At 59.1% G+C, this 230,686-nt stretch carries 187 protein-coding genes, 1 tRNA gene, 3 rRNA genes, 1 other RNA gene and 7 pseudogenes (2 of these 199 running past the window's edge); 137 read left to right on the top strand and 62 right to left on the bottom strand.

All coding sequences use genetic code 11. The features are described 5' to 3' along the window. The 6 genes in view from QM007_RS08125 to QM007_RS08100 are tightly spaced (at most 54 nt apart) and all read left to right on the top strand, a layout consistent with a single transcriptional unit that may run on beyond the window. Nucleotides 1–587, top strand: partial view of a histidinol-phosphate transaminase gene (locus tag QM007_RS08125; protein WP_283489490.1) — the 3' portion only. 523 nt of this gene lie to the left of the window's left edge; 587 of the gene's 1,110 nt are visible here — the last part of the coding sequence; its start codon lies beyond the left edge, outside the window; the stop codon is at nucleotides 585–587. Between the two features lie 53 nt (nucleotides 588–640). After that, on the top strand, nucleotides 641–1,273 hold the full coding sequence (gene hisB / locus QM007_RS08120; protein WP_283489489.1) for an imidazoleglycerol-phosphate dehydratase HisB: 633 nt from the start codon (nucleotides 641–643) through the stop codon (nucleotides 1,271–1,273). Continuing rightward, nucleotides 1,273–1,953 carry an imidazole glycerol phosphate synthase subunit HisH gene (gene hisH, locus QM007_RS08115; protein WP_283489488.1) on the top strand — a complete coding sequence of 227 codons (681 nt, stop codon included), beginning with the start codon at nucleotides 1,273–1,275 and terminating at the stop codon, nucleotides 1,951–1,953. The genes hisB and hisH overlap by 1 nt, the downstream gene beginning before the upstream one ends. A gap of 3 nt (nucleotides 1,954–1,956) precedes the next feature. After that, nucleotides 1,957–2,127, top strand: coding sequence for a CG2302 family histidine operon protein (locus QM007_RS08110; protein WP_167752239.1), 171 nt, complete (start codon nucleotides 1,957–1,959; stop codon nucleotides 2,125–2,127). Between the two features lie 54 nt (nucleotides 2,128–2,181). Continuing rightward, entirely contained in the window at nucleotides 2,182–2,913 is a 732-nt protein-coding gene (gene priA / locus QM007_RS08105) for a bifunctional 1-(5-phosphoribosyl)-5-((5-phosphoribosylamino)methylideneamino)imidazole-4-carboxamide isomerase/phosphoribosylanthranilate isomerase PriA (RefSeq protein ID WP_283489487.1), read from the top strand. Then, on the top strand, nucleotides 2,913–3,833 hold the full coding sequence (locus QM007_RS08100) for an SseB family protein (protein WP_283489486.1): 921 nt from the start codon (nucleotides 2,913–2,915) through the stop codon (nucleotides 3,831–3,833). The genes priA and QM007_RS08100 overlap by 1 nt, the downstream gene beginning before the upstream one ends. Here QM007_RS08100 and QM007_RS08095 read toward each other — a convergent pair. Beyond that, entirely contained in the window at nucleotides 3,830–4,249 is a 420-nt protein-coding gene (locus QM007_RS08095; RefSeq protein WP_283489485.1) for a DUF1844 domain-containing protein, read from the bottom strand. The two genes, QM007_RS08100 and QM007_RS08095, sit on opposite strands and share 4 nt — an antisense overlap. 368 nt (nucleotides 4,250–4,617) lie before the next feature. On the opposite strand from QM007_RS08095, the gene infC reads away from it, so the two are divergent. The 3 genes from infC to rplT all read left to right on the top strand — a co-directional run bounded on the left by infC (nucleotide 4,618) and on the right by rplT (nucleotide 6,164). Beyond that, a complete protein-coding gene (gene infC, locus QM007_RS08090) occupies nucleotides 4,618–5,268 on the top strand; it encodes a translation initiation factor IF-3 (RefSeq protein ID WP_083093583.1) in 651 nt (216 codons plus the stop codon). Nucleotides 5,269–5,471: 203 nt separating this feature from the next. Further along, nucleotides 5,472–5,666 (top strand): 50S ribosomal protein L35, encoded by a 195-nt coding sequence (rpmI, locus tag QM007_RS08085; protein ID WP_135011425.1) that lies wholly within the window; start codon nucleotides 5,472–5,474, stop codon nucleotides 5,664–5,666. Between the two features lie 114 nt (nucleotides 5,667–5,780). Then, the gene (rplT, locus tag QM007_RS08080; RefSeq protein WP_135011424.1) at nucleotides 5,781–6,164 is read left to right on the top strand and encodes a 50S ribosomal protein L20; all 384 of its coding nucleotides are present in this window, start codon (nucleotides 5,781–5,783) and stop codon (nucleotides 6,162–6,164) included. Between the two features lie 156 nt (nucleotides 6,165–6,320). On the opposite strand, the gene QM007_RS08075 is transcribed toward rplT, so the two are convergent. The 4 genes from QM007_RS08075 to QM007_RS08060 form a co-directional block, all read right to left on the bottom strand. Further along, nucleotides 6,321–6,806: a GNAT family N-acetyltransferase gene (locus QM007_RS08075; protein ID WP_283489484.1), complete on the bottom strand. Its 486-nt coding sequence runs from the start codon at nucleotides 6,804–6,806 to the stop codon at nucleotides 6,321–6,323. 90 nt (nucleotides 6,807–6,896) lie between these two features. Then, on the bottom strand, nucleotides 6,897–7,154 hold the full coding sequence (locus QM007_RS08070; RefSeq protein WP_283489483.1) for a type II toxin-antitoxin system RelE family toxin: 258 nt from the start codon (nucleotides 7,152–7,154) through the stop codon (nucleotides 6,897–6,899). 9 nt (nucleotides 7,155–7,163) lie between these two features. Further along, nucleotides 7,164–7,409, bottom strand: coding sequence for a type II toxin-antitoxin system prevent-host-death family antitoxin (locus QM007_RS08065; protein ID WP_283489482.1), 246 nt, complete (start codon nucleotides 7,407–7,409; stop codon nucleotides 7,164–7,166). Between the two features lie 143 nt (nucleotides 7,410–7,552). Beyond that, entirely contained in the window at nucleotides 7,553–8,218 is a 666-nt protein-coding gene (locus QM007_RS08060) for an NAD(P)H-dependent oxidoreductase (RefSeq protein ID WP_283489481.1), read from the bottom strand. Nucleotides 8,219–8,399: 181 nt separating this feature from the next. On the opposite strand from QM007_RS08060, the gene QM007_RS08055 reads away from it, so the two are divergent. From QM007_RS08055 to QM007_RS08035, 5 genes and pseudogenes are all read left to right on the top strand, one after another. Next, a complete protein-coding gene (locus QM007_RS08055) occupies nucleotides 8,400–9,968 on the top strand; it encodes a type I restriction-modification system subunit M (protein WP_283489480.1) in 1,569 nt (522 codons plus the stop codon). Between the two features lie 2 nt (nucleotides 9,969–9,970). Continuing rightward, nucleotides 9,971–12,031: a DUF262 domain-containing protein gene (locus tag QM007_RS08050; protein ID WP_283489479.1), complete on the top strand. Its 2,061-nt coding sequence runs from the start codon at nucleotides 9,971–9,973 to the stop codon at nucleotides 12,029–12,031. Beyond that, nucleotides 12,031–13,275 carry a restriction endonuclease subunit S gene (locus QM007_RS08045; protein ID WP_283489478.1) on the top strand — a complete coding sequence of 415 codons (1,245 nt, stop codon included), beginning with the start codon at nucleotides 12,031–12,033 and terminating at the stop codon, nucleotides 13,273–13,275. The genes QM007_RS08050 and QM007_RS08045 overlap by 1 nt, the downstream gene beginning before the upstream one ends. A 108-nt stretch (nucleotides 13,276–13,383) precedes the next feature. After that, nucleotides 13,384–13,761: pseudogene (locus QM007_RS08040) on the top strand (type I restriction endonuclease); the annotation flags it as partial. 85 nt (nucleotides 13,762–13,846) lie between these two features. Continuing rightward, the gene (locus QM007_RS08035; protein ID WP_283489477.1) at nucleotides 13,847–16,369 is read left to right on the top strand and encodes a type I restriction endonuclease subunit R; all 2,523 of its coding nucleotides are present in this window, start codon (nucleotides 13,847–13,849) and stop codon (nucleotides 16,367–16,369) included. 157 nt (nucleotides 16,370–16,526) lie between these two features. Here the strand turns inward: QM007_RS08035 and QM007_RS08030 are convergent, their stop codons facing one another. Beyond that, nucleotides 16,527–17,483, bottom strand: coding sequence for an Abi family protein (locus QM007_RS08030; protein ID WP_283489476.1), 957 nt, complete (start codon nucleotides 17,481–17,483; stop codon nucleotides 16,527–16,529). Between the two features lie 261 nt (nucleotides 17,484–17,744). On the opposite strand from QM007_RS08030, the gene QM007_RS08025 reads away from it, so the two are divergent. The 11 genes and pseudogenes from QM007_RS08025 to QM007_RS07975 all read left to right on the top strand — a co-directional run. Then, nucleotides 17,745–18,680, top strand: a complete 936-nt coding sequence (locus tag QM007_RS08025) for a TrmH family RNA methyltransferase (RefSeq protein ID WP_283489475.1) — start codon at nucleotides 17,745–17,747, stop codon at nucleotides 18,678–18,680. Continuing rightward, complete coding sequence (locus tag QM007_RS08020; RefSeq protein ID WP_283489474.1) at nucleotides 18,680–19,123, top strand: (deoxy)nucleoside triphosphate pyrophosphohydrolase; 444 nt, start codon at nucleotides 18,680–18,682, stop codon at nucleotides 19,121–19,123. The genes QM007_RS08025 and QM007_RS08020 overlap by 1 nt, the downstream gene beginning before the upstream one ends. 111 nt (nucleotides 19,124–19,234) lie before the next feature. Beyond that, the gene (locus QM007_RS08015) at nucleotides 19,235–19,762 is read left to right on the top strand and encodes a hypothetical protein (RefSeq protein WP_283489473.1); all 528 of its coding nucleotides are present in this window, start codon (nucleotides 19,235–19,237) and stop codon (nucleotides 19,760–19,762) included. Nucleotides 19,763–19,885: 123 nt separating this feature from the next. Continuing rightward, entirely contained in the window at nucleotides 19,886–20,326 is a 441-nt protein-coding gene (locus QM007_RS08010; RefSeq protein WP_283489472.1) for a hypothetical protein, read from the top strand. 149 nt (nucleotides 20,327–20,475) lie between these two features. Next, nucleotides 20,476–21,603 carry a phenylalanine--tRNA ligase subunit alpha gene (pheS, locus tag QM007_RS08005; RefSeq protein WP_185173242.1) on the top strand — a complete coding sequence of 376 codons (1,128 nt, stop codon included), beginning with the start codon at nucleotides 20,476–20,478 and terminating at the stop codon, nucleotides 21,601–21,603. Nucleotides 21,604–21,606: 3 nt separating this feature from the next. Next, on the top strand, nucleotides 21,607–24,159 hold the full coding sequence (pheT, locus tag QM007_RS08000; protein WP_283489471.1) for a phenylalanine--tRNA ligase subunit beta: 2,553 nt from the start codon (nucleotides 21,607–21,609) through the stop codon (nucleotides 24,157–24,159). A gap of 221 nt (nucleotides 24,160–24,380) precedes the next feature. After that, the gene (locus tag QM007_RS07995; RefSeq protein WP_283489470.1) at nucleotides 24,381–25,049 is read left to right on the top strand and encodes a hypothetical protein; all 669 of its coding nucleotides are present in this window, start codon (nucleotides 24,381–24,383) and stop codon (nucleotides 25,047–25,049) included. Nucleotides 25,050–25,272: 223 nt separating this feature from the next. Beyond that, nucleotides 25,273–26,317, top strand: a pseudogene (argC, locus tag QM007_RS07990) (N-acetyl-gamma-glutamyl-phosphate reductase). 44 nt (nucleotides 26,318–26,361) lie between these two features. After that, a pseudogene (locus QM007_RS07985) lies at nucleotides 26,362–27,218 on the top strand (bifunctional ornithine acetyltransferase/N-acetylglutamate synthase); the annotation flags it as partial. Nucleotides 27,219–27,478: 260 nt separating this feature from the next. Next, nucleotides 27,479–28,435 (top strand): ornithine carbamoyltransferase, encoded by a 957-nt coding sequence (gene argF / locus QM007_RS07980; RefSeq protein WP_283489469.1) that lies wholly within the window; start codon nucleotides 27,479–27,481, stop codon nucleotides 28,433–28,435. Nucleotides 28,436–28,451: 16 nt separating this feature from the next. After that, a pseudogene (locus tag QM007_RS07975) lies at nucleotides 28,452–28,940 on the top strand (arginine repressor); the annotation flags it as partial. Between the two features lie 109 nt (nucleotides 28,941–29,049). Here the strand turns inward: QM007_RS07975 and QM007_RS07970 are convergent. After that, nucleotides 29,050–29,448, bottom strand: a complete 399-nt coding sequence (locus QM007_RS07970; protein ID WP_283489468.1) for an ankyrin repeat domain-containing protein — start codon at nucleotides 29,446–29,448, stop codon at nucleotides 29,050–29,052. A gap of 158 nt (nucleotides 29,449–29,606) precedes the next feature. Between QM007_RS07970 and QM007_RS07965 the strand changes: the two genes are divergently transcribed. Beyond that, the gene (locus QM007_RS07965; RefSeq protein ID WP_283489467.1) at nucleotides 29,607–31,181 is read left to right on the top strand and encodes an AMP-binding protein; all 1,575 of its coding nucleotides are present in this window, start codon (nucleotides 29,607–29,609) and stop codon (nucleotides 31,179–31,181) included. A 29-nt stretch (nucleotides 31,182–31,210) separates the two neighbouring features. Here QM007_RS07965 and QM007_RS07960 read toward each other — a convergent pair whose 3' ends face one another. Genes QM007_RS07960 through QM007_RS07940 form a run of 5 tightly spaced genes read right to left on the bottom strand, consistent with a single transcriptional unit; the run spans nucleotide 31,211 to nucleotide 36,674 of the window. Continuing rightward, nucleotides 31,211–32,452 carry a glycerate kinase family protein gene (locus QM007_RS07960; RefSeq protein ID WP_283489466.1) on the bottom strand — a complete coding sequence of 414 codons (1,242 nt, stop codon included), beginning with the start codon at nucleotides 32,450–32,452 and terminating at the stop codon, nucleotides 31,211–31,213. Between the two features lie 29 nt (nucleotides 32,453–32,481). Beyond that, a complete protein-coding gene (locus tag QM007_RS07955; protein WP_283489465.1) occupies nucleotides 32,482–33,999 on the bottom strand; it encodes an SLC13 family permease in 1,518 nt (505 codons plus the stop codon). Beyond that, on the bottom strand, nucleotides 33,996–34,658 hold the full coding sequence (locus tag QM007_RS07950) for a response regulator transcription factor (protein WP_185173230.1): 663 nt from the start codon (nucleotides 34,656–34,658) through the stop codon (nucleotides 33,996–33,998). The genes QM007_RS07955 and QM007_RS07950 overlap by 4 nt, the downstream gene beginning before the upstream one ends. A gap of 41 nt (nucleotides 34,659–34,699) precedes the next feature. After that, on the bottom strand, nucleotides 34,700–36,283 hold the full coding sequence (locus tag QM007_RS07945; protein WP_283489464.1) for a sensor histidine kinase: 1,584 nt from the start codon (nucleotides 36,281–36,283) through the stop codon (nucleotides 34,700–34,702). Further along, the gene (locus QM007_RS07940; protein ID WP_283489463.1) at nucleotides 36,276–36,674 is read right to left on the bottom strand and encodes a hypothetical protein; all 399 of its coding nucleotides are present in this window, start codon (nucleotides 36,672–36,674) and stop codon (nucleotides 36,276–36,278) included. The genes QM007_RS07945 and QM007_RS07940 overlap by 8 nt, the downstream gene beginning before the upstream one ends. Nucleotides 36,675–36,896: 222 nt before the next feature. On the opposite strand from QM007_RS07940, the gene QM007_RS07935 reads away from it, so the two are divergent. The 20 genes from QM007_RS07935 (at nucleotide 36,897) to QM007_RS07840 (ending at nucleotide 62,235) form a co-directional block, all read left to right on the top strand. Then, nucleotides 36,897–38,099, top strand: coding sequence for an argininosuccinate synthase (locus tag QM007_RS07935; RefSeq protein ID WP_283489462.1), 1,203 nt, complete (start codon nucleotides 36,897–36,899; stop codon nucleotides 38,097–38,099). 120 nt (nucleotides 38,100–38,219) lie between these two features. Beyond that, entirely contained in the window at nucleotides 38,220–39,662 is a 1,443-nt protein-coding gene (argH, locus tag QM007_RS07930; protein ID WP_283489461.1) for an argininosuccinate lyase, read from the top strand. A 9-nt stretch (nucleotides 39,663–39,671) separates the two neighbouring features. After that, nucleotides 39,672–40,223, top strand: coding sequence for an adenine phosphoribosyltransferase (locus tag QM007_RS07925; protein ID WP_283489460.1), 552 nt, complete (start codon nucleotides 39,672–39,674; stop codon nucleotides 40,221–40,223). A 153-nt stretch (nucleotides 40,224–40,376) separates the two neighbouring features. Next, nucleotides 40,377–40,631: a type II toxin-antitoxin system Phd/YefM family antitoxin gene (locus QM007_RS07920; protein ID WP_237197118.1), complete on the top strand. Its 255-nt coding sequence runs from the start codon at nucleotides 40,377–40,379 to the stop codon at nucleotides 40,629–40,631. Between the two features lie 3 nt (nucleotides 40,632–40,634). Continuing rightward, nucleotides 40,635–40,889 (top strand): Txe/YoeB family addiction module toxin, encoded by a 255-nt coding sequence (locus QM007_RS07915; protein ID WP_237186795.1) that lies wholly within the window; start codon nucleotides 40,635–40,637, stop codon nucleotides 40,887–40,889. A 121-nt stretch (nucleotides 40,890–41,010) separates the two neighbouring features. Continuing rightward, nucleotides 41,011–43,311 carry a HelD family protein gene (locus QM007_RS07910; protein ID WP_283489459.1) on the top strand — a complete coding sequence of 767 codons (2,301 nt, stop codon included), beginning with the start codon at nucleotides 41,011–41,013 and terminating at the stop codon, nucleotides 43,309–43,311. Nucleotides 43,312–43,513: 202 nt separating this feature from the next. Further along, entirely contained in the window at nucleotides 43,514–44,821 is a 1,308-nt protein-coding gene (tyrS, locus tag QM007_RS07905) for a tyrosine--tRNA ligase (protein ID WP_283489458.1), read from the top strand. An 848-nt stretch (nucleotides 44,822–45,669) separates the two neighbouring features. Then, nucleotides 45,670–47,198, top strand: a 16S ribosomal RNA gene (locus QM007_RS07900). A 375-nt stretch (nucleotides 47,199–47,573) separates the two neighbouring features. Then, a 23S ribosomal RNA gene (locus QM007_RS07895) occupies nucleotides 47,574–50,669 on the top strand. 117 nt (nucleotides 50,670–50,786) lie between these two features. After that, nucleotides 50,787–50,903, top strand: a 5S ribosomal RNA gene (rrf, locus tag QM007_RS07890). The 16S, 23S and 5S rRNA genes sit together here, the layout of an rRNA operon. A gap of 248 nt (nucleotides 50,904–51,151) precedes the next feature. Then, complete coding sequence (locus QM007_RS07885; protein ID WP_283489457.1) at nucleotides 51,152–52,486, top strand: tetratricopeptide repeat protein; 1,335 nt, start codon at nucleotides 51,152–51,154, stop codon at nucleotides 52,484–52,486. After that, complete coding sequence (locus QM007_RS07880) at nucleotides 52,486–53,475, top strand: HAD-IIA family hydrolase (protein ID WP_283489456.1); 990 nt, start codon at nucleotides 52,486–52,488, stop codon at nucleotides 53,473–53,475. The genes QM007_RS07885 and QM007_RS07880 overlap by 1 nt, the downstream gene beginning before the upstream one ends. Nucleotides 53,476–53,479: 4 nt before the next feature. Then, nucleotides 53,480–53,671: a hypothetical protein gene (locus QM007_RS07875; protein ID WP_283489455.1), complete on the top strand. Its 192-nt coding sequence runs from the start codon at nucleotides 53,480–53,482 to the stop codon at nucleotides 53,669–53,671. 28 nt (nucleotides 53,672–53,699) lie between these two features. Then, on the top strand, nucleotides 53,700–54,452 hold the full coding sequence (locus QM007_RS07870; RefSeq protein ID WP_283489454.1) for a TlyA family RNA methyltransferase: 753 nt from the start codon (nucleotides 53,700–53,702) through the stop codon (nucleotides 54,450–54,452). A 133-nt stretch (nucleotides 54,453–54,585) separates the two neighbouring features. Further along, a complete protein-coding gene (locus QM007_RS07865) occupies nucleotides 54,586–55,539 on the top strand; it encodes an NAD kinase (RefSeq protein WP_283491021.1) in 954 nt (317 codons plus the stop codon). A gap of 24 nt (nucleotides 55,540–55,563) precedes the next feature. Next, nucleotides 55,564–57,270: a DNA repair protein RecN gene (gene recN, locus QM007_RS07860; protein ID WP_283489453.1), complete on the top strand. Its 1,707-nt coding sequence runs from the start codon at nucleotides 55,564–55,566 to the stop codon at nucleotides 57,268–57,270. A 97-nt stretch (nucleotides 57,271–57,367) separates the two neighbouring features. Then, nucleotides 57,368–59,050 carry a CTP synthase gene (pyrG, locus tag QM007_RS07855; protein WP_283489452.1) on the top strand — a complete coding sequence of 561 codons (1,683 nt, stop codon included), beginning with the start codon at nucleotides 57,368–57,370 and terminating at the stop codon, nucleotides 59,048–59,050. Between the two features lie 14 nt (nucleotides 59,051–59,064). Then, complete coding sequence (locus tag QM007_RS07850) at nucleotides 59,065–59,808, top strand: NUDIX domain-containing protein (RefSeq protein ID WP_283489451.1); 744 nt, start codon at nucleotides 59,065–59,067, stop codon at nucleotides 59,806–59,808. Nucleotide 59,809: 1 nt separating this feature from the next. Then, nucleotides 59,810–60,784 carry a site-specific tyrosine recombinase XerD gene (locus QM007_RS07845; protein ID WP_283489450.1) on the top strand — a complete coding sequence of 325 codons (975 nt, stop codon included), beginning with the start codon at nucleotides 59,810–59,812 and terminating at the stop codon, nucleotides 60,782–60,784. Between the two features lie 17 nt (nucleotides 60,785–60,801). Next, nucleotides 60,802–62,235 carry a dihydrolipoyl dehydrogenase family protein gene (locus QM007_RS07840; protein ID WP_283489449.1) on the top strand — a complete coding sequence of 478 codons (1,434 nt, stop codon included), beginning with the start codon at nucleotides 60,802–60,804 and terminating at the stop codon, nucleotides 62,233–62,235. Nucleotides 62,236–62,331: 96 nt separating this feature from the next. Here the strand turns inward: QM007_RS07840 and QM007_RS07835 are convergent, their stop codons facing one another. From QM007_RS07835 to QM007_RS07820, 4 genes are read right to left on the bottom strand one after another with little or no spacing between them, the layout of a single operon-like run. Continuing rightward, the gene (locus QM007_RS07835; RefSeq protein WP_283489448.1) at nucleotides 62,332–63,468 is read right to left on the bottom strand and encodes a bifunctional 2-methylcitrate synthase/citrate synthase; all 1,137 of its coding nucleotides are present in this window, start codon (nucleotides 63,466–63,468) and stop codon (nucleotides 62,332–62,334) included. Nucleotides 63,469–63,488: 20 nt separating this feature from the next. Next, on the bottom strand, nucleotides 63,489–64,400 hold the full coding sequence (prpB, locus tag QM007_RS07830; RefSeq protein ID WP_283489447.1) for a methylisocitrate lyase: 912 nt from the start codon (nucleotides 64,398–64,400) through the stop codon (nucleotides 63,489–63,491). Next, nucleotides 64,400–65,917, bottom strand: a complete 1,518-nt coding sequence (locus QM007_RS07825) for an MmgE/PrpD family protein (protein WP_283489446.1) — start codon at nucleotides 65,915–65,917, stop codon at nucleotides 64,400–64,402. Before QM007_RS07825 ends, prpB begins: the two co-directional genes overlap by 1 nt. 52 nt (nucleotides 65,918–65,969) lie before the next feature. Further along, a complete protein-coding gene (locus QM007_RS07820; protein ID WP_283489445.1) occupies nucleotides 65,970–66,650 on the bottom strand; it encodes a GntR family transcriptional regulator in 681 nt (226 codons plus the stop codon). Nucleotides 66,651–66,900: 250 nt separating this feature from the next. On the opposite strand from QM007_RS07820, the gene QM007_RS07815 reads away from it, so the two are divergent. From QM007_RS07815 to QM007_RS07770, 10 genes are all read left to right on the top strand, one after another. Then, nucleotides 66,901–68,811, top strand: a complete 1,911-nt coding sequence (locus tag QM007_RS07815) for a propionyl-CoA synthetase (protein ID WP_283489444.1) — start codon at nucleotides 66,901–66,903, stop codon at nucleotides 68,809–68,811. A 209-nt stretch (nucleotides 68,812–69,020) separates the two neighbouring features. Then, complete coding sequence (locus QM007_RS07810) at nucleotides 69,021–69,881, top strand: ParA family protein (protein WP_283489443.1); 861 nt, start codon at nucleotides 69,021–69,023, stop codon at nucleotides 69,879–69,881. 153 nt (nucleotides 69,882–70,034) lie between these two features. Then, nucleotides 70,035–70,865 carry a segregation and condensation protein A gene (locus QM007_RS07805; protein WP_283489442.1) on the top strand — a complete coding sequence of 277 codons (831 nt, stop codon included), beginning with the start codon at nucleotides 70,035–70,037 and terminating at the stop codon, nucleotides 70,863–70,865. After that, entirely contained in the window at nucleotides 70,862–71,662 is an 801-nt protein-coding gene (gene scpB, locus QM007_RS07800; RefSeq protein WP_283489441.1) for an SMC-Scp complex subunit ScpB, read from the top strand. Before QM007_RS07805 ends, scpB begins: the two co-directional genes overlap by 4 nt. A gap of 17 nt (nucleotides 71,663–71,679) precedes the next feature. After that, nucleotides 71,680–72,774, top strand: a complete 1,095-nt coding sequence (locus QM007_RS07795; protein WP_283489440.1) for a pseudouridine synthase — start codon at nucleotides 71,680–71,682, stop codon at nucleotides 72,772–72,774. Next, nucleotides 72,774–73,928 (top strand): prephenate dehydrogenase, encoded by a 1,155-nt coding sequence (locus tag QM007_RS07790; protein ID WP_283489439.1) that lies wholly within the window; start codon nucleotides 72,774–72,776, stop codon nucleotides 73,926–73,928. Before QM007_RS07795 ends, QM007_RS07790 begins: the two co-directional genes overlap by 1 nt. A gap of 11 nt (nucleotides 73,929–73,939) precedes the next feature. Then, entirely contained in the window at nucleotides 73,940–74,611 is a 672-nt protein-coding gene (gene cmk, locus QM007_RS07785; protein WP_283489438.1) for a (d)CMP kinase, read from the top strand. Nucleotides 74,612–74,707: 96 nt separating this feature from the next. Further along, nucleotides 74,708–76,285, top strand: coding sequence for a ribosome biogenesis GTPase Der (gene der / locus QM007_RS07780; RefSeq protein ID WP_283489437.1), 1,578 nt, complete (start codon nucleotides 74,708–74,710; stop codon nucleotides 76,283–76,285). A gap of 137 nt (nucleotides 76,286–76,422) precedes the next feature. Beyond that, nucleotides 76,423–76,496: transfer RNA gene (locus QM007_RS07775), tRNA-Pro, on the top strand. Between the two features lie 261 nt (nucleotides 76,497–76,757). Continuing rightward, nucleotides 76,758–77,219, top strand: coding sequence for a hypothetical protein (locus tag QM007_RS07770; RefSeq protein ID WP_283489436.1), 462 nt, complete (start codon nucleotides 76,758–76,760; stop codon nucleotides 77,217–77,219). A gap of 81 nt (nucleotides 77,220–77,300) precedes the next feature. On the opposite strand, the gene QM007_RS07765 is transcribed toward QM007_RS07770, so the two are convergent. Continuing rightward, the gene (locus QM007_RS07765; RefSeq protein ID WP_283489435.1) at nucleotides 77,301–79,757 is read right to left on the bottom strand and encodes an ExeM/NucH family extracellular endonuclease; all 2,457 of its coding nucleotides are present in this window, start codon (nucleotides 79,755–79,757) and stop codon (nucleotides 77,301–77,303) included. A gap of 506 nt (nucleotides 79,758–80,263) precedes the next feature. Here QM007_RS07765 and QM007_RS07760 point away from each other — a divergent pair. Continuing rightward, the gene (locus QM007_RS07760) at nucleotides 80,264–81,919 is read left to right on the top strand and encodes an L-lactate permease (RefSeq protein WP_283491020.1); all 1,656 of its coding nucleotides are present in this window, start codon (nucleotides 80,264–80,266) and stop codon (nucleotides 81,917–81,919) included. 166 nt (nucleotides 81,920–82,085) lie between these two features. Continuing rightward, the gene (locus QM007_RS07755; RefSeq protein WP_283489434.1) at nucleotides 82,086–83,375 is read left to right on the top strand and encodes a cytochrome P450; all 1,290 of its coding nucleotides are present in this window, start codon (nucleotides 82,086–82,088) and stop codon (nucleotides 83,373–83,375) included. Here the strand turns inward: QM007_RS07755 and QM007_RS07750 are convergent. Genes QM007_RS07750 through QM007_RS07740 form a run of 4 tightly spaced genes read right to left on the bottom strand, consistent with a single transcriptional unit; the run spans nucleotide 83,372 to nucleotide 84,347 of the window. Then, a complete protein-coding gene (locus QM007_RS07750; protein ID WP_283489433.1) occupies nucleotides 83,372–83,524 on the bottom strand; it encodes a hypothetical protein in 153 nt (50 codons plus the stop codon). The two genes, QM007_RS07755 and QM007_RS07750, sit on opposite strands and share 4 nt — an antisense overlap. After that, nucleotides 83,469–83,669: a hypothetical protein gene (locus QM007_RS11165; RefSeq protein WP_502949053.1), complete on the bottom strand. Its 201-nt coding sequence runs from the start codon at nucleotides 83,667–83,669 to the stop codon at nucleotides 83,469–83,471. Before QM007_RS11165 ends, QM007_RS07750 begins: the two co-directional genes overlap by 56 nt. A gap of 26 nt (nucleotides 83,670–83,695) precedes the next feature. Further along, a complete protein-coding gene (locus QM007_RS07745; RefSeq protein ID WP_283489432.1) occupies nucleotides 83,696–83,956 on the bottom strand; it encodes an Mbeg1-like protein in 261 nt (86 codons plus the stop codon). 4 nt (nucleotides 83,957–83,960) lie between these two features. Beyond that, a complete protein-coding gene (locus tag QM007_RS07740) occupies nucleotides 83,961–84,347 on the bottom strand; it encodes a VOC family protein (RefSeq protein ID WP_283489431.1) in 387 nt (128 codons plus the stop codon). 220 nt (nucleotides 84,348–84,567) lie between these two features. On the opposite strand from QM007_RS07740, the gene QM007_RS07735 reads away from it, so the two are divergent. After that, nucleotides 84,568–86,043 (top strand): Eco57I restriction-modification methylase domain-containing protein, encoded by a 1,476-nt coding sequence (locus QM007_RS07735; RefSeq protein WP_283489430.1) that lies wholly within the window; start codon nucleotides 84,568–84,570, stop codon nucleotides 86,041–86,043. Beyond that, nucleotides 86,030–86,965: a BsuBI/PstI family type II restriction endonuclease gene (locus QM007_RS07730; protein WP_283489429.1), complete on the top strand. Its 936-nt coding sequence runs from the start codon at nucleotides 86,030–86,032 to the stop codon at nucleotides 86,963–86,965. Before QM007_RS07735 ends, QM007_RS07730 begins: the two co-directional genes overlap by 14 nt. A gap of 50 nt (nucleotides 86,966–87,015) precedes the next feature. Here the strand turns inward: QM007_RS07730 and QM007_RS07725 are convergent, their stop codons facing one another. The 5 genes from QM007_RS07725 to QM007_RS07705 form a co-directional block, all read right to left on the bottom strand. Next, the gene (locus QM007_RS07725) at nucleotides 87,016–87,702 is read right to left on the bottom strand and encodes a DNA-3-methyladenine glycosylase I (protein WP_283489428.1); all 687 of its coding nucleotides are present in this window, start codon (nucleotides 87,700–87,702) and stop codon (nucleotides 87,016–87,018) included. After that, nucleotides 87,702–88,211: a methylated-DNA--[protein]-cysteine S-methyltransferase gene (locus QM007_RS07720; RefSeq protein WP_283489427.1), complete on the bottom strand. Its 510-nt coding sequence runs from the start codon at nucleotides 88,209–88,211 to the stop codon at nucleotides 87,702–87,704. The genes QM007_RS07725 and QM007_RS07720 overlap by 1 nt, the downstream gene beginning before the upstream one ends. 112 nt (nucleotides 88,212–88,323) lie before the next feature. Next, complete coding sequence (glpK, locus tag QM007_RS07715; RefSeq protein ID WP_283489426.1) at nucleotides 88,324–89,877, bottom strand: glycerol kinase GlpK; 1,554 nt, start codon at nucleotides 89,875–89,877, stop codon at nucleotides 88,324–88,326. An 83-nt stretch (nucleotides 89,878–89,960) separates the two neighbouring features. After that, complete coding sequence (locus tag QM007_RS07710; protein WP_283489425.1) at nucleotides 89,961–90,758, bottom strand: MIP/aquaporin family protein; 798 nt, start codon at nucleotides 90,756–90,758, stop codon at nucleotides 89,961–89,963. 76 nt (nucleotides 90,759–90,834) lie between these two features. Next, entirely contained in the window at nucleotides 90,835–92,598 is a 1,764-nt protein-coding gene (locus QM007_RS07705; protein ID WP_283489424.1) for a glycerol-3-phosphate dehydrogenase/oxidase, read from the bottom strand. 109 nt (nucleotides 92,599–92,707) lie between these two features. Here QM007_RS07705 and QM007_RS07700 point away from each other — a divergent pair, with 109 nt between their 5' ends. After that, on the top strand, nucleotides 92,708–93,652 hold the full coding sequence (locus QM007_RS07700; protein ID WP_283489423.1) for a sugar-binding transcriptional regulator: 945 nt from the start codon (nucleotides 92,708–92,710) through the stop codon (nucleotides 93,650–93,652). 159 nt (nucleotides 93,653–93,811) lie between these two features. Here QM007_RS07700 and QM007_RS07695 read toward each other — a convergent pair whose 3' ends face one another. Beyond that, nucleotides 93,812–94,702: a LysR family transcriptional regulator gene (locus QM007_RS07695; RefSeq protein WP_283489422.1), complete on the bottom strand. Its 891-nt coding sequence runs from the start codon at nucleotides 94,700–94,702 to the stop codon at nucleotides 93,812–93,814. Nucleotides 94,703–94,879: 177 nt separating this feature from the next. Between QM007_RS07695 and QM007_RS07690 the strand changes: the two genes are divergently transcribed. The 5 genes from QM007_RS07690 (at nucleotide 94,880) to QM007_RS07670 (ending at nucleotide 101,290) form a co-directional block, all read left to right on the top strand. After that, nucleotides 94,880–98,365: a proline dehydrogenase family protein gene (locus QM007_RS07690; protein ID WP_283489421.1), complete on the top strand. Its 3,486-nt coding sequence runs from the start codon at nucleotides 94,880–94,882 to the stop codon at nucleotides 98,363–98,365. Between the two features lie 242 nt (nucleotides 98,366–98,607). Continuing rightward, nucleotides 98,608–98,994, top strand: coding sequence for a glycine cleavage system protein GcvH (gene gcvH, locus QM007_RS07685; protein WP_135011394.1), 387 nt, complete (start codon nucleotides 98,608–98,610; stop codon nucleotides 98,992–98,994). Between the two features lie 276 nt (nucleotides 98,995–99,270). Then, nucleotides 99,271–99,711: an FHA domain-containing protein gene (locus QM007_RS07680; RefSeq protein ID WP_283489420.1), complete on the top strand. Its 441-nt coding sequence runs from the start codon at nucleotides 99,271–99,273 to the stop codon at nucleotides 99,709–99,711. Nucleotides 99,712–99,713: 2 nt separating this feature from the next. Further along, on the top strand, nucleotides 99,714–100,469 hold the full coding sequence (ftsR, locus tag QM007_RS07675) for a transcriptional regulator FtsR (RefSeq protein ID WP_283489419.1): 756 nt from the start codon (nucleotides 99,714–99,716) through the stop codon (nucleotides 100,467–100,469). 227 nt (nucleotides 100,470–100,696) lie between these two features. Beyond that, on the top strand, nucleotides 100,697–101,290 hold the full coding sequence (locus QM007_RS07670) for a MerR family transcriptional regulator (protein WP_283491019.1): 594 nt from the start codon (nucleotides 100,697–100,699) through the stop codon (nucleotides 101,288–101,290). Nucleotides 101,291–101,390: 100 nt separating this feature from the next. Here the strand turns inward: QM007_RS07670 and QM007_RS07665 are convergent, their stop codons facing one another. Next, nucleotides 101,391–102,209: a ParA family protein gene (locus tag QM007_RS07665; RefSeq protein WP_283491018.1), complete on the bottom strand. Its 819-nt coding sequence runs from the start codon at nucleotides 102,207–102,209 to the stop codon at nucleotides 101,391–101,393. A gap of 291 nt (nucleotides 102,210–102,500) precedes the next feature. On the opposite strand from QM007_RS07665, the gene QM007_RS07660 reads away from it, so the two are divergent. After that, nucleotides 102,501–105,950, top strand: a complete 3,450-nt coding sequence (locus QM007_RS07660; protein WP_283489418.1) for a pyruvate carboxylase — start codon at nucleotides 102,501–102,503, stop codon at nucleotides 105,948–105,950. A gap of 169 nt (nucleotides 105,951–106,119) precedes the next feature. Continuing rightward, the gene (locus QM007_RS07655; RefSeq protein WP_283489417.1) at nucleotides 106,120–106,353 is read left to right on the top strand and encodes a hypothetical protein; all 234 of its coding nucleotides are present in this window, start codon (nucleotides 106,120–106,122) and stop codon (nucleotides 106,351–106,353) included. On the opposite strand, the gene QM007_RS07650 is transcribed toward QM007_RS07655, so the two are convergent. Genes QM007_RS07650 through efeU form a run of 3 tightly spaced genes read right to left on the bottom strand, consistent with a single transcriptional unit; the run spans nucleotide 106,350 to nucleotide 109,908 of the window. Further along, nucleotides 106,350–107,639, bottom strand: a complete 1,290-nt coding sequence (locus QM007_RS07650; RefSeq protein ID WP_283489416.1) for a Dyp-type peroxidase — start codon at nucleotides 107,637–107,639, stop codon at nucleotides 106,350–106,352. The two genes, QM007_RS07655 and QM007_RS07650, sit on opposite strands and share 4 nt — an antisense overlap. Nucleotides 107,640–107,676: 37 nt before the next feature. Next, nucleotides 107,677–108,933 carry an iron uptake system protein EfeO gene (gene efeO, locus QM007_RS07645; RefSeq protein WP_283489415.1) on the bottom strand — a complete coding sequence of 419 codons (1,257 nt, stop codon included), beginning with the start codon at nucleotides 108,931–108,933 and terminating at the stop codon, nucleotides 107,677–107,679. Nucleotides 108,934–108,993: 60 nt separating this feature from the next. Then, nucleotides 108,994–109,908: an iron uptake transporter permease EfeU gene (gene efeU / locus QM007_RS07640; protein ID WP_283489414.1), complete on the bottom strand. Its 915-nt coding sequence runs from the start codon at nucleotides 109,906–109,908 to the stop codon at nucleotides 108,994–108,996. Nucleotides 109,909–110,107: 199 nt separating this feature from the next. On the opposite strand from efeU, the gene QM007_RS07635 reads away from it, so the two are divergent. Next, nucleotides 110,108–111,514, top strand: a complete 1,407-nt coding sequence (locus QM007_RS07635; RefSeq protein WP_283489413.1) for a mycothione reductase — start codon at nucleotides 110,108–110,110, stop codon at nucleotides 111,512–111,514. Nucleotides 111,515–111,574: 60 nt separating this feature from the next. Here the strand turns inward: QM007_RS07635 and QM007_RS07630 are convergent, their stop codons facing one another. Next, nucleotides 111,575–113,689 (bottom strand): AMP-dependent synthetase/ligase, encoded by a 2,115-nt coding sequence (locus QM007_RS07630; protein ID WP_283489412.1) that lies wholly within the window; start codon nucleotides 113,687–113,689, stop codon nucleotides 111,575–111,577. A gap of 502 nt (nucleotides 113,690–114,191) precedes the next feature. Here QM007_RS07630 and QM007_RS07625 point away from each other — a divergent pair. Together QM007_RS07625 and QM007_RS07620 are read left to right on the top strand one after the other, a co-directional pair. Beyond that, the gene (locus QM007_RS07625) at nucleotides 114,192–114,935 is read left to right on the top strand and encodes a lysophospholipid acyltransferase family protein (protein WP_283489411.1); all 744 of its coding nucleotides are present in this window, start codon (nucleotides 114,192–114,194) and stop codon (nucleotides 114,933–114,935) included. A gap of 144 nt (nucleotides 114,936–115,079) precedes the next feature. Beyond that, the gene (locus QM007_RS07620; RefSeq protein WP_283489410.1) at nucleotides 115,080–116,441 is read left to right on the top strand and encodes a class II 3-deoxy-7-phosphoheptulonate synthase; all 1,362 of its coding nucleotides are present in this window, start codon (nucleotides 115,080–115,082) and stop codon (nucleotides 116,439–116,441) included. A 136-nt stretch (nucleotides 116,442–116,577) separates the two neighbouring features. Here the strand turns inward: QM007_RS07620 and QM007_RS07615 are convergent, their stop codons facing one another. Continuing rightward, nucleotides 116,578–118,041, bottom strand: coding sequence for a serine/threonine protein kinase (locus QM007_RS07615; RefSeq protein WP_283489409.1), 1,464 nt, complete (start codon nucleotides 118,039–118,041; stop codon nucleotides 116,578–116,580). Between the two features lie 107 nt (nucleotides 118,042–118,148). On the opposite strand from QM007_RS07615, the gene QM007_RS07610 reads away from it, so the two are divergent. Beyond that, on the top strand, nucleotides 118,149–118,520 hold the full coding sequence (locus QM007_RS07610) for an Rv2175c family DNA-binding protein (RefSeq protein ID WP_283489408.1): 372 nt from the start codon (nucleotides 118,149–118,151) through the stop codon (nucleotides 118,518–118,520). Between the two features lie 83 nt (nucleotides 118,521–118,603). Here the strand turns inward: QM007_RS07610 and QM007_RS07605 are convergent, their stop codons facing one another. Then, complete coding sequence (locus QM007_RS07605; RefSeq protein WP_283489407.1) at nucleotides 118,604–119,716, bottom strand: polyprenyl synthetase family protein; 1,113 nt, start codon at nucleotides 119,714–119,716, stop codon at nucleotides 118,604–118,606. A gap of 125 nt (nucleotides 119,717–119,841) precedes the next feature. On the opposite strand from QM007_RS07605, the gene dinB reads away from it, so the two are divergent. The 24 genes from dinB to QM007_RS07485 all read left to right on the top strand — a co-directional run bounded on the left by dinB (nucleotide 119,842) and on the right by QM007_RS07485 (nucleotide 148,750). Continuing rightward, nucleotides 119,842–121,125, top strand: coding sequence for a DNA polymerase IV (gene dinB / locus QM007_RS07600; RefSeq protein ID WP_283489406.1), 1,284 nt, complete (start codon nucleotides 119,842–119,844; stop codon nucleotides 121,123–121,125). A gap of 142 nt (nucleotides 121,126–121,267) precedes the next feature. After that, a complete protein-coding gene (locus QM007_RS07595) occupies nucleotides 121,268–121,666 on the top strand; it encodes a DUF3040 domain-containing protein (protein WP_283489405.1) in 399 nt (132 codons plus the stop codon). A 299-nt stretch (nucleotides 121,667–121,965) separates the two neighbouring features. Then, nucleotides 121,966–122,400: a division/cell wall cluster transcriptional repressor MraZ gene (gene mraZ / locus QM007_RS07590; protein WP_237195302.1), complete on the top strand. Its 435-nt coding sequence runs from the start codon at nucleotides 121,966–121,968 to the stop codon at nucleotides 122,398–122,400. A 46-nt stretch (nucleotides 122,401–122,446) separates the two neighbouring features. Beyond that, entirely contained in the window at nucleotides 122,447–123,442 is a 996-nt protein-coding gene (rsmH, locus tag QM007_RS07585) for a 16S rRNA (cytosine(1402)-N(4))-methyltransferase RsmH (protein ID WP_283489404.1), read from the top strand. Next, nucleotides 123,439–124,122 carry a cell division protein FtsL gene (ftsL, locus tag QM007_RS07580; protein WP_283489403.1) on the top strand — a complete coding sequence of 228 codons (684 nt, stop codon included), beginning with the start codon at nucleotides 123,439–123,441 and terminating at the stop codon, nucleotides 124,120–124,122. Before rsmH ends, ftsL begins: the two co-directional genes overlap by 4 nt. Nucleotides 124,123–124,247: 125 nt before the next feature. Further along, nucleotides 124,248–126,098 carry a peptidoglycan D,D-transpeptidase FtsI family protein gene (locus tag QM007_RS07575; RefSeq protein WP_283489402.1) on the top strand — a complete coding sequence of 617 codons (1,851 nt, stop codon included), beginning with the start codon at nucleotides 124,248–124,250 and terminating at the stop codon, nucleotides 126,096–126,098. A 69-nt stretch (nucleotides 126,099–126,167) separates the two neighbouring features. Next, nucleotides 126,168–127,862: a Mur ligase family protein gene (locus QM007_RS07570; protein WP_283489401.1), complete on the top strand. Its 1,695-nt coding sequence runs from the start codon at nucleotides 126,168–126,170 to the stop codon at nucleotides 127,860–127,862. A gap of 15 nt (nucleotides 127,863–127,877) precedes the next feature. After that, nucleotides 127,878–129,473 carry a UDP-N-acetylmuramoyl-tripeptide--D-alanyl-D-alanine ligase gene (locus tag QM007_RS07565; protein ID WP_283489400.1) on the top strand — a complete coding sequence of 532 codons (1,596 nt, stop codon included), beginning with the start codon at nucleotides 127,878–127,880 and terminating at the stop codon, nucleotides 129,471–129,473. 21 nt (nucleotides 129,474–129,494) lie between these two features. Continuing rightward, on the top strand, nucleotides 129,495–130,613 hold the full coding sequence (mraY, locus tag QM007_RS07560; protein ID WP_283489399.1) for a phospho-N-acetylmuramoyl-pentapeptide-transferase: 1,119 nt from the start codon (nucleotides 129,495–129,497) through the stop codon (nucleotides 130,611–130,613). Beyond that, nucleotides 130,613–132,148, top strand: a complete 1,536-nt coding sequence (gene murD, locus QM007_RS07555) for a UDP-N-acetylmuramoyl-L-alanine--D-glutamate ligase (RefSeq protein WP_283489398.1) — start codon at nucleotides 130,613–130,615, stop codon at nucleotides 132,146–132,148. Before mraY ends, murD begins: the two co-directional genes overlap by 1 nt. 115 nt (nucleotides 132,149–132,263) lie before the next feature. After that, nucleotides 132,264–134,054 carry an FtsW/RodA/SpoVE family cell cycle protein gene (locus QM007_RS07550; RefSeq protein ID WP_283489397.1) on the top strand — a complete coding sequence of 597 codons (1,791 nt, stop codon included), beginning with the start codon at nucleotides 132,264–132,266 and terminating at the stop codon, nucleotides 134,052–134,054. Nucleotides 134,055–134,145: 91 nt separating this feature from the next. After that, complete coding sequence (gene murG, locus QM007_RS07545; RefSeq protein ID WP_283489396.1) at nucleotides 134,146–135,243, top strand: undecaprenyldiphospho-muramoylpentapeptide beta-N-acetylglucosaminyltransferase; 1,098 nt, start codon at nucleotides 134,146–134,148, stop codon at nucleotides 135,241–135,243. After that, nucleotides 135,240–136,730, top strand: a complete 1,491-nt coding sequence (murC, locus tag QM007_RS07540; protein WP_283489395.1) for a UDP-N-acetylmuramate--L-alanine ligase — start codon at nucleotides 135,240–135,242, stop codon at nucleotides 136,728–136,730. The genes murG and murC overlap by 4 nt, the downstream gene beginning before the upstream one ends. Beyond that, on the top strand, nucleotides 136,730–137,623 hold the full coding sequence (locus QM007_RS07535) for a cell division protein FtsQ/DivIB (RefSeq protein WP_283489394.1): 894 nt from the start codon (nucleotides 136,730–136,732) through the stop codon (nucleotides 137,621–137,623). The genes murC and QM007_RS07535 overlap by 1 nt, the downstream gene beginning before the upstream one ends. A gap of 195 nt (nucleotides 137,624–137,818) precedes the next feature. Next, complete coding sequence (gene ftsZ / locus QM007_RS07530) at nucleotides 137,819–139,027, top strand: cell division protein FtsZ (protein WP_237185432.1); 1,209 nt, start codon at nucleotides 137,819–137,821, stop codon at nucleotides 139,025–139,027. A gap of 124 nt (nucleotides 139,028–139,151) precedes the next feature. Then, nucleotides 139,152–139,988, top strand: coding sequence for a purine nucleoside phosphorylase YfiH/LACC1 family protein (locus QM007_RS07525; RefSeq protein WP_283489393.1), 837 nt, complete (start codon nucleotides 139,152–139,154; stop codon nucleotides 139,986–139,988). A 29-nt stretch (nucleotides 139,989–140,017) separates the two neighbouring features. Continuing rightward, entirely contained in the window at nucleotides 140,018–140,830 is an 813-nt protein-coding gene (locus QM007_RS07520) for a YggS family pyridoxal phosphate-dependent enzyme (protein WP_283489392.1), read from the top strand. 155 nt (nucleotides 140,831–140,985) lie between these two features. Next, nucleotides 140,986–141,702: a cell division protein SepF gene (locus tag QM007_RS07515; protein ID WP_283489391.1), complete on the top strand. Its 717-nt coding sequence runs from the start codon at nucleotides 140,986–140,988 to the stop codon at nucleotides 141,700–141,702. Between the two features lie 6 nt (nucleotides 141,703–141,708). Then, entirely contained in the window at nucleotides 141,709–142,011 is a 303-nt protein-coding gene (locus QM007_RS07510) for a YggT family protein (RefSeq protein WP_283489390.1), read from the top strand. A 305-nt stretch (nucleotides 142,012–142,316) separates the two neighbouring features. Next, nucleotides 142,317–143,018 carry a DivIVA domain-containing protein gene (locus QM007_RS07505; RefSeq protein WP_283489389.1) on the top strand — a complete coding sequence of 234 codons (702 nt, stop codon included), beginning with the start codon at nucleotides 142,317–142,319 and terminating at the stop codon, nucleotides 143,016–143,018. Between the two features lie 160 nt (nucleotides 143,019–143,178). After that, a complete protein-coding gene (gene lspA, locus QM007_RS07500) occupies nucleotides 143,179–143,751 on the top strand; it encodes a signal peptidase II (RefSeq protein ID WP_283489388.1) in 573 nt (190 codons plus the stop codon). Further along, the gene (locus QM007_RS07495) at nucleotides 143,751–144,704 is read left to right on the top strand and encodes an RluA family pseudouridine synthase (protein WP_283489387.1); all 954 of its coding nucleotides are present in this window, start codon (nucleotides 143,751–143,753) and stop codon (nucleotides 144,702–144,704) included. The genes lspA and QM007_RS07495 overlap by 1 nt, the downstream gene beginning before the upstream one ends. 26 nt (nucleotides 144,705–144,730) lie before the next feature. Then, the gene (gene dnaE / locus QM007_RS07490) at nucleotides 144,731–148,267 is read left to right on the top strand and encodes a DNA polymerase III subunit alpha (protein WP_283489386.1); all 3,537 of its coding nucleotides are present in this window, start codon (nucleotides 144,731–144,733) and stop codon (nucleotides 148,265–148,267) included. Between the two features lie 261 nt (nucleotides 148,268–148,528). Further along, nucleotides 148,529–148,750: a hypothetical protein gene (locus tag QM007_RS07485; RefSeq protein ID WP_283489385.1), complete on the top strand. Its 222-nt coding sequence runs from the start codon at nucleotides 148,529–148,531 to the stop codon at nucleotides 148,748–148,750. A gap of 314 nt (nucleotides 148,751–149,064) precedes the next feature. Here the strand turns inward: QM007_RS07485 and QM007_RS11160 are convergent. Continuing rightward, nucleotides 149,065–149,190, bottom strand: a pseudogene (locus tag QM007_RS11160) (hypothetical protein); the annotation flags it as partial. 66 nt (nucleotides 149,191–149,256) lie between these two features. After that, nucleotides 149,257–149,310, bottom strand: a pseudogene (locus QM007_RS11155) (hypothetical protein); the annotation flags it as partial. A 481-nt stretch (nucleotides 149,311–149,791) separates the two neighbouring features. On the opposite strand from QM007_RS11155, the gene hisD reads away from it, so the two are divergent. The 7 genes from hisD to glgX all read left to right on the top strand — a co-directional run bounded on the left by hisD (nucleotide 149,792) and on the right by glgX (nucleotide 161,135). Then, a complete protein-coding gene (gene hisD / locus QM007_RS07475) occupies nucleotides 149,792–151,162 on the top strand; it encodes a histidinol dehydrogenase (protein WP_283489384.1) in 1,371 nt (456 codons plus the stop codon). A gap of 9 nt (nucleotides 151,163–151,171) precedes the next feature. Beyond that, nucleotides 151,172–151,648, top strand: a complete 477-nt coding sequence (gene nrdR, locus QM007_RS07470; RefSeq protein WP_283489383.1) for a transcriptional regulator NrdR — start codon at nucleotides 151,172–151,174, stop codon at nucleotides 151,646–151,648. Between the two features lie 210 nt (nucleotides 151,649–151,858). Continuing rightward, the gene (locus QM007_RS07465; protein WP_283489382.1) at nucleotides 151,859–154,264 is read left to right on the top strand and encodes a glycogen/starch/alpha-glucan phosphorylase; all 2,406 of its coding nucleotides are present in this window, start codon (nucleotides 151,859–151,861) and stop codon (nucleotides 154,262–154,264) included. A gap of 36 nt (nucleotides 154,265–154,300) precedes the next feature. Beyond that, entirely contained in the window at nucleotides 154,301–156,448 is a 2,148-nt protein-coding gene (gene glgB / locus QM007_RS07460; RefSeq protein WP_283489381.1) for a 1,4-alpha-glucan branching protein GlgB, read from the top strand. Beyond that, nucleotides 156,435–157,733: a glucose-1-phosphate adenylyltransferase gene (gene glgC / locus QM007_RS07455; RefSeq protein ID WP_283489380.1), complete on the top strand. Its 1,299-nt coding sequence runs from the start codon at nucleotides 156,435–156,437 to the stop codon at nucleotides 157,731–157,733. The genes glgB and glgC overlap by 14 nt, the downstream gene beginning before the upstream one ends. Nucleotides 157,734–157,740: 7 nt before the next feature. Further along, nucleotides 157,741–159,207, top strand: a complete 1,467-nt coding sequence (gene glgA, locus QM007_RS07450) for a glycogen synthase GlgA (protein ID WP_283489379.1) — start codon at nucleotides 157,741–157,743, stop codon at nucleotides 159,205–159,207. Beyond that, nucleotides 159,204–161,135, top strand: coding sequence for a glycogen debranching protein GlgX (gene glgX, locus QM007_RS07445; RefSeq protein ID WP_283489378.1), 1,932 nt, complete (start codon nucleotides 159,204–159,206; stop codon nucleotides 161,133–161,135). Before glgA ends, glgX begins: the two co-directional genes overlap by 4 nt. A 2-nt stretch (nucleotides 161,136–161,137) precedes the next feature. Here the strand turns inward: glgX and QM007_RS07440 are convergent, their stop codons facing one another. The 9 genes from QM007_RS07440 to map all read right to left on the bottom strand — a co-directional run bounded on the left by QM007_RS07440 (nucleotide 161,138) and on the right by map (nucleotide 172,138). Next, nucleotides 161,138–162,484, bottom strand: a complete 1,347-nt coding sequence (locus tag QM007_RS07440; RefSeq protein WP_283489377.1) for a UDP-glucose dehydrogenase family protein — start codon at nucleotides 162,482–162,484, stop codon at nucleotides 161,138–161,140. Between the two features lie 20 nt (nucleotides 162,485–162,504). After that, nucleotides 162,505–163,599 carry a phosphotransferase gene (locus QM007_RS07435; RefSeq protein ID WP_283489376.1) on the bottom strand — a complete coding sequence of 365 codons (1,095 nt, stop codon included), beginning with the start codon at nucleotides 163,597–163,599 and terminating at the stop codon, nucleotides 162,505–162,507. Further along, nucleotides 163,596–164,816, bottom strand: coding sequence for a phosphotransferase family protein (locus QM007_RS07430; protein ID WP_283489375.1), 1,221 nt, complete (start codon nucleotides 164,814–164,816; stop codon nucleotides 163,596–163,598). The genes QM007_RS07435 and QM007_RS07430 overlap by 4 nt, the downstream gene beginning before the upstream one ends. Further along, entirely contained in the window at nucleotides 164,816–166,618 is a 1,803-nt protein-coding gene (locus QM007_RS07425; RefSeq protein ID WP_283489374.1) for an ABC transporter ATP-binding protein, read from the bottom strand. The genes QM007_RS07430 and QM007_RS07425 overlap by 1 nt, the downstream gene beginning before the upstream one ends. Nucleotide 166,619: 1 nt before the next feature. Next, complete coding sequence (locus tag QM007_RS07420) at nucleotides 166,620–167,723, bottom strand: glycosyltransferase family 4 protein (RefSeq protein WP_283489373.1); 1,104 nt, start codon at nucleotides 167,721–167,723, stop codon at nucleotides 166,620–166,622. 2 nt (nucleotides 167,724–167,725) lie between these two features. Beyond that, complete coding sequence (locus tag QM007_RS07415) at nucleotides 167,726–168,949, bottom strand: glycosyltransferase family 4 protein (RefSeq protein ID WP_283489372.1); 1,224 nt, start codon at nucleotides 168,947–168,949, stop codon at nucleotides 167,726–167,728. Further along, nucleotides 168,937–170,154: a glycosyltransferase family protein gene (locus QM007_RS07410; protein WP_283489371.1), complete on the bottom strand. Its 1,218-nt coding sequence runs from the start codon at nucleotides 170,152–170,154 to the stop codon at nucleotides 168,937–168,939. The genes QM007_RS07415 and QM007_RS07410 overlap by 13 nt, the downstream gene beginning before the upstream one ends. Before the next feature lie 206 nt (nucleotides 170,155–170,360). Next, nucleotides 170,361–171,206, bottom strand: coding sequence for a polyphosphate--glucose phosphotransferase (gene ppgK / locus QM007_RS07405; RefSeq protein ID WP_283489370.1), 846 nt, complete (start codon nucleotides 171,204–171,206; stop codon nucleotides 170,361–170,363). Nucleotides 171,207–171,232: 26 nt separating this feature from the next. Continuing rightward, nucleotides 171,233–172,138 carry a type I methionyl aminopeptidase gene (map, locus tag QM007_RS07400; protein ID WP_283489369.1) on the bottom strand — a complete coding sequence of 302 codons (906 nt, stop codon included), beginning with the start codon at nucleotides 172,136–172,138 and terminating at the stop codon, nucleotides 171,233–171,235. 124 nt (nucleotides 172,139–172,262) lie between these two features. Here map and QM007_RS07395 point away from each other — a divergent pair, with 124 nt between their 5' ends. Continuing rightward, entirely contained in the window at nucleotides 172,263–172,463 is a 201-nt protein-coding gene (locus QM007_RS07395) for an SPOR domain-containing protein (protein ID WP_135011355.1), read from the top strand. A gap of 169 nt (nucleotides 172,464–172,632) precedes the next feature. On the opposite strand, the gene panB is transcribed toward QM007_RS07395, so the two are convergent. Then, entirely contained in the window at nucleotides 172,633–173,517 is an 885-nt protein-coding gene (panB, locus tag QM007_RS07390; RefSeq protein ID WP_283489368.1) for a 3-methyl-2-oxobutanoate hydroxymethyltransferase, read from the bottom strand. A 218-nt stretch (nucleotides 173,518–173,735) separates the two neighbouring features. On the opposite strand from panB, the gene glnA (QM007_RS07385) reads away from it, so the two are divergent. Both glnA (QM007_RS07385) and QM007_RS07380 read left to right on the top strand, forming a co-directional pair. Continuing rightward, nucleotides 173,736–175,079, top strand: a complete 1,344-nt coding sequence (gene glnA, locus QM007_RS07385; protein WP_283489367.1) for a type I glutamate--ammonia ligase — start codon at nucleotides 173,736–173,738, stop codon at nucleotides 175,077–175,079. Between the two features lie 69 nt (nucleotides 175,080–175,148). Next, nucleotides 175,149–178,319, top strand: a complete 3,171-nt coding sequence (locus tag QM007_RS07380; protein ID WP_283489366.1) for a bifunctional [glutamine synthetase] adenylyltransferase/[glutamine synthetase]-adenylyl-L-tyrosine phosphorylase — start codon at nucleotides 175,149–175,151, stop codon at nucleotides 178,317–178,319. A 151-nt stretch (nucleotides 178,320–178,470) separates the two neighbouring features. Here QM007_RS07380 and budA read toward each other — a convergent pair whose 3' ends face one another. Continuing rightward, nucleotides 178,471–179,223 carry an acetolactate decarboxylase gene (gene budA / locus QM007_RS07375; protein WP_283489365.1) on the bottom strand — a complete coding sequence of 251 codons (753 nt, stop codon included), beginning with the start codon at nucleotides 179,221–179,223 and terminating at the stop codon, nucleotides 178,471–178,473. 113 nt (nucleotides 179,224–179,336) lie between these two features. Continuing rightward, a complete protein-coding gene (glnA, locus tag QM007_RS07370) occupies nucleotides 179,337–180,761 on the bottom strand; it encodes a type I glutamate--ammonia ligase (RefSeq protein WP_283489364.1) in 1,425 nt (474 codons plus the stop codon). Nucleotides 180,762–181,044: 283 nt separating this feature from the next. Here glnA (QM007_RS07370) and QM007_RS07365 point away from each other — a divergent pair, with 283 nt between their 5' ends. Further along, complete coding sequence (locus QM007_RS07365) at nucleotides 181,045–181,506, top strand: RDD family protein (RefSeq protein WP_283489363.1); 462 nt, start codon at nucleotides 181,045–181,047, stop codon at nucleotides 181,504–181,506. A gap of 12 nt (nucleotides 181,507–181,518) precedes the next feature. After that, nucleotides 181,519–182,220, top strand: a complete 702-nt coding sequence (locus QM007_RS07360; RefSeq protein ID WP_283489362.1) for a hypothetical protein — start codon at nucleotides 181,519–181,521, stop codon at nucleotides 182,218–182,220. Nucleotides 182,221–182,287: 67 nt separating this feature from the next. On the opposite strand, the gene QM007_RS07355 is transcribed toward QM007_RS07360, so the two are convergent. The 3 genes and pseudogenes from QM007_RS07355 to lipB form a co-directional block, all read right to left on the bottom strand. Continuing rightward, complete coding sequence (locus tag QM007_RS07355; protein WP_283489361.1) at nucleotides 182,288–183,037, bottom strand: DUF4191 domain-containing protein; 750 nt, start codon at nucleotides 183,035–183,037, stop codon at nucleotides 182,288–182,290. Nucleotides 183,038–183,161: 124 nt separating this feature from the next. After that, nucleotides 183,162–184,169, bottom strand: a complete 1,008-nt coding sequence (gene lipA, locus QM007_RS07350; protein WP_283489360.1) for a lipoyl synthase — start codon at nucleotides 184,167–184,169, stop codon at nucleotides 183,162–183,164. Between the two features lie 68 nt (nucleotides 184,170–184,237). Next, a pseudogene (lipB, locus tag QM007_RS07345) lies at nucleotides 184,238–184,921 on the bottom strand (lipoyl(octanoyl) transferase LipB); the annotation flags it as partial. A gap of 189 nt (nucleotides 184,922–185,110) precedes the next feature. Between lipB and QM007_RS07340 the strand changes: the two are divergent. After that, entirely contained in the window at nucleotides 185,111–186,766 is a 1,656-nt protein-coding gene (locus QM007_RS07340) for a protein kinase (RefSeq protein ID WP_283489359.1), read from the top strand. A 91-nt stretch (nucleotides 186,767–186,857) separates the two neighbouring features. Here the strand turns inward: QM007_RS07340 and QM007_RS07335 are convergent, their stop codons facing one another. From QM007_RS07335 to QM007_RS07320, 4 genes are all read right to left on the bottom strand, one after another. Next, the gene (locus tag QM007_RS07335; RefSeq protein ID WP_283489358.1) at nucleotides 186,858–187,241 is read right to left on the bottom strand and encodes a hypothetical protein; all 384 of its coding nucleotides are present in this window, start codon (nucleotides 187,239–187,241) and stop codon (nucleotides 186,858–186,860) included. 159 nt (nucleotides 187,242–187,400) lie between these two features. Then, complete coding sequence (gene sucB, locus QM007_RS07330; protein WP_283489357.1) at nucleotides 187,401–189,095, bottom strand: 2-oxoglutarate dehydrogenase, E2 component, dihydrolipoamide succinyltransferase; 1,695 nt, start codon at nucleotides 189,093–189,095, stop codon at nucleotides 187,401–187,403. 99 nt (nucleotides 189,096–189,194) lie between these two features. Then, a complete protein-coding gene (lpdA, locus tag QM007_RS07325; RefSeq protein ID WP_237185408.1) occupies nucleotides 189,195–190,589 on the bottom strand; it encodes a dihydrolipoyl dehydrogenase in 1,395 nt (464 codons plus the stop codon). Between the two features lie 177 nt (nucleotides 190,590–190,766). Continuing rightward, complete coding sequence (locus QM007_RS07320) at nucleotides 190,767–192,281, bottom strand: leucyl aminopeptidase (protein WP_283489356.1); 1,515 nt, start codon at nucleotides 192,279–192,281, stop codon at nucleotides 190,767–190,769. Nucleotides 192,282–192,575: 294 nt separating this feature from the next. On the opposite strand from QM007_RS07320, the gene QM007_RS07315 reads away from it, so the two are divergent. From QM007_RS07315 to QM007_RS07305, 3 genes are all read left to right on the top strand, one after another. After that, nucleotides 192,576–193,541 carry a proteasome assembly chaperone family protein gene (locus QM007_RS07315; RefSeq protein ID WP_283489355.1) on the top strand — a complete coding sequence of 322 codons (966 nt, stop codon included), beginning with the start codon at nucleotides 192,576–192,578 and terminating at the stop codon, nucleotides 193,539–193,541. 216 nt (nucleotides 193,542–193,757) lie between these two features. Beyond that, on the top strand, nucleotides 193,758–195,164 hold the full coding sequence (locus tag QM007_RS07310) for a DUF4192 family protein (protein ID WP_283489354.1): 1,407 nt from the start codon (nucleotides 193,758–193,760) through the stop codon (nucleotides 195,162–195,164). A gap of 146 nt (nucleotides 195,165–195,310) precedes the next feature. Beyond that, nucleotides 195,311–196,753 (top strand): RNA polymerase sigma factor, encoded by a 1,443-nt coding sequence (locus tag QM007_RS07305; RefSeq protein ID WP_502949101.1) that lies wholly within the window; start codon nucleotides 195,311–195,313, stop codon nucleotides 196,751–196,753. Between the two features lie 118 nt (nucleotides 196,754–196,871). Here the strand turns inward: QM007_RS07305 and QM007_RS07300 are convergent, their stop codons facing one another. Then, the gene (locus tag QM007_RS07300) at nucleotides 196,872–197,375 is read right to left on the bottom strand and encodes an Rv3235 family protein (protein WP_283489352.1); all 504 of its coding nucleotides are present in this window, start codon (nucleotides 197,373–197,375) and stop codon (nucleotides 196,872–196,874) included. Nucleotides 197,376–198,356: 981 nt separating this feature from the next. On the opposite strand from QM007_RS07300, the gene QM007_RS07295 reads away from it, so the two are divergent. Beyond that, complete coding sequence (locus tag QM007_RS07295) at nucleotides 198,357–198,914, top strand: hypothetical protein (RefSeq protein ID WP_283489351.1); 558 nt, start codon at nucleotides 198,357–198,359, stop codon at nucleotides 198,912–198,914. 10 nt (nucleotides 198,915–198,924) lie between these two features. Here QM007_RS07295 and QM007_RS07290 read toward each other — a convergent pair whose 3' ends face one another. Beyond that, nucleotides 198,925–199,155 (bottom strand): helix-turn-helix domain-containing protein, encoded by a 231-nt coding sequence (locus QM007_RS07290; protein WP_283489350.1) that lies wholly within the window; start codon nucleotides 199,153–199,155, stop codon nucleotides 198,925–198,927. A 212-nt stretch (nucleotides 199,156–199,367) separates the two neighbouring features. Here QM007_RS07290 and QM007_RS07285 point away from each other — a divergent pair, with 212 nt between their 5' ends. The 3 genes from QM007_RS07285 to QM007_RS07275 are packed head-to-tail and all read left to right on the top strand — an operon-like array spanning nucleotide 199,368 to nucleotide 202,970. Further along, on the top strand, nucleotides 199,368–200,015 hold the full coding sequence (locus QM007_RS07285; protein ID WP_283489349.1) for an SAF domain-containing protein: 648 nt from the start codon (nucleotides 199,368–199,370) through the stop codon (nucleotides 200,013–200,015). Beyond that, nucleotides 200,015–201,397: a CpaE/TadZ family protein gene (locus QM007_RS07280; protein ID WP_283489348.1), complete on the top strand. Its 1,383-nt coding sequence runs from the start codon at nucleotides 200,015–200,017 to the stop codon at nucleotides 201,395–201,397. Before QM007_RS07285 ends, QM007_RS07280 begins: the two co-directional genes overlap by 1 nt. A 31-nt stretch (nucleotides 201,398–201,428) precedes the next feature. Continuing rightward, on the top strand, nucleotides 201,429–202,970 hold the full coding sequence (locus QM007_RS07275) for a sensor histidine kinase (RefSeq protein ID WP_283489347.1): 1,542 nt from the start codon (nucleotides 201,429–201,431) through the stop codon (nucleotides 202,968–202,970). Nucleotides 202,971–203,052: 82 nt separating this feature from the next. Here the strand turns inward: QM007_RS07275 and QM007_RS07270 are convergent, their stop codons facing one another. Next, complete coding sequence (locus QM007_RS07270) at nucleotides 203,053–203,301, bottom strand: WhiB family transcriptional regulator (RefSeq protein ID WP_135013289.1); 249 nt, start codon at nucleotides 203,299–203,301, stop codon at nucleotides 203,053–203,055. A gap of 636 nt (nucleotides 203,302–203,937) precedes the next feature. Beyond that, entirely contained in the window at nucleotides 203,938–207,699 is a 3,762-nt protein-coding gene (locus QM007_RS07265) for an FtsK/SpoIIIE domain-containing protein (protein WP_283489346.1), read from the bottom strand. 326 nt (nucleotides 207,700–208,025) lie between these two features. Here QM007_RS07265 and glf point away from each other — a divergent pair, with 326 nt between their 5' ends. The 15 genes from glf (at nucleotide 208,026) to ssrA (ending at nucleotide 220,635) form a co-directional block, all read left to right on the top strand. Further along, entirely contained in the window at nucleotides 208,026–209,213 is a 1,188-nt protein-coding gene (gene glf, locus QM007_RS07260) for a UDP-galactopyranose mutase (RefSeq protein WP_283489345.1), read from the top strand. A gap of 29 nt (nucleotides 209,214–209,242) precedes the next feature. After that, complete coding sequence (locus QM007_RS07255; protein WP_283489344.1) at nucleotides 209,243–211,222, top strand: glycosyltransferase; 1,980 nt, start codon at nucleotides 209,243–209,245, stop codon at nucleotides 211,220–211,222. 8 nt (nucleotides 211,223–211,230) lie between these two features. Next, on the top strand, nucleotides 211,231–212,100 hold the full coding sequence (locus QM007_RS07250) for an ABC transporter permease (RefSeq protein WP_502949052.1): 870 nt from the start codon (nucleotides 211,231–211,233) through the stop codon (nucleotides 212,098–212,100). Nucleotides 212,101–212,105: 5 nt separating this feature from the next. Then, nucleotides 212,106–212,882 carry an ABC transporter ATP-binding protein gene (locus QM007_RS07245; protein ID WP_237185394.1) on the top strand — a complete coding sequence of 259 codons (777 nt, stop codon included), beginning with the start codon at nucleotides 212,106–212,108 and terminating at the stop codon, nucleotides 212,880–212,882. Nucleotides 212,883–213,197: 315 nt separating this feature from the next. Further along, a complete protein-coding gene (locus tag QM007_RS07240) occupies nucleotides 213,198–214,442 on the top strand; it encodes a TadA family conjugal transfer-associated ATPase (RefSeq protein WP_283489342.1) in 1,245 nt (414 codons plus the stop codon). Continuing rightward, entirely contained in the window at nucleotides 214,439–215,293 is an 855-nt protein-coding gene (locus QM007_RS07235; RefSeq protein ID WP_283489341.1) for a type II secretion system F family protein, read from the top strand. The genes QM007_RS07240 and QM007_RS07235 overlap by 4 nt, the downstream gene beginning before the upstream one ends. Continuing rightward, on the top strand, nucleotides 215,290–216,225 hold the full coding sequence (locus QM007_RS07230) for a type II secretion system F family protein (protein ID WP_283489340.1): 936 nt from the start codon (nucleotides 215,290–215,292) through the stop codon (nucleotides 216,223–216,225). The genes QM007_RS07235 and QM007_RS07230 overlap by 4 nt, the downstream gene beginning before the upstream one ends. Before the next feature lie 63 nt (nucleotides 216,226–216,288). Next, a complete protein-coding gene (locus tag QM007_RS07225) occupies nucleotides 216,289–216,486 on the top strand; it encodes a hypothetical protein (RefSeq protein ID WP_283491017.1) in 198 nt (65 codons plus the stop codon). 9 nt (nucleotides 216,487–216,495) lie between these two features. After that, nucleotides 216,496–216,882 (top strand): TadE/TadG family type IV pilus assembly protein, encoded by a 387-nt coding sequence (locus tag QM007_RS07220; protein WP_283489339.1) that lies wholly within the window; start codon nucleotides 216,496–216,498, stop codon nucleotides 216,880–216,882. A gap of 22 nt (nucleotides 216,883–216,904) precedes the next feature. Continuing rightward, on the top strand, nucleotides 216,905–217,321 hold the full coding sequence (locus tag QM007_RS07215) for a pilus assembly protein TadE (RefSeq protein WP_283489338.1): 417 nt from the start codon (nucleotides 216,905–216,907) through the stop codon (nucleotides 217,319–217,321). Beyond that, the gene (locus QM007_RS07210; RefSeq protein ID WP_283489337.1) at nucleotides 217,318–217,809 is read left to right on the top strand and encodes a pilus assembly protein TadG-related protein; all 492 of its coding nucleotides are present in this window, start codon (nucleotides 217,318–217,320) and stop codon (nucleotides 217,807–217,809) included. The genes QM007_RS07215 and QM007_RS07210 overlap by 4 nt, the downstream gene beginning before the upstream one ends. An 81-nt stretch (nucleotides 217,810–217,890) precedes the next feature. Then, nucleotides 217,891–219,015, top strand: coding sequence for a peptide chain release factor 2 (gene prfB / locus QM007_RS07205; protein WP_283489336.1), 1,125 nt, complete (start codon nucleotides 217,891–217,893; stop codon nucleotides 219,013–219,015). Further along, on the top strand, nucleotides 219,012–219,506 hold the full coding sequence (gene smpB, locus QM007_RS07200) for an SsrA-binding protein SmpB (protein ID WP_135012007.1): 495 nt from the start codon (nucleotides 219,012–219,014) through the stop codon (nucleotides 219,504–219,506). The genes prfB and smpB overlap by 4 nt, the downstream gene beginning before the upstream one ends. Before the next feature lie 21 nt (nucleotides 219,507–219,527). Continuing rightward, nucleotides 219,528–220,109: a DUF4190 domain-containing protein gene (locus QM007_RS07195; protein ID WP_283489335.1), complete on the top strand. Its 582-nt coding sequence runs from the start codon at nucleotides 219,528–219,530 to the stop codon at nucleotides 220,107–220,109. A 150-nt stretch (nucleotides 220,110–220,259) separates the two neighbouring features. Then, nucleotides 220,260–220,635, top strand: a transfer-messenger RNA (tmRNA) gene (gene ssrA / locus QM007_RS07190). A gap of 187 nt (nucleotides 220,636–220,822) precedes the next feature. Here the strand turns inward: ssrA and QM007_RS07185 are convergent. Further along, nucleotides 220,823–221,548: a methyltransferase domain-containing protein gene (locus tag QM007_RS07185; protein WP_283489334.1), complete on the bottom strand. Its 726-nt coding sequence runs from the start codon at nucleotides 221,546–221,548 to the stop codon at nucleotides 220,823–220,825. A 324-nt stretch (nucleotides 221,549–221,872) separates the two neighbouring features. Here QM007_RS07185 and QM007_RS11150 point away from each other — a divergent pair, with 324 nt between their 5' ends. The 6 genes from QM007_RS11150 (at nucleotide 221,873) to QM007_RS07160 (ending at nucleotide 228,256) form a co-directional block, all read left to right on the top strand. After that, a complete protein-coding gene (locus QM007_RS11150; protein WP_502949100.1) occupies nucleotides 221,873–222,022 on the top strand; it encodes a helix-turn-helix domain-containing protein in 150 nt (49 codons plus the stop codon). Nucleotides 222,023–222,189: 167 nt separating this feature from the next. Beyond that, entirely contained in the window at nucleotides 222,190–222,681 is a 492-nt protein-coding gene (locus QM007_RS07180) for an aromatic ring-opening dioxygenase LigA (RefSeq protein ID WP_283489333.1), read from the top strand. 157 nt (nucleotides 222,682–222,838) lie between these two features. Continuing rightward, nucleotides 222,839–223,360 carry a DUF4190 domain-containing protein gene (locus tag QM007_RS07175; RefSeq protein ID WP_283489332.1) on the top strand — a complete coding sequence of 174 codons (522 nt, stop codon included), beginning with the start codon at nucleotides 222,839–222,841 and terminating at the stop codon, nucleotides 223,358–223,360. Between the two features lie 137 nt (nucleotides 223,361–223,497). Next, complete coding sequence (locus QM007_RS07170; RefSeq protein WP_283489331.1) at nucleotides 223,498–226,326, top strand: bifunctional acetate--CoA ligase family protein/GNAT family N-acetyltransferase; 2,829 nt, start codon at nucleotides 223,498–223,500, stop codon at nucleotides 226,324–226,326. Nucleotides 226,327–226,398: 72 nt separating this feature from the next. Beyond that, nucleotides 226,399–227,022 (top strand): DUF5998 family protein, encoded by a 624-nt coding sequence (locus QM007_RS07165; RefSeq protein ID WP_283489330.1) that lies wholly within the window; start codon nucleotides 226,399–226,401, stop codon nucleotides 227,020–227,022. Nucleotide 227,023: 1 nt separating this feature from the next. Beyond that, the gene (locus QM007_RS07160) at nucleotides 227,024–228,256 is read left to right on the top strand and encodes an alkaline phosphatase family protein (RefSeq protein ID WP_283489329.1); all 1,233 of its coding nucleotides are present in this window, start codon (nucleotides 227,024–227,026) and stop codon (nucleotides 228,254–228,256) included. Nucleotides 228,257–228,289: 33 nt separating this feature from the next. On the opposite strand, the gene QM007_RS07155 is transcribed toward QM007_RS07160, so the two are convergent. Then, nucleotides 228,290–229,297 (bottom strand): hypothetical protein, encoded by a 1,008-nt coding sequence (locus QM007_RS07155; RefSeq protein WP_283489328.1) that lies wholly within the window; start codon nucleotides 229,295–229,297, stop codon nucleotides 228,290–228,292. A 258-nt stretch (nucleotides 229,298–229,555) separates the two neighbouring features. After that, on the bottom strand, nucleotides 229,556–230,686 hold the 3' portion of the coding sequence (gene sepH, locus QM007_RS07150; RefSeq protein ID WP_283489327.1) for a septation protein SepH. 222 nt of this gene lie beyond the right edge of the window; the window shows 1,131 of its 1,353 coding nt (coding positions 223–1,353); the start codon falls outside the window, past its right edge — the gene reads right to left on this strand; it ends in the stop codon at nucleotides 229,556–229,558.

Below are 230,686 nucleotides of genomic sequence, written 5' to 3'. Positions count from 1 at the left end.
GTCTGGGCCTAGATGTCATTGAGGCTGTCTACGATGCCGTTGTCGCCTATAACGGTATCGTCGTGGTCGACGAGGCCTATGCCGAGTTCGCTCAGCACCGCACCCAAAACGCCCTCACCCTGCTGCACGGTCGCCCTAACCTGGTGGTGAGCCGCACCATGAGCAAGGCTTTCGCTCTGGCTGGTGCCCGCCTGGGCTACTTTGCAGCTGCCCCTGCTGTGGCGGATGCCGTCCGCCTGGTCCGCCTGCCCTACCACCTCTCAGCTGTCACCCAGGCAACCGCTATTGCAGCCCTGCGCCACCGCACCCAGCTGCTGGCCAACGTCGACGACATCCGCGCCCAGCGCGACCGTATCGTAGAGCACCTGACCGGTTTAGGGCTAGAGCCCGCTGTCTCAGACTCCAACTTTGTATTCTTCGGCGGTCTCAAAGACGAAAAAGCCGCCTGGGCCTACCTGCTGGAGCACGGCGTTCTGGTGCGCGATAACGGAATCCCCGGCTACCTGCGCGTTACCGCCGGTACTGAAGCAGAGACCAGCGCCTTCTTAGACCACCTCACCGACTACGTGCAGACCTTCGAACGGTAAGCGCCCCGCACCCATCCTCACCCCGGCAAGAACCTTCAGAAAAAGAGACAGACATGGTAGTTCCCACCGAATCATCCACTGGCATCGGCCCCCGCATCGCACAGATGGAGCGCACCACCAGCGAGTCCTCCGTCAGCGTCGAAATTAACCTGGACGGCACCGGCGTCTCAGACATCGACACTGGCGTTCCCTTCTATGACCACATGCTCACCGCCCTGTCTAAGCACTCCCTGATTGATATGACCATCAAATGCTCCGGCGATACCCACATCGATGTGCACCACACCGTTGAAGACACCGGCATTGTGCTCGGTGAGGTTCTCCGTCAGGCCCTGGGCGATAAGGCAGGCATCCGCCGCTTCGGTACTGCCACCGTGCCCCTTGATGAAGCTCTTGCCTCTGCCGTGGTCGATATTTCTGGCCGCCCTTACCTGGTCCACACTGGCGAGCCCGAAGGCTTCGAATACCACCTCATTGGTGGGCACTTCACCGGGTCTATGGTGCGCCACGTCTTTGAGGCTTTTGCCTATCACGCCGGTATCTGCCTGCACATCACCCTGTTGGGCGGGCGCGACCCCCACCATATCGCTGAAGCCCAGTTCAAGGCTCTCGCCCGCGCCCTGCGTCAGGCAGTAGAGCCCGACCCCCGCCACGCCGGCATCCCCTCCACCAAGGGGGCCCTCTAATGAGCGAGACTTTACAGCAGAAGCCCACCGTCACCGTCCTTGACTACGGGGCAGGGAACGTGCGCTCAGCCGTCCGCGCCCTTGAAGAAGCCGGCGCCCACGTGGTGCTGTCCCGCAAGGAGACAGACGTGCTGGGTGCAGACGGCTTGGTCGTACCTGGCGTTGGCGCTTTCAAGGCCGTCATGGACGGCCTGAAAGAAGCAGATGCTATCCGCATGATTGGCAGGCGCGTTGCGGGCGGACGCCCCGTGCTCGGTATCTGCGTAGGCCTGCAGGTCATGTTCGACAAGGGCGTTGAGCACGGAGTTGAAGCCCATGGCCTGGGCGAGTGGCCTGGCACCGTTGAGAAGCTCAAAGCCGAGGTTGTGCCCCATATGGGGTGGAATACCGTCCGTGCACCTGAAGGGTCTAGGCTCTTTGCCGGTATTGAGAACGAACGCTTCTACTTTGTGCACTCCTACGGGGTGCAAGAATGGACCTTCGACCAGAACAACGAAGCCATGCTGCCGCCGCAGGTTACCTGGGCTCACCACGGCGGTGACTTTATCGCGGCGGTCGAAAACGGGCCCCTAGCTGCCACCCAGTTCCACCCCGAAAAGTCGGGTGAGGCTGGCATCCGCCTGCTCAAGAACTGGATCAATTCCCTGCCTGTAACCGGGCGTTTAGACGGGGCGAAGTAGGGTATGTCAGCTACAACGTCCGGGCTACTGCTCATGACCGTAGGCATGATGTTCATCGGCGGAGCCTACTCCTTCTACAAGCAAAAAATTACCTGGGTAGCTCAGCTGGTGCTGCTGCTGGTGGGCCTAGCCTTTGCCGGGTACGGCCTGTACGTCGTGATGAACTACAGCTAGCCCGCCGCCCCCCTAGACCTAGATTTTTACCGACCTACTCCCAAGGAGAGAACAATGACTGATCGTCTCGAACTGTTGCCCGCGGTCGATGTAGCCAACGGCCAGGCCGTGCGCCTGGTGCAGGGCGAAGCCGGATCGGAAACCAACTACGGTTCCCCCGTTGAAGCTGCCCTAGAGTGGCAGAATGCCGGTGCTGAGTGGCTGCACCTGGTCGATCTCGACGCTGCCTTTGGCCGCGGCGACAACATCGAGATTCTGACTGAGGTAGCTCAGGAACTTTCCATCAAGATTGAGATGTCGGGCGGTATCCGCGACGACGAATCCCTGGAACGAGCCCTGTCGCTTAACCCCGCCCGCATTAACCTCGGCACCGCTGCCCTCGAAAACCCCGAGTGGACCCGCAAGGTCATCACCGAGCACGGCGATGTTATCGCTGTTGGGCTGGATGTCCGCGGGGACGTACTGGCTGCCCGCGGCTGGACCAAAGAAGGCGGCAACCTCTGGGAGGTTCTCGACCGCCTGAATGACGACGGCTGTGCCCGCTACGTCGTCACCGACGTCACCAAGGACGGCACCCTGCAGGGCCCCAACCTGGAACTTCTGCGCAAGGTTGCTGAGCGCACCGATAAGCCGGTGGTCGCCTCCGGCGGTATCGCAACTCTGGACGACATCGCAGCCCTGCGCACCATGGTGCCCCACGGAGTTGAGGGCGCTATCACCGGCAAGGCCCTCTACGCCGGCAAATTCACCCTGGCCCAGGCACTCGACGTCGCAGGTCGCCCCTAGTGACAGACTTTTCAGATCGCGTGCACCGCGCCCACACCCACGGGCACGGCAACCCCGGAGACCCCAGCGCACCCCGCCGGGAGTTACCTGCACATATCGCTGCCCAGCTGGCGTCCGCCGGTCAAAAAACCGATACCGGCGGGCAGCCCTGGGAAGGGCGCAACCTGGGGGAGGGAACCAGCCACACCCACCAGTTCCCCGGCGACGACGGAAAAACTGACCCCGCCCTGCTCAAGGTTCTTGAAGCTTTCAAAGCCGGTAAGGTCGATGAGGTTGCCGTGGTTGACGCCCTACGCTCAGTGCGCATTTTCGCACCCGTGGTGGCTCAACTATCACAGGCAGAAATTACCGAGCAGGGGCTAGTCTCAGACAAAGAATCGGATATGGCCCTGGTCAGTATTCAGGCTCCGGACGGACGCCGTGCCCTACCGGTCTTCACTAACGTGGACGCGCTCACCGCCTGGCACGACCTAGCTCGCCCGGTTGCCGCTGACATGCGCAAAACCGCCCTGTCAGCCGTAGAAGATGACAACCAGCTCATCGTGGTAGACCCGGGCGCTGACCTCACCTTCGTGCTCCGCCGCCCCGCCTTCTGGGCCATTGCCAAGGGCGAAGAATGGGTGCCCTCCTACCGTAACCAGCAGGTTGCCCAGGAACTCAGCAACATTGCTGCGCCCCTGTCAGCTGTTGTCGCGGTTGAGGCAGGCCCCGGCACCGGCGTGTACTCGCAGACCGCGAGCGGACGCGTGCTCGCAGGCGGCGGGCACGGGCCAGAACTCAAGATTATGCTCAAGCTCCGGCCCGGCCTTACCCAGGAGCAGGTCAACCAGATCGTGCAGACCTTCCAGCAGGGGCTCGCCCTGAACCGGGTCATCGCCGAGCAGGCTGACTCTGTACAGATTGCCCTGGCGTCGGCTTAGAAGACCGGCCCGGTGAACTTTTCGCCGGGGCCCTTGCCGGGGGCATCTGGGTAGGGAGACGCCTCGCGGAAGGCCAACTGTAGGGAACGCAGGCCGTCACGCAGGGGAGCGGCGTGCTGTGAACCAATCTCGGGCGCCGCAGCGGTAACGAAACCTGCCAGGGCGGTAATCAGCTTGCGAGCCTCATCAAGATCTTTGAGGTCTTCGGCGTTCTCTTCAGCAGCCAGGCCGCACTTGACGGCAGCAGCGCTCATCAGGTGAACAGCAGAGGTGGTGATCACCTCAACAGCGGGCACCTCAGCGATATCGCGCATCTGGGCGTTAACTTCTTCAACCTGCTCGGCAGTCAGGCCTTCAGGCAGTGCCTCGCCCTGCTCAGAGGACTCTTCAAAACGGTAGCTAGTTTCGTTGCTCATGGTTACTAGAATCTCACACCAACCCCGCCGAGCGTGAATCGCCCGTCACACTCAACCCGACCACCGACGTCCGCCCCAAGAAAAACAGCCAAAACCCTTGAAAAACCGCCCCTAACCCAGTAATGTTAAGAGCTGTTTGCAAGTGGAACCCAGGTTCCCACCCGCTGCCGCCAACTCTGGCGACCGGGTCAGCACCCGCAGCCTCCCTCTGGGAAGCAAAAATGGTAGCAGCGCCGCCTGCCGGCGTCCGCTCCCTCAAGTGCGGGTAGGTAACTGGAGCCTCCGCTTGCTAGCCGCAACCGGGGGCTTTTTCGCTCCCACAGAAATTCACGGGGGACACCCCCACCACAAGCAACAGGAGCTTTGTCATTAGCGATCCACGCATCAACGACCGCATTCGCGTTCCGGAAGTTCGACTCGTCGGCCCCGGCGGTGAACAGGTCGGTATTGTCCGCGTAGAAGATGCACTGCGTCTTGCTCAGGAGTCTGACCTTGACCTGGTTGAGGTTGCTCCCAACGCTAAGCCGCCTGTGTGCAAGCTTATGGACTTCGGCAAGTACAAGTACGAAGCCGCAGTCAAGGCACGTGAATCTCGTAAGAAGCAGGTCAATGCTTCTTTGAAGGAAATCCGTTTCCGCCTCAAGATTGATACCCATGACTACGAAACCAAGGTCGGGCACGCACGTCGTTTCCTAGCTGGCGGTGACAAGGTCAAGGCTATGATTCAGTTCCGTGGTCGTGAACAGCAGCGCCCCGAGATGGGTGTGCGACTGCTTGAACGCATGGCGAACGACCTGACCGAGGTTGGCACCGTAGAGTCCAACCCTCGCGTTGACGGTCGCAACATGGTGATGGTTCTTGCCCCGCTTCGCGGCAAGCAGGAAGCCCGCCGTGAGAGCCAGAAGTCAGGTGGCCGCAAGGGTCGCGAACGCGTCAACACCACCGAGGCAACCCCTGTAACTAACTCCCTGGCAGATGCAATGCCTGAGGAGCTCAAGGCACAGGCGTCAGCCGAATAGGAGCTGTTTAGACAACCAGGTGCAAGCTCGTGTAGGGTTTCGTGCTTGGTCGTCGTCCGCTTACCGCCGTTTTTATTGAGAAATAAAGGCACCGGTGGGCGGGCAGAACACCCTTAAAACTTCCCCGCCCGCCGGGGACGTTGAGTTTTTCAGTTCCTCACCCCGTAACCGGGGCGAGGGTAGAACGTAAGGAGAATCGGCTCATGCCGAAGCAGAAGACCCACTCTGGTGCTAAGAAGCGCTTCAAGCTCACCGGTACTGGCAAGGTTAAGCGCCAGCAGGCCAACCGCCGCCACTACCTCGAGCACAAGTCATCCCGTCTGACCCGTCGTCTGGCATCTGACCAGATCGTAACCGGCGGCCAGGCTAAGGTCATCAAGAAGATGCTGGGCAAGTAACCTCCTTCTTTTTGAAGCTTCGCCCCGCAAGGGCGCACCAAAAGTAGATATTTTCTCTCCTGCACCAGCGCTAGATTTTTAGCTGGGTAGGACACAAGACGTTAGGAGACACACGTGGCACGTGTGAAGCGCGCGGTTAACGCGCACAAGAAGCGCCGAGTAATCCTTGATCGTGCATCAGGCTACCGTGGCCAGCGTTCACGCCTTTACCGTAAGGCTAAGGAACAGGTCACTCACTCACTGGTATACAGCTACGACCACCGTCGTAAGAAGAAGGGCGACTTCCGTCGTCTCTGGATCCAGCGTATCAACGCAGCTGCACGCGCTGAGGGCCTGACCTACAACCGCTTCATCCAGGGCCTGAAGGCTGCTGAGGTTGAGGTTGACCGTCGTATGCTGGCTGAGCTGGCTGTTAACGAGCCTGCTGCTTTCTCAGCTCTGGTTGAAATCGCTAAGAACAACCTGCCTGAGGACACTTCAGCTCCCAAGGCTGCCTAAATCTTTTTAGGTTTGTCTTTCCCCACCTAGCAGGTGGGGTGCGGACGCCGCCTCCCGCTTTCCTGCCGCTGGGCAGGGGAGCAAGGGGGCGGCGTCCTTGTATTTTGCGGTAAATGTTGGGGCTGGCGTGTCGGCAGCGGCACAAGGTTGCTGTCTTTATGACAGTATTCGCAGCATCACCCCGTCCTTTTCACGGCCTACTACAGGTGCGAAGCCCTCAGCTAGGTAGAGGTTGCGGGCGAAGTTATCGGCTTCTACAGAGAGGCTCATCTGGTTCAAGTTTCTGGTGGCAGCTTCTGAAATGATGGCATGTAGAAGCACACGGCCAAGACCGCGGCCGCGGTGCTCTTCTGATACCCAGAGGCTGACTTCGGGGGTTGTTTCGTCGATGTAACCGTAACCGGGGTCGTCCGCTGACAAGTAGAGGGCCCAGACTACCCCAGCTGGTTCTTCATCGTGGTATGCGGCGATACCAAAATCGCCGCGTGCTGGTTTACAACGGGTGTAGTGGGAAAATTCAGGACGGGTGCGGACGTCCGTGAGCGTGAAACGCGGCCCACACCAGTTCATGGTTCCCAGAGTCGCTTGTTCGAGCAGAGGAGTATCTTCTGCGCTGAGCGCGCGATAAGTGTAGGTTAGCATGATTTCAAGGGTAGATATTTAGAGCTAGACCTTGTGCATGGGGTCTTAGAGCAATTACTTTTTCTTGGCTGGAAAGGGAATACTGGTATCTTATCTGTAGACTTCTCGTCTATGCCCTAGTTTGAGCACTAATATAACCAGTTCCCCGTGTTCTACTTCGTAGATGATTCTGTAATTTCCTGTGCGGATTCGGAGCTCACCGGCACCACCCTTGAGCTGAATTGCTCCCTGAGGGTAGGGGTTGCTCTGCAGGGCTTCTATTGCTGTGATAATTTGTCGGGCTATCTGCCGATCCAGCTTCTTGAGTGTTCTGGCTGCGGTAGGGGTATAGGTGATGGTGTAGGGCATGGACGTCAGTTACAAGCCGAGTTCCTTAAGCAGATCTTCGTGACTGATTCTTTCATTCTCTGAGCGTGCTTTTGTGGCGTCTGCGATATCTGCCTGGTCTTCAAGGGCTTTGATGGCGCGGTCAAAAAAATCAGGAGATACCACAACTGCCCGGCGTTTTGCCCCGCGTGAAGTGAGCTCTACGGGTGCTTTTTGTGCTGCCGCAATGTAATCGCTTTGATTTGCACGGAACTCTGAGAGGGTTGCTGTAGTCATGACTTAAAAGTACATCTTGTACAAAATGGTTTCAAGAGGTAGTTATTTCTATGTAAAAAAGCCCACCCCGCTTTTGTCCGTGGGCGGACGGCGGCGGGGTAGGCTTCTGCGATACCTGGAGTGTGCGGTGGGGTTGGGTCTTGTTAGTTGACCCAGGTAATGACCTCTTCTGCGGGTTTGCGGGTCTGGGGCCAGGGGAGGTCTTCGGTGCGGTAGCCGAGAGCGAGCATAGAGACAATGCCTTCGGTCGCGGGGTCGATGATGCCGTGTTCAGCCAGGAGGGTGTTGGCCTTGTCTGCGTTGAAGCCTTCGATGGGGCAGGAGTCAACGCCGATGAGAGCGGCTGCGGTCATCATGTTGCCCAGGGCAATGTAGGTTTGCTTGGCTGACCAGTCGAAAAGGGCGCGGTCGGTGGTGAGCCCCATGTCGTTGACCTGGAAGCTCTTGTAGGTTTCGAGGGCCTTAGCGTGGTCTTCGGGGGAGAGGTTGCGGGAGGTGAGCGATGCCTGCATATGGGGGCCGTCGTGCTGCATGTTGCGGTTGGCTAGGAGCAGGATGAAGTGGCTTGCGCCGCCGAGCTGGCGGGCTGCACCCCAGCTGAAGGGCTTGAGGACTTCACGGATCTCGGGGTTCTGAAGGACGACGAAACGCCAACCTTGAGCGCCGACGGAGCTAGGGGAGAGGCGGGCGATTTCGAGGATGTAGTTGATGTCGTCGTCGCTGATTTTCTTCTCGGGATCGAAGAACTTGATGGCGCGGCGGCGGTGGGCGGCGTCGAGGACGAGCTGCTTGATGTCTTGGTTCTGCACGGGGCATTCCTTGCGGTTTGGTTTATAGTGCCTACTGCTCAACACCTGGGGCATTAAGTTTATTCCGGAGCGGGTTGATAGCAATGAAAAATACATAGGGAGTCACCTACTAGAATTTGAGTAGAAACCGGAATAGGTGGATATGGCTAGTTCAGCCATGCACACCGGAAAGAAAGACTAAATGAGTCAGGAACTTGAGCGGGCAGAGTTGCACCGCGCCCTATGGAAAATTGCGAATGACCTGCGCGGTAGCGTTGACGGATGGGACTTCAAACAATACGTTTTGGGGTTCATGTTCTACCGCTTTATCTCGGAAAACCTCACGGTCTACCTTGATAGCGAGTTAGATGAGGGCGACCCCAGCTATGCAACCCTGACCAATGTCGAGATTGCTGAGAACCCGGAGGCTATCGAAGATACAGTTGAGGAAAAGGGCTTCTTTATCTTCCCTGAGGACCTTTTCGAGAATGTTCGTCAGCGCGCTAACCATAACAATGACAACCTGAACGAAGAATTACAGGAAATTTTCAAGCGAATTGAATCCTCGGCTAGCGGGATTCTGAGCGAAGAAGATAACAAGATCCGTGGTCTCTTCGATGACCTGGATGTTAACAGTAATAAGCTGGGGTCTTCTATTCCTAAGCGGAATAACCTGTTGCGGAAGTTGCTCAACGAGGTGGGTAACTTCAAGCTGAGTAGCTTCGCGGATTCCCATAACGATACCTTTGGCGACGCTTATGAGTACCTGATGGGTATGTATGCTTCAAGTGCGGGTAAGTCGGGCGGTGAGTACTATACCCCGCAGGCTGTGTCTGAGCTGCTGGCGCATATTGCTGTGGCTGGTAAGGAGAAGGTCAACAAGGTCTATGACCCGGCCTGTGGCTCAGGTGGTCTACTCCTGAAGTTTGCCAAGGTTTTGGGTAAGGAAAACGTCAAGGAAGGTTTCTTTGGCCAGGAGATTAACCTGACCACCCGTAACCTGGCCGTGATTAATATGTTCCTGCATGACCTCAACTATGCGAACTTTGATATCGCCCATGGGGATACCTTGCTTGATCCGGCTCACCGCGATATTGAGCCTTTTGAGGCGATTGTGTCCAACCCGCCGTATTCTGTGAAGTGGGAGGGCGACGCTAACCCCCTGCTTATTAACGATGAGCGTTTTGCCCCGGCTGGTGTGCTGGCTCCTAAGTCGAAGGCTGACCTGGCTTTTACCATGCATATTCTGCACTGGCTGGCAGAGAACGGGACGGCTGCCATTGTTGAGTTCCCCGGTGTGCTGTACCGCGGGGGAGCAGAGGGCAAGATCCGTAAGTACCTGATTGATGGTAACTATGTGGACGCCGTGATTCAGCTTCCGCCGGACCTCTTCTTTGGTACCACCATTGGTACCTGCATTATTGTGCTCAAGAAATCGAAGAAGGACAACAAGACTCTCTTTGTAGACGCCTCGGCCCTCTTTGAGCGTTCAGGTAATAAGAATACTCTGACTGAGGCCCACCGCCAGCAGATTCTTGACGCACTCGCCGAGCGCCAAGACATTGACTATTTCGCCCGGCTAGTTGATAACAGCGCTATTGCTGAGAACGACTATAACCTTTCAGTGTCCTCCTACGTTGAAGCTGAGGACACCCGTGAGGTCATCGATATAGTTGCTCTGAATGCTGAGATTGAGCAAATCGTTGCCCGCCAGTCTCAGCTGCGTATTGAAATTGACGCCATTGTGGCGGAACTCGAGGAAGGTAAATAGGGATGAAGGCTGTTGATTCTAACCTGCTAGATCTCTTGAAGAAAAGTGAACGATTTGTAGTCCCAATCTACCAGCGGGTTTACTCATGGGGAGTTGATGAGTGCGCCCAGCTCTGGAAGGACCTTATGAGGGCGGGCTCAAGGGCGAGCTTAGCTAGTCACTTTACGGGGTCAATTGTTTATATTGAGAAGGGACAGAGCTCAAATACGGCCAAGGAGCCTGACCTGCTGATTGACGGCCAGCAGCGTGTTACTACGGTTACTCTTATTCTTGCTGCACTGGCAGCCTATTTGGAAACCCTACCGGTGGAGGAAGGGGAACCTATAGCTGGTTTTTCACCCCAGAAGATTCGTGGAAAGTTCCTGACGAATGAGTACGAAGAAGGTGATGACTTCTTCAAACTGACCTTGACGAACAGGGATAAGGAGGCCCTGCAACGGGTTATTAGAGGTCTTGACCTCACTGACGAGAGCTCCCGGGTTACAGCTAATTTCAGGTACTTTGTAGATAATATCGCTGATCTTGACAAAGAGGAGCTACAGCAGCTCTGTCAGGGGCTGAGCAAACTAGTAGTAGTTGATGTTAAGCTGACGCGCGGGCAGGATGACCCTCAACTGGTCTTTGAATCAATGAACGCCACTGGTAAGAAGCTTTCTCAGGCTGACCTGATTCGTAACTTTGTGTTGATGGACCTTCCACAAGGGATACAGGTTCAGCTCTACCAGGACTACTGGTTCCCCATGGAGAAAATTTTTGCTGACCATAATGAACGCCGTTTTGATGAGTTTGTTCGCCACTATCTGACAATGAAGACAAAGAGGATCCCCCGCATTTCGGATGTCTATGAGGCCTATAAGGAGTTTGCCTTCAGCCAGGGGGCAGATAGCGATAGCTGGAAGCAGGATTTAGTTTCTGATCTTTATTCTTTTGCTACATATTTTTCGAATATGGCCTTTGGATTGGAGAAGGACCAGCAGTTGACCCAACGTTTTGCTGAGATGGAACAATTGGCAACGGTTGCTTACCCCTTTCAGTTGCGGTTATATGCTGACTACGAAAGGAAGATTCTAAGTCACCAGGAATTTCTAAAAGTATTGGATGCTCTGATTTCTTACCTTTTCCGTAGAAACGTCTGTAGTATTCCAACCAACAGCCTGAATAAGACTTTTAATACTCTGGTGAATCGAGTAAATACTGAGGATTACGTAAACTCTGTACTTGGTTATTTACTGGCTTTGACGGATTATCGCCGTTTTCCCACTAATCTGGAATTTATTGAGAAGTTGGAGAACGAAGACCTCTACTTTAGCCAAAAGAAGAACTACCTGCTGCATAAGCTGGAGAACTTTGGTAGTAAGGAGGTTGTGCCGACTGCCCAGTACACGGTGGAGCACATCATGCCCCAGACCATTACTGCAGAGTGGAAGGCTGAGCTGGGGGATAACTGGGAAGAGGTACACCGTTACTTTGTGCATACCCTAGGGAACTTGACTCTAACAGGTTATAACCCTGAGTATTCGAATCGTTCCTTTGAGCAGAAGCGTGATATGGAGGGTGGTTTTGCTATGAGCCCTCTTCGGCTGAATCTTTCTTTGCGGGAGCAGGCCTCTTGGGGGCAGGCTGAGATTGAGGCTAGGGCTAGTGAATTATCTGCTAAGGCTGTTCAATTGTGGGCCTACCCTGAGGTTCCTGAAGATGTTGTTGCCCAGTATGCGGGGGGCGGCGAAACATCTTTTGACTGGTCAACTGCTCATGCGATTCTTGAGGCTTTACCTTATGGTAAATGGACTAACTATCAGGAGCTGGCAGAAGCTGTTGGAACAGGAGCGCAGGCCATGGCCTACCATCTAACGAACCACTCTGCCTGTGTTAATGCTTACCGAGTCTTGACCTGGGATGGTCGGGTGGCTGAGGGTTTCCGCTGGACGGATGAAAAGGATACTCGAAAGGTCATTGAGGTTCTAGCTGAGGACGGGATTAGGCTTGATGAGGGGGTTGCGGATGCCCACCAACGACTTAACTCCGCAGAACTACTGGCCTTGCTTGATGAAGGGGAGCTGTAATGAGTAGGATTGCTGAACTCATCGAAGAGCTATGTCCAAATGGGGTTGTGCACCTGTCGATGGGGGCAACTGGAACCTTTACGCGAGGCAACGGTATTCAAAAGAAAGATTTCCTTGAACAAGGGTTTCCTGCAATACATTACGGTCAAATATTTACTCGATATGGGTTGTGGGCTTCAGAAACTTACATATTTATTGACAAAGCGGTTGCTAGTAAATCTAAGCTAGCGCAACCTGGTGATGTTGTAATCGCTACTACAAGTGAAAACGATGAGGACCTGGCGAAAGCTGTTGCATGGCTAGGCAATTCTCCAGTTGCTGTAAGTAGTGACGCTATGATTTACTCTCCAGAAAACCTTAATCCAAAATTTGTTTCTTACTTTCTAAACTCGACAGACTTTCAGAAGCAAAAAGAAAAGTTTATTACTGGAACTAAAGTTAAAAGAATATCATCACAGAATTTTTCCAAGATTAAAATCCCTGTGCCACCGCTGAAAATTCAGGAAGAAATTGTTAGAATATTAGATAGATTCACCTTGCTGGAGGCTGAGCTGGAGGCTGAGCTGGAGGCTGAGCTGGAGGCGCGGAGAAAGCAACATGCTCATTTCAGGGATTCTCTTTTGGTCCGAAAAGAAATGGAATCCTCCCAGGTGGTTGAGCTGAAAGAGGTTTGTGATTTCGAGTATGGCTTGACAGAAACAGCTAAAAGTGAGGGTTCTGTTAGGTTTATCCGAATTACAGATATTGATGAGAATGGACATCTGAAAAAAGATTCTCTTGCTTATGTGGAGGATTCTCCTGAGTCTCGAAAGAAAAGGTTAAGTTTTGGAGATGTGGTTGTGGCGCGAACTGGTGCGTCCTTTGGTAAATCTCTTTACTTTGACAAACCTATAGATGCTTCTTATGCCTCATTTTTGATTAAGGTTACCTGTCGAAACGGGGTTTTAGATGGTAAGTACCTGTGGCATTTTATGCAATCAAGCTATTACTGGAAACAGGCTGAAATTCTTGTCAGTCGTGGTGGGCAACCTCAGTTTAATTCTAACGCTATTTCTAGAGTTAAGATACCTGTTCCTGATATGAAAAAGCAGAAAGAAATAGTTATTCTATTAGATAAATTTGACGCCCTTGCCAATGACATTAGTTCCGGCCTGCCTGCTGAAATCGCTGCCCGCCGCAAACAGTACGAGTACTACCGCGACCAGCTCCTCACCTTCAAAGAACTCCAACCAGAAGCCGCCTAACCCCCTCTAACACCGTCGCCCCGGCACACCACACCCGAAGGCCAGCCGGGGCGACACCGCCCACACCACACAGCCACACGCCTCTGAATCAGCCAAGAAAGAACAACCATGGCCATCAAGCACAACCCAGCCCACACCATCACCCCCATCCTGCTCACCGAAGAGCACACCGTCGCCAGCGAAATCCCCGTCACCGCCGACCAAGAACGCACCTACCAAACCGAAGCCCAACTCATCGCAACCCTCCAAGGTCAGGCCTACGACTACCTCCCCCTCCACACCGCAGAAGACCTCAAAAACAACCTGCGCACCCAGCTCGAAAAACTCAACAACTACCAGCTCACAGACACCGAATGGGAACGCTTCTACACCACCGTCGTAGCAAACCCAACCGCCAGCCACACCGACAAAACCCAAATCATCCAACGTGAGCCCATCCAACCCTGCACCCTCGACGACGGCACCATCAAAAACTTCAAACTCATCGACCGCCGCGACATCCACAACAACACCCTGCAAGTCATCAACCAGTACGTCACCGATGGGGGGAGCTGCCTCAAACCGCTACGACGTGACCATCCTTGTCAACGGCCTACCCCTCGTCCACGTAGAACTCAAACGCCGCGGGGTCGAAATTCAAGAAGCCTTCAACCAGATTCGCCGCTACCAGAAAGACTCCTTCTGGGCAGATTCCGGCCTCTATGACTACATCCAAATCTTCGTTATCTCCAACGGCACCAGAACCAAGTACTACTCCAACACCGTCCGCTACAAACACGTAGACTCCCAGCGATCACAGCGTCGCCGTCGTCAGGCTAGCGCCGACTCCTTCGAATTCACCAGCTGGTGGGCCACCGACAACAACAAACGAATCAGCGACCTCATCCCCTTCGCAAAAACCTTCTTCGCCCGGCACACGCTGCTCAACATCCTCACCCGCTACTGTGTCTTTACCGTCGACAAAGACCTCCTGGTCATGCGGCCCTACCAAATTGTGGCCACCGAAAAAATCCTGCGAAAAATCCTCATCGCCACAAACTACAAAAAACAGGGCACCATCGACGCAGGCGGCTACATCTGGCACACCACAGGGTCAGGTAAAACCCTCACCAGCTTCAAAACCGCCCAGCTCGCCAAAGACCTCGACACCGTACACAAGGTCCTCTTCGTTGTCGACCGCAAAGACCTGGACTACCAGACCATGAAGGAATACGACGCCTTCCAAAAGGGCGCCGCGAATTCCAATACCTCAACAAAGATTCTTAAAGGCCAGCTTGAAGACCCCGGGGCCCAAATCATTATCACCACTATTCAAAAACTCGACCAGTTCATCAAGAAGAACCCCGGCCACCCCATCTTTGCTGAACCCGTCGTCCTCATCTTCGACGAATGCCACCGCTCCCAGTTCGGCGACATGCACACAGCAATCACTCGCAACTTCAAAAAATACTTCATGTTCGGGTTCACCGGCACCCCCATCTTCGAAGCCAACGCAAAAAGCGGCGGGAACGTCAAACTCCGTACCACCCAGGATGCCTTCGGCGAAAAACTGCACACCTACACCATCGTCGACGCTATCGGTGACAAGAACGTGCTGCCCTTCCGCGTCGAATACCACAACAGCGTCAAACTGGCAGACAAGGTTGACGACGCAGAGGTATACAGCATTGCAACAGAAGCCGCTATGCGCTCACCCGAACGCATCAAACCCATCGTGCGCTACATCCTCGACCACTACGACCAAAAAACAAAGCGCAACGAAACCTACCAGCTCAAAGACAAGCGCCTTGAAGGCTTCAACTCAATCCTGGCCACCGCCTCCATCGAAGCGGCTAGAATCTACTACAGTAATTTCCAAAAAATTCAACAGCAGCGGCTAGAAGAACACGGCATAGAACCCCTCAAGATCGCAGTAATCTACTCTGCCGCACCAAATAACGACGACTCTGATGACTTCCTTGCAGAGGAATCGCTGAACCCCAGCGAGCTCGATATGGACTCATTTATGTTCCTGCAAGAGGCCGTATCTGACTACAACGAGATGTTTGACAGGTCCTTCGACCTTACTGGTGAAGGCTTCGACAGGTACTACAAAGACGTCTCAAAGAAAATGAAGAACCGAGAACTAGACCTGCTTATCGTGGTCAATATGTTCCTCACCGGCTTCGATTCCAAGACCGTCAACACCCTTTGGGTCGATAAAAACATGAAGTCCCACGGCCTGATTCAGGCCTTTAGTCGCACTAACCGCATTCTCAACTCAGTCAAAACCTACGGCAACATCGTCTGCTTCCGAAACCTCGAGACCGAAACCGATGAAGCACTCGCCCTCTTCGGCAACAAAGACGCCCGTGCCACCGTCCTGCTCAAACCCTACGCAGAGTACCTCGAAACCTACCGCGAAAACCTTGAAGCCCTGCAGAAAGACTTCTCCCTCGACGTGCTGGGCTCAGGAGGGCTCGGCGAACAAGCGCAGAAAGAGTTCGTCAAGCTCTTCGGTGAGGTACTGAAGCTCCGGAACATCCTGTCAGCCTTTGATGAATTTGAAGCTGACGACACTCTTGCTCCACGCGACGTGCAAGACTACCAATCGCACTACCTCGATATCTATCGCAGTATGCGGGAACGCAGCGAGAACAACCCTGTAGATATTACCGAAGATCTTGTCTTCGAAATCGAACTCATCAAACAGGTTTCGGTCGGTGTTGACCATATTCTCATGCTGGTCGAACAGTACCGGCGAAGTAACGGAACCGATGAGGAAGTGCGCTCGCAGATTACACGTGCCGTTGATTCAAGCCCCACCCTGCACAACAAAAAGGACCTCATCGAAGACTTCCTCGACAAGGTCTCCTTCGACGAGGACGACGTGCAGGGCGAATGGAAGAAGCACGTTCAGGAGCAGTCTTCAGCCGAACTCAACAAGATTATTGAAGAGGAAAAGCTGAACCCTGAACCTACACGAGCGCTGATAGCTGATGCATGGTTGGCCGGGGGAGTACCTACCCATGGGGAACGCATTGGTCGGCTGATGAAGGCCACCGGCTCCCGTTTTGCTCGCCCCGCAAACGGGCGAAAGTCGTGCTGCACGTAAGGAACGTCTTATCAACCGTTTACAGCGGTTCTACGAGCGATTCAGCGAAATCATCAGCTAAGGAAGTAACACATAGAATACCCGTCCCTCATCCATAGGCGAGGGACGGGTGGACTTGACACAGACTCTGGGCAGTTAGAACTGCATACGACAGAAATTAGGGTGAAACAAAAGCTAATTCCCAATTTTCAGGCAACCCTATAGCTTTATGGGTTACTAAGGGGTTAGGTAGAAACTCACTCCTGATAAGGTCAGCAACTTTTTGAGGCCATGTTGTTCCTGGTGAGGCGATACGCAGTAGATGGGCCATGACTAGTAACGCACCAAAGAGGTCTTCGCTCTGGAACTCGGGTAAAAGTGAAAACTCTGTTTGTGTGCGCATCGCAGATGTAGGGACTGGTGTAAAAGACTTGTTCCACAGCCTACTGTGGTGTGCACATATATTCCGAACAATGGTAAGTTGCTCAAGCCAACGCGCTAAGGGCGATTGCTTCTTCAATTTGCGCTGCTGCTCCTTAGACAAAAGAGATAAGTCAGGCACGATACCCAAATCTTCTGCGATTGCTCGTTGGTCATGCGCGAGCATTCCCTCGAACAAACGAGAAACATCAGAAAAATCTAGAACCTCAGCTAAGACCCAGAAGGGGTACTGACCACCGTACGCGGTCTTGTAGTGCTTAATAGGTTCATTGCTGCGAGCCGCACGTTTTACTCTTTTATTTGCGGTGCTAACCCAGCCAGCGTGATCGAAAGCTGGGCGGAAATAACGGGGATCTTTATAGGAAAGCGGCCCGCTAGCAACAAGCTGTTCACCAATCCGCGTGCGTAGCATTATTTCGATGCGTTCAATGCCGTCATGAACAAGAGTGCGCAATTTACGGTCAGCCTCGTAAAGAGCCACAACATCGCTGAAACAGGTCCCCTCCTGTACGACATCTGCACGTTTTCCATCTGCTCCAAACACACGAGCTGGGTACCAATAAGCAGAAAGGCGGTAATAACTAACATTCTCTAGCCACTGATAGGCAAGAGAATCATCAAGCTGCATTCCACGGCTACGCAGGGTCTCGATCTGTTGTTCAGGGGAGGTGGCCGGTTTGAGTGACTTGGGCAAGTTCAAGCTCCTGGCGTCAGATAGAGATCCAGCCCACTACCAACCAAAAATGGTGGTGCGGGCTGAACGGTTGCTACAAGACTAACATAAAAAATCCACCTAAAAAAGGTGTATGAATCATCAGATTGTAATAAGCACGTAGAAAAGCGCATAGCAAGTAAGAGTAAGCGGGACCCGTAGGGCCTCGGAGGCTACCCACCCCATCGCGTCCTTCCCCACAATCTGACTGGCCAGCAAACTAGCCGTGAGACAATAGACCCTATGGACTTCAAAGAACGCCTTAGCACCCCCGTCGTCATGGAAAACCCCCAGGCAGACCGCGTCAAAGACATCGCCAAGCTTGCCACCCGGGCAGCCCGCACCAAGACCGGGCACTTCCTGGTCGAGGGGCCGCAGGCAGTCCGCGAAGCCCTCAAAGCCCACCAGGTCAAGCCCCTGCTCGACGCCGTCTACATCACCGAACGCGCCTTCGACCGTCACCCCGACATCGTCGACCTGCTCGAAGAAGTGCACGGCACCCCCACCCCCGAGCCCGGCCGCAAGGTCTTCATGCGCATGGTGACCGAGCCCGTCCTCGCCGCCATGGCCGAGTCCGTCAGCCCCCAGGGCATTATCGCCGTTGCCTTCCAAGACGATATCGCCCCCTCCGACATCTGGGGCGAAGGGGCCATCAACCCCAAGCTCATCGCCGTCCTGGCCCGCGTGCAAGACCCCGGCAACGCCGGCACTATCCTGCGCGCCGCCGATGCCGCCGGGGCTGACCTCATCGTCACCACCAAGGGTGCAGTTGACCTCTACAATCCCAAGGCAGTGCGCTCCACCGCAGGTTCCCTCTTCCACGTGCCCGTTATCCAGGGCATCGACCTCGAAGACTTCGCCGAAGACGCCAAGGCCCAGGGCATCGGCGTCCTTGCAGCGGACGGCTACGGCAGGGTCTCCCTCGACGACCTGCAGGACGCTGCTTTCGCCCTGCGCAACGGCGTCGAACCGCGCAAGAAGGTTAAGTACGACCTGGCCAAGCCCACCATGTGGCTCTTCGGCAACGAGGCCGCTGGCCTGAGCGACGAAGAAAAAGCCGCCGCCTCCCTGCGCGTGGCCGTGCCCCTACGCGGGGCAGCCGAATCTCTGAACGTCGGTATGGCAGCTGGCGTCTGCCTCTTCGCCTCGTCCCTGGCCCAGAACCGCAAGGGCGACTAGTGGGAGAGCATCCTACTGTCGTCTACCCGGTGCAGGTGGTCGGGGCCGCTATTGTCGACTCCCTGGCTACCCCCACCCACCTGCTGGTCGGCCAGCGCTCAGCCCCGCCAGCGCTCGCGGGCCTGTGGGAGTTCCCCGGCGGCAAGGTTGAGCCCGACGAGGCCTGCGAGGATGCCCTGCTCCGTGAACTGGGCGAAGAGCTGGGCATCACCGCCCGGCTCGGCACCGAAATCACCGGCCCCCACCCCCAGGGCTGGGTGCTGAACGAGAAGGCCGCTATGCGGGTCTGGTTCGCAGAAATTACGGACGGACGCGCCACCGCCTTGCAAGACCACGCCGAGTTGCGCTGGGTTCTGCTCGATGCCACGATGCTGGAGCTGCCCTGGATCCCCGCTGACTTTCCCATTGTTGAGGAGCTGCTGGCGGGCGTCCGCGCCGCTTAAGCTGTAGCGAAGCGTCATAGAACTCGCCTCCAGCAGAAAAATAAGGTGTCTGACTTTTATCTCCGGTATGATGTGTAGTACGCAACACATCTTTTACATGGAGGTTTAGACATGTCGCAGACACCCTACGGAACTAATGATTACTCCGCACCGAACGATACCCAGGCCATGTATATGGGAGACCAGCCCGGTTTCAGCCCTGAGCCTCAGGTTGCCCCCGATGCTGAGCAAAAGCTTAAGCTCTCGCAGATGATTCTGCTGGGGAACCTGGCTGTCTATGTGATCATAGCTGTAGCTACCTATCTGCTGATTACGAAGCCGATGATGGATGCTTTCGCATCTGACCCGGAGTTTGCTGAGCTGGGTCTGGGGGGTCTAGGGGTAACGAGCACGCTTATCTCAACCGTTATCGGTGTTGCTCTCTATCTCTTGGTGTATTTGCTCATGGCTAAGCGTAAGAAGGTGGGGCGTATTCTTGGCTTCATCTTTGCGGGTATTGGAATTGCATCGAATCTTTTCAGTCTTACCATGTACTTCACCGAGATTGCGATTATGGCTCTGCTGGTGATTTCCATCGGGCTTGCTATCGCGTGGATTATTGTCGCTGCTAACAAGTCAGTCTCAACTATCCTGCGCTAGGTTTCAAGCTCTAGCTGTGCTGGGCCCTCCGGTTGAACCGGAGGGCCCATTTCTGTGCGCGCTTCATAATCTTGAATCGTGACCGGGTGGTCGTTACGCTAAAAGAAAGGAGACTGATGATTGATGAAAGAAAAAGAGAAACAGCAACTGGCCTTTAGCAGGGGAGAGGTGCCCACGGTTATCCGGGTAATGCAGGGCATTTTAGTGCTGTCGGGCATCGCCTACCTAACGTTGACGGTCACTTCCCTTGATGTCAGTGGTACACGAGGAATCGTGAGTGCTGTTATTTCAATTGCCCTCATCTCCTTGCTCTACATCTGGGTTATCCGCCGCACCGGTACCTGGCAAAAAGCAGGCGCCGCTAACCTACTCGGGTTTGTCTGCACGGTTGTCAGTACTGTCTCGCTCATTTCTCTCATCTGGACTATGCCCTCTGGTATAAATCCGGGAATTATGGCCTGCTTCTTGACGTGGTCTCTAGCCAACCTCACTTGGCTTGGCCTAACCTTCACCCCTGTTGCCCGTGCCTTCTTTGAACGGGTTGATGTTATTCCAGCGCCCTAACTGCTTGCTAGCGGTGATCTACCTGCGGGCAGCGTCCGCTCTGTTCCCATCGAGCGCGAACCTGCTTCACCTTTTTGCACTAAACTATTGTCTTGATGCCCTGGGCGCGGTAAGCGCCCGTTTCGCCCACAATGTGAAGAGAAGTGCAGATGACTGATTCTTTGCCCGAGGTGCCTGAGAACCCCACACCCTTCCAGGTGCTGGCTAACATTCGCGCCATTCTAGAAAAAGACCCCGAGAACGGTCTGGCGACCGTCCGCGAAGCCTTCACCGCCGAGTTTGAGCGTGCGCAGAAGGAAATCGCTGAAAAAACCGCTGACTTCGAAGAACTTAAGCGCGTGCGCCTGGATTTCACCGGCGATAAGGCTGGCTTCACCCTGGCTAATAAGCAGATGCGTGATCTGCGTAAGGAGCACAAGGCTGAGGTGGGTAAGCTCATGGGCCAGGCGCGCGGACGCCTGACTAAGGCTCTTGAGGCCCGTAACGCTGAGCTGGAAGAAGAGCGCGACGCTCGCATCCTGGTTGAAGAAGCTGTGGACGTCACTGCCCACACTCCCCGCCGCCGTATCGGCGGCCGCCACCCCATCAGCGTCCTGCAGGAGCAGATGTGCGATATCTTCGTGGGCATGGGCTGGGAGATTGCCGACGGCCCCGAACTTGAATCAGAGTGGTACAACTTTGATTCGCTGAACTTTAAGCCTGACCACCCGGCGCGTGAGCTGCAGGACACCTTCTTCGTGGAGCCCACCAGTGCCCACCTGATGCTGCGTACCCACACTTCACCGGTGCAGATGCGTTCCCTGCTGTCTCGTGACCTGCCCTTGTACGTGGTCTGCCCCGGCCAGGTCTACCGCACCGATGAGCTCGATGCCACTCACACCCCGGTCTTCCACCAGATTGAGGGCCTGGCCGTCGATAAGGGCCTGACCATGGCAGACCTCAAGGGCACCCTGGAGCACATGGCCCGCGCCATGTTCGGCGAAGAAGCAAAGATTCGTCTGCGCCCCAACTACTTCCCCTTCACTGAGCCTTCGGCCGAGCTGGACGTCTGGCACCCGGACGCCAAGGGCGGCCCCCGCTGGATCGAGTGGGGCGGCTGCGGCATGGTCAACCCCAACGTGCTGCGAGCAGCCGGCGTTGACCCCGAGGTTTACTCAGGTTTCGCTTTCGGTATGGGCATCGAACGTACCCTCATGTTCCGCAATGGCGTGCAGGATATGCGCGACATGATTGAAGGCGACGTCCGTTTCTCACAGCAGTTCAAGATGGAGATCTAACCCATGCGCGTACCCCTTTCCTGGCTGCGTGAATACGCACCCGTTCCGGCCGACGCAAATGCCGAAGACGTTATGGCTACCCTGGTTAAGGTTGGCCTTGAAGAAGAAGACGTTCACCGCCCGACCGATGAGTTGACCGGCCCCATCGTGGTGGGTCAGGTACTCTCGATGGAGCCCGAAACCCACTCCAACGGTAAGACCGTTAACTGGTGCCAGGTGCGCGTTGTGCCTGAGGGGCAGAAGCAGACCCTGACCGGTAAGGGCATCGAAGAGTCTGGTGTGCAGGGCATTATCTGTGGCGCCCACAACTTCAAGCCCGGTGACAAGGTCGTTGTCACCCTGCCCGGCGCTGTACTGCCCGGCGGCTTCGCTATTACCGCCCGCAAGACCTACGGCCACAAGTCAGCTGGCATGATCGCCTCCGTCAAGGAGCTCGGCATCGGCGAGGACCACGGCGGTATTCTGGTGCTCTCCACCCTGGGGCTTGACCCCGAGGTTGGCACCGACGCCATGGAGCTGCTGGGCCTCTACGACGAAGCCGCTGAAGTGAACGTCACCCCCGACCGCGGCTACGGCTTCTCCATTCGCGGTATCGCCCGCGAATACTGCCACGCCACCGGTAATGTCTTCGATGACTTCGTGCTCGACCTGGCCGCCAAGGCACCCGCTGCCAACGGTGCGGGCCTGCCCGTCACCCTGACCGACTCAGCACCCATTCACGGCAAGGACGGCGCCACCCGCTTCGTTGCCCGCTCGGTCAGCGGTGTGGACGCAACCGCCCCCGTGCCCACCTGGATGTCCTCCCGCCTGCGCCTGGCGGGCGTCCGCTCTGTCTCCCTGCCGGTTGATATCTCCAACTACGTCATGCTCGAAACCGGCCAGCCCCTACACTTCTACGATGCAGACAAGCTGGCAGGTGGCATCACCGTGCGCCGCGCCGAAGCTGGCGAGAAGCTCACCACCCTGGACGAGAAGGAGCGCGAGCTCAACGTCGAAGACCTGCTAATTACCGACGAGTCCGGCCCCATCGGCCTGGCAGGCGTGATGGGCGGGGCCTCCACTGAGGTCAGCGACTCCACCACCCGCATCGTCATTGAGGCAGCCCGTTTCGACGAGGTCTCCATCGCCCGCACCGCCCGCCGTCACAAGCTTTCATCTGAGGCATCCAAGCGTTTTGAACGCGGCGTTGACCCCCAGATTCAGGCCGCTGCCGCCCAGCGTGCCGTTGACCTGCTGGTTGAGCTGGCAGGTGCAACCGTTGATGAGGGCGTGACGGACGCCGGTGGCAACTTCAAGCCCACCGTCATCTCCCTGCCCGCCGATTACACCGCAGGCCGCATTGGCATCGACTACACCGAAGAGCAGATTGTTGGCTCTCTGGAGCAGATTGGCGCCAGCGTTGAGGTAGCCGAGGGTTCCTATGAGGTCACCGTGCCCTCATGGCGCACCGACCTGGGCGCCAAGGAAGATTTGACCGAGGAAGTTGCCCGCCTGGTGGGCTACGATAAGATTCCCTCGACCCTGCCCGTGGCCCCTCCCGGTCGCGGTTATACCGTCGAGCAGACCCTGTGCCGCCGGGCACTCAACGCCCTGGCAGCATCGGGCCTGACCGAGGTCTTTGCCTACCCCTTCGTCTCCGATGAAGATAACAACCTCTGGGCAACCCCTGTCGCCGGTGAAAAGGTGGATTCTATCCGCCTGGCTAACCCCATCTCGTCCGCCCAGGGCTGGATGCGCCGCTCCCTGCTGCCCGGTCTGACCGAGGTGCTCTCCCGCAACCTCTCCCGCGGCTTCAAGAACCTGGCCATCTACGAGACCGGCTCCGTCTTCATTCCCGGCACCCAGCTGGGGTCAGCCTCCATCCCCGGTTTGGGCGTCAAGCCTGCCGATGAGGTCCTGGCAGATTTGAACGCCGGTATTCCCGACCAGCCCCGCCATATCGCCGGTCTTTTCGCCGGTGCTGAGCACGAGGAAACCCCGGGAATCACCGCCCGTGCCTTTGACTGGCGCGATGCCCTGGACTCTGTGCTGCTGGTAGCCGATGCGGCGGGCGTGAAGCTCACCGCCCAAAACGGCGAGCACCAGGCCTTCCACCCCGGCCGCACCGCCGTGCTCAAGAATGCAGCCGGTGAGGTCATCGCCTACGCCGGTGAACTGCACCCCAAGTTGCTGGCTAAGCTCAACCTGCCTGAGCGCACCAGCGCCTTCGAGCTCAACTTCACCGCCCTGATCGCTGAGGCGGGCGAGGCAGTGCAGGCTACCGGTATCTCCGGCTACCCGGCCGCCAACCAGGATGTCGCCCTGGTCGTCGATGCCGCAGTTCCTGCCGCTGACGTTGCCGCCGCCCTGGCCGAAGGCGCAGGGGAGCTGCTCGAGGACGTCCGCGTTTTCGACGACTACCGCGGCACCGGTATCGAAGAGGGCAAGAAGTCCCTGGCCTTCGCCCTGCGCTTCCGCGCCACCGACCGCACCCTAACCGCCGACGAGGCCTCCGAGGCCCGTGAAGCCGGTGTGGCCCTGGCTGCTGAACGCTTTGGCGCGATTCAGCGAGCCTAAGCACTACAGACTCTAGAATCGGGTAGAGCCCGGCGGACGCGCGCCCGCCGGGCTCTTTGGCTGCAATGGGTGGATTGCGGGGAGGCTCAGGGTAGTACCTGGGAGGCACCGCTGAAAAAGCTGACCCTTCTGTGAGACCGATAAGCCTTTTAGCGGCTGACGCGGTAGAATGGACTTCCGCCTTTATCTAGGCAATCACCCACAACCTCTGGAGATGCACCGTGAGCGATCAGCGCTACCTCGAAGACCGCGATAACTTCGACGAAGATGACCGCACCGACGACTTCTTCACCTTCGCGGAAGAGGAAGATGGCTACGAGGAACCCCGCGGGCCGCTCGGCCCCAAGCTGGCTGCGGCGGGCATCATGATTCTGGCCTCCATCTTTGCCATTATCCTGCTGATTGGCGGTGTTCGCACCTTCAACGAGGCCCGCGCTAACGAGGGCTACGAGGGGCGCTCCTGGGTGATGACCGGTACCTTCGAAAAGGTCACCAGCGACCTGCTGGGTGATAACAACGTTGCCATCTACACCGGCAATCTGCCCGATAACACCGCTATGACCGGTAAAACTTTCATCTCTGACATTGCCGACCCGGCACAGGTTAACCCGGGGTCTACCGTGGAGTTCCGCGGCTCCCAGACCGGTACCGTGAGCGCTGACTTCCCCGAGACCGTTGATGCCCTGCTAGTGCAGACTGACGATAGCCATCTGACTGTGGCCCGTACCGGCGAAGAGGGCAGCCTGGTTCCAGTGACCGAAGATACCGTTGCATCGCAGAAGCGTAGCGCCATGATGCGTCTTGCCGGTGCGATTCTGGTTTTTGGCGCCGGTATTGCCGGTACCTTCATGATGATTCGCAAGCGCAAGAGCACCGAGGTGCTCGACTAGGTTGAGCTGTTCACCACCCCTCACCCGCAACACCAAGAGGACCACATTTTCAAAAAGGGACCGCAAATTATGCGGTCCCTTTTTGGTTTTCAGGTCCCCTTGTGAGAGGTGGAGGGGGGGATGGGGGCGGACGCGCGTGGGTGGCTTGGTGCCTGCCGGTTCACATTGCGAAACATAGTGCATAAATATTTACTACTGTGCAAAAACATGCAAAGATGGTGCTATGACTATCACCGTAGCTGTCACAGGAGCCACCGGGTATGCCGGTGGTGAGATTCTGCGCCTGCTGGCTACCCACCCCCACGTTGAGGATAAAACCGTGGCCGCGCACTCGTCCGCTGGCTCCCGCCTGGGCGACCTCGCCCCCCACCTTCGCGCCTATGCCGACCTGGTCGTTGCCGATACTACCGCTGAAGCCCTGAGCGGGCACGACGTAGTCTTCATGGCTCTGCCCCACGGGGCCAGTGCCGAGATCGCAGCCCAGCTACCCGAGAACACCCTGGTGATTGACGCCGGGGCAGACCACCGCCTAGAGAACGCCGACGCCTGGGTCAAGTTCTACGGTTCAGGCCACTCCGGCACCTGGCCCTACGGCCTGCCCGAGCTGCCCACCCTCAGCGGCAAACAGCGTGAGAACCTGGTGGGGAGCAAGCGAGTTGCTGTGCCCGGCTGCTACCCCACAGCGTCCATCCTGGCCCTGGCTCCTGGTTTTGCCGCAGGCCTGCTGGAACCCACCGATGTTGTCATCGTTGCCGCCTCGGGAACCTTCGGGGGCAGGGAAGAGCCTCAAGCCCCACCTGCTCTCAGCAGAGGTCATGGGCGGCATGAGCCCCTATGGGGTTGGCGGCTCCCACCGGCACACTCCCGAGATTGAAGAAAAACTTTCCACCATAGCGGGGGAGCAGGTGCAGATTTCCTTTACGCCCACCCTGGCTCCCATGCCCCGCGGCATTCTGGCCACCGCCACCGCGCGCGTGCGCCCCGGCGTGACCGAGGCCCAGCTGCGTGAAGCCTGGCAGGCTGCCTACGTCAGCGAGCAGTTCGTGCTTCTGCTCCCCGAAGGGCAGTGGCCCACCACCAAGAGCGTGCAGGGCTCCAACCACGCCGAAATGCAGCTGGCCTTCGACGCCCACGCCGGGCGCGTGATTGTCACCAGCGTCATCGACAACCTAGCCAAGGGCACCGCCGGAGGTGCCATCCAATCCATGAACATTGCCCTCGGGCTCCCCGAAAACGCAGGTCTGCTCCAGGAAGGACTCGCACCGTGACCGACACTATCCACCAGATCGAAGGCATCACCACCCAGGGAGTCATCTTCCCCCGGGGCTTCCGCGCCGCGGGCTTCCGCGCCGCGGGCTTCCGCGCCGCGGGCGTCCGCGCCGGAATCAGCGCCGTCGAGGGTAAAAAGGACGTCGCCCTGGTCGTCAATGACGGGCCCGTCAAACACGCTGCCGCCGTCTTCACCAGCAACCGCTTTGCCGCTACCCCCGTCCTGTGGAGCCAGCAGGTCATCAGCGGCGGGCGGGCTGACGCCATCCTGCTCAACTCCGGCGGCGCTAACGCCTGCACCGGTGCCCCGGCTTCCAAGACACGCACGCGTCCGCTGAACTCGTTGCCGACCTGCTCGGCGGCATAGCCGTCAACGCCCTTGGCCACGCCCACCCCGCCTGGGTGAAAGCCGTGAGTGGGCAGGCTGCAACCCTAGCCCACGTCTCGAACTTCTTCACCAGCCCCCAACAAATCTCTCTGGCCCACCGCCTGCTGGGTTACCTGGGCGCCGATGATGGCAAAGTCTTTTTCTGCAACCCCGGCACTGAAGCCAACGAAGCTGCCTATAAACTTGCCCGCCGCCACGGTAACCTCCACAGCAAAGGCACCATCCTCGCCCTTGACCACGGCTTCCACGGGCGAACTATCGGGGCTCTTTCCCTCACCTGGAAGCCCGCCTACCGTGAGCCCTTCGAACCGCTTCCCACCGGCATCAAACATATACCCGCTACCCTCGAAGCCCTCGAAGAAAATCTGACCGACGACGTCGCTGCCCTCATCGTCGAACCCATCCAGAGGGAGGACGGCATCCTGCCTCTGCTCGCAAGTTACCTCACCCGTGCCCGTGAACCCACCGGCGAGAACCTGCCAGACGCCATCACTCTGGCCAAGGGCCTGGGCAGCAAGATTCATCGTCAACGCCCCGGACGCCCGAACCGTCCGCATCGCCCCGGCCCTGACCATCACCGACGCCGAACTAGCGGAGTTCACCGCTGCCTTCCCAGCGATTCTGGCTGAGGCACGACAGCAGTAAATGCAGATGTGCAGGGCGTCCGCGACGTGTACTTCTATTCGTCTATTCACATACTGCATAATTATCAGTAACTGTGCATATAATGGAAGGTCAGCTGAAACGCTGCCCCTAACCCTAGGAGAAAACCGTGGTACGCCACTTCCTCAAAGACACCGACCTCACCCCCGCCGAGCAGGCACAGGTGCTCGATTTGGCTGCCTCCATGAAGGCGGATCGCTACGGCTACAAGCCCCTGGCAGGGCCCCAAACCGCCGCCGTCATTTTTGACAAGACCTCTACCCGTACCCGCTTCTCCTTCCACGCCGGTATCGCAGAACTCGGCGGCAACCCCCTGATCGTTAACCCCGGGGAGGCCCAGCTTGGGCATAAGGAAACCATTTCAGATACCGCCAAGGTGATCTCCCGCATGGTCTCCACCATTATCTGGCGCACCTACGCCCAAGCAGGGCTCGAAGAAATGGCCCAGCACTCGCGCGTGCCCGTCATCAACGCTCTCTCCGACGACTACCACCCCTGCCAGATCCTCGCCGACCTGCTCACTATCCGCGAGCACAAGGGCCAGCTGGCCGGCCTCACCATGGTTTACCTGGGCGATGCCGCCAACAACATGGCCAACTCCTACCTACTCGGTGGCGCCACCGCCGGTATGCACGTACGTATCGCCGGCCCCGACGGCTACCTCCCTGCTGACTCCGTCATCGCAGAAGCCCAGCAACGGGCAACCGAAACCGGTGGCTCAATCCTGGTCACCACCGATCCCGACCAGGCCCTGGTCGGCGCCGACGTCGTGATCACCGACACTTGGGTCTCCATGGGTCAAGAGGACGAAAAAGAAGCCCGCGCTCAGGTCTTCAAGCCCTACACCGTCACCAGCGAAGCCATGAACAAGGCCGCCGACGGTGCCATCTTCCTGCACTGCCTACCCGCCTACCGCGGCTACGAAGTCACAGCCGAAGTCATTGACGGGCCCGCCTCCGTGGTCTTCGACGAAGCAGAAAACCGTCTGCACGCCCAAAAAGCCCTCATGGCCTTCCTGCTCGCCGAGTCCAAGCTAGCCACCGACGTCCGCACAGCCCTTAGCTAAACCGACTAGAAAAAGAGAAGAAACAATGGCGATTCCCTCCACCAAAACCGCGCGGCAAGCCCGCATCATCGAGGTACTCCAAACCCACCGTGTGCGCTCACAGGCAGAACTGGCCCAGATCCTCACCAACGACGGGCTCAAAGTCACCCAGGCAACCCTCTCCCGCGACCTGGTGGAAATTGGCGCAGAGCGGGTGCGCGATGAAAAATCCGGGCTCATCTACGCCGTGCCCAACCACCCCGTCCGTCGAAGCAGTCAGGAAGGGCCCGACGCCCGCCTCGTTTCCCTCTTCAAAGAACTGCTGGTAACCGCGGAGGCCTCAGCCAACCTGGTCATCTTGCGTACCCCGCCAGGTGCAGCCCAGTTCCTGGCCTCAGCGATTGACCAGGCAGGTCTTGAGCCCTTGCTGGGATCCATCGCGGGCGACGACACCGTCATGGTCATCACCCGCGACCCCAATGGCGGTGAAAAGGTTGCTGGCCTCTTCCTAGAGTGGGCGGCCTAAGTCGTTATCCACAGCCAGACAGCGTGAATAAGCCCCGGTCTTCATCGTCGAAGACCGGGGCTGAACAACAGGGGCAGGTGGGACCCGGCGGTGCTGCCGGTCTAACCCATTACCCCTCGAAAAGCTTCTTCATCTCGTCAAACTCGAAGAACTTTGCAACGTCGGCGGGAGTCTGCGATCCAAGGGTCTCATCGGCACCGGCATCGAGCAGCATGCGGGCGATGGGCAGATTGTTACGGAAGGTAGCGCATACCAGGGCGGTCTGGCCCCGCTCGTTCAGGCGGTCAAGATCGGCACCCTCATTGATGAGCAGCTGAACCAGCTCAGCGTGTTCGTGGTAGGCAGCTAGGATGAGCAGGGTGTCGCCCTTGGCATTGGTCAGGTCAGCGGGGACGCCCTGGTCAAACAGAGATTTGAGGGCTACCGGCTTGTTGTCCCGGGCCAGGTCGAAAACCGAGTTGAGGAAGTCGATATCCTGCTCGGTCAGGCTATGATTCGCGTCTGTCATACTTTCACTTTCTCAGAAAGCAAGCCCCTTTAGCAACCCTGTCTAGACCACCCTACAGCTCATGCCAACCTTATTTAGAACTTTCGTTCAGAAGCTTTAGACAGGCTTGTATGAAAGAATGGGCGAGGCCGGTTAGGCCCCCTAAGGAAAGGCTCCCTGTGAATACCAAAGACGCTCAGCAGACACCCGATTCCTCACCCCAGAACAATATTGCGGCCCTGCTGCAGGCCCGCGCGGCCGAAGACCGCACTGCCCTGACCTGGGCCGGTGGGGCCATGAGCTATCGACAGCTAGCGCAATATACGGGCAGCTTGCGTAGCTGGTTGCGTGAGCGCGGAGTGGTAGCCGATGACCGGGTGGCCTTGGCGCTACCCAATGTGCCTGCGATGGTGGGCCTCTACTACGGTGCCCTGTCCCTGGGGGCTGTGGTAGTACCCATGCATCCGCTGCTCTCAGCCCGCGAAGCTGCTTATCAGGTGCAGGACGCCGGTGCTCGGCTCCTTGTTGCAGCCGCCGGTACTCGGGTGGGCCAGGAGCTGGACCAGATTCGTGATGAGGTAGGAGGGCAGGTAGCGCTTGAGGTGCTTTCACCCGAGACCATGTTTGGCGCGGACGCTCCTACACCGCAGGCCTGGGAACCCCAATCGGTTGCCACCGACAAGCCTGCCGTTATTCTCTACACCTCGGGAACCACCGGGGCCCCCAAGGGCGCAACCCTCACCCACGCCAATATGCTGTCTAACGCCCTGACCTGTGTAGATGTTTTTGGTTTTACAGCGGATGACGTGATTTTCGGTGGACTGCCTCTTTTCCACGCTTTCGGCCAGACCGTTTCGATGAACGCCGTTCTGGCTGCCGGTGCCGCTATAGCCCTACTCCCGCGCTTTACCCCGGGTGGCGCAGCCCAGCTCTGTGCAGCTGCGGGCGTCACCGTCTTCGCCGCCGTTCCCACCATGTATAGTGCCCTGGCAAGCTACCTGGGCACCGACCCGGCCCTTGCGCACCGCCTGCAGGGGCGCGTCCGCTTTGGTATTTCAGGGGGTGCCGCCCTGCCCGCCTCGGTGCACGCGGAGATCGAGCAGCTAGCGTCCTTCCCCATCTACGAGGGCTACGGGCTGAGCGAAACAGCCCCGGTCGTTTCCTTCAACCGGGCAGAATACGGCCTGGTGATGGGGTCGGTAGGGCGGGCTTTACCAGGGGTTGATGTGAAGGTCGTTGACCGTCAAGGGCAGGAGCTTGCTGCCGGTGAGCCGGGTGAACTGTGGGTGGCTGGCCCCAACGTGATGGCCGGTTACTGGAATAACGCCCAGGCTACAGAGGCAGTGATGTCGGGGCGCTGGTTTGCCACCGGAGACGTTGCCTACCTTGATGAGCAGGGCAATATCTTTATCGTTGATCGCCTCAAAGACATGATCTTGCGTAACGGTAACAGTGTTTACCCGCGGGAAATTGAGGACGTTCTTTACATCCACCCGCAGGTGCGTTTAGCGGCGGTTGTCGGCCAGCCCTCAGAAACGGTGGGAGAAGAGGTAGTAGCCGTTATTGTCCCCAGAGAAGAACTGACCCCTGAGCAGACTAGCGACCTTGAAGCTGCTCTCGATAACCTAGCCCGCGCTGAACTTGCCGCCTACAAGTACCCGCGTCGCTATGTCTTCAAAGAGGAGCTACCACTGGGGCCCACCGGCAAAATCTTGAAGCGGGTACTGGCAGAGGCTCTCACCCAGGAAGCCTAGGGGAGAGCTTCTACCATTCGCCGGTTACCTTAGGCGGCAGCCAGCTGCGCCCGACGGGACTGCATGGAGGCTGAGAGGGAAGCACCCAGCAGAATCATGCGGAAGGTGCGCTCTGCCGAGTCGGTCAGCAGCTCTTCACCGTTGATTAGGGCATCTTCGAGATCCATGGGCAGGGGGATGATCGAGGCAAAGGCATCGATGCCGGCATCGTGTACGCGGTAGGCTTTCTTACCGATAGAGCCAGCCAGGGCCAGCACAGGAGCACCAGAGCCCTGGGCGCGGGCGGCGATTTCTGCAGGAACCTTGCCCTTGGGGGTCTGGAAGTCGATAGCGCCTTCTGCGGTGACAATAAGGTCAGCGTGGCGGATTTCTTCGTCGAGATTGATGCCGGCCAGACCGGAGTCGATGAGCGCTTCAAAGCGGGGGGTGAGTTCGGCACCGATAAAGGCCAGTCCTGCCCCTAGACCGCCGGATGCGCCGGTGCCCGCCCCGGTGTGGAAGTTCATCTGCAGCTTGCCGTCGGTCATGTCCTCGTAGGTTTCCTCCAGCAGGTTAGCCCAGTGGGTCAGGGCCGCATCCAGCTGTTCAACCTGTTCGGGGGTGGCACCCTTCTGGGGACCAAAGACGCGGGCAACGCCCTTGGGGCCGGTCAGGATGTTGTGTTGGTTGAGAGCCAGGACGATGCGCACCTGGGCCAGGCGGGGGTGCAGGCCGGAGTAGTCGATGGACGCTGCCTCGGTCAGGTGAGCGCCGCCGAGGGGGATTTCTTCACCGGCCTCGTTGAGGATGCGGGCACCCAAAGCTGAGAGGGCACCGGCACCGCCGTCTGAGGTGCCTGAGTCGCCGCAGCCTACCAGCACGGTGTGTACATCGTCGTTATCGAGTGCCGCAGCAATGAGCTGCCCCACCCCGTAGGTGGTGGTTTCAGCGGGGTTACGCAGGTCCTTAGGTACCAGGGAGAGCCCTGCTGCCGCTGCCATTTCAACGACCGCGACGCCGTCCTGGGCCCCGCCGAGCAGGGCGTAGTGGGAACGAACCTGCTGGCCTACGGGGCCGGTGACCTTGGTGTGCACGAGCTTGCCGCCGGTGGAACCAGCCAGCATCTTGGCGGTACCTTCACCGCCGTCTGGAATCGGCATGGTCACGGTGTTGACACCGGGAATCACGCGGCGGATACCGGAAGCAATGGCGTCCGCTACAACATCAGCTTCGAGGGAGCCCTTGAAACCGGAAGGGGCGATCAGAATACGCTGGGGAATGGACATAGTCATGGTGTTTCTCCTTGTAAAGGTGTGGTGATTTAGAGGTAGAGGGGCAGGCCCAGGGCCGGCCAGATGAAGAAGGCGAAGCCGGCAATGAGTGCTGCGTGGAGTGGGGCCAGCCAGGCTGAAAGCTTGAGAAGGTCGGATGGGGTGTAGGTGGGGCGGCCGTCAATGGTGGCAAAGAGGGCTACCGGCTTTGCGCTGGAGGTCAGCGTGTGGCAGAAGCCGGCGGCTGCGGTTGAGATGAAGGCGGCTGCTACCGGGTTGACGCCCAGAGGAATCGCGGCGGTGATAATCAGGGGGACGAGCACAGCCGAACGGGCTGAGCGGGACTGAATCACCAGGTGGGCCACCGTCGAGAGGGCAATGACCAGAAGCACGAAGGCTGCCGCGCCGCTGCGTCCTAGCCCTGAAACCGGGGAGAAGATTGACTCTGCCAGCCAGGTTGCGGCCCCCGATTCTGAGAGCGCGGTACCAATGGCCAGGGTCGTGGCCATGAAGATGAGCATGGGCCAGGGAGCCTTTTTGAGAGCGGCAGCGAGCTTGACCGAACCGAAACGGGGAGCGCTGGCAGCCAGGGCACCGAGCACGGCCACAATCACCGGGTCTACCCCGTGGAAGGACTCTGTGCACCAGAGCAGGATTGCAAGGCCGAGTACCAACGCGATGTTTTTCTCTGCCTGGGTGAGAGAGCCTCGTACGGGAGTGCCGCCTTCGGTTTCAAAGTCTGTAAGGTCGATATGTAGTTTTGCCGGGGCGTCGTCTCGGGTGGGGAAGAGGATGAAGACCAGCTCGGTGACCAGGAGCGAGGCGAACAGACCCAGCCCTGAGCCCAGAACCATCCACTCTAAGAAGCCGATGGTTTCTAGTCCGTAGGCCACCAGGATTTCGGCGGTGACCAGGTGGGCACCCGCTCCGATAAAGCTGGCTACGGCAGAAACCAGGATCGTTGAGGGAGCCAGAATACCCAGAGCCTTGACCAGCTTGGGACGGTCGGGCATAGCCTCAGCCATAGCCAGGTAGATCGGCAGAGCAAGTGCGGCACGCCCTGAGGGGGAGGGCACCAAGTAGACGGTCAGAAAGAGCGCCAGGTTGTAGAGGTGGGCCAGCTGACGCGGGGTGCGGGCTAGGGCGACGAGCCGGGCGGTGAGACGGCGGGTCAGACCGGACGCGGTCAGAGCCTGAGCCATTACCACAGCTGCCACCAGCAGCCAGACGGCTGAGGTGCCCAGCGAGGCTGTGAATTGATCGGTGCTGATAATGCCGGTTAGAACCAGGGCTACAGCTGCTGCCAGCGAGACGTAGGTATCTGAGAGAGGGCTAAAAACCCAGGCCCAGATAGCAAGAATAAAGATAGCTAGGGTCAGCGCGCCTTCAAGTGAAAGCTCGGTGGAGGTCAGTCCGGTGATAGAAGTAGCGCCGATGAGGAGTACAGCAACAAAGAAGGAGACCAGTAGCTTGCCGGTGATGAAGCTGGGTTTGACGATGGCGAGGGGAGCAGTGATGACGGCAGGTTCCTGCGCCGGCGCATTGGTGGATGAGTAGAGAAGTTTCATACGAATCGGTAGCCTGCCCCTCGAACGGTGGCGATGTAGTCATCACCAATTTTTTTGCGGAGTGCGCGAATGTAGACGTCAACGATGTTTGAATTGGGGTCGAAATCCATGCCCCAGACCTGCCCCAGGAGCTGCTCTCGGGAGAGCACCTGGTTCTTGTGCCTCATGAAGGTCTCTAGCAGGGCGAATTCACGGCTGGTGAGTTCAGCGATAGTGCCGTTGACGGTGACCTGGCGGGTCAGCACGTTAAGCTCAAGGTTACGGTGGGCCAGGGTCGAGGCGTTGGTTTCTTCGCGGTTGGTGTCGAGCAGGCGCAGTCGGATGCGGGCGAGCAGCTCAGCGAACTGGAAGGGCTTGGTCATGTAGTCGTTGGCGCCGTTTTCAAGACCTTCGAGGGTGTCTGAAACGGAGTCACGGGCGGTGAGCATGATGATGGGGGTGGTGATGCCCTCAGCCCGCAGGGACTTCATGATGGTAAATCCGTCCATACCGGGAAGACCCACATCGAGGATGATGAGGTCGAAGTCGCTGACCTTGGCCAGGGCGTAGGCGGAGCGGCCTTCGTCAATCAGGGTTGAGGTGTAGCCGGCTGATTTCAGGCCCTTGACGATAAAGGACGAGATGCGCGGGTCATCTTCAACGATCAGGATATGGCTCATGGCGGGGCTTCTTTCTGATGGTGCGGTCGGGTCTAAGAGTTTTATTTGGTCCAGCTGGGGTAGCGAACGCTGGAGACGTTGTCTGCTAGGGCGTCGGTGTCGTCCTTGCCGCTCTCTGCGGGGGCGTTGACCGGCAGGGTGATACCAAAGATTGCCCCGATTCCGTCGTCGGGCTGGGCAATCCATACGGAACCCTCGTGGGCTTCTGCAATGGAGCGGACGATGGCCAGCCCCAGACCTGCTCCCACCGAGTGCTTTTTGGCGGTGGCGGGGTTCTTCGCGTTGTTGCGTTTGAAGCGTTCGAAGAGGGTGGCAGCGTCTTCTGCACTGACGCCGGGGCCCTGGTCACGTACCCAGAGCTTGAGTTCACGCTGTGGGCCTGTTCCCTCGAAAGCTGAGCCGATAGAAATGGTGGTTCCCTCGGGGGAGTACTGGGCAGCGTTGGCGCAGAGCTGCACCATAGCCTGGGTGATGCGTTGTTCATCAAGATCAACCTCACCTTCGGCAATATCTGAAATCATCCAGCGGTGGTCGGTGAAGGCCTGCACCTTTGAATCGAGGGTGATCATCAAATCTGCTACGTCGACCGGGTGGGGAGAGACAAAGTCCGGACGCTCCGACTTGGCCAGGGTGAGCAGGTCAGCGACGATACGCCCCATGCGTTCTAGTTCGTCGTCAACCAGCTGCAGGGTCTGGTCCTGTTCCTCGGTGCGGTCCATGAGCTCAAGGTGACCGCGCACGATGGTGATGGGGGTGCGCAGCTCGTGGCTGACATCGTCCATAAACTGGCGTTCAATCATGGCTGACTCCTCCAATCTGTCAAGCATCTGGTTAAAGGTGTGGCCCATTGCGGCCACGTCGTCATCGCCCTTGACGGCGACTCGACCTGAAAAGTTTTTATCGTTAATGGCTTGGGCTACGGTGCGTAGGCTGCGAATCGGTTTGGTGATTCTGCCTGCAACCAGCCAGGCGATGAGCACGGTAGCTACCAGCCCACCGAGCCCTACCCAAATCATGGTGACGATGGTGTGTTGCACTGCATCGAGCTCAGGCTGGATGTATCCCACAACAATGAGGTGCCCGGTTTGGGTTCCGGTATCGGTGTTGAGGGTGACCTCCATCTTGCCCCAGTGAACCGGGCCGGCCGGGGTCTGCTCAATCCCCGACGTCCGCTCGTAGCCTGTGATGAGCGCCAGTAGATTCTGGTCCTGGTGGAGCCTGTAGCCGGTTTCTTCGGCGTAGTCTTGCTGCTCTTCGATGAAAATGACTTGGTTGCTGGTTACACCGATGAGCTGTTCTGAATAGCCGGTGAACTGGCGGGAGACAAAGGCTGTGAGCATCTGGTCTAGGTCTTCGAAGGGGGCAGCGGTGGTGGGGTCTACTCCGAGTTCAGCGAAGGTGCGGAACTCTGAAATTTCGCTTTCGGTGCTTGCTACGGCGTTGGTGCCTACCTCACTGATGAGAATCTCCCGCACTGTGAAGATCAGGCCGGTGATGATGAAAGCCGTGACCAGAACCATCCAGGCTACGATGCGCAGGCGCACTGACCCGGTGCGCTGGTTCTGCACACTGGTCTGCTCCTGTGAGTGATGCTTGGACCGGAGCTTTTTGAGGGGGTTAGTCATGGTGGCCATCGTCATCGACCTCGTAGTCGTCGTCATCGTCCTCCGGTGCCGGGGCTGGCGCGGGTGCCTGCTCCACGACGACGGGGGCGGGGGCTGGCTCGACAACCACAGGTGCCGGTGCCTGTTCCACGACCGCGGGGGCTTCTTCAGCCGGGGTGGCCTGGTCAGCTGCCTGCTTCGTAGTGGGCTCAGGGCTGGGGCTCTCGCTTGTCGCCGACGGCGATGAGCTAGCAGAGGCGGGCGCTGACGAGCTGGGGGAGGTGGTGCGGTCAAGGACGATGGGGTCTACCTCATAGCCGAGCTGGCCTCGAAAGCTTATGAGTAGAGCGAGAGCGGCAACCATTCCAACAGCTGCTAGAAGCAGGATTCCGAACATGTATTTCTTGAGCATGTTTCTAGTGTGGCAGTTGTCTTTAAAGGTTCTGTGAGTATTCCATTAAGGTTTTTTCATTTTCGGGTGCGCGTTTCTCTTGCCGGTTCTGGGGTAGCGCGCGATGATAGTAGCGCGTATCATTGACCGATACGTTTTGCATAATTATGTCTGAGTGTGCATAATTATTTATAGAACCTGCGGGGACCTCCCGTCCCTGAACGTAAAATCTCAAGGAGCACCATGAAAGAGCGCATCGTCCTGGCCTACTCAGGCGGTCTCGACACCTCAGTTGCCATCGGCTGGATCGGCGAAGCTACCGGCGCAGAAGTTATTGCCGTTGCCGTTGACGTAGGGCAGGGCGGCGAGGATCTTGAGACCATCCGCCAGCGTGCTCTCGACTGCGGTGCTGTAGAAGCCTACGTGGCAGATGCCCGCGATGAATTTGCCAACGAGTACTGCATGCCCGCCCTCAAGGCCAACGCCCTCTACATGGACGCCTACCCCCTGGTATCGGCTGTTTCCCGCCCCGTCATTACCAAGCACCTGGTGGCCGCCGCCAAGCAGTTCGGTGCCACCACCGTTGCCCACGGCTGCACCGGCAAGGGTAACGACCAGGTCCGCTTTGAGGTTGGCATCCAGACCCTGGGCCCCGAACTCAAGTGCATCGCCCCCGTACGTGACCTGGCCCTGACCCGTGAGAAGGCCATCGACTACGCAGAAAAGAACAACCTGCCGATTGTCACCACCAAGAAGAACCCCTTCTCCATCGACCAGAACGTCTGGGGCCGCGCGGTTGAAACCGGCTTCCTCGAAGACATCTGGAACGGTCCCACCAAGGACGTCTACGACTACACCGACGACCCCACCTTCGCCCCCACCCCCGATACCGTCGTCATCTCCTTCAAGGAAGGCATCCCCGTTGCCATCGACGGCCAGGCTGTCACCCCGCTTGAAGCTATCGAGATTATGAACCGCCGTGCAGGTGCCCAGGGCATCGGCCGTATCGACATCGTTGAAGACCGTCTGGTCGGCATCAAGTCCCGCGAAATCTACGAGGCCCCCGGCGCTATGGCCCTCATGGCTGCCCACAAGGAACTCGAAAACGTCACCATCGAGCGCGAGCAAGCCCGCTTCAAGAAGATTGTTGGCCAGCGTTGGACCGAACTGGTCTACGACGGCCAGTGGTTCTCCCCGCTGAAGAAGTCCCTGGACGCCTTCATCAACGACACCCAGAAGATGGTCAACGGCGATATCCGCATGGACCTGCACGGTGGCCGCGCCGTTGTTACCGGCCGTAAGTCAGAGACCTCCCTCTACGACTTCAACCTGGCCACCTACGATGAGGGCGACACCTTCGACCAGTCCATGGCCCGCGGCTTCATTGAGCTGTTCGGTTTGTCCTCCAAGGTCGCTTCAGCCCGCGACCAGCGCCTGGGCCTCTAAAACCGGCCCCGCTTCAGCCGCCCAACCCCGCGCGTCCTTACCCTGCTCAAGGGTGAGGACGCCGGCGGGCGGTTTTTGCCTTACCCCGCACGATTTTCCCAACCCCGCAAAGGTAACAACATGTCAGCTGAAAAGCACGGTACCAACGATGGCGCTCTCTGGGGCGGACGCTTCGCAGGCGGCCCCTCTGAGGCTCTTGCCGCCCTGTCGAAGTCAACCCAGTTCGACTGGCGTCTAGCGCCCTACGATATTGCAGGCTCCCGCGCCCATGCCCGTGTGTTGGCTAAGGCTGGTCTTCTCACCGACGACGAGCTCATCGGCATGATTGCTGCCCTCGACCAGCTCGAAGCCGACGTGCGTTCCGGTGCCTATACCCCGGCCGAGTCAGACGAAGACGTGCACGGCTCCCTGGAAAAGGGTCTGATTGAACGTGCCGGTGCAGAACTGGGCGGCAAGCTGCGCGCGGGCCGCTCCCGCAACGACCAGATTGCTACCTTGGGACGCATGTACCTGCGCGATCACGCCTCCATTATCGCCCAGGGCGTCATGGGTACCATCGACGCCCTAATCGCCCAGTCCGAGGCTCACCCCTACGCCCCCATGCCCGGCCGCACCCACCTGCAGCACGCCCAGCCCGTCCTGCTCTCCCACCAGTTCCTGGCCCACGCCTGGGCCCTGTCCCGCGACCTTGACCGCCTGATTGACTGGGACAAGCGCGCCGCCGTTTCCCCCTACGGTTCCGGGGCGCTCGCGGGCTCTTCCCTGGGGCTGGACCCCGAAGCTGTAGCCGCTGACCTGGGCTTCAACTCCGCAACCCACAACTCTATCGACGGCACCGCCTCCCGCGATGTCTACGCCGAGTTCGCCTGGATTGCCGCCATGATTTCGGTAGACCTCTCCCGTATCTCCGAAGAGGTTATTCTCTGGGCTACCAAGGAGTTCTCCTTCGTAACCCTGCACGATTCTTTCTCCACCGGCTCATCGATTATGCCGCAGAAGAAGAACCCCGATATCGCTGAGCTTGCCCGCGGTAAGGCCGGCCGTCTCATCGGTGACCTTACCGGTCTGCTGGCAACCCTGAAGGCCCTGCCCCTGGCCTACAACCGCGACCTGCAGGAAGACAAGGAACCGGTCTTTGACGCCATCGACCAGCTTGAAGTTCTGCTGCCCGCAGTCTCCGGCATGATTGCCACCCTCACCTTCAACACCGACCGCCTAGCTGAGCTGGCTCCCCAGGGCTTTGCCCTGGCGACGGACCTTGCCGAGTGGCTGGTGCGCGAGGGCGTGCCCTTCCGCGTGGCCCACGAACTGGCCGGTGAAGCTGTGCGCGTCTGCGAAGAAAAGGACTGCGAGCTGTGGGATCTGACTGACGAGGACTACCTGGCGATCTCACCTGCCCTGCACGCGGGCGTCCGCGAAGTGCTCACCGTTGAGGGATCTTTGAACTCCCGGAGCGCCCAGGGCGGCACCGCCCCGTCTGCTGTTGCCGCCCAGCTGGAAGCGCTCAAGAGTGAGCTAGAACCTGCGCGTGCTTTCGCGGCCCGCCCCCAGGTCATCAGCTAGGCTAAAAGCATGATTAAGCCCGTTGATTCTTCCCTACCCCTTGAGAAGCAGATTCCTGCTGCCTGCGCACAGATTCAGGACTACCCCAAAGAGGGCATCCTCTTCTACGACGTGACCACCCTGTTCGCTAACCCGCAGGTGTTCCGTGCGTCCATGGAGGAGCTCGTCCGCAGGTTCGAGGGACAGTTCGATATCGTCGCTGGTGTTGAGGCGCGTGGCTTCCTGATGGCTTCGGCTATCGCCTACATTGCCGGTACCGGCGTCATGACCGTGCGTAAGGCCGGTAAGCTGCCGCGCGATACCTACATGAAGGAATACTCTCTGGAGTACGGTCAGGCTGCGATTGAGATTCACAAGGACGATATCCCGGCAGGTTCCCGTGTGCTGATTGTGGATGACCTTCTGGCCACCGGCGGCACCCTTGAGGCAGCTACCCACCTGATGGAGATGGCTGACCTGAAGGTCGCTGGCATTGGCGTGCTCCTGGAGCTTGAGGGCCTGGGCGGACGCGAGATCCTGGCTGGCCACCGCCTGGAGGCTCTGTCGCTGGTTGCCGAGTAGAGACTGCCCTGCGCGTAGTACCCCGGTTTTTGTGCATCTACCACGGTTTTTACCTGGGGTGAATGCACGAAAACCGGGGTCTTTTGTTTCGGTTAGGCTTCCTGGGAGAAACTGCTGGACGTACAATTGGTTGTACAAGAAAGGCTGTGTGGTATGAAAACAATGACCTATTCAGAATCTCGGGCTCGGTATGCAGAGGTCATGGATTCTGTTATCAACGACCGCGAAGAAGTCGTCATCACTAGAGTGGGGCACGACCCCGTCGTCATGCTATCGCTTGAAGACTACGAGTCCCTCAAAGAAGCCGCCTACCTCATGCGCTCTCCCCGGAACGCTCGTCGAATCTCTGACTCCATCGCGCGGCTGAAAGCTGGTCTGGGGGAAGAGCATCAGCTGATTGAAGAGTAAGCCATGAAAATTGTGTGGGATGAAAACGCCTGGGAAGACTACCTCTGGTGGCAGCAGCAGGACCGCAAAGTCCTTAAACGCATTAACACTCTGATTAAAGATATTGCCCGCAACGGGCACGAGGGTATCGGCAAACCCGAGGCCCTTAAACACGACTGGTCAGGGTTCTGGTCGCGGCGGATTACAGACGAACACAGACTTATTTATGCGATAACAGATACGTCAATCTTGATTGCCGCCTGCAGATACCACTACTGATAGGCAGCGATTGAAAGTCTGGGTACCCTGCCCCGCCGAGCTGCCGCGGGCGTCCTTTCTTTTTGCTCGGGTGTACGGGTAGAATGGAGGGCTTGAATTTTCCGCGATGAAGGGTTCCCTCTTGACCGAGAACACAACCGCAACCGGTGAGCAGACTGCCGCTGAAAAAGCCTACGAGGCTCAGCTGGCAGGTGAACGAGCCTACGTGGGCAGGCTGTACGCCCGCCTTGATGAGCTTCGAGAGATTAACGAGAAAAAGCTCAAGAGTACCCGCAAGAACCAGGCCGTTGGTAGCCACCAGAACCGTTCAGAGCGTGACGCCTACGCCCAGCATTATGAAGACCGCCTGGCCCAGTACAACGCGGTTGATCACCGCCTGGCTTTTGGCCGCCTTGACCTCGACGACGAGGCTATCCGCTATATCGGCCGTATCGGCCTGGCAACCGAAGACCACGAGCGCCTGCTCATTGACTGGCGCGCCCCCGAAGCGGGCACCTTCTACCAGGCTACCGCTTTCAACCGGCAGGGTGTGCGCCGCCGCCGCCACCTGATGCTAGAGCGCCGGGAAGTAACCGGCTTCGAAGACGACGTGCTCGACTCAACCCTGCTCGAAGACGGCGATGAGAACCTGCACGGCGAGGGCGCCCTGCTGGCGGCCCTGAACCGCAAGCGCACCGGCCGCATGGGCGATATCGTGGCGACCATCCAGGCAGAGCAGGACGCTATCATCCGCGCCGACCTGGCGGGTGTCCGCGTTGTGCAGGGCGGCCCCGGTACCGGTAAAACCGCCGTTGCCCTGCACCGTGCCGCCTACCTGCTTTACACCTTCCGCGAGCGTCTCAACAACGCTGGTGTTCTGGTCGTTGGCCCCTCCGCCTCCTTTATGTGGTACATCGAGCGCGTGCTGCCCTCCCTGGGCGAGACCGGCGTGGTGATGTCGTCCCTAGCTACCCTGTACCCCGGTATTAAGGCTGTACCCGAAACCGATCCCACAGTTGCCCAGATCAAGGGCGACCTGCGCATGGCCGAGGTCATCAAAAATGCTGTAGCCGACCGTCAGAAAGTGCCGGCCAAGCCCGTGAAGATGTACGTGGATTCCACCGCCATCGAGATGACCCCCGGCATGGTCAAGCACGCCCGCGCCACCGCCCGCTCCACCGGCAAGCCCCACAACGAGGCCCGCGAGACCTTTGTGAAGGTGCTCCTGAAAGAGCTTACCGTCCAGCTCAACGAAAAGCTGGACGCCGCCGCCGGTCACGCGGTTGACCGCCCCTACCTTGAAGATGATGTCCGCGGGTCCCTGGACGTCCGCCGAGCCATCAACCTCGCCTGGATGCCCCTGTCACCCGAGACCATGGTGCGCTCGCTGTTTTCAAAGCCGGAGTACCTGCAGAGCGCAACCGCGGGCGTCCTCACCGACGCTGAGCGTGACGTCCTGGCGCGCGCAGCGAACCTGCCTTTTACCGAGTCCGATGTGCCCCTGCTTGATGAGGCAGCGGAGCTTCTCGGTGATTTTTCCAAGGTCGCCGGTGCCGGAGCCGCTGCCCGCGCCGAGGCTGCCCACCAGGCCAATCTCGAAAACGCCCGTAAGGCCCTGGAGAACGTGGACCAGCAGCTTGCCGATATGGGCGTGGACGGCGTGGTCACCGCCGAGCAAATTGCCGAGCTGAACGAGGAACGTGGCGAGCGAATGACCGCCGCCCGCGCCGCGCAGGCCGACCGCACCTGGGCTTACGGGCATGTGGTGGTTGACGAGGCTCAGGAGCTTTCCCCCATGCAGTGGCGCCTGCTCATGCGCCGCTGCCCCATGAAGTCCTTCACGATTGTTGGCGATATCGCGCAGGCGTCTTCGGCAGCAGCGTCACAGTCCTGGGCGCAGGCTCTTGAGCCTTTTGTGGGGGAGCGCTTCACCCTGGATGAGCTGACCGTCAACTACCGCACCCCCGCCCAGATTTCGGACGCCGCTGTTGCGGTTGCCCGCGCTGCCGGCCTGGAGATTTCAGCCCCCCGCGCTGTGCGCGAGGGTAACTGGGCGCCATCCGCCCATATCGTGGGTGAGGAGGCCCTCTACCCGGCTGTGGTGAGCACCGTCAGCGATGAGCTGGAGCAGGGCGCCGGCGGCCTCATCGGCGTGATTGTCAGCGAGGAACGCTACCGCGAGACCGCCCTGGCGATTGCTGCCGAGCACAAGGGTAAGCTAGGCACCTCGGCCTCTGCCCTGGAACACCAGGTGCTGATTCTGACTCCCTGGGAAGCCAAGGGCCTGGAGTTCGACACCGTAATCATCGTTGAGCCTGCCGACCTGGTGCGTGCAGCTAACGGTTCGGTGGGTGACCTGTATGTCTCCATGACCCGCCCCACCCAGCGCCTGCACCTGCTCGCTTCTCGTGAACTGCCCACGGGTATCGCTCCTACCGAGTAGCTGCACGAGATTCCGTAGCGCAAGGACGCTCCCACCCCCTTTCCTGCCCGCGGCAGGGAAGCGGGGGAGGGGGGCGTCCTTTCTCTTTCTTTCAATCAGAGAACACCGGAAGTGCCCGCTGCCCGTCCCCCGCGGTGAACTGGTACCTTTGTAGAGGTGGCTTTGTCACTGCTTTTTGTTCATTACTAACCATGGAGTAACCGTGTCTGAAGAGACTCTTGCAGCTCAGCACAACGATGATTCCTTCGAGAATATCTGGCAGGAATTGAAGTGGCGTGGCTTTGTGCACGTCAGCACCGATGAAGAAGCCCTTGAGAAGGCGCTGGCTGAAGAGACCGTGAACTTCTATATCGGTTACGACCCCACCGCAGCTTCCCTGCACCTGGGGCACCTGGTCCAGCTGTTGCTCATGCGTCGCCTACAGCTGGCTGGCCACCGCCCCTTCGGCCTGGTCGGCGGCGCTACCGGCCTGATTGGTGACCCCCGCCAGACCTCTGAGCGCGTGCTCAACTCCCGCGATGTAGTTGAAGGATGGGTAAGCCGTCTGCGCGGCCAGATTGAGCGTTTCTTGTCCTTTGAGGGTGAGAACGGGGCCCAGATGGTCAATAACCTGGACTGGACCAGCGAACTGTCTGCCATCGATTTCCTGCGCGAAATCGGTAAGAACTTCCGCGTGGGCACCATGATTAAAAAGGAAATCGTGTCTAAGCGCCTGAACTCTGAAGAGGGCATCTCCTACACCGAGTTCTCCTACCAGATTCTGCAGGGCAATGACTTCCTTGAACTCAACCGCCGCCACGGCGTGACTCTGCAGTGCGGTGGCTCCGATCAGTGGGGCAACCTGACCAGCGGTACCGAGCTGGTACGCAAGGTCACCGGTAAGTCTGTCCACGCCCTGGGTACTCCGCTGATTACTAACTCTGATGGCACCAAGTTCGGTAAGTCTGAGGGTAACGCTATCTGGTTGGACCCCGAGATGTGCTCACCCTACGCCTTCTACCAGTTCTGGCTCAACACTGCCGATGCTGACGTAGCTGACCGTCTCAAGGTCTTCACCTTCAAGACCCGCGACGAAATTGCTGCCCTGCAGAAGTCTGTTGAAGAAGAGCCCTTCAAGCGCCTAGCCCAGAAGACCCTGGCCTACGAGGTGACCTCTCTGGTACACGGTGTTGAAGCAACCGAAAAGGTGATCGCTGCTTCTGAGGCTCTCTTCGGCAAGGGCGATTTCGCTGCCCTGGACGAGGCCACCCTCAAGGCCGCTACCGCCGAGCTGCCCCACGCTGTGCTTTCAGCTAACCAGCTGGGCATGGTGACGGTGCTGACCGAGACCGGCCTTTCTGCTTCTAAGTCCGAGGCCCGCCGCACCCTCAAGGAAGGCGGCGCTGCCATCAACAACGTCAAGGTACAGGGCGAGGACGCCGCCCTCACCGAGTCCGACCTGCTTCTAGGCAAGTACGCGGTGGTTCGCCGCGGCAAGAAGAACATGGCAGTTGTTGAGGTTGCCCAGTAAGTTCTTCTCTTGAGCGAGGACACCCGCCCCACCTCTCATCCTTACACAGGGAGGGAGTGGGGCGGGTTTTGTTATTTGCGCTTGCCAGGGCGGTAAAAGCGGACAAAAACGGAGTTGGGCCTGGGCAGGGTTCTGCGAGGCTAGAAAAGTTTTTCAAAATATTTTTGAGAAAATTTAACACGCTGTTTACTAGGGGAAACACCTTTGATTGTGTGGGTTTCGGTGGTGTTTTGAGGGAAAAAGAGCCCCAATCGGGTTGCGTGCTCCAAAAAACCTGCGTAAAGTATAACGAGTCGCTGAGGCACGGGGAACCGGCCCAAAGCGAAAAATAATCGAATAGTGCACCACAAGTTGAGTCGATAAAGACTCCCAGGTAAAGTTGATTGAACTGGTTTTCGGGTTTGAAGCTAAGGCTTTGAAGTAAAGAAAAGAGCTTGTGGCCATTATTACGCTCTAGCGAGTTGCGATGATGGAGAAAGCATTATAGACTAAACGAGTTGCCCAAACGGGGTGACACAAAACTTGAGAATGACCGATACGAAACACCGGCCAGGTTCAACTGGCTAGGGTTGAGAATGCGGTTTGTTGCTTGAAAACTCAATAGCGTACCAATGTTATAAATAACATTCTTATCGTCCACACTACACACTAGTGTTCACACATGAACACACTGGTAGTGCGGAAATTGAACTGATACCAAATATTTATACAAGATGTGAGAAACCCCTTTGGTTTCTCACAGAATTTGATAATCATATGGTTTCAGATTCGTCAGCTCGAACCACACCACCCCGTGGTGAATGGTTCGCTAACAATCAGAGACCAGGATCATCAACTACTTCATTTTTTCAACGGAGAGTTTGATTCTGGCTCAGGACGAACGCTGGCGGCGTGCTTAACACATGCAAGTCGAACGATGAAGCCCAGCTTGCTGGGTGGATTAGTGGCGAACGGGTGAGTAATACGTGAGTAACCTGCCTTTAACTCTGGGATAAGCCTTGGAAACGAGGTCTAATACCGGATACGACTAGTTCCCGCATGGGATGCTGGTGGAAAGGGATATGTACTGGTTTTAGATGGGCTCACGGCCTATCAGCTTGTTGGTGAGGTAACGGCTCACCAAGGCGACGACGGGTAGCCGGCCTGAGAGGGTGACCGGCCACACTGGGACTGAGACACGGCCCAGACTCCTACGGGAGGCAGCAGTGGGGAATATTGCACAATGGGCGCAAGCCTGATGCAGCGACGCCGCGTGAGGGATGACGGCCTTCGGGTTGTAAACCTCTTTCAGCAGGGAAGAAGCGAAAGTGACGGTACCTGCAGAAGAAGCGCCGGCTAACTACGTGCCAGCAGCCGCGGTAATACGTAGGGCGCGAGCGTTGTCCGGAATTATTGGGCGTAAAGAGCTTGTAGGCGGTTTGTCGCGTCTGCTGTGAAAGCCCGGGGCTTAACCCCGGGTTTGCAGTGGGTACGGGCTAACTAGAGTGCAGTAGGGGAGACTGGAATTCCTGGTGTAGCGGTGAAATGCGCAGATATCAGGAGGAACACCAATGGCGAAGGCAGGTCTCTGGGCTGTAACTGACGCTGAGAAGCGAAAGCATGGGGAGCAAACAGGATTAGATACCCTGGTAGTCCATGCCGTAAACGTTGGGCACTAGGTGTGGGGGGCATTCCACGTTTTCCGCGCCGTAGCTAACGCATTAAGTGCCCCGCCTGGGGAGTACGGCCGCAAGGCTAAAACTCAAAGAAATTGACGGGGGCCCGCACAAGCGGCGGAGCATGCGGATTAATTCGATGCAACGCGAAGAACCTTACCAAGGCTTGACATATACCGGACCGCTCTAGAGATAGAGTTTCCCTTCGGGGCTGGTATACAGGTGGTGCATGGTTGTCGTCAGCTCGTGTCGTGAGATGTTGGGTTAAGTCCCGCAACGAGCGCAACCCTCGTTCTATGTTGCCAGCACGTAATGGTGGGGACTCATAGGAGACTGCCGGGGTCAACTCGGAGGAAGGTGGGGATGACGTCAAATCATCATGCCCCTTATGTCTTGGGCTTCACGCATGCTACAATGGCCGGTACAAAGGGTTGCGATACTGTGAGGTTGAGCTAATCCCAAAAAGCCGGTCTCAGTTCGGATTGGGGTCTGCAACTCGACCCCATGAAGTCGGAGTCGCTAGTAATCGCAGATCAGCAACGCTGCGGTGAATACGTTCCCGGGCCTTGTACACACCGCCCGTCAAGTCACGAAAGTTGGTAACACCCGAAGCCGATGGCCTAACCCCTTGTGGGAGGGAGTCGTCGAAGGTGGGATTGGCGATTGGGACTAAGTCGTAACAAGGTAGCCGTACCGGAAGGTGCGGCTGGATCACCTCCTTTCTAAGGAGCTTCAACGTATTGGTTGAGCCACGCTGAACGCGAGTGTCGTTTGGGTGGTTTGCTCATGGGTGGAATGTTAGTTCAGGTGCCCTTGTGGTGCTGATGAGAATGTGTGTAATGTTGGTGCGCTTTTGGGTTTTGAGGTAACAAGCCATATGTGGTTTGTTGCTCTCAGGTTCCCGGCACGAGAGTAGTGACTGAGCTTTGTCTTTGGTTGCCTCGAGTGGTATCGGGTTGTTGTTTGAGAACTGTATAGTGGACGCGAGCATCTTCGAATGTAATGAAGATTTCTCAATCTCTTATGATTGGGTTTCTTTGATACTTTTGATTTTGTACTTAGTTAGTCAAGGTTTTATTATCTTTGATTTTATCTGTGTGTAAGTTATTAAGGGCACACGGTGGATGCCTTGGCACTAGAAGCCGATGAAGGACGTGTGAATCTGCGAAAAGCCTGGGGAAGCCGATAACAGGGCGTTGATCCCAGGATGTCCGAATGGGGAAACCCAGCAAGCCATCATGGTTTGTTACCACCAGTTGAATGTATAGGCTGGTTGGAGGGAACGAGGGGAAGTGAAACATCTCAGTACCCTCAGGAAGAGAAAATAACTAATGATTCTGTGAGTAGTGGCGAGCGAAAGCGGAAGAGACTAAACCTGTGGTGTGTGATACCGGTTGAGGGTTGCATCATGGGGGTTGTGGGAGTACGCATAACAGTTTCAACCGGCTGTTGACGTGATGTTCTAGCATGTAGGTGAACGCCTTGGGATGGGCGACCGGAGAGGGTGAGAGTCCTGTAATCGTAATGTGTTAGACCGCGTGTGTGCCACCCGAGTAGCACGGGGCTCGTGGAATCTCGTGTGAATCTGCCAGGACCACCTGGTAAGTCTAAATACTTTCTAGTGACCGATAGTGAATCAGTACCGTGAGGGAATGGTGAAAAGTACCCCGGGAGGGGAGTGAAATAGTACCTGAAACCGTGTGCTTACAAGCCGTTGGAGCCTTGTGGGGTGACAGCGTGCCTTTTGAAGAATGAGCCTGCGAGTTAGTGTTCTGTCGCGAGGTTAACCCGTGTGGGGAAGCCGTAGCGAAAGCGAGTCTGAATAGGGCGAGTGAGTGGCAGGATCTAGACCCGAAGCGGAGTGATCTATCCATGGCCAGGTTGAAGCGACGGTAAGACGTCGTGGAGGACCGAACCCACTTCAGTTGAAAATGGAGGGGATGAGCTGTGGATAGGGGTGAAAGGCCAATCAAACTCTGTGATAGCTGGTTCTCCCCGAAATGCATTTAGGTGCAGCGTTGCGTGTTTCTTGCCGGAGGTAGAGCTACTGGATGGCCGATGGGCCCCACAGGGTTACTGACGTCAGCTAAACTCCGAATGCCGGTAAGTGAGAGCGTAGCAGTGAGACAGTGGGGGATAAGCTTCATTGTCGAGAGGGAAACAGCCCAGACCATCAACTAAGGTCCCTAAGCGTGTACTAAGTGGGAAAGGATGTGGAGTTGCTTAGACAACCAGGAGGTTGGCTTAGAAGCAGCCACCCTTGAAAGAGTGCGTAATAGCTCACTGGTCAAGTGATTCTGCGCCGATAATGTAGCGGGGCTCAAGTACACCACCGAAGTTATGGCAATCAAGCGTTGTGCTTGGTTGGGTAGGGGAGCGTCGTGTATCCGGTGAAGCTGCGGTGTAAACCAGTGGTGGAGGGTATGCGAGTGAGAATGCAGGCATGAGTAGCGAATCACGGGTGAGAAACCCGTGCGCCGGATGATCAAGGGTTCCAGGGTCAAGCTAATCTGCCCTGGGTTAGTCGGGGCCTAAGGCGAGGCCGACAGGCGTAGTCGATGGATAACGGGTTGATATTCCCGTACCGGTGAAAAACCGCCCATACTGATATTTTGATGCTAACTGTGAGAAGCCGTTTGTAACCCCTTCACTTGTGTTGGGGAGCTTGTGGTGGACTGCAGGACCCGATTTTTGGAGGTAAACGTATTAACAGGTGTGACGCAGGAAGGTAGCCAAGCCACGCGATGGTTGTCGTGGTCTAAGCGTGTAGGGTATCCGGTTGTTAAATGCGCCGGTGTTGGCCTGAGACGTGATGGGACCCCGTTATTGGGGGATTTGGTGATCCTATGCTGCCGAGAAAAGCATCGACGTGAGGTTTTAGCCGCCCGTACCCGAAACCGACACAGGTGATCAGGTAGAGAATACTAAGGCGATCGAGAGAATCATGGTTAAGGAACTCGGCAAAATGTCCCCGTAACTTCGGGAGAAGGGGAGCCTTGAGCGTGACCGGTCCGTGCGACCGTGAGCGTGTATGGGTCGCAGAGAATTGGGGGAAGCGACTGTTTATCAAAAACACAGGTCCGTGCGAAGTCGTAAGACGATGTATACGGACTGACTCCTGCCCGGTGCTGGAAGGTTAAGAGGATTGGTTAGCCCCTTGTGGGCGAAGCTGAGAATTTAAGCCCCAGTAAACGGCGGTGGTAACTATAACCATCCTAAGGTAGCGAAATTCCTTGTCGGGTAAGTTCCGACCTGCACGAATGGAGTAACGACTTCCCTACTGTCTCAACCATGAACTCGGCGAAATTGCAGTACGAGTAAAGATGCTCGTTTCGCGCAGCAGGACGGAAAGACCCCGTGACCTTTACTATAGTTTGGTATTGGTGTTCGGTGCGGCTTGTGTAGGATAGGTGGGAGACTGTGAAGCATGGACGCTAGTTCGTGTGGAGTCGTTGTTGAAATACCACTCTGGTCGCTCTGGATGTCTAACTTCGGCCCGTGATCCGGGTCAGGGACAGTGCCTGATGGGTAGTTTAACTGGGGCGGTTGCCTCCCAAAAAGTAACGGAGGCGCCCAAAGGTTCCCTCAGCCTGGTTGGCAATCAGGTGTTGAGTGTAAGTGCACAAGGGAGCTTGACTGTGAGACTGGCAGGTCGAGCAGGGACGAAAGTCGGGACTAGTGATCCGGCGGTACGTTGTGGAACGGCCGTCGCTCAACGGATAAAAGGTACCTCGGGGATAACAGGCTGATCTTGCCCAAGAGTCCATATCGACGGCATGGTTTGGCACCTCGATGTCGGCTCGTCGCATCCTGGGGCTGGAGTTGGTCCCAAGGGTTGGGCTGTTCGCCCATTAAAGCGGTACGCGAGCTGGGTTCAGAACGTCGTGAGACAGTTCGGTCCCTATCCGCTGCGCGCGTTGGAAATTTGAGAAAGGCTGTCCTTAGTACGAGAGGACCGGGACGGACGAACCTCTGGTATGTCAGTTGTACCGCCAGGTGCATGGCTGATTGGCTACGTTCGGGAGGGATAACCGCTGAAAGCATCTAAGCGGGAAGCCTGTTTCGAGATGAGATTTCCTGGCAGCTTTGGGCTGTGTGAGGATCCCTATAGATGATGGGGTTGATAGGCTAGGTATGGACGCGGGGAATGCCCGTGGAGTTGACTGGTACTAATAGTCCGAAGGCTTACACTTTATAACTAGTGTGCTTGTGTTGTTTGTGTCCACTGTATGGTTTTGAGATAACAACCCTGTTGGGTTTGTTATTGCTGCCCCCTTCTTTGTTGTGGGTGGGGTGGTGCATCGTTGGTTTACGGTGGTTATAGCGAGAGGGAAACACCCGGTTCCATCCCGAACCCGGAAGTTAAGGCTCTTTGCGCCGATGGTACTGCACTGGTGACGGTGTGGGAGAGTAGGTTACTGCCGGTTTTTGATTGGGATATTGGAAGGTCCTGGGCTGTTTGTCCAGGACCTTTTTATTTGTGGCTCGGAGCTATCGCTCCGAGCCATTTTTGTTTTAAAGCTACAGGTAAGCGCGGAGCTGTGTGCCTGAAAACGCACCGGTAAGACCAGGCAGCCCCTACGCAAGCTACCCCAAGCCAGATAAACTAGAACCTAGCATAAGACAGGGCAAAGAAGCGCCCAAACCCCACCACAAATACCATAGAGGAGCTCACTTGGCTGAATACTCACGTAACCACTCAGATAAAAACCGCGGTGGCTACAAGAAGAACAACGACCGTAACTCCTCACGCCCCTACCGCAGCGACCGCTCCGACCGTAACGACAGCGGCTACACCAAGCGCGACGGTGACCGCCCATTCGGTGACAAGAAGAAGCCCTTCGATAAGAACCGCGGCGGTGGCAAGCGCTTCGACGACCGTAAAAACAACGGTAACGGCCGCGGCGAACGCTCCTTCGACCGTAAGGGTAATGGCCCCCGCAAGAACTTCGACCGCGACCAGAATAAGCGTGGCTTCCAGGGGGAGCGCAAAGACCGTAACTTTACTGCTGAGGCAAAGAACCCCAGCGGTGACTACCGTCCGTCAAAGAATGCACCCGAGATCGATACCGACGTCACCGGTAAAGAGCTTGAAAACTGGACTCTGCGTGCCCTGCGCCAGCTAGAAGCCCAGAACTCTGATACTGTGGCTAAGCACCTGGTCATGGTGGGGCGTTACCTCGATATCGACCCTGACTTTGCTCTTGAGCACGCTGTTGCTGCCTCAAAGCGAGCTGGCCGTATTGGTGTCGTCCGCGAGGTCGTCGGTATCGCCGCCTACGCCGCTGAAGACTTCGAGCTTGCCTTGCGCGAGCTGCGTACTCACCGCCGTATCTCAGGTTCCAACGAACACCTGGCTCTGCTCGTCGACTGTGAGCGTGCCCTGGGCCGTATCGAAAAGGCATTGACCCTGGCAGAAGAAGCCAAGAACGAGGACGTGCCGGCGGGCGTCCGCTCCGAGGTCGCTATCGTGGTCTCCGGTATCTACAGTGACCAGGGGGAGCTGAAGAAGGCTATCAAGGCCCTTGAGATTCCTGAGCTGAACCCTAAGCGCGGCTTTGACTACTCACCCCGTCTCTTCAATACCTACGCAGAACTCCTTGAGCAGGATGGTCGAGGTAAGGAAGCTGCCCGTTGGGCCCGCCTAGCCCTGATGACCGAAGCTGCGCTGGGTCAGGGTGACTTCGTCGAACCTGAGATCTTCGATATCTTCACTGAACAGGACCTGCTTGAACCCGAAGAACCCTCCGTTGACCTAGAAGCGGCTGAAGCCCAGGCACCGGCTGCTGAAGCTGCAGAGGCCGACGAGGAAGCAGACGCTGCTGAAGTCACCGAGACTGAGGTTGCCGATGCAGTAACGGCAGAAGAGCCTGAAGCCAGCGAAGACGGCGCTCTTTTTGAGGTCGATGAAACCCTGACGACCACTGAAACCGTAGTGAGCGAAGACCAGGCAGAGGAAGAAGCCCTCTTCGAGCTGTCTGCTGAAGCTGTTGAGGAGGACCGCGACTAATGCTGCTGGCAGCCCACGACGCTATTCTCTCTGACCTTGACGGTGTAGTGTATGCGGGACCCTTCGCTATTGAAGGTGCCCCGGAGGCTCTGAACAGGGCCCAGGACGCCGGGGTTCCGGTAGCCTTCGTGACCAACAATGCCTCGCGCAGCGTCCAGGCCGTTGCTGATCACCTGGTGGAACTCGGCGTCAACACCGATGCCGACTATGTGATTAGCTCTGCCCAGGCTGCGGCTGAACTGCTGAAGGCCCAGCTCCCTGCCGGGGCTAAGGTACTGATCACCGGGGCACAGGCTCTGGCCGATTGCGTGGCGGCTGCCGGGCTAACCCCCGTCGATAGCCAGGCTGATGAGCCGGTTGCGGTTGCTCAAGGATTCAACCCCAAGATCGTGTGGGAAGACCTCGCTGAAGCCGCCTATACCCTGGCTGATGAGAAGGTTCTATGGGTTGCCTCCAACACCGACTTTACGATTCCTAAGGAACGCGGCATCGCCCCCGGTAACGGCACCCTGGTGGGGGCTGTGGCGACGGCTACCGGGCGCACCCCGCAGGTGGCAGGGAAACCCGAGTCTCCGATTTTTGTGACCGCAGCTCAGAAGCTGAACTCGCAGCGGCCCGTGGTGGTGGGTGACCGTCTGGATACCGATATTCAGGGCGGCAACCGGGCCGCCATGGCGACAGCCGTGGTGATGACAGGCGTGGAGACCTACCAGAGTATTCTGGCGGCTATTCCGGTGGAGCGTCCCACCTATATTCTGGAAGATCTCGCCGGTTTCTTTGAGGACTATCCCCAGATTCAGGTGCAGGCAAACGCTACCGGCATGAGTGCCCAGGGGGCAGGCTGGCTGGCAGATGCAAACGATACCGAGATCACCATCACCGGTGAGGGTAGCGAGATCGATAGCTGGCGTGTGGCCTGTGCAGCCTGGTGGGCTGCCCACCCCGATGCGTCCGCCCCCGTTTCACCCGTCGCGGTGCACCGTGGCTAGGGGAGTGGACGAGCGCCGCCGACCCGAGCCCCTAGAACAGACGGCAGCGACACCCCCGGCTGAGGAAACCGAGGAGCTAGACCCCGAATTTGAGGAAGCTCTAACCGCTGCCCTGGCCCTGGACGCCACCGAACGCATCGAGAGGCTGGGCCAGCTGGCGTCCGCCCTCAAAGAAGACCTAGATACAAGCCGCTAGAGCCGAGCGCGGAGCGGGAAGGAAGAATATGCGACTGGACCAGTACATGGTGCAGGCAAAGATTGCCCGCTCCCGCACGCTGGCAGCCAAGATGGTTGAGGGCGGGCACATCAGCGTGAACGGCCGTACCGTGACGAAGCCAGCCCAAAAGCTGAAGGAGGGGGACCGCGTCCGCGTCCGCCGCAGCGAGCTGACCGAGTACGTGAGCCGCGCCGGGCACAAGCTGGCCGGGGCGCTGGACGCCTTCCCCGAGGTCACCGTTGCCGGTAAATTCTGCCTGGACGCAGGCGCCTCCACCGGCGGGTTTACCGACGTGCTCTTGCGCCGGGGCGCCAGCCGCGTTGCGGCGGTCGATGTGGGGCACGACCAGTTGGTCGAGCAGATACGGAACCACCCGGACGTTGATGTGTATGAGGGCATGAACGTGCGGCACATGAACCCCGATGACATCGGCGGGCAGGTAGCCCTTACGGTCTCAGACCTGAGCTTTATCTCCCTGACCAAGGTCGTCGAACCACTGGCCCGGGCAACGGCTGCAGGCGGGGATCTGCTGCTCATGGTCAAACCCCAGTTTGAGGTGGGCCCTGCCCGCATCGGCAAGGGCGGGGTGGTAACCGATCCCGAGGCGAGAGCGGACGCTGTGGCGTCCGTCCGCGCAGCAGCGCAGGACGCCGGCCTGCTCGTGCTGGGGGAGCAGGAAAGCCCCCTGCCGGGACAGGACGGCAACGTAGAATTCTTCCTCTGGTGCCGCAAGCCTGACGAAGCAACCCCCGCTTCATAAGACACCCAAAGTCGAATAAATATTCGAAAAAATCCGGTGTGTTGGGCCCAGAAAAACAGCAAAACCGCCTACGGTCAGCTAGCCTAAAAGTGTGAACGAAACACCTGACACCGCCCTCACGCCCCAGCAGACCATGACGCCGGGGGAGCGCAATATTCTTGTCTTCGCCCATACCGGCCGTCTTGAAGCCCGCAACGCTGCTCGTGCTACCTGCACGCAGCTGCACCGGGCTGGACTGGTGCCCGTGATGAATCGCGCTGACCTGGAAGCTCTGACCGAAAAATGGGAGAACCCCGTGCCGGTAGCTGTGGCCCATGAGTCGGTTGCCCTCAAAGACATTGAACTGGGTATGGTGCTGGGCGGTGACGGGTCGATTCTGCGCGCCGCCGAGATGATTCGCCACACCCAGATACCCCTCATCGGTGTCAACCTTGGCCACGTAGGATTTCTTGCAGAGGCCGAAGAGTTCGACCTGACCGAAACCGTTGAGCGAGTAGTCTCGGGTGACTACACGGTCGAAGAGCGCATGGCAATCGACGTGAAGGTCTGGGACGGCAGCCAGAAAATTCTTGAAACCTGGGCCCTTAACGAGGCCAGCGTTGAAAAGGGCAACCGCGAAAAAATGATCGAGGTGGTCATTGAGGTAGACCGGCGCCCGCTCTCGTCCTTTGGCTGTGACGGCGTGGTGCTGGCAACTCCGACCGGTTCAACCGCCTACGCGTTCTCTGGCGGTGGCCCGGTCGTCTGGCCCAGCGTTGAGGCTATGCTGATGGTGCCCCTCTCGGCCCACGCTCTTTTTGCCCGCCCCCTGGTCACCGCACCGACCTCGATGATGGCGGTAGAGCTGATTTCCACCAACGGGGCAGAAGGTGTGCTCTGGTGCGACGGACGCCGTACCCGCGACCTGCCTCCCGGGGCCCGCGTCGAGGTAACCCGCTCGTCCAAGCCCGTCCGCCTGGCCCGTATGCACCCGGCCCCCTTCTCAGAGCGCCTGGTCAAGAAGTTCGAGCTACCCATTGCGGGCTGGCGCGGCCCCCACACCCCCGGGCCTGCGACCAGCGCCCTGACCGTCATTCGTAACGACTAACCTCGTCAAGAAAGTTTTTCCCTCGTGATTGAAGAAATTCACCTACGCGATCTGGGCGTTATTACCGACGCCCGCCTACCTCTTGAACCCGGCTTCTCAGTGCTGACCGGTGAGACGGGTGCCGGTAAAACCATGGTCGTGACGGCTCTGGGCATGCTGCTGGGCGCTCGCTCCGATGCCTCTAGCGTGCGCAACGGCGCTAAGAACGCCCTGGCCGAGGCCGTTATCCGCCTGCCTCAGGGGCACCGGGCACTCACCCTAGCCGAGGACGCCGGCGGTTCGGTTGAGGAACTCGACGGTGGATCTGCCGAGCTACTTCTGGCCCGCACCGTCAGTGCCGCCGGTCGCTCCCGCGCTCACGTGGGCGGTGTCTCTGCCCCTATCGGCACCCTGGCTGACATCGGCCATACCCTGGTTGCGGTGCACGGCCAGTCCGACCAGCTGCGACTCAAGGACGCCGCCGAACAGCGTCACGCTTTGGACTCCTACGCCGGGAAAAAACTTGAAAAGCTTTTGGCGGCCTACACCGTCAACTACGAACGCTACCGCCAGGCCGCCGGGGAGCTGCGCGACGTCCGCGAAAACACCCGCGCCCGCGCTCTGGAAGCCCAGACCCTGCAGGGCGCTCTGGCAGAAATTGATTCGGTGCAGCCTGCCGAGGGCGAAGATGAGGCCCTGCGGGCAGAAAGCCAAAAACTGGCCAACGTTGAGTCTCTGCGCCTAGCTGCGGCGACGGCGTCCGCCGCTCTGTCGGGCACCGAATACGGGGATGCGGATGAGCCCAACGTGCTGGGGCTGCTCGATGCCGCCCGCACCGCCCTGGCCGCAGAAGCAGATGCGGACGCCGACCTAGCAGCTCTCGCCGGACGGCTGAACGAGGCCCTGATCCATGTGACCGACATTGCCGAAGAAATCTCGGCCTACACCTCGCGGCTAGATACCGAGGGGCCTGAGCGCCTGGCTGAGGTCGAGCACCGCCGGGCCCAGCTCAAGAGCCTGACCCGCAAGTACGGGGCTGATATTGCCGAGGTGCTGGCCTGGGCAGAAGAATCTCGGGCCCGTCTGGAAACCCTCTCGGATGACCCAGCCCGCCAGGAGGCCCTGGAAGCCGAACTGCGCCAGTTGCGCGAGACCCTGGAGGAGCAGGCAGCAGAGCTCACCGACCTGCGTACCAAGGCAGCCCGCAAACTGGCTGCCTCCGTCAGCAAGGAACTCTCAGCCCTGGCCATGCCCAACGCCTCGCTGGTGGTTGAGGTGGAAGAAACCGAGAAGTTCCACCGCTTTGGTAAGGACGCGGTGACCTTCATGCTGGCTCCCCACACCCAGGCCGTACCCCGCCCCCTAGGCAAGGGCGCCTCGGGCGGTGAGCTCTCTCGCGTGATGCTGGCCCTTGAAGTGGTGCTCTCAGAAGTAGATCCCGTGCCCACCTTCATCTTTGACGAGGTGGACTCCGGCGTTGGTGGTAAAGCCGCCATCGAAATCGGCCGCCGCCTGGCTATGCTCGCTAAGAACGTGCAGGTACTGGTGGTCACCCACCTGCCCCAGGTAGCAGCCTTTGCAGACCAGCACATCCTGGTACGCAAAAACGATGACGGCTCCCTCTCTCGTGTGCAGGTTCTCACACCCGAGGAACGAGTCGTAGAGCTTGCCCGCATGCTCTCTGGTCACGATCAGTCGGCAGCAGCCCAGGAACACGCCCGAGAACTCCTGGCCGATGCCGGCCAGACCTAGCCCCCGGGCAGGTGCCCTACCTGCTCAGTAGAAGCCGGGGCAGGCGTCCGCCCACCGGGCCCTGCCCCACAGTGTTTACACGCGCGAAACAGAAACGGTGATAGGCTGGAATTCCGTGGTAGATACAAACGCATCAAACAACAGTAAAGTCACCCGCCAGATTTTCGTCACCGGCGGCGTAGCATCATCTCTCGGCAAAGGCCTCTCAGCCTCATCTCTCGGCCGACTTCTTCGCTCCCGCGGTCTCTCAGTGACCATGCAGAAGCTCGACCCCTATCTCAACGTCGATCCCGGCACCATGAATCCCTTCCAGCACGGTGAAGTATTCGTCACCGACGACGGGGCAGAAACCGACCTCGACATCGGCCACTACGAACGCTTCCTCGACGAGAACCTCTCCCAGGCAGCTAACGTCACCACCGGTCAGGTCTACTCCCACGTCATCGCCAAGGAACGCCGCGGCGAATACCTGGGCGATACCGTGCAGGTCATTCCCCATATCACCGACGAAATTAAGCGCCGCATGCGCCTTCCCGCTGAAGGCGAGAACGCCCCCGACATCATCATCACCGAAATCGGTGGCACCGTGGGCGACATCGAATCCCTGCCCTTCCTCGAAGCAGCCCGCCAGGTCCGTCGCGATGTGGGCCGCCGCAACGTCTTCTTCCTGCACGTGTCTCTGGTGCCCTTCATCGGGCCGTCCGGCGAGCTGAAGACCAAGCCCACCCAGCACTCCGTTGCTGCCCTGCGTGGCCTGGGCATTATTCCCGACGGCCTGATCCTGCGCTGTGAACGCGAAGTGCCCGAGTCACACAAGATCAAGATTGGTCACGCCTGCGACGTAGAGCCCGAGGCCGTTATCTCCTGCGCTGACGCCCCCAGCATCTATGACATCCCCAAGACCCTGCACAGCCAGAACCTCGACGCCTACATCCTGGACTACCTGGGGATCGACGCGAACCCCGTTGACTTCACCCAGTGGGATAAGCTGCTGAGCGCCGTCCACACCCCCAAGACTGAGGTCAACGTTGCTCTGGTCGGCAAATACATCGACCTGCCCGATGCCTACCTGTCGGTCACTGAGGCCCTGCGCGCCGGCGGCTTTGCCAACGACGCTAAGGTCAATATCAAATGGGTTGCTGCCGACCTCTGCGCGAGCCGCGAGGACGCCGCCCACCAGCTGCGCGGCATGGACGCCATTCTCGTACCCGGCGGCTTCGGCATCCGTGGCCTGGACGGCAAAATTGGCGCCCTGCGCCACGCCCGCGAACACAAGATTCCGACCCTGGGTATCTGCCTAGGTCTGCAGTCCATGGTGCTTGAATACGCCCGCAACGTACTCGGTATCAAGGACGCCTCATCGACAGAGTTCGACCCCGAGACCGCATCCCCGCTGATCGCCACCATCGAAGAGCAGAAGGCCTTCGTGGACGGCGCAGGCGACCTGGGCGGTACCATGCGCCTGGGCCTCTACCCGGCAACCCTGGCAGCAGGCTCACTGGCCGAAAGCATCTACGGGGCAACCGAGGTCGCAGAACGCCACCGCCACCGCTACGAGGTCAACAACGACTACCGCCAGCAACTGGAAGAAGCCGGGCTAGTTATCTCTGGTACTTCACCCGACTCGTCCCTGGTGGAGTTCGTCGAGCTACCCGTGAGCGAGCACCCCTACTACATCGCCACCCAGGCCCACCCGGAATACCGCTCCCGCCCCACCCGCCCCCACCCCCTCTTTGCTGGGCTCATCAAGGCGGCACTTGAGGCTCGCAAGAACGGCTAGTACTGTTCTAAGGTATGCAACAGAATCTCTCGTATGAGGTGGGGGACGCCCCCCGCCTCGACGCCCCGGCGCTCGCCGCGACCCAAGATACAATCGCTGACATCGCTAACCCCCGCTTCGTCACCAGCCGCACCACCAAATTTGAGGGCTACGTCTGGGACGTTATCCGCGAGGGCATAGCGCTGGAAGAAGGCGCCGAACCCTTCGAACGAGATTTTCTGTTGCATCCTGGGGCGGTTGCCGTCCTTGCTCTCAACGAGAAGAACGAGGTGCTGCTCATCAACCAGTACCGCCACCCCGTCCGCGCCAACCTGTGGGAAATCCCCGCAGGTCTACTCGACATCGATGGCGAAGACCCCGTGCACGCTGCCGCCCGTGAACTGGCAGAAGAAACCGACCTCCAAGCCGCCCGGTGGGACACCCTCATGGAGTTCTACAACTCACCCGGCGGCATGGGCGAGGCCTGCCGCATCTACCTGGCCCGCGATCTCAGCGCCATCCCCACTGAAGACCGCGAAGAGCGGGTTCACGAAGAATCAGAAATCGTGCAGCGCTGGGTACCTCTCGATGAGGCCGTCCGCGCTGTGCTGGCCGGGCGAATCCACAACGCGGCCTCCACCAACGCGATTCTTGCCGCCGACGCCGCAGCCCGTCGTAACTTCGAAACCCTCTACCCGGCGTCCGCTCCCTTCACCGCCCACCCCGCCCTGCGCGAGGCAAACTACCGCGGCGAAATCCGCCCCGCCGAAGGTCTCTAAGGTGGCCCCCAGCACCCCGGTTGCACCCACCCCGCTCGATAGGGCCATCGATGCCTACCTCAACCACCTGGCCATCGAACGCGGCCTAGCCGCCAACACCCAGGCAGCCTACCGCCGCGACCTCACCCGCTACAGCACCTACCTGGCAGGCCAGGGCGTGATCGACCCGCGCACCATCACCAAAAAACACGTGCGAGACTTCGCCGCCCACTGCTCGGCACCCGATAAGGACGGGGGAGCAGATCTCGCCGCGAAATCGGTCGCCCGCATCATCAGCGGCGTACGCGGCGCCCACTCCTTCTGGTACCGAGAAGGCACCACCCCCACAGACCCCGCGGCGACCGTCCGCCCGCCCACCCCCGCCGCCCGCCTGCCCAAGGCCCTACCCCTAGCCGACATCACCCGCCTGCTTGAAAGCCCCGACCCCGCCACCCCCGCGGGGCTGCGCGATAGGGCCCTGCTCGAATTCCTCTACTCCACGGGTGCCCGCATCAGCGAAGCTATCACCGTGGACATTGATGACCTAGTCATTGACCGGAACCCCACGGAAGAAAACCCCCAGTTGCCCGCTGTCGTCAGACTCTTCGGCAAGGGCAACAAGGAGAGGGTGGTGCCCGTTGGCTCTTACGCTGCCCGGGCTATCGACGACTACCTGGTGCGCGGACGCCCGGCGCTCGCCTCCCGCGGCAGGGGAAGCGCTGCCCTCTTCCTCAATGCGAGGGGCGGACGCATCACCCGGCAGGGGGCCTACCTCATCCTTAAAAACCACGCTGAACGCGCGAACATTCGGGCCGAGATTTCTCCGCATACCCTGCGCCACTCCTTTGCGACCCACCTGCTTGAGGGCGGGGCCGATATCCGCGTGGTGCAGGAACTTCTGGGACATGCCTCAGTGACCACAACCCAGGTCTATACCAAGGTCACCGCCGATACCCTGCGCGAGGTCTTTGCAGCTAGCCACCCCCGCGCCCGCTAGACATACGAGAGAAAACGATGACTACTACCCCTCAGACAGACCAAGCCCGCTTAGATACCGATACCTTCGATGTGCTAGTCATCGGCGCTGGCCCGGTGGGAGAGAACCTTGCCGACTACGCCACCCAGGGCGGGTTGAGCGTTGCTCTGATTGAGCACGAACTTCTGGGAGGGGAGTGCTCCTACTATGCCTGTATGCCTTCCAAAGCCCTACTGCGGCCCTTGCAGGTAGCTCAGATTGCCCAACACCTACCCGGCCTCACCGGAACCACTGTGAACGCAGCTGACCTGCTGAAACGGCGTGATGCCTGGGTTTCTCGTTACCGGGATGAGGGCCAGGTACGCTGGGCCGAATCCGCCGGTATTACCGTGGTGCGCGGCCACGGAGAACTGACCGGTGATAAAACCGTCACGGTAACCTCCGCTGACGGAACCACCCGGATTCTTAAGGCCCGCCGTGCCGTTGTGCTGGCAACGGGATCGCAGGCCAGAGTGCCTCATCTCTATGCGGGGTTAGAGGCCTGGGATAACAGGGACGTCACCGGCGTCATCGAGATACCGCGGCGACTTACCATCGTGGGCGGCGGCGTGGTTGCGGTAGAAGCTGCAACCTGGATGGCCGCCCTGGGTAGCGAAGTGACCCTGCTGGTACGCGGCCAGCACCTCTTGGGCAGGCTAGGTGCAGAGATTGAGGGGCTCAGCGATATGATTGCTGCGGCTCTGATCGACTTGGGCATCACCCTCCGCTATGGTGCCCGGGTAGCGGACGCTCGCCGCGAGGCCCCCAGCGCCACAGGGCTCGGTAGGGTGCACGGCGGGGAAGTTACGCTCACCCTTGATGACGGGCAGACCCTGGTCAGCGATGAACTGTTGCTAGCAACCGGGCGTACCCCTGCCCTAGAAGTGGTAGGGCTCCACACTATTGGTCTCAGCCCGGAGGCAGCTCTGGCTGGTGAGGGGCCTGACTGGCTCCACCTAATCGGGGACGCCGCCGGGCAGGTACTACTTACACACCAGGGTAAATACCGGGCACGGGTTCTAGGGGCCGCCCTCGCCGGGCAGGAAGAGTACGCCCCAGCACAAGAAGTTCCAGTACCCCAGGTTATCTTTAGTCAGCCCCAGGTAGCCCAGGTCGGACTCACCGCCCATCAGGCTGCCCAGCAGGGCCATAGCGTGGCCACCAGCCGGGCCACCATGAAGGAGGCCGCCGGTACTTCCTTGCTGTCTAACCTCAACCGGGGCTTTGCTGAACTGACCGTTGATGCTGACACCGGCGTCCTACTGGGTGCCGTCTTTGTAGGGGAGGAAGCTGCCGAGCTCCTGCACGCAGCTACGATTGCCGTCACCGCCCAGCTACCCGTTAAGCTGCTGCGGCACGCGGTACCTGCCTACCCAACGTCCTCAGAAATCTGGCTGAGGCTGCTTGAAAAACTCCCTAGGGAGCTGCGCTAGTACTGCCAGATAGGTAAATAGCACAAAGTCGGCTGGCTGAGAAACAAGAAGCTTCTCAGCCAGCCGACTCAGCGAGTCGCTGCTAAGGGTGGAGACTTAGCTCAGGTGGCGCTCGTCCACACCGTTGTAGGCAGAGAGCGGGCGAATCAGCGAATTCGCTGCGCGCTGCTCCAAGATGTGGGCGGTCCAGCCGGTGATGCGGGAAGCTACGAAGATGGGGGTGAAGGTGGGGGTGTCAAAGCCCATCAGGTGGTAGGTGGGGCCAGCAGGGTAATCCAGGTTGGGCTTGATTCCCTTAGCCTCGTCCATTGCCTCAGCCAGACCCTGGTAGAGGCCGATGATGTCGTGGCGGCCGTAGTATTCGACCATGTCGAAGAAGGACTTCTGCATGGTGGGCACACGGGAATCGCCGTTCTTGTAGACCCGGTGACCGAAGCCCATAATCTTCTTCTCCTCTGCCAAGGCGGCCTCCATCCATGCCTTTGCACGAGCCTTAGCGTCCGCCTGGGACTCACCCTCGATCACACTGATTTCATCGAAGGTGTGCTGCACAGCCTCGTTGGCGCCGCCGTGCAGGGGGCCCTTGAGGGCACCGATAGCGCCGGTGACGGCTGAGTGCAGGTCTGAGAGGGAAGAAGTAATGACGCGGGCGGTGAAGGTAGAGGCGTTGAAGGAGTGCTCGGCGTACATGACCATGGAGACGTTGAAAGCGGTCTTGACCTCGGGGGCCGGGACTTCGCCGAAGGCCATGTAGAGGAAGTTATCGCAGTAGTCCAGGTCTTCGCGCGGGGCAATGACGCCCTGGCCCCGGCGGCGACGCTGGTCGTAGCAGACGACAGCCGGCATGACCGCGAACAGTTCCTTGGCCTTGAGCAGTTCGGTCTCGGGGGAGAGATCCTCGCTCTTGGGGTCGGCTGCGCCCAGGAAGGAGGTCGCTGTGCGGCAGACATCCATGGGGTGGCAGTTGGTGGGCAGGGCGTCGATGACTGCCTTCAACGCTGCCGGTAGCTCACGATGGGCTCGCTCGAAGGCGGTGAACTCTGCCAGCTCTGCGTCGGTGGGTAGCTCCCCGTTCCAGAGCAGCAGGGCTACCTTCTCAAAAGGAACAGTTGCCAGTTCCTGTACCGGGTAGCCCCGGTAGAGCAGGGAGTTGGTTTCTGTGTTGACCTTTGAGATGGCGGTATAGTCAGCAACTACACCGGCCAGACCTTTTTTGACCTCGTTGTCGCTCATGTCTGTTTCTCCTTGTGCGTTTAGGCTTCGAACTTACCGGGAACCTCGAAGTTGAAGATGCCGGTGTCGAACTGGTTGTAGGCCTCGTAGTCGACCAGGTCGTAGAGGCGGGAGCGGGTGAACATCTGGTCCACGTAGGCCTCCTGGGTACCGTCACGCTCGATGGTTTCCAGGACGCGTTCCATGGCTCCCAGCGAGGAGCGCAGCAGGGTGACGGGGTAGATAATCATTGAGATACCCGCTTCAGCCAGCTGTTCCTTGGTGTAGAGCTCGCTCTTGCCGAACTCGGTCATGTTGGCAAGAACCGGCACGTCTACAGCGTCGCAGACAGCCTTGAACTCGTCGAGATTCTTCATGGCCTCGGGGAAAATCGCATCGGCACCGGCATCGACCAGAGCCTTGATGCGGTTGATGGTTTCCTCAAGGGAAGAGGTGCCGCGCAGGTCGGTGCGGGCCATAATCAGGAAGTTCTCATCCCGGCGGGCCTCGGCTGCTGCCTTGATTCGCTTGGTCGCGGTTTCAAGGTCAACCATGTTCTTGTTGTCGAGGTGGCCGCAGCGCTTGGGGTTGAACTGGTCCTCAATGTGGCAGCCTGCCAGGCCGTATTCTTCGAACTCCTGGATGGTGCGGGCCACGTTCATGGGCTCACCAAAGCCGGTGTCGGCATCCACAATGGCGGGCAGATTGGTGATGCGGGCAATCTGCCCTGCGCGCTGGGCTACCTCGGAGAGGGTGGTGAGGCCGACGTCCGGAAATCCCAGCTCGTTGGCCAGCACCGCACCGGAGATGTAGATACCGTCAAAGCCTTTTTCCTCGATCAGGCGGGCTGAAATGGGGGTGTATGTGCCGGGGAACTGGCGAATCTGGTCGCTAGCCAGCATCTCGCGCAGATCCTTGCGCTTTTCGGCTGCGGTTTTTGAAGCGTACAGCATTAGAAGATACCCTTCTTGCCGGTTTCAAGGTCGATGGAGGCGGTGATATTGAGGGCGTCCAGCTCACCTGCACCCAGGTTAGCCAGGTTCTCGGCGGCCTCGATGAAGCGGTTCTGCTCTTCTTCAGAGACCTTGCCTTCGGCCAGCTTGCGGAACTTGCTGATGTAGTCCTCGCGGGCGAAAGGACGGGCACCGAGCGGGTGGGCGTCCGCCACAGCGATTTCTTCGCTGAAGGTCTCGCCGTTAGCCAGCTTGATTTCAACGCGGCCGCCGAAGGCCTTTTCTGCGGGGTCGTTGGAATGGTAGCGGCGGGTCCACTCGGCGTCCTCGGCGGTGGTGACTTTGTGCCAGAGGGCTACGGTGTCTTCGCGCTGGGCACGCTCGGGGGCGTAGGAGCCGACGTGATCCCACTCGCCGTCCTGCAGCATAACGGTGAAGATGTAGGGGATGGAGTGGTCCAGGGTCTCGCGGGTGGCGGTGGGGTCGTACTTCTGGGGGTCGTTGGCGCCAGAGCCGATGACGTAGTGGGTGTGGTGGGAGGTGTGAAGAACAATCGACTCGATGTTCTCGGGGTTGGCGAATTCGGGGTGTTCGCGGTGCAGCTTGCGGGCCAGGTCAATCCATGCCTGGGCCTGGTATTCAGCGGAGTGCTCCTTGGTGTAGGTGTCGAGGATAGCTCGCTTGGGCTCGCCAATTTCGGGCAGGGGCACTTCGTAGTGGGCGTCGGGGCCGTCCAGCATCCAGGCGATGACGCCGTCCTCACCCTCGTAAATCGGCACAGGGGAGGTCTGGCCGCGCATAGCGCGGTCAACCGCTTCAACTGCCATCTTGCCTGCAAAGGCGGGGGCGTGGGCCTTCCAGGTGGAGATTTCGCCCTTGCGGGACTGGCGGGTTGCGGTGGTGGTGTGCAGGCCCTGGCCGATGGCCTGGAAGATGGTTTCGGTGTCCAGGCCCAGCAGGGTGCCGATGCCAGCCGAGGAGGACGGACCGATGTGGGCGACGTGGTCAATCTTGTGCTTGTGCAGGCAGATGGCCTTGACCAGGTCGACCTGGACCTCGTAGCCGGTAGCGATACCGCGAATCAGGTCGCGGCCGGTGGAACCTACATGCTGGGCTACTGCCAGAATCGGGGGAATGTTGTCGCCGGGGTGGGAGTATTCTGCGGCCAGGAAGGTGTCGTGGTAGTCGAGTTCGCGCACTGCCACGCCGTTGGCCCAGGCTGCCCATTCGGGGGAAACCTTGGTGCTGGTGGGCACACCGAAGATGGCTGCGCCCTTGCCATTGGGGGAGTGGGCGTGGGTAAGAGCCTGGTCGCGGGCGGAGATGATGGGGCCGCGGTTGAGAGAAGCGATAGCGACAGAGGCGTTGTCGATGATGCGGTTGATGACCATCTCTTCGACCTCGGGGAGCACCTCAACGGGGTCGGTGGCTACCTGGGCGAGCTTGTAGGCGAGCTGGTCTTCGCGGGGCAGGTTTTCTTCGGACTTATAAACTCGAACGGAGTGCAGCTTGGTCACTGATGTTTCCTTTCACGTTGTTCCTACCGGCAGCGGCGCCGGTGAGGGTTTCTTAGGCTGTTGGTTCCGGGTGGTTGAAAAGACTGTGCTGGCTTTGGGAGGCTGCGGCCTCTTCGATGGCGTAGAGCGCGTTGGCCAGGTGCAGACGGGTAGCGGCTTCAGCAAGCTGTGGGTCGCCGGAGGCGATGCAGCGGGCAATCTGGGCGTGCTCTTCAGCCGCCTGCTCTAGCCGGATGGGGTTGGCTTTAGAAAGCTTGCGGATGCGGGTGAGCTGGGTGCGCAAGGACGTCTGTGCTTGGTGCAGGTAGCGGTTGTTGGCTGCCGCGTCGATCGCGGTATCGAGCTCATCCACCAGGGAGTAGTACTCCGCCAGCGAGGCTTCTCCGCGGTGCAGGGCGAATGATGCCTCTTCAAAGGCCTGTGCCAGCGCTTTGAAGACCTTGGAATCGCCTCGACGTGCCGCAAGCGCAGCGGCTGTGCTGTCGAGCGAGGTGCGGAGCTCAAAGAGGGCGTACACGTTCGCTAGAGAAATTGGTGCTACGATGACGCCGCGGCCCGGCGCCGGTTCGGCAAGACCTTCGGCGAGAAGGCGGGATATAGCTTCGCGGACGGGGGTGCGAGAGACCCCTAGGCGCTCTGACTGTTCTACCTCTGCAATCACAGAACCGGGAGCGAGCATTCCCTCCATGATGTCGCTGCGCAGGCTCTGATAGGCCAGTTCACCAGCTCTCATTCGCTCTCTCCTTTCACAGTTTTGTGATGTGTTGCACTGAAATTGGCGGTTGTGACCACTCTAAAACACCGACCCGAGTTTTGTATACAAAAGGGGAAAAATTTTCGGACCATGCGTGAAATAATGTGTCATTTTCGCCAGTTTCACAAATTTCTGTATACAAAACCTTGCCAAATGTGACCCCTGGCACTAGGTTGGAGTCACTCCCTCATGACAACCCACCACCGGCGTCCGTAAAGGAGCACCCCACATGGCAACATACGCTGACACCTACACCCGCAGCATCGACAACCAGGAAGAGTTCTGGTTGGAACAGGCGCAAGCTATTAGCTGGTCAACCAAACCAAGCCGCGCCCTCGATAGCGATGCTGCCCCTCTGTACCGCTGGTTCCCCGACGGCGCCCTCAACACTTGCTACAACGCCGTTGACCGCCACGTAGAAGCCGGCCACGGCGATCGCACCGCCATCACCTACGACTCGGCGATGCTTGGCACCCGCCAGAACATCACCTACTCAGAACTCAAAGGTGAGGTAGAAAAAATTGCCGGTGCGCTGGCGTCCGCCGGGGTAGAAAAAGGCGACCGTGTGCTCATCTATATGCCCATGATTCCCCAGGCCGCTATGGCTATGCTGGCAGTTGCCCGCCTGGGTGCTGTGCACTCGGTGGTCTTCGGCGGTTTTGCCCCCAACGAGCTAGCTAGCCGTATCAACGACTGCTCGCCCACCGTCGTCCTGACCGCCTCTGGTGGTGTGGAACCCAAGCGCCGTATTGAGTACATCCCTGCCGTTGAAAAAGCTATTGAGCTATCGCAGACCAAGCCTGCCACCGTACTGGTTTTCGAGCGTGAGGGCTTTGAAAACTCGGTATCTGATGCTGTGCGCCGGGCTGAAGAGAACTCCACCGGCGTGACCTGGCTAGATTGGGGTCAGGCCGTTGAAGCAGCCCAGCCACACGCGCCTGTCGACGTGAAGGCCACCGACCCCCTCTACATTCTGTACACTTCTGGCACCACTGGCTCGCCCAAGGGTGTAGTGCGCGATAACGGGGGTCATGCCGTAGCTCTGACCTGGACCATGAAAAATATTTACAACGTGGGCCCCGGCGAAGTGATGTGGTGTGCCTCGGACGTGGGCTGGGTGGTGGGCCACTCCTACATTGTCTACGGGCCCCTGCTGGCCGGGGCAACCACCGTGCTCTATGAGGGCAAGCCCGTGGGGACGCCGGACGCAGGTGCCTTCTGGCGCGTTATCCAGGAATCTGGCGCTAAGTCCCTCTTCACCGCTCCCACCGCCCTACGAGCCATCCGCAAGGCTGATCCCGAAGCTAAGTTGCTCGGTGGCTACGATATTTCTTCTCTGCAGTTGCTCTTTGTTGCCGGTGAGCGCCTGGACCCCGAAACCTATCACTGGGCCACCGAGAAACTGGGCGTGCCCGTGATTGATAACTGGTGGCAGACCGAAACCGGCTGGGCCATTGCGGCTAATCCCCGCGGCCTAGAAGCCCTGCCATTGAAGCCCGGCTCACCCTCTGTTCCTTCACCCGGCTACAATCTGCAGGTGCTTGACCCCTTCGGTGAGCCCGTCGGCCCCGGCGAAGAGGGCAACCTTGCCATCAAACTACCCATGCCCCCGGGTACCCTGCCCACCCTCTGGGGCAACGACAACCGCTACATTTCCTCCTACCTCGACGCCTTCCCCGGCTACTACACCACCGGCGACTCTGGCTACATCGATAAAGACGGCTACGTCTTTGTGATGGGGCGGACCGACGACGTTATTAACGTATCTGGCCACCGCCTCTCCACCGGGGCTATGGAGCAGGTACTGGCTGGTCACCCTGCCGTTGCGGAATGTGCCGTCATCGGTATTGCTGACCAGCTTAAGGGCCAGCGCCCTGCCGGGTATGTGGTGCTCAAGGCTGGTGCTGAGATCAGTGAAGAGCAGCTGGCTACTGAGCTGATCGCCAGCGTACGCAATGACATCGGTGCGGTAGCTGACTTCAAGGACGTCAAGATTGTGGACGGCCTGCCCAAGACCCGCTCCGGCAAGATCCTGCGCAAGACCATGCGCCAGATTGCCGACGGCGAGCAGTACACCGTGCCCTCCACCATCGAAGATATGAGCGTGCTGGACGATATCGCTAAGGTGCTGCGTAGCTAGCGGCAGCTTTTCGGTGCGGACGCCGCCCTCCTCTTTCCTGCACTAGATGCAGGGGAGTGGGGTGCGGCGTCCTTGCGCTCGTTGAGTCTTTCCACGCTAGCTGCTGGAGGTCTATGAGAACCATGGCTGAGCTAAACGAGGCAGATGACTTGCGCCCACCGGCTAAACTGGTAGGTAAAAGTCTTGAACCCAACCAAAGGTGAAACACAGTGACTGAAACCGGCGCTGAGCAGCTCGGCCCCACCGGCCGCCCCCTGCGCATCTACCCCGACCCTGCCCCCCTCTCCACCCACGGGCCCGCCCGCATCATCTCTATGGTCAACCAAAAGGGCGGCGTCGGAAAAACCACCTCCACCATCAACCTCGGTGCCGCGCTTGCAGAAGCCGGACGCCGCGTCCTACTCGTTGACTTCGACCCCCAGGGCGCCCTCTCCGCTGGTTTCGGTGCTAACCCCCACGAACTCGACCTCACCGTCTATAACGTCATGATGGACCGCAAGGTCGACATCCGCGAGGTTATCCAGAGCACCGAATTCGAGAACATCGACCTGCTGCCTGCCAACATTGACCTCTCTGCAGCCGAAGTGCAGCTAGTCAACGAGGTCGCCCGTGAACAGGTGCTTGCCAGTGCCCTGCGCAAGGTCGAAAACGACTACGACGTTATCCTGATTGACTGCCAGCCCTCCCTGGGCCTGCTCACCGTCAACGCCCTGACCGCCAGCCACGGCGTCATCATCCCGCTCATCTGCGAGTTCTTCGCCCTGCGCGCGGTAGCCCTGCTAGTAGATTCCATTGAAAAGGTGCAGGAGCGTCTGAACCCCAAGCTCGAAATCGACGGCGTGCTGGCCACCATGTTCGACTCCCGCACCCTGCACTCAAAAGAGGTGCTGGCCCGCATTGTCGACGCCTTTGGCGATAAGGTATTCGACACCGTCATCAAGCGCACCGTTAAGTTCCCCGATGCCTCCGTATCGGCAGAGCCTATTCTGTCGTACGCCTCGAACCACCCCGGTGCTGAGGCCTACCGTCAGCTGGCCCGCGAGCTAATCTCCCGCGGCGGCGCTCCCTAAGCGCACCTGCCCCCTATGCTCTAGGCTACTTTTGCCCGGCTGCCCTTGAAGAACCTCGGGGCAGGCGGGCACAATAGTTAAAACACAGAAAAAAGAACGGCTTATGAGAAGCCGCCGAATCCTGGCTCAAAGATCCACAGGAGACTCGCTGCCGTGACGGTACCGAACATACTTACCCCGAGCGCACCTGCGCCCTTTACGCTCACCCTGAGCAACTTTGAAGGACCCTTCGACCTGCTGCTCACCCTGATTTCCCGCCGCAAACTCGATATCACCGATATCGCACTGGCCGAAGTCACCGACGAATTTCTCACCTACATCCGACCCCTACTTGAAGACGGCAGCGACGCCGCCCTCAACACCGCAAGCGACTTCCTCGTCACCGCTTCCACCCTGCTCGAACTCAAAACAGCGCGACTGCTCCCGCGCAGCGACAAAGCTCTAGCCTCCAACCCCGACCTGCTTGAAGCCCGCGACCTGCTCTTTGCCCGCCTGCTTCAGTACCGGGCCTACCGCGAGGTGGCAAGCGTGCTCGAAGAGCGCTTCACCGCAGAAAACCAGCGCTTTTCCCGCACCGTAGCCCTCGAACCGGCCTTCACCAAGGTATTACCCGAGCTGGTCTTTGACCTGACCCCGCAGGCCTTTGCTGAGATTGCCGCCCGCGCCCTGCGCCTGCACGAAGACCCCGACATCGAGCCGGAACCCGAACACATCGACACCGGCCACATCTACACCCCGGCCACCACCATCGCAGCCGAAGAAGCGACACTACTGGCCAAGCTGGGGGAGCGCGGTGGACAGTTGAGTTTCGCCGAGGCCTGCGCGGATGCCGCCAGCCGCGAAGTCGTGGCCGTCCGCTTTCTTGCGGTGCTAGAACTCTATAAAGAAGGCAAACTCGCCGTAGAACAGAGCCAGGCACTGGGCCCCATCACCCTGCGCCTTGAAAGCCCAGCAACCGCCCACAGGGAAGGAGAGACAGAATGAACGGGAACCCCGACTACACCGACGATGACCTCAAGATTCTGCTCTCTGGCAGCTGGGAGGCTGAACCGGAGCAGGAGCCCGAAGCTGAGCCAGCACCGCAGCCTGAGCCAGTGCCAGAAGAAACCTCCCCGGTGGCACCCCAACCCGTTGCTAAGCCAACGAAAGCCACCCCGCAGGTGGCGGCGTCCGCCCACGATCTTGCCCGAGTAGAACTCCAGCCAGGTGGCGTGAAAGCCGCCATCGAGGCGATCCTGGCGGTTGCCGATGTGCCGGTGAGCGTGCGCGAGTTTGCCGCTGCCCTGATCGTTTCAGAGCGGGCTATTGAAACAGCCCTCGACGAGCTGATGCGCGACTACGACGGCTACGACGACGCCACCGGCACCCACGAGCCCCGCGGCTTTGAGCTCCGCCAGGTGGCAGGTGGCTGGCGGCTCTACTCTCGGGCTGATTTTTCACCCTGGGTCAGCCGGTTCGTGGTGGGTGCCCAGACCGTCAAACTCACCAAGGCAGCCCTCGAAACCCTGGCCGTCATTGCCTACCAGCAACCGACCACCAGGGCCTACATCGCCCAGGTACGCGGTGTCTCAGCAGACACAGCGGTGCGCAACCTCCTACAGCGCGGTCTCATTACCGAGACCGTGCCCGATGAAACCGGGGCCACCCAGTACATCACCACCGACACCCTGCTGGAAAAGCTGGGGCTGAACTCCCTTGACGAGCTTCCCGCCCTGGCCCCCTACCTACCCGAGCCGGACCAGGTAACCAGCACCGAAAACCTAGACATTACACCCAACTAAAAGAAAGCGAGACCATCATGGCAGCACAAGGACGAAGCGGAAACCACGGACGCGGCGGCGCAGGCCGCGGCTTCGGCAAGAACAACGAATACCGCGGCGCAACCGGCAACGGCTCTGCAGGACGCAGTGGTAAGAGCTTTGGCGGTGCCGGTAAGTCCGGCGCATCCAAGGGCGGATTTAAGGGCAACAAGGGCGCTAAGCCCGGAACCCCCGGCGGCCCCCGCAAGGCCGGTACCGGTAAGGGCCCCAAGTTCCGCTCAGGGCAGCCCTTCGCTAAGGAAATGGGCGAGTTCCGCCCCGCTAACCGCGGCTCCAAGAACTTTGGCCCCCACCGTCCGCGCCGCCCCAAGAACGCACCCGTCGACCACTACCCCTTCTACGACCACGAGGGCGTCCGCCTGCAGAAGATTATGGCATCCGCCGGTGTGGCCTCCCGCCGCGTCTGCGAAGAAATGATTGAAGAGGGCCGCGTGACCGTCAACGACACCCTCGTGACCGAACTGGGCGTACGCGTTAACCCCGACCAGGTCACCATCCAGGTCGACGGCATGACCATCCAGACCAACGACAAGCTGGTCTACATGGTGCTCAACAAGCCCGCCGGTGTCATCTCAGCCATGGACGACCCCGACGGCCGCCCCAACATCTCCAACTTCCTGCGCTCATCCATGACCGAACGCGTCTTCCACGTGGGCCGCCTGGACGTTGAAACTGAAGGTCTGCTCCTGCTGACCAATGACGGCGAGCTGGCCAACCGCCTGACCCACCCCTCCTACGAGGTGCCCAAGACTTACCTGGTGCAGGTACCCGGCCCCATGGAACCCGGTATTGGTGCAGCCATGAAGAAGGGCCTGCGCCTGGAGGACGGTGTCACCCGCGTTGACGAGTTCAAGCTGGTTGACTCAACCCCCGGCCACGTACTCGTTGAGGTCACCATCCACTCCGGCAAGAACCGCATCATCCGCCGCATGTTCGAACACGTCGGCTACCCCGTCGAGAAGCTCGTACGCGTCGAAATGGGCCCCATCCACATCGGCTCCCAGAAGCAGGGCACCGTCCGCAATCTTTCCAAAGTCGAAATCGGTAAGCTGCTGGCCTCGGTAGGCATGTAATGAGCGGTTCACCCACCGTCTTCGACTCCCACCTGCACGGCCCCGTCCTGGTGATTGGCGCGGGCCTGCTGGGTGCCTCCATCGGGCTGGGCCTGAGCCACCGCGGCTACACGGTCTACATCTCCGATATCTCGCCCACCACCGAAGCCGTCGCCGAAGACATCGGCGCCGGCACCTCCCTGCGGGCCCTAGCCAACGAGTGGCAAGGGAAAACAGGGCAGGGCGCCTCCACCCAGCTGGAACTTACCCCTCAGCTGGTCGTCGTTGCGGCACCCCCGGACGTCACCGCCGACCTGGTGGCGCGCGCGCTCGCCGACTACCCGGCGTCCTTTGTCATCGACATAGCTTCGGTGAAGTCGGAGATTTTGAGCGCGGTGCGGGAAGCAAGGGCCGATGTGAGCCGCTACCTGGGCACCCACCCCATGGCCGGGCGCGAAAAATCGGGCCCCGTGGCTGCCCGCGGTGAGCTCTTCTCAGCCCGCCCCTGGGTGCTCTGCGACCACGAGATGGTGCGCCCCGAACTGGTCAAGGTAGCCCAACAGCTAGCCACCGAACTAGGCTCAACCATCACCCATATGGATGTGGAAGAGCACGACCGCACCGTTGCCTTGATCTCGCACGTGCCCCAGGTGATGAGCTCCCTGCTGGCCTCCCGCCTGCAGGATACCCCCCTCTACGCCCTGGGGCTGGCCGGGCAGGGGCTACGTGACACTACCCGGATCGCGGCATCGGACCCCGGACTGTGGGTGCAGATTCTTTCGGCTAACGCGGAGCCCGTGGTACAGACCCTTTACGGGGTGCGCGAAGACCTAGAGCGCCTGATCAGCACCCTGGAAGCCCCCACCGCTACCGGTGCCCGCCTCGATATCGCCCAGCTCATGAGCGAGGGTAACTCGGGTGTGGCCCGCATACCAGGCAAGCACGGCGGCTCCCCCTCCGCCTTTGCCCAGCTGACCGTGCTGGTGGACGACACCCCCGGCACCCTGGCCCGCCTACTGGTTGAAATCGGCGAACTGGGCGTCAACCTGGAGGACCTGCGCCTGGAACACTCACCCGGTGCCCAGGTCGGCATGGCCGAAATTTCGGTCAACCCCAATGAACACGAAAAACTCATCGAAGACCTCACCAGCCGCGGCTGGAAGGTCGTCAAGTAAGGAAGAAAACTATGTCTGACAAGCTCGTGATCGCCATTGACGGCCCTTCTGGCTCCGGCAAGTCCTCGGTCTCTAAGGCCGTGGCTCGCCACTACGGGCTCGAATACCTGGACACCGGCGCTATGTACCGTGCCCTGACCTGGTACTGCCTGGATACTCAGGTCAACACCGAGGACGCCGCAGCCTTGGTTGCTGCCGCCCGCAGCTTCCCCTACGTGCAGGGCACCAGCCCCGACGAAGAGATCATCGAGGTCGGGGGAGTAGACGTGCGCGAGGCTATCCGCGAACCCCGCATCTCTGAGGCTGTTTCTGTTGTTGCCTCGAATATGGACGTCCGTCAGATCCTGATCGACCTGCAGCGGGACTTCATCGCCCGCGCTAAGGCCGGCATAGTGGCAGAAGGCCGCGACATTACCACCGTCGTTGCCCCCGACGCTGACGCCCGCGTCCTGCTCACCGCCAGCGAAGAAGTGCGCCTAGCCCGCCGCGGCCTACAGCTAGGCGGCACCCAGAACTCCGAGCAGCTCGCAGCCCAGGTCTCAGCCCGCGACGCCAAAGACTCCAAGGTCACCAGCTTCACCGAAGCCGCCGAAGGCGTAGCCCTCGTTGACTCATCAGAACTCAACTTCGAAGAAACCATCGCAGCGGTCATCGAAGCCGTCGAAGGCCAACTCAAGCGCTAGTGACCGGGCGGCGTGCAGGCGTCCGCCCCACCGTGAACTAAACTTATCTACCAACGCACCGGCACCCGCCGGAAACCACCACAGGAGGTATCGCCCATGAGCGACGAACTCACCCCCCACGACGACTACGAGGTCAAGTTCCTCGGCGGCGGCGACGATGACGTATCGGACCGCCTGGCCGAAATTGACGACGAAACCGCCAACCAGCGCGCAGAAGCTCTGCTCGCTGGCCTGGAAGACTACGACCTGGACGAAGAAGACCGCGCCCTACTGGGCTCCTGGGGCTTCGACATTGACGAAGACGACAACCAGGAAGCTGACCCCGTTGTCGCCATTGTGGGCCGCCCTAACGTCGGTAAGTCCACCATCATCAACCGAATCCTTGGCCGCCGCGAAGCCGTGGTTGAAGACAAGCCCGGCGTCACCCGCGACCGTGTCTCCTACAAGGCCGAACACAACGGCAAGGACTTCACCCTGGTCGACACCGGCGGCTGGGAAGCAGACGCCAAGGGCATTGACGCGCAGGTTGCGGCTCAGGCCGAAATCGCTGTTGCCCACGCCGACGTCGTCCTGCTCGTGGTAGATGCCATGGTTGGCATTTCAGCCACCGATGAAGCGATTGTGCGTATGCTCCGCCGCGTCGACAAGCCCATCCTGCTGATTGCCAACAAGATTGACGATAGCCACCAGGAACCCGAAGTCCACGCCCTCTGGTCACTGGGTATGGGCCAGCCCTACCCGGTCTCTGGCCTGCATGGGCGCGGTCTGGCCGATATGCTCGACGCCATGATGGAGGTGCTGCCCGAGCACTCCCAGTACGCCGAGCCCGAGGCCCTGGGCGGCCCCCGTCGTATTGCCCTGATCGGCCGCCCCAACGTCGGTAAGTCCTCCCTACTCAACAAGTTGGCCGGTGAAGAGCGTGCCGTGGTCAACGACCTGGCAGGCACCACCCGTGACCCCGTGGATGAAATCGTTGAACTGGGTGGCCGCCCCTGGCGTTTCGTCGATACCGCAGGTATCCGCCGCCGCCAGCACATGGCCAAGGGTGCAGACTTCTACGCCTCCCTGCGTACCCAGACCGCTATCGAACGCGCCGAGGTAGCCGTAGTGCTCCTGGATGTTTCTGAGCCCCTGAGCGAGCAGGACGTCCGCATTGTGCAGATGGCTGTGGACGCCGGCCGCGCTATGGTGCTGGCCTTCAACAAATGGGACACCCTCGATGAAGACCGCCGCGAAATGCTCGAACGCGAAATTGAGCGCGACCTGGCCCACGTGAAGTGGGCACCTCGCGTCAACATCTCAGCAAAGACCGGCTGGCACAAGGACAAGCTGGTTCCTGCCCTGGAGCACTCCCTGGACTCCTGGGACTCCCGCATCCCCACAGGCCGCTTGAACGCCTTCCTGGGCGAAATCGTGGCAGCTCACCCCCACCCCCTGCGTGGCGGTAAGCAGCCCCGTATCCTCTTCGGCACCCAGGTGTCCTCCCGCCCGCCCAAGTTCGTTCTCTTCACCACTGGCTTCCTCGATCCCGGCTACCGCCGCTTCATCGCTCGTCGTCTGCGTGAAACCTTCGACTTCACCGGCACCCCCATCGACATCACCATGCGCGTGCGTGAGCGCCGCAGCCTGGGGGAGCGCCAGAGCGGTAAGTCAGGTAAGGGCGGACGCCGCTAACACCGGCCTATTTGAAGTGTGACCTAAAACGCTCCAAAAAAGCCCCAAAAACCCGGTTTTCGATTTTGCACTCTCTCAAAGAGGTGTGTATAGTTGTACGAGTGCTCAAGGGAACGGTAAAGTTCACGAGAGACAATCGGGTTGTGGCGCAGCTTGGTAGCGCACTTGACTGGGGGTCAAGGGGTCGCAGGTTCAAATCCTGTCAACCCGACAGATAAAGCTCCGGCCACTAGGGTAAAACCTAGTGGCCGGAGCTTTTTGTTGCCTGAAGAGCGGGGCTAGCTGGTGAAGCTGCCCTGTGGATATCGCTTACCGGGCGTCATAGTCGCGTCACGGCTCCACCGTTTTCGGGGAGGTGCGGACGCCCGCACCCCGGGTTTTCCTGGAAAATACGGGGTAGGTGCGGTTACAGGGTTATCCACAGGGCACCCCTGCCTGTACTGGTCAGCCCCGGTTTTTCTAGCCTAGTGGCATGACTCAGCTAGAAGAACTCAACCAGAAACTGCTCACCTGCCAGCAGCTCGCCGCCCGCTACCCTAACCGTTACCAGCTTGAGGCCGCAATAGCGCGGGGGCTCTACCGGCGGGTAGCACGCGGTTTCTACCTGCACCGCACCGACTGGGATAGTCTCACGCCGGAAGAAGTCTATCTTGCCCGGGTACTGGCCCTGGCGGCGTCCTACCCCGGAATTATCTTCTCCCACCAGACAGCCGCCCTGCTCCACGGGTTGCCCCTAGAAAGCCTGCCCGAGACTGTACACGTCTACTGCTACCACCGTACCCGCGCCAAAGACTACACCGTGCACCACGGGGAGCTGCATCTGCCTACCGATACCACCGTGCTCGCCCCGGGCATCCGCATCACCAGCCTGGAGAGAACCCTCACCGATTTAGCAGAGAAACCGAGCACACAGCGCTACCGCATCAAACTATAAAGAACCGCCTGCCCCGAAGTAGTCGGAGCGGGCGGTCGTACTGCTATCTAGCAGCACTCACAGGCAGGTGTAAGGCAACTGCTAATTGTTGTGAGCGTAGCGGTAGATAAACGCGGCCATGGCATCGCGCTTAATAGGCTCGTAGGGACGGAAGGTACCGTCGCCCCAGCCCGTGGTGATACCGCGAGAACGCAGCCACATAATTTCACGGTAGAAAATGGTACTCTCGGGAACATCCACAAACTGTGACCCCTTAGGCGCTACATAGTAGGGCTCACCCGCGTAGCGGTAGAAGAAGGCAGCCATAGCGTCGCGCTTAATGGGTTCGAAGGGGCGGAAGGTACCGTCGCCCCAGCCCGTGGTAATACCCTCAGCCTTGAGCCACTCAATTTCCTTGTAGAAGGGGTGGGTCTGGTCTACGTCCTTGAAAGAGGGGGTCTCGGGGGCCTCAAAGGCGGGGGAGCCCGCTAGACGGTAGAAGAAAGCTGCTGTAGCTCCGCGGTCAACGTGGTCGTAGGGGCGGAAGGTGCCGTCTGCCCAGCCGGTCGTGATGCGCTGCTGAGCCAGCCACATGATTTCACGGTAGAAAATATCGGCTTCGGTAACATCAACAAAAGAAATCGGCTCGGGAGACAGGTTCATACCGACCAGCAGAGGGTCGTGGTCTGATGAGCGGAACTCGTTAGCCTCGTAGAAGTCGGTGATGTTGCTGTTGTAACGGCTGTATTCAAGCGCTACAGACTCAACTGAGTTGATGTTCCAGACCTGAGCACTCTCTACCTTTTCTGCCAAGGCAGGGGACGCCAAAATATGATCGAGCGAGCCAGCGCGGCCACCGTACAGGTAGGTGTGGCCTGCGTCGTACTTCTCACCCAGGTTGGTGTAACCGGCGGAATAAAGCACCTGCATGGGGTCCTCCTGGGTATACGAGTTGAAGTCACCTAAGAGCATGATGTTGTCGGTGCTGTGTCGTTCACCCTGGGTCGCAGCGAAGTTCACCAGGGCGGTGGCTTGGGCGACGCGTGAAGCGTTGGAGCTACCCTGGCCGTCATTCTGGTCAGCGTCGGCCCCGCTACCGGATCCTTTGGACTTGAAGTGGTTCACAACAGCTACAAAGACATCGTCACCGCTGGTTGCTGCTGCATCTGCCGGAGCAAAAGCCTGGGCCAGGGGCTGGCGGGCGTTAGAGAAGGCTGCATCGTCGAGTATCGCTGACTCACCAACAGGTTTGACCTCAGCGGGCTGGTAGATGAAGGCGGTGCGAATGACGTCCTCGCTGGCAGGCAGAGCGCTGGGGGAAGCAACAGCCGCCCACTTTTCGTAGCCGGCGTCCTTATTGAGCTCTTCAACCAGCTTATTGAGGGCGATATCCCGGTTATCGTGACCGGTGGCGAGAGTGTTCTCGATTTCTTCCAGAGAGAGCACAGAGGTATCGATCTTGTTGATAGCCTGTATAATCTTGGATTGCTGGCGCTCGAAGCTAGCTAGGGTTGCGGCTCCTCGAACCGCGCAGTTGCCGCTGACGGTGATGGGGTTTTTCTCGCGGTCGGTGTAGAACTTGCAGCCTGCGACGGTGTCTCCCACGGTGGTGAAGTAGTTGAGGACGTTGAAGCTAGAGATACTGTGCTCGCTGGCTACATCAGGGGCCGCTGTGCGGGTGTTGGACCAGGACGCCGGTAGAGCAGTGGGGTCGGTTACGCCGTTGACTGGAGCGGTGGGCTGCAGACGCCAGGCGTTGAAAGAGTAGCCCAGGACAACCGAGTTGTTGAAGCTGACGGCAGCTCCGACGCGCAGAGGGTTGCTGGTGGAGATATAGGGCAGCGGTGTGCCGGTGCCTGCACGGGTGTAATCTACGGTCGCGCCGTCATCAAGCAGGACTACCTTAGCCGCGTTCTCGGCCTCATAGGCGAGGGCTGCTGCGCCGGGGGCCACCACATCGGTGGCGGTGCGCAGAGCCTGGGTGCCGTTGACAAGACCCACCTCACCGTAGCGGTTGGTATTGTAGTTATCGGTGACGGTGATATCACCGGTGGGCTGTAGAAGCATACCTTCGAGGGCTTCACGGGCCTCGTCACCCTCAGGTAGCTGGCCGGTCACCGGGGTGACAGGGGTAAAGGGGGCAGCAAGGACGGTGAGGTCAGCCGTGCGGGAAACCGTAATCTGGGTTTGGCCGTTGTACTCAGAAACCGCACCGGTCACTTCAACGAGCTCCCCCTGAGCAACCTGGGCCACGGTGCTGGGGGAGTAGACGAAGATGCCGTCAGAAGCACCGGGGGTGCGACTCTCCGCCCCGGTGCCCTCGGTCTGTAGATAGTAGCCGCGCAGACCACCTTCTGCATAGACAGCTGTGACGACACCGCGGGTGGTGACGCTTTGACCGGCTAGGGGGCTTGTTGAGCCGGTACCCTGAATAGCAGCAATGGGGGTTAGTTCGGCTGCCTGAGCAGGCAGGGCCGTCATGAGAGGCGCAAGGGTAGCGGTAGAGGTAAGAAGGGCAAATGCCGCACGATGGTGGGAAAGGCGTGGGAAATCAAGCATGAGAATCCTTGGGGAGCAATTTTAGTAGATGTGTGGTGATATGGCTCATGGCCGCATCACACTATTCTAGGCACCCACCTACTCAAAATTTAAAGTCCTCGGTTGAAAGTTAAGTGGCAGGGTGGTTAATTTTTGCCCACCAGTGTTCGAGGTGTGTGAATCTGTGGGGTTTGCTACCCTGTCATCTAGTGAGGGGTGAATTTACTGATGATGTAAGCAAGTCCACGGTGTAAGGGTTAGGGTGTTTCTAACTGGGTTGGCACATGTTACCGCCCTGAGAAAACATCGCTTCCACTAGGTGGTTTGAGGATTTTTTGACCTCCTTTGAGGTTCGTGGGGTAGACAGGCTCACTTGGGTCATTTTTTACCTTCACAGATCCCCCCGCGGTGAGTCGGTTTTTGTCAGTTTTGTGTGTGAATTAGTGGTAATTTGGGAGGTAGGAAAGTGCAAACAGCACACAAAACCAACCATGGAACAAACCTCCGCAGCTAAGGAACCCATACTCATGTGGCAGCAGGTCTATGACCCACTGAACAACCAGGCACTCTCAGCCCTCGTAGCGGCAGTGCCGATTTTCGTCTTCCTCCTGGGGCTCACCGCCCTCAAAATGAAAGGCCTCCACGCAGCCCTGGTAGCCCTGGCATCAGCAGTTGCTCTGGCCGTCCTCGTATTCGGCATGCCCTTTGCCTCATCCCTCTCAGCCATCGGCTACGGCTTCCTCTCTGGCATGTGGCCCATCGGCTGGATTGTGCTCATGGCCGTCTGGCTCTACCGCATCACCGTCCGCGCCGGTAACTTTGAGGTAATCCGCAGCTCAGTCTCCGGCATCTCAGCTGACCAGCGCATCCAGGTACTCCTGATTGCTTTCTGCTTCGGTGGCTTCATCGAAGGTGCCGCAGGCTTCGGCATTCCGATTGCTATCTGTGCAGCCCTGCTGGTTACCCTGGGTTTTGAACCCGTCAAGGCCTGTCTGCTGGCCCTGGTGTCCAACGTCGCCTCGGGTGCCTACGGTGCTATCGGCATCCCCGTCCTTACCGGCTCCACCGTCTCCGGCGTACCCCAGGCTGAACTGAACTCCATGATGGTCTGGGTGCTGCAGGTTATCACCATCTTCATTCCCGTCCTGCTGGTCATGATGCTGGACGGCGTCCGCGGCCTCAAAGAAACCGGCCTGGTCGCCCTGGGGCTGGGTGTTATCGTCTCCGCTGCCCAGGCAGGCGTCCTGCTGGCCATCGGCCCCGAACTGGTAGACATTATCCCCTACTTGCTCGGTCTGATCCTGCTGGCCGTTACTATGATGAAGTGGCAGCCCGCCCACATCTACCGCGAACCCGGCGCGCCCTCCCTCGAAGAACTTGGGAAGAGCCCCAGCGGCTTCACCTTCTCTGGTGTCGTCAAGGCCTGGAGCCCCTTCATCATCCTGTCCATCATGATTCTGCTCTGGTCGACCCCCCTCATTAAGGGGCTGGTCAAGGCTAAGACCGAAACCAGCGCAGCAGGTGCTCTAAACTGGACCACCATCCCTATCCAGATGCCCGCCCTGCATGGCCAGATTTCCCAGGTTGCTCCCATCGTGGCAGAAGAAACCGCCATGAAGGCCGTGTGGAACTGGAACATGCTCGGCGCCTCTGGTACTGCTATTCTGGTTGCAGCTCTGATTACCATCGCTATCTCCAACATCAGCTGGAAGGCAGCCTTCGAAGAACTCGGCGGTGCCTGGAAGCAGCTCTGGCAGCCCATCCTGCTCATCTGCCTGGTCATGGCCGTTGCTAACGTCATGAACTTCGGTGGCATGTCCTCCGCCCTGGCTCTGGCCCTGGCAGCTGTCGGCTCCATCTTCCCGCTCTTCTCGCCCATCATCGGCTGGATTGGCGTCTTCGTCACCGGCTCAGTGGTCAACAACAACACCCTCTTTGCCGGCCTACAGTCCACCACCGCAAGCCAGATCGGCGCCAACTCCGGCCTGCTGGTTGCAGCTAACACCGCCGGTGGTGTGACGGCAAAGGTTGTTTCGCCCCAGTCCATCGCGATTGCGGCAGCATCGGTGAATATGTCTGGCCAGGAATCAAAGATCACCAATGCAGCCATCAAGTACTCGCTGGCCCTGGTGGTAGTCCTCTGTGTCTGGGTCTACGTGCTCTCACTGGTGATGCCCGCCTAAGCCACTGGCTCTGTTTCTGGTTTAGCTAGAAAAGGACGCCCGCCCCACCTTCTCCTGTCTGAGGCAGGGAGGTGGGGCGGGCGTCCTTCTTACTGTTAGCAAAGTGAAAGACAACTCGCTTGACGAGCTGGTCTAAATACCCCCTGAAAGAAAGTAAACTGTTGGTATGAGCATCACACCCGTAAAAAATCTACTGAATGACCAGCTGCCCAGCTTCATCAAGCAGGGTTACCTCTTCATGTCACACCAGCGCCGCAAGGCCGGGGTGTCGGCAGAGTCGCACTGCCCTGTCACCTTCCCGGCTTTGGGCGGCACCGCAACCCTCATCCGCGGCGAAGAAGCCGTGGACTTCTTCTACGACGAGACCAAGATTAGCCGCGACGGCGCCATGCCCGCAGCTATCCAGGGGCCACTCTTTGGCGAAGGTGCCGTGCACACCCTCGATGGGGAAGCCCACAAGGTCCGCAAGGCCAAGATGGCTGAAATGGCCTACGACGACGAGCGTGTTGAGGCTTTTAAGGGTTTCGTTGAAGAAGAGATGAAGGCCCTGATCGAACGCTGGAAGACCAACCCCGGTAACATCTACGACGATGTTGCGGTGGCCTACGGCCGGGCTGCCTTCCGCTGGGCTGGGGTGCCCGCGTCCGACCGGGAGCTGAATAAGCGTGCTACCCAGATGAGCCACCTGCTCGACACCTTCGGTGAGTTCAAGCAGAACGTGCTCTCCTGGATCGATCGCAAGAAACTGGACGCCTGGGCAGAAGAGCTCATCGAAAAGGTTCGCTCCGGTGAACTGACCGTCGAACCTGATTCTGTAGTGCGTCACATGGCTGACCTGCGCGATGAGAAGGGAGAATTGGTTACCGCTAAGCTGGCCGGTATTGAACTGCAGAACCTGACCCGTCCCACTGTAGCTGTCTCCCGTTTCGCAGCTTTTGCCGCAGTTGCCATGGTGGAAAACCCCGAGTGGGCTGCCAAGATCAAGAAGGCTGTTGAGGACGCTGACGGCCGCCTGGTCAACATTCCCGAAGCTGTTGCCTTCGCTCAGGAGACCCGCCGCAAGTACCCCTTCGTGCCCATGCTGCCCGGCCTGGTCAAGGAGGACAGCGAACTCTCAGGTTGCCCCATTCAGAAGGGCCAGCGCGTGCTGCTAGATGTGCTGGGCACCAACACCTCGCCTCAGCTGTGGAAGAATGCCACCAGCTTCGACCCCCAGCGTTTCCTCGACCAGCCCGACTATGAAGCCATCAAGGGTTTCGTCCCCCAGGGCGGTGGCGACGTGCTGAGCGGCCACCGTTGCCCCGGTGAGAAGATTGCGGTTGCTGCGCTGTCTTCCACCATCGCAGCGCTCTCAGCCGACAACGTCACAATCTCTGAAGACGCCGAAGACACCACCTTCAGCATGACCCAGCTGCTGACCCGCCCCAAGACCGGCGTGCGGGTCACCGTCAGCTAGGGCAGGCGTCCGCCCCGCATGAAGGGAACGATATTTTGGCTAATAGCTAGCAGACTGGTGTAGCCCTCGTCCAAGGCCAAGCTAAAACAGATATCAATGACCTGTTGAACCTCTTCGGGGGAATGGCGCTCTAGCCAGGCTCTGGTCAACGTTTTCAACCCGGTCACTGGCTAGGGTAGGAGCTTCAGACAGGGTGAAATGCCCCTGGGCATCGGTATGCCAGTTAAAAACAGAATGCTGAACTAGGCCGAAGAAACTGCTGGCCACCACCTGCGGGCTGCCCTGCTTGAACATCAGGCACCCTACAATGCTATCGGCGGTTATGTACTCCACTGTTTTGCCAGGGTGCGCTGGTAGCCGGGGCTATCGAGGAACTCAGGGACAAAACCCGGCGAATCAAAGGTAATGAGCTGATCGATACGGCCCTGGGCGAGCTCGCTCTGCATACTGGCAGCGTGTACCGCGTCGTCCTGCTTTGCCTCATAGCGGTAGAACCTCAGCCCTGCAAAATGGGCGGACGCTGCCACTAGCTTGAGTAGTTGCAGCCGCTGGGCGGTGGCTAAGAACCAGTTAGCCCGCAAGTCGCTATCGCTGGAGAACTCCTGGTAAATCTGGCCAGCCCCCACCCCGTAGATGAACGCGGCATGGTGCTCGGCAACCATATCGAGGGGCAGCCCGCATACAGGCGAAGAGGGGCGCGAAGGGGTAGGCCTGCAAGGGCATGAGCTCCCCGCCCTCACCGGTGGCTGCATAGACAGTGCGAAGGGCCTCTTCGGCCTGCCCCCGGCTACCGAACTTTTCAGAGCTGAAGCGCAAGAAACCCGAGACTGAGGGGTTAGGGGAGTAGGTGGCGTCCGCCCCCAGCAGGAGCAGGTCGGTACCATCGATACTGAGGGTGGTGACGCCGGCACCCGGTGCGGACGCGGTCAGCGGCAGGGCCTGGAAGTAGTAGGTGGCGGGCCTCGGCGGCATCACCGTCAACCCAGATGCAGGCAGTGGGTGGGCGCGGAGGCTGGAGGGAAAGCGGAAGTCATAACTCCTATCTTTTCATAGATGCAGTCAAGAGTAGAGACTAGGAATCGCAAGCTGCATATAGCTCCTATGCAGATATAGAAGCAGTTCAGTAAACTTTAACAACGGTCATTAGAACTATCTAAACTTGACCTACTGCACCAACTAGAGGGCCTGTTACATGAATACATTGCTTCAACGTACAGAAAATGTGCGTACTTCAACGCTTCAGCGCATAGGTCTAGAAAATCTGAGTGAATTTGAGCAGTTCTTCACGCCCATCGCGGTAGCGGAAATTATGGCAGACCTGGTAAACGTCTCACCACTAGCAGAGAAAAAAGAAATCAGAATTCTCGATCCCGGTGCAGGTATTGGCGTGTTGGCTATAGCAGCAGGCCAACGTATTCGAGAAGCTTTACCCCAGATACCTATCCACGTCGTAGCTATCGAAAAAGACCCTTCTCTGTTAGCAACTCTTGAAGCCGCTCTCGCTGATGCTGAGGCTCACCTGGGAGATTTCACCTACACTGTCCAGCAACAAGATTTTGTGTATTGGGCGTACCAGGACCTTATGAGCTCGGGAGATCCACAGGAGCAGGACTTTGACGTGGTCATCATGAATCCTCCTTATGCGAAGATAGCTGCGTCAAGCGCTGAAGCAAAGCATCTGAGAGTGCATGATGTAAATGTTCCTAACTTGTATGCTGCATTTGTTGCCCTTGGTGCACAGATGCTTTCACCTGATGGGCAGCTTATTGCAATTACCCCCCGCTCATGGATGAACGGTCCCTATTTTCAACAGTACAGAGAGCTTCTGCATCGTACCTGTTCACTTACCCATATCCATACCTTTAAGTCCCGGAAAGAAGTATTTAAAGACACCGGAGTACTGCAAGAGTCGGTCATCACTAAGTTCGAGAATAACCTGCCAACCGAACACGTGCTGATTAGCAGCTCAGTAGCGCAAGGGCAGGAAACCAAGACCCGAACCGTTACTAGAGAAGCCGTCGAATCTCAGGGCGTAATCTTCGTTCCAGCCCATCAAGAAGATGAAGAGATTATTGCTTGGATGGCACGGGCTTCCAATAAGCTCAGCGATCTTGGATTGCAGGTATCAACTGGGAAAGTGGTTGACTTTAGGAATAAAGGTAAACTTCAGTCTCAACCAACTGACCAAACCATTCCCATGGTATATCCAGCACACTTTACAGCCGGGAACCTTCAGCACCCCAAAATAGATTTGAAGAAACCTCAGTATTACCGTGTCACACCGGATGATAAGAACACCGTTGCGCCAGGCTCCTTCGTATTAGTAAAGCGATTTAGTGCTAAAGAAGAAAAACGGAGAGTCACAGCAGCTGTATGGGAATCACCGGGTCTAGTGGCCTTTGACAATAAGACAAACTACTTTCACCGCCAGGGGGAGGGGCTTCCCCCCGACCTGGCTTTAGGGCTAACGCTCTGGCTGAACTCAAGCTATGTTGATAGATATTTCCGTATTTTTTCGGGCCATACTCAGGTAAATGCCACAGATTTACGCATGATGCCTTACCCCTCTGTACAGCAGCTCCTAGACTTAGCACGCACCGGTATGGAACCTGACGCAGCTGTGCAGGAAGTTCTTGGTGATAAGGAAGAATCTCATGCCGCAGCTTAACGACGCACAGGAACTCCTCAAAAAATTAGGGTTTGACCGTCAGCGCACAAATATTATGGCCGCAAGAACCCTCCTAGCTTTAGCCCAGCTCACCCCAGACCAGAAGTGGGATGCGGCAAGTAACCCACGTATGGGCGTCCGCTCCATTATGGACTGGATGCGGAACGAGTTGGATTTTCAGGTTGCTGAAAATACTCGAGAAACCATCAGACGATTCGTATTGAAACAGTTTGTTGAAGCTGGCTTCTGTTTACATAACGATGATAACCCCGGAAGGCCAACAAATTCGTCGAAAAATGTCTATCGACTCTCTGATGAAGCGCTCGCCGTTATACGCTCTTATCAGCGTGATGGTAGCGAGAAAATAATAGAAAAATATCTAAAATCTAAAGTTGTTCTTACCGATAAATATGCTAAAGCTAGAGAACTATCTAGATTCAATGTAACTCTGCCCCAGGGCGAACAAGTTTCTCTAAAACGAGGCGGGCAGAACCAGCTTATTGAAAAGATCATCACTGATTTTTGCCCGCAGTTTATTCCTGATGCTCAGGTTCTATACATCGGGGATGCCGATAGCAAAGAAGATCTTTATGATAAACAGCGCCTCAGTCAGCTAGGCGTTGAATTGCCTGACCACGGAAAAATGCCAGACCTTATCGTCTACCAGCCTGATAAACATTGGTTATTTCTGATAGAAGCATGTTCGACGCACGGCCCTATCGACCATTGGCGTTATTCAGAACTTGAATCTCTATTTTCACAGACTTCTGCGGGGCTGGTCTACGTTTCTTGTTTTCCGAACCGTTCAACGCTTCGCAAGTTTATCGCTGATTTGGCGTGGGAGACTGAAGCCTGGATTGCTGAAGAGCCAACCCACATGTTGCATCTCAACGGTTCACGTTTCATGGGCCCCTACAGCTAACAGTCTAGAAATGCTTGGACATTGGGGAGCCCCGCCCCAGCTGCGGGGCTCTAGCTTCGTCGGGTGCCGTCCTCATTCCATAGCCCCGAGATACCGCGGCGGTGGGAGGTCACCAGGTGGGTATCGAGCACACCGATGGCTTCCATCATGGCGTAGGCACTGGTGGGGCCGATGAACTTAAAGCCTAGCTTCTTCAAGGTTTTAGAGAGCAGCAGGGAGTTCTCATCCTGGGTGGGAATATCGGAGAGGACGGTCGGGGTCGGGGTGCGCTCGGGCTGGAAAGACCAGATGAGGGCTGGCAAACCGGCTTCAACCTGCTGCCCTGCTGCCAGCGTCCGCGCACCTAGGTCGATAGGGGCTCCGCCGGGAGCTACTACCTGACCAGCCGATCGTAGAGCAAGTGTAGCCTGAGCGTTGCCGATAGCAGCCCGGATCTTGCCGCGGTGGCGGATGATGCGAGCATCCGTAGCAAGCCGCTCCACATCGTCCTCGGTAAAAGCCGCGACCTTCTCAACCTCGAACCCCTCGAAGAGCTCGCGGAAGGCCGCGCGCTTGGTCAAGATAGTACGCCAGGAGAGCCCGGCCTGAAAACCTTCTAGGCAGAGGCGCTCAAAGACACCCTGTTCGTCGGTGACGGGCACACCCCATTCGGTATCGTAATAGGTCTGCATATCAGCAACGTCCGCGGCCCACACCGGGCGCACTAGCCCGTCGGTACCTACCCGGGTATCAGTCATTAAAAAAGCCGCCCTTCAACCTCGGCACTTGGTTCTTCCAGGGCGAGCAGAAACTCTTTGCGCTCCAGCCCGCCAGCGTAGCCGGTGAGTTTGCCGTCCGCTGCAACCACCCGGTGGCAGGGGATAAAGATGGAAACCTTATTGCGGCCCACAGCCTGACCCACGGCCTGAGCCGGGGCGCCGGGCCCCACAATTTTTGAGATAGCTCCGTAAGTGGTGGTGTAGCCGTAGGGAATCTCGCGCAGGGACGCCCACACCGCCAGCTGGAAATCCGTTCCCTCGGGAGCAATAGGCAACTCAAAGACAGCGCGCTGCCCGTCAAAGTATTCCAGCAGCTGGGCCTGGGCATCGGTCAGCACATCGCAATCGCTGACCTCAATGCGGTGCCCCAAATCTTCTTGCTGGGGGAAGTGGGCTTGGCCGGTAAACCAGGCCCCGGTCAGAGCATGCCCGTTTGAGGCAAGAATCATCTCTCCCAGCGGGGTGAGGGTGTGGGCGTGGTAGGTCATGTACCTAGTCTAGTGGGGCAGTATGCAAATAGCCCTGCACCTCACCGAAGGGTGAAGTACAGGGCTATCGTGTAGCTAGCCTACCGCTAGGTCGCCTGATGGAGTCGGGTGTTTAGTCCTGCTCGACGTCCTCATCGACCCAGTCCAGGGTCTTAGAGACTGCTTTCTTCCAGAGGCGGTACTGACGTTCGACCTCGTCCTTGTCCATCTGGGGCTCCCAGCGCTTGTCTTCGGACCAGTTGTCGATGACGTCCTGCTCGCCTTCCCAGAAGCCGACGGCGATACCGGCGGCGTAGGCGGCACCCAGGGCGGTGGTTTCAATAACCTTGGGGCGGATGACGGGAACACCCAGCAGGTCAGCCTGGAACTGCATGAGGAACTCGTTGGCGGTCATACCGCCGTCGACGCGCAGTTCTTCCAGGGAGACCTTGGTGCCTGCTGCTTCGGCATCGGCGTTCATGGCGTCCAAAACTTCGCGGGTCTGGAAGGCAGTTGCCTCAAGAGCTGCGCGGACGATGTGGGCGCGGTTGACGTAGCGGGTCAGGCCAACGATGACGCCGCGGGCATCTGACTTCCAGTGGGGGGCGAAGAGGCCGGAGAAAGCGGGGACTACATAGGCGCCGCCGGAGTTTTCGACGCTGGTGGCCAGTTCTTCTGACTCGGCGGCGTTGTCAATCATCTTCAGGTTGTCGCGCAGCCACTGGATCAGGGAACCGGAGACCGCAACGGAACCTTCGAGGGCGTAGACGGGGTCGGCGTCGCCCAGCTTGTAGGCCACGGTGGTGAGCAGGCCGTTTTCTGAGATGACGGGCTCGTTGCCGGTGTTCATGAGCATGAAGTTACCGGTGCCGTAGGTGTTCTTCGCCATGCCCTTTTCGAAGCAGGCCTGGCCGAAGGTCGCTGCCTGCTGGTCGCCCAGAATACCTGAGATGGGGGTGCCGTTGAGCAGGCCCTTGGAGCGGCCGTAGCCGTAGATTTCGGAGGAGGACTTGATCTCGGGCAGCATGCTCATGGGAATACCCATGTCAGCGGCAATCGATTCGTCCCATTCTAGGGTCTTGATGTTCATCAGCATGGTGCGAGAAGCATTGGTGACGTCGGTGACGTGCACGCCGCCTTCTACACCGCCGGTCAGGTTCCAGAGCACCCAAGTGTCGGTGTTGCCGAAGAGCAAATCGCCTGCTTCTGCTTTCTCGCGGGCGCCTTCGACGTTGTCGAGGATCCACTTGACCTTGGGGCCTGAGAAGTAGGTGGCCAGGTTGAGACCGACGATGTCGTGGTACTTACCGGGGCCCTCCTCGCCAGCTAGCTCGTCGCAGATTTTCTGGGTGCGGGTGTCCTGCCAGACAATGGCGTTGTAGACGGGCTTACCGGTGTTCTTATCCCAGACCACGGCGGTTTCACGCTGGTTGGTGATACCGACGGCCGCGATTTCGTGGTGGTTGACTTCGGCCTTGGTGAGGGCTTCACCGACGGACTGACGCACGTTCTCCCAGATTTCCATGGGGTCGTGCTCGACCCAGCCGGCCTTAGGGAAAATCTGTTCGTGTTCGTGCTGGCCGACGCTCTTGATTTCACCGGACTTTGTGAAAAGGATGGCGCGGGAGCTGGTGGTTCCCTGGTCGATGGAGAGCACGTACTTCTTACGCTCGGGGAGCTGTGACATGGTTTTTCTCTTTTCGTGAGTGCACCTTCGTTGGTGCGGTGAGGGATTTGTTGTGGGTGAGGGCGCGGACCCCGGTGCCCGGCCTAGACCAGCAGAGCGGGGACGAGGAGGGCAGCTGCTACTGCACCGATGAGGGGGCCGACAACGGGAACCCAGGCGTAGGCCCAGTCGGAGGAACCCTTACCCTTGATGGGCATCAGGGCGTGGGCGATACGGGGAGCCAGGTCGCGGGCGGGGTTGATGGCGTAACCGGTGGGGGTACCCAGGGAGAGGCCGATTGCTACAACGATGAAGGCGACGGCCAGGGGGCCAAGACCCGAGGGGGTGCTGCCGGAGGCTAGGACGAAGCCCACCAGAACGAAAGCACCGAAGGCTTCAGTCACGGTGTTCCAACCGTAGGAGCGGATAGCCGGGCCGGTGGAGAAAATGCCTTTGGTGGTTCCGGGCTCTGCCTCATCGAAGTGCTTCTTGTAGACCAGGTAAGCGCCCCAGGCACCGAGGAAGGCACCGATCATCTGGGCTGCGACGTAGACGAAGAAGTTACCGATACCTGGTGCAATTCCGGGGGCAAAGTCATTACCGGCCACCAGCAGACCCAGGGTTACAGCGGGGTTGAGGTGAGCACCTGAAGGGGCAGACATGTAGACAGCAGCGAAAACCGCAAAGCCCCAGCCGAAGGCGATGGTCAGCCAGTCGGTGTTCTTTGCCGCTGACTTGGGTAGGGTAACTGCGGCACATACGCCAGCACCGAGCAGAATCAGAATGCCGGTACCAATAACTTCAGAAACGAAAGCACCCAGCAGGGTTGCATTGCCTTCTGCGGTAACAAGGGCGCTTGCCTGGAGGCTAGCTTCAGCGCCAGCGGCCAGTAGTGAGCTCATCGTTGACCTCGTTTTTTCTGTGCGGGCCGGGTGCCCCTTGCGGGCACCCGGCAGATGTTAGTGATGAATAATGATTTTAGTGAAGAGTAGTGACAGGACGGCGGGGCGCCACGTGGGTTGCCCCGAGAACCTCAGCCGCGGCGTCCGCGTCCTCGGTATGGGTTTCAGCTGCGGCGATAGCCTCAACTCGCTCGGCGTAGATTGCCTTTTCGCGGGCTACGGTGGCTTCGTCCCAGCCAAGTTCAGCGGCCATAATCTCAAGGATTTCGTCGGCAGCTGATAGGCCGCGGTCGGTAGCCTCAAGGTCCAGGCGGACGCGGCGCACCAGTACGTCCTCAAGGTGCAGGGCACCTTCGGCTCGCACTGCCATGACCACATCGGCCCGCAGGAACTGGGGTGCCTGGGCCAGGGGAGTACCCAGGGCGGGGTCCTCATGGATCAGGGAAATCACATCGGCCAGCTCAGCGCCGTAGCGCTCCAGCAGGTGCTCCACCCGGTCGGCATCCCAGCCGTTCTCGGCAGCCAGCGCATCGGCACGGGCAGCTAGGGCCTCAAAACCTTCAGCACCGACCAGCTTGATGTTCTCGGTAACAGAGGGCAGATTCTTGGCGCGGTCGCCCAGGGCGAAGTCTACGGCGTCCTCTGCCATCACGCGGTAGGTGGTCAGCTTGCCACCGGCGATAGCGCTCATGCCCGGGGCAATTTCCATGACGGTGTGCTCACGCGACACCTTGGTGGACGCGGCATTCTCACCCTTCTTAGCGACCGGCTGCAGCAGGGGGCGCAGACCAGCGTAAGAGCTAATGATATCGTCCTCGGTCAGCTCATTGGCAATCAGCTTATTCGCCTGGTCGAGCACGTAGCGAATATCGGCCTTGGTGGCGACGGGGCGCTCACGGTCCTCGGTGTAGGGGGTGTCGGTGGTGCCGATGATCCAGTAGCGCTGCCAGGGGATAATGAAGAGAACGGACTTTTCGGTCTTGGTGAAGATACCGCTGGTGGCCTTGATGCGGTCGCGGGGCACGGTGATGTGCACACCCTTAGAAGCTAGTACCTTCAAGCCCTGGTCCTTGGTGGCCATGGATTCTGATTCTTCGGTCCACACACCGGTTGCGTTGATGATGTGGGCGGCCTTGACGGTCTTCTCGTCACCGGTTTCAAGGTCAACGATCTGAGCGCCGGTCACCCGCCCGGCGGCGTCCTTGTTAATAGCGGTGACCTGGGTGCGGGAAGCTGCCAGGGCGCCGTAGCCTGCAGCGGTACGGACAAGGTCGATGACCAGGCGGGCATCGTCCACGCGGGCATCGTAGAACTGGATCGCGCCGGTGAAGGCTGAATCCTTGATGCCGGGGAAGACCTTCTTGGTGCCTTCCTTGGTGAAGTGACGCTGGGCGGGCACGGTGCGGTGGCCGCCAGCTCCTGCGAAGGCCATGGTGTCGTACATGCCGATGCCTACAGCGGAGTAGGCGCGTTCGATGACGGGCATCTTGAGGGGCCAGAGGAAGGGCTGGGCCTTGACCAGGTGGGGGGCTGTGCGTTCAAGGAGCAGGCCGCGCTCTTTGAGGGCTTCTGCTACCAGCTTGAAGTCCAGGTTGTAGAGGTAGCGCAGGCCACCGTGCACGAGCTTGGAGGACCAGGCGCTGGTGCCCGCAGCCCAGTCGCCTGCCTCGACAATGGCGGTGCGCAGGCCGCGGGTGGCGGCGTCCAGGGCAATGCCGGCGCCGGTGACACCGCCGCCGATGATGAGGACGTCTACGCCCGCTTCGTCGGTCATGGCAGCCAGGGCCTGGGTACGGGTTTCTGCTGAGAGGTGGGACTGGGTGGTGAAGGTGGCAGTCATGGGGATCTTCCTTGCGACGGGTTGCCTGGTTAATGTCTTGCTAACTATTTCAACCGTGCGAACAAATAACTGCCAGCTCTGTGAACAAATGTTCAGTTAGAATCGCACTATGATGAACAGAAGTCAGAATCAGGTCGTTGAGGCTGCCCAGCTTTACTACGGGGAGCATTTGACGATGGCAACTATCGCTGCACGCTTGGGGGTCTCCCGCCCTACTGTCTCTCGCCTGCTCAAAACTGCACGTGAAACCGGGGTTGTGACGATTCATCTCAATGAAAAGGCCTATAATTCTGACCCGCTCGAAAAGCGCCTGTCTGACCTCTATCGGGTACGGGTGACCGTGGTGCGTGCCCCTGAGCATGCTACAGAGCAGGCTCGTATGAGGAGGGTGGCAATAGCCACAGCAAATCTTGTGGACTCCCTCATGGTGCCCGGCACGACACTAGGTGTTGCCTGGGGGTCTACCGTGACCGAGGTGGCCCAGTTCCTGCCCAAGCGGCCCCTGACCGGGGTGACGGTGGTTCAGCTGAACGGGGCGGGCAATGCCGTGCAGACGGGCATCCCGTATTCGGGTGCGATTCTTGGGCAGGTGTCTTCTGCTTACGGGGCGCAGATGGTGCATTTCCCGGTACCTGCCTTTTTTGACTTTGCCGATACCAAGGCGGCTATGTGGCGGGAGCGGTCGATTCGCGGTGTGCTGGCGGTGCAGCGCAGCGCAGATGTGGCCCTGTTTGGTGTGGGTGCTTTCGGTGGTGAGCTTAAGTCGCATGTCTATAGCGGCGGCTATTTCAATGCGGAGCAGATGCGGGAGCTGCAGGAGCAGGGCATTGTGGGGGATATGTGCACGGTTCTGCTGCGGGAGGACGGCACCTGGGCTGATTTGGCGCTGAATCAGCGGGCGACGGGCCCTACCCCTGCGGAGCTGGTGAAGATAGGACGACGCGTGTGCGCAGCTGCTGGCCGCCACCGCGCCGTTGCCCTGCGTGCCGCCCTCGCCACAGGCGCGATCACCGACCTGGTGGTGGATGTGGACCTGGCGGAGAGGCTTTTATAGAGGCTTATTCATAAGGTCTGCCAGGATCACGCTCGCTGCCGATTCACTGAAAATCACAGGGCAACTCACACCAATGCTGAGCCGGCAGTTTGATTGTGAGCTTAGGAGGTATTGTTCATATGAATAAGCCTCATTGCGCCCCCCGTTGGGGGCGGCCAGCTACCGCGCTGCCTTCAGCGCGTCCTTCACCGCTCTAATAGCGGGCTGGCCTGTGCTTTCGGTGCGGGTAGCCACATAGATCTCGCGGAAGGGGGCGCCGGGCAACGGAATAGCCTTCACCCCGTGGGCTCGCTCCAGCTCGGTACCGGCGGCAGGTAGAGCAAAGGAAGGCATAATAGCCGCCGCCCCGCCAGCCGCCAGCTGCAAGTGAGTATTCAGATCGTCAATCACGTAGCGCACCTGCGGCTCAAAACCTGCCGCCCGGCACTGGTTAATACCCCAGATGCGGGAGGTGTTGTGCTCACCCTCAAAAACCCAGGGTAGGCGGACCGCGTCGTCCAAGCTCTCAACCTCAGAATCGGCTGCAACCACCAGATTGAGGGCATCCTCGGTCAAAAGCTCGGAGGTGAGTTCGGGGTACTCGGGAATGTAATGGTGGGGGTAGGACTCCGCGATCACAAGATCAAACTCCCGGCTTCGGGTGAGCGAGAGACCGGTTTCGGGGTCAATCTGCACCACGTGCAGCTGTACCTGCGGGGCATGCTCTGCCAGATGGGCCAGAGCGCCCGGCAACAGAGCCTTCGCAGCCGACTGGAAAATCGCCAGTCGTACCTGCCCGGCAGGTACCCCCTCCAACAGGGTGATGCGGGTGCGGGCGGCGTCCAGCTCCTTCAAAATATTGCGAGTGCTCTCCACCAGAATCAGAGCCTCGGTGGTCAGCTCCACTCGCCGACCTACTTTGCGTAGTAGGGGAGTGCCCACCTCTTTTTCTAGGGTGGTGATTTGCTGGGATATAGCGGAGGACGTCAGGTGAAGGGCCTTGGCTGTTGCGGCCAGTGTGCCGCGCTCGTGGATCTCAAGCAGCATGGCCAGGCGGCGCAAATCGTACATGGGGCACTCCTTGGGAAGGGGTGAATGGCGTCACGAATACAGATTAGCAGAACTAAACGTACTGCCTAAATAATATTCATTTTTTCTAATAGTGTAACTTACACCCAAAGATGGTGAAATGGATAACAAGTAACAAGTTCACCCCGCCCTCGTGCGGGCTAGCAGGAGGTACCACCCTTGGCACAGCCTTTTAGCGATACCCACCACCAGCAGCTAGCTGACCAGGCCGTCCAGCTCGTCGCCGACTGGGTCAAAGCAGCCCAGAACATCCCCGCCGACCCCGCAGCAGAGAAGCTGGCAGGCGTCCTGAAGGACCCCAACGGCCTTGAATTTACCGTCGGCTTTGTCGACGGCGTCGTGCGCCCCGAAGACCAGGCCGTTGCCGGTAAGAACCTGGGCCGCATTGCCCCCATCGTCCCCTCCTTCCTGCCCTGGTACATGAAGAGCGCCGTGGGCCTGGGCGGCAAACTGGCCGCTAAGGCATCCTGGCCCACCGTGCCGATCGCCCGCACCGTCCTACGCCAGATGGTCGGCCACCTGATTGTCGATGCCCGCGACGAAAAGCTGGGCCCCGCCATCAAGCACCTCACCTCAACCGGCAACAAGCTCAACATCAACCTGCTCGGTGAAGCAGTGCTTGGCGACCGCGAAGCAGAGCGCCGCCTGACCGAAACCAAGCGCCTGCTGGCCCGCGACGACGTCGACTACGTCTCCATTAAGGTGTCCTCCGTTTCTGGCCCCCACTCCCACTGGGCCTTCGAAGAAGTCGTGGACGAAGCCGTCCGCCGCCTCACCCCCCTCTACGAGTTGGCTGCAAACTCTCCCGCCCCGAAGTTCATCAACCTGGACATGGAAGAGTACAAGGACCTCGATATGACCATCGAAGTCTTCACCAAGATCCTTGACCAGCCCCACCTGAAGAACCTTGAAGCCGGTATCGTGCTCCAGGCCTACCTGCCTGACACCCTGGCCGCGATGCAGCGCCTGCAGGAATGGGCCGCCCAGCGTGTTGAGGCCGGTGGTGCTCGCATCAAGGTCCGCCTGGTTAAGGGCGCCAACCTCTCCATGGAAAAGGTTGAAGCTGCTGTACACGGCTGGCCCCTGACCACCTGCGACTCCAAGCAGGACTCAGACACCAACTACAAGCGCATCCTCAACTACGCCCTGCAGCCCGAGCACACCAAGAACATCCGCCTGGGCGTTGCTGGCCACAACCTCTTCGACGTCGCCTTCGCCCTGCTACTGGCCGAAGACCGCGGTGTTGAAAAGGACGTCGAGTTCGAAATGCTCATCGGCATGGCCTCCCAACAGGCCGAGGTCATCCGTCAGCGCGTTGGTCACCTGCTGCTCTACACCCCCGTCGTACGCCCCGAGGAGTTCGACGTTGCAATCTCCTACCTGGTCCGCCGTCTGGAAGAAAACGCCTCAAGTGAGAACTTCATGAGCGCCGTCTTCGACCTCGACTCTTCACCCGCCCTCTTTGAGCGCGAGAAGAACCGCTTCCTGCGCTCCCTGGACGAGGTCACCGACGAGGTTCAGCCCCCGCAGCGCACCCAAAACCGTCTGGAAGAAACCGAAGAGAACGTCTTCAAGCCCGCCGACGGCACCTTCGAAAACACCCCCGATACCGATCCCGCCCTGGCCGGTAACCGCGAGTGGGGCCGGGCCATCCTGGAGCGCTCCAAGACCACCCAGATCGGTATCGAAACCCTGGCCGCCAACGAGCTGGGCTCTGCTGAGGACGCCGAAACCCTGGTTGCCGAGACCGTGGCAGCTGGCGAGGCCTGGGGTGCCCGCCCCGCCTCAGAGCGCGCCGAGATTCTGCGTAAGGTAGCTGTAGCCCTGGCAGTCCGCCGTGGCGACTTCATGGAGATCATGGCCCACGAGGCCGGCAAGACCCTGGATCAGGGCGACGTTGAAGTCTCAGAAGCCGTTGACTTTGCCTACTACTACGCCATGCTGGCAGAGCGCCTCGACTCGGTAGACGGCGCCCAGCACCGCCCGGTCAAACTGACCCTGGTTATCCCGCCGTGGAACTTCCCCACCGCGATTCCCGTCGGTGGCGTTATCTCAGCCCTGGCAGCGGGTTCAGCGGTTATCTTTAAGCCCGCCTCCAACACCGCCCGCATTGGTGCTCTCATTGCTGAGGTGCTGTGGGAAGCTGGCGTACCCCGCGAGGCCTTGCGCCTGGTCAAGGTCACCGACCGCGATGCCGGTTCAAAGATGATTGCCCACCCCGCCGTTGACCGCCTGATTCTGACCGGTGGCTACGAGACCGCCGAGATGTTCCGATCCTGGCGTAAGGACCTGCCCCTCTTCGGCGAGACCTCCGGCAAGAACTCCATCATCGTTACCCCCAACGCCGACCTCGACCTGGCGGTCAAGGACGTCGTTTACTCGGCCTTCGGCCACGCAGGCCAGAAGTGCTCGGCGGCCTCCACCGTGATTCTGGTCGGTTCGGTAGGGGAGTCCAAGCGCTTCTACAACCAGCTGGTTGACGCCGTGAAGTCCCTGCACGTTGCCCACCCTCAGGACATCGAATCAGAGATGGGTCCCGTGATTGAGGAGCCCGAGGGCAAGCTCAAGCGAGGCCTAACCACCCTGGGTGAGGGCGAAACCTGGATTATCAAGCCCGAACAGCTCGATGAGACCGGTCGCCTCTGGTCACCCGGTGTGCGCGCAGGCGTCAAGCCCGGCAGCGAATACCACCTGACCGAGTACTTCGGCCCCATCCTGGGCGTCATGAAGGCCACTACCCTCGAAGAGGCTATCGAACTGCAGAACGCCACCGACTACGGTCTGACCGCTGGCCTGCACTCCCTAGACTCCGGCGAGCTGGAACTCTGGCTCTCCAAGGTCCAGGCAGGTAACCTCTACGTCAACCGCGGCATCACCGGCGCTATCGTGCAGCGTCAGCCCTTCGGCGGCTGGAAGAAGTCAACCGTAGGTTCTGGCACCAAGGCCGGTGGCCCCAACTACCTGGTTGCCCTCTCCGACTGGGAGACCGCAGAGTCAACCGCCACCACCGCCCCCTCACATGCGGGCGTCCGCTCCATCCTGGCTGCCCTGCGCGAGCCCACCGCCACCAACGACGGCTCCCTTGACATGCTGGCCCGCGCGGCTAGCTCCGATGCCGAGGCCTGGGCCACCGAGTTCGGTGTGGGCCACGACCCCAGCCAGCTGGGCGTCGAGCGCAACATCCTGCGCTACCTGCCCACCACCGTTCAGGTGCGTCTGGATGAAGACGGCGACCGCGACCGCGCCCTGCGCGTCCTGCTGGCAGGTGTAGCAGCCGGCGCCACCATCGAGTTCTCCACAGGCCAGAGCATCCCGGTAGCTGTTGCCGGCGCCCTGCGCGGCGCGGGCGTCACCCTGGTTGAGCAGAACGACGCCGCCTACCGTGCTTCGCTGGCCAAGATTGCAAAGACCCCATCAAAGCAGCTTGAGGGAACCGCCTTCGAAGGTGCCCGCATCCGCTACATCGGTAGCGACGCCACCAGCATCTACGAGGCACTCGACGGCCGCCCCGACATCGCGGTCTACTTCCAGCCTGTTACCGAAGCTGGCCGCATCGAGATGCTACCCTTCGTCCGCGAGCAGGCAGTTTCCATCACCGCCCACCGCTTCGGCAACCCCTATAAGTTCTCTGAGGGTGTTATCTAAGAGGTCTAGGTAAGGACGCCCCACCCCGCTTCCCCTGCTCAGGGGAAGCGGGGTGGGGCGTCCTTTTTTATTTAAGAGAAAACCCGGCCGCTTCGGTGGCGCCCGCCACCAGCACCTGTACCCTGTGTCATATAATCGTTAGGTGAGAGCTCCTTCTCCCTCGTCGGAGCTCACCTCGTCGAGTTTCACGCACCTCGATCGGCACTCCCACAGAAGTCCCACAAAAGAAAAGGACACCTCCGATGAGCAACGTTCCTGCAGAACTCAAGTACACCAAAGAGCACGAGTGGGTCAGCGAACTCACCGCTGATGGCACCGTCCGCATCGGCGTTACCGACCACGCACAGAGCGAACTGGGCGACGTCGTCTACGTCGACCTGCCCGAGGTAGGCGAAACCATCGACGCAGAAGCAACCTTCGGCGAAATCGAATCCACCAAGAGCGTCTCGGACCTCTTTGCCCCCATCGCCGGTGAAGTCGTTGCCGTCAACGAAGACCTGGCAGATGCCCCCGAAACTGTCAACTCAGACCCCTACGGCGCGGGTTGGCTCATCGAGGTTCGCCCCAACGACGCCGCAGACATCGAAGGCCTGCTCTCAGCTGCCGACTACGAGGCAGAAATCGCTTAAAACCCGGCAGTAACTCCGCACTATGAGCCCACGCAAGGGCCGTCTTTTCCGCAGGGAAAGGCGGCCCTTTTGCTCTAGGTAAAAACAGGAAAATTTGATGGGAGAACACGGCGCGAACCGGGCAGAATAGAAGTGAAGTGGCTAAGATTAAACGAACGGTTCACTGTTTACCATTTCGTGACCTTGAACCGCTTACACCACACCACACATAACGTTTGGAACACAGGCACAGTACGGGCGTAGCCCCGCCGCCCGAAGACATAAGGACGTAACCGTATGGCTCAGCACGAAGCACACCCGCCCACAAACACCATCGCCATGGTAGCCCTGGGAGTATCCCAGTCCCACAACCCCACCCCCGAAGAACGTGACCTGTTGGCAACCCTGCCCGCCGGCTCAGCCGTCCTGATTGGTCTGGACGGCCAGTTCAAGGGCGCCCGCTTCCTCCTGAACCCCGAAACCGACGAAGACGGCGCTGACCTGCCCATCATCGCAGGCCGTAGCCCCGAATCAGACATTTACCTCGACGACGTCACCGTCTCCCGCCGTCACGCCCTCTTCATCCCCAATGCGGGCAGCTTCATCCTGACCGACGCTGACTCCCTGAACGGCACCTACGTGAACAAGGACCGCGTGGATGAGGCCTACCTGCGCAATGGCGACGAAATCTACATCGGCAAGTTCCACTTCGCCTTCTACCAGGGCCAGGGGCAGTAACCATGGCCCAGGCTCACTCTGCTGAAACTGCTGGGGCAAAAAATAAGACCATCGGTCAGGTGCTCAGCGCCCTTGAAGGGGAATTTGAGGGCATTAGCGCCTCGAAGATCCGCTTTCTTGAAGATAAGGGTCTGGTGAGCCCGCAGCGTACCAATACCGGCTACCGCAAGTACTCCGAAGAAGATATTGAGCGCCTGCGTTTTGTGCTGCAGCTGCAGCGCGACCAGTACCTGCCGCTCAAGGTGATTCGCCAGCGCCTGGCCGATATTGACGCGGGGCTAGCCCCCGCCCCCGGCAGCGAACCTGCCGAGGGGCAGGGGAGCGGGGCGGATGCGTCCGCGCAGTCGGGTGCCGAAGAGCTGCCGAGTGCCCGCCCGGCAGTCGACGCGGAACCGGCCCGCACTTACACCCTGCGCGAGTTGGGCCAGGCAGCCGGGGTCGATATGCCCCTTCTGCGTGAGCTTATGAACTATGGCCTGCTGGCAGACAACAAAGAAGAGTACGACCAATACGATCTGGCCGTTACCAGGGTGAGTGACCAGCTCACCGCCCACGGCCTGCACCCGCGCCACCTGCGAGCCTTCCGGGCCGCCGCCGACCGTGAAGTCGACCTGGTAGAAACCGCAGTCGGGCCTCTGGCTCTGCGCAAGGACGAAGAGTCCCAGGCCCGTGCGGCCGAACTTGCCGGTGATATTGCCCAGCTGCTGCTCCGCCTGCACATGGCCCTAGTGGCCGGGAGTATGCCCAGCTTCGACTAACACCACCTATCCATCTGCGAGGGGCACTGGGTGAACGTGGTCTGTCTTAATGACCAGGACCACGTTAAAACGCCGGTGCCCCTGCCGACCGATTAACCGGCAAAAGGGTTGCTGGGCAGGTAGGATAAGAGAGTCCATGATCAGTTCAAGGGAAGGAACCTCAAACCGTGACACAGTACAACGGTGAACCTAGCGCCCCCGCCGCGCTGCGAGGCGTACCTGCCCCCATGGATCAGCCCCTGCTGGGGTTCGAAGACGTCATGCCCCGTACCTCACCGGTGGGTGATCAGGGCGTCCTCTTTGACGACCCTGTTTCTCTGGTTGACGAGAACCTGGGCTATCGCGGCCCCACCGCCTGTAAGGCAGCGGGCATTACCTACCGCCAGCTCGACTACTGGGCTCGCACCCACCTGGTGGAGCCCACCGTCCGCTCGGCACAGGGTTCTGGTTCCCAGCGTCTTTACTCTTTCCGCGATGTGCTGGTGCTCAAAATTGTTAAGAGCCTGCTCGATACAGGCGTATCCCTGCAGCAGATTCGCACCTCGGTCGACCACCTGCGCTCCCGCGGCGTTGAGGATCTTGCCGGAATCACCCTCATGTCCGATGGTGCTTCGGTCTACGAATGCACCTCGGCCTCTGAAGTGATTGATCTGGTGCAGGCAGGCCAAGGCGTCTTTGGCATCGCCATCGGCCGCGTCTGGCGCGAACTGGAAGTATCGCTGAGCGAACTGCCCGGCGAAAGCACCGCCCAAGAAGTACAGCAAGAAGCCGAAGTGCACGACGAACTTTCGGCCCGCCGAGCCCGCAAAGCCGGTGCCTAAAGAACATAGAAAACTACCCCGCCTCGCAGATGCGATGGCGGGGTCGTTGCGTCTAGGGGCGCAGGCTCACAGCGAGCGTGAGCCTGGGCCCCTATGCGTCTTATTCCGTAGCGTCTACATTGAGCAGGCCCGCCAGCAGCGCGGTAAAGGCACGGGCGAGTTCCTGGGCTTCTTCCTCGGGCCAGTAGTGCACAGGGTAGGCGGATCCCTGAATGCGCTGGAGCAGATGCGTCTCCGGCAGGATAGTATCAGCGACCAAATCGCCAAAGAGCACCTTCATTTCTTCGATGCGGTAGTCGTGTTCGGGGTCGCCTGCGCGTACCTTATTGATGACCACGGAGGCCGACTCCACGGCATAGGGGGTATTGGCTTCGAAACGGGCGATAGCGCGCAGGGTGCGCTCGGAGCCCGCGACAGAGAAGAGGGAAGGCTCCGCGACAGACAGCACCCGGTCAGAAGCTGCCCATGCCATCTCGGTGAGATGTCCCAGGGTGGGCGGGCAGTCGATGAGAATCAGGTCAAAGCTCTCGCGCACAGGCTCAAGGAGATCTGCCAGGCGGGGGAGTAGGGTTGCTGAGTCGAGCTGCTCTAGGGCGGTGAGACGGGCGGACGCGCGCCCAACCCAGGTGCCTGCGTCCAGTCCGGTGCGGGAGGCGTTGCCCAGGCTGCCGAGGGCAGCCCATGAAGCGGGGGCGAGTTCGTCCGCCAGGGAATAATCAGAAGGGGCAAGCAAAATGGCGCCCAGGTCGGTGCCTTCGGCGGTATTAACACCTAAGCCGGTTGAGGCGTCCCCGTGGGGATCGAGGTCGATGACGAGGGTGCGGAGCCCGCTGGCCTGAGCGGCAGAGGCCAGCCCCAGCACGACCGATGTTTTGCCTACGCCGCCCTTTAGGCTGCTAATACTTACCACGCTGCTCATTGCCACGAAAGCCTCTCGAATTCGGCGGATACACACTGACTTTCTATGCTACCCAACAGGGTAGGGGCCTGCCGCTAGGCGTTAGGGAAAGTCGGGGAAGCTCACAGCCCACACCCCTATCGCGTGTAGTTATGCTCACAATAAAATCTTTTCATTACGTCCCGCATCACAAAAAATGAGACAAAACCAGGTGCTTTAGGAAGTCTAAAGATATATTTGAGGTGTTCACACACGAACTGTGGCTTAGCCTCACCGCACCCCGCTGTGCTGGGTGGGGCGGAACGGAAGAAAATGTTTTCAAAGATCCTGGTCGCTAACCGCGGCGAAATCGCAATCCGCGCCTACCGCGCGGCCTACGAGCTCGGCGCTAAGACCGTCGGCGTCTTCCCCTACGAAGACCGCCACTCCATTCACCGCCAGCAGGCCGATGAGGCCTACCCGATTGGTGAAGAGGGCCATCCCGTCCGTGCTTACCTCGATGTTGAGGAGATTATTCGCGTCGCCAAAGAAGCCGGCGCTGATGCCATCTACCCGGGTTACGGCTTCCTCTCGGAGAATCCTGATTTAGCGCGCGCCGCCGCGGACGCCGGCATCACCTTCATTGGCCCCCCGCCGGAGGTTCTGGAGCTTGCCGGTAACAAGGTTGAGGCCCTGAAGGCTGCCCGCCGTGCCGGTATCCCGGTGCTCAAGTCCACCGAGCCCAGTGCAGACGTTGAAAAACTGCTGGCTGAGGCAGAAGACATCGGCTTCCCCATCTTCGTCAAGGCTGTTGCCGGTGGTGGCGGACGCGGTATGCGCCGGGTTGAGAAACGTGAAGACCTGCGCCCCGCTATGGAAGCGGCGATGCGCGAGGCCGACACCGCTTTCGGTGACCCCACTGTCTTCCTTGAGCAGGCAGTGTTGCGCCCCCGCCACATTGAGGTGCAGATTCTGGCAGACGGTGAGGGCAACATTGTGCACCTCTTTGAGCGCGACTGCTCCCTGCAGCGCCGTCACCAGAAGGTTGTTGAGATTGCCCCTGCCCCCAACCTTGATGAAGAGATTCGTCAGGCCCTCTTCCGCGACGCGGTCAAGTTTGCGAAGGAACTGGGCTACGTGAACGCCGGTACCGTGGAGTTCCTGGTCGATACCGCCGGTGAACGCGCTGGCCAGCATGTCTTTATCGAGATGAACCCCCGTATTCAGGTTGAGCACACCGTGACCGAAGAGGTTACCGACGTTGACCTGGTGCAGTCCCAGATGCGCATTGCTGCCGGTGAGACCCTGGAAGACCTGGGTATCCGCCAGGAAGACCTGCGCGTGCGCGGCTTTGCCCTGCAGTCCCGTATCACCACCGAAGACCCCGCAAACGGCTTCCGCCCCGACGTTGGCAAGGTTACCTACTACCGCTCAGCCGGTGGTTCTGGCATCCGCCTGGACGGCGGTACTGTCTACACCGGTGCCCAGATTTCACCCCACTTCGACTCTATGCTGGTCAAGCTCACCTGCCGTGGCCGTACCTTCGAGGATGCCGTCCGACGCGCTTCTCGCGCCTTGGCCGAGTTCCGTATTCGCGGTGTCGCCACCAACATCCCCTTCATCAAGGCGGTGCTCGAAGACCCCACCTTCCGCGCTGGTGACGTCTCCACCCCCTTCATCGATGAGCACCCCGAGCTGCTGACCAAGAAGCCTTCAGCCGACCGCGGCACCAAGGCCCTGCAGTACCTGGCAAACGTCACCGTGAATAAGCCCCACGGTGAGCGTATCGAGGGTCTTGACCCCCGCTGGAAGCTACCTGCCTTCCCCGGTGATAAGACCGAAGAGCCCTACCGCTCACCCTTCGACGCTTCCACTCACGAACCCCCGGCAGGCTGGCGTCAGCGCCTGCTGGAACTGGGCCCCGAAGGGTTCGCTAAGGCTGTACGTGACACCAAGGAAGTGCTGATTACCGACACTACCTTCCGTGACGCCCACCAGTCCCTGCTGGCCACCCGCGTCCGCACCCGCGACCTGCTCGCAGCGGCCCCCGCGGTAGCCCACGTAACCCCCGAGCTCTTTTCGGTTGAAGCCTGGGGTGGTGCCACCTACGATGTTGCCCTGCGCTTCCTGTCCGAAGACCCCTGGGAGCGTCTGGCTCACCTGCGTGCGGCTATGCCCAACCTGCCCATCCAGATGCTACTGCGTGGCCGCAACACCGTGGGCTACACCCCCTACCCCACCGAGGTCACCGACGCCTTCGTAAAGGAAGCCGCTGAGACCGGTGTCGATATCTTCCGTATCTTCGACTCCCTCAACGACGTTTCCCAGATGACCCCGGCCATCAAGGCTGTTCGCTCCACCGGCACTGCCGTTGCCGAGGTCGCCATCTGCTACACCGGCGATATGCTAGACCCTGCTGAGCAGACCTACACCCTGGACTACTACCTGAACCTGGCTGACCAGGTGGTAGAAGCCGGTGCCCACATCCTTGCTATCAAGGACATGGCCGGTCTGCTGCGTCCGGAAGCTGCCCGCCGCCTAGTCACCGCCCTGCGCGAGCGCTTCGACCTACCCGTGCACCTGCACACCCACGACACCGCAGGTGGTCAGGTCGGCACCCTACTGGCCGCTGTTGAGGCCGGGGTGGACGTTGTTGACGTGGCGTCTGCATCCATGGCAGGTACCACCTCCCAGCCGTCCTTCTCAGCCCTGGTCGGTGCCCTCCAGTACACCGATCGCGCCCCCTCCATCACCCTGGAAGCTGCCTGTGCGCTGGAACCCTACTGGGAGGCCGTCCGCACCATCTACAAGCCCTTCGAGATGGGCCTGTCATCGCCCACCGGTCGTGTCTACACCCACGAAATCCCCGGTGGCCAGCTCTCCAACCTGCGCGCTCAGGCAACTGCCCTGGGCCTGGGGGAGCGCTTCGAGGACATCGAAGATATGTACGCAGCTGCTGACCGTATGTTGGGTCATATCGTCAAGGTAACCCCCTCATCGAAGGTGGTCGGCGACCTGGCCCTGCAGCTGGTTGGCATGGGTGTATCTCCTGAGGACTTCGAGAAGGATCCGCAGAAGTTCGATATCCCCGACTCCGTGATTGGCTTCCTCAACGGTGAGCTGGGCACCCCGCCCGCTGGCTGGCCCGAGCCCTTCCGCACCCGTGCTCTGGAAGGCCGTAAGCTCTCCAAGCCTTCGGTCAACGACCTGTCAGCCGAAGACCTGGAAGCCCTGAACGGGGAGTCAGCCACCCGCCGTGCCACCCTCAACCGCCTGCTCTTCGCCGGGCCCACCCGCGACTTCGAGAAGGCCCGCGATGAGTTTGGCGACCTGTCGATTCTGCACACCCGAGACTTCCTCTACGGCATGATGTTCAAGCGCGAACACGTGATTTCGCTGGGTAAGGGGGTGCGCCTGATTGCGACCTTGCAGGCTATCTCAGAACCCGACGAAAAGGGTATGCGCGAGGTGATTTGCACCCTGAACGGCCAGCAGCGCACCGTCAACGTCCGCGACACTTCCGTGGAGTCCAACGTGAAGGAAGCTGAGAAGGCAGATGCTTCTAATCCTGGCCACATCGCAGCCCCCTTCGCAGGTGGCGTGTCTATCTCGGTCAAGCCCGGCGACGAAATCTCAGTCGGTGATCAGGTAGCCACCATCGAGGCCATGAAGATGGAAGCCTCTATCACCTCAGCGGTCTCAGGCACCGTTGAGCGCGTTGTCTACAACGAGGTCTCTCAGGTAGCTGGCGGTGACCTGCTGATTGTAGTCAACGTCAAGTAAGCACCCACCACAGGTAGCTAAAAAGCGGACGCCCGCACCCGGCTTGCGTAAGCTGGGGCGGGCGTCCGCTCTCTTGTTATCTTATGTAGGGACCAAAAAAGTGACGAAAGTATGGGCCGTGCATAAGGATGTTGAGAGGAATCTGGTCCCTACCTGTAGGCTAGGAAGCATGAACGTAACTCACCTGATGATTATTGGTTTCGGAGCGATCCTGCTGCTACTGGGTGTGCTCGCCCCGCAGGTCGGCTGGAATATCTATGTGATGATTCTGGGCTTCCTGCACATCGTGGTCGGTAACGTGCTGGTCTTCCGGCAGATGCAAAAGAACTTCCGCGACAACACAGAGGCTGCGTCGCAGACATCTTCAAACGAAGGCGCTACTGAACGGAATCCCGAGAGCTAAACTTTCTCGAAGAAAGCTTGGCCGATATACCCGCCTTCCTCGGCGACCCCGGGAGGTACTAAGAAGACTGAGCTGGAGCGGGTCTTCAGATACTCAACAAAAAGATCGTCCCGGGCCATGTTCTTATGGACAGTAGCAAAGCGCGCAGGGTCGTTAACAAAAGCAATAAAGAATAGACCTGCCGCAAGTCTGCCCTGAGCATCGTTACCGTCAACGTAGTTATACCCCCGTCGGAGCATAGCAATACCCTGGTTATGATCAGGGTGTACCCTGGCTATGTGTGAGCGTTCGTCAATGAGTAAGTTTCCCTTCCCATCCTTGGCAGAAAAATCGGGCGGTGTGAACTCATCACCGCCTGAGAGGGGGGCGCCATTGCGTTTGTTCCTACCGGTCACCCGCTCCTGCTCTTGGAGCTGGACTCCGTCCCACACCTCAATATTCATTGAGATTTTACGGGCAATGAGGTAGCTTCCACCGGCTGCAATACCCTGATTGATCCAGACGTGTTCTGCGAGCCTGTCAGTCTCTTCCGCTTTAATATTAGAAGTGCCGTCCTTCTGCCCAAAGAGATTACGGGGAGTAGCTTGAGCGGATGTGGTTGAAGATGTGCGGCCAAAGCCTAGCTGGGACCATCTGAGTGTGGCGACTCCAACGGCAATGCGGGTGAGGTTTCTGATGGCGTGTACAGCAACCTGAGGGTCGTAGGCGCAGGCCTGAATGAAAAGGTCCCCTCCTGACTGAGATGTATCAATGAAATCATTGACCATTTTGGGTAGAGGCTCAAACTCTTGCGGTAGCTGCCCTGCCAAGCCAAAGCGGTCTGTGCCGTCCTCTTGAGTAAAGAGACTCCTACCGAAACCAAATGTGATAGTCAGACCGGAGGCACCTAGGTCAGCTGCCTCTCCTGTATCTGGCGGGGGTAGGGCTGGACCACCTCCAAAAGCTCCGGCAGCGGTGACATCAAGCCCCAGGGTTAGTCTACTTGCGGCGTAAGTCCAGTCTTGGAGCAGAAGAATCAGATCGTCCCGGGTGGTATCTTCTGCCATATCAAATGCCGCGCAGTGCATGCGATCTTGGGCTGCTGTAGTTATACCTGCCTGGTGATCCCCATAAAAATCGTAGGTAACATCGGCCTGCTCTGATATAGACTCGCTGCCTTGCCCAGCTGCATAACCGGCAGCTAAACCTCCGAGTAAGGTAACACCAGACCCAGCCCCCGTCAGAGCAAGGACAGCACGGCGTGACAGTCCCGAGGTGCTACGGGAATGTGAAGGAGTAGATTGCATGGTCGCTTTCCTTAGCGCTAATGGGGTGGGTGAGAAACTAGTCGACGAGGGTGGCTGTGAGCTGGGAGAGGGGCTCACGTACTGCATCGAGCTTAGTGGTGAGCTCCTTGCGCTGCTCCTCGCTGACCTCGTTGTAGGGGGTGAACCCTTCTTCATAGGAGCCGTACTGATCTAGTTCAGCCTGCAAATCATTGAAGGCAGTGTCGATAGTTTCAACAAGCTGGGCGTTCTCTTCTGACTCAGCTGAGGCAATAGGAGCGACCAGGTCAAAAGCAATACGGGAGCCCTCAAGGTTAGCCTGGAAGTCCCAGAGGTCACGGTGGCTCCACCAGTTCTCTTCACCGGTTACTTTACCGACTGCAATTTCTTCAAGTAGGGCAGCCGCACCGTTCGATACAGAGGTGATATTGAGCTGCTGGTCTTCAGCAAAGGTGGAGGAATGAATTTCGTCGTAGAGGGCCTGAACATCGTTGATGAGGGTTTGGCCGATTCGTTGCCGGTCCTCCTCGCTTGAAGCGCTCCACCCATCGTGTGCTGAGCTACCGTCAGGATGGAGGGCATCGGCTGCGGGCACCCAGAGGTCTTTTTCAATGCGGTGGAAACCGAGCCACTCGGTAAAGGTGGGGTCATCTTGTTCAAGCAGCTCGGCTTCTGCAAGGTAGTCAATTTCCCGGTAATCAATGCGGGGGTCGAGAATGCCGAGAGCTTCGGCAATAGGTTCAATGCGTTCGTAGTGGGTACGTGTAGTTGCATAGAGCTCACGAGCTTTTTCATCGTCACCGTTCATATAGGCGGTGGCGAATTTCTCAACCTGCGGTAGCAGCTCGCCTACCTCATTCTTGGCGAAGTTGACGTAGTTAGCCACCGCCTGCTCATAGAGTTCTTTCTGCTCACCCGTGAGCTCAACGGGGTCGCCGGTGACGGTGAAGGCTGCCGTGCCCACATTTTCACCTCGCATGCCCGGCTTGCATGCTGTGTAGTATTCACCCGGCTGCAGGGAAACGGTGAGGTCTGCTGTTTGGCCCGGAGCTATATTTTCTTTCTCGGAAACGATTCGTAGCCCGTCTGAGCCGAGAAGGTAAAACTCAGTGGTCTTTTCGCCGTTATTGGTGATGCTAAACTGCACCGTTCCCGACGTAGTGCTGTTGGTTGAGACAAGGCAGTCAGAGGTGGTAGATGAAACTGTAATCGTATTCCCGTCGGCCTGCTGGGCTTGTTTATCGACGCAGGCGGTGAGGGTTAGCGCGAGGCTGGTGGTGATGAGGGTGCTGAGGATGGGGCGATGTGTTGTCATGGTGTGTCTTTCTGGGACTGTAGGTAAGGGGGTCCGGACGTAGGCCGGCAGCTAGAGCGGTTAGCTCTTGGAGGACTCCGCGGGGGTAGCTCGACGCTGCTGCTTCATCCAGAGCGGGAAAACTATGGTGAGATAGAGGGCCCAGGCTATGACCTCAAGCCAGGACATGAGGGGCGTGAACCCTACCGTTCCTTTGAGGATGGATGCCACGGTACCCGAGGGGTCTATATAGTTTTGGAGGTCGAAAGCCCAGCCGAAAGGAAAAGACGCTCCCCAAAATGGGGTGGTGGTGAATCCAACGAGTACTTCACCTGTCCTGAAGTTTGTTGGGGTGATGGGGGCACCTGAGAACGGGCCTGGTAGGAATCTCGCTTCCTGTAAATCATGGATTCCGTAGGCGAGAATTCCGGCACTCATCACGATGAGCAGAGCACCTGTAACAGCGAAAAAACGGCTGAGGTTGAATTTCATCATGCCCCTGTTAATGGCAACGCCGAGGGTAACAGCCAGAAGTATGCCAACAACTGCACCTGCTAGTGCTTGGGGAGCCGTTGACCAAGCCCACAGCATGAGAGTCGTTTCGAGACCTTCTCTGCCAACAGTGACAGCTGCTAGCCAGAACATAGCCCAGCCACTACCGGTCGCTAGCGCAGCTCTGGCGGAGGCTTCAAGTTCTTGTTTGAGGGATGGCCCTATTTTAGCCATCCAGAACACCATCGTGGTCACCATAAGGACGGCAAGAAGGGAAAGGCCGCCGCCCAGGAGCTCTTGGCCCTCAAAACTGAGGCCATAACGACCGTAGGTTAGTATGGCTCCGGCGATGAGGGATACCGTTGTCGCGATGCCAACGCCCCACCAGATTTTAGGGCGGGCGTCGCTGCGACCCACTTTGGTCACGCAGGCTAAAAGTATGCCGATAACTAGTGAGGCCTCTAGGCCTTCTCGTAGGCCGATGAGAAAGGTCGCCAGAAACATCGGGCATTCTCCTAGTCAGGTGCACAAGTAATAATTAGGTAAGACTAATCTTAGTTAAGGATAAGCGCTACCTTTGACTTCTGCAAAAGGTTGGAGCTACCCCTATCTTCATAAAGGGAATATTGAACTGCCACCACCGGTTATAGTCGATAATGTGCCTCAGTTCTTCTGAACGTATGCACCTGACGAAAGGCAAACTGTGACTGATTCGCGCCACTACGACCTCATCATTATCGGATCTGGCTCCGGCAACTCCCTCCCCAACGAGGATTTTGATGGCAAGAAGATTGCCATCATCGACGGCGGACGCTTTGGCGGCACCTGCCTGAATGTGGGCTGTATTCCCACCAAGATGTATGTCTATCCGGCCTCTACCGTTGCCCGCGCCAAGGACGCTGCCCGTCTGGGTGTAGAGCTAGAGCACAAGCACACCGCCTGGCGGCAGATTCGTGACCGGATCTTCGGCCGTATCGACGCTATTAGCGAGGGCGGGCTTGCCTGGCGCAAGTCCCTCGAGAATGTGGATGTCTACGAGGAATATGCGAAGCTGACCGGCCCCCGGAGCGTGGTTACGGCGTCCGGCCTTGAGCTGACCGCCGACCAGCTGGTGCTGGCTACCGGCTCTCGCGTTACCCTGCCGCAGGTCCCCGGTATCGACCTGCCCCAGGTGCACACCTCAGACACCGTCATGCGCATTGATGAGCTACCCGAGCGCGTGGTGGTTATCGGTGGCGGTTTTATCGCCGCCGAGTTCGCTCATGTCTTCTCGGGTTTGGGCGCCCAGGTGACCCAGGCCGTGCGGTCAGACCGACTGTTGCGCAGCCACGATGACACCATCGCTGAAATCTTTACCCGCGAAGCTGCCCGTCAGTGGGACCTGCGCACCAACCATGCTCTGAAGGCTATTGAGCCTGCCGACAACGGCTCTGTGACAGTGATATTTGAGGACGCTGGTGAGCAAGTTACCGTGACCGCCGACCTTGTGCTGGTAGCAACGGGCCGCACCCCGAACTCCGATACCCTCGACGCTGCCACCTACTTTGATGTGGATGAGCGGGGCCTGGTGCAGGTGGATGAGTACCAGCGGGTGCTTTCTGGCGGTCAGCCGGTTAAGGACGTCTGGGCTCTGGGTGATGTGAGCTCACCCTACCAGCTCAAGCACGTGGCTAACGCCGAGATGCGCACCGTGCAGTGGAATATCATGCACCCTGACCAGCTACGGGCCACCGACCACCGCTATGTTCCCGCTGCGGTCTTTACCCACCCGCCCATTGCCGCTGTTGGCCTGACTGAGCGCCAGGCACGGGAGCAGGCTGAGGCTGAAGGGTTCGAGATTACTATCAAGGAGCAGAAGTTTGGCGACGTAGCCTACGGCTGGGCTATGGGTGATAGCGAAGGCGTCTGCAAGCTCATCGCCCGCAAGGACACCGGCGAACTACTGGGAGCCCACCTAATCGGTGAAGAGTCACCCAACCTCATCCAGCCCCTGATTCAGGCCATGAGCTTTGGCCTGAGTGCCCGCGATATGGCCCGCGGCCAGTACTGGATCCACCCAGCCCTTACCGAGGTCGTGGAGAACGCCTTGCTGGGGCTTGAGCTTGACTAGCCTTCGACCCGTCTAACGCACGACCCCCGCTCCTGATAACAGGAACGGGGATCGTGTACTTTACTGAGAGCCCTTTTCTGCTTCGGTGACCTCTACCCAGTCACTGGCGGCTTTCTCAACCTGATCGTCGGTATCTGAGTTGCTGGCGGCGTCCTTGTCCTTAGCGCCGGGCAGGGGAGTGACCTGCTGAATCTTATCTGCTAGCTCGTGTAGCTTCTGCCCCTGGGTCTCGGTGAACTCGTGTAGCTTCTCAGCCTGAACAGCCTTGAACTGATCCCACTTCTCGGTCTGCTCGGCACGCAGCTCCTGAACACGCTCAGCGGTGTGAGCGGCGGTCTCGGTCACGGTGGACTTGGTGCGGTTGTACATATCTTCGACGTAGGAGTTGAAGTCAGCCAGCACCTGCTTGCGGCGCACCTTCATGGAGGGGGTCAGGTGCCCCTCAGCCTCGGTGAAGTCCTTATCGAGAATGCGGAACTCGCGGATAGACTCGGCCTTCGACACAAAGGCGTTGGCGTCGTCGATGAACTTCTGGATAGCCTCACGGACGCGGGGGTTGGTGGATGCCTCCTTGAGGGAGAGGGTACGGGGCAGGCCGATGCGCTCAAGCTCATCGGGCAGGACGTCGGGGTCCAGGGTAATGAGCGCCGAAATGAAGGGCTTCTCATCGCCCACCAGCATGGCCTGGGAGACAAAGGGGGACTGGCGTAGACGGTCTTCGGCGGGCACCGGCATGACGTTCTTGCCGCCGGCGGTCACAATGATTTCCTTCTTGCGGCCGGTAATAAAGATTTTGCCGTCATCGTCGATGCGGGCCAGGTCGCCGGTGCGGAACCAGCCGTCCTCGGTGAAGGCCGCAGCGTTCTCTTCGGGGTTGTCGAGGTAGCCCGAAATCAGGCCGACGCCCTTGAACTCGAGTTCGCCGTCCTCAGCGATACGGGCAGAACCACCGGGAATCAGGGTGCCCACGTTGCCGATATCAAAGTTGCGGATGCGGCCAACGGCCAGGGGAGCGGTGGTCTCGGTCAGGCCGTAGCCCTCAACGACCTCGATGCCTACAGCGTGGTAGAAGTGGCCGTAGTGGGGGGCCAGGCGTCCGCCGCCGGATACCGCGAAGCGCACCTTACCGCCCATGGCGTCGCGTAGCTTGGAGTAGACCAGCTTGTCGTAGAACTTGTGCTGCAGGGTGAGAGTGCGGGTCATCTTGCCCGCAATCTTAGCCTGGGACCACTTGATAGCGATATCCACTGAGCGGTGGAAAAGCTTGGCGTTGACCTTACCGCCCTTCTCAGCTTTCTTGATAGCTCCTTCATAGACCTTTTCAAAGACGCGGGGCACAACCAGCAGCATGGTGGGCTGGAAGGAGGCCAGGTCGGTCGAAAGGTTCTTGATATCGGGGGCATGGCCTACCGTCAGGCCAGCGTCGAAGGCCAGCACCTGAATCAGGCGACCCAGCACGTGGGCCAGAGGCAGGAAGAGCAGGGTCGAGTTCGTCTCGTTGGCAATCTCGGGGATAGTGAGCTTGGTATTAGCAGAGAGACGGACGAAGTTGCCGTGGGTAATCGGGCAGGCCTTGGGGCGGCCGGTGGTACCGGAGGTATAGACGATGGTGGCCACGGTATCGAGGTTGGCGAGAGAACGGCGTTCTTCCACATCCTCGTCTGAGATAGAAGAGCCACCGGAGACCAGGGCGGGGAGAATCGAATCGTCGATAACCCAGACGTCCTTGAGAGCATCGAGGGAGAGCTCCTCATTGGTGAGCTCACGGGCCTGGCTAATGACGTCTGCCAGTTTGCTGTTCTCAACGAAGATAGCCTTAGCGCCGGAGTGAGACAGGGCCCAGGCAGCCTGGGCAGGAGAAGAGGTCTCATAGACAGGCACAGTTACAGCACCTGCGTACCAGATAGCAAAGTCAATCAGGGTCCACTCGTAGCGGGTACGGCTCATAATGCCAACGACGTCACCCGCCCCAATACCTACGGCCATAAGACCCTTGGCTAGGTCAATAACCTGGCGACGGAAGTCCTTGGCGGCGACGGGTACCCAGTTGCCGGTTGATTTCTGCACCCGGTAGACCAGGGGATTGCGGCTGTCCTGAGCGCGACGTTCCACCATGTCGGTGATGTTGACTGCCGGATCAACAGTAACAATCTGGGGGGAGTGAATTTCTTTCACGGTGTTACCTTGTCTCTAACGGGCCCCGGCGGCGGGGGGAGGGCTAAGGTGCGCTGGCGACGATGCCGGAGCACGCGGTTCTTCCTGGCCATTTTACAGCCAGCCCCCGGCTAAAATCCCACTTTTTGCGGGTGCGACGCTCTGAGGGGAATAGCTTCACCTCCAGCGTAGTTTACTCATACTGACTAGTTCAGATAAGAAGCTAAGGTGAACTCAAAGGTGAAGCAGACTCGTGCTTGCTGCCGACCCTCTCGCTGGTTCGCTAGCTGGCTCGCAGGCTCGCCAGATTCGCACCGAGATTTGTTTTCCTCGCGCGCTCGGAATCTCGGCGCTCATCACTAGCGATTCACGCCAGCCCCGAAGCCAGCAGCTTCGCTACGAGTCTGCTTCACCCTGTTTCTGAGCTGGTCGCCCTCGGGCATACAATATGTAGTGGAAAGTCGCTCGCTGACTGCTCTAGCCACGAGACCCCTAACATTGCCCTATCGCAAGGAGAGACACCATGTATATGCAGCTACGCACCGTGCTCAAGCCCTTCTTGCAGCGGGCCTATCACCATGAGGTTGTGGGGGCCAAAAATATCCCGGCAGCAAGTGGCGCTATTTTGGCAAGTAACCACGTGTCTTTTATTGACTCTATTTTCTTGCCTCTTGCGGCTCCGCGTCAGGTGTTCTTCTTGGCTAAGTCCGACTACTTCACCACACCCGGCCTTAAGGGGCGTCTGATGAAGTGGTTCTTCACCTCTGTGGGCCAGCTGCCCATTGACCGCTCTGGTGGTGCTAAGTCGGCTGAATCTCTGGCGGTTGCCGTTGCCGCCCTGCGCGAGGGCAAGCTCGTGGGTATCTACCCCGAGGGAACCCGTAGCCCCGATGGTCGCCTCTACCGCGCCAAAATTGGTGTGGCCCGACTGGCCCTAGAGGCCGGTGTCCCCATTATCCCCGTTGCCCAGTTCGGTAACGAGGATGTGCAGGTGCCCGGCTCCAACCGCCTGCGCCTGCGGAAGGACGGCAAACCGATTCGGGTGAAGACCGTCATCGGTGAACCCATCGATGTGACCCCCTATCTGGGGCGGGGCGATGAATGGGCCGCCCAGCGGGAACTGGCAGACCTGGTCATTGAGCGGATTAGCCAGATGACCGGCCGCCCCATCACCCCGGTCTATGCGGCCGATGTTAAGAAGCTCATGACGGCGGAAGGAATCAGTGCGGACGAGGCCACCAGCCGCCTGCTTGAAACCCGCCCCTAGCTCGTCTGCCCCCGTTCTAGGAGCTGTATGTCACATGGTGGACATAGCTTTGAACCCTATACCTAAGCCCCAATACTTTTGAATAAGAGACAAGAGCCTAACCCTCAGCTGGGCTCTAGCGACCACATACAAAGGAGTCACCCCGTGACCAACCCCGGCGCCGTACCCACCCCGAACGACTTCCCCGAACTCGAAGAGTGGCGCTCCCTGCACATCGACCAGCACCCCCAGTGGGCTGATCACCCCGACTTTACCGCCGTCATCAATGAACTGAACAGCGTTCCTCCGCTGGTTTTTGCCGGTGAGGTTGACCAGATGCGTTCCGACCTGGCTCGCGTTGCTGAAGGTGAAGCCTTCTTGCTACAGGGCGGCGACTGTGCAGAAACTTTCGCTGGTGCTACCGCCGATAAGATTTCAGGCCGCGTGCGCACCCTGCTGCAGATGGCCGTTGTGCTGACCTACGGTGCCTCTATGCCCGTGGTTAAAATGGGCCGTATGGCAGGGCAGTTCTCTAAGCCCCGCTCATCGAACGACGAGACCCGCGACGGCGTCACCCTGCCTTCCTTCCGCGGCGAAATGGTCAACGGCTTTGAGTTCACCGAAGAGTCCCGCGTGCACGACCCCAACCGTATGCTGCGCGGCTACCACACTAGTGCCAGCACCCTTAACCTGATTCGGGCCTTCACCAAGGGCGGTTTTGCTGACCTGCGCTCGGTCCACTCCTGGAACAAGGGCTTCACCTCCAACCCCGCCCACGCCCGCTACGAGTCCATCGCCGGCGAAATCGACCGCGCCATCAAGTTCATGGAAGCCTGCGGCACCGACTTCGGCCCCCTGAAGACCACCGACGTCTACACCGGCCACGAGGCCCTGCTGCTGGACTTCGAGCGTGCCATGACCCGCGTCGACTCGCGCACCCACCTGCCCTACGACACCTCCGCCCACTTCCTCTGGATCGGTGAGCGTACCCGCGGCCTGGACGACGCCCACGTCAACTTCCTCTCCAAGGTCCGCAACCCCATCGGCGTTAAGCTCGGCCCCGCCACCACCGCCGACGACGCCATGGCCCTGATTGACAAGCTGGACCCCAACCGCGAACCCGGACGCCTGACCTTCATTACCCGCATGGGCGCCGGCAAGATCCGCGAAAACCTGCCCGCCATCGTCGAGGGCGTGCAGAAGGAAGGCGCCAAGGTCGTATGGGTCACCGACCCCATGCACGGCAACACCATCTCTGTACCGTCCGGTTACAAGACCCGCCGCTTCGACGACGTCATGAACGAGGTTCAGGGCTTCTTCGAGGTACACGAGGCTCTCGGTACCTTCCCTGGCGGTATCCACGTAGAGATGACCGGCGACGATGTTGCTGAATGCCTAGGCGGTTCTGATCCCATCGAAGAAGCAGCTTTCGCAGACCGTTACGAGACCCTCTGTGATCCGCGACTGAACCACCAGCAGTCCTTGGAAATTGCTTTCCAGGTTGCTGAGTACCTGGCCCGCCGCTAAAGCCAAGGCCTCTAGGGCCCAGAGCAAGCCGCCGTGGCCCTGCCTCTTGAACACAGGTTTCAAGAGCAGGACCACAGCGGCTTTTCTTTGCGTGGGTTCTAAGTGGGCTCTAGGGTCGGGCAGGAGCGGGCGGGTACTAGAGAATCAGGCTGGCCAGCCACCAACCCACAAAACCTGCGGTCACAAAGCCCAGCAGGACCAAGGCAGCAAGCAGGGCCAGGGCGACGGGGGACAGGGGCGGACGCCAGCGCTCAGCAGGGGTACGCCGCTGGGCTTCAGTCCACTGGGCAGGGTCGGCGGGGCGCACCGAGGCTGCATGCGGGGCGGACGCGGGTGCGGTGTCCGTGCGCTCGCTACGGTAGGCGGCAGCCCGCTGCCGGTTATAGCCAGCCGAGATAGGGGGCTGATCGACCACCGCCGGGTCCTGGTCAGCTTCATGCTCAGAGAGCTGGGCATTGAGGACGGCCTGGGTCTCGGTCTTGGGCCCAACCCCGGGGAAGTCTGTGGGGGCGTAGACCTCAACGGGGGCGTCCGCGGCAGAGCGTACAGCCTGCTCGTGCTCGCTGAGTGGGCCAGAAGAACCTGCATCGAGTAGGTCATCGGCGGCCCCAAAACCGGTGATGGCGGTCTGCCCGTGGCGTACCCTCCCCGATTGTTCGGCGATGTCGGCGACGTTCTCCCAGAGGGTGGTAGTGGGCCGATCTGCCTGATCTAGGCGGTAGCCCTTTTCCTGCTCGCTGGCGCGGGCCTCAATATCGCGCAGTGCCCGGTAGAGTTCGGTGGCGTCCTGGGGGCGGTCGCGGGGGTTGCGGCGGGTGCACCAGCTCACCACACCCGCTATATCGGACGAGACGCCCTCAGCCAGGTGGGTGAGCGAGGGAATGTCGGTGTTTATGTTGTGATAGAGGACCTGCTGGTCGTTATCGGCCCCGGCAAAAGGCATACGGCCGGTGAGCATGCGGTACATCATCACGCCCAGGGCAAAAATATCGGCAGGAGGCCCGACGGGCGAGGCAACGTCGAGGATCTCGGGAGCCACAAAGGAGGGGGTGCCCATGAGCTGGCCGGTAGCGTTCTGGTCGGCCCTGCGCGTCAGGCCAAAGTCAGAGAGCTTAACGCTCTCTGTATCGGCCTCTAAGAGAATGTTAGCGGGCTTGATATCGCGGTGGATCAGGTGGTGGGCGTGCACCTCAGACAGACCCTCAACCGCAGGGATCATGACATCAAGCATCTCGCCCACCGACAGCACCGGGCGCAGCTGCATGAGCTGGGCCAGGGTGCAGCCGTGTACGTATTCCAGCACCAGGAACATGACCTGCTGGCCGTGCACCAGCTCGGTGCCCTCGTCGATGACGCCCACCACGTTCTCGTGCTGAATCTTCTTGAGTGCCGAGCCCTCCCTAAAAAACTTCTGTTGCTGGGCGGGGTCGGTAGAGAGATGGGGGAGTAGGACCTTGAGAGCCACCGGGTTATCTGACCACAGGTCAACCGCATGGTACACCTCGGCCATGCCACCGCGCGCAATCAGGTGGCCCACCTCAAAATGGCCCTTGAATATCACCCCGGTCAACCAGGGGGCAGCAGAGAAGTCATCAGTCATCCTCACTATTGTACGGGCGGCCCCTGGGAAGAGGCCGAAAACCCGCCTTGGGAGCTACCGGGTGGGCTTGCCTACCGATTCCCCGGTTTCTGGGGCACAATGGATAGGTGACTGATGAAAAAACTACACCCGAAGTAATTGCTCTGGTTGGCGACTGGCTGACCATCCCCGATATCGCAGAAGCCCTTGACCTCAAGGTCACCCGCGTCCACAACCTGCTGGCTGACGGAACCCTGCTGGCCGTGCGCGACCCCGAAACCGGCGTCCGCAAGGTTCCTGCCCTCTTCATGCGCGAAGACCGCGTTCTCGAACCCCTCAAAGGCACCCTGAGCGTGCTGGCTGATGCGGGGTTCACTGCAGAAGAAGCTATCGTCTGGCTCTACACCGTTGACGAGACCCTACCGGGCCGCCCTATCGACGCCCTGATTGACGGTCGCAAGACCGAAATCCGCCGCCGCGCCTCGGCCCTGGCCTGGTAAGGCTTTTAAAGATTTAGATAGAGAACAGTAGGCTCACACCCCGGTGTGAGCCTACTGTATTTTATCAGCTCTACAGTGGTGCGCTAGAAAGAGCGGTGCAGGGCCTTAGCCGCAATGGCCCGCAGGGCCTGCCGTACGGACGCTTCGAGATCGAGGGCTTCAAGGGTGGCTAGGGCCTCGTCCCCCTTCGCTTGAATCATCTCTTCGACAGCCAGGAGGGCGCCGGAGTCCCGCATGAGACGCTGGAGCTCTTGGATAGTTTCTGCCCCCAGATTGGGGGAGCCCAGGGAGTCTTCGAGGAAGGCCTGCTGATCGGCATTACTCTTCATAGCGGTAAAGGCCGTGAGGACGGTGCGCTTGCCCTCACGCAGGTCATCGCCGGCAGGCTTGCCTGTGGTTTCGGGCTCGCCGAAGACCCCCAGCACATCATCCCGCAGCTGGAAACCCTCGCCCAGGGGGAGAGCAAAGGCCCGGTAGCCTGTGACCAGTTCGGAGGCCTCCCCGTGCTTCAGACCAAGTCCCAGGGCCCCGCCCAGGGCAATGGGGTGTTCGCAGGAGTATTTAGCAGCCTTATAGCGAATCACGTTCTTGGCCCGTTCAAGGGCAACTTCTGGCTCCTCTTCGGGCACAACTTCGCTCACAATATCGAGGTACTGGCCAGCCATAACCTCAGTGCGCATCAGGTCAAAGATAAAGCGGGCCTCACTGGCGGCGGTGAGCTCAGGGATAGACGAGAACACCATTTCTGACCACGACAGGCACAGGTCGCCGGCCAAGATAGCACTTGATACACCGAAGGATGAGGGGCTGGTCTTATAGCCCAGCTCCCGGTGCATGGCCTCGAATCGGCGGTGCACGCTGGGGGCACCCCGTCGGGTATCGGAAGCGTCGATGATGTCATCGTGAATCAGGGCTGCGGTCTGGAAGAGCTCAATCGCCACACCGGCTCGAACGATAGACTCGGTGATCCCCGTTCCACCTGCCCCGCGGTAGCCCCAGTAGGCTAGCAGCGCCCGAAGGCGCTTACCGCCGGTGGAAAGGGCGCGGACGGACTCCAGCAGGGGCAGGGTCTCAACCGAAAGGGTTGCCATAAGTTCCTGCTGGGTATCAAAAAAGCGGCCCATCTCGGCTTCGAGAGCCTCAAGGTAGGCTGCGGACTCGTCGGGGCCGGTAGCTGGGGCTGGCTGGGGGGTCATGACGTCCTTAGGTCTGAGGATAGCTCTGCACACCAGTCTAGTAGATAGGGGCCTGCGTCTGGTCAAAACGCACCTGACTGGCTAGGATAGATTAGAACATAGTTTCGATAGATGGGGTGGGGTAGATGGGGCAGCAGACTACTCAGGGTGTGCGGACGGACGCCCCTGCCCGCATCATTATGCACCTCGATATGGACGCCTTCTTCGTCAACGTCGAACTTCTTTCCCGGCCTGCCCTGCGCGGGCGTCCGCTCATCGTTGCCCGCAATTCGCCGCGCTCGGTCGTCCTCTCCGCCTCCTACGAAGCCCGCCGCTACGGGGTGCGATCCGCCATGCCCCTGGCCCGCGCCCGCCAGCTCTGCCCAGCTGCCCTGCTGCTGGAGCCATCCGCCCACTATCGCAGCTACTCGGCCCAGGTCATGACCATCTTGGGAGCCATCACCGACCGCCTAGAACAGGTGAGCGTTGATGAAGCCTTCCTTGACCTCACTGGCGCCGTCCGTACCCAGGGGAACCCCGTTGATATCGCCCAGCAGGCCCGCGAACGCATTAAAACCGAGCTGGGCCTACCGAGTTCCGTAGGGATTTCATCGAGTAAATTCGTTGCCAAGATGGCTTCGGCCGGCTCCAAACCCAACGGCCTCTGGGTGGTCCCACCCCACCGAGTGCAAGAATTTCTTGACCCTCTGCCGGTTGGCAAGCTCTGGGGTGTTGGAGCTAAAAGCACCGCCTACCTTGAGGGGCTGGGCATTCATACCGTCGCCCAGCTGCGGGAATACGACCTGCCCTGGCTCCAGAGCCGCTGCGGGCAAGCAGCAGGCCTGCACCTCTATGAACTAGCCCGCGGCATAGACCGCCGCAAGGTCACCCCCGAGCGCAGTGAAAAATCAATCGGAGCCGAACACACCTTCACCACCGACCAGACCGATGCCGAAGCAATCGCTGCAGAGCTCTACACCCTCTGCCTGACCGTAGCCCGCAGACTGCGGGCTGCCGGGCGGCAAACCCGAGCCCTCAGCCTCAAAATCCGCTACTCGGACTTCGAAACCCTCACCCGATCCTGCCCCCTCCCCCTTGCAACCGTATCTGGCCGCGTCATGTTTGACGCCGTCATCGCCCATCTCAAGCAGCTCGAGGTCTTACAGGCTGACGGCTCCTCCCATCGGCCAATACGCCTGCTCGGTGTGCGCGCAGAAAAACTTGAAGGACGGGACGCCGGTGTGCAGATGCAACTCTTCACCCCGAGCTCACCCGGAACGGCTAACCAGGCTGCCTTGTCGACCCAGGATTCCCTTGCCGAAGAATGGGAAGAAGCGGAAAACGCCATGGACACCATCAACACCCGCTTCGGTGGCAAGAGCCTGCTCCCCGCTAGCCTACTCACCCCTGGCGGCCGAAAAGAGCGATGAAATGAGAGGTCATTTTCAGGGAGCGTCTAGGCTGCACCCAAGGGCTACCGGTAAGATGAGTAAACAAACTAACGCGTGCTCGCGTGCGGGTTGCACGCCCCATCTGCGCGTTCAGGCTTACCGCACAAGCTAAGGAGACACCATGGCGCTTTCAGAACGGGAACAGGAACTGCTGGCCCAGCTCGAAAAGCAGCTCAACAACGACCCCGCCTTCGCGTCAACCATGACCGGCCCCCAGCCCCTGGTGGCTCCCGCTGTTACCTCATCTCCCCGCAACCTCGTCATTGGTGCCCTCGTTGCCGTTGTTGGCCTGGGCGTTATTATTGCCGGGGTATCCACCAAGATTATTCTTCTGGGTGTTCTTGGCTTCGTGCTAGCAGCTGCCGGAGTCTACTTTGCCACCACCGCCCCCAAGGGCGCGAAAGCTGCCGGTGGTGGAGCGTCCGCCCGCCCAGCCCCCTCAAAAGCTAAGGGCAGCTCCCGCTTCATGCAGAACCTCGAAAATAAGTGGGACGAGCGCCAAGGCGGCTCCCGCTTCTAATTCTCCCTCCTGATTTTTACCTACCGCCTGGCCTGTACCGGGCGGTTTTTGTATGCCTCAAACTTCATATATGGAGCGGCGAGAAGACCCCCATGGGTGGGCCTCGAACAAGCCCGAGAGTGGGCGGTGAGCTGCAAGGACAGTATTCCGTGTGAAAACACTCAAAAACCCGGTAAAAATTCCGTATTTGGTACATTCAGTGGGGCATAGTGGAGTAAAGTGGAGGAGATAGAACAACACTGGTGTAGTTTCCCTCCTGTTACGGGGGAATAAGGACGACAGGTAGAGGCGGTGGTGCCATGTTCCTCGGAACCCACACCCCGCGTCTGGACGCCAAAGGGCGCCTGATTCTTCCCGCGAAATTTCGCGAGCAGCTAGAAGCAGGGCTTGTGCTCACCCGCGGGCAGGAGCGTTGCCTCTACGTCTTTACCATGACCGAGTTTGAGCGCATCCACGAGCAGCTGCGCACAGCTCCTCTGTCGTCAAAGCAGGCACGAGACTACATCCGCGTTTTTCTGTCGGGGGCATCCGACGAGGTACCCGATAAGCAGGGGCGAATCACCATACCTCAAAACCTCAGAGACTACGCTGGGCTAGAAAAAGACCTCACGGTCATCGGCGCAGGATCACGGGCAGAAATATGGAGCACCGACGCCTGGGAGGCCTACCTGAAGGAACAGGAAGAAGCCTTCTCTGGCACCGATGATGAAATCCTGCCAGGGCTCATGCTCTAACCCCACAGACCGCGGACCACAAAACCACCAACACGAGGAGCACCCCTTGACTCAGGTAGAGAACCTCTCACCCGGCAAGGACGCCAAAGACAGGCACGTGCCGGTCATGCTAGACCGCTGCCTCGACCTCCTCGCGCCCGCAATCTCTCGACCCGGTGCTGTTGTGATCGACGGAACCCTGGGCATGGGCGGCCACTCTGAAGCCATGCTTGAGCGCTTCGAAGACCTCACCCTCATCGGTATCGACCGGGACCTCATGGCCCACAAGCTCGCCGGTGAGCGCCTGGCCCGCTTTGGCGACCGCTTCATCCCCGTACATGCCGTGTACGACGAGATTCCGCGTGCCATGGCAGAAGCCGGCATCACCGAGGTAGACGGTGTGCTCTTTGACCTGGGTGTGTCGTCCATGCAGCTTGATGAACGTGAGCGCGGTTTCGCCTACTCCTACGACGCCCCGCTCGATATGCGTATGGACAACACCGAGGAGCTCACCGCCGCTCTCGTGGTCAACACCTACGAAGAAGCAGAGCTGCGCCGCATCATTCGCCAGTGGGGTGAAGAAAAATTTGCAGCCCGCATTGCCTCCCGTATCGTAGCGGCCCGCGCCGAGCGTCCTTTTGAGACGACCGGCCAGCTGGTCAAAGTAATTCAGCAGGCCGTGCCCGTAGCCGCCCAGCGCAAGGGCGGGCACCCTGCCAAGCGCACCTTCCAGGCCCTGCGCATCGAGGTCAACCACGAACTCGATGCCCTAGAGCGTGCCATACCGGCAGCAATCGACGCCCTCAACCTGGGCGGACGCTGCGTGGCCATGAGCTACCACAGCCTCGAAGACAAGATTGTCAAACGAGCCTTCACCGCCCGGGCCACCTCCAGCGCCCCCAAGGGTTTTCCCGTTGAGCTCGAAGAACATAAACCCGAACTCAAAATCATTACCCGCGGGGCTGAACCCCCCACCGAGCAGGAGATTGAAGAGAACTCGCGGGCGGCGTCCGCAAAACTGAGGGCAGCAGAAAAAATCAAGACATCAAAGGCAACACGATGAGCGCGGAACCCCGTTTCCCCACCTCAACCGACGAGGGCGGGCAGCTGAACAAGCCCCGCCTGTCTGTGGTGCGCGATGAACCCCAAGAAGCAGCCCCCGCCCGCCGTCCTCTCTCACGCTCCCGGGCCCTGCGCGCTACCTCCAACCGCTGGCGCGTCTTCGTGGCCCTGGGTGCCATGCTCGTTGCCCTGCTCACCGTACTGGTGCTGAGCATCGTCATGGCCTCCCGCCAGTACGACCTGGTTGAGCTACGAGCTCAAGAGCAGGCCCTCATCCAGCAGAATGAGGCCCTGGCCCAGGAAATCGAATTCCACCAGGCCCCCCAGGACCTGGCTATCCGCGCAAGCCAGCTAGGGCTGGTAGCTGCCTCTAGCCAGGCCACTCTCGACCTGCAAACCGGTGAAATCACCGGCACCCCCCTGGCCGCTGTTGAAGGCGAAGCCGCAACAAAGAACCTGATTGCACCCCCTGCCCTGGCCGACACCCAGGCCTACGAAGAGGCCAGCGCCCGGGCCGAGGAACAGCGCAAGAAGGAAGAAACCGAAGCCAAGGCCTCAGCAGAAGCATCAGCCAGCGCGGCCGCTTCAGCAAGTGCCCAGGCCTCAGCTCCTGCCAGCGCCTCACCTGCGGCCCAGACCTCAGCCCAGCCGTCCGCTACGGCAAGCGCAGGCGGTCAATAGCAAGCGCGTGATACGGTGCCTGCCCTGGTGGCGGGCACCTGTTCGCCTTATGGGGTAGCGGGCCTACCGCGCAGCGCGCGGGCCATAGTAAAGAGTGAACCACAGCGGAAGAGAAATAGGGGACGATGAGCGGCACTGAGCAGAACGAACCCGTACAGGGCATCAAACGCACCGTTGGGCGGCGCGGCTTTATCGCGGGTACCCTGGGCGTCGGTGGCCTGGGCGTCGTGGGCCTGCGCCTTGCCTGGTTGCAGGGTCTTGACCCGAACGGTCTAGCCGACGCTGCTAAGGCCCAGCGTACCCGTAAGCAGACCATCCCAGCCCTGCGCGGGGAGATTCTCGATATCAACGGCAACGTGCTGGCCCGCAGTGTGCAGCGCTACAACATCACCGTTGACCAGTCTGCCGTGGCGAACTTTAAACGCTATACCGAGGAAAGCCGTGACCCGGTTGAGGTGACCCCCACCGAGCTGGTGTATGAGCTGGCCGATATTCTTGAAATGAGTGACGCCGATGTGAAGGCAGCGCTCGATGGCGACCTCAAATACAAGATTGTGAAGGAGAACGTTACTCCTGCGATCTATAACAAGGTAGATGCCCTGGGCGCTCCCTATATTTACGGGGAGATTCTGTCTGACCGTAAGTACCCCAATGGCCAGGTAGGTGGCTCGGTGGTGGGCCGCTTTAGCATTATTGAAGAAGCCGTGGACGGTACCAGCGGCGAGACCCGCCAGATGAATAACTCGGTGGGTATCGAACGTACCATGGGGGAGTACCTGGCCGGTATTGACGGTGAACGTATCTACGAGATTTCAGCCGATGGCATCCGCATCCCGATTGGGGATGAGCAGAATACCCCTGCCCAGGACGGTAAGAGCGTACGCCTGACCATTAACCAGGACGTACAGTATTTCGCCCAGCAGGTGGTCAAGGCCCGTGCTGAGGAGCTGAAGGCTGAGTGGGGTACGGCCATTGTGATGGACGTGCGCGACGGCTCAATTCTGGCCCTGGCAGATTCTTCGACCATGGACCCCGGTGCTGAGCGTTTTGAGCTGGCCGATATGAACCCCCGCGCTATTACCCAGGTCTTTGAACCTGGCTCTACCGAGAAGATTTTGACCACTGCTGCCGTCTTTGAAGAGGGTATTGCTGAACCTGAGACCGTCTACGATGTGCCTGCTGAGCTCGAAATTGACCAGCAGACCATCACCGATCCTTTCGTACACCCAGCCCAGAAGCGTACTGTTGCCGGTATTATTGCTGACTCGATGAACACCGGTACCGTCATGATGGGTAGCAAGCTCACCAAGGAGCAGCGCTACAACTGGCTTAAGAAGTTTGGCATGGGGGAGTTCACCGGTATTGAGCTGACCGGTGAGTCCCAGGGCCTGGTCAGTGACTGGCGGGACTGGGATATCCGCCAGCAGTACACGGTTCTCTTTGGCCAGGGTGTTGCCCAGTCGGCCCTGCAGACCTCAATGATTTTCCAGGCTATGGCGAATAAGGGGGTTATGCTCAAGCCCCGAATTATTGACGCTGTGATTGATACGGACGGCACCGAGGAAGTCCGCGAGGTCGCTGAAGGTACCCGCATGGTGAGTGAGGAAACCGCCCGTAAGACTTTGCAGGTGATGGAAGCTGTGGTCTACCAGGGTGGCGCTAAGGGTGCCCAGATTAACGGCTACCGGGTTGCCGGTAAGACCGGTACCGCAGAAAACGTGGGCGAAGGTTCTAGCACCTATGACGGATGGACCACCTCTTTTGTAGGGGTCGCTCCTACCGAGAACCCCCGCTTCCTGGTCTCGGTAACCATGCACCGACCGCAGACCACGGCATCGGCTGTTGGCCTGGCCAACACTACGGCCCAGTTCGCGGAGATTATGGAGAAAACCCTGCACATCTACAATGTGCCGCGCTCCACTACCGAGCCGCAAGAGACCCCTAAGTTCGCTAAGGGCCACGACGAAAACGGCTAAAGTAGACCCTATTAGCACTCGCGCCGCACAGCGCACCTTAACATAGACCGCCCATTGGAGGGAAAGCCCGTGACAGAAAACCGAGCACTGGATGGCAGCGCCCAGACCCTGCGCCCCCGTCAGGTTACCGAGCGCACCTGCGCTGAGGTTGCCGACTGGCTGGCCGAGGTTGGACTGGCGGCCCAGCTGGTGCAGGCGTCCGCCCGCCCTATCACCGGCATCACCATGGACTCCCGCGAAGTGCAGCCCGGTGACCTCTATGTTGCCCTGGGTGGGGCAAAGGCCCACGGTGCCTCCTTCCTTCCTGCAGCAATCGAGCTGGGGGCGTCCGCCCTGCTGACCGACGAAGCGGGCCTTGAGATTGTGCGTGAGCTGGGCCTTTCCGAGGACCTGGGCGTGGTTACTACCGACCAGGTGCGAGCTGCTGTCGGCCCGCTCTCTGCCCGTATCTATGCCTCCCAGCCCAGTAGCGGGGGAGCGCCCCGCCTCTTTGCGGTGACCGGCACTAACGGTAAGACCACCACCACCTACATGACCAACTCGATCATGCAGGCCCTGGGCCACACTACCGGCTTGATTGGTACCATCGAGATTCTTGCCGGTGGTCAGGCTATTCCCTCTAAGCTCACCACCCCTGAGTCCCCCCACGTGCACTCCCTCATTGCCCTGATGCGTGAGCAGGGTATTACCAGCGCAGCCATGGAAGTTTCATCTCATGCCCTGGACTACCGCCGCGTCGATGGCATCCGCTACGACATTGCGGGCTTTACCAACCTCACCCAGGATCATCTGGATTTGCACGGCACCATGGAGAGCTATTTTGACTCCAAGGCCGAGCTCTTCACCCCGGCCCCTACCCGCCGCGCCGTCATTACCGCCGATGACCGCTGGGGCCTTGCCATGGCAGAGCGTGCGGTTCAGACCCTGGGAGCCCGCGCCGTGGTGCGCCTCTTCACCAACTTCGGTGCCGGCTATGAGCAGGGGGCGGACGCTCTCACCTCCCTTGCTGCCCAGGACTGGGCCTTGGTGCAGGTAGAGCGCTCCGGTATCGGCCACTCCTTTACCCTGCGCCGTGGCGACGGTTTTGAACTGCCCAGCGCCACCTTACTCCCGGCAGACTTCAATGTCTCGAACGCTGCCTTAGCTGCCGTGATGGTCTTTGAGAGTGCCCGCGACGAGCTAGAGCGCGACCGTATCACCGAAGTGCTAGCCCGTACCGAGACCCTGACCCCCGTTGTCCCCGGCCGTATGCAGCTGATTTCTACCGAACCCACTGCCCTGGTGGACTTCGCCCACAACCCCGATGCTCTCAAACGTGCCCTTGAAGCAATTGAGCCGGCAGATGCGGACGGTAAGGTCATTATCGTGTTCGGTGCAACCGGTGAACGCGACCAGACCAAGCGCCCCCTCATGGGCGAAATCGCGGCCACCTACGCCGATATCGTTGTGGTCACCGACGATGACCCCCACGGCGAAGACCCTGCCCCCATCCGCGAGGCTGTTGAGGCCGGTGCTCTTGCGGCTCTTGAATCCGGTGCCCGCGCCCACCGGGTGCTTAACATCGAGCCCCGTGCCGCTGCCATTGACAAAGCTATCGCCCTGGCCGTCCCCAAAGACTCGATTCTGGTCGCTGGCCGCGGCCACGAGGTAGCCCAGGATGTTGCCGGTACCGATATCGACCTTGACGACCGGGTAGAGACCGCCCGCGCCCTTCAGGCTGCCGGCTTTAGTGTGCTCCCGGCCTACCAGACCCACCAGAAGTAACCTAAAGGTAAACCTATGATTGAACTTTCAGCGCTTGAGATTGAAGAAGCTGTAGCGGGTACCCTGCTGGGCCTAGACTCCGCCGGTGCTTCTGCCTTGGCTTGCACTTCTGCTACCACTGACTCCCGTGAGGTCGGCCCCGGCTGCCTCTTCATTGCCAAGCCCGGTGAGGTAACGGACGGCCATAACTTCCTACCCGCTGCCTTTGAGCAGGGGGCCTTTCTAGCTCTTGTTGAACGTGAGGTTCAGGACGCTGCCGGTAAGCCCTACCCCTCCATTCTGGTGGACGACGTTGTGCTGGCTATGGGCCGTCTGGCCGCCTACATCGTGGCTCGCCTGCGTGAGCGCGGCGGCGTGACGGTCGTGGGCATTACCGGTTCTGCGGGTAAGACCACCACCAAGGACCTGCTGGCAGCCATCTTTGGCGCTGAGGGCAAGACCGTAGCCCCCATCGGCTCCTTTAACGGTGAAGTCGGCGTGCCGCTGACCGTTTTCCGGGCCGAAGAAGACACCAAGTATCTGGTCATTGAGATGGGCGCTGACCGGGTAGGTAACATCAAGTACCTGACCGACATGATTTCCCCGGATTACGGGGTTGTGCTCAAGGTGGGCACCGCCCACGCCGGTGAGTTCGGCGGCGTCGATAACATCGAAGCGACCAAGGGCGAGATGGCAGAGGGCGTCCGCCTGGGTCTGGGCCTGAACATCGACGACTACCGGGTGAGGCGCATGCTGAACCGGGCGTCCACCCCCGTCACCTACTTCGGCGTTGAAGGACGCGAAGCGGAACTGACCCGCACCGCTAACCCCGGCGTGTCAGAAAACCGCATCACCGCGTCCAAGCTCACTACCACCGATGAAGGCAAACCCGCCTTCACCCTGACCTTCCCCGACGGGCAGAGCTTCGAGATCAGCTCCCAGCTCATTGGCGAACACCACGTCTACAACCTTCTGGCGGCAGCCACCGTCGCCTACCAGGCAGGCATTGCCCCCGATCGCATTGCCCAGCAGCTCAACACCGCAGGGGCAGCCTCCAAGTGGCGGATGCAGCGAAAAGACCGGGCCGACGGCGTGACCGTCATTAACGATGCCTACAACGCCAACCCCGAGTCCATGACCGCGGCCCTGCAGACCCTTGCCCAGCTGGGCCGTCTGCCCTCCACCAACCGCACCTGGGCCGTGCTCGGCGCCATGCTGGAACTAGGCGATCAGACCCTGACCGAACACGACCGCATCGGCCAGCTGGCAGTACGCCTCAACATTTCTAAGCTCATTGCCGTAGGCGACATCGCCAAGCCCATCTACAACACCGCCCACCTGGAAGGCTCCTGGGGCAATGAAGCAACCTGGGTTGCCAACACCGAGGAAGCCTTCGAACTGCTGCGCGGCGACCTAGAGCCGGGCGATATCGTCCTCTTCAAGTCCTCAAACGGGGCTGGCCTGGGCCTTCTCGGCCAAAAAGTTGCTGACTATGAGGGCAACCTCACCCACCATGAAGGTGATAGTGGGCAATCACAGCCCTGGTTAAGCGCCGGTGACTTTGTTCAGGCACTAAACTCAGACAGTGGCGCCCAGCCCGATGCTGCCGCCAAGACTACAGATAACTCATAACCGGGAAGGCACAGACACCGCATGATTTCCATCCTGTTGGCTGCCGCTTTCGGCCTGATCATCTCGATCGCCGGAACCCCGCTCTACACCAAATGGTTGGCGAAGCAGCAGTTCGGCCAGTTCATTCGCGAAGACGGCCCCACCTCACACCAGACCAAGCGGGGCACCCCCACCATGGGCGGCGTCATGATGATGGCAGCAACCGTCCTCGGCTTCTTCCTGGCACTGGTCCTCTCAGCCCTACTCACCGGCACCACCCTGGCCCCGTCGGCCTCGGTGCTGCTGGCAATGTTCCTCATGCTGGGCATGGCGGGCGTTGGCTTCATCGATGACTTCCAGAAGATTTGGAAGAAGCAGAGCGAGGGCCTAACCCCCAAGGGCAAGATTGTGCTCCAGGGGCTGATTGGTACCCTCTTTGCCGTGGGCGCCCTGCTGATTAAGGACGAACGCGGCTGGTCACCTGCCTCTTTCAATCTCTCCTTCACCCGCGATATCTCCTGGCTCGATTTGGCCTTTGCCGGGCCTGTAGTGGGTATTATCCTCTTCATCATCTGGGCCAACCTGATTGCCACCGCCACCACCAACGCGGTAAACCTCACCGACGGCCTGGACGGCCTGGCCACCGGCGCGGCCATCATGGTCTTCAGCGGCTACCTGCTGATTTCTATGTGGCAGCAGCAGCACCTGTGCGCACCCGGCTCCCTCGATAACGTCTGCTACGAGGTACCCGATTCAGGGCAGATGGCTATGCTGGCTGCCTCCCTGATTGGCGCCCTAATCGGCTTCCTCTGGTGGAACACCTCACCGGCCACCATCTTCATGGGCGATACCGGCTCCCTGGGCCTGGGCGGTGCGCTAGCTGCTTTCGCTATCATCACCCGCACCCAGATTTTGCTCCCCATCATTGCCGGCCTCTTCGTCATGATTGCTATCTCCGTCATCCTGCAGGTGGGCTACTTCAAGATGAGCGGGGGTAAGCGTATTTTCCGCATGGCCCCCCTGCAGCACCACTTTGAGCTCAAGGGCTGGACAGAAGTCAACGTGGTCATCCGCTTCTGGATCTTGGCAGGCCTGTTTGTGGCCATCGCCCTGGGGATCTTCTACGGTGACTGGCTGCTAAGCAATGGAGGTGTCTTCTAATGAAGGCAAGTAACGCAAACCCCGTCTACGGCTATGAGCGCCTGGAAGCGCTGACCAGCTGGGAATCCGACTGGGCCGGCCTGCGCGTGGTCGTAGCGGGCCTGGGTATCTCTGGCTTCTCAGCCGCTGACACCCTCATTGAACTGGGCGCCCGCGTAGTTGTGGTGGACGGTAACGATAACGAAACCGCCCGCGGCAAGGCAGATACCCTCAAGATTGTGGGCGCCGCCGGTTCAGTGCTGGGCCCCGGAGCTATGGACGCCCTACCCCTGGTTGAGGGGCAGCCCGCCGACCTCGTGGTCACCTCACCCGGCCTAGCCCCCACCATCGGTATTCTGGCCGATGCCGTAGCCCAGAAGATTCAAATCTGGGGCGATGTAGAGCTAGCCTGGCGCTTGCGCCAGCGCGAAGGACGCAAGGTCGCCCCCTGGCTGGCTATTACCGGCACCAACGGCAAGACCACCACCGTGGGCATGACGGAATCTATCCTGCAGACCGCAGGCTACAAGGCCATTGCCGTGGGTAACGTCGGCACCCCCATCCTTGATGCCCTGCGTGACCCCGTCGACTACGACTTCTTCGCAGTAGAGCTTTCCAGCTTCCAGTTGCACTGGACCTACTCCATGTCGCCCTTAGCCTCTGTCGTGCTCAACGTGGCAGAAGACCACGTCGACTGGCACGCAGGCTACGAGAACTACCTGGCCGATAAAGCCCGGATCTACGAGAACACCCAGGTCGCCTGCATCTTCAACGCCAACTACCCCGAGATCGTACAGATGGTCGAAGAAGCGGACGTCATCGAGGGCGCTCGCGCCATCGGTTTCTGGGCTGATACTCCCGGTCTTTCCATGCTGGGTGTGATTGACGGTCTGCTCATTGACCGGGCCTTCCTCGATGACCGCCGCAACCAGGCCCTGGAAGTGGCTGAAGTCGCAGATACCGGCCAGCTGCCGACCAAGCACACCGTAGAAAACGCTCTGGTTGCTGCTGCCCTGACCCGGGCAGCCGGTATTGAACCTGAACAGGTCAAGGCGGGCTTGCAGAACTACGAGCCCGGTGCCCACCGCATCCAGCTGGTGGCCAACACCCACGGGGTACTCTGGGTCAACGACTCTAAAGCCACCAACCCCCACGCTGCGAATGCTTCGCTGGCCTCCTTCAACCCTGTGATTTGGGTGGCCGGTGGCCTCTCGAAAGGCGTGACCTACGGCGAGCTGGTGGCTGAACACAAGGACCGCCTCAAGGCAGTGGTTATGATCGGCACTGATACCGCAGCCCTGGTGACAGCTCTAGCTGAGCAGGCCCCGGATGTGCCGGTCTACAAGATCAGCGAAAGCTCCCTGCTGGCCGATGCCAGCGACGGACGAGCCGTCATGAAACTGGCGGTCGCCAAGGCCCACGAGATTTCGGAACAGAACGACACCGTGCTCATGGCCCCTGCCGCAGCTTCAATGGACCAGTTCACCTCGTATGTGGAGCGCGGGAACGCCTTCATCGACGCGGTGGCCGACCTGGTCAACCAAATTAACTCCTAAAACCTATCGGTGTGGAGGGCGGGTAACCGGTAGCCACTGGTTTCCCACCCTCCCTCACCTTTAACCGCACCTAGGGCGGGGCGTCCTACCACGAGAGAACAGAAACGAGAAGACTATGAGCCTGGCAGCAGAAACCCGGTCCCCGCAGCGTCCTGGCTTTTTCCGGCGTCTCTGGGGGGTAGCCCGTACCAAGTGGGAAGAAGCCCAGATACGTCTGGGGGCTATGGTCCTGACTGATGTGCCCATTGTGCTGGTTGTTGCTGCTACCGTCCTAACCCTCTTCGGCGTCATGATGGTGCTCTCAGCCTCCAGCGTTGAGCAGATTTCTGCTGGTGCTGGGGCCTTCGCCCAGGCCCGTTCCCAGGGTATGTTTGCGGTTTTGGGTTTGGTTGCCATGCTGCTGGTGGGCTATCTGATACCCGTCACCTGGTACCGCCGCCCCTGGGTGGTTCACACCCTGCTGGGCCTGGCAGCCTTGCTACTCATTGCGGTTATTTTTGTAGGAACCACCGTCAACGGTAACCGCAACTGGATTAACATCGCCGGTTTCTCGATTCAGCCCTCTGAATTTGCAAAGCCCATCATGATTCTGTGGCTGGCCTCGGTCTACTCCCGTCAGGGACGCATCGACCGAGGTACTCTGGCCCAGACCGCCTATAAGGGCCTGGTACCAGCCGTTCTCGGCTTCGGTCTGATTGTCACCCTGATTCTGGCAGGTCACGATGTAGGTACCGTGCTGATCTATGCCCTCTTTTTCAGCGCTATTTTCATGGCCGCCCGCCCCTCCCGCAGGCTGGTCGCAATCAGCGCTGGCCTGGGTGCTCTTGCCGCCCTCGTGATGGTGGCTATCAGCCCCAACCGTATTGAACGTATCTTCAATACTTTTGCTTTCTGGCGCGACTGCGTTGAGGCAACCTGCGACCAGGCTAACTCGGGTCTGGCTGCTCTTGCTACCGGTGGTTTCTGGGGTGTGGGGCTAGGCCAGTCCCGCCAGAAGTACAACTACCTGCCCGAAGCCCACAACGACTATATTTTTGCGGTGGTTGGTGAAGAACTGGGTCTGATCGGTGCTATCGCCGTGCTGCTGCTCTATGCAGCCCTGATCTACTGTGCTATGCGTATCCTGCTGCGCTCCTCTGACCTCTTTATCCGCTACGCCACCATCGGCATCATTACCTGGATTGCAGGTCAGGCCCTGCTCAACATTGCCATGGTGGTAGGGCTTATGCCCGTCATCGGTGTGCCCCTGCCTCTTATTTCTGCTGGTGGCTCCGCTCTGGTGTCGTCGCTAACCGGAATCGGTATTCTCATCGCCTTTGCCCGCCAGACCCCGCTCAACCCGATTGTGGGGGAGCGTACCGGCATCGCCAACAGCAAGATGCAAAAGGACGCCGCCCGCCGCCTTGCTCTGGCCCGTATTGCTGAGCGAGAGCAGGCCGTCATCGCCGCAGACCCCGACGGCACAGGCTGGACTCTCGATAAGCTCACCACCCGCCTGGGAGCCCTCGTCGACGGGCGCACCCCGGCCCGCCCGGCGGCGTCCGCCCCTCAACGCGCCCAGGGGAGTGCGCGCACCGTGAGGCCCTCGGCAGCTACGGCGCGTCCGTCCGCCCAGACCGTCCGCCGGTCAAGCCCCCTGTCAGCTGAAGCCAGTGCCGAGGCCGCTATGGCCCGACGCTCTAGCTCGGCCAGTGGCGCCCGCCCCTCTGCCAGCGTGCAGCAGGCTCACTCGCGTACCACTGCGGCTCAGCCTCAGCACCCTGCCCGCCCGGTTTCGCCCACCACCGCAGCCAAGCCGCAGACCACCGAGCCGCAAGCCCCTGCCCCCAAGGAACAAAAACTGCCTGCCGGCTTACGTACGATTCGTAAAGCCCGCAAAGGCCCTGACCAGCACATAGGCGGGTAAGGTAGCTCACGCGCCGGGCTACCAAGATGTGCCTGTGAGCTAATCCGCGTAAACTAGGGGGCGAAACAGAACATTAAGGGAGTGAAACCTGATGACCCACGCACCCACTGTCGTGCTGGCAGGCGGCGGCACAGCCGGGCATATTAACCCCATGCTGGCTATCGCCCGAGCCCTCCAGGAGCGCGAGCCTGATGTCACCATCATGACCGTCGGCACCGAAAATAGCATGGAGGCCCGGCTCGTACCGGCAGCGGGCTACGACATCAGCTTCATCCCGAAGGTTCCCTTCCCCCGCCGCCCCAACCTTGACGCCATCAAGTTCCCCGGCCGGTTCCGGGCCTCGCTCAAGCAGGCCGAGAAGATTCTGACCGACACCGGGGCGGACGTCCTGGTGGGCGTGGGCGGTTACGTGTGCACCCCCATGTACCTGGCAGCCCGCAAGCTGGGCGTGCCCGTAGTAATTCACGAGGCCAATGCCAAGCCCGGCCTCGCCAACAAGGTAGGTGCGAAGAATGCAGCCCTGGTAGCTACCGCCTTCCCCGATACCCCCATCGCCGGTGCCCGCACCGTGGGTATGCCTATGCGCCAGAACATCGCTGACCTCGACCGCGCCTCTGAACAGGGCGCTGCCCGGGAGCGCCTGGGCCTTGACCCCGCCCTGCCCACCCTGGTGGTCACCGGCGGGTCCCTGGGAGCCTTGAGCCTCAACCGGGCAGTTGCTGAGATCATTGATGAGATTGCTCCGGCAGGCTACCAGCTACTGCACATCACCGGCCGTGACAAGGCGGTTAAGGACGACTCCGGCCAACTCCGCACAGCCCCCGGCTACCAGCAGGTTGAGTTCATTACCTCCATGGAAGATGTCTACGCCGCTGCCGACCTTATGATTGTGCGCTCTGGTGCGGCAACCGTCAGCGAGGTCGCTGCCGTGGGCCTACCGGCTATCTTTGTTCCCCTACCCATCGGCAACGGCGAGCAAGCACTGAACGCCCGTTCCCTGGTGGCTGCCGGGGCAGCCCTGCTGGTAGACGACTCCGATTTCACCGCTAGCTGGTTCCGCCAGAATGTACCGGCCCTGCTGGCAGACACCGATAAACTTACCGACATGGCAGAAAAGTCCTACCGGCACGGCATCCGCGATGCCGCGCAGGTCATGGCAGACGAAGTACTGAAGGCGGCCCGCGCATGAGCACCTCACTAATGGATCTTTCAATTGACCTTCCCGCTCCCCTCAACCCTCCCTTCCCCGAGCGTCCTGCCCTGGCCGACCTGGGGCGGGTGCATTTTGTAGGTATTGGTGGGGCCGGCATGTCGGCTATCGCCAGGCTGATGCTGCGCACCGGTATGACTGTGAGCGGGTCTGACCAGGCCGAGAGTGCTGCTGTTGATAGCCTGCGTGCACTGGGTGCCCGCGTGTCGGTACCCCAGGCAGCTGAGAACATCGAGGACGCGGACACCGTGGTCATCTCAACCGCTATCCGCGAAGAAAACCCTGAGCTTGCTGCCGCCCGTGCCCGCGGCCTGCGCGTGCTGCACCGCTCTGAAGCTCTTGCAGCGACCATGCAGGACTCCAAGGTGATCGCGGTTGCCGGTACCCACGGCAAGACTACCACCTCATCTATGATTTCGGTGATGCTAGACGGCCTAGGGCTAGACCCCTCTTTTGCGGTCGGTTCTACCATCGCCGGCTACAACACTAACGCCCACCTGGGCGCATCTGGCCCCGAATCCTGGTTCGTGGCTGAAGCCGATGAATCCGACGGCTCCTTTGTGCGTTACCGCCCCGAGATTGCGGTTATTACCAACGCTGAGCCCGACCACCTGGACTTCTACGGCACTAACAAGCGGGTTTTCGAAGCATTCAATCGCTTTATCTCCTCTATGGCACCGGGCGGTGTCTTCGTGACCTGCTCTGACGATGCCGGTGCAGCCACCCTCGCAGCTCAGGCCACGGACGCCGGTGTGCAAGTTGTGACCTACGGTGAGGGGGAGGGCGCCATGGTTCGCCTGACCGGTATCACCTCTGAAGGAACTGACTGCTCTTCGAATCTGGTCTGGGACTTCACCGTAGGCGGCCAGCAGTTCGCGGGGCAGCTTACCCTGACCCTGCCGGTGCCCGGTATTCATAACCAGCTCAACGCCACGGCGTCCTTTGTCTGCGCCCTGCTGGCTGGCGCTAGCCCCGAAGAGGCCGTGAAGGCGCTGGCCCACTTCTCGGGTACCGACCGCCGCTTTACCCTGCGCGGTGAAGCCGCCGGGGTCAAGGTCTTTGATGACTACGCCCATCACCCCACCGAGGTACACCGTGCCCTGGAAACCGGCCGTACGGTCGCTGCCGGGCACAACCTCTACGTGATTTTCCAGCCCCATCTCTTCTCCCGCACCAAGGAGTTCGCTACCGAGTTCGCTGAGTCGCTGTCTCAGGCTGACCGCAGCTACGTGCTCGATATCTACCCCGCCCGTGAGAAGCCGATGGAGGGCGTTACCAGCCATCTCATCACCGAGGCCGGTTTCTCCGAGGTGCACTACGCTGAGAGCACCGACCAAGCTATCGAGGCCGTGGTGTCTGCCACCCTACCCGGCGATATCATCATGACCGTTGGTGCCGGTGACGTGACCGCCCTGGGCCGGGTACTGGTAGAGAAGCTTGCTGCCCGTGAAGGTGCTGCGCTCTAGTGGCTGATGAAAAGAAGCCCCGTATTCGCTTGAATTCCGCTAAGGTAAGCCAGCTACCAGGGGCTGGCGATAACTTGGTAGACATCTCTGAAAACAGTCGTTTCGCCCAGTGGCGCCAGGCCCAGGAAGAGGAACGGCAGAGCGGGCAGAACGAGCCCCAGAGGCTGCCTTCTGCTCCCGTGCAGCTGCGCCCCAAACGTCGGGCAGTCGGCAGCTGGAAGAAGTGGGCCTACGGGGCGGGTGCCCTGGTGCTCACTACCCTGATTTTTGTGGGGGTTGTTTTCTTCTCGCCCCTGCTGGCTACCCGGACGATTACGGTAGAAGGCGCTTCTTTGCTGGATGAGACTACCGTGCAGCAGCAGCTGAGCCAGCTCCAGGGAGTTCCCATGACCCGCATTAGTGAGTCTGAGGTTGCCTCTTTGATCGGCAATGAGAATGTGCTCTACGGGGTGACTCTGCAGGCAACTCCTCCCCACGAGCTGGTGGTGCAGTTGCATGAGCGGGTGCCCGTGGCCGTGGTGGAGAACGAGGGTAGCTTCGTGCTGGTTGATAATGAGGGAGTCCAGCTGGGCACCGCGGCCTCGGTTGAGGACGCCGGCGTTCCGCTGGTTGCCGGAGGCCTGGATATTCTGGAATCGGCTGCTTTTAGTACCGTAACCGGTGTGCTGGCGGCCTTGCCGACCTCGATTCTGTCTCAGGTGTCTGAGGCTAAGGCCGACTCTGCATCAACCATTACCCTAGAAATGGTAGACGGGACGCAGGTGGTTTGGGGGACCCCAGAAGGTAGCGACCTTAAAGCTAAGGTTCTAGTTCAGCTTATGGACTCGGTGGGTAGCCAGCAGGCCGTAGAAACCTACGATGTCTCAAGCCCCCTCGTCCCCACCGTAAAATAGTTTCAACTTCTACCTGAAGTTCCTTCCTGACCTTGATATTTTCTGAGAAAAATAAGGTCATGGGTGAAACGAGGGCGACATTGCAAGGTGAAGTTGATACTCTTTCATTGATTGAAACAATAGGTTTACTCCAATCTCAACTTTCACTCTAAGGTTGAGTTGGTTTGAAACAAGGCACAAATTAGTAGGGAATCCATGGATACAGCAACTCCCCAGAACTACCTGGCAGTCATTAAGGTCGTCGGTATCGGCGGCGGTGGCGTCAACGCTGTCAACCGCATGATTGAGGTTGGTCTGCGTGGCGTTGAATTCATTGCGATCAACACCGACGCCCAGGCTCTGCTCATGTCTGACGCCGACGTCAAGCTCGACGTAGGTCGTGAACTGACCCGCGGCCTGGGTGCAGGCGCTAACCCCGACGTTGGACGCCAGGCAGCAGAAGACCACGAACAGGAAATCGAAGAGGTGCTCAAGGGTGCCGACATGGTCTTCGTGACCGCAGGTGAAGGTGGTGGCACCGGCACCGGTGGTGCTCCCGTTGTTGCCCGCATCGCCCGCTCCCTGGGCGCACTGACCATCGGTGTTGTTACCCGTCCCTTCACCTTTGAAGGCCGTCGTCGCTCCAACCAAGCCGAGACCGGTATCGCCGCCCTGCGCGACGAGGTTGACACCCTGATTGTTATCCCCAACGATCGCCTGCTCTCCATCTCAGACCGCAACGTCTCCATGCTCGACGCCTTCAAGTCAGCAGACCAGGTTCTGCTCTCCGGTGTCCAGGGCATTACCGACCTGATTACCACCCCCGGTCTGATCAACCTCGACTTTGCAGACGTCAAGTCCGTCATGCAGGGCGCAGGCTCAGCTCTCATGGGTATCGGCTCAGCCTCCGGTGAAGACCGCGCCGTCAAGGCCGCCGAACTGGCTATCGCCTCACCCCTGCTGGAAGCATCCATCGACGGCGCTCACGGCGTCCTGCTCTCCATCCAGGGTGGTTCAGACCTAGGCCTCTTCGAAATCAACGAAGCTGCCCGCCTGGTACAGGAAGTTGCCCACCCCGACGCCAACATCATCTTCGGCGCCGTCATCGACGACGCTCTGGGTGACGAGGCTCGCGTGACCGTTATTGCCGCAGGCTTTGACTCGGTCAACCCCGAAACCAACTCCAACAACACCAACCCCGCCGCTAACCAGGCTGCACGTACCCAGCAGAACTTCGGTGGCGCTTCAGCAGCTCCCGCCGCAGGCGCTGGCTTCGGCTCGGCACCCGCAGCAGGTAACAGCTGGAACAAGGGCGGCAACGACGTTCCCACCAACGCCGGCTTCGACGTTGACCTGCCCCCCGTTGTTGAGGACTCCCAGTCAGCACGTCGTGACACCCTCGATGTGCCCGACTTCCTGAAGTAAAAACTTCAGACTCACACCCTAGACGGAAGCTTCCCGTCTAAAGGCCGAGAGGGGGTGAAAGCTAGACTTAGCTTTCACCCCCTTCAGCATTTCCCGCTCTTTTCCGAAAGATTAGGCAAGGCCCATGTCCGATGCTCTTTTCTCCCACCGGCTAGTAACCCTGGCAAATGGCACTCGGGTCAACGTGGCCTTCACATCGGCTGCTGCCGGTAACCTGGGCCTGCACGTGGGCGATGACCTTGACCAGACCCTGGCTCACCGGCAGACCCTTGAAGATACGCTGCTGGGGGAAGGGGCGTCCTGCAGCTTTAGCTACCTCAACCAGGTGCACGGCACCGTGGTCTTTGATGCGGACGCCTCAGACCGGCTTACTGCCGAAACTGAGAAGGGTCTTAGCTCTCACGAGATTCTCGATACTGCACCGGTCGCCGATGCCGCCGTCTCACGTGAGGGGCGGCCCCTGGCCATTATGGTGGCTGACTGCATTCCCTTGGTCTTTGTGGGGGAGCGCGCTGTAACGGGCCAGCCGGTCCTGGGCGTGGCCCACGCCGGGCGCCGGGGCCTGCTTGATGGTGTGATTCAATGCCAGGTTGAGGCCATGGAGCAGAGGGGCGCCAAGAACATTCAGGCCTGGATTGGCCCCTCAATCTGCGGACGCTGCTACGAGGTCCCCGAGGCCATGCGGCAGGAATCTGCTGAGCTGATTCCCCAGGTCTATTCCAGTACCTCCTGGGGTACTCCCGCCCTTGACCTGCCTGCCGGGGCCCGTGCCGTCCTCGCCTCCCTGCCACATGTAACCCGCGTGCATAGCGACCTTGCGGCCTGTACCTTTGAAAACGAGCGCCTCTTCTCGCACCGCGGCCATACCCAGAGACAGGAGCCTGCCGGGCGCATCGCCGGCCTGGTCTGGGTAGAAGCTGGCCCCTTGGCCGCTGAGGCGCCCAACCCCTCCCACCTGTAACCCAGATGCCCGCTCTAAGGAATGGAAATATGACCCTGACCTACAGCCTCGAACGCCGTGCAGAACTCAGCGACCGCCTAGCCCAGGTGCAGGTCCGCATCCAGGACGCTGCGGAAGATATGAGTGGCGCCAGAACCGCCTCGTCCCCCCTGCCCGAGCTGATTGTGGTTACTAAGTTTTTCCCGGCCTCAGATGCCGCCGCCCTGTACGATGTGGGTGTGCGCGCTGTGGGTGAGAACCGCGACCAGGAGGCCTCTAGCAAGGCTCGTGAGCTGGCCGCCTATACGGGCAGTGATGACCCGCTGCGCTGGTCCTTTATCGGCCAGCTGCAGACCAACAAGGCTAAGTCTGTGGTGCAGTATGCGCACGAGGTGCAGTCGGTTGACCGCCCCCAGCTTGCCGATGCCCTCTCTAAGGCCTACGTCAATCGCTTGGCCCGCTACGAGAACGGTGAGGTTGACGCTCCGGCCTCACTGGCACACGGTGGTCTGCGCTGCCTTATCCAGGTAGGGCTCGATACCACCGTTGAAGCCACCGCCGGGCAGGCTGCCCTGGGCGCGCGTGGGGGAGTAGACCCCACCGAGATTTTAGCCCTCGCCGATAACATCAGCTCCCTGCCGGGCCTTACCCTGGGCGGGCTCATGGCGGTTGCCCCGCTAGGTCAGCACGCCGCAGCCGCCTTTGAGAGACTGCATGGTTACTCCCAGCAGCTGCTGGAACACTACCCCGAGGCCACCACTATATCAGCGGGTATGAGCCACGACCTGGCTGAGGCCATACGCTGGGGAGCTACCTCGGTGCGGGTTGGCTCTTCGATTATGGGATCCCGCCTGGCCCTATAGGGCAGCTGACCATAATTCACCGGGAATACTGAGGTTTCCCTTGGGCTTGTCTGCGAGAAAGACAGGCAACTTTTTGGTACCGTAAAAGGTTGATAGGAACAGAGGTTTGTAAGCCCCGTTGACCGGCGTACAGGCTACTCATAGGGAGGGTAAGAATGGCTCGCACACTACACCAGGCAATGGCCTACCTAGGCCTGGGCCAGGTAGAAGACGAAGCGCAGCGCACAGAGCGGCCCCAGCGCCGCCCCGAAACGATCTACGAAGAGACTGTTTTCGAGGCTGACGACCAGTACGATGACTACCCCGATGAGCTGACTCCCGCCGAAGGGCCCGCCCATATTTCATCAACCGCCGACCGCGACGTCCTTCTGGGTGTTTCACCCGAGACCCCCCGCAGCCGTCCGGCTCCCGAAGCAACCGCCGGTAGCGTTTCTGTGGCCGAGGCCGACGACCAGCTTCTTGAGCAGGCCGAAAGCACCAGCACCGACTGGGGCTTCCCCGGTCCCCACCAGCAGGCACCTAGCTATACCTCAACCGCCCTGATCCCCTCCTTCTCCGACGAAAGCAGCGAAGAATTGCGCCGTATCACCACCATTCACCCCCGCTCCTACAATGACGCCAAGATTATCGGTGAGTCCTTCCGCGAGAATATCCCCGTGATTATGAATGTCACCGACATGGGCGATACCGACGCCAAGCGTCTCATCGACTTCTCTGCAGGCCTAGCTTTTGCCCTGAACGGCCACATCGAGCGCGTAACCGATAAGGTCTTCCTGCTGACCCCCGCTAACCTTGAGGTTCTCGGTGCCGAGGGCACCGAGGTGCCGGTAGCTCTGGACAGCGACGACGTCACCCCTTTCAACCAGGCCTAAACCGCAGTGGGCTATCTCTTTGCATTGCTGGCCATCGCGGCCTACCTGCTGATTGTTGTGTTCATGATTCGCCTGGTGCTCGACTGGGTGCAGATGTTTGCTCGCTACTGGCGCCCCAAGGGCCTAGTGCTGATAGTTGCTTCGTTTGTGTATGCAGTCACTGACCCGCCCATGAACGCCGCCCGCCGCCTGATTAAACCCATTAACCTGGGCGGTATCTCCCTGGATTTGGGCTTCATGATTCTGTTGATGGCCCTCTGGTTCGCCTATTCTCTGCTAACGAACCTGGCCTACAACCTCTCCGTTTAGAGCCGGTCGGGCACATACCTGTTGCGCGCAGGGGGTGCTAGATGGCTGATGAAGCCTGTCAGTCAGCAGGCTGGGGATTGTCCCCTCAAGTGGTGACGTGACCAGTGGCTCACACTTAACTGGGGTCATAGTGTTGCGCGGTGCCCCATTGCCAGGTAATTTTGTGTTGTAGTAAATAGGGGACTACCCGAACTTTTAGCGCGCTGAAAGTTCGAGCTTCATGCGCCTGACTCCAGAACATACTGCGCACCGGGAACACTACGGGCCAAAGCATAAAGATTTTTAGAAAATAGAGGTGAACGATTGTGGCACTCACGCCTGAGGAAGTAATCAACAAGCGCTTCCAGCCGACTAAGTTCAAAGAAGGCTACAACCCTGAAGAAGTTGACGATTTCCTTGATGAGATTGTCATTGAACTGCGTCGCCTGAACGCCGAAAACGCTAGCCTCAAGCGCCAGCTCGAAGAGGCAGAGGCAAAGATTTCACTGGCTCCTGCCCAGCAGCAGGGCGGTGCCCTGGCCGAGGCTGAAATTGTTATTGATTCTCAGCCCGCTGCAGCTGCTACCCCTGCCCCTGCGGCAGCCGCAGCTCCTGCCGCCGCTGAACCCACCCTGTCACCCTCTAGCGCCACCGGCCTGCTGGCTATGGCCCAGAAGGTCCACGATGACTACGTCCTCGAGGGCAAGCGCGAGCGCGAACGCCTCATCACCGAGGGCCGCGAAGAAGCAGCTCAGCTGGTCTCAGAGGCCCAGGAGCAGTCCAACCGTGTTCTGGGTGATCTTGAAAAGACCAAGAGCGACCTCGAGGTTTCTGTTGCCAAGCTGCGTTCCTTTGAGAACCAGTACCGCACCTCCCTACGCGATTACCTGAACAAGCAGCTGACCACCCTCGAAGAGACCCCCGCTCTTGAGCCCAAGGCTGAGGGCGCTCCCGCAGCAGCGGCATCACAGTCCCAGGGCTTCGGCGCGTTTGGCCAGCGTAACGGGGTTTTCAGCAACAACTCCTAGGCTTTCCTAGTGTTTAGGCGGTAGCCTCAATATGCTCAGGTGGCTCCTCAATAAGAGGGGCCGCCTGAGATGTTTAAGATACTGCCCTGCGGTACCAGCTGGGTACCGAACGCGATAAGCTGGTGTGTGCAGTTTTTGATGTTTGAAGGCAGGGAGTACGGTGGCTAAAACCCAGCAGGAGGGCACAGTTTTGGTGCCGGTTCGTACGATTTCTGGGGTAGCTAAGGCCCTGTTAGCCCTGGCCCTGTTTGCTCTGGTGTACGGGGCCGACCAGTGGGTCAAGCACCTGGTAGAGACAACCATGACCGTGGGGCAGACCATCACCGTGATCGACGGCTTGCTCTGGTGGCGTTACTACCTGAACCCGGGGGCTGCTTTTTCTATGGGTGAGGAATCGACCTGGCTGTTCACCCTGATTTCAACGGTGGGTGCCCTGGTGGCACTGACCCTGGTGGTACGGGCTAAGACTCTACCCTGGGTTATTCTGCTGGCAACCCTGGCAGGCGGCATTGTTGGCAACCTGCACGACCGCCTATTCCGGGAACCTGGCTTTGGCATCGGGCACGTGGTTGATTATATTTCTGTACCGAATTTTGCGATTTTTAATATTGCCGATGCCGCTATCTGCGTATCGATGGCGGCGATTGTTCTGCTGACTTTTCTGGGCTACCGCATGGACGGCCAGCGTGAAGTACGAGCCGAAAAGGCCAAGAAGGACGAGGAGGGGGTCTAATGTCTCAGAAGATTGAACTAAAGTTTGTGGTGGGTGCTGATCAGGCTGGTACCCGGCTTGATGCCCTGCTCGCTGAGCTGAGCGGTCAGTCGCGCACAACGGTGAGTAGCTGGGTTAAGGACGGCGAGGTTCAGCTTCTCGATGCCAAGGGTAGGGGAGTGAAGGCTAAGGCTTCGTTCAAACTGCTTGAGGGAATGACCGTGCAGGCCGCCGGTACCCCGCCGCGTGATCTAACGCAGATTGAGGCTGAGCAGGTGGACGGTTTTTCGATTGTCTACCAGGATGACGACATCGTGGTGGTCGATAAGCCTACCGGTGTTGCGGCCCACCCGTCGATGGGCTGGCACGGCCCTACGGTTGTCGGGGCCCTGAAGCACGCCGGTATCGATATTGCTACCAGCGGTGCTGCTGAGCGTCAGGGTATTGTGCACCGCCTGGACGTTGGCACATCGGGCCTGATGGTTGTGACCAAGAACGAGCGAGCCTACTCGGTCATGAAAAATGCTTTCAAGGACCGCACCGTCACCAAGGTCTACCACACTCTGGTGCAGGGGCTACCTGACCCCCTCAAGGGCACTATTGATGCCCCCATCGGCCGCCACCCCGGCAGCGAGTGGAAGTTCGCGGTCAACGAGGACGGCAAGACCGCAATTACCCACTACGAGGTACTCGAAGCCTTTGGGCCGGCGTCCTTGGTTGAGGTGCACCTTGAGACCGGCCGCACCCACCAGATTCGTGTGCATTTCTCTGCCCTGCGCCACCCCTGCGCGGGAGATCTGACCTACGGGGCAGACCCCACCATGAGCGCGCATCTGGGCCTCACCCGCCAGTGGCTGCATGCCCACCGCCTGGGCTTCACCCACCCCGCCAGCGGCGAGCAGGTGGAGTTCGAAAGCCCCTATACCCCTGACCTTCAGTACGCTCTCGATACCCTGCGTGAGGGCAACTTCTAGAGCCCGACGCTAAGGACGCAACCCGCATGGCTAACACCGACTTCACCCACCTGCACGTGCACACCGAGTACTCCATGCTCGATGGTGCTGCCCGCCTCGCCGACCTCTTTGAGCACTCCAAGCAGCTGGGCATGAACGCCCTGGCAACCACCGACCACGGCTTCCTCTTTGGTGCCTTCGACTTTTGGAACAAGGCTAACAACGCCGGGGTCAAGCCCATTATCGGTGTTGAGGCTTACCTGACCCCGGGTACCGCCCGCCAGGACCGCACCCGCGTGAAATTTGGTGAGGGCGGGCGTGATGACGTCTCCGGCGGTGGTGCTTATACCCATATGACCATGTGGGCAGAGAACACCCAGGGCATGCATAACCTGTTTCGGGCGTCCTCTCTGGCCTCGCTTGAAGGCCACTTCTATAAGCCGCGTATGGACCGGGAGCTACTCCAGACCTACGGTAAGGGGCTAATCGCTACCACCGGCTGCCCCTCGGGTGAGGTGCAGACCCGTCTGCGCCTGGGCCAGTACAAGGAGGCCATGCAGGCAGCCAGCGACTTCCGCGATATCTTCGGCAAGGAAAACTTCTACTGCGAGCTCATGGACCACGGGCTTGATATCGAGAAGAACGTCATGGCCGACCTGCTCAAGCTGGCGAAAGAACTGAACCTGCCCCTGGTTGCCACCAACGACCTGCATTACACCCATGCAGAGGATGCCAAGGCCCACGCCGCGCTGCTGTGCGTGCAGTCAGGCTCTACCCTGCAGGACCCCAAGCGTTTCAAGTTTGACGCCGATAACTTCTACCTCAAGTCGCCGGCTGAGATGCGTGAGCTCTTCCGAGACTACCCCGAGGCCTGCAACAACACCATGGAGATTGCTGAGCGCTGCTCCGTGGAGTTCAATACCAAGGCCAACTACATGCCCAACTTCCCTGTGCCCGAGGGCGAAAACGAGGAATCCTGGTTCGTCAAAGAGGTGGAGCGCGGCCTGCACTACCGCTTCCCCAAGGGCGTGCCCGATGAGGTGCGTAAGCAAGCTGAGTACGAGGTGGGCATTATCTCGCAGATGGGCTTCCCCGGCTACTTCCTGGTGGTGGCTGACTTTATCAACTGGGCCAAGGAGAATGGCATCCGCGTGGGCCCGGGCCGTGGCTCGGGTGCAGGTTCCATGGTTGCCTACGCCATGCGTATTACTGACTTGAACCCGCTGGAACACGACTTGATTTTCGAACGCTTCCTTAACCCCGACCGCGTCTCCATGCCCGACTTCGACGTGGACTTCGATGATCGCCGCCGTTCTGAAGTGATTCACTATGTGACCGAGAAGTACGGCGAAGATAAGGTGGCAATGATCGTCACCTACGGCACCATCAAGGCTAAGCAGGCCCTCAAGGACTCCTCCCGTGTGCTGGGCTACCCCTTCTCCACCGGCGAGCGTCTGACCAAGGCCATGCCCGAGGACGTCATGGGTAAGAACATTGCCCTGGCCAATGTCTATAACCCCGAGGACAAGCGCTACAAGGATGCCCAGGACCTGCGTGATCTCATCGAATCCGATACCGATGCTTCGAAGGTCTTTGAAACCGCTAAGGGCATTGAGGGCCTAAAGCGCCAGTGGGGTGTGCACGCGGCGGGCGTCATCATGTCGAGCCACGACCTGATTGACGTTATCCCCATCATGCGCCGTGAGCAGGACGGGCAGGTCATCACTCAGTTCGATTACCCCACCTGTGAAGGCCTGGGCCTCATCAAGATGGACTTCTTGGGCCTGCGCAACCTGACCATCATCTCGGATGCGATTGAGAACATTAAGCTCAACCGCGGCGAAGAGCTGGACCTTGAAACCCTGGAACTGGATGACGCCGAGTCCTATAAGCTGCTGGCCCGCGGCGACACCCTGGGTGTCTTCCAGCTCGATGGTGGGCCCATGCGCCAGCTGCTCAAGCTCATGCAGCCTGACCACTTTGAGCACATTTCGGCGGTCTTGGCGCTCTATCGCCCCGGCCCCATGGGTGCAAACTCCCACACCAACTACGCCCTGCGTAAGAACGGTCTGCAGGAGGTCACCCCTATTCACCCGGAGCTTGAAGAGCCCCTGGCGGAGATTCTTGATACCACCTACGGCCTGATTGTCTACCAGGAGCAGGTTATGGCGATTGCCCAGAAGGTGGCTAACTACTCCCTGGGTGAGGCGGATATTCTACGCCGCGCTATGGGTAAGAAGAAGAAAGAGGAGCTGGATAAGCAGTACGCCACCTTCCACCAGGGCATGCTCGATAACGGTTACTCCGAGGGTGCAGTTAAGGCCCTCTGGGATATTCTGCTGCCCTTCTCTGACTACGCCTTTAACAAGGCCCACACGGCGGCCTACGGTCTGGTCTCCTACTGGACGGCCTACCTAAAGGCTCACTACCCCCAGGAATATATGGCTGCCCTGCTGACCTCTGTGGGTGATGACAAAGACAAGCTTGCTCTGTACCTGAACGAGTGCCGCCACATGAAGATTACGGTGCTGCCGCCCGATGTGAACGAGTCTGCCCTGAACTTCACCCCTGTGGGCGACGATATCCGTTTCGGCATGGGCGCTATTCGTAACGTGGGTGCCAACGTGGTGGCAGCTATGGTCGATACCCGCGAGGAAAAGGGCCGCTACGAAAGCTTCAACGATTTCCTCTCCAAGGTACCGATCGTCGTCTGTAACAAGCGCACCGTGGACTCCCTCATCAAGGCCGGTGGCTTTGACTCGCTGGGCCACGACCGGCGTCCGCTTTCCATGATCCACGAAGAGGCCATCGACGCGACCGTCTCGGTTAAGCGTCAGGAGGCTGCCGGACAGTTCGACCTCTTTGGCGGGCTGGGGCTGGACGACGATAACCCAGCGAACGAGCTGGCGGTGCAGATTCCGGACGTCCCCGAGTGGGAGAAGCGCGATAAGCTCAACTTCGAGCGCGAAATGCTGGGGCTCTACGTCTCTGATCACCCCCTGCGCGGTCTCGAAGATGCCCTGGACTCCCTCTCAGACTCCACTATTCAGGGCCTGGTCTCTGAGGATTCAATCAAGCCTGACGGGGCGATTGTAACTATCGCGGGCATGATTACCAGCGTTTCTCGCCGTATCGCAAAGAACTCGGGTAACCCTTACGCCCGTATCGAGATGGAAGACCGTACCGGTTCTATCGAGGTCATGTTCTTTGGCCGCGCCTACGAACCGATCGCAGGTGTGCTGGCTGAGGACCTGATTTGTACCATCAAGGGGCGCCTGCAGCGCCGCGACGACGGTTCGGTGACCCTCAGCGCCCAGGAGCTGAACATCCCTGAGATTTCAGCGGACGGCACCGGCGGGCCCGTCACTATCGCCATCCCCGAGTATAAGGCGACCGAGGAAACCCTGGGGCAGCTGCGTGACATTCTGAAGAACCATAAGGGTGAATCAGAGGTCCGTATCGCTATGACCACCCGCACCAAGCGCCTGCTCATCCGCCTGGGCGCAGACTTGCGGGTCAACCCCAACCCGGCTCTCTTTGGTGATCTCAAGGTGTTGTTGGGCCCGGCCTGCCTAGACCTGTAAAAACTACCGAGCCTAAAAATCTACAAAGATGCCGTATGTGCCGCTCAGCCCTGAGTGTGGGGGTGTACTCCCGCTCTGGGGCCTGAGCGGCACGCTTGCTTTTAAAAAAGGGTCTGGTGCTTTTTTAGAGGGTCTGGGCGGCATCAAACCGCTCGCGGTTAGCTAGTACTTCTGCTACGTGGGTTTCTGCCCAGGTGCGGACGTCCGCGTTGGCTTGGGCAGATAGGGGCACGGTGGGATTTTCGAAGAGTTTTTTTAAAAATGCTCCAACTGCTGGAGAGCCCCGACTTCCCCGCTGACTACCTGCCCGAGGTCAAGACCTTCGCAACCGTCCTTGAGGACTGCCGGGCTGCGTCCGGCCTGAACTGGACCATGCTGGCCCCCTCACCCGTGATTGCCCCCCCGGTGCCCGCACCGGTGACTACCGCACCGAGCAGGATGTGCCCGCCGGCATGTTCGTATTCACCCAGGATTTTGCCGTAGTAGCCCTGGATGAAATCGAAAACCCCGCCCACGCCGGTACCCGCTTCACCGTTGTTTCAGCTGATGAGGAAGCTGCCCAGGGCAAGTAAAGCTGCCCTGCGGGTAAATGCCCTCGGAAAAGTGCACGTGCCGTTGCTTTTTGCAGCGGCACGTGCACTTTTCAGGTGGTACTACACTGGAGCCCATGTCGCGCGGGACCCGGACGTCGCTGTCCGCGCAGCTGCCGAACAGCGGCAAGAACTGGTGCTGGGTGTGGCCCCAGTGCCCACACACTGCTGGCGGTGTCTGATATGTACTGGCTTTAGTTCCGACCATCATACGAGACTCACAGCAGCATCCACCACCTCATCCGGCATCCGATAACCAAGAGACGCATGCAACCGCCGCTCATTCCACCAACACACCCAGCCAGCCGTCTCAGCTTCCAGCTGCCCAACCGACCTAAAAGGCGACCACGCACCATTTCAGCCTTGTAAGCCCCGTTCACCGATTCAGCCAGAGCATTATCATAGGAATCCCCTCTCGACCCGACAGACAACTGAACACCCAAAGCCCGCAACTCACCAGTGTAATCTTCAGCCACATACTGCGAACCACGCATCCGTTTGATGCACAATCTCAGTCAAAACTGACCCACTCTTACGAGCATCGAACAACCTGCTTCAAAGCCGTCAAAGGCATCCCGAGGGTATGCATAGTCGAAGAAACACCCCAAGGCTAGGTAAGCGACTACTAGGGGAAGCGATTTCGTATGCTGTTGCCGCAGCAGATATTGCTGCAACACGAGCCATTGTGCTCAACGCAGCTACTCCAGAACTTATCGGGTTCTACCAGAAATTTGGCTTTAAACGCCTTTCAGCATCAAGTAACCGTATGTATCTTCCAATGAGTACAGCCCGGAAAACTGTAGAGCTTTTTACGCAAGAGCTTGAATAGTTGTGTGGTTAGGGTGACCTGCTAAAAAGCCACCCAAAGACCACCAGCTGAAATAATCAGGCTCCCAAGCTCCACGTGCCTTGACGGCCGCGTTAAAATCGAAGAGTGAGCACAACAGACAACCCCCAGAACTCCACTGCACCTGCAGATTTCACCCTGCGCACTATCGACCTGCGCGGCAGCAACCACTCCTACGCTGAGCTGCGTCGCATCGTCCCGCGCCAGACCACAGAGTTCGTGGGGAACGCGCTCACCACCGTGCACGAGATTCTGGAGAACGTACAGGAACGCGGGGCAGACTACTTGCGGGAACTCTCCGCAAGATTTGACGGCGTAGATCAAGGAGCTCTGCGTGTACCCCAAAGTGCTATCGACCGGGCGGTAGCCGACCTTGACCCGGCCGTCCGCAAGGGCCTAGAAATCGCCATCGAACGCACCCGCGCCTTTGCCGCTGCCCAGCGCCCTGCCGACCAGACCATCGAAGTTGCCCCCGGCGCCGTCCTGACCAACCGCTGGACCCCCGTGCGCCGCGCAGGCGTGTACGTGCCCGGCGGGCTGGCTGTTTACCCCTCATCGGTCATCATGAACGCCGTACCCGCCCAGGCCGCGGGCGTCGGATCCATTGTGCTCTGCACCCCGCCCCAAAAAGAATTCGGCGGCCTGCCCCACCCCACCATCCTGGGTGCAGCTGGCCTGCTCGGCATCACCGAGGTGTGGGCTATTGGCGGTGCCGGTGCCCTAGGCGCTATGGCCTACGGCCTGGACGACGCCGGTGATGTTCTCGAACCCGTCGATACCATCACCGGCCCCGGCAACATTTTTGTCGCCATGGCCAAGCGCGCGCTGCAGGGCGTCGTGGGCGTGGACGGCGAAGCCGGCACCACCGAAATCGCGGTCATCGCCGACGACACCGCCAACCCCGACTACGTCGCTGCTGACCTGATCTCCCAGGCCGAACACGACCCCAACGCCGGGTCCGTCCTCATCACCCACAGCCCTACCCTCGCCGCCGCCGTGCAAGAGGCCATCAACCGCCGGGCGTCCGCCACCAAGCACAGCGAGCGCGTTGCCACCGCCCTCACCGGCCCCCAGTCGGGCGTGGTGCTCACCGACAGCCTCGATGCCTCAATCGCAGTGGCTGACGCCTACGCCGCAGAGCACCTTGAAATCCATACCGAGAAGGCAGAAGAGGTAGCCGGTCGGGTGGGCAACGCTGGCGCTATCTTCATCGGCCCCTACTCGCCGGTACCCCTGGGCGACTACGCGGCAGGCTCCAATCACGTTCTGCCCACAGGCGGCTCCGCTGCCTACGCTTCAGGGCTCAACACCACCGTCTTTATGAAGGCCGTTCAGCTCATCAACTACAGCCAAGATGCCCTGGCTGAAATTGGGCATGCCATCGTTGCAGTTGCCCGCGACGAAGACCTGCCCGCCCACGGCGAAGCAATTACCGCCCGTACCCGTGGTAGCCGATAAGGAGGACGCATGAACTGCCCCTACTGCCGCAACTCGACCTCCAAGGTCGTTGATTCTCGTACCACCGAAGACAACTCTGCGATTCGCCGACGCCGCCAGTGCAGCAATTGTGGCAAGCGGTTCACCACCGTCGAAACCACCGCTGTCTCGGTGATTAAACGAAGCGGCGTGACCGAACCCTTTGACCGCGCCAAGATTGTCTCTGGTGTGCGCAAGGCCTGCCAGGGCCGCCCCGTAGGGGAGGACGACCTGGCTAAGCTAGCCCAGGAGGTTGAAGAGGCGATTCGAGCTAAGGGCATTGCCGAGATTGATGCCCACGAGGTGGGGCTTTCTATCCTTGAGCCCCTGTCTAAGCTCGATACCGTGGCTTACCTGCGCTTTGCCAGCGTCTACCAGGCCTTTGAGTCACTTGATGACTTCGAGCGGGCTATTGCTGCCCTGAGGGCGGCGGGGGCGGACGAGGGGGAGCAGCCCACCCTGCTTTAGGGAGCCTGTGGGGCTTGGGGATATACCTGGAGTTACCAGACTGGTGATCGGGCAAAAGTGCCATCTATCTAGTATTAATAGTCAACCTACCCCTGCTAAATATGTTGCCCTACATAGATATGTCTCACACTTAGAGATGCTCGCAGAAGTTTCGGCGTTTCGTGTTGCGCGGCACAAAATTGTCAAAAGCTGAACACTAAAATGGGGTGTATGGCAGAACACAATCGCCCCGAACCATCAGTAGCAAGCTTCCGCTCCTCGCTCCTGCAGCACCTGCAGTTCACCACCGGTAAGGACCCGAAGCATGCCACCGCCTATGACTGGCGGATTGCCCTCTCGCACACCCTGCGCGACCTCGCCGTTGAACCCTGGTTCAACTCAACTCGCCGCACCTGGGAAGAAGGCCGCAAGCGTGTCTACTACCTTTCTATGGAGTTCCTCATCGGCCGCCTCATGGAAGATCTGGCCATTAACCTCGGTGTGCGCGATATTGCCGTTGAGGCTCTTGCTGAGTTCGACATCGACTTCAATGAGGTGGCGGATGAAGAGCCGGACGCCGCGCTCGGCAACGGCGGCCTGGGCCGCCTAGCTGCCTGCTACCTCGAGTCCATGGCAACCGTTGGTTGCCCCGCCTACGGCTATGGCCTGCGCTACGAGCACGGCCTGTTTGAGCAGTCGTTTGAGAATGGTCGTCAGCAGGAAAACCCCGAAAACTGGCTTGCCCACGGTAACCCTTGGGACTTTGACCGCCCCGAATCTGTCTATGGAGTAGGCTTTGGTGGCGAGGTTTACGAAGAAAACGGTGTTTTGCGCTGGAACCCCGGCACTCACGTGCAGGCTCAGGCCTTCGACACCCCCGTCGTAGGCTACGGCGCCACGTGGGCCAATACCCTGCGTCTATGGGCAGCAAAGCCCAACGCTGACCTCTTCGACCTGGGCCGCTTCAATGCCGGTGATTTTGCCGCAGCAGCGGAGCCCGAGGCCATGGCACGCAGCCTCAGCCGTGTGCTCTACCCCAACGACACCACCGACGGCGGTAAGCAGCTGCGTCTTTCTCAGGAATACTTCCTGACCTCAGCGTCCGTTCAGGACATTGTGCGCCGCCACCTGGTAGGTCAAGATTCGCTGGAAAACCTCGACCGCCACGTCGCCATCCAGATGAATGACACCCACCCGGCGATTGCTGGCCCTGAGCTGATTCGCATTCTGGTCGATGAACACGGCTTCGATTTTGACCGAGCAGCAGACCTGTCAACCCGGGTGCTCGGCTACACTAACCACACGCTGCTACCCGAGGCTCTAGAGCGTTGGACCGTGGGTCTCATGCGCAACGTACTGCCCCGTCACCTGCAGATTATTGAGCGCCTTGACCAGAAGTTCGTTGAGCTTCAGGCAGGCTCACCTCACCCTGCCCGCCTGATCTCAGGCGACCAGGTCAATATGGGTGACCTTGCCTTCACCACCAGCCACCGTGTCAATGGCGTATCAGCCCTACACACCGACCTGGTCCGCACCGAACTCTTCCCCGTTCACGATGCCCTGCACCCCGAACGCATCGTCAACATCACCAACGGCATCACCCCGCGTCGCTGGCTGAAACTGGCTAACCCCGCTCTGGCCCAGCTGATTACTGAGACCATTGGTGAGGGCTGGGAGACCGACCTTGAGCGTTTGAAGGAGCTGGAGCCCTACGCCGATGATCCCGCCTTCCTCAAGGCATTCGGCGAGAGCAAGAAGGCAGCTAAGCAGCGCTTCGTTGACTGGATGCAGGAAGAACATGGGATTGAACTGCCCGTTGACTCGCTCTTTGATTCCCAGGTCAAGCGCATGCACGAATACAAGCGTCAGCTGCTGAACATCATGTGGACTATCGCCCACTACCAGCGCATCAAGCGCGACCCCGATGCCGGCTGGGTGCCCCGCGTGAAAATCTTCGGTGGTAAGGCAGCACCCAGCTACCACACCGCTAAAGACATCATTAAACTCATCAACGATGTTGCCGAGGTCGTCAATAACGACCCCGAGACCAACCACCTGCTGCGCATCGTCTTCCCTCCCAACTACAACGTCTCCATGGCCGAGCGCCTGATTCCTGCCTCTGATCTGTCAGAGCAGATTTCAACTGCGGGTATGGAAGCATCCGGTACCGGCAACATGAAGTTTGCCCTCAACGGTGCCCTGACCATCGGCACTCTAGACGGTGCAAACGTTGAGATTCGCGAGCACGTGGGTGCAGAGAACTTCTTCCTCTTCGGTCTGACCACTGATGAAGTCGCTCAGCGCCGAGCCCAGCCCGGCCACTCCCGCGCCGCTATCGAAGCTAGCCAGGCTCTGCGCGACATCCTACAGGCGGTAGCCGAAGGCACCTTTAGCCCCGATGAGCCCTACCGTTTCGGCCATATCGTCGACAACATGTGGAACGGCGACTGGTTCCTAGTCGCCTCTGACTTTGACGACTATGACCGTGCCCAGCAGGAGGTTGAGGAAGCCTACCGCGATACCGAGCGCTGGCAGCGCATGGCGGTTCTGAATGTTGCCCGTATGGGTTACTTCAGCTCTGACCGTTCAGTGCGTGAATACATGACCGATGTATGGGGCATTGACTCAGCCCTGTAGCTAGAGGCCAATCTTTACTGGAGCCAAGAGAATCGTATGAGTATCACAGAAACAGAAGCCCGCTCAATAGCTGCGGGAAAGCACCAGGACCCTTTTCGGGCTCTTGGCCCCAGTGACGATGGCAGCCGGGTTGTTGCCCACATACCCGGTGCCCAGCGAGTCTGGGCTGTCAACGACAATGACCAGAGCGAACTCGTTCGGGTAGTTGCTGATCTGCCGGTCTTTGAGGGTGAGCTCGTTCCCTACTACCGGCTGCGTATCGAATGGCCCAGCGGCCAGCAGGTTGAGCGTGAAGATCCCTACCGCTTTGGCCCGGTACTTGGTGAGATGGACGAGTACCTGCTCGCTGAAGGGCGCCACGAACAGCTGTGGCGCGCTCTCGGCGCCCACCTCATGGAGCATGAGAAGGTTCCGGGAGTGCACTTTGCTGTCTGGGCACCGAATGCCTCCCGCGTATCGGTGGTGGGCTCCTTCAACGACTGGAACGGTACCGCCAACCCCATGCGGTCACGCGGCTCAACCGGCGTCTGGGAAATTTTTATCCCCGGCCTGGGCGAGGGCACGGTCTACAAGTACGAGATTGTAGATGCTCACGGCACCGTACTCCCTCTCAAAGCTGACCCCGTTGGGTTTGGTGCTGAGCTGCCACCGGCTACGGCATCGGTGGTGCGCGATATTGACGCCCACGATTGGCAGGACGCCGACTGGTTGGCTACCCGAGACCAGGCGGGTGCGCCGGATGCCCCCGTGAGCGTCTACGAGGTCCATCTAGGGTCTTGGAGAGCTGAGGGCTGGCACGATCTCATCGACTACGTTGAGGACCTAGGGTTTACCCACATCGAGGTTCTGCCCATTACCGAGCACCCCTTTGATGGATCGTGGGGCTACCAGCCGGTGGGTATGTACGCCCCCACGGTGCGTTATGGCCTGCCCCAGGATTTTCAGGCATTTGTGGATGCCGCCCACCGACGTGGCATCGGTGTCATTGCCGACTGGGTACCCGGGCACTTCCCCTCAGACGCCCACGGTTTGGCACGCTTTGACGGCACAGCCCTGTACGAGCACCAGAACCCGCAAGAGGGCTACCACCCCGACTGGAACACCCTGATTTATAACTACGGGCGGCCAGAGGTAGCCGGGCACTTGCGGTCTAACGCCCTCTACTGGCTTCAGGAGTACCACCTCGACGGTCTGCGCGTGGATGCGGTGGCATCGATGATCCACCGCAACTACTCCCGCAAGGACGGGGAGTGGGTGCCGAATAAGGACGGCGGCGTAGAGAACTACGAGGCCATCGACTTCCTGAAAACCACCAATGACGCCGTCAACCGTCACTGCGACGGGGCCGTCATGATCGCTGAAGAATCAACCACCTTCCCCGGGGTTACCCGCAGTACCGAGCACAACGGGCTGGGCTTTGACTACAAGTGGAGCCTGGGCTGGATGAACGACTCACTCAAATATTTCGGTCTAGACCCGGTCTACCGTAAGTATCACTCCGACCTGCTGACTTTTGGGCTCACCTACATCTTCAGTGAACGCTTCATGCTGCCCATCAGTCACGATGAGGTCGTTCACGGTAAAGGTTCCCTCTACGGGCGTATGCCCGGTAGTCACGCTGAAAAACTGGGTAATCTCAAAGCCTTCTTGGCCTACATGTGGGCCTACCCCGGTAAAAAGCTCCTCTTCATGGGTCAGGAATTTGGTCAGCCCTCCGAATGGTCCTACCAGGGGGAGCTGGACTGGGGCGTCCTCAACGACCTCGGGCACGCGGGCGTCCTGAACCTGGTTCGAGATCTCAACTCCCTCTACCGCTCCCAGCCCGCCCTGCACCGGCGCGACTGCGACGGGCGCGGCTTCCAGTGGCTGCTCGTCGACGCAGTTGACGAGCAGGTCTACGCGTGGCTTCGCAGGGGAGAGGACGGCGACCCCCACGTAGTGGTCGTGCTCAACCTGACCCCGGTAGAACGAGACGGCTACCGTGTACCCTTCCCCCTGCCAGGGCGCTGGCTTGAAGCGCTCAACACAGACTCCGCTCATTACCACGGCGGCGACCGCGGGCACGCAGGTGCTATCGAAACAGAACCCGTTCCCAAGGGTACCGAAGCACAATCTGCGCTCCTGAAACTTCCTCCCCTATCAGTTATCTATTTTGTAGAGGACACCACCAATGAGTCAGCCTGATACTTCCCAAGGCACGACCCTACCCCCGCACCGCCTAGCTAGCCAGGCTATGGCCTTTGTTCTAGCAGGTGGCCGAGGCTCCCGGCTAGAAGAACTTACCGACCGCCGTTCTAAACCCGCGGTTCATTTTGGCGGTAAGGCCCGCATCATCGACTTCCCGCTCTCCAACGCCTACAACTCGGGCATCCGCAAGATGGCGGTGGCAACCCAGTACAAGGCGCACTCCCTGATCCGTCACATGCAGCGTGGCTGGAGCTTCTTCAGAGCAGAGCGCAACGAATACCTCGATATTCTGCCCGCCAGCCAGCGAGTGTCTGAGAGCCAGTGGTACCTAGGTACCGCCGATGCTATCTACCAGAACATCGATATCGTTGATGATTACGGCGTAGAGTACATTGTGGTACTGGCAGGTGACCATATCTACAAGATGGACTACTCCATCATGCTTGAACAGCACGTTCGCACCAATGCCGATGTAACCGTTGCCTGCCTGACCGTTCCCCGTGAAGAAGCAAGTGCCTTCGGCGTCATGGCGGTGGATGATGACAGCCGTATCGTCGACTTCCTTGAGAAGCCCGCCGATCCGCCGTCCACCCCCGAGAACCCCGACGAGTCGCTTGTTTCTATGGGCATCTACGTCTTTGACTGGGCTTTCCTGCGCGAGAAGCTGATTGAGGACGCCGCCAGCGAAACCTCCTCGCACGACTTCGGGCACGACATTATCCCCCAGATCGTTCAGAAGGGTACGGCTTTTGCTCACCGCTTTAGCGATTCCTGCATCACCAGTGGTCTGGAAAAGCGGGCTTACTGGCGCGATGTGGGTACCATTGACTCCTTCTGGCGGGCCAATATCGACCTGACCGACTTTGAGCCTCCTCTTGATTTCTACGACCGGAACTGGCCAATTTGGACCTACGCCGAAATTACCCCTCCTGCCAAGTTCATTCACAATGAAAGAGGCAGGCGCGGTACCGCGGTGCAGTCACTGATCTCTGGCGACTGCGTTATTTCGGGTGCAAGTGTGGAAAAGTCCCTGGTCTTTACCGGTGCCCGTATCCACTCTTTCGCATCTGTCACCGAATCTGTGATTCTGCCTCACGTTGACATTGGCCGTAACGCTCATCTGACCAAGTGCGTGGTCGATAGTGATGTTACTATTCCTGAGGACCTGGTTGTGGGCGAGAACCCCGAAGAAGATGCGAAGTGGTTTACCGTTTCGCCGGGCGGGGTTACTCTCATTACCCAAAAAATGCTGAACCAGCGTGAAGAAGCTCTAGGAAAGTAGAAGAGTCATGGCACGTCGTGTAAAACGCGTACTTTCGGTTGCCTCGGAGTGCGCACCCCTGATAAAAACGGGTGGTCTTGCAGACGTGGTGGGTGCGCTACCTGCCGCCCTGGAACCCTTTGGATGGAAGAGCAAGGTTCTTCTCCCTGCCTACCCCGGGCTTTTGGAGAGGCTAGGACGCGGCACCCGAGTTTGGCGCGATGAGAACCTCTTTGGTGGGCCGGCAACTGTAGTGCGAGGTTCCATTGACGGTCTGAACGTGCTTCTGCTCGATGCGCCCCACCTCTTTAACAGGGACGGGGGCCCGTACTCTGCCGACGGAAGAGACTACCCGGATAACCACGTCCGCTTCGCTGCTCTTTCGTGGGTTGCCTCTCAGATTGCCCAGCACGGTACCAGCGACCGCTGGAAGCCAGATCTGGTGCACGCCCACGACTGGCAGGCAGGGCTAACCCCCTCGTATCTCAAGTATGCCGGTGCGCAGGTGCCCACCGTGATGACCGTGCACAACATTGCCTTCCAGGGGGTTGTGGGTGCTGATCAGCTGGATTATCTGCGTCTTCCCACCTGGGATTTCACTCCGGAGGCCCTGGAGTACCACGGCCTGCTCTCAACCCTAAAGGCGGGTATGGTGCACGCTTCCCGTCTGACGACGGTGAGCCCCAGCTACGCCCAAGAACTCACCTCACCCACTTTCGGGTTCGGCCTTGAGGGCGTGGTAGCTGCCCGCCGTGACCGCGGTGAGCTGGAGGGAATCATTAACGGGGTCGATACCGAGGTATGGGACCCCGCAAATGACCCGGCTATCGTGCCCTACTCTGTGGCAAACCCTGCAGATAAGAGCGTCAACCGCCAGCGCCTGCTCGAAGAGTTTGAGCTTGAAGCTCCCGCCGGACCACTGGCGGTTGTGGTAACGCGCCTGACCTATCAGAAGGGTATTGATCTGCTCCTCGACGCCCTGCCCGGCTTCCTCGATCGGGGAGGGGCGGTAGCTATTCTCGGGTCAGGTGATGCCCACTACGAGTACGAGCTCACCCAGCTAGCTGCCCGCTACCCGGGTATTGTGGGCGTCCGCTTGGGCTATGACGAGGGACTGAGCCACCGCATGTATGCCGGCGGAGATGCGGTACTTGTACCGTCTCGCTTTGAGCCCAGCGGGCTAACCCAGATGTACGGCATGCGCTACGGAGCTATTCCAGTTGTGGCAGCAACTGGTGGCCTGCGCGATACGGTGACAGATGCAACCCCTGAGAACCTTGAGAACGGCACTGCCACCGGCTTTACCTTCGGTGACACCCGCCTGGGTGGAGTGATCGATGCCGGTGCTCTCAGCTTTGCCCTGGGGCGTGCTCTTGACCTCTATCAAGACGAGGATGCCTGGCGAAAGCTTCGTCACACAGCGATGAGCACCACGGTTAGCTGGGAGAAATCAGCAGCCGAGTACGCAAGGATGTTTGATACTCTCATTGAATGAGAATTGAAGTATGGGCACCCGGAGCAAACCGGGTCTGGCTCTGTCTTTTCGATAACCAGAATCACGAAACCCGCCATGAACTCACCAGCAAAGATGGCGAACACTGGGTAGGCGATATCGCCGGTGTGCACCCGGGAGACCGCTACGGTTTCCGCGCCACCGGCGATTCGCCTGCTTTTGTAGAAGAGAAACTACTCATCAACCCCGCAGCACGACTGCTCGAGTCACCGCTGCGCTGGGACCCCCTCATGAGTGCGGCCACCCCAGGTGATAGCGCACCGGTCGTCCCCAAGGGCATTGTTCTGGACGAAAACCCGCAGGGCCCGAACCCTGCAACTAACCGACCGGCCGTCCCCTGGGATGAGACCGTTATCTATGAGGCCCACGTTAAGGGTCTTACCCAGCTGCACCCAGATATCGACCCAGATGTGCGCGGCAGCTATGCCGCTCTCGCAGACCCGGCCATCATTCAGCACTTGCGTTCACTGGGAATTACCACTCTTGAACTGCTGCCGGTGCAGGCCTTTATCGATGACCAGCACCTGGTGCAGCGAGATCTCACCAACTACTGGGGCTATCAGCCCATCGGTTTTTCTGCCCTTGAACCGCGGTACGCTTCCAAGCGACAGGCTCCCGGGCAAAGCGACGGTGAACGAGCCGACACCGAATTCCGGGCAGCCGTGCACGCTCTGCATGAGCAGGGCATCGAAGTAATTCTCGATGTGGTCTTCAACCACAGCGGTGAAGGCGGTGGCGAGGGCCCGGTACTGTCTATGAGGGGTCTCAACGACGCCGGCTACTACCTGCGCAACACCGACGGTGGCTACACCAACGACACGGGAACCGGGAACACCCTGGCCGTCCGCAACCCCAACGTCCTGCGTCTAGTGCTTGACTCCCTCCGTCATTTCGCTACTCGCTACGGTGTCGATGGCTTCCGTTTCGACCTCGCAACCACCCTAGGTCGTACTGAGACAGGGTTCAGCGCGCAAGCAGCCTTCTTTCAGGCCATCAGCCAGGACCCGGTACTGCGCTCGCTGAAAATGATTGCCGAGCCCTGGGATATTGGTCCCGGTGGCTACCAGCTGGGTCACTTCCCCCACCCCTGGCGCGAGTGGAACGATGCCTTCCGTGACGGCGTACGCCGCGCCTGGCGCAACGATACCGATACCATCGGTTCACTGGCGTCAGCGCTCTTAGGTACCGCCGGCCGTTTTGACCACAGAGGTCGCCCGTCAACCGCCTCCATCAATTTCCTCACCGCCCACGATGGGTTTACCCTGCGCGATCTCGTAAGCTTTGCCCACAAGCATAACGAGGCGAATGGGGAAGATAACCGGGACGGGCACAACGATAATCACAGCGACAACCTGGGTGTAGAGGGGGCAACCGATGACCCCGCTATCCTCGGTCGTCGTGACCGGCGTGTGAGAGCAATGCTGGCAACCCTGATGCTGTCTCAGGGGGTACCGATGATGCTAGCAGGCGACGAGCTGGGCAACAGCCAGCAGGGTAATAACAACGCCTACTGCCAGGACAACGAGATTGCCTGGTTGAATTGGCAGCAGGCAGATGCTGACCTCACCTCCTATGTCTGCTCCCTGGTTGAGCTGCGCCGCAGGTTCAGCCAGCTGCGCCAGAACGCTTTCTTGCACGATGATCGGGTGAGCTGGTGGCGTGCTGACGGTAGCCCCGTAGAGGGAACCGACTGGCACAGCGAGGGGTTCGACTGCTTCCAGATGATGGTGGGAGATGACGACTCAGGTTATCTGCTGATGGTTTTCAACGTTGGAGACCAGGGCGACCTTGTACTGCCTGAGCACCCTCAGGGCCTTGAATGGGCTCTTGAACTCTCGTCAGCCCCTGAGAGCGAGCTGCCCTTAGATGCCCAGACAGTTAAGGTCTTCTCAGCGCAGACCGCGGGGTAGCACTACCGGCCCAGGCCTGCGTAGTCCCAGCCAGCTGACTGCCAGGCGTCCTTATCCAGGGCGTTGCGGCCGTCGATAATGCGGGGGCGCTCAACCAGCGACGCTACGCGGGCAGGGTCGAGCTCTACAAAGGTTTGCCATTCGGTCAGAAGCAGTACCAGCTGGGCGCCTACTAGAGCCTGTTCTGGATCCTGCACACAGGTGAGCTGGGGGTAGCGGGCGGCAACACCGGGTAGGGCCTCGGGGTCGCTGATGGTTACAGTAGCACCGGCATCTGCCAGGCGTAGAGCGACCTCCAGGGCAGGGGAGTCGCGGATATCGTCGCTGTTGGGCTTGAAAGCAGCCCCCAGTACGGTGATGCGGGCTCCCTCAATCTCTCCACCGAAGGCCTTAATTGATTCGGTGACGACCCTGTCGCGGCGGCGCTGGTTGATGGCGTCGATATCCCTGAGGAAGCTCACCGCATCTTCAACTCCCAGCTCTTCGGCCCGCGCCATGAAAGCCCGGATATCCTTGGGCAGGCAGCCGCCGCCAAAGCCCACACCCGCGCGCAGGAACTTGTTGCCAATACGCTCGTCGTAGCCAATGGCATGGGCTAGCTCGGTCACATCGCCACCAGTGGCTTCGCAGAGCTCGGCCATGGCGTTGATGAAGGAAATCTTGGTGGCAAGGAAGGAGTTAGCTGCTACCTTGACCAGTTCAGCGGTGGGGTAGTTGGTTTTAATCTGGGGGATTCCCTCGGCCAGCAGCGGTGCGTAGACAGCATCGAGCGCCTTTGCCCCGGCCTGGGCTACCCGGGGTTCTGCGGGCAGACCGTAGACTAGGCGGTCGGGGTGCAGGGTATCTTGAACAGCAAAGCCCTCGCGCAAAAATTCGGGGTTCCAGAGCAGTACGGCTCCTGCCTGCTCGGCGCGCTCAGCTAGGCGGCTGGCGGTGCCTACCGGCACGGTGGATTTGCCGACAATGATGGTGGCAGGACGCTCGGGCGTAGCCGCTGCTTTTTTCTCGGCTGGGATTGCCTCCAGGACCATGTCGAGGGCTGATTCAACGTAGGTAAGGTTAGCTGCCTTGCCTGACTCGGACTGGGGAGTGCCCACAGCGATAAAGTGAACATCAACATCGGCGAGGGTATCACTGGCTGGCGCTAGCTGGAAGCTGAGTTTACCTGCGTCGAGGGAGGAACGCAGTAGCTGGGGGAAGCCCGGTTCGAAGAAGGGAGCCTTACCCGCTGAGAGGGTGTCGATTTTGTGGGGGTCAACATCGATGCCGATGGTCTGGTGACCCAGGTGGGCCATTGCTGCTGCGTGTACGGCGCCGAGGTAGCCGCAGCCGATGACAGAGATTTTCATGGTGTGTTTCCTTTGAGTCTTTAGAGGTGGTTGAGTGTGTGGTCAATCCAGGTGCCTAGCCAGCGGTGGGCGCTTGGCCTGAAGCTGTAGACACAGGCAATGCGGGCTCGGGCAGCCTGCCTGTAGAGAGCGAGCCGTTGGGGGCTGATCCCGCTATCGGAGGCCAGGGATTCGAGGCGCTGACCGATGGTCTGGGAGAAGCCCTGAGAGTAGATACCCTGAACTGCCCGCAGCTCCAGATGAGCCAGCAGGTTGCCAAGGTCGAGGGCTGCTTCACCGTAGGCAGCCGTATCGAGATCAATCAGTGCCAGTAAGGTACCATCCCAGAGCAGCTGCTTATCGTGAAGGTCGCGGTGTAGCAGAACGTAGTCGTCCTCAGTTCCCGAGGCTAGGTCTGCGATGAGACGGTCGATGTATTCGAGCAGGAGCTGCCCCGAGGCGAGGGAAACAAAAGCCCCAAAGCTATCTACCTGCTCCTTCCACTGGGCCAGCACCTGCGCTTCTCGCTCACTGCCATGCACGGCTGGGCTGAAGCCGTCAGAGCTAGCCGGGAGCTCCTGGCCACTCCGATAAGCCTGCGCCCCCAACGCCAAGAATTCTGGCCAGATCTCGGTAAATCTGATCCAGGCGTCCTGACCCTGATCAGCCCAGTCAAATAGAGACTTGCCCGGCAGGAGGGAAAAATCTAGGCGACCGGTGCTGGTAGCAGCTACCCTAGCCACAGAAAAACCGCTGGCAGCTGCCAACCTACCGACTGCTTCAGAAGCTGTAGCCACCTGGGAAACCTTTGAGGGCTTGAGATGTTTGGTAACTTTCTGCGGGTGCCGCACCACTGCCCGTTTACCTGCCCTGTGCACCAGTAGCTGGGCGTCAGCAGCCGAGCTATCTGCGGCAAGTTCTGGCAGCTTGGGGTCGGTGCCGGCAGGGGAGAGCAGAGTGAGCTCACCGCTAGCGTCGATTGTTCCGGCTCTGAGCTCACCGGTACGGGTATCGGTGATTTCAAGTGTTAAACTGCCCGCCTTACCCGGCCAGGCCCGTCTGATGGTCTGCTCCGGTGGCAACAGATCGCCCCCTACGGCAGTGAGCATTAGTGAAAATGCCGGGGAGTGTTTCATAGCAGGTTCTCGATTCGTGCCAGGTTACGGGCTATATCTTCACGCCAGGTGGGGCGGGCCTGCCGCAGCGGTTCAACTGCCCGCAGGGCGAGTGCATGGGCGCTGCCTAGAAGTAGGTCTTCGGGTGAGATCCTCGCCCCGCCGGCGGCCCGGTAGCCCTCTAAAAAGGCGGCGGCAGCCTGCGGCGAGCTGGTGCAACTATAGGAGCCCAGGTCGAGAGCCACTGGCCCCAGCTGAGCCCGGGCAAAATCGGTCAGCCACAGCTGGTCCCCGTCATCAGTTATGACCTGGTCGGGTGACGCATCACCGTGCAGCAATACCAGGGCACCGGCAACTGGTGGCAGGGCCCGAGCCAGGTTCCGGCACCTGTCAGCTAGCTCCGCATCGAGAGACTCTAAAACTGAGGCATGGACCGAAAGCTGCCGAGACCCGCTGCTGCCTGCCTCAGAGGAAGGAGCCTTCCTTTCCAGCGCTCGCATGAGGGCAACGGGCAGGGTGAGGACGCAGGCATGTAACCGGGCAAAGAGTTCCCCGGCAGCCGCCGCCTGCTGCTCAGTCTGTGCCTCTGAGAGGTCACGAGTACCCACAAACCCAAGGGCAGGTAGGCCAGTATCGGTAGCCGGTTCTAATAGGGGAGGCACCGGCAGGTAGTCGCCCACAAACCGGTGAATCGCGGTATCGGGTGCCCCACCACCGGCGAGCACCCGCTCCACCCGGCGTCCGCGCAGCACAACCAGACGGCGGGCAGGGTTATACCGCAGGACGCTCGGGCTCGGCTGATGTGCACCGGCAAGAGGCTTGAGGGCACCGGTCGACTGTAGAACATCCATGAGCTTGGGGTCAGAAAGAACCGAACCGAACTGCACTACCGAACCGGCCTCAAAGCCACGGGCCTGGGCTGTACCTGCTTCGTGAGCTGATACCGGGTAAAACCCCGGAGCCAGTTGCGGCAGGGCCGGGCTCACCGGCGCGTCAAGCCCCAGCGCCTGAGCCTTGAGCTCATGGCGGGCAGCCTTCTTGGCACCTGCTGGCCACATCACCCGTAACCAGCCTGGGGCGTCCTCACCGTTAGTGCCAGTGCCCTGAAAGCCTACCAACAGGGAGGTACCCGGCTTAATACGCACAGACTTGGCCTCAACCGGTCGGCCCACCCGGTCACTGAGCCAGCCGGGCTCAAGGACTGCATTAAGAGCAGCAGACGTGGTTGAAACAACCATTATGAACCTCCCAGCCGAATCTCGTTGTGGTCCTTTTCTCCTGCCGAGACCCAGGTGCGGAAGACCTTGCTGGTCTTAAGCAGCTCAGCCGGTGAGCCATCGAGCTGCACCTTACCGTTCTCAAGCCAGACCACGCGGTCAGCACGCAGGGCGACCTCGGTATCGTGGGTGACCGCCAGGGTGGTCTTGCCGTCCACGAGCTGCTCAATAGCGTCCATCACCAGACCAGCAGACTCGGGGTCAAGACCGGTGGTCGCCTCATCGAGCACCACAATCGGTGTATCGCGCAGCAGAGCCCGCGCAATGGCGATACGCTGCCGCTGACCGCCCGACAGGGTGCCGCCGCGCTCACCAACCATGGTGTTGTAACCCTCAGGTAGCTTCTCGATAAAGGGAGCGGCGTGGGCAGCGCGGGCAGCTGCCTCAATTTCCTCGTCGGTGGCATCGAACCGGCCGTAGCGGATGTTGTCACGGATACTGGCGGTAAAGAGCACAGCCTCCTGATGGAGCAGGGAAATGTTGGCGCGAAGCTCCTCAATATCGGTGGTGGCAACGGTCGTCTGGTCGATGCTGACGGTACCCCAGACCGGGTCCTGGGAGCGGCCCAGCAGGGACACCAGGGTGGACTTGCCGGCACCCGAAGGGCCAATCACAGCCACAAATTCCCCCGGCTCCACCGTCAGATTCAGACCGCGCAGCACGGGGTTGCCCTCGTACTCGGTATACACATCATCGAAGACCAGGCGACCAGTTACCTCGCCCAGAGGCTCAGGTGTCTCAAGCTGGGCGAGGTCATTTTCCACGTCCATAAGGTCAGCGACGCGCTCGCCGCTTGCCGTAGCGCGGGCGATTCGGCCGGTGTATTTTGCCATATCGCGCAGGGGCTTCATGGTGGTTTTGAGGTAGGTGGTAAAGAGCACCAGATCCCCAATGGTCATGTGGTTTTCCATGACGCGCCAGGCGCCGCCCACCATCACGGCGGCGGTCGCAATCCCCACGATTACATCGGTTCCGCGCTCCAGCCGCGCAGCCAGGCGGCGGGAGCGGACTCCGTCCTTCAAAGATTTCTTGTTGGCCACCACGAAGCGCTGGCCGATGTGCTCCTGCAGACTGTAGGCCTGGACCACCTTGATGGAGGAGAGGGACTCCTGCGCGGTATTTGCCAGCTGGCCTTCTGCCTTGCGGGTGCGGCGGGAGGCTTGAGTGATCTTGCGGGCGGTGCCGCGAGAGAGCAGCGGGAAGATGACGAGAGCTACCACGACCACCAGGGACAGCACCGGGTCAATGACCATCATGACGATAAGCATGACGACCAGGGTGAGCATGTTAGCCATCAGAGGCAGACCTGCGGTGACCGCTACTTCTTGCAGCTTGGCTACGTCACCCACGATGCGCTGGACGGTATCTGCCGAGCGGTTGCGGGTGTGGAAGCCCTGGTGCAGGTCTTGTACGTGGTTGAAAACCCGGGCACGCAACAGGGTCGAGGCACGGGAACCGACCAGGGTGAAGGCTACCGTGGCAAGGTAGTTGGTAAAGGCACGCAGAGCCACAATGAGAATCAGGGCCAGACCGCACCAGATAATAAGGGACCAGGACGCGGCGGGGCCGCTCTGCTGAGCACCGAGGCTGACCGATAGGGCGTCCACCACGAACTTGAGCGGCCAGGGTTCAAGCACACGAAAGGCAACCTCAAGGAGCAGGGCTAAAGTGCCACCTGCTGCCAGGGTTTTCTGCGGCTTTATATCGGTGCCGACCAGTTCAAGGGTGCGGCGCAGGGCCTTTTTCTGTATGCGTTTAGCCATCCTAGTACCCCGCCAGGCCCATGATGTGGGTTACGGCCTGCTCCCAGGAATGCTTCTGAACAGCCAGTTCGCGGGCCCGTTTGCCGTAGCTGGTTCGGAGCTGATGATCGGCTGCCAGCTCATCGATAGCGCGGGCCAGAGCTTGCGGGTCTGAGCCGGGAACCAGAGTGCCTGCCCCCTCAATGGTTTCAGGGATTTGGCCGATGCCCGTTGCAACCACGGGCAGACCGGCAGCCAGATACTCGTAGACTTTCAGCGGTGAAAAATAGTGCTCGCTATTGTCTGAGGGGGCAGGGTAGGGGGCAACGCCGATCGCTGAGCCTGCAATGGCTGCGGGCATCTCTTCGGGTGCAATGGCACCGGCGAAATCTACCTCTAAGCCAAGCTGGGCTGCCTGGGCTTCAAGAGCTTCACGCTCGGGCCCGTCACCGAGGATGCGCAGTCTCCAGGGTTCCTTGGCCAGGGCAGCAGCCGCAATCAGGTCTGAGACGCCGTGCCAGGGCTTGAGAGTGCCCACGAAGGTGACAATCACGCCCCGGTCGCTTTCGGGGGCAGGGGTAATACGGCTGATGCTTACGCCGTTGGGCACAGTAGTTACCTGTGCTCCGGGCACCTTCTGCTCTGCCCAGGAGCACACCTGATCCGAGACGGCGATCACAGCTGAGGCTGCTTTTACCTGATTCGCTAGCGCAGCGTGGGCCTGGTCTTCATGGACGAGCACGCGGTGGGTCTTTTGCTCCTCGATCAGGGGAGCATTGACCTCCAGTACACCGGGCAGGCCGCTATCAGCTAGGACCGTGGAGAAGAGGGAATAGCGCTCGTAGACAAAGTTGGCACCCCACTCCTGCAGGTCTGCCACCATTTGCGCTGCTACCTGCTGCTGGGCAATTTCGCGCTCACCGGCGTCCTTAGTCTCAATGCGGTAGAGCTCAAGGGGCACGCCAGCCAAATCCGCGGGAATCTGCTTGCCGCTGCGGGTAGCAAAAATTTTGACCTCGTGGCCACGGCTCAGTAGCTCGCGCACTACTTCCTGAATATGGACTGAAGCCCCCTTGCTACCAAAAACGGGAATGCCCGGGTCTACACAAACATAGGCAATACGCATGATTATTTCTTTCCTTCGTGATTAGAGGGCTGGTTCAAAGCGGCCAGGGCCCGGGCCTGGGCGCGGCTATCGAAAGACTGCTCGATGAGTGCGCGGGCGGCACGGGACAGCGCCAGGGTATCGACCTGGCCGGTTGCTACCGCCTCAAGAGCATCAGCCAGGCCGGTAATATCTTTGGGTTCCAGTAGCAGACCGGTTTCTCGGTCGTGTACGACCTCGGGCAGACCGGTCACGCTGGTGGCAATCACCGGGGCACCGCTTGCCATGGCTTCAAGGACGACGGTGGGTAGGCCGTCCATGTTGCCGTCGGCTGCCGGGATGCAGGGGGCAGCGAAGACGTGGGCATCGGCAAGAAGCTCGCGTACCTCCTGCTGGGTCAGGGGCCCGGGGAAGGTAACCCTGTCGCCCAGGTCAAGCTCAGCTACCTGCTGCTTGAGAGCCGGGGTCAGCTCGCCTGACCCACCGAGGGTGAGGCGGACGTCCAGCCCCCGCTCTACGGTGAGCTTGAGAGCATCCAGCAGCTCGGCAAAGCCCTTTTTTGTAACGTGCCTGCCGACTGCAACCACCTGCAGGGGCTGATCGGGCTGGGGGCGAGGGGGAGCAGCATAGGGGAAGCGGTCGAGCTCCAGAGCGTTGTACTGCAGCACGACGTTAGCGCCGGTACCCTCAAGCACCCGGTTGAGGTACTGCTGGTTGTAGCGGGAAATGGCGATCGTGTGTTGGGCATCGCCGCAGATCCGGCGAAGCCAGGTCATATCAACCGACTCATGGAAAATATCTTTAGCGTGGGTGGTGACCGTGTAGGGAATACCTGTGAGCTGGTGGGCAACCCAGGCCATACGCCCAGCTAAAGACGCAAAATGGGCATGAAGGTGGGTAATGCCGTCCTGCTGGATGCGCTGAGCCAGTGTCACGCCCTGTAGCACATCTGAGGCAGAAAGTTCTAGCAGCTGGGGGAGAATACGGCCAAAGCGCTCGCGCATTGCTGCGGTGGGAAGGGAATGGGCGATTTGCTCCCAGAACCTAGCTGACTGGCTAGCACGTGGAATCCAGGTAACAGGTGCCTGGACGCGGGCCAGTTCGGGGTGAAAACGGGTATCGGTCGTGGGGCGAAGGGCGTAAATACTGAGGTCTTCACCGGCAGCTTCACGCGCCAAAATCTCGGTGACCACGAAGGTTTCAGAAAACCTGGGGTAGACCTTGAGTACGTAACCTATGCGGGGCATGAGTCCTCCTGAGGTGGGGTGGGGCGGTGGCTACCGACCACAATTTCTGCAACAAGGGTGGCGGTACGCCACAGGCCATCTCGTTCAATATGGGTACGATCTACCCGTCGGTGAACCGCCTGATTCAACCAATCTTCGGCGGTAGCGACGGTTAAATCTTGAGTGCGGCAGTAATCAACCACGCCGTGAGAGTGCATAGCCTGAGCCCTAATAAGCTGCTCAGTGCGAGGGGTTTCTCGAGGAACGATCAGTGCTGGGGTGCTCGAAGCAAGCACTTCATTGGTGGTGTTATACCCGCCCATGCACACCACAGCAGCTGCCTGCTCGATATAGTGGCTCAGCCCGGGCAGAGAATGTAGAACCCGGGTGCCTGGAGCTGCTAACTGCACCAGAAGATTAAAGGTCTCGGCAGCTAGCTGAGGGCCGGTTACCACCAGATGCTCGAACCCTTCGGGAACCCTTGCCCGCACGAGAGTCTCGAGCAGGGTGGCGCCGTCCTCTCCTCCACCGGCAGTGGTCAGGATAAAGGGCCTTGCATGTTCAAGGGGCTGGGTGGGCTCTGCCTCACCCCTACCAAGAGCCAGGTAGCCGGTGAATTTAGCCTTATCTGCGAGTTCTTCCGGTATCTCTCCTGCCTCAACCGGATTGTGCACCGAGGGGTCCCCATAAATCCAGAGGGAGTCGATCACTGACCGAAGATCAGCAGGGTCACCGTTCTTATACCACTCAGCATAGGCTACCTGTGGGGTATCGAGCACCTCACGAAGGCCCAGCACCACGTGTGCGAAGGGGTTGCGCTCGCGTAGTGCCGCCAGCGGCTGCTGCAACTCACGCATGACCCCAAAAATATGCCGGTCAATAATCACCACATCGGGGTTAAAGCTCAGGAGCGAGGCATGTAGCAGCTGGGAACGCAGCTCGACCAGCAGGGAGGTAGGGGCGCCAAGAGAACGAGAAGCATACTCGCCCTGAGCCTTGCGAATACTGGGAATAAAGACCCAATCAAACCCGGTAGGAAGCGGAAAGACACTGGCCTGGGGTAGCCCAGAGACCAGCAAACCTGCCACTGGGCGGCCGGTGAGTTCAGGGACAGTCCGGGCAATATGGTGGGCAATCGCTAGGTTGCGGCGCACATGCCCCAGCCCCTGTGAATCATGGCTGTAGAGCACAACGCGTACCGGTTCGTTGGTGTGAGTGTGGTGCATGAACTGTGTTTCTTACGAAAGCCGGGCCCGCGAAAGCCCGGTTGATGAATGGTTGTCTAAGAAACTTTACGGAGCTTTCATTAAGGGAACATGAAAAAACGTCACACCAACACAAAAGGGGACACAAGGACGCCGCCTACCCACCTTCTCCACCCTCGGGCAAGGAAGGTGAGCAGACGGCGTCCTGCTCACTGAAGGCTCAGGATTTAGCCCTGGGCGGCGGCACGGCGCTCGTGTTCGCTGAGGTGACCGGCAGCCCACAGGGCTGCACCCACAATGCCGGCGTTATTGCGCAGCTGAGCCATGACCATGGGGGTTCGAATCTCATCTTCAAAGTAGGGCATGAACTTCTCGGGGTTCTTCGAGATGCCGCCGCCGATGATAAACAGGTCGGGGGAGAAGAGGAACTCTACATGGGAGAAGTAGCGGTGCAGGCGCTTACCGTACTTCTTCCAGGACAGCTCATGAATCTCACGGGCACGGGCTGAGGCACGGGACTCAGCATTGTGGCCGTCAATCTCAAGATGCCCCAGCTCGGTGTTGGGAATCAGCTGCCCGTTAATAATGAGGGCTGAACCGATACCGGTGCCCAGGGTAATGACGGCAATGAGGCCGTCCTTATCCTTACCCTGGCCGTAGGTAGCCTCAGCCAGGCCGGCAGCGTCCGCGTCGTTCAGGGCGTAGACGATACGGCCGCCCAGGGCCTCACTCATGATGCCCTCAAGGTCAGCACCGATCCAGGACTCATGGACATTCGCAGCGGACAGAGTTACGCCGTTCTTCACGATGGCGGGAAAGTCAATGCCCACGGCTGAATCAGGAAGGGGAGCTAGCTCCCGACCCTGTAACTCATCAACAATTTCCCGCACTACAGCAGCGCAGGCTTCTGGGGTGGCAGGCTGGGGGGTGGGGATGCGGAAACGCTCACCCACCAGCTGGCCGGTGCGGATATCGACGATACCGCCCTTCATGCCGGTGCCTCCGATATCAATACCGATAACCAGGTCAGCTGCGGTGGGTGCCGGTACGTCGGGGGTGACTGCGTCAGTCATGAGCGCTCCTTAGAGAGTGATGGTGGTTAGGGCAGGGTAAGGACGTCAACGCCGTCGGCGGTGACAACCATGGTGTGTTCAAACTGGGCGGTACGCTTGCGATCGCGGGTGACGACGGTCCAGTCGTCCTCCCACATATCCCACTCGATGGTACCCAGGGTGAGCATGGGTTCAATGGTGAAAATCATGCCTTCTTCGATGACGGTGTTGTAGGCTGGGGCAGCATCGTAGTGGGGGATAATCAGGCCGGAGTGGAATTCACGGCCTACACCGTGGCCGGTAAAGTCACGCACCACGCCGTAACCGAAGCGGGCGGCGTACTTTTCGATGACGCGGCCAATGACGTTGATTTCACGGCCGGGTCGTACCGCCTTCATGGCGCGGTTGAGCGCCTCTTCGGTGCGCTCAACCAGCAGACGGGACTCTTCGTCCACGTTCCCTACGAGCAGGGTGCGGTTGGTGTCGCCGTGCATATCGTGCAGGTAGGCGGTCACATCGAGGTTGAGAATATCGCCGTCTTCAAGGACGGTGGAGTCGGGTATGCCGTGGCAGATAACCTCGTTGAGGGAGGTGCACACGCTCTTGGTGAAGCCCCGGTAGTCAACGGTGGAGGGGTAGGCCCCGTGGTCGCAGATATATTCGTGCACCAGGACGTCGATGTCATTGGTGGTGGTGCCGGGAACCGCAATTTTTTCGGCTTCTACGATGGCTCCGGCGGCGATTTTGCCGGCGGCCCGCACCTTTTCTACTTCTTCGGGGGTGTAGAAGTTTGAGCCTTGGCCTTCATTGGCTTCGGGCTTGCCTACGTATTCGGGGCGGATAATATGCGCCGGTACCGGGCGCATGGGGGCAACGACGCCGGGCGTCAGGTTGCCCACGGGGGCTTTGCCCGGCTCCGCGGGGAGGTTGTGGCTTTTAGATGATGTCGACATATCTTCTAGCTTATCGGCTGGTCGCCAACCTGCCCGGTTAGGTGCGTTGCCAAAAGCTGTATCTTTTGCCTAACCAGGCGTAAAGTGGTGTGTGCAACACTTTTGACAATGAGAAGGAGACGCTGTGTCACTGAACGACTACACCCCCGGCCCCCACGACACCCAGTACTGGTACAACCTGAGCACCGGCCAGGTCGAAGAGGGCCAGCAGTCCAAAATCACCGAGCTCTGGGGCCCCTTCGCTACCCGCGAAGAAGCAGAGCAGGCCATGGAGAAGGCGAAGAAGCGCAACGAAGAATGGGACGAGGGCAAGGACGCCTGGTAAGGAAGGAACTTTTCACTAGCGTTGAGAAAGCTGACCCGGGCTCGCAGCGAAGCTGCTGGCTCGGGGCTGGCGTGAATCACGTGTGAGCGCTAGCGAACCTGTGAGAGGGGCGGCAGCGAACGCGAGCCCCGGGTTAGCGACTCCTCTAGCTCTTGGCAACGCAGAATTTTTAACTATCGAACCGGTGTTCCGCCGCCGGGTAGGCGCCTGAGCGCACCTCTGCCCGGTAGGCGCTTGCTCCCTCAAAGAGGGTGTCGTAGAGGTTGGCGTACTGTTTGACGAAGCGGGCCATCTTGCCCTGCCGCAGCCCGAAGGCGTCCTGCCAGACCAGTACCTGCCCACTGACGTCCGCCCCGGCCCCGATGCCGATGATGGGAATGCGCACCGAAGCATCAATCTCGGCAGCAACATCGGAGCGGGTCATTTCCATGAGCAGGCAGAAGGCGCCGGCTTCTTCAAGGGCCAGCGCGGTTTCTTTGAGCATCTGCCCGCCGTCGCGGCCCTGTACCCGGTAGCCGCCCAGGGCGTGCTCGGACTGGGGTGTGAAGCCGATATGAGCCATGACAGGGATTCCCGCTGCAACCATGGCGCGCACATGCTCCGCGTTGTGGGCGGTGGCTTCCATCTTGACCGCGTGGGCCCCGCCTTCTTTCATGAAGCGTACAGCGGTTGCTACAGCCTGGGCGGGAGACTGTTCGTAGGAGCCAAAGGGCAGGTCAGCTACAACCATAGCGCGCTGGGCAGCGGTGGAAACAGCTTTGACCAGGGGAAGCATCTCATCAACGGTGATAGTCAGGGTAGACTCGTGACCCAGTACGTTGTTCCCCGCAGAATCACCGATCAGCAGCAGTTCGATACCGGCCCGGTCAAAAATAGTGGCGGTGAGAGCGTCATAGCTGGTGAGCATAGCGAATTTTTCCCCGGCGTCCTTGGCCTGCTGCAGGTGCACGGTGCGCACCTTTTTGACGGAAAGGACGCTTGCCTCACCTTCCTGAGTGGTATTGGCGGGGGTGGGGGCTGAGGACCCGTAAGGTGCTGTTTCTTCGTTGACCATGTTCTTAACTCTAGTGCCCTATAGCTGCCCTGCAACCGGCGAGCCCCCGCTTTATCTCACTCGGTGAAAGAAATGTTTAAAACTCGTTACTCTTACCGCCTTTGGGGGCGTGCCAGCTGGGCAGGTGGGGCTCTTCCGTTCTAGAGTTGAGCTTAAGGATTCGTCTGCCCGCCCACCGGGGTGCGGGCGCCACCTTTAGACATGAACGGATAGGTTACATGGATCGTCAGCAAGAATTCGTTTTGCGCACCATCGAAGAACGCAACGTGCGTTTCGTTCGCCTCTGGTTTACCGATGTGGTGGGCCAGCTCAAGTCTGTTGCTATTGCACCGGCTGAGGTTGAGAGTGCCTTTGACGAGGGTATCGGTTTTGACGGTTCATCGATTGAGGGCCTGTCCCGCGTGTACGAGTCAGATATGCTGCTGCAGCCTGACCCCTCCACCTTCCAGGTGCTGCCCTGGCGCGGGGATGAAGAGCCGACCTCCCGCATGTTCTGCGACATCCTTACCCCCGATGGTGAACCAAGTGCCTCAGATACCCGCGGTGTGCTCAAGAACGTGCTGTCGAAGGCAGGCTCAATGGGCTTTACCTGCTACACCTCACCCGAGATCGAGTTCTACCTGCTCAAGTCCAAGGAACTAGGCCCCAACGGCTTCCCCGAACCTGTCGATTCCGAAAGCTACTTCGACCACACTCCCGGCGGCGTGGTTCAGGACTTCCGTCGCAAGGCAGTGACCACCCTGGAAGAAATCGGTATCTCGGTGGAGTTCTCCCACCACGAGACCGGCCCCGGCCAGAACGAAATAGACCTGCGCCACGCTGACGCCCTGCAGACTGCCGATAACATCATGAGTTTCCGCACCGTGATTAAGGAAGTTGCCCTCTCCCAGGGCATCTACGCCACCTTCATGCCCAAGCCCTTCACCGAGCACGCTGGTTCTGGCATGCACACCCACTTCTCCCTCTTCGAGGGCGATACCAACGCCTTCTTCGAAGCCGGGGCCGAGTACCAACTCTCCCGTACTGCTAAGCACTTTATCGCTGGCGTCCTGCGCCACGCCCCCGAGTTCACCTCAGTGACCAACCAGTTCGTGAACTCCTACAAGCGCCTGTGGGGCGGCGGGGAAGCCCCCTCCTACGTTTCCTGGGGCCACAACAATCGCTCCGCCCTGGTGCGGGTTCCCCTCTACAAGCCCAACAAGATGCAGTCAGCCCGTATGGAATACCGCGGTATCGACTCAGCCGCCAACCCCTATCTGGCCTACGCCGTCATCCTGGCAGCTGGCCTCAAGGGCATCGAAAACGAGTACGAGCTGCCCAGCGCCGCCGTCACCGAAGACATCTCAGCCATGACCAGTGCCGAACGCCGCGCCATGGGCTACCACGCCCTGCCGTCCTCTCTTCACGACGCTATCCACCGCACCGAAGAATCAGAGTTCATGGCAGAGACCCTGGGGGAGCAGGTCTTTGAACAGTTCCTGCGGAACAAACGCCGCGACTGGAACGCCTTCCGTGCCGAAGTGACCCCCTACGAGCTCAAGAACAACCTCGGTATCCTCTAACGTCTCAGGGCAGGCGCAACACTGTAACAGGTGTTGCGCCTGCTGCGATTAAACCCCAAGGAGCTAGCGGTGACTCACGCCCCGCAGAACGACACCCCCGAAGAAGCCGCCCGCCGTGCCGAGGAAGAACGCAAGGCACAAGCCCGTTTAATTGCCGAAATGGCTTCAGCAGGTTTCTACGATGCAGCTAAGAGCGCCCGTTGGTTCAACGCCCGGGAGCTCGAAGGTATAGACCGGGCCCGACTGTTGGAGGGGCTACGTCTTGCCCCCTCACCCGATATCGCTCTACCTGCCCTGGTCCGCCTGATTGAGCGGGCCCCCCGGGTCGCGCAGCTGGCTGCTCGCGGGGCGGACGCTGAAGCCCTCTACCGCCTACTCGGCGGCTCGGAGGCCCTGGGGGAGTTCCTGGTACGCCACCCCGAGCACGCTGACCTGCTTGAGACCGACCCCACCGCTTCCTCAGCCGTCGACCATCCTGCCTCCCTGCTCCCCGAAACAGACGACGAGAACCTCACCCCCATTGCCCCGCTCGATACGGGCTACCGCACCGACCTGCTGACGGCCGTGGGAGCTGACCCGGCCGCGTCCACACCGGTAGCCACCCTCACCGGCAAGGAAGGCTACACTGCCCTGCGCGTTGCCTACCGGCGCCACCTCACAGAGCTGGCTATCCACGACCTCACCAGCTTCGCACCGGTACAGTTCATGCCCACCGTTGGCCGCCTCCTGGCTGATTTAGCTGCTGCTGCCCTGGAAGGAGCCCTGGCCATCGCCCGCGCCGAAGTAGCCCAGAACCGCAGCGAACAGACCGTAGCCGCTGTAGAACTTGCCATTATCGGCATGGGCAAGTGTGGAGCTCGAGAACTAAACTACATCTCAGACGTGGATGTGGTGTACGCGGTTGCCCACGCCCCCCTCTCTAACCTGCCCGAAGGCTTTACTCCACTTGATGAAAACACCCTGACACAGGTCGGCACCGAACTGGTCATGGCCCTCTCCAAGGCCATCATGGCTCCGGCCCCCGAACCCGCCCTCTGGGAGGTTGACGCCAACCTACGCCCCGAAGGTAAGGACGGGGCCCTGGTCCGCACCGTGGAGTCCTACACCACCTACTACAAGCGGTGGGCTGAAAACTGGGAGTTCCAGGCACTGCTCAAGGCCCGCCCCATCGCCGGTACCCCCGAACTGGGCGTCCGCTGGGCACGAGCCATGCGTCCTTTCATCTGGGAATCTGCCGCCCGCGATTCCTTCGTAGAGTCAGTGCAGGCCATGCGTCAGCGCGTCACCGACAACATTCCCTCAGCGGAGGTCGACCGCCAAATCAAACTGGGCCCCGGCGGCTTACGCGACGTAGAATTCACCGTGCAGCTACTCCAGCTTGTGCACGGCCGCACCGACGAAAGTGTACGAACCCAAAGTACCACCGACTCTATCGCAGCCCTGGCCAAAGCTAGCTACATCGGCCGCAAGGATGCCCACGACTTCGCAGATAACTACGCGACCCTGCGTGTGATGGAGCACCGCATCCAGCTGCTCTACATGCGCCGCACCCACCTGATGCCGGTCAAAGAAAACGACCGGCGCTCCCTGGCCCGCGCCATGAATTCGCCGCTGGCCCCCACCCAGCTCACCGAGGCTGACATGCTCAAACAGTGGGCGGGCATCAAGAGGGCCGTCAAATCCCTGCATGAGCGCCTCTTCTTCCGGCCCCTGCTGGCAGCCGTCGCCCACCTCTCCAAGGACGAAGTCGCCCTGTCACCGGCTGCCGCTCAAGACCGCCTAGCAGCGCTGGGGTACAAGGACCCACGCCGGGCTATGGGCCACATCGAGGCCCTGACCAAGGGCCTGCGTCGCTCTGCCGAGATTCAGCGGACCCTCATGCCTGTTCTGCTGGGCTGGTTCGCCAAGGGCGTGGACCCGGACGCTGGCCTACTGGGCTTCCGCCGGGTCAGCGAGTCCCTGGGCGGCACCCCCTGGTACCTGCGCATGCTCCGCGACTCACCGGCCGCCGCCGAACGCCTCTGCACCCTGCTCTCTTCCTCCCGCTTCATCACCGACCTGCTCGAAGACATTCCTGAACCCATCGCCTGGCTCGATAAGGAAGAAGACCTCAAACCCCGCGAAGCAGATGCTATTATCAGCGAGCTGCGCTCCCAGCTGACCCGCCATACCGACTCCGCCGAAGCGATCCGCGCCGTCCGCATGGTGCGCCGCCGTGAAATTCTCCGCCTTGCCATGGGCGAAGCGCTCGGCATCAACAGCAACGCCGAAGTGGCCCACGGGCTCTCCAATATTGATCGCGGCGCTATCCAGTCGGCTCTAGCTATTGCAGAGCGGGAACTGTACGTAGATAGCCGCACCCCGCTGACCGATGTTGCCGTCATTGCCATGGGGCGCCAGGGTGGAGCTGAAATTGGCTACGGCTCCGACTCCGACCTCATGTACGTGCACATCCCGCGCGATGGAGCCGACGAAAAGGCCGCCCAGGCAGAAGCCACTGACCTGATCAACCGCATGGTCACCCTGCTCAAACAGCCCACAACCCCGCCCATCCGTGCCGAAAAGGTACTCGAAATTGATGCCGATCTGCGACCCGAAGGAAAATCCGGGGCCATGGTGCGCTCGCTCGAATCCTTTAGGGAGTACTACGAGCGCTGGGCTGATACCTGGGAATTCCAGGCCCTGCTACGTGCCCGCCCCTTTGCTGGCTCAGAGTATGTGGGCTCCGCCTTCGTTGCGCTGGTTGACCCCTACCGCTACCCGGCAACCTTCCCAGCGGAGAAAGTCACCGAGATTCGCCGCATGAAGGCCCGTGTGGAGACCGAACGCATGCCCCGAGGAGCAGACAAGACCCGTCAGCTCAAGCTGGGTCGCGGCGGGCTGACGGACGTAGAGTGGCTGGTCCAGCTCCTCCAGCTCCAGCACGCCCACCGGGTTGAGGGTATGCGCACCACCTCCACCCTCAAGGCCCTGGACGCCGCTGTGCAGGCAGGGCTGGTCGATGAACGTGATGCCACCCTACTCACCAATGCCTGGAAGCTGGCTTCAAAAATTCGCGGCCTGAACGTGCTCCGTACCGGTAGGGCATCCGATACCCTCACCACCACGCGTTCTGACCTTGAAGCTATCGCCCGCTGGTGCGGCTACGCTCCGAACTCTGCGCGCGTGCTTGAGGACGACTACCTGCGCATCACCCGCCAGGCCCGGGCGGTCTACGAGAAGCTGTTCTACCCGGGGTAAAGATTAGCTGCTCACTTTGAACTTGCCGTACTTGAGTTCCGGGATCGTAGCGAAGCTGCTGGCTCGGGGCTGGCGTGAATCGTCGCGTGAGCGCTAGCGAACCAGACGAGAGGGTCGGCAGCGAGCACGAGCCCGGAACGACTGCTATGTTCTAGTGCTTCTCAGCCTTTGAAATCTGGTCTGCCAGGTCTTCGGGGGAGAGGTCTGCGTTTGAAAATGCCTCGTTGAGGGGCAGATGCAGGCGCAGGCCGGTGCCGGGGCAGATTTCCACGTGGGCGCTGCGTAGCTTGAAATCGACCACGTGCCCGCCGCGGGTGCGCTCGTCATCGATGAAGTGGGCATGGCAGCCGGGAACACCGATACCCTGCTCGTAGATGGGGGTGCGGAAGCCCACGATGGTGCCGGAAACGTCATCAAACTGTACGATATCTTCACCTTCAACGGCGTCAACCATCTTGGGGTAGGGCTTTTCCTGCTTTTTGACCGTGCGGGTGCGCACCCATTCGAAGTCGCCCACGATTTTGATGGCGTACATGTAGTTATCCGACAGGGTGAAGTTATCGAGTACCTGACTGGTTGAGGTACGCAGTAGGTTAGTGGGTAGATCCCGCTTAATAGCGGGCACGAAGTTGGTGATCACCGCAAAGGGGGTCTTCTGATCGAGCGAGGCCAGGGAGATGGACCCGTCGTAGCGCATTTGGTAGCAGGTGCCATCAAGCACAATCATTTCCCCGTCGAGCCCGTCAAAGGTACCCACCCCAAAGTTGCCGTGACCCAGTAGTTCGCCGATGGTCATGTCACCGTCGTAGATGCCGTCCAAAAGCTGGCTCATCAGACCGGTTTGGAAGACCTCGTTGCGGTAGATGGTGGAGCGACCTTCAAGAATGGTGCTTTGGGGGCTCATCGTTTTCTCCTTGGGGTAGCGGCGGGTGTGCGCAAAAGCCGCGCTGCGGCGTCTTTTTCTGAGGCGGACGCCTAAGCGCGGCTTTGTGCTTGTGAATGTCAGTTTACCGGGGCTTAGACTCCGTAGTACATCTGGTATTCGAGGGGGTGGGGGACCAACAGCAGGGGAGCGAGCTCGTTGCTGCGCTTGTAGTCGATCCAGGCTGAGATGAGGTCTTCGGTGAAGACGTCACCGGCCAGCAGGAAGTCGTGGTCAGCTTCGAGGGCTGCCAGGGCTTCTTCAAGGTTGGCAGGTGCCTTCTTGATGTCTGCTGCTTCTTCGGCGGGCAGCTCGTAGAGGTCCTTATCGATGGGCGCGGGGGGTTCGATGCGGTTGCGGATACCGTCCAGACCAGCCATCAGCTGGGCAGCGAAAGCCAGGTAGGGATTGGAGGAGGGGTCCGGTGCGCGGAACTCAAGACGCTTAGCCTTGGGGTTGCTGCCGGTGATGGGAATGCGAATGCCGGCTGAGCGGTTGCCCTGGGAGTAGACCATGTTGATGGGGGCTTCGTAGCCGGGGACCAGGCGCTTGTAGGAGTTGACAGTGGGGTTGGTGAAAGCCAGAACTGATGATGAGTGCTCAATCAGACCGCCGATGTACCAGCGGGCAACGTCTGAGAGACCCGCGTAGCCGCGCTCGTCGTAGAAGAGGGGCTCGCCGTCTTGCCAGAGTGACTGGTGGCAGTGCATACCTGAACCGTTGTCGCCGAAGACAGGCTTGGGCATGAAGGTAACGGTCTTGCCCCACTGGTCAGCGGTGTTCTTGATGACGTACTTGAACTTGAGCAGGTCGTCTGCTGCCTGGGTGAGGGTGGAGAACTTGTAGTTGATCTCAGCCTGGCCGGGTGCGCCTACTTCGTGGTGGGAGCGCTCTACTTCGAGGCCTACTTCGTCGAGGGCTACGCACATGGCGTCGCGTAGATCGGCCTGCTTATCGACGGGGGAGACGGGGAAGTAGCCGCCCTTGGTGTTGGTCTTGTTGCCCAGGTTGCCGCCTTCTTCGGCGCGACCGGAGTTCCAGGGGGCCTCATCGGAGTCGATCTTGAAGAAGACTGACTGGGGGCTAACTTCGTGCTGGACGTTTTCGAAGACGAAGAATTCTGCTTCGGATGCGAAGAAGGCGGTGTCGGCGATGCCGGTTGACTTCAGGTATTCTTCGGCGCGTTCTGCTATGCCGCGGGGGTCGCGGTGGTAGGACTCGCCGGTACGGGGGTTGACGATGGAGCCGGTAACAACCAGGGTCTTCTCAAGGCGGAAGGGGTCAACGTAGCAGCTGGTGACGTCGGGAATCAGCTGCATGTCTGATTCGGCGATGCCCTGGAAGCCGCGGATAGAGGAACCGTCAAACATCTGACCGTTGACGAAGAAGTCTTCGTCGATAGCCTTGGCAGGCAGATTGAAGTGCTGCTGTACGCCGGGCAGGTCGCAGAAGCGGATGTCAACGAACTTGATGTCTTCGTTCTTGATGAAGTCGAGGACTTCCTGTGCGGTAGTGAACATGGTCGTTTGTTCTCCTTGAGTTGTTTTCGACCCATGGGCGCCCGTTTGCCTGGGCTCCCTCGCTGTTGTTTCTAGCCTAGAGCGTATTTTTTGCCCTAAAGTATCGCTTTTGTTTCGCGTGTGTAACGTACCGCTGGCTGGGTTGCCTTGGTGTTACGTGGGTTTGGGCGGCTAGCTTCCTCTCTCTAGTGTAGGCGCTCCTGAAGCCGGTTTCTTAGATGGGAGGACGCTTGTACCCAGTTTTCTGGGGCGTGAAGGGGTAAGAGCCGGTAAGGTTAGTTGGGTGGTTACGAGAAGAGATTTAGGTTCCTGGATTGAGGGAGCTCCAAACGATCAGGAGTACCCCGGGCAGACTATGGGTAGGCCGCGATCAGGGCGGGGAGCGATTGCCCGCCCTATGCGCCGCCTGCTGGCTTTTTGGGTTGACTGGCTGCTCATTGAAGGTATGTTTTATGTGCTAGGGCAGACAGTTTTTACGCAGGTGAACATCGCTGTACTCGATGTAGCCCAGCTGGTTATTTTCTGGCTCTATATGGTGGCTGCTGTTGGCTTTATGGGGCATACAGTGGGGCATTTTGCTTTCGGTATGCAGGTGCAGCGCCTTGATGGTAAACCCGCCGGTTGGCTGACTGCCCTGATCCGTCAGTCGATGGTCATGCTACTACTTCCAGTGGTGATTATGGACGCCGACCAGCGTGGCCTACATGACCGGGCCCGCCACACTATCTTGGTGATGATTCGATAGATGAAAGACGATATGACGACCCCCACCCCCGAAGAGCTGCCCAAAGAGAACGACCCGGCGCTGCCGTCCTTTCTTACAAAGCCGGGCCCCGTCGATAAGGTGCTCCTGAGTCTTTTGGCCTTTATGACCATCTTTTCGATGGTGATGATTCCCTTGCGACCCAACCTGCTGGTGAATGCTCCCTGGCTGCTGTCACTGCTGACCGGTTCAGGCCTGGGTCTACTCATTACCGCAGCCCAGAACCAGGGAGCGGTCTTCATGCTGGCTGCTCTCACCGCCGCAGCTGCCGCTAGCCACATCAAGTTCATGGCGGTCTACTTTCTGATGGGTAAGCATTGGGGCCAGGATTTTATTAACTGGATGTTCGCCAACCACACCCCCCTGTGGTGGCGTAAACTTGAGGGCTTCGTTGAGAAACACCTTTTTCTGAGCCTGCTTCTTGGCTTTATTCCCTTCTCACCGATTCCGGCAACGATTCTGGTGGCTATCGCCGGTATTCGTAAGCTCAAGGGCTGGATGATTGGTCTTTACATCTACCTGCTGGCTGTGGCTAACAAACTTTTTTACCTCTACCTGGGTCTGCGTTTCGGGGAGGGCATTCAACCCACTCTAGAAACCATTGACCGCTACATGATGCAGATAACCCTGGCTCTGATCGCCTACGTCTTCATCATGAACTGGTGGCGCGGATCTAAAAAGCAGTCAGTAGAGTAATTCTTATGCAGAGATAAAAAGGGGGTCCGCTCAACGTTGGTTGAGCGGGCCCCCTAATGTTTGAGGCTTAGCGCATGCCCTTGCGGTCGGGGCGCATACGCATGGGGTCAATACCCTTAGGAATAGCGTTCAGCATGTTGTTGTGCTTGGAGAGCGAATCAATGCGGTTGGCGACCTGGTGCATTTCTTGCTGGGTCAGCTTCTTGGGCAACTTGTTCATGGTCTTGGTGAGCTGCTTGAGCTCAACCTGACCCTCAGCATGGCCGGTGTTGATCACGGTCACGGGGACGGTGGGTACAATCTTGGAGTACTTGAGCTTTTCCTTCTGGACCAGGGCGTTGACGCGACCGGTGGGGCCTTCAGTCACCAGGACGATGCCGGGGCGGCCGATAGCGCGGAAGACGACGTCCTGAGACTTATTGGCAGCTACGGGCTGCTGCTCGAATATCCAGCCGCGGCGCAGGGTTGAGAGGGCAGCACCAGAGCGGCCGGGCTGACCTTCCAACTGGGCGAAGGCTGCTTTTTCTGCCCGGCGTGAGAGCACCATGACGGCAAAAAGAATTCCCAGAGGAATACCAATGAGGAGGAAAGTGATCCAGTTGTTCAGCAGCAGACCGATAAGCAGGAAGACCAGGACGGTGCCGAAGAAGACCAGGGCCATAATCCAGGGGATATTGGGGTCCTGCTCGCGGGTCATAGCATAGACCTGCTTCATCTGAGCAAACATGCCGGGGCCACGCTTGGCGCGGCGCTCTTCGCGAGCCTTCTTCTTTTCTTCGCGGGTCTGTGCGCGGGTGCTGCCACGGGATTCAGCCACTGTGTTTCCTTCGAGTCGATTCTGGGCGGGCGAGTGCGATACGCGCCCTAACTTACCCATTCTATACGGCAAGCGCCCACCGATGAAACCGGTGAGCGCTTGGGAGCGTGGGGTGAACAGGTTCCTAGGCTCCCGCCGCGACCAGGGAGCTGGCCTCCTGCATCGCAAAGCCTGAGTCATCGATGTGCGATAGGTGCTCGGGGATTTCGCGGCCCTGCTTCTTCATGGCACGGGCCCAGAGCTTACCTGCCCGGTAGGACGAACGAACCATGGGGCCAGCCATGACGCCGGCAAAGCCAATTTCTTCAGCCATCTTGGAGAGCTCAACGAACTCAGCGGGCTTGACCCAGCGCTCGATGGGGTGGAAGAGGGGGCCGGGGCGCAGGTACTGAGTGAGGGTAATCAGGTCACAACCGGCATCGTGCAGGTCGCAGAGGGCCTCGTACACCTCGTCATTGGTTTCACCCATGCCCAGAATCAGGTTGGACTTGGTAATCAGACCGGCCTCCTTGCCCTGGGTAATGACGTCCAGGGAGCGCTCGTAGCGGAAGGCGGGGCGAATCTGACGGAAGATACGCGGAACGGTTTCAAGGTTGTGAGCGAAGACCTCGGGGGCTGCGTCGATGACCTGCTGAACGTCCTCTTCCTTGCCCTTAAAGTCAGGGATCAGAATTTCAACACCGGTATTAGGAGAAACGCGGTGAATCTGACGGATGGTTTCGGCATAAAGCCAGGCGCCGCCGTCCTCAAGGTCATCGCGGGCAACACCGGTGACGGTGGCGTAGCGCAGGCCCATTTTCTTGACGTTGAGGGCCACCTTGAGGGGCTCGGTGCGGTCGATGGCAACGGGCTTACCGGTGTCAATCATACAGAAGTCGCAGCGGCGGGTGCATTCGGAACCGCCGATGAGGTAGGTTGCCTCGCGGTCTTCCCAACACTCGTAGATATTGGGGCAGCCGGCTTCTTCACAGACGGTGTGCAGACCGGAGCCGCGGGCAAGGTCAACCATTTCCTTGTATTCAGGGCCAACCTTGGCCTTGGTCTTGATCCATGAGGGCTTCTTCTCGATGGGAACCTCTGCGTTACGGGCTTCAACGCGAAGTAGCTTGCGGCCTTCTGGCTGGGCGCTCATGAGGTGGGGTTCTCCTTTGGTGGTAAACCTGTGGGGGGGTGTGCTGGCGGCTTCTGCCGGGGAGCGGGTTATGCGCTGGTGGTCGGTGTGAAGTCGGCGGAGAGCTGGTCGGCATAGCGAGCTAGCTCTTCTTCTACCCGGTCAACAATGTCGGCGGGGGTTATATTCCGGCCTAGTTGTTCGCTGATGGTGGTGACGCCCGCATCGGTGATACCGCAGGGGATAAAGGCACCGAAGGGGTCTGTGGGGTTGTTGCAGTTGATGGAGAAGCCGTGCATGGTGGTGTTCTTTGCAACGCGGATGCCGATAGCTGCAATTTTTTTGTCTTGCACCAGGGCGCCATCGCCTAGCACCCAGACGCCTGAACGCCCCTCGACCCGCTGGCAGGTGATGCCAAGGTCGGTCAGGACGTTGATGAGCACCTCTTCGAGTACCCGCACGTAGCGGACGACGTCGATGGGCTCGGGCAGCTGCACGATAGGGTAGCCAACCAGCTGGCCGGGGCCGTGCCAGGTGAGCTTACCGCCACGGTCAATTTTGATGACGGGCACGCGGTGATCGGCCGGGTATTCGTGGTCTTCGGTGCGCTTACCGGCGGTAATGACTTCTTCGTGCTCTAGCAGTAAGACGGTATTTTGCCGGACGCCGGTGGCGACTTCTTCGTGGACGGTGCGCTGGTAGTCCAGCGCAGAGGTGTATTCCACATAGTCGGGGGCAAGCCCGACCCGTTCAAACAAAAGTGCCATACCTTCTAGGGTAGCCCTTTTGGTGGCGGGGCGAAAATATTCAGGGAGACTCTGGTCGTCTGAACCCGCTGTGTGGTGGTGTGACGCTAGATGACGTTTTTATCCACAGGGTACCTTCATACGGTTGGCTAGTGTAAATGCTGACCTTGTGGATACTCCCTGCGGTGGCTCTGCCAGGTGATGTATAGCTAAAGCATGAGTACCCACACAGACCTACCCCAGCTGCCCCGGGCGTCCGCACCGCCTGAACCAGAAAACGACCAGGCCCTGCCGGTACCCGGTAACCTACCCGACGTAACGCCGCGCTACCGCCTTGAAAGCGGAGCCCACCACAGCACCTGGATCGTGGACTGCGGCTACCAAAGTGCCGCCCACCTCGAGCTGCAGGCGGGCCCCTATACCCTGACTCAGATCACCGGCGACGCAGAAGCTAGTGCAAAATCCGCAGAAAGGCTGTGTTCCCTCACCTCTCACCCTGCAGTGCTGAGGGTCGATGCTGTGACCTCTTCGCAGGACTCCTACCATATCTGGTATGAACCAGCCGAGGCTGGCACCCTTGCTGACTATTGCCGAGCCAAGGGAAAACTGCCCCTAGGGCAGGTAACCACCGTTGCCAGGGCTCTCACCCAGGCGCTGAGGTATCTGCACGAACAGGGCTTCGCCTATTCTGCGCTAGCGGCCCGCCACTGCGTCATTACCGTAAGGGGCGAGTTGAAGCTCCTTGCCCCCGATATCGATACCCGCCCACTGGCATCCGCGGTACAGAAAAGCCGGCAGGCAGATGACATCGCAGCCTGCGCTGTTCTGCTCTGGCTCTGCCTCACCGGGGAAGAACCTAAGGCCATGCGTTTGAGGGCTCCCCTGAACCTGGCTGTACCCCAGGCCAGCGACGCCCTAGCCCAGACCCTTGAGGACGCTATCGACTCTCGTGCCCAGCAGCCTCAGCTTGCTGACCTGCTAGCACTTATTGAACTGGCGGCAGACCCCGAGCCCCTCGAACTCCATCTCAGCGCCCACCAGAGCGTGCGTTCCCGTCTTCCTGCCTACAGGCAGCCTGCGCCAGCAGAACCCCGCCGGGCGGTGAAACAACGCCGCCAGACCTACGGGCGACTAACCGATATATCGCGGGGGAGTAAGGAGCCTCAAGGTGGGCTGTCCCGTATTAGGAGGAAAGACAAAGGCCCCGCACGACTACCGATAGGGCAGTATCTGCGGGAACGCTGGGCCCTGAGCGGTGCTATTCTGATAGGCTTTTTCGCCATAGCCGGGGTCGGGTACCGGACGCTCGTACCAGAGCTCCAGCACGATTCAGCTGCCCCGGTAGCGGTTGAGGTATCGGGCTCTCTTCCCACTCTTACACCGCCAGGAGCAGATCAGCAGCGCGCTAGCGAGAAGTCGCAGGTAGAGGTCGAGCAAGAGCAGGCAGTAGCCCTAGAACCCAGCGATGACGATATAGCTCTTCTCGCAGCAGAGCTCGTAGCCACCCGGAGCCGGGTACTTGCCTCTGGGGAAACTGCAGGCATGGGTGATTACGCGGTTTTAGGCTCATCCCTGGCTGAAGCTGACAGCCAGCTACTGGCAGATGAAAATGCAGCCGCTCTAGCCGATATGAGCACAGAGCTGGTTGATATCAGCGAGATTACGGCAGCCGAGAACGGCTACAGACTCCTGGCCACGGTGCAAGCGACCGGCTACAGTCCAACAGGTAGTGACCAGGAACTGGCAGCGCAGGGTATAAGCCGGCAGGATGGTAGAGTGCTGCAAAGCGTGGAGCTGATTCTCCAAGTCGAGGGCGGAACCTACCTGCTAACTGAGGCGCGGCCCCTGCCCCTAGACCCGTCCGCCCTCTAGCACCTACAGCCCTGCCGCTGTATAGACCAGGGGCGGTACACCAAATCGGTACACCGCCCCTGCTATCAAGAACCTGGGTGTTCTTGCCTTATTAGATCTGGGGGTACTGCATAAAAACAGCGATAGCGATATTGATCAGAGCCAGGCCACCAACAGTATGGGCCAGGGCAATGTTCTTGCCGTTTTCAGGGGTGCCCAGGGCACGGGCAGCCTTGTACTTCTTCTGACCCATAAAGGCCGCTACAGCGATAACCAGGGCAATCACCATCTTGATGCCAATCATCATGTGGTTAAGCTGCATACCCTCAGCCATTTGTATGAAATAGAGAGCAAAACCGGTAACAACCTGCAGCAGGGCCGCGTGGAACTGACCGGGCAGAACGATGCCCTGCTTAAAGGTACCTAGCCACAGGCCGAAAACCATTGCGGCACCAACGATGTGCAAGAAAAGAAGAATTGAAAATGCGATAGCCATAATGACAAGTCTACGTAATACCTGCTTATTTAGCGACAGTTCGCCACTAAAACCGGTGTGGGGGTGACCACGCGAGCCCCTAGTAGATAGAAAAGTGCCCCGCTAACTGCTGCTAGCGGGGCACCTGGGAGCCTAGTTCAAAGAACTAAGACCTGTGGTTTAGAGACCAACCTCAGCTTCGAAAGCTGCTTCTTCAAGGCGCTGCTTGAGGAAGGCCAGGAAGCGGCCAGCGTCCGCACCGTCTACAACGCGGTGGTCGTAGGTCAGTGAGAAGTAGGCCAGCGAGCGGATAGCGATAACATCGTTACCCTCGGCATCCTGGATAACAGCAGGACGCTTGTTGGTGGAGCCGATGCCCAGGATCGCTACGTTGGGCTGGTTGATGATCGGGGTGAAGAAGACACCGCCGGTCTGGCCGGTGGAGGAAATGGTGAAGGTTGAACCTGACAGCTCCTCGGGGCCGACCTGGCCGTCGCGGGCGCGCTTGGCAACGTCGTTGATCTTCTTGGCGATACCTGCGATGTTGAGGTCGCCGGCGTCCTTGACAACGGGAACGAGCAGACCCTTGGGGGTATCAACTGCCAGGCCGATGTTCTCGGAACCGTGGTAGGTGATTTCCTTGAAGTCATCGCTCATGGAGGAGTTGAACTGGGGGAACTGCTGCAGAGCTTCGGTGACTGCCTTGGTGAAGAAGGGCAGGAAGGTGAGCTTGGTGCCCTCGCGAGCCTCGAAGCCGGCCTTAGCCTTGTTGCGCAGGGCAACCAGACGGGTCAGGTCGATTTCCTGGACGGTGGTCAGCTGAGCTGAAACAGCCAGTGACTCAACCATGCGCTTAGCAACGGTCTGGCGGATGCGGGGAGCCTTTTCGGTGGTGCCGCGCTTTGAGGACGCAGCAGCCTTGGGGGCTTCCTTCTTGGAAGGAGCTGCGGTTGCGGGAGTTTCAGCAGCGGGGGCTGATGCTACGGGAGCAGCGCCCTTCTTAGCTTCAGCAGCAGCCAGGACGTCCTGCTTGCGGATGCGGCCGCCAACACCGGTGCCCTTGATGGTGGACAGGTCGATGCCTTCCTGCTTGGCCAGCTTACGGACCAGGGGAGTGACGTAGGCTTCGCCGTTTTCGCCGGAGGGCAGTTCAACAGCGGGAGCCTCGGTAGCTTCGTCGGTTGAGGAAACAGCGGGTGCTTCTTCCTTCTTTTCCTCAGCGGCAGGTGCTTCTTCCTTCTTCTCTTCCGCGGGAGCAGAAGCGGCTGAAGCGTCACCGATGATAGCCAGAACCTGGCCGACCTCGGCGTCCTCATCTTCCTGGATGCGGATTTCGAGCAGGGTACCTGCTACGGGTGAGGGAACCTCGGTGTCGACCTTGTCGGTGGAAACCTCTACGAGGGGCTCGTCAACGGCAACCTCTTCGCCAACTTCCTTGAGCCAGCGGGTGATGGTGCCTTCGGTGACGGACTCGCCCAGAGCAGGCAGGGTAACCTCGGTGCCAGAAGCTGAGCCTGAGGACGCGGGGGCGGCAGCGGGTGCCTCTTCCTTCTTTTCCTCAGCCGCGGGTGCTTCTTCCTTCTCCTCAGCCTTGGGGGCTTCTGCAGCGGGGGCATCGTCAGATGAGCCAGCGCCGGAGCCGTCGCCAATAACGATGAGGGGAGCGCCGACCTCGACGTCCTCGTCCTCTTCAACGAGAATCTTCTCAACAACACCGGCTACGGGTGAGGGAACCTCGGTGTCGACCTTGTCGGTGGAAACCTCAACGATGGGCTGGTCAACCTCAACGGTTTCGCCAACCTCAACGAGCCAGCGGGTAACGGTACCCTCGGTTACGGATTCGCCCAGTGCGGGCAGTTCTACGGTGGTGGACATAGTCCTTCGTGCTCTCCTTGTGAGTGATAAAAATTTGTAGGGGTAGGCGCTGATCCTATAACCAGGGTCAGGGCCAGCGCCTACCACAGGGGGCCTATCTTAGCCGTGCAGGGGTGCACCTGCCAGAGCCATTGCAGCCTCGCCCAGGGATTCATTCTGGGTGGGGTGGGCGTGGATGAACTGGGCGACGTCCTCGGGGAAGGCTTCCCAAACAACCCACATCTGGGCCTCACCAATCTGCTCGCCCATGCGCTTACCAACAGCGTGAACGCCGATGATGGGGCCGTTCTTCTCGCGGACGACCTTGACCAGACCGCCGGTGCCCAGGATAGAGGACTTGCCGTTGCCAGCCAGGTTGTACTCTGCAACCTCAACGTTTTCCTTGCCGAACTTCTCTTCAGCCTTGGGCTGGGAGTAGCCGATGGAGGCGATCTCAGGCTCACAGAAAGTGACCTTGGGGATGTTGATGTCTTCAACAACCTGGGGGTTGAGACCTGCGATTTCTTCGGCAACGAAGCGGCCCTGCTGGTAACCGCGGTGGGCCAGCTGGACGCCGGGGACGATGTCGCCGATAGCGTAGATGTTGCCAACGCCGGTGTGCAGGCGCTCGTTGGTAATAACGAAGCCGCGGTCCATGGTCAGGCCCTGCTCGTCGTAGCCAAAGCCCTCGGTGTTGGGGCCACGGCCGACAGCAACGAGAACGATGTCTGCCTCGAAGACGGTGCCATCTTCCAGGGTGACCTTGGCGCCGTTGGCGTCCTGTTCAACGGTCTTGAAGAACTTGCCCAGGGAGGACTTAATGCCGCGCTTCTTGAATTCGCGCTCAACGACCTTGATGATGGAGGGGTCTTCGTTGGGGACCAGGTGAGGCAGGCCCTCGATGATGGTGACCTCTACACCCATGGAGTTCCACATGGAGGCGAACTCGGAGCCGATGACGCCGCCGCCCAGAACGATAGCGCTCTTGGGCAGGTAGTCCATCTGCAGGGCTTCGGTTGAGGTAAGCACGCGGTCACGAATCTCGATGCCGAAGGTCTTGGAGACAGAACCGGATGCCAGGATGATGTGCTTGCCCTTGTATTCGGTGCCAGCGACGGTGATGGTGTCCTTGCCGGTGAGCTTGCCTTCACCCTCGATGACGGTGACCTTCTTCATCTTGAGAAGACCGGTCAGGCCCTTGAACTTGCCGGCGACGATGCCGTCCTTGTAGTCACGAACCTTAGCCATGTCGATGGACTCGAGGGTGGTGTTTACACCGTACTTTGAAGCGTGCTGAGCCTCGGAAGCGAGTTCTGCAGCGTGCAGGTAAGCCTTGGTGGGGATGCAACCGGTGTGCAGGCAGGTGCCGCCCAGGTTGCTCTTTTCGATCAGACCTACGGTGAAGCCCAGCTGTACCGCGCGCAGAGCTGCGGAGTAACCGGCGCTACCGCCACCGAGGATGAGGATATCGAATTCTGTTGTTGCCGAATCGGCCACGTTGACGCTCCCTTGCATGGGTCGCGGAGGCCTAAGCCCCCTTATGTACTGTCGTTTTCTAGCTTATCCCTTGAACGCGTCCGCCTGCCACTATTGGCAGGTGTTTTATTGCTCGGGTGGGCATGATTACACCCCGTTACCTGCTAGAACACGGGCAACGGGGTGCAAATGTAAAAGTTCCCTGGAAAGTAAGGTTTAGGCGTAGGCCTCGATGAACTTAATCAGGGTGGCGATGGAGTGGCCAGTGCCCTCCTTGGGGGTGTAGCCGTAGGGGCCTTCCTCGTTGAAGGAGGGGCCTGCGAAGTCCAGGTGAGCCCAAGGAATCTTGGCGCCGTCCTTTTCGCCCACGAATTCTTCGAGGAACTGGCCGGCTACCAGCATGCCACCGTAGCGGGAGCCGATGTTCTGTAGGTCGGCGACGGGGGACTTGAGGCTCTTGCGCAGGTGCTCGGGCATAGGCATGGGCCAGTAGTCTTCGCCGGCTTCGGTAGCTGCTTCAACAACCTGCTGGCGGACGGTATCGTCACCCATGACCGCGGCGGTGCGCACACCCAGGGCGATGAGCTGGGCACCGGTGAGAGTTGCGATGTCGAGAAGGACGTCGGGCTCGCCCTCGGAGGCCAGGGCCAGGCCGTCTGCCATGACCAGGCGACCTTCGGCGTCGGTATTCATGACTTCAACGGTGTGACCGCTGCGCATGGTCAGCACATCTTCGGGGCGAATGGAGTTGCCGCCGGGCATATTTTCGGCCAGGCAGAGGTAACCGTGTACGGCAACCGGCAGGTTGAGCTCAGAAGCTGCTGCCACGACGTTGAGGACGGTTGCGGCACCTGCCATGTCGGACTTCATGGTGGTCATGGAGCCGGCGGGCTTGAGCGAAATGCCGCCGGTATCGAAGGTGATGCCCTTGCCCACAATGGCAACGGTCTTTTCGGCCTTCTCGGGGGTGTACTTGACCTCTACGAGGCGGGGCTTGCGCTCTGAGCCCTGGCCTACACCCGCGATGCCACCGAAGCCTTCGGCAACGAGTTCTTCGTAATCCCAGACCTTGGTTTCAACATTGTCAAGGCCCTCTACGCGGGTAAGGGCACGCTCTGCGAAGGTTTCGGGGTAGAGGTGGGAGGGCGGAGTGTTGACCAGGCGGCGGGTGTGGTCAACGGCCTCACCCAGAATGAGAGCCCGGGTCAGGGCACTTTCTGCCTCAGCGGGGGCTACATCGGTGACAATGAGAACCTCGGCGACGGGAGCCTTGACCGAATCGGCAGTCTTGGCCCGCAGCTGGGTATCGGCAAAAGCGCCGTAGGCGGCGCCTTCTGCGATAGCTGCTACTTCCTCGACGGACTCTGCGCCCAGGGCAAGGGCTACGGTTTCTACGCCGGCAAGCTGGCGGACGGCTGAGCCCGCTGCGTAGCGCAAGGCAACACGGTGGGCAGCAGCATCTTCCTTCTGAGAGCCTAGGCCGATGAGGGCAACGACGTCGGCACCCGCCTCATCGAAGCCAGGAAGCCGAACAAGCTCGTCCTGCCCACCGCTGACGCCCAAATCTTCCAAAATAGCTTCGAGGCCCTCGGCGGTTTCTGCGTCGAGGGGGTTAGTGGCCAGCGAGGGGCCTTCCTTGCCGGAATACACACCGAGCACCAGCACATCGGCCTCAAGGGCTTCAAGATCGGGGGTTGTTACAGAGAATGACAGATCGTGAGAATCGCTCACAGAAATCTCCCTTCGCAGTGGATATAAGTGGGGCAGCCGCGCTCTAGGGCAACTGCAGTATCGTCTATAAGCCTAGGCCTAAAAGCCTCGCGAATGTAATCTGCGCAACGCCCCTTGCGGCTAAATCACCGCAGAGCGAACAGGTCGAGGTGCCAGGGCGGGAATTATGGCCTTGCAAGGAATAATTCTGCATATTCCCAGCGTTATACCTGCGACATTAGGCTACACAGTGGCTACACCCTGGAGTACTATAGAGACTCACAGAAGACGGGAAGAAAGAAGGGGGCTAGGAAGATGACGCACGAAGATCGGCTGTATATAGCTCACGCCGGGGCGTTTGAAAACGACCGATTGAGAGGTCTGCCCCTCGTCATTGCCCTCTCACACCCCCAGGACGCTGGTGGCACCGCAGGGCACCTGGGTGAAGTGCTTCTGCATGAACTTGATAATGTGCCGGTCATCGAATTTGATGCTGACCGCCTGCACGACTACCGATCACGCAAACCTCGCATTACCTTCAAAAAAGACCACTACACCAACCCGGTGCTTCCTGAACTCAAGCTGTACGCGGTGGAAGATCGACTGGGCAAGCCTTTCTTGTTGTTGACCGGTGCTGAACCCGACTTGCTCTGGCAGCGGTTTACAGCTGATGTGGTTGACATTGCACAGCGTCTTGAGGTATCGGTAGCCATGTCTGTGACCGGTTTCCCCATGCCGGTACCGCATACCCGCCCTATCCCCGTAACGGCGCATGGGTCCCGTAAGGACCTGACGGTCGGCATTTCCTCTTTCCAGCCCGAGGCTCTGGTGCCTGGGTCGGTATCGAGCCTGCTGGAGGTGCGCCTGACCGAGGCCGGTATTGGAACGGCCGGTTTCGCAGTGAACGTGCCGCAGTACCTGTCGGAGTCGGAGCTGCCCCAGACCGCTCTTGTCGCTATGGAGCACCTGTCGCTGGCCGCTAAGCTGAGCCTGCCTTCGGATCGCCTGCGTGAGCTGTCTGAGAATGTTCAGCTACAGATTGACGAGCAGGCTAGCGCAAGCCCTGAAATCCAGATGATGATTCAGCGGCTCGAAGAGTCCTACGACGCAAACGCCGCCCAGGGCTTCGGTAGCCTACCCCTCTCTGAGCGTGCCGCCGGTCGGGTGCCGAGCCGGGATGAAATCGGTGATGAGGTAGAGGCTTTCTTGGCCCAGCTCGATCACAACACTCGGGATGCAGACGGCGACGGCCCCCGCGGTCTGGGCCCCTCCGGTTCCTAAACCGGCCCCGACCCTGCGGTGAAGCTGCCTGTGGAAACCCGTTTTAGGGGCGTCATAGATGCGTCACGGGTTCACCGGTTTATGGGAAGTATGCGCCCCGTGAGGGCTGAATTATTTGCTTTGACAGGGGCGGACGTCGGACGCCCGGCGGGTGGAGAATATCCACAGGCCCGCTTGGGCTCGTCTTAGATACTCTTCTCTATCAGTCTGATAGGTATGACAGAGAAGCATCACACCCCAGAAGAACCTATCGTTACTTACCTCAGCTCGGAGCGTGACGTCCTTGCCCTTGCTCTGCACCTTTTAGGCTACTGGCCTGAAAAGTCCATCATACTCTTGGCTCTGAGCGATGGGGGAGCAGGGCCCCTGCTGCGTGTTGATATGCCCGATGTTTCTGAGGTAGCGCCGGATGACTTTCTGACCTATATCTTCGAGGCCTTCCCCACCCACAGCCCTACCGGGGACCCCATCACCAGTGTATTCTTGCTGCTCTTCGCCGACGGAGCAGCCTCCGGAGAAGCAGACGTTTCGGTAGAAAAAACCTTCCTAGAAGCAGCCCAATGCTATGCGGAGCTCGCGCCAGCCCACGCCACCCTTCACGGGCTGAATGTACTCGATGTGCTTGCGGTGGGGCAGCAGGCCTATTGGGCTGTGGAACCGGCTGAAGGGCAGCTGGCTCCCGCCGGTTTTCTAGACGAGGTCTTGACCAGCCCGCTGTATAGCGAACTGGTAGCCCACGGGTCGCTTGTCGCGAGCGATTCACATGAAGCTCAGGAACTTAAGAATCGTACGACACTGGGAACTGAGGACCCTGAGGGGCAAGAACGCTGGCAGGTTAATGCGGAGGCCTATAGCGCTTTCTACCTGGAAGAGAAACAAGAGCAAAACCCCCAAGAAGCCTGCCAAATTGCTGCTGAACTAGAGCTATGGGAACAGGCTATAGGTGCCGTTGCGTCCCTGCTTGATGGGCCGCAGGGTAGCAGGGGCCTCTACGCTGGGACCTTAGCCGATGCTATACGCGCCAAGGTGATTCCCGATGCAGCTGGTTTTCTGATCACTTCTTTCGATAGCTTTGCAACCCTCCAGCTCGTGATTCTTCAGGCCTGCCGCACCCTCAAAGACTCACTAGCAGCTCTGAGAGCTTTAGAACAGGGCAGCCAAGAACTGGGACTGAACAGGCAAACTGCGAGGGATAGGGTTCTGCCCCTGCCGTCAACCCTGCAGCGGTACCAGCTTGATCGTCTCAGTCAGCCTGAACAGGGTGTGTATGAGCAGATAGATAGCACCGAAGACAGTCTGAAGGAAATGGCTGAAACTCTCTTTGGTATAGACCCCACCCCGCCAGACTGGAAGCGCCTGGAAGCCTTGTTGCATTTGGCAGCCGTGCTGGAAAGCTCCGCTGGGGGAAAAGCCGAAGCTTCCCTTCTTGCTGCACAAGCGTGGGTAAGCTGGATGCGGGGCAACTCTACAGAAGCTTTCCACCTGCTGGAGGCTATCGACAGTACCTACCGCGATGGGGGCTCTCTACCCCTGCATTACCTTTTGAGCGTCAGTGCTTTCCCTACCTGGCTTACTCTGCCCGGCGGAGCTCCAGAGACTTACGTGACCAAGAACAGCAGATAAGCGTCCGTGCCTTCTTCGCTAGAAAACCTAAAACATGTCATACTTGACTACTGACCCCGCTCAAAGTATCTCTCAAAAATACAGCTTCCTATCGGGAATAGAAGCCCCTATCCGGGCGTTATACCCACCGATAGATACCCTGGAAACTGTATTGTGCGAATCGATCACTTGACAGGGTCTTAGGTGTTTTGACCGCGAACACCGCATCACACTCGCTACGGTCAACTAGCTCAGAAAGGTTTTCTGTGTCACCAGCCGCACGCAAGAAAGCAACCAGCGAAACCGCTGCAACCAAAGCCACCGCTAAAAAAACCTCAACTCGCGCCAAAGCAAAAAAGGCTGACGAGGCAGCAGACGCCGTAGAAGCAGACGACGAAGAAAGCGCCGCACCTCAGCGAGCCCCCAAGAAGACCGCAGCTAAGAAGGCTGCCCCCAAGAAGAGCCGCAAAGCTAAGGGCGAGGACGACGATTTCGCCGACGACGATATCAATCTGGACGACGAGGACCTCGATACCGACGACATCGAAGATGTCGATGAAGACGATGATGAAGACGAGGCAGACTCTGTCACCAAGGAAGAGAAGAAAGAAGCCGAAGCTGTAGCAGCTAAGGGCTCTGGTTTCGTCCTGACCAACAACGATGAAGACGACGCTCCTGCCGTCCGCGTCGTCACCCCCGGTGCTACCGCAGACCCCGTCAAGGACTACCTCAAGCAGATCGGTAAGGTTGCCCTGCTGAACGCTGAGCAGGAAGTCGACCTGGCTATGCGTATTGAGGCAGGCCTCTACGCCGAGCACAAGCTCAAAGAGAACCCCGATATGGACCCGCAGCTCAAGAAGGAACTGCGCTGGGTAATTCACGATGGCCGTCGCGCCAAGAACCACCTGCTGGAAGCCAACCTGCGTCTGGTGGTCTCACTAGCTAAGCGTTACACCGGCCGCGGTATGCTCTTCCTCGACCTGATTCAGGAAGGTAACCTGGGTCTGATTCGAGCCGTTGAGAAGTTCGACTACTCAAAGGGCTTCAAGTTCTCAACCTACGCAACCTGGTGGATTCGTCAGGCTATCACCCGTGCAATGGCTGACCAGGCCCGTACCATCCGCATCCCCGTGCATATGGTTGAAGTGATCAACAAGCTGGCCCGTGTCCAGCGTCAGATGCTGCAGGATCTGGGCCGCGAACCCACCCCTGAAGAGCTCGCCAAGGAACTCGATATGACCCCCGAAAAGGTCATCGAGGTTCAGAAGTACGGCCGCGAGCCGATTTCCCTGCACACCCCTCTGGGTGAGGACGGCGACTCTGAGTTTGGCGACCTGATTGAGGACTCCGAAGCGGTAGTACCTGCTGATGCTGTCTCATTCACCCTTCTCCAGGAGCAGCTGCACTCGGTTCTTGATACCCTCTCTGAGCGTGAAGCAGGCGTGGTCGCTATGCGCTTTGGTATGACCGACGGGCAGCCCAAGACCCTTGACGAAATCGGCAAGGTCTATGGCGTTACCCGCGAACGCATTCGCCAGATTGAATCAAAGACTATGTCTAAGCTCCGTCACCCCAGCCGTTCTCAGGTTCTGCGTGACTACCTAGACTAAAAACCGGTTACTGTAGATATGGTACAGGCGGGTGCCCTCGAGCCTTCTAGCTCGAGGGCACCCGCCCTTTTGATGGGGCTGGCATAAGAGAAGGTGGGAGCCGCCGGATAACTGGGAGTTATGCGATGGCGAGGGCGGCGATTTTCCAGTTGCCCCGTTTGCGTTCTGCCCGTAGGGCTACGGCCCGGGTGCGGACGTCGTCGGTCACCAGCAAACTCATTTCATAGGCAGTCTCAGCAACCTTCTGGACGATGATGCGTCGCGGGCGGATTACAGCAGGTGGCTTGCTGGGGTAAAAGGCCTGGGGGTAATGACGCTGCCGGTAGCGAATGGCGGCTTTTGCCTGTTCAAGCTGCTTTTCTAGGGTGCGGTAGCAGCCGGCTGTCATCCAGGGAGCTAGATGGTGTTGAGGCCTGCGCCCCATGAAAACTTCGATGGCAGCGGTGCCAATGCGAACCCCCAGTTGCTCAAGGGCCTGCTCTTCTTGATCGATAAAGGAGAGGCTGACGGCGGGTTCTGCTGGCTGACCCTTTTCAAAGTAGGGTGCATATTTTTCGGCGTATTCGGTAGCTTCGACGATGATGTATTTGCGGTCATCGCGTTCTGGGAAGGCGGTTTTCACGGTGTGCTCCTTTGCAAAACCTAGCGGGGTAGGGTAATCGTTTGACCTGGGAAAATTAGGGTGTCCAGGGTGGGGATGGTCTTTTGGTTGAGTTGCCAGATAGTGTGCACGAGTGCTAGCACTTCAGCGCCTGAGGCATCGGGAGTTAGTTGGTCTTCTGCAATACTCCAGAGCGAGTCACCCGGGGCCACGGTATAGGTAGTAGCTGCTACGTCTTCTGAAAAGTCTGGCTGCACGCGAGTACCACCCCCGAAGAGGGGTGAAATGGGCTGGTAGCTCCTTGTCGTAACGGGGAGAACCGTGACTGTTGCTCGTTCCTGGGTTTGTCCTGGGGAAAAGAGGGGTGAAGTAGCAGACACTGGGGTGGGGTCAGCTGGTAAGGCCTCGACGTCGTGAGTAATTTGAGAAGCCTGTGGGAATAGGGGTGAGCTTGTTTCGCCGTTGTGAACTCTTGCTGTTACCGAGATAGCTTGCTCAGAGGGTAGGGCATAGGCCTGGGTGGGGGCCAAAGCCCCCAGGCCTAAAGAAGCTCCCGCAAGTGTTTTGAGGAGTCCCGGGGCCCAGACCGGAAGTTGTATGTGTAGGGTAGAGCGTCGGGCGCGAGCTAGGGCGCTGTAGTAGAAGACTAAACCAGCTAGCCACCAGAGAGCGATGCAGAGGCAAAGCACGCCAGCGATAGCACAGACTAGCAGGCTCATCCAGGTGCCCAGGCTACGAGAAGTGAGCCCTAGGTCTTGATTCCCTTCGCTCAGAAGTGAGTGAAGCAGCATGCCGGAGGCGCCAGCCCCGCCCAGTGCTAGGAGGGGAATCAGATTGGCTGTGCATAGGGCAAAAAATCGCGATGCCACTTCTTTCACCTCAAATTATGTCATTTGATGTAGTTTGATGATTTATGCATCATATTACTTCCCTTTGCGCTGGATTCAAGAGGTTTGTAGCAAATTTTTCAACAAATTTTCGTTGTCGGGGTATCCTCAGTGCATGGCACACCTAGATTTGCTCTTCCGTGATTACGAAATCCAGATGGAAGCACAGAAACACCGAGATTACGAGGCGGATGCTCGCGAGCTCCGCCAGATAGAGCTTTCTCGAGTCACCGTGGCTGACCGTTTGGCAGCCCAGCTTGGGCAGCTGCTGACTATTCACGGGTCTACTGGAGATATTTGGCGGGGGAGATTGGAGACCTTAGGGCTGGGTTGGCTTCAGCTAGAAACGGACGCCGGCGGCCTCATTCTTCCGCTTGCGCACCTCCTTTACTGGGAGGGTGGAAACCACCAGGCCGTGGGCGAAGCTCATGAAGTGTCTCGCAAGCTCACGCTGGGATCTGCCCTACGGGCTCTCAGTGCAGCCCAGCGTGATATTCACATTTATCATGCAGGGGGAACGGGTCTCACCAGTGCAGGTAAAGTGTGGGCAGTTGGTGCTGACTACTGTGAAATCGTGGGGCTGCAGGCGCATAAAGAGGACGCCCGCGGAACTCGGGGAACTCCACGCTGCGTCCTCTTCACCTCAATCGCCGCTATCAGGGTAGCGGGATAAACAGTCTGTTTTAGGAGACATCGGCTCGTTCGGCCTGCTCGGCCCGAATGGCTTCTTCGGTCATCGCATAGCGCTCGCTGATATATGCTTCGAGCATGCTCTTTTCAACCCGCCACTGGTTTCTGCCGCCAATCTGGATGGCCTTCAGTTCCCCTGAGCGCACCAGGGCGCGAGTTTGGCTGGGGGATATATTGAGAATTTCACCGACGTCGGTCAGTGTGAGAAAGCGCTGTTCAACCATGTCTGGTTCCTTCTGAAACGGGGGAGTAGATGGGGGAGTCTTTGCTTTAGTTTAGTGCATTTTGAACTACCCTGATAGAAGAAGCAAGGCCTGTGGATAACTTGCTTGATTTTGCGTAACCTTAGTCAAAAATACGTGCAATTTTTGAAACTGGTGCTCTGATTAGGGAAACTGCTGTCAACGAAGAAAACTTCCTGACTCAAAGAGGTGTCATGACGGCTCAAGAAAATCTTGCTCCCCGTTTCAAAAAGCCGGGGTTCCGCGACCCTAAGCTGCTGGCGGGCGTCCTAATTATTCTTCTCTCGGTTCTGGGCGTTGTCGGCCTTATCCGAGCTACTAATCAGACTCAGCCCTACTATGTTGCCAGTAAAGATATCGGTATTGGCGAAAAAATTACCACCGATAACGTGACAACTGCCCAGGTCAAGCTAGGTGAATCAGCAGGTCTCTACCTTTCGGCGGAGCAAGTAATTGCTGACGGATCGGTAGCTACCCGTCCGCTAGCTGCGGGGGAGCTTCTCTCACCCCGGTCGCTGTCCACCGAGGTAAGCGATGGACGCAGGCTCGTTACCTTGCTGCTTGATCAGTACGCGGTAGCCGAGTATGTTCCTGGCAATCGGGTAGATATTTGGGTTGCCTACAAAACAGAGGGGGCCAACTCGTACGGTGATCCCGTGGTCATCGCAGAGTCAGCCGAGGTGCATTCTGTAACGGCCCAAGAATCTGTGATTGGAGGAACCGGACGTTCGGCTGTTGAACTGTGGGTAAACCAGGACGTCCTGCCCACAGTTCTCGGTGCCACCAGCAAGGGAGCTGTCATCAGCCTGGTTCCGTCGGCCTACACACCGGGAGGAAACTAATGCAGGTTCCTATCGTTGTTGTTGGTGATGAGGGCGGACGTTTCGTTTCAGCCATTGAATCTCAGCGTGGCCAGGTGAGCGTGGTCAGGCACGTGCACGATATCGGTGAAATGCTGGGACTTGCCCAAAGCGGCCTTGCCCGCGCTGTGCTGATCGTGACCGGGGGAGAAGAGCTCACTCTTTCCATGGTCAAGTCCCTGCACCACCTTGAGGTGGCAGTGTGTCTTGTCAATGACCAGGGAACCCAGCCTCCTATAGAAGGCATCTACCCGATTGACTCTCTAGCCGACACCGCCGAGATCGTTAGCGAGATCGAAAAGGCCGTCGATACCCTGCTAAATTCAGAGCAGACCGGTGAGCAGGCCAACCAGGCTCAGAACGAGGAGCCTGCCCTCTCTGCCCGGGCTCAAAGTCACCCCACAAGGGGTGACGAAAAGCAGGACGCTCCTGCCCCCTCACCTGCGGAAGGGAAGGTGGTGGCGGTGTGGGGCCCCTACGGTTCACCGGGACGCACCACCCTGGCCATCAACCTGGCAGCAGCCTACGCAGAAACAGGCTACTCGGTTTGCTTGGTTGACGCAGATACCTACGGGGCGTCCGTGGGAGCTGCTCTAGGCCTTACCGATGACTACTCAAGTCTCGCCCAACTCTGTCACCACGCAGACCGTGGAGGCATAACCCAGCAACAGCTCAAAGAACTTACCCACACCGTCTCGCACCGCTCCCACTACTTCGACATCATCACCGGCATCAACCGACCAGATCGCTGGGTAGAGGTACGCTCAAGCGCTCTCGACCTTGTAATCGATACACTGGTTTCAACATACGACCTGGTGGTTATCGATACCTCTTTCTGCCTTGAAGAAGACCCAGCCCTGAGCTTTGACGGTTTGACTCCCCAACGAAACGACGCAACCCTGACCAGCCTGGCGCGAGCTGACCACCTGATAGCCCTTGGCCTAGCAGACCTTGTGGGTGTACCGCGTCTTATCAAAGCCTACGACGCCCTTAGCCAGGTGCTTGGGCCAGCCTTTGACCAAAGAATCAGCATTGTCTTCAACCGCGTCCGCACCGAGGCCCTAGGTCCATCTGCCCAGGCCGCCCTCGAACACTCCTGGGAGCGATTCGGGCCCAGCCTGCCCATAGCAGCCCAGCTACCAGAAGACAGCGCAACCGCTGATAAAGCCCGCCTAGCAGGAACAACAATTCTTGAAGCAGCCCCACAGACAGAACTGGCCCGCCAGCTACAGGCGCTCGCCGACACCAGCCGAAATGCCCTAGGGATTGGAAAACCTACCCCATCACTAGCGCCCCCTCCGGGCCAGAGCATGGTAGAAAAGAAGAAGCCCTGGGTGCGCTTTACCCGCCGCTCCCGCTCCTAACCCACCCTGCCCAGACCACCAGGAGGCCCCCTTGTCACTCACTGAAATCCTCATGCGCACCGGCGCTTACGGTCCGGGCGATATCGAGTGGCTCCACCTGCTCACTAACGAGTGGCAAATTATTGCAGATACCGGCTACTGCGACCTCATGCTCTGGGCGCCCCAAACCGACACCATCGAGGGCTACTTCTCCCTTTCCCAGCCGCTGCCGGCGTCCGCTGGGTTCATCAACCTCGCCCAGATTCGCCCCTCCACCACCCACACGGTTTTTCACACCGACTGGGTCGGCAAAGAGCTCGACCCGGCCCTCTGTGAGCGGGCGGTTGCGAGCTGGAACAGTCAAACCCCCAAGACCCTCAATGACGAGCACAACCTCACCGATATTGTCCTTGACACCGAGTTCATTCCGCTGATACGCAATGACAGGCCCGTAGCCCTCTTATCGGTCCACCGCGAGAGCCTGGGTACCCGAAAGCGTCAGAAAGCGGAACGGGTCTACCGCGACGTCTCCCACCATCTTCTACAGATGGTCTCGCGCGGTGCCTGGCCCGAGTTCTCCGCACCCGTTGGGACGGCCCACGGCAACCCCCGTGTGAGCGACGGCTTAGTTATGCTTGATACGGACGGACGGGTTACCTACGCTTCACCTAATGCTCTGTCTATCTACAAGCGTCTCAACTACGCAGGTGACATGCTCGGTGCGAGCCTGCTCGATATCACCCGGGCCCTGCTACCTGCCGGTGAGAAAGCGGACGAAACCCTACCCCTGGTTCTTACCGGGCGCATGCCCTGGCGCGCAGAAATCAAAGCCAACCGCAAAAACGTCACCTTCCGTGCCATCCCCCTGCGCCATTTTTCACGTTTGGGCGAAGAACGCTACGGGGCTCTGCTGCTCTGCCGCGACGTTACCGAGCTGCGTCGCCGAGAACAGGAGATGATGTCGAAAGACGCTACTATCCGCGAAATCCACCACCGGGTCAAAAATAACCTTCAAACCGTTTCAGCCCTGCTTCGCCTGCAATCGAGACGCATGACCACCCCCGAAGCGAAGGAAGGCCTGGAACAGGCGATGCGCCGTGTCTCCACTATCGCGCTGGTACACGATGCCCTCTCCCAGGGGCTAACTCAGGATGTAGACTTCGATGACCTCATTAGCCGACAGTTTAGGCTCGCTGCCGAGCTTGCCTCACCAGGGCAGCACGTTACCACTCGGATCGAGGGGTCCTTCGGAAAACTACCCAGCCAAATTGCCACCCCCCTTGCCCTCATTATTAATGAGGTTGTGGCTAACGCGGTAGAACACGGTTTAGCTGGAGAAACCGGTACCGTGACCCTCGGTTGCCAGCATCGCTACTCAGAAGGGCAAGAGCACAGCATTATGGTGACGGTTCAAGATAGTGGCCCCGGAATTAGCGCCGAAAAAATTAGAGAGCTAGAGGGAACTGGCGGCGGAACCGGTCTAGGGACTCAAATTGTTAAAACCCTGGTAGCCAGCGAGCTCAACGGTACTATTCACTGGAGTCTTGCTCCTGAAGGCGGAACACTGGTGACAATTGAAGCTGCCATCGTGTAGCTAAAGGAAAGCTGCATAAAAAGGAGGGGCGAACCGGTACACCGGTTCGCCCCTCCTAAAGAACACTTACATGAAGTTGCTACTATGAGGCCCTGCGGGCTCGGGCAGCACGTCGCTTCATAGCGCGACGCTCATCTTCACTCATACCGCCCCACACACCAGAATCCTGGCCTGTTTCGATAGCCCACTGCAGGCAGGTATCCATCACAGTGCAGCTGCGGCAGACATTCTTAGCTTCTTCAATCTGAAGAAGGGCGGGCCCGGTGTTTCCTACGGGGAAAAAGAGTTCAGGGTCTTTCTCAAGACAAGCAGCACGGCTACGCCAATCCATTAGCATGCTCTCCTATAGGGTTTACCGGATTAAAGCTGAGGCAAAGTAGCTCAGCGACTAACAAAAAAATCTGGCCCCTTTCCTAGAAGGAGCCAAACTTGAACCTCAATAACTTTCCCACGATATGGGGCGTCATACAAGGGGTTTGTGAGCGAAAATCTGCTTGCAGCCCTGAGGTAAATGTCACAGGCGGGTGCATAAAGGGGTGCCGGGGTGAGAGGTGACACTCCCGGGTGCCTATTCTAGATAGGAGACCCTTTCTTAGTACATAGAGAAATGAGATAGACGTGGCTTCTTCCAGTGTTTCAGCCCCTCCAATTCCCGTGAAAATCTTGGTTGGGCTGAGCCTCCTTCAGGCCCTGTATCTAGTGGTTACTGCTTTGATCGGGACTTTCGCTTCTACTGATATTGGGGGAGCGTCAGTTATTGCCTCCTTTTATTTCATTATTGCCCTGGCTCTCGCTGTGGGCGCTGTTGCCGTGTGGCGGGCCCAGAGGTTTGGACAGCCTCTCGTGCTTGTCTGGCAACTCTTTGCGGTCATCATTGGCGTTCAAACTACTCTGGGCGGAGATTACCTGGTAGGGCTAGTAACGGTAGGCATAAGCGGAGCTGTCATTCTGCTACTTTTTACCCGTTCTACTCTTGAACATCTGGCTCCCTTATCCCGGTAGCCTGTTCATCGGGTAAGGCTGCCTGAAAAGCCGTAACAGTTGCATGATCAATCATGACTCCTCGCCCTGCCGGGAGCTGACCGTAAGTTTTAAGGTCAAGGGGGAGAAGCACGCCCGGGTAGAAGGACATATCTGCGGAGCTATGCGGGGTAAGGACGATACCCGTAGAGGTACCGCTGAGGGCAGCAAGAATCGGTGAGCTACTCCACCGTGGCCAGGGTGTGTAGGTCACGACAACAGACCCAAACTTTTCTTTTTGGGCCAGTATCGTCTGCTGTATATCGTGGCTGAGTTTATCAAGGTCGTCGATGAGCAGAATGGGGCGGAGTCCCAGGTTCTCGCCCCGTGCAAGAGCTTGACTGATATCTTCTGCTGCGGTGCCGGTATCTGAGGAAATAACAATGAAGAAATGCTCAGGGTTAGCTTGGACGAGGGTCTTAAGTAGGCTCGTTTTTCCGGATCCCCTCGGGCCGCTGACGCTGATAAATCCACCTCGCAAAGGCGGGGTAAAGGCTACCGAGCCGTCCCTGAGCACTCCGCAGGCGAGCGCGCCGGCGTGGGGCTTGGCTGCTGACGGGAGGGCACTGACCGGGGAACACAAGGGGAGCGGACGCCAGGAAAGCCAGTATCGGTGGGAGCCGCTTAACAGGTGGTTAGGGCCTTGCTGAGCACCGGTCTTTGGGCTAGCTAGCGGAGCGCTGAGCTCTGTCCAAGCAAGTGTGCCTGCCTGTACTTTTCCTTCTGATGCGTCATAGATAACCTTTCCTTCTATCGCAAACTGCCCGCTGCCCGGCAGGGTGTAATCCCTAGTGTGGGTACGGAGAGGGTCATTCTCAACAGCTGCTCGAGTCATAAAGGTGTGCTCAAAGATGTGCTGGTACTTACCTCGTACACCTGTTACTGAAGTGCAGAAAACCTGAACTGTTGGACGATCACCCAAGTTGAGAATCTGCTGCAGATGAGCTTCTGCAGCCGGGTACCGTTGGAGCGTATCTAGCAGTGTTTCTAGCGTATCTATGACGAGGAGTTGGCCCGGTCCCGGGACTTCTACGCAGCAGGCTAGAAGGTGCTGAAGATAGTTGGAATCCTGGTAGGTAAAGACGTCAAACTGTTCTGCGTATTCCTTGCCCCAGCTGCGTATCTCTCGTGCGCGCTGTTCTGATGGCGTAAGACATAATACGGCGTACCCTTGAGCGAGAGCTTGAAGGAGGGTTGACCGAAGCGCAGGTATCCACTCATTGCTGCCTCCCTGTACTAAAATCGGGCCATCCTCCGCCGACCAGATAAAGGGGGCTTGAAACCCTAGTTCTGCTATCTCGTACTGACCGAGCAATAAGGCAAAGGGGCCAGCAGACTCCGGCAAATCCGCATGGTAAGGAGCTGAGAGTGATGCCGGAATCGGCTGGTAGGTCGGTAGCTGATGTGCAGCCCGGTAGGCCTGGTAGATAGCCGTATTGGTGGCATCGAGTTCTGCATCGCTCAGAGCCTGACAACTGGTGGGCTCCTGAGAGCCAGGCAGATCGAGCACAAAACGTGCCCGGCATCGCCCTTGGGGCTCTTGCCTGTACAGCCCCGTGATTAAAGGAGCTTGAAATTCAACCATCTCATTATCTGCACTCCGTAGAAGGCCCCGCCCCGGGAAACGGGAAGAGATACGAGAAGCTTCTTCCGAGCCTAGAACGTTGAAAGATTCTTGGGCAGAACTTACTCTAAGGCACATCACCGTTGAGATATTTGCCCTGATATCGGGAGAAATTGCTCCCTGCGGGCGCTGGGTAGCTAGGACGAGGTGGTAACCCAGCGATCTGCCAATCGTAGCTATCTTCATCATTTCGCTCATGATGTCTGGGTAATCATCGACAAGCATGCGAAACTCATCGATGCAGATAATCAGCTCCGGAAAATCGGGCGCTGTGCGGGTGTTTCTGCAGAGGCCGATGTAATCGTCATAGGAACTGACGCCGAGCTGCTTCCAGACCTGCTTGCGGTGGGTAAGATCTGCCCGCAAAAACTTCATAGTGCGCATTAACTGAGACGCGTCAAGGTCAGAGATGAGCGAAACACAATGGGGTAGAGACGCTAGAGGGCCTAAACCTGCACCACCTTTGAAATCTATGAGGACGAAGGAAAGACGTTGAGGCGGGTAGCTGAGGGCAGCAGACCATAGCAGGGAACGAAGAAGCTGGGACTTGCCTGAACCTGTAGTCCCTGCACAGAGAAAATGCGGGCCATGATGCATTAGGCCGAGTGCTAGGTCATCGTTACTTTCACAGGCTAGCCCCGCATGCAGGAAGATCTCTTCTGCCCATAGATTCCCCGGCTGGTTACCCTCCGGCAGCTCAGGGAGAGCATAAGCAGGTAGTTGAGAAGTATTCGTTGCTGTAACGCTAAATCTCTGGAGAAGAGAGGATGTAGTGACTCTTCCCCAACTCGCCAGGAGAGCACAGTAACGCTCTTCGCTGATTCCGTCTAAAACGATGTCGCACCAGCTAGTTGACTGAGAAAAGAGCTCTGCAGGCTCTTTATAATGCTCTTTGTTGGCTAAGGGAAAGGGGAGAAGCTGCGGAGGTAAGGACGGCGGCAGATAGGAGCACACCAAAAAACCTGTTTCTAAACTACTGAGATCTGCAAGAGACACCGTGCACGCATTTGCTGCTGCAAGAAGCGGGTCAATGAGACGCAAAAACCAAGTAGCCTCCTGCTCCTGAACAAGAAGGTAGACCGGCTGATTCTGAGCGAAGAGCTGGCAGAGGGCTAAACGCTGGGTCGAAAGAGGAAGCCCAGAGACTAGGGGCGCGAGTTCTTCTACGCTTATGACATAAGGGGCTCCTTGGACTTCAGGGAGGCGCTCTAACTCACGCTGCTTGCCCCTAACCCGCACAGGCCGGGTGCCGCGTCCTATCACAAGGCCTGTATCAGCATGGATCTGGTCAGCCCCGCGGTAGCGGGCTATAGCGTCCTCTTCCTCCCGAGCAAGCTGTGTTATCTGACGGCGCACAGAGGATCTTTCGCGCCCCTGAGAAAAAGCATGAAGTCCCATTAAGAGTGAGGACCCACAGGCCATGAGAAGAACAAGCCACAGCTGGGTCAACCAGGCAATCAGAAGGCCCACAATGAGAGGTAGAACCATCGTTGCTACCAGTAGCAACTTGGACTTAGGAGCGGGAACATCAATGTCTTGAACTACCGGGTCACGAAAGAGGGGAGCGCGGTACTCATACTGGTCAAGCACAAGGACGCTCCTGCCCAGAATAAATTTTTCCCCTACCTCAAGTTTGCGGTGGGAGCCCTCATTCGAGAAATACACGCCGCTAGCCGTCACCTCTAGGAAGCCCTCAATCGGTGCAAGCGCTGGGTCGTCAATTGTGAGCAGGGAGGCCTGCCTACCAATTTCCCAGCTACCTCGAGATAGAGGAAACTGAGAATGAGAATCTGGCCCGTGCACCACACGTAAGGTAAACAGGGCCCTTCCATCTGGGAAAGGAAGAACGGTTGCATGAGGTGCAAGGGGCAAGACTGCGAGCTGTGCACCACTAGTCCAGGGAGGCTGGCCGGGAATAAGCTCCCTGATATCTTGCCCCTGAATACCCCAGCTGAAATTATCGCTACCCCACACATTAGAGAGTTCTCGGTGGATATCTACTCCAGTTGTGCCGGGCGAATAATCAAACTCCACTGTTCGGTAAGATCCCGCCGGTGGCTGCTGGACGCGCACTAAAAGCTTCATAACGCCACCTAAGTCCTGGAGACCTGCCATTGCAAGGGCACAAAACTGAAAAACAAACTCTCACCATTGTTTTTCTGTCTTTCCGCGAAAAAAGTTGAGGTTCCTCTTCACACAGCACTAGTGCAGTGGAAGACCGGGGAATAATCACACGATCTTTACAGCCTGTTAGCGGGTAGTAGCCGACTATATCCGGTACTTTTGTTATTAACTGTGTTTACCTTGCGCGCAAGGAACACACCGAAGTTAAGCTTCTACGCTGTAGTAGCAGAGCACGGTTGCCAGACTCCCCACGATAGCTGTGCAACCCCTAACAAGGAGTATGTTAAGTGAACGCTGATCTCGTAGTCGTAGGCTCTGGCCTCTTCGGCCTCACCATTGCAGAGCAAGCTGCTACCCAGCTTGGCCTCAAGGTAGCCCTGCTCGACCGCCGTCATCACATCGGCGGTAACGCATACAGTGAAAACGAAGAGAAGACAGGAATCGAAGTTCACCGCTACGGCGCCCACCTCTTCCATACCTCTAACGAACGCGTCTGGGAATACGTCAACCGTTTCACCGGCTTTACCAACTACACCCACCGCGTTTACACCAACCACAACGGTATCGTGTACCCCATGCCCATCAACCTGGGCACTATCAACCAGTTCTTCAACGCTGCCTACTCACCGGCAGAAGCCAAGGCCCTCATCCAGGAGCAGGCCGGTGAACTGGCAGGAACCGACCCCAAGAACCTGAACGACAAGGGTATCTCCCTCATCGGGCGTCCGCTCTACGAAGCCTTCATCAAGCACTACACCGCAAAGCAGTGGCAGACCGACCCCGCTGACCTGCCCGCGTCCATCATTTCCCGCCTACCCGTGCGCTACAACTACGACAACCGCTACTTCAACGACAAGTACGAAGGCCTGCCCGTTGACGGCTACACCGCCTGGCTTGAGCGCATGGCAGCCAACCCTAACATCGAGGTACACCTCAACACCGACTTCTTCGAAGAAGGCCACGAATACTCCCGCTCCAAGGTCCTGGGGCAGGTGCCCGTCGTCTACACCGGCCCCGTAGACCGCTACTTCGACTACGCCGAAGGTGACCTCTCATGGCGCACCATCGACCTCGAAGAAGAAGTCCTTGACATCGAAGACTTCCAGGGTTGCTCCGTCATGAACTACCCCGACGCAACCCACCCCTTCACCCGCATCCACGAGTTCCGTCACTTCCACCCCGAGCGTGACTACACCAAGGACGCTACCGTTATTCACCGCGAATACTCACGCTTCGCAGAAAAGGGCGACGAACCCTACTACCCCATCAACACCGGCGCTGACCGCGAAATGCTCCTCAAGTACCGCGAACTCGCTGGCGGAGAGCAGAACGTGCTCTTCGGCGGACGCCTGGGCACCTACAAGTACCTTGACATGCACATGGCTATCGGTGCTGCACTCTCCATGTTCGACAACAAGCTCCGCCCCCACTTCGAAAAGGGCGAAAAGCTGGTATCTGGCGGAATCGAGGCCTAAAACTTATGCAGAACACCCAAGAGACCCCTATGAAAACCCTGCAGCGTGTTATCTTCCCTGAACGCGCTCAGATGGACACCGTATCTCTTTACGTCGATTCGGGTATCGCAACCGGCGTGCAGCTCTCCACCATGAACGGTGCCTTAAGCCAGAACGACTCTTTGAAGGACGAGAAAGCTCCGGTCAAGAGCAGCGGCGGTTCAGCGAACGAAGCACACACTGAAGACTTCATCGGTCGTCGCTCCACCCTCGTGCGCCCCGGTACCCGCCTCTCCTTTGGCACCTACTTCAACGCCTTCCCCGCATCCTACTGGAAGCGATGGACTAATCTGACCTCCGTCCGCCTGCATATCCAGACTCACGGCGAAGGCACCGTCATCGTGTATAAGTCAAACGCTCGTGGCTCGCTGCAGCGTGTAGACTCTAAGCGCGTAGAAGGTGCAGCCACCACCCAGTTTGACCTCTCGCTGAAGCCCTTCGGCGATGGCGGCTGGTACTGGTTCGAACTCGCCGCTGGCGCTGAATCTCTGGTGCTGGAATCAGCAGAGTGGCAGGGCGCCGATAACGGCAAGGCTCCCGGTCGCATCACCCTGGAAATCACCACCATGAACAAGCAGGAATTCTGTCTGAATAACCTGCGTTCTCTGGCCGCTAACCCCGAGGTTCTAGAGCACCTGCAAGAAGTTCTCATCGTCGACCAGGGCTCTCAGAAGCTCCAGGACGAGCCTGACTTTGAAGAAGTTGCTGCTACCTTGCAGGGCAAGCTTCGTATTATTAACCAGGCAAATCTGGGTGGGTCAGGTGGCTTCGCCCGCGGTATGTACGAGGCTGTAGAAAACGGTTCTGACTACGCCCTGCTGCTCGATGATGACGTGGTTGTTGAGCCGGAATCTATTATCCGACTGCTCACCTTTGCTGATATGTGCCGTAAGCCTACTATCGTAGGCGGCCACATGTTTGATCTGTACAACCGTACCGTTCTGCACACCTTCGGTGAGGTCGTCAACACCTATCGTTTCCAGCCTGACCTGCCCCACCAGGACCAGTCCCTGGGTCATGACTTCCTGCACTCCAACCTGCGTAGCACTCCTTGGCTACACCGCCGCACTGATGTGGACTACAACGGCTGGTGGATGGACCTGATCCCTACCCAGGTCATTCGTGAAATTGGTCTGTCACTGCCCGTCTTCATCAAGTGGGATGACGTTGAATTCGGCCTGCGCGCGAAAAAGGCCGGCTACCACACCGTCTCACTTCCCGGTGCCGCTGTTTGGCACGTATCGTGGATTGATAAGGACGACCTTGTAGGCTGGCAGGCTTACTTCCACATCCGTAACCGCATCATTGCTTCGCTGATTCACTCACCCTACGAGCGAGGCGGACGCCTGCTACGTGAGTCGCTCTATGCAGACGTCAAGCACCTTATCTCGATGCAGTACTTTACCGAGCACGGTCGCATTATGGCGCTGAAGGACGTCCTTGCGGGCCCTGATCAGCTACATGACCTCCTTGCCCAGCGTCTGCCGGAAATCCGTGCTTTGACTAAGGAGTATACTGACGCCCAGTTCAAGGAAGACGTCGAGTCCTTCCCTGAGCCGCGGATGGCAAAGCCCCCTCGCAACGGCCGTGGTTTTGCTGCTCCGTCTTACCGTACTCTTGCTCCCTGGGCCTTGAAGACTGTCACTAAGCAACTGGTCAAGCCTGTGCGCGATGAGTATAAGCAGAACCCTCAGGCTCATATTGCTCACCAGGACAACCGCTGGTGGCGCATGTCCCAGTATGATTCGGCACTGGTGTCAAACGCTGAAGGTACTGCAGTTTCGTGGTATCGCCGTGACCCAGAACAGCTCCGTTCAAAGCTCGTCGAGTCATCTAAACTGACCGCTCAGATTCTGCGTGAATGGACTACCCTGCGCAAGCAATACGCCGAGGCCGCAGAGCGTATTTCTTCTATTGAAGAGTGGAAGAAGACCTTCGACAAGCATACGGAGTCAGAACTTACTCGATGAATGATTCGATGAATAAACAACTCGTAGCCCCCGGTAAGGGCCGTGGGCTACGGGATGTTTTTGCTAACAGATTTTTACTGAAACTCCTGGTTGATAAGGAGATACAGGTAAGGTACCGGGGTTCGGTGCTCGGTATTCTCTGGTCCTATATCAAGCCTGGGGTGCAGTTCGCCGTCTTCTATATCGCCTTAGGCCTTTTCTTGGGGCTAGAACGCGGTATGCAGAACTACGCCATCTATCTATTCTCTGGAATGATCGTTATTAACTTCTTCTCTGAAGGGTTTAGTAACGGGGCTAAAGCCATGGTAGTTAACGGGGCACTCATCAAGAAGATTTATCTACCTCGTGAACTGTTCTCGGTTTCAACGATTTGGGTGGCTCTTATCCATTTCCTTCCTCAGATTCTGGTGCTTCTTGGCGCGTGTTTCGTAGCTGGCTGGAGCCCTGATTTGAAGCAGCTGGGAGCGGCTCTGGTCGCCATGATTATCGTGATGATCTTTTCGGCTGGCTTGGGCCTCATCTTCGGTGTAGCGAACGTCTTCTTCCGCGATTCTGAGAATATTGTGGATATGCTCCTGATGGTTGCTACCTGGTTCTCACCGGTTCTGTACTCGTGGACCATGGTGCGCGATACCCTTTACCCCTGGGTAATGAACGTGTACATGATGAACCCGCTCACTGTGGCTGTTGAGCTCTTCCACTATGCTTTCTGGATGCCTACCCTTTCAGCTGAATCTGCTGCACTGCCGGTATCTCACATCCCTCCGCACCTTCTTAGCCTGTGGGTACCTGTTGCCCTAGGCGTTTCTCTCGTGACCCTGTTCCTCGGTGACTTACTCTTCCGTAAGCTAGAGGGTAACTTCGCCCAGGAGCTCTGATTTACGTGGATATCAAGAAGTTTGATTTACCACCCGTGGCAGATAATGCTCCTGTGGTCATTAAGGTTGAGTCTTTGGTAAAGCGCTTTGTACTGCGCCATACTCGGTCGATGAAGGAGGCCTTTGTCTGGCTGATGAAGGGCCGTAAGGGGGATTTGAACGAGAAGTTCAATGCTCTCAACGGGGTTTCTCTAGATATTCGCGAAGGCGAGCGTGTTGCCCTACTTGGCTATAACGGTTCGGGTAAATCTACCCTGCTCAAGCTGATTTCGGGTGTGATGCACCCGGATGAGGGCAGGGTATTGACCGGCGGACGCATCGCTGGGCTTATCGAGGTCGGAGCAGGTTTCCACCCCGATTTGACTGGGCGTGACAACGTATACCTGAACGCTGCCATCCTTGGGATGAGCAAGGAGCAGATTGAAGCAAAATTTGATGAAATTGTTGAATTCTCTGAAATTGGCAACTTTATCGATACCGAGGTTAAGTTCTATTCGTCGGGTATGTACCTGCGACTGGCTTTTGCTGTAGCTGTTCATACTGATCCGGAGATTTTCTTAGTGGATGAGATTCTGGCTGTGGGTGATGAACCTTTCCAGAAGAAATGTATCGCTAAGATTCGAGATCTGAGCGCTGAGGGGAAAACCCTGGTTGTGGTGAGCCATGACCTTGATTTGGTGGCAAAGATCTGTGAACGCGGAGTAGTCCTGGACCACGGCTCTAAGCAGTTCGATGGCCCTATTGACGAAGCGATTGAATTCATGAGGGCAAAATCCCACTAAGGAAGCCTTCCCCAAAAATGCCCACAAGCTAGATAGCTTGTGGGCATTTTTGTGCGTTGTTACTAGTCAGTAACTAGTTGTGTGTCAAAACATTACGTTTATCCGTAGTAGGTTTGAGGTGCTGTGGAAAAACTCTAGCCTTTATGTGTTATGGCTTGTCAGGCGCAACTTCACTGCATTCTTGTTGGTGGGGTAAGGGTGGGCGGGGCACGGTTATCCACAGATTGGCCCTGGGGTGTTTGATTGTTTTGCCTAATCAGCTGTATCTTGTTTGGTAATTCATCGACTGATTGCAATGGAGCGTAAGGGGGACAGATGTCTACAGTGCAAGCAGAAGAGCTAGTTGAAGCAGACGTGCGCGACTTGATTCGCCGAAGCAGCATCGACCCGCTCGTACAGCAGGTGGAAGCTAAGGAGCTTATCCAACAGGCCATCGCTGAGTACGAGCGCCAGATGCTACGGGGCGTAGTACCGCGACTTGAGAACGCTGACTCCCTGATTAGCTCCCTTTTCGACAAGGTATGCGGCTTTGGTGAGATTCAGCAGTATCTTGACGATAGCTCTGTTGAAGAGATTTGGATTAACGCTCCGGACGAGATTTTTGTGGCTCGTGCTGGAGAGTCTGAGCTCACCGGGCTTACCTTGAGCGAGGAGCAGGTTCGTGCGCTGGTAGAGCGTATGCTCAAGACCTCGGGGCGACGACTTGATTTGAGCACACCTTTTGTCGATAGTTCCTTGCCGGACGGTTCTAGGCTCCATGTAGCCATTCCAGATGTTACCCGCCGTCATTGGGCCATCAATATCCGTAAGTTTATTGCGCGAGCAACTCGCTTGAGCGATTTGGTTAAGCTGGGGTCGCTCAGCCTGGATGCAGCAAAATTTTTAGATGCAGCTGTTGCGAGTGGGCTAAATTGTCTCGTATCTGGAGCTACGCAGGCGGGAAAGACCACCATGCTGAATTGTTTATCAGCGTCTATTGGCATGCGGGAGCGCGTTATTACCTGCGAGGAGATTTTTGAGCTCAAGATTCCCCTCCGCGATGTTGTGAATTTGCAGTGCCGTCAGCCCAATCTGGAAGGTAACGGCGAGATTCCTCTCCGGCGGCTAGTGAAAGAGGCTTTGCGCATGAGACCCGACCGCCTCATCATTGGTGAGGTGCGCGAAGCCGAGTCTCTCGATATGCTCATTGCGCTCAATTCCGGGCTCCCGGGCCTTTGCACTATCCACGCTAACTCAGCTCGCGATGCAATCACGAAGATGTGCACCCTTCCCCTCTTGGCTGGTGACAACATTTCGAGTTCGTTTGTCGTCCCCACCGTGGCTTCTTGCTTTGATTTAGTGGTTCACTGCGACCGTAATCTGCGGGGCAAACGGCAGGTGCGAGAGATTCTTGCCGTTGGCAACAGGGTCGAAAACGGGGTGATCGAAACCAGCACACTGTTTAGACGAGAAGGCGATCAGCTGGTATGCGTTGCTTCTGAGGTGCCTTCGCCTGAGAAGTTTATTCGTGCTGGCTACGCCCCTGAGACCCTTCTCAACTGCGAGGGGGCACTGGCATGAGTGCTTTATTTGGGCTGATGTTTGGTATTGGCGCCCTCTTAATCTATATGTCCTTTTGGGAGCTTCCCGCTAAGGAGAAGAAAGGACGAAAAGCCCCGGCGATACAACAGCTGCTGCGCCAGGCAGATTTAGAAAAGTTCACGGTAGCTATGTTTTATATGGTTTCTGCTGTAGCTGCTCTTGTTGCAATGGTGCTGACCTTCGCGTTGACCTCACTGGTTCCTCTGGCTGCTCTGGCTGTGGGCGTTGGGTTCTTTAGCCCTCGGTTAGTGGTTAAGCATCGTGCCGCTCAGCGGCGGGCTCAGTTACGGGATTTATGGCCGGACGCGGTGGACCACCTGCGGTCAGCAATCCGTGCAGGTTTGTCGCTTCCGGACGCTCTCATGCAGCTTCAGTATCGGGGGCCGGAGCCCCTGCGTCCGGCTTTTACTAGTTTTGCTTCAGACTACCGTGCTAGCGGTGAGTTCCTTCCAGCCCTCAATCGTCTTAAAGACCGCTTGAGTGACCCCACCGCCGACAACATCATTGAAGCCCTCAAAGTTACTCGTGAGGTGGGTGGAACTGATTTAGGTCGTCTTCTGGGGACTTTGAGTACTTTCCTCCGCGAGAATAGCAGGACACGCTCTGAACTTGAGGCTCGACAGTCGTGGACGGTCAATGCTGCCCGCCTTGCCTGTGTTGCTCCCTGGGTCGTTCTGGGCCTTATGGCCACGCAACCAAGTACGATCAGAATTTATAACAGCTTTGCGGGTTTCCTAGTGTTAGCGAGCGGCCTAGCTCTGACCGTTATTGCCTACAGACTGATGATACGTATCGGTGCTCTACCGGAAGAGAAGAGGGTGCTGGCATGAACCTTTCCCTTCTCCTTGGCCTTTTCCTAGCGGCAGGAATCTGGCTGGTGCTTTCGAGTATCTGGACCCAGCGCCGTGAGAGCTTTGCAGACCGTATAGCTCCTCAGCTTCGCGCGGCGGAGCTTAGAAAGAACCGCCCGGACACACCGTATAGCACGCTACCAGAAGGTATTTACGGGGCGAGCGCTGCGCTCCTTGCACCGTGGGTTGAAAAGATGTACCGGAGTCTCGGTAAGTCGAGCTTTGATACGGTGGCCCTCGAAAAACGACTTACCCAGCTAGGTGGGCATCTGACAACCGCAGAGTACCGGGTGCAACAGGTGCTCTGGAGTCTCTTGGCAGCTACTCTCTGTATTTGTTTGGTGGCTGTGGGCCTCGCTCAAGGGACGGTAAGTTTTGTGCTGGGAGTCCTGCTGATTGTTCTGGGTTCCTGTGCTGGCTTCCTCGCACGCGACTATTGGCTGTCTCAGCAGATCGCAAAACGGGAGAAAGCCATGCTGGCTGAATTTCCTGCCCTTGCAGAGCTCATGGCTCTGTCCGTTACTGCGGGCGAATCAGCCATCGGGTCGCTTGAACGGGTAGTGCGGAGTTCGCAGGGAGAGCTTTCTCGCGAATTCCAAACTATTCTCGCGATGACTCGTTCCGGTGAGTCCCTCGTGGTCGCTTTGCAAAGTTTTTCGCAGCGTACCTCGGTAGCAGCCCTATCGCGTTTTGTGGATGGCCTGGTTGTTGCGATTGAACGTGGTACGCCCCTGGCAGATGTCTTGCGGGCCCAGGCACAAGATGTGCGTGACAACGCCAAACGAGAACTGATGGAGACAGCCGGAAAGAAAGAAATCGGAATGATGGCCCCCGTCGTTTTTCTGATACTTCCCCTCACCGTACTCTTTGCGATGTTTCCTGGCCTTTCCCTACTGAATCTTAACTTCTAAACCCGCCCGCTTGGGCACCTTCTATCACACTCATATTCAAAGGAGAATCCCATGAAGAAGTTCATGACCGACACCTACCTCAAAGCCCTTCTCAGCCTTGTTGCGCCTCTGACAAGCCAGGACGACCCTGAGCGCGGGGATGTGCCTGGCTGGGTGATGATAACGATGATGTCCGCTATACTTGTGGCCGCTATCTTGGTGGTTGCCCAGGACGCCCTCGTCAACATGTTCAATAACGCAATGGCAATGATTAACCGCTAGGAGACCCGCATGAGAGCTGTGCCCCCTGAGAAGGAGAGAGGTAATGCAACGGCGGAGTTCGTGATGGTATCTGCCCTAGTTGTCTTACTTTTTCTAGGTGTTTTGCAGGTTGCTTTCGCGCTGTTCACCCGTAACGTACTGCAGGACGCTGCATCTCAGGGGGCCCGCTATGGGGCCATGCTCGATAAAACACCGGCTGACGGAGAAGAACGCACCCGCGAGCTGCTGTATTCGGTACTGCCTTCCCACTACTCGGCAACAATTAGCAGTTCTGTTACCCAGTGGCAGGGTGCGGACGCCGTGCAGGTCACCGTGGTTGCCCCGGTGCCCCTCATCGGTCCCTTTGGGGTAGCTGCCCAGTGGGAGGTGAGTGGTCATGCTGTGGTTCAGAGATAAACGCGGTGATAAAGCTGTAGATATGCGAGAGGCAGACGACCCTGAGCAGGGCAGCGCTCTTGTTGAGTTTATTGGACTGGGTGCCCTGTTGATGGTGCCCACGGTCTATTTTCTGTTATCAGTCTTTTCGATGCAGTCGGCTGCTTTTGCAGCTTCTAACGCTAGTGCCCATGCGTTACAGGTGATTCAGTTTTTGCCACCGGAGCAGCGCACCCAATCTGCTGTGCAAGCGGTTGCCGCTTTGACAGCTAGCGACTTTGGTCTAGGGCCTGAAACCATTACTGCCACGCTGAGCTGCGAGGACGTCTGCGCCCAGGGGGAGCGAATGACGGTGGATGTCACTGTCGAGGTCGGGCTGCCTCTGGTGCCCTGGCCAGGGGCACCAGCTCTTGCCACTATGACCTCTCAGGCTGTGAGCTGGGGAGGGAACTACTCATGACACAGATTAGACCGACCCAGCTTCAGCGGGTGCCCTGCCATGAGGTCGCCGAGCACGACGCTGAGCGGGGCAGCGTCCTTCCACTCATCGTGGGGCTGTGCCTGGTGCTTCTGCTGGTTGCTTCCACCGTCGTTGGAGTCAGTTCCGTCTATCTTGAAAGACAGCGCCTCCAGGCTCTAGCCGACCAAGCAGCGACGTCTGCCGCTCAGCGCATTGAGGGCATCACCGCGGTAGGGGAGGCCCAGGCCCAGGTAACTCTCACCAGTGCCGGGGTGCAGGCGTCCGCTCATACCTTTCTGCAAGAAAGCGGCGCCGGCACCGACTTCTCCCACCTGACCTTAAACCCCGCAACCGGGGCGTCGGGAAACAACACTGCGGTTATCGTCCTTTCTGCCAGGGCCCACCCGCCCTTACTCTCCGTTGTGCTACCTGACGGTATCGATATCACCGTTACCGGCAGGGCGCGCGTCATCACCACCCAAGATTAGAACAGAAGCGCTCTGCCCCGTCAGCGCAAAACAGGGGAAAAACCGGGCGCTTACCATCGTTTTCAGCTAGGGTTAATAGTCATGGCTACTTTAGATTTTTCTGCCCAGATCAAAACCCTGCGCTCAACCTACGCCTCCATCGAAGAGGTCAGCGACGTTGAGCAGCTGCGTGCTACCATCGCAGAACTCTCTGAAGCAGCCGGTGCCCCCGACCTCTGGGACGACCCCGTCGCCGCCCAAAAGGTCACCTCCCAGCTCTCCCACAAACAGGCCGAACTCGATAAGCTCGTCAAACTAAGCCAGGCCATTGATGACCTTGAGGTCATGGTAGAACTTGCCGACGAAGAGGGCGATGCTGACACCCTTGCCGAAGCAGAAACCGAACTGCATGCTATCGAAAAGCGCCTAGTAGAGCTTGAAGTCATCACCCTGCTCTCGGGGGAGTACGATCAGCGCGATGCCGTCGTGACCATCCGGGCGGGAGCCGGTGGCGTGGACGCCGCCGATTTCGCCGAGATGCTTCTGCGCATGTACTTGCGCTGGGCCGAGAAAAACGGCTTCGATACCACGGTGATGGATACCTCCTACGCCGAAGAAGCCGGCCTCAAATCAGCAACCTTTGAGGTCAAAGCCCCCTACGCCTTCGGGCGCCTGTCGATCGAAGCGGGAACCCACCGCCTGGTGCGCATCTCTCCCTTCAATAGCCAGGGCAAACGTATGACGTCCTTCGCTGCGGTGGAAGTTATCCCCCTCATCGAGCAGACCGATCACATCGAAATCCCCGAGTCCGAACTCAAGATCGATGTTTTCCGCTCTTCGGGGCCCGGTGGCCAGTCGGTGAACACCACAGACTCCGCCGTCCGTATGACCCACATCCCCACCGGCATCGTGGTCTCCATGCAGAACGAAAAGTCCCAGCTACAAAACCGAGCCGCAGCACTGCGCGTCCTGCAATCCCGCCTCCTCCTGCTCCGCAAAGAGCAAGAGGACGCCAAAAAGAAGGAACTTGCCGGTGACGTCAAAGCCTCCTGGGGGGACCAAATGCGTTCTTATGTGCTCAACCCCTACCAGATGGTCAAAGACCTACGAACCAACTATGAAGAGGGAAACCCCAGCGCCGTATTCGACGGTGCGCTCGACGGTTTCATCGACGCCGGCGTGCGGTGGCGCGCGGCAGAACGACAGAAAAGAAAGAACGAAGAATAATCGTGGCTAAGAAAAAAGTAACGAAAGAAGACCCGAATAACCACACCATAGCGTCCAACCGCCGCGCCCGCCATAACTACAATATCGTAGAGACCTGGGAGGCCGGGCTGGTGCTCATGGGCACCGAGGTTAAATCCCTACGCGATGGGGGAGCCTCAATCACCGATGGCTTCTGCCAGATGTACGGCAACGAGCTGTGGCTCGAGGGCATCCATATCGCCGAATATGGGCGCGGCTCCTGGACCAACCACGCAGCCCGTCGCCGCCGTAAACTGCTCATGCACCGCAGCGAAATCAACAAAATCGCTCAGAAGCTCAAGGAAAGCGGCTACACCGTCGTGCCCCTCAAGCTTTATTTCAGCAAGGGGCGCGCCAAGGTAGAAATTGCCCTGGCTACCGGTAAGCGTGACTACGACAAGCGCCAGGCCCTGCGTGAGCGTCAGGACAACCTCGAAGCCCAGCGCGCTATGCGCTATAAGAACCTGGGATAAGAACCTACTCGAAGGAGAGAAATGACCACCGGAAACAACAAGGAAAACCCCTACGGCGACTACGTGCCCGGGCAGTACAGCTCAGGTGCTACAGAGCAGGGAAACGGGGACTATAGCCAGCAGGCTAACAGTGCTTCCTCACAGCCCAGCTACTCACAGCCTACCTATGCTCAGCCTAACTACGGCCAGGCGGATTACAGTCAGCAGCCTGCCAGCTACTCCTCCTACGGGTATGACGCTTACGGCCAGCAGGCAGCCTCAGCACCCAAGGGACTTGCCATTACGTCGCTGATTCTAGGTATCCTATCTTTCCTGAGCGGCTGGGTCATCCTGGGCGGTATTTTGGGTATCGTTGGCCTGGTGCTGGGCATCGTTGCTCTACGTAAGACCAAGACCGGTGGCGGCGGCAAGGGCCTGGCTATCACCGGCATCGTATTTAGCTCCCTGGGCATTCTTATTTCCCTGGCAATGCTGGTGTTCTTCGGCTGGATTTTCTCAGCCTTCGGTGAGTGCATGGCCTACGCTGAGAACGAGGTTCTCATGGAACAGTGCATCAACCAGCAGCTGGGCCTTGACGTTACAGATTCAAGCAGTAACGTCTAATCAACCTGCCAGCTGGCTCTTTACAGCATGGAGAGCCAGCTGGTAGACTGGTACATCCGAGCTAATTGGGCCGGTATCTTTCACTGATGAGTTGCGACTCGAAAGAGCACTGGAAAACGCTTAGCTTGGCGTTCTTTGATAAAAGAATATGGGGATGATCGGTTTCGACGATGTGAGTTGAGATGGATGAAGCGTGCCGAGGACGCAGGGTTATCTCGTTAACGCCCTCTGCAAAAAAATAAGTGCAGAATCTAAGCGCACTGACTTCGCACTCGCTGCCTAATAATCCCAGCGATGCAGTCTGGTAGCCTGAGCTTGCCTTTGGCTCAGCCCCTACCATCAGTTTAAAAGGCCACTGCTGCCCGTCCTTGTCGTAGGGCCGGGTGGGACTTTTATACGGCTAGGTTAGGCCTTGTAAGTGTTTGCGCAAGCAAGGTAGCCGAAAATACCGCTTTCACAAACTGCGCACGGAGAAGACCCGTTGACGCCACATCGGACCGGGGTTCGATTCCCCGCATCTCCACCATTCGTACTTGGGCTTTTATGCAAAGATTTGAGTGCGATTTGAACCCCTTGGGTTCCGTGTTTTACCTGGTATTTCGCGGGATTCGAGGGGTTCAGTGTTTCTCGGTAGTCGCATTGCGGTCGCTGCCCATGGGATATTCTGTGGCCGCGGCTTGGAGCGCATCACGTGTAGCATTGGGGCGGGACGCTCAATCCTTTCGAGCAACAAACACCATGAGTGGTTGACCTGGGCCGCCAGTAAAGGGTTCCCTCAACCAGTTCCGGTAGGTGCTAACGTTAGTGAGTCCAGCACGTTTTAGATCTGCAAGGATCTGCTGGTGGCTTCGGAACTGCGGTTCCTGCTTGACCTCAACGATATCTCCGTCGTCAGGCCACTCGTTTCTGATGTGCATGACGACGCGACCTGTGATACCGGGCCCTTCAATTGAGCACGACTCGATTAGCCTGCCGTCCGCCGTGTCCCGTACTGAACCGGTATCGCTCCAGTTGCGCCATGCAGCTGCCTCGGGATTGCGTGCCTCGAAGGCGACTACTCCGCGCTCGGTTAGTCCTGCGGCGATGCTGGCCAGGGTTTCGGGCCAGTCTTCAAGGATGTGCATGGCGACATTTCCGCTCATGATGACCACGTCAGAACTTCGAGGTTCGATGGCGGCAGCTGTCCCTTCAAGCCAAGTGACTGTGTCCCCGCCGGGACGGGACCGCGCGAAGTCGAGCATATCTTCCGAAGGGTCGATTCCTAGCACTTCGCGTCCTGGCTGAGCAAGTGTAACGGTGAGGGTACCGGTGCCGCACCCAAGATCCACCACTCGTGGGGCTTCGACTTCGTTTACGAGTTCACGGAAAAAGTCGTGATCTGCTCCGTCCGGGTTATCCACGTCGTATAAACGGACTAAGCGAGGATTACTATAGGGCATGATGTCATTCTAGTGGACATGAATCTAATCTTATGAAGAGTGTTCGAGGACGGTTTGTAAGGATAGAATCGAATCGGTGTGCTAGGCCGAATCGCTGAACACGTCTTGGCTTTGTTGGAGTCGGGTAGTGTAGGGTACTTTGATGCGCGTAGTCGGGGCTGGCGCCTAGCAGTTGCGTGCACTCCCTGGCGGGGGTGTTGTAGAACAGGGGTTGTTGGTGCCTCTGTGCGGGAGAGTCGTGGCGGTGGTGAAGTCCTACTGATGTATGTGTGGGCGTTTTTGGAGCATGGCCGTAGCTACCGAGACGTAGCTTAGGCTCTTTATATCCACGAGAATACTTTGCGTAATAAGGTTGCAAAATTTGAGCAGATTACTGGCCGTAGGCTGAATGATATTGATGCCTGTATCGAACTAATATGGCTGCGGCACGATATGGCCCTAAAGGGGGCTCTTAGTGTAGGTGATTCAGTCTAAAACACCTTATCAATAAGGTTATATAGAATATTTTAAGTGAAGATTAAGAAGTTTTATGTGAAGTGGAACAAAAGGGTGTTGGGCGATAAAATAATACATGGTTATAAAATATTGCTGGTGGTTCAGCAATAGACATTACTCACCCACCACTTCTTGAAAGGGCTACCATGTCACGTCTTGCCGGGCTTGTATCGATTCTTGCCGCCGTCGTCATGCTGATTGGAGGTGCGACCGTCTGGGTTACAGTTAGTAACCAGCTCGCAGAAGAGCGCATTAGCGTACCTGCCGATTCTGAATTTATGGGCGGCGCATTGGCTGGTAAGGATGTTAAAGGCCCCCTGACTGCTTACGCTCAGGCAGAAACCATTCGTCAGCACGTTACCGCAGCTGCTGAAGGTACCGTTTATGAAGGAAAAACTTATGCCGAGCTGGGTGCCATGGTGCGCGAAGCTCAAGAGGCCGGCGATGAGGCCCTAGCCGAAGAGTTCCAGACCCGCCGCAACCTGGTGATGGACGCTTCTTTCTTGCGCGCTTCTCTCTTTACCTCGGTTGTTTCCTTTGGCGTATCAGCCCTGGTCATGGGCCTGGGAGTTGTGCTTGGTTTTATTGGCGCCGCCCTGCTCAAAATTGCTCCGAAAAAGGTAGCTGTTACCGCCTAGGCCTCTGAACAGCAGCAAGCCCTAGCCCCGTTTCTTCCCCTCTGTACGGTGAGTAGAAGCGGGGCTATTGCCTAGATATGGGGTGATGGTGCTGGTAAGCTGAGCATAAGATAAGGCTCAGTAGTGGGCCAACGGTTTTAGGAAGAAAGAGGACGCCGTGAGTAGCCAGCCCCCCGCTTACCCCCAGCCGCATGCACCCGCGGGCACGGGCGTCCTTCTGCCTCCTGTTCTGGACCACGAAACCCCGGGGGAGCCTGCCCAGTACCGGGTGCCAGACGCCCACCGCCGCCCCTATGGAGAAATGGTGCGTGATAAGCGCGGGCGGGGCTACTACCAGGCGGTCATGGCTCTATCTGTGGGCGTGGTGAGCTGGCTTGTAGTGCTCATGGCGGGCGTTTTTGCCCTGCTGGCTCTCATTCCTGCGGTGGTTGCTATCGTGTTGGGTATCAAAGCTTTGCGCACTCGCAAGCGTAACCCGCACACCCGTTTTTATGGGCAGACAGCCGGTATGGCCTGGGGTGGCATTGCCCTGGGTATTCTCTGCATTCCGGTGGCGGTCTTTTTTTACTTCATAGCGAGCTGGTTCCTGAACGGGGCCGAAACCGCAAACTGCGAAATCACCCACGCCGGGGACGAGGAAGCCATTACCCGCTGCATCGAGAGTAACACTAGCTACTAAAAATGAGTGGGGTCTGTAGTAGCTCTTATTCTTCCCCTAATCATTGAGAGGGCCGATCGCGACCATAGGGCTGTGAGCTCCGCCTCAATCGCGTTATGATGGGGGGAAAGCGCCCCCAGCACGCCCAGGAGCACCCCTTGACTGAATCAGAAGCACCCGCAGGCCGCTACGAGCAGGACGGCCAGGCCCCACGTTTCACGCCGGCTGACCCGGCCCACCCCACAACCGACGAAATCCCCTTCATCTACCCGGCCCACTGGGAGGCGGACGTCGTCCTGCGCGACGGAGCTACCGCCAACCTGCGCCCCGTTGTCCCCACCGACCGGGCAGCACTCGAAAAAATGTACGCGGGCCAGTCAGAGCGCACCATCTACCTACGCTTCTTCACTCACAAGCCCACCCTGAGCGACAAAGAACTGACCCGGTTCACCACGGTGGATCACAATAACAGGGTCGCCTTCGTCATCATGCTGGGCGATGAAATGATCGGTATCGGCCGCTACGACCGCACCCACAACCCCACCGAGGCCGAAGTGGCTTTCATGATTTCCGATGCCCACCAGGGGCGCGGTATCGGGTCAATCCTGCTAGAACACCTCGCAGCAGCTGCTAACGAGCGCGGTATCGACAGGTTCAGCGCCGAAGTCCTGCCTCAGAACCGCAAAATGCTTAATGTCTTCACCGATGCGGGCTACGAGATTTCCCGCGAATTTGAAGACGGCCTGGTCATGGTCTACTTCAACATCGACCCCACCGACCGCTCCCGCGGCGTGATGGAAGCCCGCGAGCACCGCGCTGAAGCTAAATCTATTGCCGAGCTCCTTGCCCCAGACACCGTTGCCGTGATCGGTACAGCGCCCCGTTGGGAAGCCAACGGCCACAAGGTGATTAAAACCCTGGTGGCAGGCGGATTCACCGGCACCCTCTACGGCGTCAACGAAGACCGGCTACCTGCCGGTGAGGTACCTATTTACCCCTGCATCGGTGAAGTGCCGGCTCGTGTAGATTTAGCTATTATCGCCGTCCCCATCGCCGAGGTAGCCGCAGCCGTAGAAGCTTGCGGCGGGGCGGGCGTCCGCGGTGTCCTCATCTACACCTCTGGCTACGCGGACGACGGGGCCCGCGGCCGCGCCCGTCAAAAAGCTCTGGTGAAATCGGCACGTAGCCACGGTATGCGCGTCATCGGCCCTGCCTCCTTCGGCCTGCTGAACAACGACCCTGGCGTCCGCCTTGACGCCACCATCAGCGCCCAGGACCCCAAACCCGGCGCCCTTGGCCTCTTTAGCCAGTCCTCAGCTATCGGCGCCATGTTTTCTAACACCGCCGTCAAACGCAATATCGGTGTATCGTCCCTGGTCTCAGTGGGCAACCGCGCCGACGTGTCGGGTAACGATATCATGCAGTACTGGGAAGACGACGAAGCAACCCGCGTCTGCGCCCTCTACCTTGAATCTATCGGCAACCCCCGAAAGTTCTCCCGTATCGCCCGCAGGCTCTCCCGCGTTAAGCCCGTACTCGTGGCCAAGAACGCTGTGACCGGCCAGCAGCTCCCTCCCGGTCATTCGGGGCGAACCTCCATCGCCCCTACTGAAGCGCTGGACGCCATGTTTAAGCAAGCCGGAGTTATCAGTGCCGAAACCTTTGACCAGTTGCTCGATGTGGCCCAGGTGCTGGTCTCCCAGCCCCTTCCTGCTGGGCGGCGTGTGGCTATCCTCTCCAACGCCTCAGCCCTGGGGCAGATTATCGCCGACAAATCCGAGGCCCTGAACATCGATGTGCGGGTGACCGAGTCCATGCTGAGGCTTACCGATGACGGTATCGACGGGCTAGAGGTACTTGAAGACGTGGCAACCAGCGCCCTCGAAGCATCAGATATTGATGCGGCTATCGGAGTCTTCCTCACCGGCGACTCTATCGACCCCAAGGACGTTGCCCGCGTCCTTTACCGCGCAGGCAAGCGCACCGGAAAACCCGTGGTTGCTGCCTTCCCCGGCACGCTCAGCTTTGACGCAGCCCTTCGCGGAATCTGGGAAGACCCGGATGGGCGGACGCCAGCCCCGGCAGAGCGCGGCACAGCGGGGGAGAGCACCCCCGTCCTGCAAGAAGGGTTACCCTGCTTTGAGTCCCCGGGGGCTTCTATACTGGCCTTGGCAAGCGTCATGGACTATGTGGAGTGGCGGGAGAAAGAAACCGGGGTTCTGGCTACTCCCGAGAACGTTAGCCCCAAGGCTGCGGCCGCTGACATCGCCCAGCACTTGACCCAGGTGAGCGGTGAGAACCTGCTCGATGTACCGGCCGCTGCCACCGAAGAACTCCTTGCCCACTACGGCATTAGCCTGCTACCCGAATATGGCTTTGACACCGCAGAAGAAGCCGTTGAGGCCGCTGCCCGGGCAGGCGGCTACCCGGTCGTTTTGAAAACCACAGACGACTTCCTGCGCCACCGCATAGACCTGGGCGGTGTGCGCCTGGGCATCGAAAGCGACGCCGAACTCATCAGCGAAATAGCCCAAATGCACCGCGTGCTCGAACCCTACGGTAGGTTCGACCTCACCGTGCAGAAACAGGCCCCGGCCGGCCAAACAGCGGTACTCACCGGCATCGAAGACCCCCTGATTGGCCCCGTGGTCTCTTTCGGTATGGCCGGGGATGCCACCAGCCTGCTGGAAGACTGGGCCCACCGCATCCCACCGCTGACCGAACGAGATGTCTATAAGATGGTGCGCTCGCCCAAGGCAGCAGCTAAGCTCTTTGCCGACGGCGACCTGCCCCAGGTGCGGGTTGATTTGCTCGAAGACCTCTGCGCCCGGGTAGCCCTGATGAAAGACAACCACCCCGAGATTGCCTACCTTGAGCTCAACCCCGTCCTGCTCTCACAGGAGACTCTCACGGTGGTGGGCGCCAAGATACGCCTGGGCAACCCCCGACAGCGCACCGATTCTGCCCGCCGAACCATGAGTAGCTAAGTGTGACCTAGCCATGACCTAAGATGGAGGGTAGATCTACTGGCCAGATTCACCCTAGAAAGAGACGAGACGATGAAACTCAGCGCAGCCGAAGGCCTCACCAGGGATATTCAGCAGGCAGGCTTTTACCCCGAGCTCGTCCTCGATACGGTCGATGAAGCCCTGGCGGGGCTGCTACCTACCTCGCACCTGGTTCAGGTAGAGACCCACTTTGACCAGAACGAGGTACACCGCCACATTACGGTGCTGGTGCTGGCCGGTCAGATGCTCCTGGTTGCCCACCTGGATGACCAGAACCTCGACGAAAGCGGTCAGCAGGTTCTTGCCCACGTATCGGTTGAGACCCTGCATGTGAGCCGAATTCGAACCCTGACCATCAGTTATACCTACCCGCAGCCCCAGCACTACCGAGCCGGTAGTCCTGTTTCAGAAGTCTCGATGCTGATCGCCTGGACAGGTTCCCAGCGCCTTGACGTACAACCGGCAGACTGCCCCGACCCCGCCTGCGATGCCGACCACGGCTATACCGGCATGGGCCCGCGGGAAGACATATTCCTGCGCGTGAGTACCCCGGCCGATGGGGAATACACGACCGTCCAGGCTAGGAGCTTCGCCCGCGCACTGCGCTCTGCCCACATGGCAGCTATGAACCAGGTAGCCGCCCCGGCAGGCGGCTCCGCGCAGACAGGGGCCTAAGATGAGCGTCCTGACCGATTACTGCGGTAACGCCCTACCCACCGAACCCGGCTACGGCGGCAACAACCTAGCTGACCTCTTCGAATCCTGCGGCACCCTGGTAGCCCAGGGGTCTATCATCCCCGACCCGCACCCCCTACACGGGGCAGGACGTCATGACCTGCTCGGCCTGGCAGACCGCCTGCGCGCCGCCGGGGTTGACCCTACCCGCTACCGCAGCGTTTGCCTGGTCATGGTCGATGGGCTGGGGCAGAGCCTGCTGAATGCCTACAGCTCCTACGCCCCCTTCTTGAAAAAGGCCACCCAGCTCGGCCCGATTCACTCGGCCCTCCCCTCAACCACGGTGGCTTCACTCAGCAGCCTGGGAACAGCCACCCCGCCGGGCTACCACGGCATGGCCGGGTACGAGGTGAAAAACCCGGCCACCGGGGCCGTGATGAACCAGCTGTCGGGTTGGGATAAAGCCGTTGACCCCCACCAGTGGCAGCCCCATCCCACGGTCTTTGAGCGCTACCAAAACCACCTGGATGTAGCGACAGTATCGCTGAGCAAGTATGCGGGCACCGGTTTGAGCGAAGCGGGTCTGCGGGGCGGACGCTTCGTACACGCAGCCGGGTATGCTGCCCGTACCACCCTGGCCGCTAGCCTGTTGAACTCCCGTAAGCCCTCCCTGGTCTACCTCTACTGGGGAGAAATTGACCAGGCCGGGCATAAGTTTGGTACCCGGTCTGACCAGTGGCTAGAGCAGCTTGAAGAGCTGAACCTCGCGCTGAAGTCGCTGGCTCGCAGGCTGCCCCCGCATGTACTACTGCTGGTGACGGCAGATCACGGCATGGTCGATATCGCCCCTGAGAACCGCATTGATTACTCGGGCGATACGGCTCTGCTGGATAATATTGAGCTGACGGCGGGCGAACCCCGCATGGTGCAGCTCTACCTAAAGGACGCCTGTGCTTCTGCCCGCCAGGACGCCCTGGGCCGGTGGGCAGAGACCTGGGGCGACCAGGCCTGGGTCTTTGACTCAGAAGACCTGTTCGATGCCGGTTATTTTGGTCAGCCGGTAACCGACGAGGCCCGTCGCCGTATCGGCGATATTATCGTGGCTGCCCGCCAACCAATCGCCCTCTACGACATGCGGCATTACAAGCCCCATGCCCTGCAGATGGTGGGTCAGCATGGGTCTCTCACACTTGAGGAAACGCAGGTGCCCCTGCTAATGCTACCTACCGGTTAAGACCGGTGCGGACGCCCGCCCCGCCGCGCGCGGCTAGGGGCTGGTAGTTGCCGCTAGGGTGGGGTCTACGCTACTGCCGTCCGCGGCCCAAGCGGTAGATAGGCTCGCTGCGCTAGCAGTATCGGTAGCGGCAGTTTCAACGGAACGGTCCGGTTCTTCGGCAGGTGCAGCGTCATCAGGAGCTACAACTTCGCCCGGATCAGTAGCCACCTCGGTCGGCTCAAAAACCAGGGTTTCTTCTGCTACCGGCGTCTCTTCTACGGGAGCCGGTTCGGTAGCTTCGATGACTGTCTCAGCTGCTGTAGGCTCAGCAGCCTGCTCAACCACAGGAGCTTCTTCGGTCGGTGCGTAAAGAACACTGCCGGGGGCGACCGGCTCTTCGGTACCGCCGTCTTGTTCCGTGACAGTCGGTGCCTTGGTGTTAAAACTAGGAACGGGTGCCGCCGTTGAACTTTCTGCAGCCGCGGAGCTGGTCTCTGCTACCGTGGGTGTCGGGGTCGCCTCTACCATGGTTTGTTGAGAGCTTTCGTCGTTGAGGGGTAGTAAGAAAGCGGCGACTAGGGCGATAGCGGCTGCCGTGAGCACCGCGGAACCGACAAAAAAGACCTTTGACCCGGTCTTGCGTTCTTCCTGCTCCTCTTCCGCATGGCGGGGGTTCAGCTGATCACGTTCAGCCGCTGCGGCCGCCGCTGCGGCAAGAGTCGCCTGCCTGCGGGCCTCTTCTGCCCGTTCAGCTTCTTTAGCTGCGGCCTTTTCGGCAGCCCTGTCTGCCCGTCGCTCTTCCCGGGTGAGTTTCTCAACGACGTCGCCGTTGCGCATGAGACCAAAGGCCAGAGAGTCGTCGTCCGTATCTACAACAGTACGGGTGCTCCCGCTATCTTCAGTCACGTACTCGTAACCGTTAGCTAGCGGCATAGCTTCGGTTGCATCATTGGTAGCGCCCTCGGCAGCGGGGGAAGGGAAAGCTTCTGTGGCGTCGTCGGCGGTGGTGGGCTTCTGGTCGTCAGAATCTGGTGACTGGTGGGAACGGGGCGTGGTCACGTTTTCCTTATTAAGTGTTTCTAAGCCCTTTACCCGTGTGCGAAACGGTTGCGACGTGGGCTGGTGCGGTGAAAATAAGAGAGATTACTATATCTAGTGTACGCGCTGAAAGCTTGCTGGTGCTGTGGTTCCTCTAACGAAAAACACCCGTAAAATCGGTGATTTCCCTTGACCCTCAGCCCAGTAAGAGCAAAGCCCCGAGTCCTTCCCCAAAAGGGGTGGACACGGGGCTCGAGCAGGCGCTGCCAGCGGGCAGGTTTAGCGGCGCTGGTTGCCGAAGATGATGTCATCCCAGCTCGGTACGCTGGTGCGCTTGGCCCGGCTGGCCTTGGGCTGCTGGGCCTTAGGCTCTTCTCCTACCTGCTCAGCCTGTGCTTCAGGGGCATCTTCTGTAGCCTCGGTAAGGGGAGCCTCAGACTCCTGGACGTCAGCTTCGCGCTGGGGCACCACAGCAAGGTGCGAGCCATCGGTACCCTGGCTCTGCTCATCAGACAAGGAACCCTGAGCACTTGAAGTCTCGGTGGGCAGGGGAGCCTCCTCAAGAGTTACCGGAGCTTCAACTCCTATCTCGATAGCCTCCTCAGGCACCTGCTGCTCTACGGCATTTTCACTAGCGGTATTTTCACTAGTGGTATTTTCGCTAGCGGTAGTCTGCTGCTGGGTTGCTTCTTCGGCTACCGCTGCAGCAGGTTCTTCGGTTTCAGGGGCAGGTTCGGCATGCACCTCGGCTGCGGGGGCAGGGCGGGAGCTGCGGCGGGCACGTTCGAGCAGGTCAGCTAGCTTGCGCTCACTGGCAGGATCAAAGGAGCGGACGCCGCGGCGAGCGGTCAGCTCATCGAGCAGCTCGTTCTGTTCCTTCTGCTCGGGGATGCTCACGCGGGCGATGCGGGGCTCGGCTACCTGAACACCAACGGTAGCGGGAGCAGCCTGCTCGGGAACGTCGCTTGCAGCCTCATCCTGGGGTGCCGCTGCCTGCTTGGCCGGGCCCGGAATGGGGGCATCGTGGGAGTGGTCGCGGCCCATGAGGAAATAGGCGGCTTCATTTGAGGCGTAGATGCTCTGATTGGCAGGGTTGAAGTTCCACCGGGCGGGGAACATGACGCCGCGCGGCAGGTTGGCCTGGGCGTCCTCACTCAGCTCTACATCAACAGACACGGTCCACTGGCCTGATTCCTGCTGCCAGGTGCTCCACTCCATGGGGGCTTGGGCGAAGTCGAAGCGTTCAGATACAGCTTCGATGTGCTGGTTGAGGCTCTGGGCGGCTCCACCTTGGCCAGGGGCAGGGGAAATGACCACGGTGCGGGCTGTCTGAATGATGTTGGCGCGTTCAGCGACGATGGGCCACTCGTAACGGCGCACGCGCTCCGGCTCCCAACCTGACTCTGCCGC

Source organism: Rothia sp. SD9660Na (assembly GCF_030064065.1).
Lineage (GTDB): Bacteria > Actinomycetota > Actinomycetes > Actinomycetales > Micrococcaceae > Rothia.
This window is presented reverse-complemented; position numbering and strand designations above follow the sequence as displayed.

Coding starts and splice junctions, on each gene's coding strand:
- hisB (WP_283489489.1), top strand. CDS start 641: ATGGTAGTTCCCACCGAATCATCCACTGGCATCGGCCCCCGCATCGCA.
- hisH (WP_283489488.1), top strand. CDS start 1,273: ATGAGCGAGACTTTACAGCAGAAGCCCACCGTCACCGTCCTTGACTAC.
- QM007_RS08110 (WP_167752239.1), top strand. CDS start 1,957: ATGTCAGCTACAACGTCCGGGCTACTGCTCATGACCGTAGGCATGATG.
- priA (WP_283489487.1), top strand. CDS start 2,182: ATGACTGATCGTCTCGAACTGTTGCCCGCGGTCGATGTAGCCAACGGC.
- QM007_RS08095 (WP_283489485.1), bottom strand. CDS start 4,249: ATGAGCAACGAAACTAGCTACCGTTTTGAAGAGTCCTCTGAGCAGGGC.
- rpmI (WP_135011425.1), top strand. CDS start 5,472: ATGCCGAAGCAGAAGACCCACTCTGGTGCTAAGAAGCGCTTCAAGCTC.
- QM007_RS08075 (WP_283489484.1), bottom strand. CDS start 6,806: ATGCTAACCTACACTTATCGCGCGCTCAGCGCAGAAGATACTCCTCTG.
- QM007_RS08070 (WP_283489483.1), bottom strand. CDS start 7,154: ATGCCCTACACCATCACCTATACCCCTACCGCAGCCAGAACACTCAAG.
- QM007_RS08065 (WP_283489482.1), bottom strand. CDS start 7,409: ATGACTACAGCAACCCTCTCAGAGTTCCGTGCAAATCAAAGCGATTAC.
- QM007_RS08055 (WP_283489480.1), top strand. CDS start 8,400: ATGAGTCAGGAACTTGAGCGGGCAGAGTTGCACCGCGCCCTATGGAAA.
- QM007_RS08050 (WP_283489479.1), top strand. CDS start 9,971: ATGAAGGCTGTTGATTCTAACCTGCTAGATCTCTTGAAGAAAAGTGAA.
- QM007_RS08045 (WP_283489478.1), top strand. CDS start 12,031: ATGAGTAGGATTGCTGAACTCATCGAAGAGCTATGTCCAAATGGGGTT.
- QM007_RS08025 (WP_283489475.1), top strand. CDS start 17,745: ATGGACTTCAAAGAACGCCTTAGCACCCCCGTCGTCATGGAAAACCCC.
- QM007_RS08015 (WP_283489473.1), top strand. CDS start 19,235: ATGTCGCAGACACCCTACGGAACTAATGATTACTCCGCACCGAACGAT.
- QM007_RS08010 (WP_283489472.1), top strand. CDS start 19,886: ATGAAAGAAAAAGAGAAACAGCAACTGGCCTTTAGCAGGGGAGAGGTG.
- pheS (WP_185173242.1), top strand. CDS start 20,476: ATGACTGATTCTTTGCCCGAGGTGCCTGAGAACCCCACACCCTTCCAG.
- pheT (WP_283489471.1), top strand. CDS start 21,607: ATGCGCGTACCCCTTTCCTGGCTGCGTGAATACGCACCCGTTCCGGCC.
- QM007_RS07970 (WP_283489468.1), bottom strand. CDS start 29,448: ATGACAGACGCGAATCATAGCCTGACCGAGCAGGATATCGACTTCCTC.
- QM007_RS07960 (WP_283489466.1), bottom strand. CDS start 32,452: ATGACTATGTCCATTCCCCAGCGTATTCTGATCGCCCCTTCCGGTTTC.
- QM007_RS07955 (WP_283489465.1), bottom strand. CDS start 33,999: ATGAAACTTCTCTACTCATCCACCAATGCGCCGGCGCAGGAACCTGCC.
- QM007_RS07950 (WP_185173230.1), bottom strand. CDS start 34,658: ATGAGCCATATCCTGATCGTTGAAGATGACCCGCGCATCTCGTCCTTT.
- QM007_RS07945 (WP_283489464.1), bottom strand. CDS start 36,283: ATGACTAACCCCCTCAAAAAGCTCCGGTCCAAGCATCACTCACAGGAG.
- QM007_RS07940 (WP_283489463.1), bottom strand. CDS start 36,674: ATGCTCAAGAAATACATGTTCGGAATCCTGCTTCTAGCAGCTGTTGGA.
- QM007_RS07935 (WP_283489462.1), top strand. CDS start 36,897: ATGAAAGAGCGCATCGTCCTGGCCTACTCAGGCGGTCTCGACACCTCA.
- argH (WP_283489461.1), top strand. CDS start 38,220: ATGTCAGCTGAAAAGCACGGTACCAACGATGGCGCTCTCTGGGGCGGA.
- QM007_RS07925 (WP_283489460.1), top strand. CDS start 39,672: ATGATTAAGCCCGTTGATTCTTCCCTACCCCTTGAGAAGCAGATTCCT.
- QM007_RS07920 (WP_237197118.1), top strand. CDS start 40,377: ATGAAAACAATGACCTATTCAGAATCTCGGGCTCGGTATGCAGAGGTC.
- QM007_RS07915 (WP_237186795.1), top strand. CDS start 40,635: ATGAAAATTGTGTGGGATGAAAACGCCTGGGAAGACTACCTCTGGTGG.
- QM007_RS07880 (WP_283489456.1), top strand. CDS start 52,486: ATGCTGCTGGCAGCCCACGACGCTATTCTCTCTGACCTTGACGGTGTA.
- QM007_RS07870 (WP_283489454.1), top strand. CDS start 53,700: ATGCGACTGGACCAGTACATGGTGCAGGCAAAGATTGCCCGCTCCCGC.
- QM007_RS07865 (WP_283491021.1), top strand. CDS start 54,586: ATGACGCCGGGGGAGCGCAATATTCTTGTCTTCGCCCATACCGGCCGT.
- QM007_RS07850 (WP_283489451.1), top strand. CDS start 59,065: ATGCAACAGAATCTCTCGTATGAGGTGGGGGACGCCCCCCGCCTCGAC.
- QM007_RS07840 (WP_283489449.1), top strand. CDS start 60,802: ATGACTACTACCCCTCAGACAGACCAAGCCCGCTTAGATACCGATACC.
- QM007_RS07835 (WP_283489448.1), bottom strand. CDS start 63,468: ATGAGCGACAACGAGGTCAAAAAAGGTCTGGCCGGTGTAGTTGCTGAC.
- prpB (WP_283489447.1), bottom strand. CDS start 64,400: ATGCTGTACGCTTCAAAAACCGCAGCCGAAAAGCGCAAGGATCTGCGC.
- QM007_RS07820 (WP_283489445.1), bottom strand. CDS start 66,650: ATGAGAGCTGGTGAACTGGCCTATCAGAGCCTGCGCAGCGACATCATG.
- QM007_RS07815 (WP_283489444.1), top strand. CDS start 66,901: ATGGCAACATACGCTGACACCTACACCCGCAGCATCGACAACCAGGAA.
- scpB (WP_283489441.1), top strand. CDS start 70,862: ATGAACGGGAACCCCGACTACACCGACGATGACCTCAAGATTCTGCTC.
- QM007_RS07795 (WP_283489440.1), top strand. CDS start 71,680: ATGGCAGCACAAGGACGAAGCGGAAACCACGGACGCGGCGGCGCAGGC.
- QM007_RS07790 (WP_283489439.1), top strand. CDS start 72,774: ATGAGCGGTTCACCCACCGTCTTCGACTCCCACCTGCACGGCCCCGTC.
- cmk (WP_283489438.1), top strand. CDS start 73,940: ATGTCTGACAAGCTCGTGATCGCCATTGACGGCCCTTCTGGCTCCGGC.
- der (WP_283489437.1), top strand. CDS start 74,708: ATGAGCGACGAACTCACCCCCCACGACGACTACGAGGTCAAGTTCCTC.
- QM007_RS07770 (WP_283489436.1), top strand. CDS start 76,758: ATGACTCAGCTAGAAGAACTCAACCAGAAACTGCTCACCTGCCAGCAG.
- QM007_RS07765 (WP_283489435.1), bottom strand. CDS start 79,757: ATGCTTGATTTCCCACGCCTTTCCCACCATCGTGCGGCATTTGCCCTT.
- QM007_RS07760 (WP_283491020.1), top strand. CDS start 80,264: ATGTGGCAGCAGGTCTATGACCCACTGAACAACCAGGCACTCTCAGCC.
- QM007_RS07755 (WP_283489434.1), top strand. CDS start 82,086: ATGAGCATCACACCCGTAAAAAATCTACTGAATGACCAGCTGCCCAGC.
- QM007_RS11165 (WP_502949053.1), bottom strand. CDS start 83,669: ATGTTCAAGCAGGGCAGCCCGCAGGTGGTGGCCAGCAGTTTCTTCGGC.
- QM007_RS07740 (WP_283489431.1), bottom strand. CDS start 84,347: ATGCCGCCGAGGCCCGCCACCTACTACTTCCAGGCCCTGCCGCTGACC.
- QM007_RS07735 (WP_283489430.1), top strand. CDS start 84,568: ATGAATACATTGCTTCAACGTACAGAAAATGTGCGTACTTCAACGCTT.
- QM007_RS07730 (WP_283489429.1), top strand. CDS start 86,030: ATGCCGCAGCTTAACGACGCACAGGAACTCCTCAAAAAATTAGGGTTT.
- QM007_RS07725 (WP_283489428.1), bottom strand. CDS start 87,702: ATGACTGATACCCGGGTAGGTACCGACGGGCTAGTGCGCCCGGTGTGG.
- QM007_RS07720 (WP_283489427.1), bottom strand. CDS start 88,211: ATGACCTACCACGCCCACACCCTCACCCCGCTGGGAGAGATGATTCTT.
- glpK (WP_283489426.1), bottom strand. CDS start 89,877: ATGTCACAGCTCCCCGAGCGTAAGAAGTACGTGCTCTCCATCGACCAG.
- QM007_RS07710 (WP_283489425.1), bottom strand. CDS start 90,758: ATGAGCTCACTACTGGCCGCTGGCGCTGAAGCTAGCCTCCAGGCAAGC.
- QM007_RS07705 (WP_283489424.1), bottom strand. CDS start 92,598: ATGACTGCCACCTTCACCACCCAGTCCCACCTCTCAGCAGAAACCCGT.
- QM007_RS07700 (WP_283489423.1), top strand. CDS start 92,708: ATGATGAACAGAAGTCAGAATCAGGTCGTTGAGGCTGCCCAGCTTTAC.
- QM007_RS07695 (WP_283489422.1), bottom strand. CDS start 94,702: ATGTACGATTTGCGCCGCCTGGCCATGCTGCTTGAGATCCACGAGCGC.
- gcvH (WP_135011394.1), top strand. CDS start 98,608: ATGAGCAACGTTCCTGCAGAACTCAAGTACACCAAAGAGCACGAGTGG.
- QM007_RS07680 (WP_283489420.1), top strand. CDS start 99,271: ATGGCTCAGCACGAAGCACACCCGCCCACAAACACCATCGCCATGGTA.
- ftsR (WP_283489419.1), top strand. CDS start 99,714: ATGGCCCAGGCTCACTCTGCTGAAACTGCTGGGGCAAAAAATAAGACC.
- QM007_RS07670 (WP_283491019.1), top strand. CDS start 100,697: ATGGATCAGCCCCTGCTGGGGTTCGAAGACGTCATGCCCCGTACCTCA.
- QM007_RS07665 (WP_283491018.1), bottom strand. CDS start 102,209: ATGAGCAGCGTGGTAAGTATTAGCAGCCTAAAGGGCGGCGTAGGCAAA.
- QM007_RS07660 (WP_283489418.1), top strand. CDS start 102,501: ATGTTTTCAAAGATCCTGGTCGCTAACCGCGGCGAAATCGCAATCCGC.
- QM007_RS07655 (WP_283489417.1), top strand. CDS start 106,120: ATGAACGTAACTCACCTGATGATTATTGGTTTCGGAGCGATCCTGCTG.
- QM007_RS07650 (WP_283489416.1), bottom strand. CDS start 107,639: ATGCAATCTACTCCTTCACATTCCCGTAGCACCTCGGGACTGTCACGC.
- efeO (WP_283489415.1), bottom strand. CDS start 108,933: ATGACAACACATCGCCCCATCCTCAGCACCCTCATCACCACCAGCCTC.
- efeU (WP_283489414.1), bottom strand. CDS start 109,908: ATGTTTCTGGCGACCTTTCTCATCGGCCTACGAGAAGGCCTAGAGGCC.
- QM007_RS07625 (WP_283489411.1), top strand. CDS start 114,192: ATGTATATGCAGCTACGCACCGTGCTCAAGCCCTTCTTGCAGCGGGCC.
- QM007_RS07615 (WP_283489409.1), bottom strand. CDS start 118,041: ATGACTGATGACTTCTCTGCTGCCCCCTGGTTGACCGGGGTGATATTC.
- QM007_RS07605 (WP_283489407.1), bottom strand. CDS start 119,716: ATGACCCCCCAGCCAGCCCCAGCTACCGGCCCCGACGAGTCCGCAGCC.
- dinB (WP_283489406.1), top strand. CDS start 119,842: ATGGGGCAGCAGACTACTCAGGGTGTGCGGACGGACGCCCCTGCCCGC.
- QM007_RS07595 (WP_283489405.1), top strand. CDS start 121,268: ATGGCGCTTTCAGAACGGGAACAGGAACTGCTGGCCCAGCTCGAAAAG.
- mraZ (WP_237195302.1), top strand. CDS start 121,966: ATGTTCCTCGGAACCCACACCCCGCGTCTGGACGCCAAAGGGCGCCTG.
- ftsL (WP_283489403.1), top strand. CDS start 123,439: ATGAGCGCGGAACCCCGTTTCCCCACCTCAACCGACGAGGGCGGGCAG.
- QM007_RS07575 (WP_283489402.1), top strand. CDS start 124,248: ATGAGCGGCACTGAGCAGAACGAACCCGTACAGGGCATCAAACGCACC.
- QM007_RS07565 (WP_283489400.1), top strand. CDS start 127,878: ATGATTGAACTTTCAGCGCTTGAGATTGAAGAAGCTGTAGCGGGTACC.
- mraY (WP_283489399.1), top strand. CDS start 129,495: ATGATTTCCATCCTGTTGGCTGCCGCTTTCGGCCTGATCATCTCGATC.
- murD (WP_283489398.1), top strand. CDS start 130,613: ATGAAGGCAAGTAACGCAAACCCCGTCTACGGCTATGAGCGCCTGGAA.
- QM007_RS07550 (WP_283489397.1), top strand. CDS start 132,264: ATGAGCCTGGCAGCAGAAACCCGGTCCCCGCAGCGTCCTGGCTTTTTC.
- murG (WP_283489396.1), top strand. CDS start 134,146: ATGACCCACGCACCCACTGTCGTGCTGGCAGGCGGCGGCACAGCCGGG.
- murC (WP_283489395.1), top strand. CDS start 135,240: ATGAGCACCTCACTAATGGATCTTTCAATTGACCTTCCCGCTCCCCTC.
- ftsZ (WP_237185432.1), top strand. CDS start 137,819: ATGGATACAGCAACTCCCCAGAACTACCTGGCAGTCATTAAGGTCGTC.
- QM007_RS07525 (WP_283489393.1), top strand. CDS start 139,152: ATGTCCGATGCTCTTTTCTCCCACCGGCTAGTAACCCTGGCAAATGGC.
- QM007_RS07520 (WP_283489392.1), top strand. CDS start 140,018: ATGACCCTGACCTACAGCCTCGAACGCCGTGCAGAACTCAGCGACCGC.
- QM007_RS07515 (WP_283489391.1), top strand. CDS start 140,986: ATGGCTCGCACACTACACCAGGCAATGGCCTACCTAGGCCTGGGCCAG.
- QM007_RS07495 (WP_283489387.1), top strand. CDS start 143,751: ATGTCTCAGAAGATTGAACTAAAGTTTGTGGTGGGTGCTGATCAGGCT.
- dnaE (WP_283489386.1), top strand. CDS start 144,731: ATGGCTAACACCGACTTCACCCACCTGCACGTGCACACCGAGTACTCC.
- QM007_RS07485 (WP_283489385.1), top strand. CDS start 148,529: ATGCTCCAACTGCTGGAGAGCCCCGACTTCCCCGCTGACTACCTGCCC.
- nrdR (WP_283489383.1), top strand. CDS start 151,172: ATGAACTGCCCCTACTGCCGCAACTCGACCTCCAAGGTCGTTGATTCT.
- QM007_RS07465 (WP_283489382.1), top strand. CDS start 151,859: ATGGCAGAACACAATCGCCCCGAACCATCAGTAGCAAGCTTCCGCTCC.
- glgB (WP_283489381.1), top strand. CDS start 154,301: ATGAGTATCACAGAAACAGAAGCCCGCTCAATAGCTGCGGGAAAGCAC.
- glgC (WP_283489380.1), top strand. CDS start 156,435: ATGAGTCAGCCTGATACTTCCCAAGGCACGACCCTACCCCCGCACCGC.
- glgA (WP_283489379.1), top strand. CDS start 157,741: ATGGCACGTCGTGTAAAACGCGTACTTTCGGTTGCCTCGGAGTGCGCA.
- glgX (WP_283489378.1), top strand. CDS start 159,204: ATGAGAATTGAAGTATGGGCACCCGGAGCAAACCGGGTCTGGCTCTGT.
- QM007_RS07440 (WP_283489377.1), bottom strand. CDS start 162,484: ATGAAAATCTCTGTCATCGGCTGCGGCTACCTCGGCGCCGTACACGCA.
- QM007_RS07435 (WP_283489376.1), bottom strand. CDS start 163,599: ATGAAACACTCCCCGGCATTTTCACTAATGCTCACTGCCGTAGGGGGC.
- QM007_RS07430 (WP_283489375.1), bottom strand. CDS start 164,816: ATGGTTGTTTCAACCACGTCTGCTGCTCTTAATGCAGTCCTTGAGCCC.
- QM007_RS07425 (WP_283489374.1), bottom strand. CDS start 166,618: ATGGCTAAACGCATACAGAAAAAGGCCCTGCGCCGCACCCTTGAACTG.
- QM007_RS07420 (WP_283489373.1), bottom strand. CDS start 167,723: ATGCGTATTGCCTATGTTTGTGTAGACCCGGGCATTCCCGTTTTTGGT.
- QM007_RS07415 (WP_283489372.1), bottom strand. CDS start 168,949: ATGCCCCGCATAGGTTACGTACTCAAGGTCTACCCCAGGTTTTCTGAA.
- QM007_RS07410 (WP_283489371.1), bottom strand. CDS start 170,154: ATGCACCACACTCACACCAACGAACCGGTACGCGTTGTGCTCTACAGC.
- ppgK (WP_283489370.1), bottom strand. CDS start 171,206: ATGACTGACGCAGTCACCCCCGACGTACCGGCACCCACCGCAGCTGAC.
- map (WP_283489369.1), bottom strand. CDS start 172,138: ATGTCGACATCATCTAAAAGCCACAACCTCCCCGCGGAGCCGGGCAAA.
- panB (WP_283489368.1), bottom strand. CDS start 173,517: ATGGTCAACGAAGAAACAGCACCTTACGGGTCCTCAGCCCCCACCCCC.
- glnA (WP_283489367.1), top strand. CDS start 173,736: ATGGATCGTCAGCAAGAATTCGTTTTGCGCACCATCGAAGAACGCAAC.
- budA (WP_283489365.1), bottom strand. CDS start 179,223: ATGAGCCCCCAAAGCACCATTCTTGAAGGTCGCTCCACCATCTACCGC.
- glnA (WP_283489364.1), bottom strand. CDS start 180,761: ATGTTCACTACCGCACAGGAAGTCCTCGACTTCATCAAGAACGAAGAC.
- QM007_RS07360 (WP_283489362.1), top strand. CDS start 181,519: ATGACGACCCCCACCCCCGAAGAGCTGCCCAAAGAGAACGACCCGGCG.
- lipA (WP_283489360.1), bottom strand. CDS start 184,169: ATGAGCGCCCAGCCAGAAGGCCGCAAGCTACTTCGCGTTGAAGCCCGT.
- QM007_RS07340 (WP_283489359.1), top strand. CDS start 185,111: ATGAGTACCCACACAGACCTACCCCAGCTGCCCCGGGCGTCCGCACCG.
- QM007_RS07335 (WP_283489358.1), bottom strand. CDS start 187,241: ATGGCTATCGCATTTTCAATTCTTCTTTTCTTGCACATCGTTGGTGCC.
- sucB (WP_283489357.1), bottom strand. CDS start 189,095: ATGTCCACCACCGTAGAACTGCCCGCACTGGGCGAATCCGTAACCGAG.
- lpdA (WP_237185408.1), bottom strand. CDS start 190,589: ATGCAAGGGAGCGTCAACGTGGCCGATTCGGCAACAACAGAATTCGAT.
- QM007_RS07315 (WP_283489355.1), top strand. CDS start 192,576: ATGACGCACGAAGATCGGCTGTATATAGCTCACGCCGGGGCGTTTGAA.
- QM007_RS07310 (WP_283489354.1), top strand. CDS start 193,758: ATGACAGAGAAGCATCACACCCCAGAAGAACCTATCGTTACTTACCTC.
- QM007_RS07295 (WP_283489351.1), top strand. CDS start 198,357: ATGGCACACCTAGATTTGCTCTTCCGTGATTACGAAATCCAGATGGAA.
- QM007_RS07290 (WP_283489350.1), bottom strand. CDS start 199,155: ATGGTTGAACAGCGCTTTCTCACACTGACCGACGTCGGTGAAATTCTC.
- QM007_RS07285 (WP_283489349.1), top strand. CDS start 199,368: ATGACGGCTCAAGAAAATCTTGCTCCCCGTTTCAAAAAGCCGGGGTTC.
- QM007_RS07280 (WP_283489348.1), top strand. CDS start 200,015: ATGCAGGTTCCTATCGTTGTTGTTGGTGATGAGGGCGGACGTTTCGTT.
- QM007_RS07270 (WP_135013289.1), bottom strand. CDS start 203,301: ATGGATTGGCGTAGCCGTGCTGCTTGTCTTGAGAAAGACCCTGAACTC.
- QM007_RS07265 (WP_283489346.1), bottom strand. CDS start 207,699: ATGAAGCTTTTAGTGCGCGTCCAGCAGCCACCGGCGGGATCTTACCGA.
- QM007_RS07255 (WP_283489344.1), top strand. CDS start 209,243: ATGAAAACCCTGCAGCGTGTTATCTTCCCTGAACGCGCTCAGATGGAC.
- QM007_RS07250 (WP_502949052.1), top strand. CDS start 211,231: ATGAATAAACAACTCGTAGCCCCCGGTAAGGGCCGTGGGCTACGGGAT.
- QM007_RS07240 (WP_283489342.1), top strand. CDS start 213,198: ATGTCTACAGTGCAAGCAGAAGAGCTAGTTGAAGCAGACGTGCGCGAC.
- QM007_RS07235 (WP_283489341.1), top strand. CDS start 214,439: ATGAGTGCTTTATTTGGGCTGATGTTTGGTATTGGCGCCCTCTTAATC.
- QM007_RS07230 (WP_283489340.1), top strand. CDS start 215,290: ATGAACCTTTCCCTTCTCCTTGGCCTTTTCCTAGCGGCAGGAATCTGG.
- QM007_RS07225 (WP_283491017.1), top strand. CDS start 216,289: ATGACCGACACCTACCTCAAAGCCCTTCTCAGCCTTGTTGCGCCTCTG.
- QM007_RS07220 (WP_283489339.1), top strand. CDS start 216,496: ATGAGAGCTGTGCCCCCTGAGAAGGAGAGAGGTAATGCAACGGCGGAG.
- QM007_RS07215 (WP_283489338.1), top strand. CDS start 216,905: ATGCGAGAGGCAGACGACCCTGAGCAGGGCAGCGCTCTTGTTGAGTTT.
- QM007_RS07210 (WP_283489337.1), top strand. CDS start 217,318: ATGACACAGATTAGACCGACCCAGCTTCAGCGGGTGCCCTGCCATGAG.
- prfB (WP_283489336.1), top strand. CDS start 217,891: ATGGCTACTTTAGATTTTTCTGCCCAGATCAAAACCCTGCGCTCAACC.
- QM007_RS07195 (WP_283489335.1), top strand. CDS start 219,528: ATGACCACCGGAAACAACAAGGAAAACCCCTACGGCGACTACGTGCCC.
- QM007_RS07185 (WP_283489334.1), bottom strand. CDS start 221,548: ATGCCCTATAGTAATCCTCGCTTAGTCCGTTTATACGACGTGGATAAC.
- QM007_RS07180 (WP_283489333.1), top strand. CDS start 222,190: ATGTCACGTCTTGCCGGGCTTGTATCGATTCTTGCCGCCGTCGTCATG.
- QM007_RS07165 (WP_283489330.1), top strand. CDS start 226,399: ATGAAACTCAGCGCAGCCGAAGGCCTCACCAGGGATATTCAGCAGGCA.
- QM007_RS07160 (WP_283489329.1), top strand. CDS start 227,024: ATGAGCGTCCTGACCGATTACTGCGGTAACGCCCTACCCACCGAACCC.